At 68.5% G+C, this 207886-nt stretch carries 174 protein-coding genes, 2 tRNA genes, 2 pseudogenes and 1 riboswitch; of the genes and pseudogenes, 91 read left to right on the top strand and 87 right to left on the bottom strand.

What is annotated here, in order from left to right:
• On the top strand, window positions 1–316 hold a 316-nt coding region (locus IPG50_24970), incomplete at its 5' end, for a hypothetical protein (GenBank protein ID MBK6695436.1).
• A 171-nt stretch (window positions 317–487) separates the two neighbouring features.
• Here the strand turns inward: IPG50_24970 and ltrA are convergent.
• From ltrA to IPG50_24950, 4 genes are all read right to left on the bottom strand, one after another.
• Window positions 488–1861, bottom strand: coding sequence for a group II intron reverse transcriptase/maturase (ltrA, locus tag IPG50_24965; GenBank protein ID MBK6695435.1), 1374 nt, complete (start codon window positions 1859–1861; stop codon window positions 488–490).
• A 508-nt stretch (window positions 1862–2369) separates the two neighbouring features.
• Window positions 2370–2443 (bottom strand) — tRNA-Glu (locus IPG50_24960).
• A 186-nt stretch (window positions 2444–2629) separates the two neighbouring features.
• The gene (locus IPG50_24955) at window positions 2630–2878 is read right to left on the bottom strand and encodes a hypothetical protein (protein MBK6695434.1); all 249 of its coding nucleotides are present in this window, start codon (window positions 2876–2878) and stop codon (window positions 2630–2632) included.
• Window positions 2879–2883: 5 nt separating this feature from the next.
• Window positions 2884–4338, bottom strand: a complete 1455-nt coding sequence (locus IPG50_24950) for a sigma 54-interacting transcriptional regulator (protein ID MBK6695433.1) — start codon at window positions 4336–4338, stop codon at window positions 2884–2886.
• Between the two features lie 39 nt (window positions 4339–4377).
• On the opposite strand from IPG50_24950, the gene IPG50_24945 reads away from it, so the two are divergent.
• The 3 genes from IPG50_24945 to IPG50_24935 are packed head-to-tail and all read left to right on the top strand — an operon-like array spanning window position 4378 to window position 7567.
• Entirely contained in the window at window positions 4378–5799 is a 1422-nt protein-coding gene (locus tag IPG50_24945; protein MBK6695432.1) for a protein kinase, read from the top strand.
• The gene (locus IPG50_24940; GenBank protein MBK6695431.1) at window positions 5784–6707 is read left to right on the top strand and encodes a hypothetical protein; all 924 of its coding nucleotides are present in this window, start codon (window positions 5784–5786) and stop codon (window positions 6705–6707) included. The genes IPG50_24945 and IPG50_24940 overlap by 16 nt, the downstream gene beginning before the upstream one ends.
• Window positions 6704–7567: a hypothetical protein gene (locus IPG50_24935; GenBank protein ID MBK6695430.1), complete on the top strand. Its 864-nt coding sequence runs from the start codon at window positions 6704–6706 to the stop codon at window positions 7565–7567. Before IPG50_24940 ends, IPG50_24935 begins: the two co-directional genes overlap by 4 nt.
• Here IPG50_24935 and IPG50_24930 read toward each other — a convergent pair.
• The 5 genes from IPG50_24930 to IPG50_24910 form a co-directional block, all read right to left on the bottom strand.
• Window positions 7539–9236, bottom strand: coding sequence for a hypothetical protein (locus tag IPG50_24930; protein MBK6695429.1), 1698 nt, complete (start codon window positions 9234–9236; stop codon window positions 7539–7541). The two genes, IPG50_24935 and IPG50_24930, sit on opposite strands and share 29 nt — an antisense overlap.
• 55 nt (window positions 9237–9291) lie before the next feature.
• Complete coding sequence (locus tag IPG50_24925; GenBank protein ID MBK6695428.1) at window positions 9292–11511, bottom strand: hypothetical protein; 2220 nt, start codon at window positions 11509–11511, stop codon at window positions 9292–9294.
• A gap of 225 nt (window positions 11512–11736) precedes the next feature.
• The gene (locus tag IPG50_24920; GenBank protein ID MBK6695427.1) at window positions 11737–13362 is read right to left on the bottom strand and encodes a hypothetical protein; all 1626 of its coding nucleotides are present in this window, start codon (window positions 13360–13362) and stop codon (window positions 11737–11739) included.
• Between the two features lie 209 nt (window positions 13363–13571).
• Window positions 13572–14240, bottom strand: a complete 669-nt coding sequence (locus IPG50_24915; GenBank protein MBK6695426.1) for a histidine phosphatase family protein — start codon at window positions 14238–14240, stop codon at window positions 13572–13574.
• Window positions 14241–14316: 76 nt separating this feature from the next.
• Window positions 14317–14898: a hypothetical protein gene (locus tag IPG50_24910; protein ID MBK6695425.1), complete on the bottom strand. Its 582-nt coding sequence runs from the start codon at window positions 14896–14898 to the stop codon at window positions 14317–14319.
• On the opposite strand from IPG50_24910, the gene IPG50_24905 reads away from it, so the two are divergent.
• The 3 genes from IPG50_24905 to IPG50_24895 all read left to right on the top strand — a co-directional run bounded on the left by IPG50_24905 (window position 14897) and on the right by IPG50_24895 (window position 16636).
• The gene (locus tag IPG50_24905; protein ID MBK6695424.1) at window positions 14897–15550 is read left to right on the top strand and encodes a hypothetical protein; all 654 of its coding nucleotides are present in this window, start codon (window positions 14897–14899) and stop codon (window positions 15548–15550) included. The two genes, IPG50_24910 and IPG50_24905, sit on opposite strands and share 2 nt — an antisense overlap.
• 102 nt (window positions 15551–15652) lie before the next feature.
• On the top strand, window positions 15653–15991 hold the full coding sequence (locus tag IPG50_24900; GenBank protein MBK6695423.1) for a DUF4870 domain-containing protein: 339 nt from the start codon (window positions 15653–15655) through the stop codon (window positions 15989–15991).
• A 186-nt stretch (window positions 15992–16177) separates the two neighbouring features.
• Entirely contained in the window at window positions 16178–16636 is a 459-nt protein-coding gene (locus IPG50_24895) for a hypothetical protein (GenBank protein ID MBK6695422.1), read from the top strand.
• 39 nt (window positions 16637–16675) lie between these two features.
• Here IPG50_24895 and IPG50_24890 read toward each other — a convergent pair whose 3' ends face one another.
• Window positions 16676–17788 (bottom strand): PEGA domain-containing protein, encoded by a 1113-nt coding sequence (locus tag IPG50_24890; protein ID MBK6695421.1) that lies wholly within the window; start codon window positions 17786–17788, stop codon window positions 16676–16678.
• 81 nt (window positions 17789–17869) lie between these two features.
• Here IPG50_24890 and IPG50_24885 point away from each other — a divergent pair, with 81 nt between their 5' ends.
• From IPG50_24885 to IPG50_24875, 3 genes are all read left to right on the top strand, one after another.
• Window positions 17870–18403, top strand: a complete 534-nt coding sequence (locus IPG50_24885; GenBank protein MBK6695420.1) for a hypothetical protein — start codon at window positions 17870–17872, stop codon at window positions 18401–18403.
• Window positions 18404–18451: 48 nt separating this feature from the next.
• On the top strand, window positions 18452–19267 hold the full coding sequence (locus IPG50_24880) for a hypothetical protein (GenBank protein MBK6695419.1): 816 nt from the start codon (window positions 18452–18454) through the stop codon (window positions 19265–19267).
• Window positions 19268–19363: 96 nt separating this feature from the next.
• Window positions 19364–19954 carry a hypothetical protein gene (locus IPG50_24875; GenBank protein ID MBK6695418.1) on the top strand — a complete coding sequence of 197 codons (591 nt, stop codon included), beginning with the start codon at window positions 19364–19366 and terminating at the stop codon, window positions 19952–19954.
• 59 nt (window positions 19955–20013) lie between these two features.
• Here IPG50_24875 and IPG50_24870 read toward each other — a convergent pair whose 3' ends face one another.
• From IPG50_24870 to IPG50_24840, 7 genes are all read right to left on the bottom strand, one after another.
• Complete coding sequence (locus IPG50_24870) at window positions 20014–20607, bottom strand: MarR family transcriptional regulator (protein ID MBK6695417.1); 594 nt, start codon at window positions 20605–20607, stop codon at window positions 20014–20016.
• Between the two features lie 338 nt (window positions 20608–20945).
• Window positions 20946–21452, bottom strand: a complete 507-nt coding sequence (locus IPG50_24865; protein ID MBK6695416.1) for an ureidoglycolate lyase — start codon at window positions 21450–21452, stop codon at window positions 20946–20948.
• 5 nt (window positions 21453–21457) lie between these two features.
• Entirely contained in the window at window positions 21458–22285 is an 828-nt protein-coding gene (locus IPG50_24860; GenBank protein MBK6695415.1) for an SDR family NAD(P)-dependent oxidoreductase, read from the bottom strand.
• Window positions 22282–23424, bottom strand: coding sequence for an acyl-CoA dehydrogenase family protein (locus tag IPG50_24855; GenBank protein ID MBK6695414.1), 1143 nt, complete (start codon window positions 23422–23424; stop codon window positions 22282–22284). The genes IPG50_24860 and IPG50_24855 overlap by 4 nt, the downstream gene beginning before the upstream one ends.
• 72 nt (window positions 23425–23496) lie before the next feature.
• Window positions 23497–24369: a serine/threonine protein kinase gene (locus IPG50_24850; GenBank protein ID MBK6695413.1), complete on the bottom strand. Its 873-nt coding sequence runs from the start codon at window positions 24367–24369 to the stop codon at window positions 23497–23499.
• Window positions 24370–24431: 62 nt separating this feature from the next.
• The gene (gene rpsT, locus IPG50_24845) at window positions 24432–24701 is read right to left on the bottom strand and encodes a 30S ribosomal protein S20 (GenBank protein MBK6695412.1); all 270 of its coding nucleotides are present in this window, start codon (window positions 24699–24701) and stop codon (window positions 24432–24434) included.
• A gap of 140 nt (window positions 24702–24841) precedes the next feature.
• Window positions 24842–25972 (bottom strand): PrsW family intramembrane metalloprotease, encoded by a 1131-nt coding sequence (locus IPG50_24840; GenBank protein MBK6695411.1) that lies wholly within the window; start codon window positions 25970–25972, stop codon window positions 24842–24844.
• A 104-nt stretch (window positions 25973–26076) separates the two neighbouring features.
• On the opposite strand from IPG50_24840, the gene IPG50_24835 reads away from it, so the two are divergent.
• Complete coding sequence (locus IPG50_24835) at window positions 26077–26370, top strand: hypothetical protein (GenBank protein ID MBK6695410.1); 294 nt, start codon at window positions 26077–26079, stop codon at window positions 26368–26370.
• 49 nt (window positions 26371–26419) lie between these two features.
• On the opposite strand, the gene IPG50_24830 is transcribed toward IPG50_24835, so the two are convergent.
• Window positions 26420–27757 (bottom strand): hypothetical protein, encoded by a 1338-nt coding sequence (locus tag IPG50_24830; protein MBK6695409.1) that lies wholly within the window; start codon window positions 27755–27757, stop codon window positions 26420–26422.
• A gap of 129 nt (window positions 27758–27886) precedes the next feature.
• On the opposite strand from IPG50_24830, the gene IPG50_24825 reads away from it, so the two are divergent.
• The gene (locus tag IPG50_24825) at window positions 27887–28372 is read left to right on the top strand and encodes a DUF367 domain-containing protein (protein ID MBK6695408.1); all 486 of its coding nucleotides are present in this window, start codon (window positions 27887–27889) and stop codon (window positions 28370–28372) included.
• A 175-nt stretch (window positions 28373–28547) separates the two neighbouring features.
• Complete coding sequence (locus IPG50_24820) at window positions 28548–29081, top strand: hypothetical protein (protein MBK6695407.1); 534 nt, start codon at window positions 28548–28550, stop codon at window positions 29079–29081.
• 49 nt (window positions 29082–29130) lie between these two features.
• Here IPG50_24820 and IPG50_24815 read toward each other — a convergent pair whose 3' ends face one another.
• Window positions 29131–30456 carry a hypothetical protein gene (locus IPG50_24815; protein ID MBK6695406.1) on the bottom strand — a complete coding sequence of 442 codons (1326 nt, stop codon included), beginning with the start codon at window positions 30454–30456 and terminating at the stop codon, window positions 29131–29133.
• A gap of 49 nt (window positions 30457–30505) precedes the next feature.
• Entirely contained in the window at window positions 30506–30865 is a 360-nt protein-coding gene (locus tag IPG50_24810; GenBank protein ID MBK6695405.1) for a hypothetical protein, read from the bottom strand.
• 207 nt (window positions 30866–31072) lie between these two features.
• On the opposite strand from IPG50_24810, the gene sfsA reads away from it, so the two are divergent.
• Window positions 31073–31891, top strand: a complete 819-nt coding sequence (gene sfsA / locus IPG50_24805) for a DNA/RNA nuclease SfsA (GenBank protein MBK6695404.1) — start codon at window positions 31073–31075, stop codon at window positions 31889–31891.
• 27 nt (window positions 31892–31918) lie between these two features.
• On the opposite strand, the gene IPG50_24800 is transcribed toward sfsA, so the two are convergent.
• Entirely contained in the window at window positions 31919–32458 is a 540-nt protein-coding gene (locus IPG50_24800; GenBank protein MBK6695403.1) for a hypothetical protein, read from the bottom strand.
• Window positions 32459–32619: 161 nt separating this feature from the next.
• Window positions 32620–33366: a VIT1/CCC1 transporter family protein gene (locus IPG50_24795; GenBank protein MBK6695402.1), complete on the bottom strand. Its 747-nt coding sequence runs from the start codon at window positions 33364–33366 to the stop codon at window positions 32620–32622.
• A 113-nt stretch (window positions 33367–33479) separates the two neighbouring features.
• On the opposite strand from IPG50_24795, the gene IPG50_24790 reads away from it, so the two are divergent.
• The gene (locus IPG50_24790) at window positions 33480–34355 is read left to right on the top strand and encodes a pirin family protein (protein MBK6695401.1); all 876 of its coding nucleotides are present in this window, start codon (window positions 33480–33482) and stop codon (window positions 34353–34355) included.
• Window positions 34356–34417: 62 nt separating this feature from the next.
• Window positions 34418–35188 (top strand): rhomboid family intramembrane serine protease, encoded by a 771-nt coding sequence (locus IPG50_24785; GenBank protein ID MBK6695400.1) that lies wholly within the window; start codon window positions 34418–34420, stop codon window positions 35186–35188.
• Between the two features lie 5 nt (window positions 35189–35193).
• Here the strand turns inward: IPG50_24785 and IPG50_24780 are convergent, their stop codons facing one another.
• The 4 genes and pseudogenes from IPG50_24780 to IPG50_24765 form a co-directional block, all read right to left on the bottom strand.
• On the bottom strand, window positions 35194–35787 hold the full coding sequence (locus IPG50_24780) for a hypothetical protein (protein ID MBK6695399.1): 594 nt from the start codon (window positions 35785–35787) through the stop codon (window positions 35194–35196).
• A 164-nt stretch (window positions 35788–35951) separates the two neighbouring features.
• On the bottom strand, window positions 35952–36815 hold the full coding sequence (locus tag IPG50_24775; GenBank protein ID MBK6695398.1) for a hypothetical protein: 864 nt from the start codon (window positions 36813–36815) through the stop codon (window positions 35952–35954).
• Complete coding sequence (gene yacG, locus IPG50_24770; protein ID MBK6695397.1) at window positions 36812–36991, bottom strand: DNA gyrase inhibitor YacG; 180 nt, start codon at window positions 36989–36991, stop codon at window positions 36812–36814. Before yacG ends, IPG50_24775 begins: the two co-directional genes overlap by 4 nt.
• Window positions 36992–37015: 24 nt before the next feature.
• Window positions 37016–39325 (bottom strand): annotated as a pseudogene (locus tag IPG50_24765) ((Fe-S)-binding protein).
• Window positions 39326–39746: 421 nt separating this feature from the next.
• Between IPG50_24765 and IPG50_24760 the strand changes: the two are divergent.
• A complete protein-coding gene (locus IPG50_24760; protein MBK6695396.1) occupies window positions 39747–41147 on the top strand; it encodes a lipase family protein in 1401 nt (466 codons plus the stop codon).
• 40 nt (window positions 41148–41187) lie between these two features.
• Here IPG50_24760 and IPG50_24755 read toward each other — a convergent pair whose 3' ends face one another.
• Both IPG50_24755 and IPG50_24750 read right to left on the bottom strand, forming a co-directional pair.
• Window positions 41188–41775, bottom strand: coding sequence for a hypothetical protein (locus tag IPG50_24755; GenBank protein ID MBK6695395.1), 588 nt, complete (start codon window positions 41773–41775; stop codon window positions 41188–41190).
• A gap of 62 nt (window positions 41776–41837) precedes the next feature.
• Window positions 41838–44519 (bottom strand): HEAT repeat domain-containing protein, encoded by a 2682-nt coding sequence (locus IPG50_24750; GenBank protein ID MBK6695394.1) that lies wholly within the window; start codon window positions 44517–44519, stop codon window positions 41838–41840.
• A 145-nt stretch (window positions 44520–44664) separates the two neighbouring features.
• On the opposite strand from IPG50_24750, the gene IPG50_24745 reads away from it, so the two are divergent.
• On the top strand, window positions 44665–45636 hold the full coding sequence (locus tag IPG50_24745; protein ID MBK6695393.1) for a pirin family protein: 972 nt from the start codon (window positions 44665–44667) through the stop codon (window positions 45634–45636).
• Window positions 45637–45821: 185 nt separating this feature from the next.
• On the opposite strand, the gene IPG50_24740 is transcribed toward IPG50_24745, so the two are convergent.
• The 4 genes from IPG50_24740 to IPG50_24725 all read right to left on the bottom strand — a co-directional run bounded on the left by IPG50_24740 (window position 45822) and on the right by IPG50_24725 (window position 50576).
• Window positions 45822–47810 carry a VWA domain-containing protein gene (locus IPG50_24740; GenBank protein MBK6695392.1) on the bottom strand — a complete coding sequence of 663 codons (1989 nt, stop codon included), beginning with the start codon at window positions 47808–47810 and terminating at the stop codon, window positions 45822–45824.
• 101 nt (window positions 47811–47911) lie between these two features.
• On the bottom strand, window positions 47912–48799 hold the full coding sequence (locus IPG50_24735; protein MBK6695391.1) for a substrate-binding domain-containing protein: 888 nt from the start codon (window positions 48797–48799) through the stop codon (window positions 47912–47914).
• A 14-nt stretch (window positions 48800–48813) separates the two neighbouring features.
• On the bottom strand, window positions 48814–49863 hold the full coding sequence (thiO, locus tag IPG50_24730; protein MBK6695390.1) for a glycine oxidase ThiO: 1050 nt from the start codon (window positions 49861–49863) through the stop codon (window positions 48814–48816).
• Between the two features lie 47 nt (window positions 49864–49910).
• On the bottom strand, window positions 49911–50576 hold the full coding sequence (locus tag IPG50_24725) for a hypothetical protein (protein MBK6695389.1): 666 nt from the start codon (window positions 50574–50576) through the stop codon (window positions 49911–49913).
• Window positions 50577–50855: 279 nt separating this feature from the next.
• Here IPG50_24725 and IPG50_24720 point away from each other — a divergent pair, with 279 nt between their 5' ends.
• Together IPG50_24720 and IPG50_24715 are read left to right on the top strand one after the other, a co-directional pair.
• Window positions 50856–51389: a hypothetical protein gene (locus IPG50_24720; protein ID MBK6695388.1), complete on the top strand. Its 534-nt coding sequence runs from the start codon at window positions 50856–50858 to the stop codon at window positions 51387–51389.
• A 26-nt stretch (window positions 51390–51415) separates the two neighbouring features.
• A complete protein-coding gene (locus IPG50_24715; protein ID MBK6695387.1) occupies window positions 51416–52654 on the top strand; it encodes a tryptophan 7-halogenase in 1239 nt (412 codons plus the stop codon).
• Window position 52655: 1 nt separating this feature from the next.
• Here the strand turns inward: IPG50_24715 and IPG50_24710 are convergent, their stop codons facing one another.
• Window positions 52656–53603 (bottom strand): VWA domain-containing protein, encoded by a 948-nt coding sequence (locus tag IPG50_24710; GenBank protein ID MBK6695386.1) that lies wholly within the window; start codon window positions 53601–53603, stop codon window positions 52656–52658.
• Between the two features lie 200 nt (window positions 53604–53803).
• Window positions 53804–54160: a 50S ribosomal protein L19 gene (rplS, locus tag IPG50_24705; GenBank protein ID MBK6695385.1), complete on the bottom strand. Its 357-nt coding sequence runs from the start codon at window positions 54158–54160 to the stop codon at window positions 53804–53806.
• A gap of 221 nt (window positions 54161–54381) precedes the next feature.
• On the opposite strand from rplS, the gene IPG50_24700 reads away from it, so the two are divergent.
• Window positions 54382–56052: an IgGFc-binding protein gene (locus IPG50_24700; protein MBK6695384.1), complete on the top strand. Its 1671-nt coding sequence runs from the start codon at window positions 54382–54384 to the stop codon at window positions 56050–56052.
• Here the strand turns inward: IPG50_24700 and IPG50_24695 are convergent.
• From IPG50_24695 to IPG50_24685, 3 genes are all read right to left on the bottom strand, one after another.
• Window positions 56001–57428, bottom strand: a complete 1428-nt coding sequence (locus tag IPG50_24695) for a hypothetical protein (protein ID MBK6695383.1) — start codon at window positions 57426–57428, stop codon at window positions 56001–56003. The genes IPG50_24700 and IPG50_24695 overlap by 52 nt on opposite strands.
• Window positions 57429–57682: 254 nt before the next feature.
• Window positions 57683–58045 carry a PAS domain-containing protein gene (locus IPG50_24690; protein ID MBK6695382.1) on the bottom strand — a complete coding sequence of 121 codons (363 nt, stop codon included), beginning with the start codon at window positions 58043–58045 and terminating at the stop codon, window positions 57683–57685.
• A gap of 827 nt (window positions 58046–58872) precedes the next feature.
• Complete coding sequence (locus IPG50_24685) at window positions 58873–59310, bottom strand: hypothetical protein (protein MBK6695381.1); 438 nt, start codon at window positions 59308–59310, stop codon at window positions 58873–58875.
• A 259-nt stretch (window positions 59311–59569) separates the two neighbouring features.
• On the opposite strand from IPG50_24685, the gene IPG50_24680 reads away from it, so the two are divergent.
• From IPG50_24680 to IPG50_24655, 6 genes are all read left to right on the top strand, one after another.
• Complete coding sequence (locus IPG50_24680; GenBank protein ID MBK6695380.1) at window positions 59570–59737, top strand: hypothetical protein; 168 nt, start codon at window positions 59570–59572, stop codon at window positions 59735–59737.
• Window positions 59738–60000: 263 nt separating this feature from the next.
• Window positions 60001–60666 carry a 50S ribosomal protein L3 gene (gene rplC / locus IPG50_24675; GenBank protein ID MBK6695379.1) on the top strand — a complete coding sequence of 222 codons (666 nt, stop codon included), beginning with the start codon at window positions 60001–60003 and terminating at the stop codon, window positions 60664–60666.
• Between the two features lie 342 nt (window positions 60667–61008).
• On the top strand, window positions 61009–61491 hold the full coding sequence (locus tag IPG50_24670) for a hypothetical protein (GenBank protein ID MBK6695378.1): 483 nt from the start codon (window positions 61009–61011) through the stop codon (window positions 61489–61491).
• A 23-nt stretch (window positions 61492–61514) separates the two neighbouring features.
• Complete coding sequence (locus IPG50_24665) at window positions 61515–62630, top strand: histidine kinase (protein ID MBK6695377.1); 1116 nt, start codon at window positions 61515–61517, stop codon at window positions 62628–62630.
• Between the two features lie 3 nt (window positions 62631–62633).
• On the top strand, window positions 62634–63374 hold the full coding sequence (locus tag IPG50_24660; protein ID MBK6695376.1) for a response regulator transcription factor: 741 nt from the start codon (window positions 62634–62636) through the stop codon (window positions 63372–63374).
• A 72-nt stretch (window positions 63375–63446) separates the two neighbouring features.
• Window positions 63447–65054, top strand: a complete 1608-nt coding sequence (locus IPG50_24655) for a M23 family metallopeptidase (GenBank protein MBK6695375.1) — start codon at window positions 63447–63449, stop codon at window positions 65052–65054.
• A 57-nt stretch (window positions 65055–65111) separates the two neighbouring features.
• On the opposite strand, the gene IPG50_24650 is transcribed toward IPG50_24655, so the two are convergent.
• Entirely contained in the window at window positions 65112–66503 is a 1392-nt protein-coding gene (locus tag IPG50_24650; protein ID MBK6695374.1) for an SUMF1/EgtB/PvdO family nonheme iron enzyme, read from the bottom strand.
• A gap of 107 nt (window positions 66504–66610) precedes the next feature.
• Here IPG50_24650 and IPG50_24645 point away from each other — a divergent pair, with 107 nt between their 5' ends.
• Window positions 66611–68179, top strand: a complete 1569-nt coding sequence (locus IPG50_24645; GenBank protein MBK6695373.1) for a protein kinase — start codon at window positions 66611–66613, stop codon at window positions 68177–68179.
• Window positions 68180–68439: 260 nt separating this feature from the next.
• Window positions 68440–69195, top strand: coding sequence for a hypothetical protein (locus IPG50_24640; protein ID MBK6695372.1), 756 nt, complete (start codon window positions 68440–68442; stop codon window positions 69193–69195).
• Here the strand turns inward: IPG50_24640 and IPG50_24635 are convergent.
• Window positions 69192–70058, bottom strand: a complete 867-nt coding sequence (locus IPG50_24635; GenBank protein MBK6695371.1) for a hypothetical protein — start codon at window positions 70056–70058, stop codon at window positions 69192–69194. The two genes, IPG50_24640 and IPG50_24635, sit on opposite strands and share 4 nt — an antisense overlap.
• A 22-nt stretch (window positions 70059–70080) precedes the next feature.
• Window positions 70081–70968, bottom strand: a complete 888-nt coding sequence (locus IPG50_24630; GenBank protein MBK6695370.1) for a hypothetical protein — start codon at window positions 70966–70968, stop codon at window positions 70081–70083.
• A 219-nt stretch (window positions 70969–71187) separates the two neighbouring features.
• Between IPG50_24630 and IPG50_24625 the strand changes: the two genes are divergently transcribed.
• Entirely contained in the window at window positions 71188–71994 is an 807-nt protein-coding gene (locus IPG50_24625; GenBank protein MBK6695369.1) for an RlmE family RNA methyltransferase, read from the top strand.
• Window positions 71994–75938, top strand: a complete 3945-nt coding sequence (locus tag IPG50_24620) for a protein kinase (protein MBK6695368.1) — start codon at window positions 71994–71996, stop codon at window positions 75936–75938. The genes IPG50_24625 and IPG50_24620 overlap by 1 nt, the downstream gene beginning before the upstream one ends.
• A 14-nt stretch (window positions 75939–75952) precedes the next feature.
• Here IPG50_24620 and IPG50_24615 read toward each other — a convergent pair whose 3' ends face one another.
• Window positions 75953–77128, bottom strand: a complete 1176-nt coding sequence (locus IPG50_24615) for a glycosyltransferase (GenBank protein ID MBK6695367.1) — start codon at window positions 77126–77128, stop codon at window positions 75953–75955.
• Window positions 77129–77210: 82 nt separating this feature from the next.
• Here IPG50_24615 and IPG50_24610 point away from each other — a divergent pair, with 82 nt between their 5' ends.
• From IPG50_24610 to IPG50_24580, 7 genes are all read left to right on the top strand, one after another.
• The gene (locus IPG50_24610; GenBank protein ID MBK6695366.1) at window positions 77211–78296 is read left to right on the top strand and encodes a glycosyltransferase; all 1086 of its coding nucleotides are present in this window, start codon (window positions 77211–77213) and stop codon (window positions 78294–78296) included.
• Window positions 78297–78301: 5 nt separating this feature from the next.
• Window positions 78302–79594 (top strand): hypothetical protein, encoded by a 1293-nt coding sequence (locus IPG50_24605; protein MBK6695365.1) that lies wholly within the window; start codon window positions 78302–78304, stop codon window positions 79592–79594.
• A gap of 151 nt (window positions 79595–79745) precedes the next feature.
• A complete protein-coding gene (locus tag IPG50_24600) occupies window positions 79746–80783 on the top strand; it encodes a hypothetical protein (GenBank protein MBK6695364.1) in 1038 nt (345 codons plus the stop codon).
• A 97-nt stretch (window positions 80784–80880) separates the two neighbouring features.
• On the top strand, window positions 80881–81477 hold the full coding sequence (locus tag IPG50_24595; GenBank protein MBK6695363.1) for a sigma-70 family RNA polymerase sigma factor: 597 nt from the start codon (window positions 80881–80883) through the stop codon (window positions 81475–81477).
• Window positions 81474–82358 carry a hypothetical protein gene (locus IPG50_24590; GenBank protein MBK6695362.1) on the top strand — a complete coding sequence of 295 codons (885 nt, stop codon included), beginning with the start codon at window positions 81474–81476 and terminating at the stop codon, window positions 82356–82358. Before IPG50_24595 ends, IPG50_24590 begins: the two co-directional genes overlap by 4 nt.
• Window positions 82359–82472: 114 nt before the next feature.
• Window positions 82473–83243: a hypothetical protein gene (locus tag IPG50_24585; GenBank protein MBK6695361.1), complete on the top strand. Its 771-nt coding sequence runs from the start codon at window positions 82473–82475 to the stop codon at window positions 83241–83243.
• A 57-nt stretch (window positions 83244–83300) separates the two neighbouring features.
• Entirely contained in the window at window positions 83301–83774 is a 474-nt protein-coding gene (locus IPG50_24580; GenBank protein MBK6695360.1) for a hypothetical protein, read from the top strand.
• A 29-nt stretch (window positions 83775–83803) separates the two neighbouring features.
• Here the strand turns inward: IPG50_24580 and IPG50_24575 are convergent, their stop codons facing one another.
• From IPG50_24575 to IPG50_24560, 4 genes are all read right to left on the bottom strand, one after another.
• Window positions 83804–85171 carry a TIGR03013 family PEP-CTERM/XrtA system glycosyltransferase gene (locus IPG50_24575; protein MBK6695359.1) on the bottom strand — a complete coding sequence of 456 codons (1368 nt, stop codon included), beginning with the start codon at window positions 85169–85171 and terminating at the stop codon, window positions 83804–83806.
• Window positions 85172–85201: 30 nt separating this feature from the next.
• Complete coding sequence (locus IPG50_24570; GenBank protein ID MBK6695358.1) at window positions 85202–85783, bottom strand: polysaccharide biosynthesis/export family protein; 582 nt, start codon at window positions 85781–85783, stop codon at window positions 85202–85204.
• Between the two features lie 140 nt (window positions 85784–85923).
• On the bottom strand, window positions 85924–87453 hold the full coding sequence (locus tag IPG50_24565) for a hypothetical protein (protein ID MBK6695357.1): 1530 nt from the start codon (window positions 87451–87453) through the stop codon (window positions 85924–85926).
• 5 nt (window positions 87454–87458) lie between these two features.
• Window positions 87459–88811: a hypothetical protein gene (locus tag IPG50_24560; GenBank protein MBK6695356.1), complete on the bottom strand. Its 1353-nt coding sequence runs from the start codon at window positions 88809–88811 to the stop codon at window positions 87459–87461.
• Window positions 88812–88948: 137 nt separating this feature from the next.
• Between IPG50_24560 and IPG50_24555 the strand changes: the two genes are divergently transcribed.
• Together IPG50_24555 and IPG50_24550 are read left to right on the top strand one after the other, a co-directional pair.
• Window positions 88949–90082: a glycosyltransferase family 2 protein gene (locus IPG50_24555; protein ID MBK6695355.1), complete on the top strand. Its 1134-nt coding sequence runs from the start codon at window positions 88949–88951 to the stop codon at window positions 90080–90082.
• Window positions 90083–90174: 92 nt separating this feature from the next.
• A complete protein-coding gene (locus tag IPG50_24550) occupies window positions 90175–91587 on the top strand; it encodes an O-antigen ligase family protein (protein MBK6695354.1) in 1413 nt (470 codons plus the stop codon).
• 21 nt (window positions 91588–91608) lie between these two features.
• Here the strand turns inward: IPG50_24550 and IPG50_24545 are convergent, their stop codons facing one another.
• Window positions 91609–92550: an NAD-dependent epimerase/dehydratase family protein gene (locus IPG50_24545; GenBank protein MBK6695353.1), complete on the bottom strand. Its 942-nt coding sequence runs from the start codon at window positions 92548–92550 to the stop codon at window positions 91609–91611.
• A gap of 146 nt (window positions 92551–92696) precedes the next feature.
• Here IPG50_24545 and IPG50_24540 point away from each other — a divergent pair, with 146 nt between their 5' ends.
• From IPG50_24540 to IPG50_24525, 4 genes are all read left to right on the top strand, one after another.
• Window positions 92697–94283, top strand: coding sequence for a hypothetical protein (locus IPG50_24540; GenBank protein ID MBK6695352.1), 1587 nt, complete (start codon window positions 92697–92699; stop codon window positions 94281–94283).
• On the top strand, window positions 94273–95046 hold the full coding sequence (locus IPG50_24535; protein MBK6695351.1) for a CpsD/CapB family tyrosine-protein kinase: 774 nt from the start codon (window positions 94273–94275) through the stop codon (window positions 95044–95046). The genes IPG50_24540 and IPG50_24535 overlap by 11 nt, the downstream gene beginning before the upstream one ends.
• Entirely contained in the window at window positions 95043–96209 is a 1167-nt protein-coding gene (locus IPG50_24530; GenBank protein MBK6695350.1) for a hypothetical protein, read from the top strand. The genes IPG50_24535 and IPG50_24530 overlap by 4 nt, the downstream gene beginning before the upstream one ends.
• 68 nt (window positions 96210–96277) lie before the next feature.
• Window positions 96278–96580 (top strand): hypothetical protein, encoded by a 303-nt coding sequence (locus IPG50_24525; GenBank protein ID MBK6695349.1) that lies wholly within the window; start codon window positions 96278–96280, stop codon window positions 96578–96580.
• Between the two features lie 69 nt (window positions 96581–96649).
• Here IPG50_24525 and IPG50_24520 read toward each other — a convergent pair whose 3' ends face one another.
• Window positions 96650–97741 carry a hypothetical protein gene (locus IPG50_24520; GenBank protein MBK6695348.1) on the bottom strand — a complete coding sequence of 364 codons (1092 nt, stop codon included), beginning with the start codon at window positions 97739–97741 and terminating at the stop codon, window positions 96650–96652.
• Between the two features lie 144 nt (window positions 97742–97885).
• Between IPG50_24520 and IPG50_24515 the strand changes: the two genes are divergently transcribed.
• From IPG50_24515 to IPG50_24495, 5 genes are all read left to right on the top strand, one after another.
• Entirely contained in the window at window positions 97886–98671 is a 786-nt protein-coding gene (locus tag IPG50_24515) for a hypothetical protein (protein MBK6695347.1), read from the top strand.
• Window positions 98672–98800: 129 nt separating this feature from the next.
• Window positions 98801–100576: a C4-dicarboxylic acid transporter DauA gene (dauA, locus tag IPG50_24510; protein ID MBK6695346.1), complete on the top strand. Its 1776-nt coding sequence runs from the start codon at window positions 98801–98803 to the stop codon at window positions 100574–100576.
• Window positions 100577–100613: 37 nt separating this feature from the next.
• Window positions 100614–101096 carry a protein kinase gene (locus IPG50_24505; GenBank protein ID MBK6695345.1) on the top strand — a complete coding sequence of 161 codons (483 nt, stop codon included), beginning with the start codon at window positions 100614–100616 and terminating at the stop codon, window positions 101094–101096.
• Complete coding sequence (locus tag IPG50_24500; protein ID MBK6695344.1) at window positions 101045–102091, top strand: protein kinase; 1047 nt, start codon at window positions 101045–101047, stop codon at window positions 102089–102091. The genes IPG50_24505 and IPG50_24500 overlap by 52 nt, the downstream gene beginning before the upstream one ends.
• A 54-nt stretch (window positions 102092–102145) precedes the next feature.
• Complete coding sequence (locus IPG50_24495) at window positions 102146–103114, top strand: hypothetical protein (protein MBK6695343.1); 969 nt, start codon at window positions 102146–102148, stop codon at window positions 103112–103114.
• Between the two features lie 25 nt (window positions 103115–103139).
• Here IPG50_24495 and IPG50_24490 read toward each other — a convergent pair whose 3' ends face one another.
• On the bottom strand, window positions 103140–104321 hold the full coding sequence (locus IPG50_24490; protein ID MBK6695342.1) for a hypothetical protein: 1182 nt from the start codon (window positions 104319–104321) through the stop codon (window positions 103140–103142).
• 198 nt (window positions 104322–104519) lie between these two features.
• On the opposite strand from IPG50_24490, the gene IPG50_24485 reads away from it, so the two are divergent.
• Window positions 104520–106244, top strand: a complete 1725-nt coding sequence (locus IPG50_24485; GenBank protein MBK6695341.1) for a VWA domain-containing protein — start codon at window positions 104520–104522, stop codon at window positions 106242–106244.
• Between the two features lie 10 nt (window positions 106245–106254).
• The gene (locus IPG50_24480; GenBank protein MBK6695340.1) at window positions 106255–107004 is read left to right on the top strand and encodes a hypothetical protein; all 750 of its coding nucleotides are present in this window, start codon (window positions 106255–106257) and stop codon (window positions 107002–107004) included.
• A 59-nt stretch (window positions 107005–107063) separates the two neighbouring features.
• Here IPG50_24480 and IPG50_24475 read toward each other — a convergent pair whose 3' ends face one another.
• The gene (locus IPG50_24475; GenBank protein ID MBK6695339.1) at window positions 107064–107381 is read right to left on the bottom strand and encodes a hypothetical protein; all 318 of its coding nucleotides are present in this window, start codon (window positions 107379–107381) and stop codon (window positions 107064–107066) included.
• 874 nt (window positions 107382–108255) lie between these two features.
• On the opposite strand from IPG50_24475, the gene IPG50_24470 reads away from it, so the two are divergent.
• From IPG50_24470 to IPG50_24460, 3 genes are all read left to right on the top strand, one after another.
• Window positions 108256–110415 carry a hypothetical protein gene (locus IPG50_24470; protein ID MBK6695338.1) on the top strand — a complete coding sequence of 720 codons (2160 nt, stop codon included), beginning with the start codon at window positions 108256–108258 and terminating at the stop codon, window positions 110413–110415.
• 63 nt (window positions 110416–110478) lie between these two features.
• A complete protein-coding gene (locus IPG50_24465) occupies window positions 110479–111837 on the top strand; it encodes a hypothetical protein (protein ID MBK6695337.1) in 1359 nt (452 codons plus the stop codon).
• Window positions 111838–111946: 109 nt separating this feature from the next.
• The gene (locus IPG50_24460) at window positions 111947–114001 is read left to right on the top strand and encodes a hypothetical protein (protein ID MBK6695336.1); all 2055 of its coding nucleotides are present in this window, start codon (window positions 111947–111949) and stop codon (window positions 113999–114001) included.
• A 39-nt stretch (window positions 114002–114040) separates the two neighbouring features.
• Here IPG50_24460 and IPG50_24455 read toward each other — a convergent pair whose 3' ends face one another.
• Window positions 114041–115219, bottom strand: a complete 1179-nt coding sequence (locus IPG50_24455; GenBank protein MBK6695335.1) for a hypothetical protein — start codon at window positions 115217–115219, stop codon at window positions 114041–114043.
• 25 nt (window positions 115220–115244) lie between these two features.
• Window positions 115245–116279 carry a hypothetical protein gene (locus IPG50_24450; protein ID MBK6695334.1) on the bottom strand — a complete coding sequence of 345 codons (1035 nt, stop codon included), beginning with the start codon at window positions 116277–116279 and terminating at the stop codon, window positions 115245–115247.
• A gap of 221 nt (window positions 116280–116500) precedes the next feature.
• Here IPG50_24450 and IPG50_24445 point away from each other — a divergent pair, with 221 nt between their 5' ends.
• Window positions 116501–117124, top strand: coding sequence for a DUF2238 domain-containing protein (locus IPG50_24445; protein MBK6695333.1), 624 nt, complete (start codon window positions 116501–116503; stop codon window positions 117122–117124).
• A gap of 89 nt (window positions 117125–117213) precedes the next feature.
• Here IPG50_24445 and IPG50_24440 read toward each other — a convergent pair whose 3' ends face one another.
• Window positions 117214–117696 carry a hypothetical protein gene (locus IPG50_24440; protein MBK6695332.1) on the bottom strand — a complete coding sequence of 161 codons (483 nt, stop codon included), beginning with the start codon at window positions 117694–117696 and terminating at the stop codon, window positions 117214–117216.
• A 266-nt stretch (window positions 117697–117962) separates the two neighbouring features.
• Here IPG50_24440 and IPG50_24435 point away from each other — a divergent pair, with 266 nt between their 5' ends.
• Window positions 117963–118226: a hypothetical protein gene (locus tag IPG50_24435; GenBank protein ID MBK6695331.1), complete on the top strand. Its 264-nt coding sequence runs from the start codon at window positions 117963–117965 to the stop codon at window positions 118224–118226.
• A 94-nt stretch (window positions 118227–118320) separates the two neighbouring features.
• A complete protein-coding gene (locus tag IPG50_24430) occupies window positions 118321–119952 on the top strand; it encodes a hypothetical protein (protein ID MBK6695330.1) in 1632 nt (543 codons plus the stop codon).
• Window positions 119953–120031: 79 nt separating this feature from the next.
• Here IPG50_24430 and IPG50_24425 read toward each other — a convergent pair whose 3' ends face one another.
• Complete coding sequence (locus IPG50_24425) at window positions 120032–120904, bottom strand: hypothetical protein (protein MBK6695329.1); 873 nt, start codon at window positions 120902–120904, stop codon at window positions 120032–120034.
• 15 nt (window positions 120905–120919) lie between these two features.
• The gene (locus IPG50_24420; protein ID MBK6695328.1) at window positions 120920–121582 is read right to left on the bottom strand and encodes a hypothetical protein; all 663 of its coding nucleotides are present in this window, start codon (window positions 121580–121582) and stop codon (window positions 120920–120922) included.
• A 442-nt stretch (window positions 121583–122024) separates the two neighbouring features.
• Between IPG50_24420 and IPG50_24415 the strand changes: the two genes are divergently transcribed.
• From IPG50_24415 to IPG50_24390, 6 genes are all read left to right on the top strand, one after another.
• The gene (locus IPG50_24415) at window positions 122025–122468 is read left to right on the top strand and encodes a hypothetical protein (GenBank protein ID MBK6695327.1); all 444 of its coding nucleotides are present in this window, start codon (window positions 122025–122027) and stop codon (window positions 122466–122468) included.
• 105 nt (window positions 122469–122573) lie between these two features.
• Window positions 122574–126338, top strand: a complete 3765-nt coding sequence (gene hrpA, locus IPG50_24410; protein MBK6695326.1) for an ATP-dependent RNA helicase HrpA — start codon at window positions 122574–122576, stop codon at window positions 126336–126338.
• A 219-nt stretch (window positions 126339–126557) separates the two neighbouring features.
• Window positions 126558–128048 carry a hypothetical protein gene (locus IPG50_24405; protein ID MBK6695325.1) on the top strand — a complete coding sequence of 497 codons (1491 nt, stop codon included), beginning with the start codon at window positions 126558–126560 and terminating at the stop codon, window positions 128046–128048.
• 251 nt (window positions 128049–128299) lie between these two features.
• Window positions 128300–128650: a hypothetical protein gene (locus tag IPG50_24400; GenBank protein MBK6695324.1), complete on the top strand. Its 351-nt coding sequence runs from the start codon at window positions 128300–128302 to the stop codon at window positions 128648–128650.
• Window positions 128651–128812: 162 nt separating this feature from the next.
• A complete protein-coding gene (locus IPG50_24395; GenBank protein ID MBK6695323.1) occupies window positions 128813–130330 on the top strand; it encodes a hypothetical protein in 1518 nt (505 codons plus the stop codon).
• 54 nt (window positions 130331–130384) lie between these two features.
• Window positions 130385–130573 (top strand): hypothetical protein, encoded by a 189-nt coding sequence (locus tag IPG50_24390; protein ID MBK6695322.1) that lies wholly within the window; start codon window positions 130385–130387, stop codon window positions 130571–130573.
• A gap of 102 nt (window positions 130574–130675) precedes the next feature.
• On the opposite strand, the gene IPG50_24385 is transcribed toward IPG50_24390, so the two are convergent.
• From IPG50_24385 to IPG50_24375, 3 genes are all read right to left on the bottom strand, one after another.
• Window positions 130676–131620, bottom strand: a complete 945-nt coding sequence (locus IPG50_24385) for a proline dehydrogenase (GenBank protein MBK6695321.1) — start codon at window positions 131618–131620, stop codon at window positions 130676–130678.
• Between the two features lie 100 nt (window positions 131621–131720).
• Window positions 131721–132170 (bottom strand): hypothetical protein, encoded by a 450-nt coding sequence (locus IPG50_24380; GenBank protein MBK6695320.1) that lies wholly within the window; start codon window positions 132168–132170, stop codon window positions 131721–131723.
• 77 nt (window positions 132171–132247) lie between these two features.
• Entirely contained in the window at window positions 132248–132598 is a 351-nt protein-coding gene (locus IPG50_24375) for a hypothetical protein (GenBank protein ID MBK6695319.1), read from the bottom strand.
• Window positions 132599–132776: 178 nt separating this feature from the next.
• On the opposite strand from IPG50_24375, the gene IPG50_24370 reads away from it, so the two are divergent.
• From IPG50_24370 to IPG50_24350, 5 genes are all read left to right on the top strand, one after another.
• Entirely contained in the window at window positions 132777–135080 is a 2304-nt protein-coding gene (locus IPG50_24370) for a hypothetical protein (protein MBK6695318.1), read from the top strand.
• Complete coding sequence (locus IPG50_24365; protein ID MBK6695317.1) at window positions 135077–137413, top strand: glycosyl hydrolase; 2337 nt, start codon at window positions 135077–135079, stop codon at window positions 137411–137413. The genes IPG50_24370 and IPG50_24365 overlap by 4 nt, the downstream gene beginning before the upstream one ends.
• Before the next feature lie 105 nt (window positions 137414–137518).
• Entirely contained in the window at window positions 137519–138856 is a 1338-nt protein-coding gene (locus tag IPG50_24360) for a cytochrome ubiquinol oxidase subunit I (GenBank protein MBK6695316.1), read from the top strand.
• Complete coding sequence (locus tag IPG50_24355; GenBank protein ID MBK6695315.1) at window positions 138849–139853, top strand: cytochrome d ubiquinol oxidase subunit II; 1005 nt, start codon at window positions 138849–138851, stop codon at window positions 139851–139853. Before IPG50_24360 ends, IPG50_24355 begins: the two co-directional genes overlap by 8 nt.
• Before the next feature lie 68 nt (window positions 139854–139921).
• Entirely contained in the window at window positions 139922–140263 is a 342-nt protein-coding gene (locus tag IPG50_24350) for a hypothetical protein (protein MBK6695314.1), read from the top strand.
• A 174-nt stretch (window positions 140264–140437) separates the two neighbouring features.
• On the opposite strand, the gene IPG50_24345 is transcribed toward IPG50_24350, so the two are convergent.
• Entirely contained in the window at window positions 140438–141874 is a 1437-nt protein-coding gene (locus IPG50_24345) for a hypothetical protein (GenBank protein MBK6695313.1), read from the bottom strand.
• Between the two features lie 169 nt (window positions 141875–142043).
• The gene (locus tag IPG50_24340; protein MBK6695312.1) at window positions 142044–143483 is read right to left on the bottom strand and encodes a hypothetical protein; all 1440 of its coding nucleotides are present in this window, start codon (window positions 143481–143483) and stop codon (window positions 142044–142046) included.
• Between the two features lie 335 nt (window positions 143484–143818).
• Between IPG50_24340 and IPG50_24335 the strand changes: the two genes are divergently transcribed.
• Both IPG50_24335 and IPG50_24330 read left to right on the top strand, forming a co-directional pair.
• Window positions 143819–145348, top strand: coding sequence for a carbohydrate porin (locus IPG50_24335; GenBank protein MBK6695311.1), 1530 nt, complete (start codon window positions 143819–143821; stop codon window positions 145346–145348).
• A 5-nt stretch (window positions 145349–145353) separates the two neighbouring features.
• Window positions 145354–147207 (top strand): alpha-amylase, encoded by a 1854-nt coding sequence (locus IPG50_24330; GenBank protein MBK6695310.1) that lies wholly within the window; start codon window positions 145354–145356, stop codon window positions 147205–147207.
• Between the two features lie 8 nt (window positions 147208–147215).
• Here the strand turns inward: IPG50_24330 and IPG50_24325 are convergent, their stop codons facing one another.
• Entirely contained in the window at window positions 147216–148097 is an 882-nt protein-coding gene (locus IPG50_24325) for a protocatechuate 3,4-dioxygenase (GenBank protein MBK6695309.1), read from the bottom strand.
• A 142-nt stretch (window positions 148098–148239) separates the two neighbouring features.
• Between IPG50_24325 and IPG50_24320 the strand changes: the two genes are divergently transcribed.
• Window positions 148240–149079, top strand: coding sequence for a hypothetical protein (locus IPG50_24320; protein ID MBK6695308.1), 840 nt, complete (start codon window positions 148240–148242; stop codon window positions 149077–149079).
• A gap of 17 nt (window positions 149080–149096) precedes the next feature.
• Here IPG50_24320 and IPG50_24315 read toward each other — a convergent pair whose 3' ends face one another.
• The 3 genes from IPG50_24315 to IPG50_24305 are packed head-to-tail and all read right to left on the bottom strand — an operon-like array spanning window position 149097 to window position 151023.
• Window positions 149097–149399, bottom strand: coding sequence for a hypothetical protein (locus IPG50_24315; protein MBK6695307.1), 303 nt, complete (start codon window positions 149397–149399; stop codon window positions 149097–149099).
• Complete coding sequence (locus tag IPG50_24310; GenBank protein MBK6695306.1) at window positions 149396–150535, bottom strand: serine hydrolase; 1140 nt, start codon at window positions 150533–150535, stop codon at window positions 149396–149398. Before IPG50_24310 ends, IPG50_24315 begins: the two co-directional genes overlap by 4 nt.
• Entirely contained in the window at window positions 150532–151023 is a 492-nt protein-coding gene (locus IPG50_24305; protein MBK6695305.1) for a hypothetical protein, read from the bottom strand. Before IPG50_24305 ends, IPG50_24310 begins: the two co-directional genes overlap by 4 nt.
• 102 nt (window positions 151024–151125) lie before the next feature.
• On the opposite strand from IPG50_24305, the gene IPG50_24300 reads away from it, so the two are divergent.
• The 3 genes from IPG50_24300 (at window position 151126) to IPG50_24290 (ending at window position 153893) form a co-directional block, all read left to right on the top strand.
• Window positions 151126–152553, top strand: coding sequence for a hypothetical protein (locus IPG50_24300; GenBank protein ID MBK6695304.1), 1428 nt, complete (start codon window positions 151126–151128; stop codon window positions 152551–152553).
• Entirely contained in the window at window positions 152543–153217 is a 675-nt protein-coding gene (locus IPG50_24295) for a right-handed parallel beta-helix repeat-containing protein (protein MBK6695303.1), read from the top strand. Before IPG50_24300 ends, IPG50_24295 begins: the two co-directional genes overlap by 11 nt.
• Window positions 153218–153311: 94 nt before the next feature.
• Window positions 153312–153893, top strand: coding sequence for a hypothetical protein (locus IPG50_24290; protein ID MBK6695302.1), 582 nt, complete (start codon window positions 153312–153314; stop codon window positions 153891–153893).
• Here IPG50_24290 and IPG50_24285 read toward each other — a convergent pair.
• The 5 genes from IPG50_24285 to IPG50_24265 form a co-directional block, all read right to left on the bottom strand.
• Complete coding sequence (locus tag IPG50_24285; protein ID MBK6695301.1) at window positions 153890–154201, bottom strand: hypothetical protein; 312 nt, start codon at window positions 154199–154201, stop codon at window positions 153890–153892. The genes IPG50_24290 and IPG50_24285 overlap by 4 nt on opposite strands.
• 50 nt (window positions 154202–154251) lie before the next feature.
• Window positions 154252–155526 carry a sigma 54-interacting transcriptional regulator gene (locus IPG50_24280; GenBank protein ID MBK6695300.1) on the bottom strand — a complete coding sequence of 425 codons (1275 nt, stop codon included), beginning with the start codon at window positions 155524–155526 and terminating at the stop codon, window positions 154252–154254.
• Between the two features lie 112 nt (window positions 155527–155638).
• Window positions 155639–156751, bottom strand: coding sequence for a protein kinase (locus IPG50_24275; GenBank protein MBK6695299.1), 1113 nt, complete (start codon window positions 156749–156751; stop codon window positions 155639–155641).
• 59 nt (window positions 156752–156810) lie between these two features.
• On the bottom strand, window positions 156811–158256 hold the full coding sequence (locus IPG50_24270) for a serine/threonine protein kinase (protein MBK6695298.1): 1446 nt from the start codon (window positions 158254–158256) through the stop codon (window positions 156811–156813).
• A gap of 182 nt (window positions 158257–158438) precedes the next feature.
• The gene (locus IPG50_24265; GenBank protein ID MBK6695297.1) at window positions 158439–159089 is read right to left on the bottom strand and encodes a hypothetical protein; all 651 of its coding nucleotides are present in this window, start codon (window positions 159087–159089) and stop codon (window positions 158439–158441) included.
• 97 nt (window positions 159090–159186) lie between these two features.
• Here IPG50_24265 and IPG50_24260 point away from each other — a divergent pair, with 97 nt between their 5' ends.
• On the top strand, window positions 159187–160395 hold the full coding sequence (locus IPG50_24260; GenBank protein ID MBK6695296.1) for a hypothetical protein: 1209 nt from the start codon (window positions 159187–159189) through the stop codon (window positions 160393–160395).
• Window positions 160396–160445: 50 nt separating this feature from the next.
• On the opposite strand, the gene IPG50_24255 is transcribed toward IPG50_24260, so the two are convergent.
• Window positions 160446–162614 (bottom strand): molybdopterin-dependent oxidoreductase, encoded by a 2169-nt coding sequence (locus tag IPG50_24255; protein ID MBK6695295.1) that lies wholly within the window; start codon window positions 162612–162614, stop codon window positions 160446–160448.
• Between the two features lie 89 nt (window positions 162615–162703).
• Here IPG50_24255 and IPG50_24250 point away from each other — a divergent pair.
• Window positions 162704–164626: pseudogene (locus IPG50_24250) on the top strand (molybdopterin-dependent oxidoreductase).
• Window positions 164627–164684: 58 nt separating this feature from the next.
• Here the strand turns inward: IPG50_24250 and IPG50_24245 are convergent.
• Window positions 164685–166310, bottom strand: coding sequence for a hypothetical protein (locus IPG50_24245; protein MBK6695294.1), 1626 nt, complete (start codon window positions 166308–166310; stop codon window positions 164685–164687).
• An 83-nt stretch (window positions 166311–166393) separates the two neighbouring features.
• On the bottom strand, window positions 166394–167206 hold the full coding sequence (locus IPG50_24240) for a hypothetical protein (GenBank protein ID MBK6695293.1): 813 nt from the start codon (window positions 167204–167206) through the stop codon (window positions 166394–166396).
• 319 nt (window positions 167207–167525) lie between these two features.
• Here IPG50_24240 and IPG50_24235 point away from each other — a divergent pair, with 319 nt between their 5' ends.
• Both IPG50_24235 and IPG50_24230 read left to right on the top strand, forming a co-directional pair.
• The gene (locus IPG50_24235) at window positions 167526–168476 is read left to right on the top strand and encodes a hypothetical protein (GenBank protein MBK6695292.1); all 951 of its coding nucleotides are present in this window, start codon (window positions 167526–167528) and stop codon (window positions 168474–168476) included.
• Window positions 168477–168557: 81 nt separating this feature from the next.
• Window positions 168558–170645: a hypothetical protein gene (locus tag IPG50_24230; protein MBK6695291.1), complete on the top strand. Its 2088-nt coding sequence runs from the start codon at window positions 168558–168560 to the stop codon at window positions 170643–170645.
• Window positions 170646–170663: 18 nt separating this feature from the next.
• Here the strand turns inward: IPG50_24230 and IPG50_24225 are convergent, their stop codons facing one another.
• The 3 genes from IPG50_24225 to IPG50_24215 all read right to left on the bottom strand — a co-directional run bounded on the left by IPG50_24225 (window position 170664) and on the right by IPG50_24215 (window position 173838).
• The gene (locus tag IPG50_24225; protein ID MBK6695290.1) at window positions 170664–171458 is read right to left on the bottom strand and encodes a TatD family hydrolase; all 795 of its coding nucleotides are present in this window, start codon (window positions 171456–171458) and stop codon (window positions 170664–170666) included.
• Complete coding sequence (locus tag IPG50_24220; GenBank protein ID MBK6695289.1) at window positions 171458–171811, bottom strand: hypothetical protein; 354 nt, start codon at window positions 171809–171811, stop codon at window positions 171458–171460. Before IPG50_24220 ends, IPG50_24225 begins: the two co-directional genes overlap by 1 nt.
• 452 nt (window positions 171812–172263) lie before the next feature.
• A complete protein-coding gene (locus IPG50_24215) occupies window positions 172264–173838 on the bottom strand; it encodes a YdiU family protein (GenBank protein ID MBK6695288.1) in 1575 nt (524 codons plus the stop codon).
• Between the two features lie 57 nt (window positions 173839–173895).
• Here IPG50_24215 and IPG50_24210 point away from each other — a divergent pair, with 57 nt between their 5' ends.
• The 3 genes from IPG50_24210 (at window position 173896) to IPG50_24200 (ending at window position 176650) form a co-directional block, all read left to right on the top strand.
• Complete coding sequence (locus IPG50_24210) at window positions 173896–174375, top strand: nuclear transport factor 2 family protein (protein MBK6695287.1); 480 nt, start codon at window positions 173896–173898, stop codon at window positions 174373–174375.
• Window positions 174372–175001, top strand: coding sequence for a DUF938 domain-containing protein (locus IPG50_24205; protein ID MBK6695286.1), 630 nt, complete (start codon window positions 174372–174374; stop codon window positions 174999–175001). The genes IPG50_24210 and IPG50_24205 overlap by 4 nt, the downstream gene beginning before the upstream one ends.
• Window positions 175002–175066: 65 nt before the next feature.
• The gene (locus IPG50_24200; GenBank protein MBK6695285.1) at window positions 175067–176650 is read left to right on the top strand and encodes a hypothetical protein; all 1584 of its coding nucleotides are present in this window, start codon (window positions 175067–175069) and stop codon (window positions 176648–176650) included.
• 24 nt (window positions 176651–176674) lie between these two features.
• Here IPG50_24200 and IPG50_24195 read toward each other — a convergent pair whose 3' ends face one another.
• The 4 genes from IPG50_24195 to IPG50_24180 all read right to left on the bottom strand — a co-directional run bounded on the left by IPG50_24195 (window position 176675) and on the right by IPG50_24180 (window position 182780).
• Window positions 176675–178441: a hypothetical protein gene (locus IPG50_24195; protein ID MBK6695284.1), complete on the bottom strand. Its 1767-nt coding sequence runs from the start codon at window positions 178439–178441 to the stop codon at window positions 176675–176677.
• 121 nt (window positions 178442–178562) lie between these two features.
• A complete protein-coding gene (locus IPG50_24190) occupies window positions 178563–180356 on the bottom strand; it encodes an ABC transporter ATP-binding protein (GenBank protein ID MBK6695283.1) in 1794 nt (597 codons plus the stop codon).
• Between the two features lie 132 nt (window positions 180357–180488).
• The gene (locus IPG50_24185) at window positions 180489–181658 is read right to left on the bottom strand and encodes a DUF2252 family protein (protein ID MBK6695282.1); all 1170 of its coding nucleotides are present in this window, start codon (window positions 181656–181658) and stop codon (window positions 180489–180491) included.
• A 24-nt stretch (window positions 181659–181682) separates the two neighbouring features.
• Entirely contained in the window at window positions 181683–182780 is a 1098-nt protein-coding gene (locus IPG50_24180; protein MBK6695281.1) for a citrate synthase, read from the bottom strand.
• Between the two features lie 60 nt (window positions 182781–182840).
• On the opposite strand from IPG50_24180, the gene IPG50_24175 reads away from it, so the two are divergent.
• Window positions 182841–184121, top strand: coding sequence for a citrate synthase (locus IPG50_24175; GenBank protein ID MBK6695280.1), 1281 nt, complete (start codon window positions 182841–182843; stop codon window positions 184119–184121).
• A gap of 27 nt (window positions 184122–184148) precedes the next feature.
• Here IPG50_24175 and IPG50_24170 read toward each other — a convergent pair whose 3' ends face one another.
• The 3 genes from IPG50_24170 to IPG50_24160 all read right to left on the bottom strand — a co-directional run bounded on the left by IPG50_24170 (window position 184149) and on the right by IPG50_24160 (window position 187581).
• Window positions 184149–185414, bottom strand: coding sequence for a hypothetical protein (locus IPG50_24170; GenBank protein ID MBK6695279.1), 1266 nt, complete (start codon window positions 185412–185414; stop codon window positions 184149–184151).
• Between the two features lie 6 nt (window positions 185415–185420).
• Entirely contained in the window at window positions 185421–186761 is a 1341-nt protein-coding gene (locus tag IPG50_24165; protein MBK6695278.1) for a carboxypeptidase regulatory-like domain-containing protein, read from the bottom strand.
• A gap of 169 nt (window positions 186762–186930) precedes the next feature.
• Window positions 186931–187581 carry a GNAT family N-acetyltransferase gene (locus tag IPG50_24160; GenBank protein ID MBK6695277.1) on the bottom strand — a complete coding sequence of 217 codons (651 nt, stop codon included), beginning with the start codon at window positions 187579–187581 and terminating at the stop codon, window positions 186931–186933.
• A gap of 294 nt (window positions 187582–187875) precedes the next feature.
• Here IPG50_24160 and IPG50_24155 point away from each other — a divergent pair, with 294 nt between their 5' ends.
• Window positions 187876–189939: a hypothetical protein gene (locus IPG50_24155; protein MBK6695276.1), complete on the top strand. Its 2064-nt coding sequence runs from the start codon at window positions 187876–187878 to the stop codon at window positions 189937–189939.
• Between the two features lie 244 nt (window positions 189940–190183).
• On the top strand, window positions 190184–191257 hold the full coding sequence (locus tag IPG50_24150; protein ID MBK6695275.1) for a trypsin-like peptidase domain-containing protein: 1074 nt from the start codon (window positions 190184–190186) through the stop codon (window positions 191255–191257).
• 56 nt (window positions 191258–191313) lie between these two features.
• On the opposite strand, the gene IPG50_24145 is transcribed toward IPG50_24150, so the two are convergent.
• Window positions 191314–192693, bottom strand: coding sequence for an MFS transporter (locus IPG50_24145; GenBank protein ID MBK6695274.1), 1380 nt, complete (start codon window positions 192691–192693; stop codon window positions 191314–191316).
• Between the two features lie 149 nt (window positions 192694–192842).
• Here IPG50_24145 and IPG50_24140 point away from each other — a divergent pair, with 149 nt between their 5' ends.
• From IPG50_24140 to IPG50_24125, 4 genes are all read left to right on the top strand, one after another.
• Window positions 192843–193760: a DUF1003 domain-containing protein gene (locus tag IPG50_24140; GenBank protein MBK6695273.1), complete on the top strand. Its 918-nt coding sequence runs from the start codon at window positions 192843–192845 to the stop codon at window positions 193758–193760.
• A gap of 251 nt (window positions 193761–194011) precedes the next feature.
• Entirely contained in the window at window positions 194012–198406 is a 4395-nt protein-coding gene (locus tag IPG50_24135) for a zinc-dependent metalloprotease (GenBank protein ID MBK6695272.1), read from the top strand.
• A gap of 43 nt (window positions 198407–198449) precedes the next feature.
• A riboswitch (cobalamin riboswitch) is annotated at window positions 198450–198581 on the top strand.
• An 82-nt stretch (window positions 198582–198663) separates the two neighbouring features.
• Entirely contained in the window at window positions 198664–199407 is a 744-nt protein-coding gene (locus tag IPG50_24130) for a hypothetical protein (protein ID MBK6695271.1), read from the top strand.
• Between the two features lie 167 nt (window positions 199408–199574).
• Window positions 199575–200087 (top strand): hypothetical protein, encoded by a 513-nt coding sequence (locus IPG50_24125; protein MBK6695270.1) that lies wholly within the window; start codon window positions 199575–199577, stop codon window positions 200085–200087.
• On the opposite strand, the gene IPG50_24120 is transcribed toward IPG50_24125, so the two are convergent.
• Window positions 200035–201111, bottom strand: coding sequence for a S1 family peptidase (locus IPG50_24120; GenBank protein ID MBK6695269.1), 1077 nt, complete (start codon window positions 201109–201111; stop codon window positions 200035–200037). The two genes, IPG50_24125 and IPG50_24120, sit on opposite strands and share 53 nt — an antisense overlap.
• 151 nt (window positions 201112–201262) lie before the next feature.
• Between IPG50_24120 and serS the strand changes: the two genes are divergently transcribed.
• Window positions 201263–202537 carry a serine--tRNA ligase gene (gene serS, locus IPG50_24115; protein MBK6695268.1) on the top strand — a complete coding sequence of 425 codons (1275 nt, stop codon included), beginning with the start codon at window positions 201263–201265 and terminating at the stop codon, window positions 202535–202537.
• A 6-nt stretch (window positions 202538–202543) separates the two neighbouring features.
• Here the strand turns inward: serS and IPG50_24110 are convergent, their stop codons facing one another.
• From IPG50_24110 to IPG50_24095, 4 genes are all read right to left on the bottom strand, one after another.
• Entirely contained in the window at window positions 202544–202717 is a 174-nt protein-coding gene (locus tag IPG50_24110) for a hypothetical protein (protein MBK6695267.1), read from the bottom strand.
• A gap of 74 nt (window positions 202718–202791) precedes the next feature.
• Entirely contained in the window at window positions 202792–203826 is a 1035-nt protein-coding gene (locus IPG50_24105) for a hypothetical protein (protein MBK6695266.1), read from the bottom strand.
• A 45-nt stretch (window positions 203827–203871) separates the two neighbouring features.
• Window positions 203872–205398, bottom strand: coding sequence for a serine/threonine protein kinase (locus IPG50_24100; protein ID MBK6695265.1), 1527 nt, complete (start codon window positions 205396–205398; stop codon window positions 203872–203874).
• Window positions 205385–206704: a sigma 54-dependent Fis family transcriptional regulator gene (locus IPG50_24095; GenBank protein ID MBK6695264.1), complete on the bottom strand. Its 1320-nt coding sequence runs from the start codon at window positions 206702–206704 to the stop codon at window positions 205385–205387. The genes IPG50_24100 and IPG50_24095 overlap by 14 nt, the downstream gene beginning before the upstream one ends.
• 172 nt (window positions 206705–206876) lie before the next feature.
• On the opposite strand from IPG50_24095, the gene IPG50_24090 reads away from it, so the two are divergent.
• Window positions 206877–206948, top strand: a tRNA-Cys gene (locus IPG50_24090).
• A 688-nt stretch (window positions 206949–207636) separates the two neighbouring features.
• Window positions 207637–207807 (top strand): hypothetical protein, encoded by a 171-nt coding sequence (locus IPG50_24085; GenBank protein ID MBK6695263.1) that lies wholly within the window; start codon window positions 207637–207639, stop codon window positions 207805–207807.
• The last annotated feature ends 79 nt before the right edge of the window (window positions 207808–207886 follow it).

The raw sequence follows: 207886 nt of genomic DNA, 5'->3' as shown, positions 1-207886 counted from the left end.
GGTGAACGAGTTCTTGGGCGGCGACGCCTATCTCGTTCGAAGCAACGACGGCAGCGCCGTCTACCGCTCTCGCGTGCCGAACGCCGACGGGTCGTTCAACCAGTTCCGTGCAGACCGCATGGGCGTGCCGGGCCCCGACGGCGCGCACTTCCACCTCGAGACCGTGCGCCCTGAAGGAGGCCGCCCGACGCGCCTCGGCACGGAGTTCGGTCCAGCGACGGGCCATCCCCGCGCCAACAACGGCCACTTCTACACGTACGAATCGTCTCCACCGGCGCGCCTATCTCCCGCTCGTCCGGCACCGCGGCTCCGATAGTTGGGGAGGCTCCCCGCTCCGGAACACGTGCAGGGCACCTTCGCCCTGACCGAGGTGGAGCGCTTCACCGTCGCCGCGCAGCTCGAGGCTGCCGAATCGGGTAGGGACGACCGGGAAATCCCCGACCGTGCCCTCCCACACCACCGGACGTGCGGGTCCGCATCCGGCGGTTCAGCGAGTTGAGGTAGCAGCGAGCCTCGGTAGGCCGAGGCCGTCGAAGTAGGTGATGGGAAAGGCGATGTTGATCACCGCGCCTGAGGTCCTCCACCAGCGGCGGCCGTTTCCGGCGATTCGCCGAGCGCCGGCTGGGCCTTCGGGACGCATCCCGCGCTTCACCAGTTCTCGGAAGATCGTCGTTCCTCGCTTCCACTGTTTGAGGTGAATGGCGCGAAGGCGATGGCGGATCCATTCATCGAGCTCGCCGAAGACTTTCCGGGTATCGGCGAGCTGGAAGTAGTTCTTCCAGCCGACGAGATAGCCGCGTAGTTCGGCGATCACCGACGGGATGCTCCGCCCTCCCGTCCGCTTCGTGATGGTGCGGACGCGATCCTTCATCGCGACGAGGGCCTTGTTCGCGACGCGTCGCTTCACCGTGCCTCCCTTGGCGTACCAGAAGCTGTAGCCGAGGAATTTGCGGTCTTGCGGGCGCGCCACCGCGCTTTTCGCTTCGTTGACCCGTAGCCGGAGTTTCGTGAACAGGCCCCGGAGCGCCTCCATCACGCGTTCGCCCGCCCGCTTCGACCGCACGTACACGTTGCAGTCATCGGCGTAGCGCGCGAATGCGTGGCCACGTCTCTCCAGCTCCTTGTCGATTTCGTCGAGGAGCACGTTTGCAAGTAGCGGCGAGAGCGGCCCGCCTTGCGGCGTTCCCTCGTACCGATCAATCACCACCCCGCGCGCCATGATGCCGGCGTCGAGGTAGTGACGGATGAGCCTCGGCAGCCGACGGTCCGTGATCCGTGTAGCGAGCCGGCTCATCAGCACATCATGGTTTACGCGGTCGAAGAAGGCTTCGAGGTCCACGTCCACCACCCATCGGCGTCCGTCCTCGATGAAGCGTTGCGCGGCGCGTATTGCGTCGTGGGCGCTCCTTCCAGGTCGGAAGCCGTAGCTGCGCTGCGAGAAGCTCGGATCGAGTCGCGGTTGCAGTACTTGAAGCACGCACTGCTGGATGAGTCGGTCGAGGACGGTAGGGATCCCGAGCTCTCGGACACCGTCATCCTTCTTTGGAATTGCGTGACGTCGCACCGGCTGCGGCTGATAGCGGCCCGCGAGTAGGTCCTCGCGCAGCTGCGACCAGTGCTTGGCCAAATGCGACGGGAGCTCTTCCACCGTCATCCCGTCGATGCCGGGGCTGCCCTTGTTCTTCTTCACCCGTCGAAGCGCTGCTTCGACATTGCTGCGTTCGACGACGAGCTCCAGAAGCTTCTCGTCGCCGTTTCCTGAGCGCTCGTTTCCGTGCGCCGCCGATCGCGTTTCGCCGCTCCGTTTTCCTCTCGGGGCTTCACCCCTACCCGCCAACGGTAGCTCCGGTTCCCCGGACATCTGGCGCCTTCCGCTCTCGAGGCTCACGATCGTTTCGCCCTCCTCGCCGTTCGGTCCTTCGCGCTCATAAAGGCTTCCGAGGTTCGGGGTGGCCCTGCTCGGCTTCGCGCTCGCTACTACGACCTCGGCTGACTTCTCGCTCCGCGTTTCGGTCACATTGACGACGCGCGTCGCCCTTTCAGGCGTGAGGCGAGATCTCCCCAGGTAAGAACGCTGTCCTTCACCGCACGAGCGCCGGGTTTACGTCGATCGGAGCCTTGGTCATCGCAGCTTCGCGGTTCTTTGCCCGCTCGCTCCGCTCGCCGACGCCTCATACCCGGTTTCTGTTCGTCGCACCGCGGCTTCGCTCCCCGCTTCCTTCCCACGTTTGGTCGCCCTCACGCAGTTGCGGTTCGCTTCGATTGGGATGACCTCCTCTCGGTTGGACTTTCACCAGCAAGACAGCGCCCATGCTGGGCGCACAAAGTAAAAACCCCTCGTTTGGCCCAAACGAGGGGTTTTGGGGAAGCGTCCCCAGGGGGATTCGAACCCCCGTTAGCGGCGTGAAAAGCCGCCGTCCTGGGCCAACTAGACGATGGGGACTGAGGCCGAGAGCAAATACCGACTCTTCCTCAATCTGTAAAGCGCGGAAGTTTCCAGCGTGGCTCAGGGTACCGGGACGCCAGCGTCCTCTTCGACCCAGACCATCTGCTTGTGAGGGTGCGCCTCGAACCTCGCCGCGGCCGAGAGCGCCGCGCAGCGCGAAGCGTACCGCGCCGGGCGGCCCCGCTACGGATACGGCGCCATCTCGAAGCCGAAGGCCACGCACTGCTCTGGCGACGCACCGTCGCGCGCGCCCTCGAGATGCACGATGCACGTGACGTCGCTCCGGGCATCGCCGACGACCACGCTGTCGACATTCAAGACGTCGTACACGTCGATGCGGATGCCCAACCCGGGAAACGGCGCGAACGGCAGCTCCGTCATGCGCAGCCACGTCCCTGCCTTGGTCGGCATCACGAGCAGCGCCTTCAGCATCTCGTTCACTCCACCACGCGCCGGAACGACTCGGGATCGACACCGTCGGCGCGAATCCACCGGTTGACCAGCGCGCGATCCTTTCCGAGCGCTCTCGCGACGGCCGACACGTTGCCCTCGAAGCGCTGGAGGAGCGTCACGAGATCGGCGGGCGTCGGTCGCGCGGTTCGCGTTCGCGTCGGGCCGCGCTCCGGCTCCGACCCGGAACGCGGCGCGACGGGAGGCGCGCTCGCGGGGGCGTCGTCGTCTTCGCGCCCATAGGTCTTCATGTTGTCGAGGATCGCCTCCGGCAGGTGCTGCGCCTCAAGCGGCGTCCCGGGCTCCGCCATCGTCAGCGCTCGCTTCACCGCCGATGCCAACTCGCGCACGTTGAAGGGCCACGCGTAGTGACTCAGGGCGAGCATGAACCCGAAGCTGACCGCGCGGTCCGGCGCGCCGCACTGCGAGAGCCAGTGCTTCACCAGCACAAACAGGTCCTCTTTGCGCTCTCGAAGCGGCGGAAGCTCGAGCGTGTAGCCATCGAGCCGCGCGAAGAGATCGGCGCGGAACGCGCCGCGCGCCACGAGCTCGCGCACGTTGCGGTGCGTGGCGCTGACGATCCGCACGTCCACGGGATAGCCCGACACGGCCCCCACCGGCACCACCTCCCGCGTCTCGAGGACGCGCAAGAGCTTCGCTTGCGCCTCGAGCGGCATGTCGCCAATCTCGTCGAGGAGCAACGTGCCTTTGTCGGCAGAGCGAATGACGCCGACGTGGTCGCGAGCCGCCCCGCTGAATGCACCTTTCACGTGTCCAAAGAGCTCGCTCTCGACGAGCGAGGCCGGGATGGAGGCGCAGTTGAGCGCGAGCATCGGTCCGCGGCGACCGCTTTGCGCGTGGAGGGCGCGGGCCACGAGCTCCTTGCCGGTCCCCGTCTCACCTTGGACGAGCACTTGCAGATCGCCCGGTGCGATACGCTCGATCGTCAAAGAGAGCCTCGCCATGGCGAGGCCGCCCACGGCGCCGGGAATCGACGTGCGCACCGCGCCCACCGCGACGCCGCCGTCGATGCTGTATGGCGCATAGGCGGAAGCCTCGCGAGCGACGAACTTGAAGAGGGCATCGCCGACGCGAAGCTCGTCGCCATCCTCAAGGACCGCCTCGCGGACACGCCGGCCCGCGACCACGATCCCGTTGCGACTTCCGAGATCTTTCACCCGATAGCCCGACTCGGTGGCCTGAACACTGGCGTGGAGCCGGGAAACGGCTCGCTGAGGGATGACGACCGTCGCAGCCCCGTCCTCCCGTCCGATGAGCGTCACGGTGCGGTCAAAAGCGACCGACGCCGGCATCTCGCGAAAACACTCGGCATAGAGCAGCACCAGTCCGGCCCGTTCGGCGGCACTTTCCCGCGTCGCCGCGCCCTCCCAGAGCTCGACGGAGGACGTCGGCTCGTTCTTGCTCGAGCTTCTCGTGTGCACGGTCCCCCGCGTTGGGTGTTGGTCCGTTATGATACCCGGATGCCGCCGCAGCGCGTAGGGCGCTACCTCGTCTTCGACGAGATCGCCTCAGGCGGGATGGCCTCGGTGCACCTGGGCCGCCTCGTCGGGCCCGCCGGCTTTGGACGCATCGTCGCCATCAAGCGCCTGCACGCGCACCTGCAGAAGGATCCCGACTTCGTCACGATGTTGCTCGACGAGGCCCGCATCGCCTCGCGCATCTACCACCCGAACGTCGTGCAGGTGCTCGACGTCGTCACCGAGGGCGGTGTCCTGCTCATTCTCGAGTACGTGCACGGCGAATCCCTGTGGAAGCTGGTCCGTACGATGAGAGACCGCGGCGAACACCTCGACGCGGACGTCGCCGTCGCCATCGTCGTCGGCGTGCTCCGCGGCCTGCACGCGGCCCACGAGACCACCAGTGCCGACCTTGAACCGCTCGGGATCGTTCATCGCGACGTTTCGCCTCACAACATCCTCGTCGACAGCGAAGGCACGCCGCGGCTCCTGGACTTCGGCATCGCCAAGGCCGCGGGGCGCATCACGACGACCCGCGACGGCCAGATCAAGGGCAAGCTCGCTTACATGGCTCCCGAGCAGCTCAAGAACCACCCCATCGATCGCCGCGTCGACGTGTACGCCGCGGGCGTCGTGCTCTGGGAGCTCCTGACGGGGTCACGCCTCTTCCACGCGGGCGACGACGTGGCGACCTTTGGCAACGTCCTCCAGGGCGCCCTCCACGGACCGCGGGACCTGTCGCCAACGACGCCCGAGAGCGTCGACGCCATCGTCATGCGCAGCCTCTCGCCCGACGCGAGTGCCCGCTTCGACACCGCCGCGGCGATGGCCGACGCCCTCGAGGCGGCCATGAACGTGGCTCCTCGAGCGCGCGTGGCGGAGTGGATGGAGGCCCGATGGCCGAACGGGGCCGCACTCAAGGCGCGCATCGCGGAGATTGAGCGCACCGGCGAAGCGAGCGCCATCGCGCCTGGTGCGCGCTCGACGGAAGCGACCGAGAGCGCGGTCGTCGTCGCGAGCGCTCCCTCAGCGGTGGTGGCGAAAGAGCCGGAAAGGCCTGCGAGCGGCCCTCGCCTCTGGGCCATCCCGATCGTCGCGCTGGCGATGAGCGCGGCATTTTTTCTCCTGACGCGCGGTCGTGAAGCACCGACGCGTGCCCCGACGGAGCTCGCGGCGCCGTCAAGCGAGCGCTCCTCGCCTTTGGCTGCGCCGTCGTCCGGCACGCCCCCCGAGGCGAGCGTTGAGGTGCCTTCGGCGGCGCCGCTTGCATCAAGCGCGAGTCGGATCGAAAGTGCGCCTGCCCCGGCGGCGCCCTCGCTTCGCGCCCCCGCGAAGGGACCGCGCAAACGGGGCGTGTGCGATCCGCCCTACACGCTCGACGCGCAGGGCAATCACATCTGGAAGCGCGAATGTTTCAAACCCTGACGCTGGCACGTCGGCACCACCTGCGCCTCGGAGCCCTTTGGCTGACGACCGCCGGATGCTCGCTTGTGACCGCGCTCACCGACCTCAACTCGGAAGTCGGCGCCCCCGGCGCCGATGCCAGCACCGGCCAGGACGCGAGCGTCGACGTAGCGCTTGAAGCCGACGCGGACTCCGCGGCCGCGGAAGACGCGCGCGGCGACCATGCAAGCGCGGACGTCGTTCAAGGAGACGCGGGCGCACTCGACGCGCTCTGCGGCGCGGACGCGTATGCGCTGTGCGACGACTTCGACACGCGATCGCTTGGCGATCCCGCCATGTGGACGAGCAAGACGCTCGGCCTTCGCGGCGCGTCGCTCGCCTTCGCGACCGACGTACCCTTCTCGAGCCCACGCGCCCTTCAGGCCCGTGTTCCGGCCGACGCCGGCTCGAACCCCGTGGCCTTCTTGTCGAAAGACTTTCTCGGCGCTGCCAAGAGCATCGATTGCAGCATGCAGTTGCGAATCGAGAACGTGGGAACGGGGCTCCTGCAGGCGCTGACGCTCGCTGTCACGCCACCGCCGGCAACGGCCTTCGAGGTCTCCACCGTGGAGCTCCGCGTCGTGACGGGCGCGATGGATCTGCGCGTGACGACGCCGCTCGCCGACGGCGGCATCGCCTATTCGGTCCAGCGCGATCTCGGCCCGCCGCTCTTGGGACAGTGGCTCCGAACTCGCTTCCGCCTGTCGGCGCTGGACGGAGCGACCCATGTCGAAGTCTGGCTCGGCGGCAATCTCGCGCTCGACGAAGCCATCACCCTCGCGCCCGTCGGCAGGCTCACGCTGGACATCGGGGCCGTAGGCTCCGTCGTGGGCGACGTGGACATGCGAGCGCTCTTCGACGACGTCGCCTGCGAGGTCGTGCGGCCATGAGGGTGCAAGCCGACCTGCGCGTCGTTCTGGCGGCCCGCGTCAACCCGCGGCTGGCCACGTTGGCGGCGTTGGCGCTCTCGCTGTTCAGCCCGTCGGCGCGCGCCGGCAACACCGAGACTTGCCTCGACGCCGCCGAACGAGGCGAGCAACTCAAGAAAGGTGGACAGCTCGTCGCCGCGCGCGCAGCGCTCCTCATCTGCTCCAAAGACGCCTGCCCGGCGCCCGTGCGCGCCGTGTGCCGTCGCTACCTCGACGAGGTCGACTCGGCCATTCCAACACTCGAGCTCGCGGTCCACGACGCCGCTGGCAACGATCTCAAGGACGTGAACGTCATCATTGACGGCGAACCGCGGAGCCGCGACGCGAACGGTGCCTTCCCCGTCGATCCGGGCGCGAGACGCGTTCGTGTCGAGCGAGGCGCCGCCACAGAAGAGGTGCTGGTCAAGGTCGCCGTGGGCCAAAAACGAACGCCCGTCGTCGTGACCTTTCGCGCCGCGGCGAAGGCGAACGAGACCGCCGCATCGCCAGGACCGAGGTTGCCAGAACGAGAGCCACCGCGGGTCCGCACGACGGCGGGTCCCCTGCCCTGGCTCTTGGGCGGCGTCGGTGTGCTCGCGCTCGGCGGCGGCGCCGCCTTCGGCGTGAAATGGATGGGCGACACCGACTGCCGTCCGCGCTGCAGCAGCGAAGAGGTCGCCCGCATCCGCACCGACGGCGTCTTGACCGATGTCTTCGTCGGCGTCGGCCTCGTCTCTCTGGGCGTCTCCGCCGCGCTCTTCCTAAGGGCGCAGCGGACGAGCGGGGCTCCGAGCGGCGGGGCGACGAGTCGCGCTACGGACGCGAATAGAACGGCGCCATGACGCCCGAGCGGCACTGCCAGTTGAAGCTTCGGAGCTGACCGGCCTCGCCGTGTTGATCAAGGCCCAACGTGAGCTGATCCAGCGCCTGGCGCAGGCCTGCGTCGGTCTTGCCACTCCAGTGCCAAGCCAGCGCGACGAGGTATGCACTCTCGCCCCAGTGTTCGTCGAAGTCATCAACCTCGTTGCTGGAGACGCCGACGCCAGCCCAGTAGTAGGGCTTGCCCGTCGCGTCACGTCCTTGGTTCGCGACGAAGCGACCGAGCCGCACCAAGCTCTCGCGAACGAGCCCGGCACCGCTGGCATCGCCGCTCCCTGCGAGGCGATCGGCGTGACCGTCGAGGGCGTCGGCCAAGATGGCGCTCATCCAAGGACTGCACCCGAAGTAGCCATAAGCCTCGCCGTGGGCCTCGGCATCATGGGCGAAGCAGCGCTCCGCCGCGTTGGTGTATCCCGCCGGGCAGCTCCCCTGCACGGACGCGTAGCCCCCGACGGCGGCCGCCGCCCACGACGCAAACGTCGTCGCCTTGTCGTCGGTCACCGCGAGGGCCCACTCGTAGGCAAGGAGACCGAAGCCCGCGTGCCGCTCGGTCCAGAAGTCAGTGCCGCCGGCGTAGCCGGGGCTGGGCCAGAGATCGTGCGCGCGCGTCGCCACGTTCTCTGCCGCCTCGCGAAAGCGGTCGTCGCCGGTGAGCAAGTAGTGGAGGGCGAGGCCCTGCGTGTAGTGGTACTTGAGGTCGTCGGGAGCGACGGGGATTCGCGTCGCGCTCCCGGTGCCGGTGATGCCATCTCGGTAGATCGACGCCTCCAAGAAGGCCGAGCGGAGCGCCGCGGCGGAGCCGGTGCGTTGGTAGTTGCGGTAGAGCGCGGTCGGGCGATCGAAGAGCCAACTGCCTTGCTCACCACGCACCGCGTTGAAGGCGGCCGTATTGAAAGTGTTTGCATTGCACACACGATCCCAAGCCGCCGCCGGCGTACCGGCCGACGCCGAGCTCGGCAGCGCCGGCCCCGCGACGCGGCTCGCGGCGAGGTGCGCCGCCGGCAAGAGCGCCCAGACGCCGGGCAGGTTTGCGCCACCGGAGCTCACGAGCGTCTGCGCTGCCGGCACCAGCGCGAGCGAGCCTCCCGTGGCTGCCTGGCCCACGACGACGTCGACCGTCGTGTTGGCCGTCACCACACGCTCGAACTGAACCTGAACGCTGCGGATCGACCCGTCAGGCCATGAAGCGAGCGCGCGACGGGCCGTTGCGAGCGGCGCGCCCCCCACGCGCAGCTCGATGTTGGCGACGTTCGTGAGCGCGCCCGGCGCGAGCGGGATGGCGACGTTGACCCGACGCGCCGTTGCGACGACGACCTCCGGCACCAGCGTCAGTTGAAACGTCGCACTCATGGGCAAGGCGCCCGGCGATGGCGACGGAGTGCTCGTGGTGGGCCCGCCGTCGACACTTGCCACGGGCCCGCCCCCGGCCCCAGGCGCGCCGCCCGACCCCGCATCCGTCCCAGCCCCGGTCGTGACGGCCCCCGCCGCGCCACCGGCGCTCGGCTGCCCCGTGGCGCCAGCGCCGGCGCCGGCCGCCTCCGGCGACTCCAGCGGCGCCTTGGGGTCGAGTTCTTCGATCTGGCACGCCAGGAGAGACAGAACGGCAAACGTGACGACGGGAAGGGTTCGCATCAGGCCTCCGCAACGATTCATGGTGACCCCCGAGTTACGTGCACCTTGCACACGGTCAGGGAACCGCGAGCTCCGGCAGCGTCGCGACGGTCGCGTCGAGGGCGACGGACTTGGTCACGGCGCCGCCCGTTCGGAGCTCGACGCTTCCACCGACGCCCGCTTCGTTGAAGCGCACGGTGGCGGTCCGCCCACCGGCGAGGGAGACGGTCACGCCACGTTGCCCAGCAGCGTCCGAGGCCGTGGCCGCCGTGGCGGCACCGTCGAGCGAGAGCACCATCAGGAAGTACTCCGTGCCTGTGCCCGAGAGGGTCCAGCTCACTTGATGGCCCGCATGGACCTCGCCATTGACCGACGGCAGCGCGGCGACGTTCGGCGCCGACGACGGCATGATGGGCATCACGACAAGGTTCGAAGGCGCGGCGCCGATGACGGCGCTTGCGCCCGAGACCTGCGGCGCAATGGGTGTGTTGAGCTGCCAGCGCTTCGTGAGCGCGCCCTGCCCCGCCGCTCCGCCGACCCGGTCGAACACCACAATCACGTTGGGCTTGAGGAACACGACCTCGCGCTCGTTCTTGGCCACGCCAGCGCTAGCCGGGTACGCCGGCCGAAGGTCGCCGGCCATGTGCGTGAGCTCCGCGTCGTCGCGCAGCGCCTTGAGCGTCGCCGGCCCTTGGCCCTCTTGCATGGCGACGGTGGAGCCGCCGCGCGAGAGCCCGACGATGTTGTGGACGTTCTCGTCCTGGACGATGCCGCTCGCGCTATCGATGTTGCCGTCGTAGGCGAGCCATTGGCGCTTGTAGACGAGGAGCTGGCCCTGGTCGTGGTGAGCGTGCGACTCGGTGTAGGGCCCCGCCGTGAACTCCAACCACGTCGCGTCGGGGGTCCAACCGGAGCGCGCGAAGACGTAACCGGTGCCCTTGGCGTGGTACGTCCGCGCGAGGTCTGCGAGCGGTTTGCGCGTGAGCGCAGGGTTGTCGTAGAGAAAGTCCGAGTACCGCATGAAGCCCTGGCCCATCTCCTTGACGGAGCACGTCGCCAGGTAGTCCTTGACGACGCGCGAGAGGGGGTCGCTCGGGTAGAGCCCCGTGAGCGCTTCGAGGTAGGCGCGGTGGTAGTCAAAGAGGGCAGCCGTCTGGTCGCGCGCGTGGTCCCCGATGGGCGCGATGCGGTCTAGCGTAGGCACCGTCGCGTGCATCATCCACGTCATCGACGAGCGCGCCTGCGAGGTCTTGTCGGCGAGGCGCTCGCCGGTCGTCGCTTGCCACATGTCGTAGAGGCGAAAGAGCTCGGCCATGGCGACGCCGTAACCGGTGCCCTCGCGTGACCCGCCGCCGACGAGCGACGACTGATAGGTCGGAATGAGCTGCGCCTGGATCTTCTCGTCGCGGAACTTCTTGATCCAGTCGTCGGCCTGGGCGTTTTCACCGCGCGTCGCGAGGCCGAGCAACATCGTCGCCCGCAAGAATGAGAAGTAGTAGTTGTTCACAGGGTTGTCGACGGACCAACCGGTCCACGGAAAGGCGTGGCCACCCCAGGTGGCTTGCGCTGGGTGCCACACGTTCCACACGGCCTGGTTGGCGTATGTGATCCAGCGCTGACGTTGCGCCGCCGACGTCGATGCGAAGCACCAGTCATAGACGAGGGCGAGATCACCGATACGCTCGCCGACCTCGAGATAGCTGTCGGCGGCCACCTCGGCGCGCGCGCCGCTGGCGATGCGCCCTTCCTCCGTGACTACGTCCTGGTCCACGGCGTTGACGGCCCAGGTGCAATACGAGGCCTGTCCCGTGAGGCGTCCCACGAGCGCGGCGTTCCATGGCTGAAACGCGTACACGTCGCCGCCGGCGACGGCGGTGTCCACCGTCGCCTTGAACCGCGTCGCCGCCGGCGTCTTGGCGGCGAGCGTGGCCTGGAGGCGCGCCATGTTCGAAGCGTTGAGATAAATGCGCGGGTGAGTCGTTGGAACCGTGGCGACCCCGGCGTCGACGTTGGGGGTCACGCCGCCGCCATTCGTCGAGCCCGGTTGTCCGCCACCGGCCGCGCCGCCGTCCGCTCCCGCCGTCGGGTCGACGGAGCCGGGCCCGGCGCCGCCGGAGCCACTTGCCCCCGCCGCGTTGCTTGTCCCAGCGGCGCCGCCGCCGCTCGCGCTTCCGCCACCTGCCACGCCGCCGTTGGCCGCCGCGCCGGTCGGTGTGCCGCCGAGCGTTTCATCCTGAACCATGCACGCGGAAGCGGCCGCGGCGAGAAAGAGCGAGAGCGAGGTTCGAAGGTGCATAGGCAGTTCTCCTGGGTCGCTCGGTCGACATGGCCGAGTCGGGCGACGCCCAACGCCTCTGCGACACGCGTGCCGCGACGAAGGTGGCGCGAACGCGCACCCACGGCGGAAAGCACCGTTCGCGCTGCGGAAATCGCGACCGAGAGCGTGCCCGAAGTCCTAGGACCAGGACCGCACGTCTGAGACTTACGAGCGCGACGCGGCGGCACGGCGCGCCAGCGCCATCTAGAGCCCCAGCGCGAGAACCGCGCGCTCGATGGGTGTGTCTTTGCCAGCTGCGAGATCGGTCGGCACGTACTCGATGGGCGTTGACGGCAGCGGCGAACCCTCGAGCGGCGCGCCCGTCAGCACGTCGAAGCAAGCCGTCGGATCGTAGTTCGCGAAGAGCGTGGGAGGCCCGGCGAGCTCGATGGGCCCGTTGCCGCCGCCGAACGCTCCCGCGCTCATGCCAACGACAACCGCGCTCGAGCCTCGGGCTGCGGCGAAGGGAAAGTAGTCGCCGGCGCTGTAGGCGAGGCCATCGGTGACGACAGCGACCTTGCCGGTGTACGCGAAGGGTCCGCCCGGTTCGACGGCGTAGGCCGCATACGTGTCGACGCCATAGGCGATGGGCGACGACCCGAACTCTCGCGACCGGCAGTACGAAAGGTCCGCGGCTCGAGCGCTGCCGAAGCCGCTGACGATAGCGAGCGCGACGGGCGTGAAGCCGCCCGTGTTGCCTCGCGCGTCCCACACGATGGCGGGTGCATCTTTGACGGTGTTGAAGACAAGGGCGATCTTGGCGCGATAGGCATCAAGCATCGCTTGGACGTCGGCATCGGTGGCATTCGCCCCAAGCGTCTTGTCGTACGGGAAGAAGCTCGGAAGGCGAATCACCGCCACGCCGTCCGGTCGCTTGGTGGCCTCCGCGTAGATCCGCCGGCTCCGTGAGAAGGGGTCGGTGCAATCGGTCACCTTCGCGTCGCTCTCCTCCGGCACCGTCACCTCGCGCAGGGCCCCGCCCGAGTCGCGCACCCTGAGCACCGTGCCCGCCGCAACGTGCGCGAAGAACGACGCGGCGCCGGCCGTGAGGCGACCCGACTTCGAGGGAAACACGCTGCCGCACACAGGCCTCATGTACGCGGCCTCGAGCATCGCGTCGCCGGCGTCGGCGCCGGCTTGAAGGACGATGTCGCCAGCGCGGAGCCCGAGCTTGTTCTGCGCGCTCGCGAGCGTCACCACAACGCCATCGGCAGCGGGCCGGCCGCAGACGCCGAAGCGCGACGTGTTCTGCTGCGGCATGGCCGCGTCGCATGCCGCGGAGTAGAGCCCCTGGTGCCCCTGCGGAAACGCATTCATCACGCGCCACGCGGAACCAAAGTAGGTCGCGTCTTCTCCATCGCCCTTGAGGATCGCGGCGCGCTCACGGACCGTAAGGGCGGCCGCGTCGACGTCTTCGTGCCACGCCGACTTCGCCGACAGTTCGGCGATGAGGCCAGCCACGGCGGCCGCCTGGGTCCGCTGTCGACTTGTCGGCGGCTCGCAGCGCTCCGCACGACACCCTTCGTCGCCGGGACAACGCGACGGCGCCGACCACGCGGCGACCCCGCCTTCGCCAAGCTCGCAGCGACTGACAAGCGTCGCCTGGCACCGCATCGTGCCGATGACGCACGCGGGTTCCGTTTGCGCACCGCCACCGTCGCGAACCTCCGAAGCCGCTGGCACGGCTGCGTCATCAACCGTGCTTGAACACGCGACCGCCAGCACCGAGAGAAGCGCGGCGCTGGTAGACCGAAGCAGAAAAGGCCGCCTCGAGAGCGGAGCAACAAAGGCGGAGCAGCGGCGACGGACGGGACCGAACAACGTGGACATGGGACGACCTCTCGAAGGCCCCGCCGAGTGCACACGTCATGCCGACTTTCGACCCATGAAAAGCGCGGGGCGGGAGCGCGCATGGCTCCTCGGCGCGTCCGCATTCGCGGCGAAGCTCGTCGCCCCGTGTCTCACCGTGGCACAGCGGCAGGGTACCGATCGGACCCCTTCGTTCCGTGGTCGCTGGTTCAACGAGGGCGGCGCGTGCGTCAGCGAGGCTCGCTCCACCACTTCGACAGGCTGGCGCCCGTCGCCATGGGGGCTCTCGTGTAGTGCGAGCAATCGTTGAACGTAACGAGGCGCACGCGAACGGGATCCTTGAAGTCGAGCGCGTTCAAACAGGCGGGGTGTTGGTCGAGGCGATCGCGATAGCCACGCGCGTCGATGCCAAGGAGCGCGCAGAGGACCAGGCGAATGGTCGCCTTGTGCGACACGATGACGATGGCCTTGCCGACGTTCGCTGCCACGATGCGGCGCACAGCGGGAAGCGCTCGCGCCATCACGTGCACCCCCGGCTCGCCGCCGTCGGGCGCGAAGGTGAAGGGATCGCGATCCCAGGCGGCGTATTCGTCCGGGAATCGCTCCTCGACCTCAGCCCGGGTGAGCCCCTCCCAGCGACCGTGATCGATCTCTCGCAGATCGCCGTCGGTCATGGCCTCGATGCCGTGCGGCTTCGCGACGTGAGCCGCCGTCGCCACGGTGCGCTTCATCGGGCTCGCGTAGATCGCGGCGACGGGCTCGCTGGCGAGGCGCTCCGCAAGGCGCTCGGCCTGCCGGTGTCCCTCGTCCGAGAGTTCGACGTCCGTCGAGCCGGCGAAGCGGTCCTCGGCTGCGAGCGGTGTGGCGCCGTGCCGGACCAGGTAGACGCGCGTCGTCATCGCCCAAGGCTAGAGCGAATTTCGCCCCCACGGCCGGCGAAGTCGGCTTCGCCAAGGTTACGCCGCGCCCGCTTCGCTACGCCTTCATGACACGAAGGTCCACGAGCTTTGCCCGCGCGTCGTCGTCGAGGGACTCGTCGCCGGCAACGGAGAGCGCGAAGCGAAGCCCCGCGATCATCGCGTCGTCGGCGTCGTCGAGCGAGTCCTCTTCGAGCAGCTCAACGACCTGCGACATCGCGTGTTCGACGAACTCGTCGACGTTGCGGAACGTCCCGTCGACGGCCCAGCCCTTGTCGTGTTGCAGGAAGCGCACTTTGCCCGACGGCGCGTGCCATACGTAGATGTCGCCGGCGCCGTTCTTGGCGAGGCACACGTCGTCCTCGGTGACGACGCTCGCGCCGGCGTTCCAGGCTTCGCCCCGCTTTCCGCGGAGGAGCTGCGCGGGAAACATCTCGATGTCGTAGAGGTGAAAGCTCGTGTTCAAGGTCGCAAGCGTCTCTAGGAAGGCCACGACGCGACGATCGTGCGCGCGAGCCAAGGCGTAGAGCGGCTCGAGCGCAGCTGCGTCGAAGGGTTGGTCGACGGGCACGGGAGGCGATTCCCGGAGCAAGTCCGTGAGCCGCTCGAAGGGACCGTTCGACTTCTTGAGCTTTGCCATGGGCGAAGCCTACGCGAGTCTGGGGCCGGTGAACGCGCTACGCTCGCCGTTCATGGATGCGTCGGACCACTCGGCCAAGGCCTCGCGGCTCGCGCGGAGTGTATCCATCGTAGGTCACCCGATGGTGCTCGTGCCCGTGGCGATGACCCTTGCGATGCGGGGACGCGTGAGCGTCGCGCAAGCGGCGGCGATTCTCGGCACCGTCGTCGTAGCGATGCTGGCCGTGGCCGCGTACCTGGTGCACGGCGTGAGGCGAGGCACGCTCTCGCATGTCGACGTCTCGAAGCGCGAAGAGCGCGGAGGGTTCTACCGCGTCTCGATGGCTGCCACGGCATGCGCGGCCGCCGCGCTCCACTTCACCGGGGCGCCGCGGAGCGCGGTGGTGGGAACGGCCTGCGCATTCGCGTTGTTTGCCGTGGGCAGCCTCGTCAACCGGGTCATCAAGGCCTCGCTGCACACGGCCTTCGCCGTCGTTGCCGCCGGAACCGTCGGCGTGGGCGAGCCTTGGGCCTTCGGGCTCTTGCTCGCCGCCGCCGCCGCTGTGGCTTGGTCCCGCATCGCCCTACGCCGGCACACTCCCGCCGAAGTGTTCGTCGGCGCCGCGCTCGGGGCTGTCGCCAGCGTAGGGCTGGCGTGGGCTCGAAGCCTGTAGCGCCGGTCGCCCCGGGCTTGTGCCCCGGGCAGGCCCAGAAAAGCAGGCCCAGAAAAGCGCGTGGTCGGAAATTTTCGGCGGCCCTCGGGCGAACAGACCCTCATGAATGCGACGTTCCCCGGAAGCCTCGTCACGACCCCCACCGAGCGCGAACGCCTCGCCGCCGTCATGGCCCACGGCGGGACGCTATTCGCTTGGTTTCTCGCGCCGTTAGCCGTCTATCTGCTGAAGCGCGGCGAGTCGCGGTGGGTCGAGCACCAGGCGCGGCAAGCGCTGCTCTGGTCGCTCGCGGGGACCGGGATCTCGGTCCTCACCTGCGGCGCCGCCATTCCGCTCTTCCTCGTCTGGCACCTCATCGCGGCGGTCAAGATCTACCAGGGCTACGAGTACGACTACCCCGTGATCGGCGACGTGAGCCGGCGCCTCGAGGACGCGACCTGAGACACCGACCGTTGGCTCTCAAACGATTTTCCGTGGCTTATTTTGCGGAGGATTTTGCCGCCGACGGCGTATCCCACACGCAACACGGCCCGCCATGGATTCAGAGTTCCGCCGAGCCCGGATGAGACGGACTTGTTCGGGTTAAATACTGTTGTTCCTCGATGAGACCATGCATGGTCGTTGTCGATGAAGCTCCGCCCCCTGCTGGTCGCCGCCGCCGCGCTCGCTCTCAGCAGCTCAGCAGCCTTCGCCGCGAAGACCAAGCTCGTCTCCATCGGCGAGGTCATCGCGACGGCGCCGGAAGCCAAGGGCAAGCTGACGCTTGTCCGGTCGACCCTCGAAGAGGAGCTCGACACCATCGACTGGCGCAAGTCGACCCGCATGAAGCCGTACGTGGTGTCGGTCTCCGTGGTTGGCCTCGACACGGAGCGGACGCAGGAGAAGATCTCCACGACCTGCATCCTGTCGACCACGGTCCGCTCCGCCAAGGATGGAAGCGTCGTGATCATTCTCAACCAGCGCTCCCGCGCCGAAAACGACCCGGCGCACGCCCGCGTCGTGGAGGACGGCGCCATCCGCGCGGCCGCCTCCGCGGCCATTCGCAAGATCCCGGGTGCGCTCGAAGTCGCCAAGCGCGGCGGCTGAGAGCGCGGCGCGCCTTCGAGTTCGCTGCGCGCAGGCAACCTAGAGCGCGGCGAGCCGACCGAGGCGATAGGTGAGGCGGACCGGAAAGAACACCGCGTCGTTGTCGCGCCGGGCGTCGGCAGGCAGGTAGCTGGCGCCGGCACCGACGAGCCACGCGCCGGCGGCGTTGCGCGAGAGCTCGTAAGAGAGCTCCACGGAGGGTCCGAGGACCACGTCGGTGCCGAGGACGCGCCCGTCCTTGTTGCTATCGACAGATGCGATGGTGGCGGCCGCGCGAAACCACAAGCCCGCGTCGGCCCGATACGCGACGCCGGCACTTCCTCCAACGACGTAGTTCGGGTGGCCGTAGGTCCCAACCGAGGCGAAGGCGTCGGCGGTCGCGAAGAGTCGAGTCGCAAACCGGATGCCGCCGTCGACGGCGGCGCCGACGGTGACGTTGGTGTGATCGGCGAAGTTGGTCGCCGCTGGCGACTTGGGCTCGCCAACAAAGTGGTACGTCACGAGGGCGCCGGAGAGTCCCACAAAGCCGAGGCCTCCAGGCGCCCGCGCAGCGTCGTCGCGCGACGCATCGGACTCGGCCGGTGCGGCCGCTGGCATCAGGTCGACGTCGACGAGGGTTTCGACTTGCGGCGCCTCGGCGTGGACCACACGAACCTGCTCCCGCCGGGCATCCCACACACGCACGCGGTGAACGCCGGGCCGCACGTAGATCAAGGTTGGCGTGAGCCCCTTGTCGGTGCGGCCATCGATCTCCACGTGCGCCGAGGGCGGTCGCGACTCGACGCGAAGACGCGCGGAGCGCGCCTTGAGCTCCGCCACCGCGACGGAAGCCGCGAGGCCCAGATCGGTGCTGGCCCCCGCCTCGACCAGGTACGCCTCGTAGGCGAGTACCGCCGCCTGAACGTTTTGGAGCTTCTCCTCGGCGCGAGCCAAGTTGAACAGTGTCGCCGACGAGTGGCGCGCCGCTTCGGCCCGGAGAAAGAGAGCTCGCGCTCCCTCGAAGTCACCCAGTTCGAATAGCCGGACCCCCTCGTCGAAGGCGCGACGTGCGTCGTCGTGCCGTTCGTCAGCCAAGCCGTGCGACGCGAGGGCGCTAACGAAGACGATGACGAAGGCGACGACGTTGGAGCGGATCATCGCGTGGCGACGCATGGCAAGCGGGAAGACCAGGCGGCACCGAGCTTCCCTCGGGCCCTCAACCTTGTATCGTGTTTTCGGAGACCGCGAATGCCCATGCGAACTTCCACGCCCCACACCTGCACCCGCCTCACGCTCGCCAGCGCCGTGGCCGCGTTCGTCGTGTGCGCGTCGTCGTCGGCCCACGCCGACGAGCAGCTCCTCATCAAGAACCCCGGCGACCATCCCCGCTACTTCTTCGACGCGGAGCCGCACGGCCTCGTGGGCTACGGCCCGTTCGTTCGTAACTTCTCCGCCGGTGCGGGATTCCGTGGAACATTCATCCTCGTCCAAAACGGCTTCGTGCCGACCATCAACAACAGCATCGGGTTGGGCGTCGGCGCCGACGCCTTCTTCCCAGCACGGGGCTCGGTTCCCTTCGTCGTCCCGGTGGTCATGCAGTGGAACTTCTGGCTTTCGACGCACTGGTCGGTCTTCGGCGAGCCGGGCGTGGCGGTGGCCTTCGGCTCCCGGGACTACGTCGTCCCAACCTTCAGCGCGGGTGGCCGGTACCACTTCAACGAACGAATTGCGCTGACGATGCGTCTTGGGTACCCGGCCTTGACGGTGGGCGTGTCTTTCTTCCTTTGAGACGCGGCCCGCCGCGATGACGCGCCGTGGGGGCGCTATCCTCACTTCGTGACGCCCTCGCGCTGCGTGCTCGCTCGGCTTGCGCCGCTATGTGCGGCCCTTGCAGCGAGCGCCGCCCACGCCGAGCCCGCGCGGTCCTTTTCCTTCTCCTACGCCGACGAGGCGTTGCTTGGGGCGACGGGCGCCAAGAGCTCATGGCTCCACTTGGCCGGCGACGCCAACCGAGACCCACTTCCGCTCGTCGTGTTTTTGCACGGCTTGAACTTCGTGCCGCAGAAGCACCTGTGGTTCGGCGGCGGACGCGCCGACCTTCGCCCCACCTTCGAGCGTGTGGCGCGGACCGTCGGTCCGTTCTTGGTCGCTGCGCCGAGTCAGCTTAAGGACAGCGGCGCGGCAAGGACGCTGTGGCTGGACTTCGACCTCCCCACCTTCGTCGAAGCGACGGCGCTCGCCGCGCAAGCCGCGGGCCACCGCGTTGACCGCGCGCGCGTGTTCTTGGTCGGCCATAGCGGCGCCGGCTGCAGCAGCGAGACAGGGCTCTTCGTGCCCATGACTCGCGACGACGAGATCCCCGCAGCAATCCTTGCCATCGACACGTGCCAAGACGAGGAGATCGGACGCGCGGCGGCGCGCACCAACCGGCCGGTGCTTTTTGCGTGGCAAGACCTTGAATGGCCCCGCGACGTTCTCGCGCTGGCACACGGCTTCGAAGAGGAGGCGCCTCCCTTTTCATCGTTCACGTTGGAGAAAGTCGCCGTTTACGGCGCCGACGCTCACAACGCCATCGTGCCCATTGCGCTCGAGGAGATCTTGCCGCGGCTCCTCGCACGGGAGCGGGCGCGACTCCGAGCCATCGAACGTTGATGACCGCGAAGCGACCCACCGAGGCCGTTGGGGCTGCTGGGACCACTCGCGGCTTTTCCACTTGTGCAAAGCCGCCGAAAGGCCAACCCTGCGAGGGTGACGGCGAAAACTCCACTCGCGACCGCAGCTGCAACCTTTGAGCACGACCTCATCCGCTACGACGAGCTCGCCGTGGAGCTAGCGGCCATGCCGCTCTCTTCGCAGAAGAGCCTTGCACGCGCCACCAAGCTCCTCGAGGAAGCGGCGGCCTGCGAGCAGCGCTTGGGCCACGACGTCGAAATGCTCATGACGGCGATGCAAGGTGCCCGAAACCGGCAGCAGGGTGCTGCCGAGAAGACGCTCGACGTGGCGCGCCGCATCGAGAGTCGCATGGCGGAGCACGCGGTCGTGATGCAGCGCTTCGTGGCGCTGGCCGAACGCGCGAAGCGGGCCACGCAGCCCGTTGCCGACCTCGTCGAAGGCGGCAACGAGTCGACCGATGGACCGACGCTGAAGAAGCGCCTCGGCGACGCGCAGACAGAAATGAACGACGTGGTCGCCGAAGCCGAGCGCATGATCGCGGAGGCGGCGCAGGCTGGCTGGCAGGACGTGGTTCGCGAAGCCGATAGCCTGAAGCAGAAGCTCATGACGACGCGGAACCGCGTCGCCTTGGCCCATCGGAAGGTTTCGGAGAAGGCGCCGGTCTAGGCGAGACGCGCGGACGCGCAGTGCGAGGGCGGACGCGCCAGGCCCTACCTCGCGAGGTGCTACGCGGCGACCTCGCGACCGTTCCACAGATCCGGTGGATCGGGAGCTAGCGTCGGTGGGGGCGACAGATCGGGCGCCGGAGGGACGCTTCCCGCGAGGAATGTGAAGAGGGGGTTCCGGCGGACAAGTTCAAAGAACGTCGGCAGCGTCTCGCGAAGGTTTCGGTCACACGGGATGTCGGTCTGGATCGCGAGCTGCGTCAGCGGACCCTTAAGGTACGTGAGGGTGATCGACTCCGCCGCGTCCTGCACGGTTCCCGCCTCGTCGCCTTCGGGAAGCAGGTCTTCTAACAGGGGGGCGAGCGCTTCGTGCCCGAGGCGCGTCAGCTCGACGATGCGGTAGCGACGATCCGATGGGTGCGGGCGCCGTTGCACCAAGCCAAGACCTTCGAGAGCCTTCAGCATTCGACTGACCACGGGAGCGCTGACGCACATCTCGCGAATGATGCCAGACTGAAGCATCGGATGATCGCGAAGCAGGAGCATGAGATCGGCGCGGGCGGGAGTCAGCTTCGCGACCAAGGCGAGCTGCCGAGCCCAGTGGCCCGCCAAGAGGGTCGCGCGCTTGAACGTAAGTCGTAGGGGCGGGAGCATGGCTCTCGCAAGGCACGGTCCGCGCCAACGCGCGCGCGCCCGCCCGGCCGGCGGGGGCGCTGGCGCGGACCAATCTACTTTGCATGCTAATTGACGAGCCGCTGCGCCCGGCCCCGCCGCCCGCCGAGCCGCGCTCCCCGCTTACCGCAGCGGCGGCGCACCCTGTCCATGGCCAGCTCTGGACGGCCGGCGGCCAGCAGCACCACTTCCGCGCCGCCACACGTCGGCGACAATTCCGCGGCTGGCGGCGCGCCCCCGCATCACGGCGGGCATTCCTGTAGCGACGTCACCTCCGGCCGCCTTGCCGGGGCGGACGACGCTCGTCAGATCAGCGGGGCCTAGTCGGACCTCGCCCCCGGGAACTCCACCGTCAGCGCCTCCGCGAGCGTCGTGGTCACGCAATCGAGCGGCGAGCCGTCCTCCCAGACAAAGCACGAAAAGTCGATGGCACCACCTAGCGCGATCATCGGGTGATGCCACGTGCCCGGTGCGTACGCGACGCCGCGCCCCCCCTCCACCAAGAAGGCTCGCGCCGTCTCGAGGCGCGGCTCGTCGTCGCCTTCGGCCACAACGACGAGGAACGCGCCCGGCGTCATGGGCACGAAGAGCTGCGTCGAAGCGGGATGTTTCTCGAGCACGGAAAGGCGGAGCGGCTGGGCGAAGGGGCGGCAGCGAAAACACGCGACGTTGAGCTTCGCTTGCGGCCGCGCGTTGACGAGGTCGACGAGGTAGTCACGTCGCTCGGCGGTTCCCAGGTTGGCCGCCGCGGCGACGCGGTCCTCACGATCCGCAGCAACGACATCGCCAAACGGGGCAAACGCTTGGTGGGTCAGGGGTTCGACCATGAGCTTCATGGGCGCCTCAGGCTCGTGGGCAGGTGCCCACCTTCGTCGGTGAAGCCGTATTCGGACGCGAGCTCGGCGACCACGAGGACCTTGCCGCTCCTGCCAAGGACGCGTTCGTCGGCCGCCAAGGCCGCCACGGCGCGCCCCGAAAAGACGGGCGACTCACTGTTCGAAAGGTCGAATCCAACGCCGTCTACGTCCGCGAGCACCCGCTCGGTCTTGACGATCCCCGGGTAAAGCGACACGACCGCGACGCCATGAGGACGAAGCTCCTTCGCGGCGTCGCGCGAGAAGCGATCGACGCCAGCTTTACCAACGCCGTAGGCCGTGTTGATGGCGTAGTGGAGTCCGCCAAAGCTCGAGACGTTGACGATGAGCCTCGAACGATGCGGCAGCGCCGTGGTTGCGAGCATCAGCGGAACGCCATACACGCTGGCGACGTAATGCGAGCGGAGCCCAACCTGATGCATCGTGTCCCACGTCGATAGCGGCAGTTCCCAGAAGGAGCGCGCCAGCGGCGGCGCCGGCACCGCAAACGCGTTGTTCACCAGCACATCAAGACGGCCGAACCTCTCCCGAACCCACGCGAAGAGCGCGGCGACCTCGTCGTCCTTTGCGTGGTCACATCGGCACGCTACGCCGCGCCCGCCGCGGGCCGTGACAGCATCGGCTGTCTCGGTGAGCGTGCCCGGAAGCGCGCCGCCGCCCTCGCTCGTACGACCGGTAACCACCACCGTCGCGCCCGCCTCGCCGAGACCGAGCGCGATCCCTTTGCCGACGCCGCGCGACGCGCCCGTGACGACGGCGATGGCGCCTTCGAGGGGAAGGCTCATAGCTGCGAGGTGTCCGATTCGACGCCAAGCATGACGCGCCCGGCGAGCGTCCAGACGGGCTCGGCGACCATCATGTGCTGCGTCGCCACGTGGACGTCCTGGAACTGACGCTGGAGCGGGTGGTCTGCGTAGATGGAGCTCCCGCCGGCGGCGCCGTAGACGAGATCCACAGCCGCTGCCGAGGCGCGCACGGCGTTGGCCGCCGCGAGCCGTAGCGTGGCGCGCTTCGGCACGGAGACCGCGCCTTCTGCGCGTGCCTCCGCCTCTGCGTCGGCCACCGCAACAGCAACGAACGCGCGCGCGGCGCCTAACGCCGCGGTCGCTTCTGCGAAACGCAGGTGCACCGTTTCCCGTTGGTTGAGGGCGCGCTTGCTCCCGCCAGGCGTCTTCTTCGCCGCCAACTCGGCGAAGGCGTCGAGCGCGGCACTCGCCACCCCCATGGCGACGGCCGCGATGCCAAGGGAGAGGAGGCCAAAAAAGGGAAACGCATAGAGCGGCCCACCGTGGCGCGGCTTCGCGCCGAACAGCGAGAGCGTTCGAGCGTCCGGCACGAAGACCGACTCGGCGACCATGTCATGGCTGCCGGTGCCACGCAGGCCCGCCGTGCGCCACGTGTCGACAACGTGCATGTCCTTCGGGGCGACGAGCACGTGGCTGACCCGCGGCGCTTGCCCTTCTTCCTTCACGACGACACCCGCAAGGCGAACGGTGGCGCGCTCCGAACCACTGGCAAAGGGCCACCGACCCGATACGCGCAAGCCTCCCGGCTCCACACTCGCCGTTCCGATGGGTGCGAACACGCCGGACGGCACGACGTCTTTCGGAAAGACTTCGCGCGCGGCATCTTCCGGAAGGAGCGCCGCAACAAGCCCCGTGGTGGCACCGACCATGACGCACCATGCGGCCGACCCATCGGCTTTGCCCAGGGCTTCAAGCACCGACACGAAGACCTGCGGGGGCACCTCTTCGCCGCCGACAGCCTTCGGGATCAGCATGCGATAGAAGCCTGCCTCAACGAACGCATCGACGAGCGGCGCCGCCAAACATCGCGCGGAGTTGGTCTCGGCCGCGTGGGCTCGAACGGTCGTGTCGAGTCGCCGCGCGGCAGCGAGCGTTGGGTGCGTGTCTTCGATTCGCATGGCCACGATGATACCCATGCCGCCGCCCGCCGCGCAGAACGAGTCGCATCGCACGGTCGCCTGGCAGCGACGCTATCGCGTGAGCCACCACGCGGTCGCGAGCGCCCCTACGATCAGCGCGACGGCGCCATAGAGCCACCGCCATGGACGGGACGCGTCGGTGAACGGCTCGAGCCGTGCCAGCGCGAGCTCCATGGCGCGCGCCGACGGGTAGCGCTCCGCGGGGGCCGCCAAAGCCCGGTTCACAATGCCGGCGAGGGCGCGCGGCAGGCGCGGGGCGAACGCCCGTACGTCGGGCGCCTTGGTCGTGGCCACCGCGACCAGCATGGCTTGCGCATTCGGGGCAACGTGCGGCGTTCGGCCCGTCAAGCACTCGAAGAGCACCACGCCGGCCGAGTAGACGTCCGCCCGCGCGTCAACGTCGGCGCCACGCGCTTGCTCGGGCGCAACGTAGGCGGGCGTGCCGAGCACGATGCCCGGCTCGGTGAACGCGAGCGACGACGCTTCCTTCGACATGCCAAAGTCGACGAGCTTCGCGCATTCGCCGCCCGGCCCCGCTTCGACCAAGACGTTTTCGGGCTTGAGATCCCGATACACGGCCCCCGTCGCATGCACCGCCTCGAGCCCCACGAGCACCTGCCGCACGAGTCGCACCGCCCGCTCGACGGGCAGACGCGGGCCCGCGAGCAACGCCCCGAGATCGCGGCCCCGCACCAGCTCCATCACGAGGTACGGTCGGTCGCCGTCGCGTCCGAACTCATGGACACGGACAACGTGGGCGCTTTCAATGCGCTTGGCGACCGCAGCCTCGCGCTCGAAGCGCGCCACGACGTCCGGCTCGGCCGAGAGCGCGTCGTTCAGGACCTTGATGGCGACGTGGGGCTCACCTGAGGAGCCCTCACGAACGCATTCGTACACAACCCCGCTGCCGCCCTCGCCAATCAAGGCGACGACGCGATAAGGACCAATCCGCGTGAGAAGTGGACGCGTCGGAACTCTATCAGCGCTCAGCCCTTGACGAGCTTGGCCACACCGGCGCTCAGGCGCCCGATGGTGCGTGACACGGTCTTCCTGTGGACCGCGCCCTTCGTGCCGGCCTTGTCGAGGGCCTTGATGGCCTTCTTGAGGGCCGCTGTCGCGCCTTCCTTGTTCTTACCGCTCACCTCGGCGCGCACGCTCTTCACGAGCGTACGGACGGTGCTCTTGACAGCGCGGTTACGAATGGTGCGCTTGACGCGCTGGCGATTACGTTTTTCGGCGGACGGATGATTGGCCACGACAAGTCCTTCGGTTGGGTGCGGCACTCTATTGAAACCATGGGGCCTGTCAAGCCCGGCTCACCAAAGGTGGCCCATCCGTCGCCGCTCGCGCCGCGGTGGGCCTCCCTTCGCCGCTCACCTCGGCGCGACCCAAGCCCCTAGACAAGCGAGGGAAACGCGATCGGCGCGAAGGCGACGGCGAAAACGAGGGCCGTGGGCGCGAGCGCCCCGAGGGCGGCGACGACCACCAGCAGCGCGATTCCCGCGGCGAGCGCCGGCTCAAGGAGCGACGCGGCGCCCGAAGCTCGGGCGACCAGGTAGCCGCTCACGGGAAACGACAGGAGAAGTCCCAAACCGAGGAGCGCGACAGGCGCCGTGGTCCGTAGGTCGCGCTCGTCAACCGCCGCGAAATCCACGTGCGCGTAGTGCCCAACGGCAACGGCCACGGCGAGCCCGAGGAGCATGCTCCCGAGCGTCGTGAGCGCGCCGAAGCCGATCCAACGAAAGAGGACCGGCTGGTCGGCGTGCGTGAGCGCGGCCCGCACGGCCTTGAAGCTCGGCGGGCGCGGCAATTCGACCGAGAGTCGCGACAGGCGCGAGCGACGGCTCGAGGCCTTGTCGTCGCGGGCCCGGAGGTCGCGCGCACCGAGCCACGTGATGAGCGCCATGGCGGCCAAGAGCGGGGCGGCGCCCAAGAGCGCGCCCGGACCCCGCCCGTAAACGAAGTGAAGGTAGAGGCCGTGCATGAGGGTTGCGGCGAGCCACGCCGCGGGAAACACGGAGCGTCGCGTGCGATCAATGCGGGCACGCCCCAGGGCGTAGCCCCAAGAAACGGCGAAGAACACGTGAGCCGGCAGCGCCAGCGCCGCCCTCAACGTGCCGATGGCGGTGGGCGTGGCGCGAAGCATGAGAGCGCTCTCGATGGCCGCGAAGCCCAGGGCCGCGGCGGCTGGGTAGACGAGGCCGTCGTAGGCTTCGTCGAAGTGGCGCGAGCGGAATGCGGCCCACGTGGCGGCGACCTTCGCGGCCTCACGGAGGGGCGCGGCCACCGCGAAGGTGAAGACCAGCGCGTCGCGTTCCCCAGCGATCCGCGTCTCGAGGGCGAGCCCCGTCAGGGCCGCGGCCTTCCGTTCCAGCGTGAGCGCGCCGAACGCGAAGAGCGCCCCCAGCGCAAAGGTCAGCGCGACCAGCCACCGCGGCTCGCGATCGCGATCGCTGCGGTAGACCAGCAGCGCGAAAACGATCGCCGGCACCAGCGAAGGTGCGAGCCACAGGAGAGGCCCAAACACGGCGAAACTGTACCGCGATTCTCCGTGCAACCCGAAAAAGCGGCCCTCGAAAGCGGCGTTGCCGTGCAAGCCGGGTCCACAATGCGGTAGATCCACGCCTGCCCATGACCCTCCCGAGCGCGGCGCCTACGGTTCTCCTCACGGTCGACGACCGCACGCTGGCGGGCCACGTTGCGCTACCGCTCGCGCCGGGGACGGTGGCCAAGGCTCAACAGGCCGCGCTCGATGCGGCGCTCGCCGGCCCCCTCGCCGACCGCGCCGCCGACCTCGGCGCCGTGGTCGCCGCGCCACCGCATCGCTTCGCCAAACCGCTGCCGGGAAAGGACGAAGAGGGGCGCACCCGCTTTGCCGTCCGCGGTCGCGTCGAAGGCGGACTGCTCGTTCCGAATCGCTCCTAGGGTGGTCCCTCTCGACGTGCCGGCGGTCGTTGATTCGCCGCGCGACCGCTCAGCGCGTGAAGACCGCGGGCGCGTCTGACGAGCCCAGTTGGCGAGGGGCGCGGAGCGACGCGCTGGCTTCGTCCTCGTCGTCGCCAAAGCCCATGTTGAGCACGGCGGTCCACGGCAGAACGCCGTCGTCGGCGTGATTGACGAGACCAATCTGCAGCCCGCGGAGGCGCTTGGCCTGGTTGAAGAGGCCGATCTGCACGCCGTGGATCTCGTTCGCCATATTGGCCACGCCCACTTGCGCACCAGAGGCATTCTTCGCAAAGGTAGCGGCCCCCACCTGCAGGCCCGTGTGTTCCTTCGTGGAGATCACACCGAGGCCCGCCTGAATACCGACCGACTCCTTGGAGAAGATGACGCCGCCGGCCTGGAGGAGGCCCGTAAAGTCTTCCGACCCAACAGCGAACCCGCCGATCTGCGCGAGGCCGACGAACTCGCGGGCGTAGCTGGCAACACCAAGCTGCGCGAGCCCCGTGAACCGACCGGCGACGGAAGACACGACGCCCGCCTGCGTGACGCCGTAGAACCTCGCGTTGTCGGAGTGCCCGAAGAGCGAGCCCACGGTGTTGAAGGCGCCGACCTGCGCGACGCCCGCAAAGGTCCCCATGTCGACGTTGGCAGGCCCCACTTGGACAACACCGGCGAAGCGCTCGTCGGTGCGGTTGAAGAGCCCCACCTGCGTGATGCCGCCGAACGTGTTGGCTCGATTGTATCCTGCAACTTGAAAGAGACCGTGCGCGTCGCCGGCGCGGTTGAACGCGAGAGCGAGCTGACCGATGCCATAGAAGGTGCGGGCCCGGTTCTCGGAGAGACTGATCTGCATGCCGCCGACGTGGAAGTCGGCGAGGTTGCGGCCGAGCCCGAGCTGGAACGCACCCACGTGCGTGCCCGCGTCGTTGCGCACCGCCGAGAGCGAGAAGACGCCGTAGAAGCGCTCCGTGCGGGCGTGCGCCAGGGCGAGCGTAGCCACACCGCCAAACGTGCCGATGCGCGGTCGAAGGCCCGCGTGCAAGACAGCCCAGTCGCCGGCCGGCGCCGTGGCGATGGGCGCATCGCCGCCGCGGTACACACGGGGGCTCTCTTCGGGGAGCACGGTCAACGGGTGCGGCGACGCTTCCGAAACGCCGTTCGCCGTCACGGCGTCGCGCGGTGTGGCGTCGCGGGGGGTGGCGTCGCGGGGGGTGGCGTCACGGGGGCCGGCCGCCTTGGGCGGAACCGCGACCGGCGCGCCGGCCGCGGGCGTCGTGCCGATGTCGTCGGCGTCGGCGTACGCGAGCGTCGGGGCGACGAGAAACGAGAGGGCGGCGGCCGAGGCAAAAATCGTATGGGAAGTGCTCATTTGCCCTCCTAAACGCGCGCCCCGCCGGGACCTTACAGCGCGCGAGGGAATCATTTCCCCTGCGCCGTGGCGGAATTGCCCCCATGCCGCCCACGGCCTCGCGCCGTCCTTGATAAGGTCTCGTCCCCCATGGCGCGAGGAGAGGAAGCCAGCCGGACCGTGTCGACGCGCGCGTGGCCCCCGACCGTCGTCGTCGTCCATCCGCGCGAGCGACGGAGCAAGTGCAGCGTCCGCGCTCTTCGCGATCGCGACGGGTTTGCATTCTGCAACTTTCCTCACATGCCCTACGCCCTCGGCGGCTACGTGAGGCTCGGCCTCGGCGGGCCGCTCCTCAGCGATGCCGACGGCGCGAGCGGCCTGCTCGTGCTCGACGGCACTTGGCGGCACGTGCGGCCCATGGAGAAGATCTTCGCGGATGCCCCCGTCCGAAGCTTGCCGCCGCTCGTGAGCGCGTACCCGCGCACGAGCAAGCAGTTCGGCGATCCCGAGGGCGGGCTCGCGACCATCGAGGCGATCTACGCGGCGTACCGCATCCTCGGCCGCGACACGGCGGGGCTGCTCGATCACTACCGCTGGGCCGACGCCTTCGTCGCGGGCCTACGCGAGTTCTCTTAGCCAAGCTGGAGAAGCGCCCAACGGCGCTCGTCGTTTGCAAATTGAGAGCGCGCGACGCAGGGCTGACGCGACTATGCCCGCAATGTCGCGGCATGGCGCGACGGCACGACTCGTGCGTACGGGCGCTCACCAGAACGGAGCCCGACCCATGATGCGTCAGATATTGTTCGTAGCGATGAGCCTTGGCCTAGGTTCCCTTTCGCTTGGGTGCCAGTCGGCGGAAGCGCAACAGAAGGCGGCCAACCAGGCGCAGGAGAAGGCCGACCAAGAGCGCGACGCCGCCGATCAACGGGTCATCGCCGCCAAGGCCGTGGCCGATCAAGACTTGGCGAAGGCGCACGCGGAAGCGCTTCGCGACACCGAGCGCGCCCAAGGGAAAGCCGACAAGGCTCAGGGCGAAGCGACGGAATCGCTGCTCCAAGGTCGTGGCGAGCGCGCGCAACGCGCCCAGAAGGTCCTCGACGATCTGCTGAAGCGACGACAGGACGTCCAGGCGCGGCTGTCGCAGCTGACGGAGCCGGCGCCGGTGATTCGCGCGGCGCTCAAGGACGTTCAAGAGAAGGAAGTTCTCGTGAGGTCCGAAGTGCGAACGCTCGAATCCGCCTCGGCGACTACGCTCGACTACGTCCAAGCCAAGCTCGATCGGCAGCTCGCCGACTTGCAAGGCGCCGTGCGCGATCTCGAGGCGCGCGTGACCGAGCGAAGGTAACGGCAGAGGACGTGACGTTCGAATCGCGTGGGTCGGTCCTCGACTCACGCTATTCGACGTTGCGCGCGCGGTAGACGCCGTCGGAAGCGGCGATGTAGAGATCACCTCCCGTCGGCGTGGAGACGAAGAGCAGATCCTGGATGCCCGTCAGAGACGGAGGGGCGGCGGGAACCGGCACGACTGCGCGCGTCGCTCGGTCGACCGCCAACAATCCGCCCGAACGCGTCGACAGGTAGATTCTCTTCGTTCCAACGGCGATGCCGAGCAGCGATTGGCCTGGCAGGGCGCCGGCGTCGGTGAGGGCGCCTGTCCGGCCGTCGGGGTCCAACGCGAAGGAGCGTAGGCCGCCCTGGGCGGCGACGAAGATCTCTGCGGCTGTCGCCTCCGCGTAGCCCGGCTGGTCCACAGCAACCGCCGGAAGGTTGACCCTCGGCCGGACCTCGGCCACCGACGGAAGCGTGATTGCGGCGTGGGGATACGGCGCGCCGCCCTCGGACGAGCGAGTCGGATAGCCGGCGACCCCGAGGGTCTGCACCGTCGGGCAATCGGCTGCATTCGTAGCAAAGTAGTCCGCGGTGAACTCACGCCTCGCCACGGGGCACCCCGAGCCGACGACGAAGATGGCAAAGTCGGCGTCGAGCGGCACAGCGGCGAGGCCGCGGGGCTCTTTGAAGACTTCGAAGAGCGGCAGACTGGTCACGGTCGGCGCTGCCGAATCGAGCTCAGCCCAAGCCACGTAGAAGACGCCCGCGTCCTCCGACCAGTAGAGCCGGCTCGGCGTCGCCGCGAACCCGTAGACCTGCGGGCGCGAGAGGACGCGCGTCGGAGCCACGATGATGGCCGCGTCGCCTTTGGCCGGTGGGCCGCAAGCGTCGCCGACGCAGAAGCCCGGCTCGTCGACCGCCGCCGGAACGCATCGACCGCGAGCACAGGTCGTGCGTTCGTCGCAGGGAACGTCAGCGCACGCCTGCGAGAGCTCAATCGGCAGTTCGAGCCCCTGGTGCGGCACGAACCGCAGGCGACGTCGCGCGACGATGCACCCCGCGTAGCTTGGCCCCGCGCAAGCCTCCGCGCGCGCGCCGACGCCGCCGACGACCGAGAGCGTGACTTCCTCGTCTTTCGCGCCGCTCGGCGCCAGCACCAGCGTTCCCACGAGGTGCGGAGCTGGCCCTTCGGAGCAGGCGAACGTGACGGCCAGCGGCGCATCCTTCGCGATGCCGCCGTGGATCGCAACGCCCTGCCTTGCGACGACACCGCAGGGAACGTCGGTGGAGACGACGACCGTGATCTGCGTGGGTCCCAAGCACGCGAAAGCGCCAAGCGCGAGCGCGGTCAGCGATGCTCCGCCAACGGCGATTGAGTGCGCAGCGCCCAAAGTGCCATCACGATAGCAAGGACGAGCCCGAGCAGGGCGGTTGCGCGCTTTAGCCGCGGGGCTTCGTCTTGCCCGGCGTGGTCTCTTCCCCGCGGGCGCCGATATCTCCCCCCATGACACCGATCTCTTCGTCCAGCTCTTGGTCGTGGGCTTCGTCCCGATCGGCCTGCTCATCCATCGCCTCGCCGGCGATGGCGCCGGCGATCCCGCCGATGACGGCTCCGGCGAGGGCCCCGGGAGGGCCGGCGAGAGCCCCCGTTGCAGCGCCTGCGGCAGCACCCGCGAGGGCCACTTCGCGAACGCGATTGGCGTGGTGACGGAGCTTCTGCTCGTGCAGTTCAAGCTCTTCTTCGTCGGCGGTTCGCTGGGCAGCGTCGTCCGCCTTGGCGTCGTTCGGTTTGTTCGTCATGACGGAACTCCTCGCGCCGGACGAGCACCTTTCGTGCCGCCGCCCGGGAAGCCGGTTTGCGGCCGACAAGGCCAGGGGACCGACGCAGTCGCTGCGCCCTCGCGCGGTCCGGCGCAAAGGCTGCGAACGCCAAAAGAGCAGCGCCCTTGGCGCCTCCTTGGAATTGGCGCAACGTCGCCGGCTCGCAGGTCGGCGTAGCGGGGTGTCATGGCGAACGAGGTTCATCTGTTTCCGGAGCTCCTTGAGGGGGAGCTGGTGGCCCGCTACGCGCGGTTCCTCGCCGACGTGCGCCTCAAGAACCGGCGCGTGGTTCGCGCGCACTGCGTCAACTCGGGCCGCATGGAGGGGCTCGTGCGACCGGGCGCACGCGTTTGGCTGAGCCGGGCCGCGTCGAAGACCCGGAAGCTGCGCTACACGTGGGAGCTCATCGAGGAGCCGAACGCCACCAACAGCGCCGAGCGTTTGCTCGTCGGAGCCAACACGGCGCTGCCGAATCGGCTCGTCGGCGCGCTGCTCGCGGAGCGACGCATCGCGGGCTTCGAAGATGTCACCAGCATCCGACCCGAGCAACCCTACGGCCGCGGGCACCGCATCGACTTTCTGCTCGAGCGGGGTCCCAGAGCCCTGCCGCACTACGTCGAGGTCAAGAACTGCCACCTCGTTTACCCCGACGGCGGCGCCTACTTCCCCGACTCGACGAGCGAGCGTGCCACGCGACACGTCCACGCGCTCACGCGGCTCGCGAAGCGCGGCGTCCTGGCGACGGTCATCTTCACGGTGCAGCGAAGCGACGGCCGCTTCGTGCGCCCAAGCCAACACCACGACCCTGCGTTCGCTCGAGCGCTCCGCCAAGCGACACGGTCCGGCGTCACGGTGCGGGCGCTCTCCTTCGACGTCTCGCTCCGCGGGCTCACGTACTTGGGCGAACTCCCCGTCGACGTTGAGCGCTACGACACGCGGACGCTGCTGCCTTGGGCGCTCGCCCTCAAGAGCACGTCCGGATGGAAGTCACGTGTGCCTCGGTAGCGGCTCACGAAGGGCGCCACCGCTCGGTCAGTCGCGGAAGTATTTGTCGTACGCCTTCCGCGCGTCGGCCTCCTTGAGCTCTACGTTCGGCGTGATCATGACGCTCGGCGCGACGGCCTGCACCGTCGGCTTGAGGCCGCCGAAGGCGCAGTTGTATCGGTCCGCCGAGAGGAGGCCTCCCTTCTCGACGTCGCAGCGGAACTTCACGCCGTCGTTCTCGTAGGTGCGGTCGGCCTCCGGCAAGGCCAACGCGATGGCCTTCGCCACGGGCCCCGTAAGCATGAACTGCGACGACGGCCAGTCTTGTCGTTGGAGCCAGTTGAGCGTGCACGCCTCGTGCGTGCAGACGATGCCGAAGAGGCCGGGCCCTGACACCTTCGCACCGCCGGAGACGACGGAAGGCAGGACGTTCAGCTTGTTGTAGAGCTCGGCCACGTTGTTCGTGAGCGGCGCTTGGCTCAAGTAAATCGGCGCCAGTTCGACCGCGCCTTCGGCGGTATCGCTCTCCGCGTCGACGTCGGCAGAGCAAGCGGTCACGGCGACGAGGAGCGCGACGAGGCTTCGCATGGCCGCTCTCCTGCAGCTCGCGTGCCTGCGCGGGTCGCTACAATTCGGCTCGGTTTACGGTCGCATCGGACACCGAGTGGATCGGTCGGCCGGCGGCAAGGCGCTCCAGAACAAAAACGCCCGCCACGCTGCGCGGTCTTTGTCGGCGCCGGCGACCCAGGTCATCCGAGCGTGGGCGCTTGAAACAGCCAGCCAATGGCGTAGCCGGCCAGCGCACTCACCAGACCGATCACTGCGAGCTCGACGCCGCTGCGAAGCGGAGCGCCGACGGTGATGCGCGCCTTGTAGACGCCGAAAGCGAAGAGCGTGACCGCCGACAAGGCCAAGGACGCCGCGATGCCAGCGCCGACGCCCAAGACCACGAAGGGCAAGAGCGGCAGGATCGAGCCGATGAGCGCAGCCGCGCCGACGATGGCCGACGTGCGAAGGTTCTCGCGCCGGGTGATCGGCGCGAGCTTGTGCTCTTCCGAGAGCATCAGCGCAACCCAGGTCTCGCGATCGCTCGTCACCGTCGCGACAATGCGCTCGAGCAGCTCCCCGGAGAACCCCTTGCGAACGAAGATCGACCGCACCTCATCGCGTTCGAGGTCGGGCACCGCGTCGATGTGGCGATGCTCGCGCGCGCGCTCGCTCTCGTATTGATCGTTGGCTGCTGCCTTGGAGGTGTAGGCCACGGCCGCCATCGACACGGACTCAGCGACGGCCGCGGCGAGCCCCGCCGCGAGCACGATGCGCACCTGGGACGTCGCCGCCGCCACGCCAAGGAGAACGCCGAGCACGTTGACGAGGCCGTCCTGGCCGCCGAGCACGACGGGTTCGAGCCACGAAGCCTGCCCGTGCCGGTCCACCACGTCGTGGTGATGGCGGGCATCGTCTGCGCGAGGCACCGGGGCTCGTTCGGCGGGCATGCGCGGATCATCGCGCCCCCCGCACGGCGGCGCCATCTCCATGTTCGGCCGGGCCGCGTGCGAGTCGGAGGCGCCGCTGCCGAGGCGGCGGCGCGACCCCAGACGTCACCACCATGGAGCCCCGTCGCATCGTCCGAGTTCTCCCGTCGACCCGCACCCTCGAAGGCGGTGGGTTCGTCGTGCGCCGCCCCTTCCCGGTTCGCGGCATCGACCACGTCGACCCGTTCCTGCTGCTCGACGAGCTGGGTCCCGTCGACTATGCCGCCGGCCGCGCCGTCGGTGCACCGGACCACCCGCATCGCGGCTTCGAGACGGTCACCTACGTGCTTGACGGTGAGGTGGAGCACGAAGACTCGGCGGGGCACCGCGGCTTCATCGGCAAGGGCGACGTGCAATGGATGACCGCCGGCGCCGGCATCGTGCACAGCGAGATGCCCTCGCGACGGCTGATGGAACGGGGCGGCCGGATGCACGGCTTTCAGCTGTGGGTGAACTTGCCTTCCAAAGACAAGATGATGGCGCCGCGCTACCAAGAAGTGCCGGGCGCAAACATCCCCAAGGCGACCTCGCACGACGGTCTCGCGTCCGTCGCGGTCATCGCAGGCACGGCGCTCGGCGTAAGCGCCGTCATCGATACCCGTACGAAGGTCGCCTACCACGACTGGACCCTTCAACCCGGCGCCCGCGTGGAGCTCGATCTCGACGACGCGATGCGCGGCTTCGCCTTCGTCTTCGCCGGGCGCGCCAGCGTGGCGGGCACCGAGGTCGACGACGGCTCATGCGCTCTCTTCGAGGAGGGCGGAGCGCTCGCGCTCTCGTGCGACGCCGAGGCGAAGGAGCCGGCGCGCCTGCTGCTCATCGCTGGCGAGCCGCTCCGAGAGCCGGTGGCCCGCTACGGCCCCTTCGTGATGAACACGACGGCTGAGCTCGAGCAGGCGTTCAACGATTATCGAAGCGGAAAAATGGGCGCGATCGAACGCGAGCACTAGAGCGTATTTCACAACCACGGCCCCCTCGACAAAGCCCGGGCCGTGCTTACCGATAAGAGGGCATGTTCCCCGTCCGAAGCAGCGTCACGGGAGTCCGCGGGGCCAAGGTGACCGTGGCCTTGGCGCTCGCCAACGTGCTCGTGTTCCTGTTCGAGACGAGCTTGCCGCCCGAGAGTCTCGACGCCCTCGTCGGCACCTTCGGCCTCTTGCCCGCTCGCTCAACGGCGCTCTTCGTCCACGACCCGCTCGACATCGGCGGGTGGCTGCTCCCGGTGCTGACCTCCGCGTTCCTCCACGGCGGCTGGGCGCACCTCGTCGGCAACGTGCTCTTCCTCTGGGTCTTCGGTCGCGCCCTCGAATCGCGCCTGGGTCCCGCCAAGCTCGCGCTGCTCTACGGCCTCTCGGCCATCGGCGCCGCGCTCATGCAGGTCTTGGCCTCGCCCTTCTCGAACATCCCCATGATCGGTGCGTCGGGCGCCGTGGCCGGACTCCTTGGAGCCCACCTGCTCCTCTTCCCAAAGGCCCGCGTCACGGTGCTCTTCCCGGTGTTCATCTTCCCGCTCTTCTTTGAAGTGCCGGCCTTCTTGTTCCTCGGCGTGTGGTTCTTGGAGCAGCTCTTCGCGGGCGCCTGGCTCTCCCTCTCGCCGCTCGCGGCGCAGGCTGGCGGCGTCGCGTGGTGGGCGCACGTCGGTGGCTTCGTGGCCGGCGCAGTGGTCATTCTGTCGATGGCGCTCGAACGAGCGCGCGCCACGTCTCGTCGGGCTGCGCGACACGTGCCGCCCACCGTGCTCCTCGACGAGCGAGGTCGACTCGTGCGCCACGTCCGCTTCTGAGAACCTCAGAAGGGCGTGTCGCGGACGATCTCTGGCCTCAAACGCGACCGGCTCGCCCGCTTCCTTGGGGCCGGCTTCTCCACGGGCGCGTCTCTCAGCTCGGCAGCCTCGACAACGACAGGCGCCGGAGGGCTAGGCGCCGTGAGGGGCTCGACCGGCGGTGGCGGTGGCGGCAGCAGCTTGGGCGCGGCGACGGCCTCTAGCATCGGCGAAGCCACCGACGGACTCTCCACCGTCGTCCGGCCGTGAGCGCGTGACACGTCGCGCTGCGCGAACGCGGCTGGAGCGGCCGCGCGTTGCGGCCCCGTCGCGCCAACGGCGCCGCGTCCCAGCCCGCCCGCCAAGAGGATGCCCGCGCTCGCGAAGAGCAAGAGGGCCGCGACGCTGAGGAGCCAGGACTGAAGGCGCCCTTGCTTGACGATCTCCTGGACCTCACGCTCGCCAGGCATCGTCGGCATCGGGGGACGCGAAGGGGCACGGCGCTCCCCAATCTCGACACCGGCGGCCACCACGACCGTGGGCTCTTCGGGCACGGGCCGCTCTTTGGCGACCGGCTCCCGTGGCCCGGCGGAGATGGTATGCGCGTCAAGCGTCGACATGCCCGCCACTCGATGAGGCAAGGACGATTCCAGCTGCCGAGCGCGGCCCAAACCCGCCGATTTCGGCACGGGCCGGGTCCATCGCAGCGCCCATCCGGATCATTCGCCCGTCGGGGGAATGCTCTTACATGCGCGCCATCTGCGGCAAAGTCCGGATTAATCCGTCAAAAGTGAACGCCCGCGTGCGCACCAAGCTTGAGCCCGAAGCCCGTCATGGAGGCGGCGTCGTTCAACGCCGGCTGCGGCGGGAGGCCTGGCTGCGGCGCTGCGTCGCGCGACAAGAGAAGCATCATCGCCGCGAGGTCTGCGCCGAGGGAAAACGTCGGCGTCACGTAGTAGTCAACGCCACCCGCGATGGCGACGTCGCCACCGGAGATGCCAACGTCTCCGCTGCCGTCGCAAGTCGGGCGACCGCACTCGATGTCTTCGCGTGGCTTTTGTCCGAACGTGTAGCCGCCTTGCAAGCCCACGTGCGGATCCCAGCGACCGACGGGTACGCGCAGCGCAAGCTCCCCACCGAGCTGCCACAAGGTTGCGTTCGACAAGACGAGCGCGCGCGCGCGCGGCCCGATGGTCACGATGAGGAGGCGTGCACCAAAGCCCACCTCGAGCGCGCCACCGACACCCGAGAGGTTGCGGAGCTGAAGGCCGGTCCCGCTGAGCGCATCGAGCGAAGCGTAGGCACCGCCAACGCCAGCTCGCGCGTAGAAGAACTCGAGCGTGCGTCCCGAGTCCTCGCCGTCGGATGTGGAGGCCGGCGCGGGGCCAACCGCTGGCTGCGGGCCATACGGGTACCCGCCTTGCGGGGCGGCGGCATTCGGCGTTGGACCGTAAGGCGCGCCTTGCGGCTGCATCGGTGCTGGCTGGCCGTACGGCGGCGGTCCGTAGGGCTGCGCATAGGGCTGCGGACCATAAACCGGCGGCTGTTGAGCCGAGGCCGATGGCGATAGCGCCGTGGTGAGAAAGAGCGCGACCCCAGCGAGCCAACCGGTGCGCCAACCGGTGCGCCAAGCAGTGCGTGCGTTCATTCGTCCTTCGATTCCGGCGGCTGGTGCCGCATCTCGTCGTCCGAGTCGTCGACCGGAACCGCGTACGCTTCCGTGAGCCACTTGCCGAGGTCGATGGCTTTGCAGCGCGGGGAACAGAACGGCATGGGACCTTGCATCCCGGGTGTGATGGCGGCCTTGCAGATGGGGCAGCGCATGACGCACGGACCAGCTTACTACGCTCACGCCGTCGCGACAGGAGGCGTGGGCTCGGCCGGCGGCACCATGGCCACCGGCTCGACGACAGGCGCCAGCACCGGCTGCTCTTCGCAGCTCTCGGCGAGCAGCTCAGCGATGTCGACCTGTCGAATCTTGTCTTCGAGGCTCTGGCTCTTCAAGCCGTCGGTCAGCATCGTCATGCAAAACGGACATGCGCTCGCGATGGTCGTGGCCTTGGTGTCGATGAGCTGAAGCGTGCGCTTCACGTTCACGCGGTTGGTGTTCTGCTCTTCCATGAACATCTGCGCGCCGCCGGCGCCGCAGCAGAGGCCCCGTTGCTTGGTCCAATACTCCGGCTCCACGAGCTCGACGCCGGGGATGCGACGCAAGATCTCCCGCGGCGACTCGTAGACGCCGTTGTAGCGGCCCAGGTAGCAGCTGTCGTGGTACGTCACGCGGCCTTCGGCGGCCTTCGTCGGGACGAGCTTCTTCTGCGCCAGAAGGCCCATCAAGAAGTCGGCGTGGTGGACGACCTCGAGCTCGATGCCGAAGTCCTTGTACTCGTTCTTGAGCGTGTTGAAGCAGTGGGGGCACGTCGTCACGACGGTGCGGGCGCCGCCTTGCTCTTTGTAGCCCTTGAGCGTCGCGACGTTGGCCTCGGCAAGCTGCGCAAACGCGAGCTCGTTGCCCGCGCGCCGCGCCGGATCGCCGGTGCACGTCTCCTCGGTGCCGAGAATCGCGAAGTCGACGCCGGCCTGCTTGAAGAGCTTCACCGTGGAGCGGGCGATGCGCTTGGCGCGATCGTCGTAGCTGGCGGCGCAGCCAACCCAGTAGAGGACCTCGGCCTTGGGGTTGTCGGCGAGCATGGGCACGTCGAGGCCGTCGGTCCACGCGGCGCGCTCGGTGCGCGCGAGGTTCCACGGGTTGCCGTTGATCTCGAGGGCCTCCAAAGGCTTTTGGAGCGTGTGCGGGAACTCGCCCTTAATGAGGACGAGGGCTCGCCTCATGTCGACGATCTTGTCGACGTACGAGATGAAGACCGGGCACTGCTCTTCGCAAGCGCGGCACGTGGTGCAGGCCCAGAGCACGTCGGGGTGAATGAAGTCCTTGATGTCGATGCCCTTGGCGCCGCCGTCGGCGGGGACCTCGGGCGTCGCCGCGGTCGACGCGGCCGCGCTCTCGCCTTCGCCTTCGGCAGCCGGCGTCGGCGTCGGCAGCGCCGGCGTCGCGCTTGCTTTCGCCTTGGCCGCGACGAGCTCACCGCTGCGCGAATAGAGGTGGTTGCGGAGGTCGAGCGTGAGGTGCTTCGGCGACAGGACCTTGTCGGTTCGGTGGGCCGGGCAGTTGTCGGAGCAACGACCGCACTCGGTGCACGTGTAAAAGTCGAGGATCGACTTCCACGTGAAGTGCTGAATGCGCCCCGCACCGTTGGCCGGCACGCTCGGGTCCGGCAGCTCGTAGGCGGCGCTCACGAGCTCCATCACCTTCTCCGCCGACTCGGCCATGGGCCTGAGGCGCCCCGGCGGGTCGAGGTTCCGGAAGAAGACGTTCGGGATCGCCGTGATGACGTGGAAATGTTTCGAGTGCGGGAGCAGGTTCAAGAACACGAGCACGAGCGACGAGTGGAGCCAGAAGCCCGCGTGCGCCAACACCACGAGCGTCGTCGGGCTGAGCTTCTTGAGCATCGCCGCAAAGAGCGAGCCGGCCGGCGCCGGCCAAACGGTCCAGGAGATATGGGGCTCGGTGCCAAAGGGCGCGATGATCGTGTGGATCGCCGAGCAGCTCGCGTGCGGCGTCGCGGCCATGCAGAGCTCCGCGCGGCGCGAGAGGAGCACGTTGGCGGCGCCGTCGTAGGTCATGTCGGAGAGCATCATCGTCGCGATGATCGCGAGGATGAGCGTGCCCTCCCAGTGGAGCGTGATGCGCTTGAGCGGTCGAAGAACGCGGTAGTACGCAAAGATGCCGACGCCGAGGAGCACGGCGAAGGCCACCGAGTCCTTGGAGAACTCGTAGATGCGCCCGAGCGTCGTGTCGGGGCCAAGCACGAAGAGGTTGAAGGGCGCGTAGAAGGCCCGCCCCCAGAGCGTCAACGTGCGGAGCAAGAGCACACCAAAGCCCAGGAAGATGAGCTTGTGAGCGACGCCGGCCGGTTGGTACTAGTCCATCTTCTGCTGGCGCACGGCGAACTGCCACACGCCCGCGAGTCGCTCTCCGATGCGGTCGAAGCGAGCCTCCGGTCGCCCGGTCATCAGCAGGCGCCAGCGCCCCATCGCGGACCAACCGAAGATGGAGAGCGCGACCACGAAAATCAGGCTCATCGCCAGGGGGCTCATGACTCGTTCCTCATAGGTCGCGTTCGGGCTCCTCGCCCGATTGGAAGGGCGAAAGATGAAGGGGTGGCCGGGATTTAGGGGGAAATAGCCCGCCGCGTCAAATGGGGTTTGCGCCACCCGTCGCGGCGAGGGGGACCCCGGGAGCGCACAAGCCACAAAGCCCCGGCAACTTCCCCATTCGCCCCCCCACGTCCCTGGTCGGAGAACCCATGAGGAGCGCCCCCTAAAGCGCAGGCAAGCGACGCAAGCCCCATGGGGCGTGAGGAACGCCGCCGTTTCGCGAGGAATTTGCGGGAACTCCACGGCTCAGCCAAGGCCGCAAGGCTGGCGCCGAGGGGTCGAGGCCGCATCCGGCTGCGGTACGCAGCGTGCAGAGCCCTAAGCGTCCCCTTCCTCTTCTTGCTTTGCCACGGAGCCCCCGATGATCTCGCGCCCTTTGTTGCTCGCTACCGGTCTCGCGCTGATGGCTTCAGTCGGTTGCTCGGCAGCCCCCGACGAGGAGGCAGAATTCGACGAGCCCTCGGAAGACGCCCTCGAAGAGGCGCGCACCGCCGTCGCCGACGGTCTGCCGGTCTTCACGAGCGAGTCCCCCACCGGCGGCACCACGTTCAACTTCTGCACGAAGCCCTCGAGCCCAATCAACCTGACGAACGCCGCGTGGCTCTCGATGCTCTCGGCCAACGAGTACGCCCACCTCGGCTACTACGCGCCCCAACTTCTCGACTTGGGCTTCGGCACTGCGCGCGATCGCGTCTGGGTCCAGTGCGGAAAGGACTTGGGCAAGCTCCGCGACTACGAGCTCACGCACGAGGAGGAGCTCGCGAGGCTCGCGAACAGCGGTCCTGCCTACCTCCTCACGCACTTTCGCGACGCGCGGCGCGTGGGGCAGTTTGGCACCTGCGCCCAGGACTTCCTTGAGAAGCGTTACACCGCGCAGGGCGCCGACGGGGCAGAGCTCCCGGGCTCGGCGCTCCGCGACTTTCTCATGCGCGAGACGCAGGAGGCGAGCTACATCCAGTTCTTGAGCGGCAAGCCGTACTCGTTCCTCGAGAAGTGGATGGGCCGAGGGAGCGCGCAGGCGGTCGTCGCGCGCCACGGCACCAAGCCCATCATCGTCGTGGCGTTTCGGGGCACCGAGCCGCCGCAGAAGGACAACATCCGCTTCCGGCAGGTCATCGACCTCATCAAGGACCTCGAGTTCTTCAAGACCGACCTCACCGCGAAGGGCTTCTCGCAGGGCTGGGGCTTCGCGCACAGCGGCTTTCTCAGCTCCTTCCAAGCGCTCGACGATGTCGACGCAGGTCGTGCGCTCACGCGCCGCATCAAGGCCCTCACGGCGCAAGATCCGAACGTCGGCATTTGGATCACTGGCCACAGCCTCGGCGGCGCCCTCGCCACGCTCATGACCGCTCGCCTCCTCGATCAAATGGACCAAGGCGAGAAGCTCAACGTGAAGGGGATGTACACCTTCGGCTCGCCGATGGTCGGCAACGACGTCTTCAAGAAGAAGCTCGAGGAGAGCGCCCGGCGTCACGGGGTGTCGCTCGCGCGCTTTCGCAACGACCAAGACCTCGTCACGCGCGTGCCCGGCGTCTTGGACATCATGAACTACCACCACGTCGGTGAGCTCGCATGGCTCACGCCGTCGGGCCTCACGACGCCGACCACCGACCCGCCCTACGCCGACTCGAACATGCTCGATCACTCGATCGCGGGGCTCGCCGGCCCTCGCGGCTCGCGCCGAGAGGTCAGCGGCTACTACTCCCGCATCGCGGCGGCCATGAAGGCCAAGCCGGAAATGTCGCGCTGCGACGCGCCCTGATCGCGTCCGGCTTCGCGGCCCCGCGCCGGACCCGGAGCCGTCAGAGCTGGAACGAGACCGTCTCCTGCTCTTTGAGCGGCGACAACTCCAAGTCGGCGCCGTAGCTCTTGTCGCCCACGCGGACGCCGACCCGCACCTTCGTGTTCGGAACGACGGCGCCGCCCTTCGTCGAGAGCCGAAGCTCGAGGACGTAGCGGCCGCGCGGCGGGTCGAGGTTCTCCGAGCAAATGTTTTCGATGTTCTGGCCGCCGCAGCTGTCGCGAGGGCAGTCGCGATCAAGCTTGAGCCCGGAAGGCGCCGGTCCACGATTGGCCGAATCCACGCGCGCGCCCGTCGGATCGATGACCACCAGGTCGATGTCGACGGCGGCCTCGGACCACGCCGCGGCGAACTGGAGCGGCCCCGTGCAGACGCCGCACCCCTCGTCGATGACGCCGTTGCAGTTGTCGTCGGTGGCGTTGAAGCACAGCTCGGGCCCCGCCGGGGTGCATGCGGCGGCGAGACCCGCCGCCCAGGGACCGGGCGCAAATTTCGGAGCCAACGCGGGCGCCGGTGCGTCGGCTCCTTTGGGCGGCGCGCCGCACGCGACGACCACGAACACAAGCGACAGCGCGCACCGGCGGCGCAACCGGCGAGCGGTCTCAGTTGCCGCGACCGATGCGCCGCCCTTGCCGGGCGAGTGGTTCCCGGTCACTTCCGCGAGGGCACCAGGTTTGCGCCGCCGGTCGGTGCGCCGGCGCTCTGAGCCTTGGCGGCCTCGGGAATGCGCTCGTCGGTGAGCTTCGGGTTCATGACCTCGAAGAAGGCTTTGCGGGCCAAGTCGCCGACAGCGCCGGGCTCGTAGCGGAGCGCCATGAGCACGCCCTTCTCCTTCATGAACTTCAGGATCATGATGGCGTCGTCGCGCTTCTTCGCGTCCTGACCCTTGGCGTCGGCCATGAGTCGCATGCGGAACTGCACGCGCGTGATCGACCGCGGCCCGTTGTCGAACTCAATGCCCTGGAGCGCGCGCGAGAGGACGAGCTTCGCCCAGTCTTGCAAGCGATCGTGGACGCGAACGCGCGTGACCGCTTCGGCGTTGATGATCCAGCGGGCGAGGTCGCCGCCGGTGTAGTTCACGTCGCTCCAGTAACCGAAGGAGCGGTTGTAGATGTCCTTCAGCTCCTCCATCGCCTCCGGAGGTGCCTCGTTGTATTGTGCAATCGCTTGCTGCGCCATGTCGGGCGTGCCGCCGATGAGCAGCGCCAAGGCGGCGTCGGCGCGGGTGCTCGCGTCCTTCATCTTGCCGAGGAGCGACTTCTGGAGCTCCATCGACATGCCGCCGAAGCCCATGGCGCGGGCCGCGTAGTGACGGACTTCGACGGGGTGCTCCGCCGAGAGGACATCGACGAGGGCGCCGGTGGCTCCCGGGACGGGCCGGTGGATGAGCGCCTCAAGGTAACAAGCGCGCTGGTACGAGGCCTTCGCGTCGGTGCCTTTCAGCGCCTTCACCTTGGCGACGACTTCCTTCATTTGCTCGTCGGTCGCGACCCACGAGAGCGAGAAGCACGCTTCCATGCGCGCCTGCTCGTTGTTGCCGGCGTCCTCGATGAACTTGATCATCATGGGGTACGCCTTTGAATCCCCCCACTGGGCGAAGCCGTGGCTCGCGCCGACGCCGATGGCCCGGAGCGCCATGCCAAGCATCGCGAGGCCGCCCTGCATCATCGACTCCATGGTGATCTCGAGCTTCGCGGGCTTTCGCATCAGCTGCTTCTCGAGGATCGCCCAACCTTGCGGGTCTTTCGACCAACCGAGGTAGCGGAGCGCGCTTTGTGCGGTCGCCCACTCCTCGGGGAACGGCGGCTGTTGCCCTTCCTTCGGCAAAGGCTCTTTGGGGTCGGCCCAGCGGCGGATGTGCGGCAGCGCCTTCTTCGACTCGACGGCCGCCAGGAAGCGCAGGGCGTTGGCGTGCGGCTGCGGATAGTCGGTGGCCCAGAAGATCGCCTGGTCCTCCGCTGCCGCGCGCAGCTCCGGCTTCTTGTCGGGGTGAATGATGGCGAGGTCCGCGAGCATGCGGGCCGAGACCACGCGCTCGTTGTCGTCACGGCGGTATTCGGGGTCCTCAGCCTCGCTGTAGAGCTTCAGCGTGTCTTGCGCGAGGCGCCAGCCGAGCGTCGTCGCGGCGCGCGCGTCGCCGATCTCCGCCATGCGGATGGCAGCTTCGGTCTTCCAGTGGGGACGCGCGCCGGAGTTGACGTAGGCGTGGAGCAAGTCGCCGCCGCGCGGATCGGCGAGGTCCTTGACCATCTCGAAGATCTGCTTGGTCTGGAACTTCTCGCGGTCGTACGTCTGCTTGTTCACGCTCTTCAGCGCGAGCAAGAGCCCTTGGGCGCCGATGCCGTCGCGGAGCGCTTCGAGGAACTTGGCGCGGTTGTCCTTGTCGGCCTTGTCGAGCGCCGCGAGGAGCGGCTTGAGCGACGCCTCGTTGGCGATCTTTCCGAGACCCACGGCGGCCTCACGGGCGATCTCAACCTTGTCGTTGACGAGCTTCGTGAGGGCTTCGGTCCAGCGCGTATCGCCAGTCCGCGAGAGGATGACGGCCACGAGCTGACGCACGCTGTCGCTCGGATCGCCGGCGTAGCCGGCGAGCTTCTCGATGGGCACCATGGCCGCGAGCACCTCCGGATCGAAGACCGGGTTGCCGTCGAGGCGCTGCACCTTCGCGAGGTGGCCCTGGCGGTACTCCTCCAGCACCGCGTCGAACGCCGTGGGCTCCTTGAGCATGGCGAGGGCCCAGCACAGCTGCGGCTTGTTGCTCGCGTCGGCCTTCTTCAACGCCTCGAGGAGCGCGGGGCGCGCCGCGTCGGCGGCCGGCGAGCCGTACTCGTAGAGGGCCGCCGCCGCAGAGCCGACGACGCGCGAGTCGGTCGAGGCGAGCGACTTGATGATGAGCGCGAGGCCCTCGGGATCTTTGGCCCAGGAGAGCTCGGCGAAGGCCTCTTGTTGGAGCGCCGGCACCTCACCCTTGGTGGCCCAGGTGCGCCACTTCGGGAGCTGCTCGGCTTTGGGCATCACGTAGAGGAGCTTTCGCTCACGCGCGATGTCCTCGACCTTCATCTTCTCGCCCTCGCCCTTGATGGCGAAGACGCCGAGCCCCACGGCTCCCATGACCATCGCAAGCCCGACCAGAACGTAGGCCGGCTTGATGGCGCCCCTCTTGAAGTTGCCATCGTCCCCGCCGCCGAAGCCGCCGCCGCCGCCAGAGGGCAAGCCGGGATCGCCCGGCAAATCGGCGTCATCCGGTGGCCACTTCGCGGCGCGGCGAATGATGGCCGGCGGAAGCTTGGGCTGGTGAGTCGGACGCGCGGGCTCGTTGGGCCGGATTTGCATGGTGTTTTCCCCTCGAAAACGAGGGTCGGGACCATACCCCAGGTTGGACCGGGCTACGACCCTCTCGAGCGTCCGAGGGCGCGGCCTTCGGCCCCCCCCGCGCCGACCCTGACGGACCGGCCCGGTGGCCCTAGAATCCGTCCCCATGCTCTCACGTCGGCAACTCCTCTCCGCAAGCGCGCTGCTCCCCACGTCGCTCGGCGCCACCGCGTGCCGCGACCGCGAGGCGCTGCGCGACCCGGGGCCTGAGAAGGCTCAAGGTCTGGCCGCCAACACGGCGCGCCGCGTTCGGGAAGTGGCGCAGCTTGCCGAGTCGCAGCCGACCGTGGAAGGCGCCGGCGTCCACTTGCGGCGCTGCCTCGGCGGCCGCGCCGTGCCGTTGCTCGATCCGTTTTTGATGCTCGACGAGTTTCGCTCCGAGACGCCCGAGGACTACATCAAAGGGTTTCCGAGCCACCCGCACCGGGGCTTCGAGACCGTGACGTACATGATCGACGGCGCCATGGAGCACCGAGACAGCCTCGGCAACCATGGCCGGTTGGCCCCCGGCAGCGTCCAGTGGATGACCGCGGGGCGCGGCATCATCCACTCGGAGATGCCCAAGCAGGACCGCGGCCCCATGTGGGGCTACCAGCTCTGGGTGAACCTGCCGGCGCGGGAGAAGATGCGAAAGCCGCGCTACCAAGATCTGGCGCCGGAGCGCATCACCATGACGACCGTCGGCGACGCGAGCGCGCGGCTCGTGGCCGGCGAGATTGGCGGCGCGAAGGGCCCCGTCGTCGACATCGCCACGGCGCCGCTCATGGTCGACTTGGCGCTAAAGAAGGGCGGCCTCGAGCTGCCGATTCCGGCGTCCTACAACGCCTTCGTCTACGTCATCGAAGGGGCCGCGCGCTTCGGGAGCAGCAGGCCCGTACCTCGCGGGCAGCTTGCGGTGCTCGGGCCCGGCGACGTGCTCCGCGCGTCGACCGACGACGCCGCACGTTTCCTCTTGTTCGCGGGCAAGCCCATCGGCGAGCCCATCGCGCGCCGCGGCCCGTTCGTCATGAACACGGACGAAGAGCTTCAGCAGGCGTTCGACGACTACCGGAGCGGTCGGCTGGTCCAGGAAGGTTAGGCGGCGTCTCGCGACCTCTTCATGGTGATGGACTCGTGCATGGCGCCACGCTCGCCGAGCTCTTCCGCGCGACGTTCAAGACGGGGGAGTGCATCTCAGCATCGTGCACCGCGACGTGTCGACGCCCAATGTGCTCGTGGGCGTCGATGGCGTCGCCCGTTCAATGGCAAGCGCGGCGGCGACGCTCACCCAGGCTTGATGTTCAGGCTGAACGTCTCGAAGGGCTCGGAGAAGCCCGGCGGCAAGGCGAGGTTCCAGCTCGCTTCGCGAACGCAGTCTTCGATGAGCTTGTCGCGCGTCTGATGCTCCACGGCCCCAACGTCAACGACCTCCGCGAGCGTGGTTTCGAGCACCAGCACGACTGGCCCCTTGGCGCCGCAGCGCTTGGCGGCCGGCCCAAGTGCGCTCGCAAAAAACGCCGCCTTGTCGAACGCCGAGCGGCGAACGTGGGCGTTGGCGACGCCGCCGCCTCTGCCAAAGCCTTGTCCCGTCCCCCCGACGCCGCCCCACTCGAGGCCTTCCGTAGAGGGGCGCACCCCCGGCTCGATGGCCAAGTAGCTCGTGACCGGCGAGACCACGCCGCCTTGCGTCGCGAGCGCCATCATCTCGGGCTCCGAGAGCTCGTCCATGAGCGGCTGACCGAAGACGAGCTGCGCGGTGCGTCGGTTGTCTTGCGGTGTCGCCTCGATGCGTGACGAAAACGGCGTCGACCATAGGAGCCCTTGAACGGTGACGGCGGTTGCAGAGAAGCCGGCGAGGCTCCACGCGTCAAAGCCGTCGCCCTCGGCGAGCGTGGTGGGCCACGGCGTGTCACCACTCTTCGCGCCGCGGACGCGGACGGCGTCGATGCGCTTCGGTCGAGCCCACTCCTCAAAGACGGTGCGCGTCGCGTTGGTCACGCGCTCCGGGTGATGGGCGCGCCACAAGACGCCGCCGGTTCGCTTGGCGACGGAAGCCCACGCGTCCTCATCGTCGCGCTCCAGCGCGGGGTCGCCGGCCTCGACGGTGGCGACGTGGAGGATCGCTCCGCTCTGGAGCGCGGCCACGCGAGCGGGGGTGAGCGACGCGCGCGTATGGAGATCGGTCAGGAGCAAGATGCGACGCTCGCCGACCTGGCCCGCCAAGAGCTGATCGGCGGCGCGAAGGGCGGCGTCGACTTGGCTCCCGTTCTCCAGCTGCGGGACCGACGTCAGGAGAGACAGCGCTTCGACGCTGCTCACGCCCGCCTTCGTGAGGTGCGTCACGCGCCGATTGAAGGTGATGACGTCGATGGTCGCGTCGGTGAATTGACTGACGTACGAGCGCGCCGCGGCGAAAACGAGGCCCTCGGTTCCCGCCATGGACCGCGACGTATCGAGCACGACGGCGACCCTCGCGCGCGACGGCACGCGCGAGAGCTGCGGCGCGACGTTGAGGGACACGTGGCTCACGACGCGACCGGGCCGGGCGACGGCCGAGCCGACAGCGCCGCTCAGCGGGGCCGCGGCTTTGGGCCTTAGCTCCACCACGAGCGTGGGCGGCTGCACGAAGCGAACTCCGTCGGGCGCCGGTGCCCCGTTGACAAATAGCTCACCGCCGGCGCCAGCTTGCCGCGCGATGGTGTACGTCGGCGGAAGCGTCGTCGCGGCGGCGTCGCCATCGGCCGGCGCTTCCGGCAACTCGACGCGGTACGCTCCACCCGAATAGTGCGTCGGCAAGGCGAGCGTGTACTCCACGACCTTGTCGTCCTTCGCCGGTACCGGGAACACCTGAAGCGCGAGGAGGCCTCGATGACGCCACGAGAGCAGCGCCGGGTCTTTGGGGTAGAAGCCGCCGATGCCCGTCAGCTCCTGGTACCTGCGGGCCGCCGCCTCCGCCTCCATCAGCTCGCCGGTGAACCACTCGAGCTCACCGTTCGCCTTCTTGCCGGCCGTGCGAAGGCTCACAGCCACGCTCTCACCGGGTAGCGCCAGCGACCACACGGCTTGATCGCTCTTGCTACCTGTATTTTGCACACGACGCCGCACGACCATGGTGGCCACGCCCGCCGCCACTCGAAGCTCGACGTCATGCGCCTTCTCGATGACGTCAAAGCGTGTGGCCGTCAGGGTGTCGGCTCCCGCTGCGTGGGACGCGCCAAGTGCCGCTGCCAACAAGGTCCCGACGACGAGCGACGCCCGCCTGCTGTTTCGCATGCTCTAGCGACAGCGGCGCGCCCCCCGGGTTCCGGACGCGACTCATTTCTCGCAATTTCGCGGCGGCTGCACTTTTCCGCGGACGCTGGGCTCACGCAAGCTCACGCCAGGGTGACGCCGCCGAGCCAAGCCACGCAGCGCTCCACCCAGACCTCGAGGGCGGGTCGCTCGCGGAGCCAGAAGACGCCGAAGTGCTCCTCCGGCACCTCAAAGCCGCCGAGCGCGACGAGGGTCCCGAGATCGAGCTCCCGGCGCACCGCGTAGGTGGGCAAGACGGCCCAGCCGAGGGCCGCCGAACACGCCTCGCGAACGCTGGCGACGTCGTTGAACGTGGCGCGGACGTTCGGGACCATGTCGTGCAACCCGAGGAGGGTGCTGGCGGTGGCGCGCTGGTACTGAAGGTTCTCGAGCGGCAAGAGGTCGGGGCCCGTTTGGACACCGTGTCGTTCGACGAACGAAGGTGCAGCAACGACGGCGAAGGGCTCCGGCACGACCTGGCGAAACCGCAGCTCGGGATCGGTTGGCCTGCCGCAGTCGAAGCCAATGTCGGCCTCGCCGGAGAGGAGGTGTCGCTCGACGCCATCCTCGAAGGCAAAGAGCGAGAACGACGTCGTAGGGTCCGCTTGGAAGAGCTGTCCCAAGCGCGGCGCGAGCACACGTGCGGCGAACTCGCGCGTCGACGCCAGACGGAGCACGGTGGGCTGACTCAGCGCTCTCCGCTGCGACACGATGGCGTCGCGGGTCCACGCCGCGAGCTGTTTGCCGAGGGGCGTAAGGCGCCATCGGCCATGGGTCTTTTCGAGCGCCGGTGTGTCCTGCGCGATCCGCTGGAGTTGGCGCGAGAGCACGGACGCGTCGCGGCTGAGCGCGCGCGCTAGCGCCTCGAGCGACGGGGCCGTTTCGAACGCCAAAAGAAGCTCGCACTGCTCCGACGACAATCCGAAGTGTTCGGCGGCGCGATCAGGCTCGAGCGGATAGGCCTTCGCCATAGTCCGCGAGTGTACTACGGGGCTAGTGCGGCGCGCACGGCCAGGGCGGTGGAGGGTGCGAGCAAGATGCCGTTTCGATGATGGCCCGTCGCGAGCACGAGTCCGGGCATCGAGGTCATGCCCACGAGCGGCGCGCCGGACGTGGAAAACGGCCTGAAGCTCGACCACATCGCGCCGAGCGTCGCCCCCTCCAGCGAAGGAACGAGGGCGATGGCGTCGCTCAAGATCCGCGCGACCCCGCCGGCGGTGACCTCGCGGACGAACCCCACAAACTCCACCGTCGTGCCGCACACCACGCGACCGTCGCCGCGAGGCACGACGTAACTCGACGAGCCAGCGAGGATCGTGCGAAGCGAGGCGGGGCGCTCCTCAAGCTCGATCAGTTGGCCCCGCGATGGCCGCACCTCGGGCACGACCCCCTCGACACCGCCAATGAGCGACGACCAACTTCCGGCGGCGAGCACCACGGCGTCGGCCGAGAGCGCGCCGTCTTCGAGGAGAACACCGGTCGCCCGTCCCGCCTCGACCTGGATGCCGCGCACGGTGACGCCGGAGCGCACATCGATTCGCGGCTCGCGAGCGACCGCCACCGCAAGGGCGCGCAGGAGGCGCGTCGGCTCGACTTGCGCTTCGTCGGGATAGTGAGCCGCAGCGACCAGCGACTTCGAGAGCGAAGGCTCGACGCCCAGGATGCCCCCGCCGCTCAGAAGCTCCGCGCGCGCGCCGCGACGGATGTGCCAACGCACGGTCGCCTCGAGCTTCTCAGCCTCCGCGGCGCTTTGGGCGAGACGCATGGCTCCCGAAACTCGGTAGCCCACGTCGACGCCGCTCCTTCGCGTGAGCTCCGCGGCCCAAGCACCGTACGCGTCGCGCGCTTCGCGAAAGACGTCGAACTCGGCGTCGTCGTGGCTCTCGAGCTGCGCGCCGAGCATGCCCGCCGCGGCGCTCGACGCTTCGGCACCGGGGACGGCGCGCTCCAACAAGACGACGTCGCATCCGGCGTCGGCGAGCTCCAGCGCGGAGGCCGTGCCCATGATCCCTGCTCCCACGACGATGACGCGCACGGCCAGGGAGCGTACTCCGTTCTCGAGGCGCCGCGAACGCCTCCGGCTCAGCGAACGCGCTTGAGGAGGCGCGCCATCGCGAGCACGTTCCACACGGCGAAGCCGAGGAAGAGGCCCGAGAGGATCACGGCCCAGCGCATGCGGTCAGGCGTTTCACCGTCGACGAGGAGCCACACGCGCTCTGGACCACCAAGAGCGACGCCCTTGGTGGCGCTCGACGCCAAGTCGAAGAGCCCGCGGTGGCGGAGGCCAGCGCTATCCATGCGAACGAGGCGGCCGTCGAAGGAGCTCGGCGGCACGAAGCGTCCCGTCTCTTGCCGCTCGGGAACGCGGATCTCGACCCACACATCGGTGCGACCCGCCACCGGAACGAGCCGATAGCTGTCGGCCTCGAAGGGGCGCTCGTAGCGAAGGCCGCCGGCGGCGCCGAGGAGCGCCGATGCGCGCACGTGCGCATTGGTCGTGAGGGCCGTTGGAGCCACCGCGCCCAAGTCGCCCAGCTCCACCACCGAGGACGAGCCGGCTGCGTAGCCGACATCGCGCGCCAGCCCAGCGCACATCAAGAGCGCCGCGACCGTCGTGAGCAGAAGCACGCCCACCGTAAGGTTTCGCTCCGTGCGCGGCGGATCGGGGAGCGAGACGAGCTCCGGGTCGACGGCTTCCTCGCTCGCGGCGAGCTCAATGACGTTGGGCGCTGTGGGCAGGTGAGCCATGAGGAGGGCCGCTCCGGAGAGTAGCGTCGTCGGGAGGAAATTGACCCGACCAAAGGGTGGACATCCTACGGCGGCGAACGTTCCCAAGAATTTTCTTCCCCCAAAGGACCGGCGGCCTCGAAGCCGAATCTCGACCAATTTCCGCGGACTTGAGGCGCCCACAAGGGCGCTCGCGGGGCCTCGAACGGGCCGCCGACCCCGGCGCAAGCGCTTGTTCCTCAAGGGCAATTCAGAAGGAACTTCAGCTTCTGGCGAGGGCCCGCATATGATGGCCTTCTCATGGCCGCCGCCAACGTCGCTTGTCAAAACTGCGGTTTCAAGAACAACGCCGTCGGGTCAGCGCGCTGCGCATCGTGCGGCGCCAAACTCGAAGCCCTGGGCAAGCTCCAGCGCACACGCGAAGAGGAGCTCGAGCGCCGTTACCAACAGGAGGGCGTCAACGTCCAATGGCTCGGCATCGCGCTCGCGGTGCAGGCCATCCTCACGGGCGCCATCGTCTTCGGTCTCCCCATGGTCATCACCGCCATCGACCTCGAAGGTGGCAACGGAATGATCATGTGCATCCCCGTCTGGTTCTTGGGCGGCCTCCTCGTGGGCATGATCTCGCCAGGCCGAACGTTCATTGAGCCGATGGTCGCGAGCTTCATGACGGCGATCCCCGCGACGTTCCTCCTGGTGCAGAGCCAGACGGTGCGCGTCCTGCCGACGTTCCTCTACGTCATCATGGCCGTCATCGGCGTGCTCTTCACGCTCATCGGCGCGTACATCGGCGAGCGCATCCAGCTCGGGCCGCCGCCGAAGCCGCAAGAGTAGCGTCACAAGCCGCGCTGAGGGCCCGCGTGAAATACGACGTCGTCATCTGCGGCGGCGGCCCCGGCGGCTCCGTTTGTGCCGCGACGCTCGCCAAGCTCGGGCGACGCGTGCTCGTCGTTGAGCGCGAGCGATTCCCGCGCTTCCACCTCGGCGAGTCACTCTTGCCGCAGTCGATGCCTGTGCTCCGCGCCATCGGCGTCTTCGACGCGGCGGCGGAGCGTTTCATCGTGAAGCGGGGCGCGCACTTTCACGAGAGCGAGACCGGCAAGGCAACGCGCTACGCGTTCGCGGACGCCTTCGACAAAAGCGTCGGCAGCGCCTTTCAGGTTCCGCGCGACGAGTTCGACGAGCTGCTCTTGCGCCACGCGGCGAAGACCGGTGCCGAGGTTCGCGAGGGCGTGACGGTGACGCGCGTGATCTACGACGAGCGGCACGGACGCCGCTTCGCGTCCGGCGTGGAGGTGAGCGACGAGGCAGGGTGCGGCGCGCGTATCGAAGCGCGCTTCGTGGTCGATGCCACGGGGCGCGACGCGCTCTTGGCGCACGCCGGTCGCATGACCGAGAGAGTTCCGCAGCTCGAGCAGACGGCGCTCTTCTCCCACTTCCAGCGCTGCTTTCGCGAGGAAGGCGAGCGCGAGGGCGACATTCAGATCGTGGTCTTTGAGCCCGGCTGGTTCTGGTTCATCCCCTTTAGGGACGGCCGCACGAGCGTCGGCGCCGTCGTCAAGCCTGAGTGGCTGAGGCGGAGGCGCGCGCAAGGGACGGTGAGCCTCGACGACCTGTTCGCGGCCGCCGTCGCTGAGTCGCCGGTAGCGACCCGTTTCCTCGATGGCGCGAAGCAGTCTTGGCCCGTGCAGGCCGCGGCCGACTTCAGCTACCGCGTCCGCGATCTTCGCGGCGACGGTTGGCTCACCGTCGGGGACGCTGGCGGGTTCCTCGATCCGCTGTTCTCCACGGGCGCTCACCTCGCCATCGTCGGCGGCCACGAAGGCGCGAAGGTCATCGACGGCGCCTTGAGAGACGGCGACGTGTCGAAGGAGCGCTTCGCTGATTGGGAGGCGCTCGTACGCAAGGGAGCGAGCCTCTTCTTGGGTGCCGTGCAGGCCTTCTATCGCGGCGAACTCCAACCGCTGCTCTTCGCCGAGCGGCAGCACCCGTTCTTGCGACACGCCATCACGTCGATGCTCTCGGGCGACGTCTTCGCGGGCGACGAACGCTGGCAACGTGAGATGCGCGCGCGGTTCCCGGCTCGCTGGGACGCGTAAGTTACTTCGGTGGCGGCACGAACGTCGTGCACGCTTGGTCGAAGAGCGGCAGCGCGTCCTCGAAGAACTTGTCGTAGGTCGCAGAGCACACGTCACCCACGAAGCCGTTTTGACCAAAGCGATGCGTAAACGCGCTGACGTTGGCGCCGATGACGTTGGAGCAGTCACCGCTCTTCTTGGAGACGAGCGACAGGACGAGCACGTTCTCCTTGTGGCCGCCCTTGTGGGCGATAACGGTTTGAGCCCACGCGTCGGGGTCGCCGCCGGAGCCGCAGGTGCCGGAGAAGGTCGTGGGATCGCAGTCGGACTCGCGCACGTCGTCTTCGTCGGTAATGAGGACGACGATCAAGAGCGCGTCTCTCCGACTGAAGCCTGCGTTGCAGCCGCTGGGAGCGTTGGTCTTGTCGCTCAAGGCGCCGAGCAGACTCTTCATGGGCGTTTCGTCGTCGTCGCCGCCGGCGCCGACCTTGGCGACGCACGCGAAGCGCGACGCGAAGTCGCTCTCCCCCGTGGTGAGGAATGCGCCCGCGGGCAGGCACTGGGACGCGCTCGATGCGGGTCCCTCGGTCTTCCGAATGAGGCACTCTTGCGGCGCGCCGGCGTAATACGCGCTCGTCGACACGACGCCGACGTGGACGCTCTTGGCCGCGGGAAGGCGCTTTTGCAGCGCGGCGGCGAAGCCGGGAAAGCTCTGCGCGAGTCGCGCCTGCTTGTCGGCCATGCTGCCCGAATTGTCGACGACGAAGAGCACATCAACGTTGGGGCAAACGCCGCCATCGGCAGAAGCGGGCCCCGCTTCGGAGGGCACGAAGTCCGACGTGGCGGCGGCGCCTCCGTCGGGCAAACGGCCCGCGGCGTTGGGATCTCGGGCTGAGGAGCCACACGCGGCGAGGGTGAGCGTGATGACGGCAAGCGGTGCCGCGGCAAGCAGGGCGATGGGGCGGTTCATGAGGCGACTCCTAGGAGGAGTGCCTCCGCAGGATCCGAGCCCAGCCGCCGCGACGTGTAACTACGCGACCTTTGGAGGGTCGCGTCGCGCGCCGACAAAACGGGCGACGCGCCATGGAGACAGGCTCCACAGCGCGATCCAGAGGCCTTTCAGCCTCGCCGCAAGGTTCTAGCGGCAGCGCATGGGCGCTGCCGGAAGACTCAGGCGTCCTTTTGGTCGCGGACGCGGGCGGCCTTGCCCTGGAGGTCGCGCAAGTAGAAGAGGCGCGCGCGACGGACGATGCCGCGGGACACGACCTCAACCTTCTCGATGCGGGGCGAGTGCGTCATGAAGATGCGCTCGACGCCGACGTTGAAGCTGATCTTGCGAACCGTGAAGGTGCTGCGGGCTCCCGCGCGGTGACGCTTGGTCACGACGCCCTGGAAGACCTGGGTGCGCTCCTTGTCGCCTTCGACGATGCGGTAGTAGACGCGGACCGTATCGCCCACGCGGAACTCGGGCAGGCCCGATCGAAGCTGGGCGGACTCGAGCTCGGCGATCTTGGGGATGGTGTTCATGGCGACGGGTCTTTCTAGAGCCACCTGCAGACAAATGCAGGGAAATCGGGAGGGCGGCTTAAAGCACGGGAGAACGGGCGTGTCAACGCAGCGGCCCCCTTCCGCGTGGGGGCCACGGGGCTTGGCTAGGCTTGGCGGCGGCGACGCTTCTCTTGTCCGCCACGGCGGCGCCGTCAACTCGCCCGTGCCGCCGCTGCGGGGCTTGTGCTAACGACGCCCCCATGAAGCGGATCTTCGGCGTGTTCCTCGCGGCCGGTGGGACCGTCGCGCTCTCGGGCGCGGGCGGGTGTGGGGGCGACGATCGTTCGAGCCTCGGCGGAAACGCGGACGCTGGAAAAACCAGCAGCGGCGGCGACGGGAGCTTCGTCATCGAGGACGACGGCGGTCGTTCACCCCGAACCGGCTCACCGACGACGTGCGCCGGGGCCGCCGAGAGCCGCTCGTACATCGGCTGCGACTATTGGCCGACGGTTCTCGCGAACAACGTATGGGACATTTTCGACTTCGCCGTCGTGGTGGCCAACGGGCAAGACGTCGACGCCGAGATCACGATCGGCGGCGCGCTCGGTGCGGCCATCAAGGAGACCGTGCCCGCCGGCGGTCTCAAGAAGTTCTACCTCCCTTGGGTGAAGGAGCTGAAGGGGAAAGAGTCGGACTCCTGTGCCACGGCGACTCCCCTGCCCGGCTCGATCATCGCGAAGAACGGCGCGTACCACCTCGAGTCCTCGGTGCCCGTCAGCGTCTTTCAGTTCAACGCGCTCGAATACAAGGGCGAAGGTGGACCGCCCGGGAAGGACTGGGCGGCGTGCCCCGGCAACAAGATCTGCTCGAACTTCGCGAGCCCCAACTTTGGCGTCGCCTCGGGCTGCTTCTCGTTCACCAACGACGCGTCGTTGCTCTTGCCGTCGAGCGCGTGGACCGGCACCTACCGCGTGACAGGGCAACAAGGGCTCGGCAACGAGACGCAGGGCGTGGGCTCCTATTTCTCGGTGGTGGCCGCCTCTGACGACACCAAGGTGACCGTGAGCTTGCCCTCGCTGCAGCAAGCGCTTCCCGGCACTGGCATCACGGGAACCAACGCGCTGACGTTCACGCTAAACCACGGTGACGTGGCGCAGATCGTGGCGCCGCCCGGCGACAACCACGATCTCAGCGGCTCACTCGTTCGCGCCGACAAGCCGGTGCAAGTGCTCGCGGGAACGCCTTGCTCCATCGCTGGCGATCCCAAGCTCGGCGTGACGTGCGATCACATCGAAGAGTCGGTCTTTCCGGCGGAGACGCTCGGACAACACTACGTCGTGGCGCCCCCCACGAGCCCCGGCGGAAAGCCCGTGGGGCACGTGGTTCGCTTCTACGGCAACGTCGACGGCACCAAGCTCACCTACGCGCCGTCGAAGCCGGCCGGGTGCCCCGCGACCCTCTCGGCAGGGCAAGTGGCGCGCTGCACCGGCACGGTGACAAGCGCCTTTGAGGTCACCGGTGATCACGAGTTCGCTGTCGGCGGCTTCATGCTGTCGGGCATCTATCAGGATCCCGCGTCGGACAAGCCCAAGGGCGATCCGGCGCAAACGCTGATGGCGGCCGTCGAACAATTCCGAACGAAGTACATCTTCCTCGCGCCCGACGACTACGACGAAAACTGGGTCGACATCGTGGCACCGAGCGACGCGACCGTGACGCTCGACAACGCGACGGTGAACGACACCGGCACGGCCATCGCGAACGACTTCGTGGTGATTCGCGCGAAGCTCGGCGCCGGCAAGGACGGCGCGCACACGCTCACGGCGACCAAGCCCGTGGGCATCCAGGTGATGGGCTTCGGCGCCTTCACGAGCTACCACTACCCCGGCGGGTTGGATCTCAACCAGATCGCGCCGACGCCGGTGAAGTAGGGCCCGACCCCACAACGGCCTGGGTCGCGTTGATGACCTCGCCCATCGCGGTCAACATCCTCGCGAGACCACGGCTTGCGGACGAGGCGGACGTTCGGCAAAGCCAGGTACTCGTCGGGGACCACCTCTCCCGAGGAGCCCGTGACGAAGACCACGGCCGAGGGCCTTGCGACTGGAACAAGCGCTTCGCGAATTCGGGGCCGCTGCAGACCGGCATGTTGACGTCGACGACGACGACATCGAACGCCGCTGGGCCCGCCGTCGCCGTGAGCGCTTCGTGCACGTCCACGGAGCCACGTGACAGCCGCTCCTCTGCAGAATTCGAGAGGCCGTGCTGAGCACGAGGGGTCGTCGTCGACGAGGAGCACACGCCAAGACGGGCCCGGGCTCGCACGCTCCGCCGGTGGCTCACTCTTGGGTTCCACCGCCATCACGCACGGCAGGCTCACGAGGACCGAAGTCCCGCGGCCGAGCTCACTCTGGAGGTCGATCGTTCCGCCGAGGTCCGATCGCACGATGGGCGATCGTGAGCCCGATTCCTGTGCCCTGCCAGGACCCTTGGTGGTGAACAAGGGTTCGAACGCCCGCTGACGCGTCTCCTCGCTCATCCCCTCGCCTTCGTCCAGGACGAGCAAACGGGTCACGGGCGGCTCCGTCTGCAGAGTCACGCGCACGATGCCCGAGGGACGGCTAGCCTGAATCGCGTTCAAGACCACGTTGAGGACAGCCTGATAGAGGCGGTCCTCATCGCCGCTCACGATGGGCAGAGGCCCCTCGGCGCTCGCTTGCAACTGCACATCTTCGCGGGTGCGCGCGAGCTGTTGCAGGACGCGATCGACGAGGCCGCGGAGGTCGACCTGCCGGGCCTGCGCCGGGAGCTTGCTCAGGCCAAGCAGCCCACGCATGAGGCGCGCTCCCCGCCACGCGGCTGCCGGGCCGTTGAGATCGCGGCCGGGGCGGGGGGCTCGGGACCGATGAATTCCGCGAGATAGCACCGACACCAAGATGTTGTTGACGTGTGCCACGCTCGCCGCGAGGCGTCCGCGCCTCCATCTTCTCGTCTCGCGAATCCGTCGTTCAAGGACGGCCTTTTCACGCTCGGCGGCCCCCGGCGGGCGACGTCGGTCAGGGCAGAGGAGCTTTCGAGGCGACGTTGATAGAAGCGACGACTCGACGATGAGCCGCGGCGCTCTCCCGTCGGGGGTTCGCGCGCTCAGCTCGACGCGCTGTGGGTTCCCCGTGTCGAGCAGGGCGCGACGGTGCGTGTGAAAGAGCATCGCGGCGTCGGGCCCGAGGCTGACGATGAGCGGCTTTCCTACGAGGCCGAGCCGCTCGCGCCCCAGGAGCTTCAGCGCCACACGGTTCGCCTCGAGCACGACGCCGTCCTCCGAGGTTGAGACGAACGCAACCTGACCGCCCTCGAAGAGCTCTTGATAGCGGTCGCGGGCGGCTTAACCCTCCTGCGCGTCGATGAGATCGCGGTTCTGAATCAAGAGTTCGGCGTGGTACACGTCCAGCTCGTGGAGGGCGCTGGCCAAGGCGTCGTCGCGGTCGCCGGCGCCGTCCAGTGGCTCGCTCTCGAGTGCCCGCCGACGAAGCTCGGCGACGATGGAGTCGAAGTCGGGTCGGGTCAGGACTTCCCCCGCGCCTGCTCGAGCAGGAGTCGATGCCGCTCCGTCACGCCGATGTGGGAGATGACGACACCCCCATCGTCGGAAGGAAAGCTGCGCGCGAAGAGCAAGAACCACCGCTCCTCCGTCGGCGAGTGACACGGGTATTCGTGCTCAAAGGCCAAGGTCTTCCCCGCCAGCACGGACTCGAGCCCCTCGAGGACGGCCTGCGCGCCTTCGGCGCCGGCCTTGGCCGCGCGTCTGCACGTCTCGAGGTAGTCGGCCCCGACGCACGTGCTCGAGTCCGCCCTTCCGCCGTTCGAGAGCGCAAACTCGCGCCACGCGCGGTTGACCAGCAAGACGCGACCTTCCCGATCAAGCACGGCCACTTGTTCGTGAAGCGCGTCCAGCCCGGCCTGTGGGATGGGCCCCCACTCGAGGCCAGCATCGGGGGCTGGCCTCGTTGGGCCAGCTCTCAAGGGGGAAGGCTCTCGCGGGCGAACCTGCCCTGGCAGGTCTGTGTTGGGTGGGGGCCGCCGCCCCCCCCCCCGGCCCCCCCCCCCCCGCCCCCCCCCCCCCCCGGGCCCCCCCCCCCCCCCCCCACGCAAACCCCCCCCCCCCCCCCCCCCCCCCGGTCCCCCCCCCGGGCCCCCCCCCCCCCCCCCCCCTGCCCCCCCCCCGCCTGGGCGAGAGTTCACGAGGCCGACCTGGTCTGGTCTGCCCCTGCGCCGGCGCGCTCGGGCGGAGCCGGCGGTCCCCGCCCGGCCCCCCCCCCGCCTGGGACGTAGGGTGCTCTGGGGTAAAGGCCCCCCCCCCCCGTCGACCAGGGCGGGGATGACGTCTCTCTTTACGGCGTCAAAGACCTCCGGCTCGCGAAAGAACTTGGTGACGCTGATGAGCAGGTCCTTGAAGAGCGCTGTCACCTCGGCCGGCGACTGGGTCAGCATCGTCGTGTAGTCGTCGAGGCTGGCCGTCTGGCGAACGGCCGCGGACCCGCCGCCCCGCCCCCCCCGGCCGCCCCCCCCCCCCCCGCCCCCCACCGGCTGCGGCCGGAACGAGTTGGTCGGGAATCTTGGCAGGGGCGAGGACGAAGTCCGCCGTGCCGGTCGCGATCGCTTCGCGCGGCATGCCATCAAACTTTGCGCTTTGCGGGTCTTGGATGACCACGAGGCCGCCCGCCTCTTTGATGGCGCGGACGCCGCGAGTGCCATCACTCCCGGTGCCCGAGAGAACGATCGCGATCGCACGCCCGCCCAACGTAGCCGCCATGGAGCGGAGCAAGATGTCGACGGGCAAAGAGAGGGCGCCCTGGGGCTTGTCCGCAAGAGAGAGGGCGCCGTCGACGACCTGGACGGTCCGCTTGGGTGGGAGCAAATGGATGACGTTGGGCGTGAGCTTCCCGCCGTCCGCCGCCTCGACGACGCCCATTTTGGTGCGACGCGACAGGAGCTCGACCATGGCCGTGGGGCAGGTGCTGAACCACGACGAACGCCATCCCGCTATCGGTCGGCATGGCTCGGAACAGGTCTTCAAGGGCTTCGAGCCCCCCGGCGGACGCCCCTACGCCGACGACGAAGCTGGGCTGCGGCTCTGAGCTCGCCAGCGCCGAATCGGTACCCGTGGTGGCTCCACCAGCCCATGTCGCCAACGCCCCCTACGCCGGTGCGTCAAACTACGCCGGTGCGTCAAAAAGCAGCTGAGCTTGAGCGTAAAGCAGCGTCGTGGCCCCTTCCACACTTTTGGCGCGAGGGTGAGCTCCAGCAAGGGCCAAGGCTCGGTGCAGATGGTCCCGAAAGGAACGTGGTGGACGGAGCGTCTACGGCGTGGAGACCTGGCGGGGCCAGCCGGGCGCACGCCCCCCGGGGTCCCGCGTTGGCGCAGCCGGACCAACGAGGAGAAGGAACCACATGACGCCCCGCCAAACCGCCGACCTTGCCGAACTGAGTGATGCCGAGCTGGAGAGCGCGAGCGGAGGGGCGACCCTCTCCCTCGGGCGAGGCCGCTGCGGATGCGGCAAGGAGATCGTGATCGAGGTCGACGAAAGCGACGAGCGCGTGGTCGCCGCCACTCCGTGAGCGTCGCCGCAGCGGCACGCGATTTCCACGCTCCCTTGCCGCGACTTGACGACCGGCCCCACCTCGGCCATGTTGCGCGCCCTCGATCTCGAGGCGTGGGGCTCGTCCCCTCGCTCCCCCCGTAAAGGGCCCGCTTCGCTCCGGGTACCATCGTGGGTAAGAGCGATTCTTCGGAAACGCCAGTGGGCTCAAAGAGGCAGTCTCTCGGCTTCGGCCTAGGCGCTACTGCCGCTCCTTCTCAGAGCGACCAAGGAATCACTCCAATGAACAGTCTCCCCGGCGTTTACGGCAAGAAGCTCGGCTGCATGTCCATCTTCACCGACGACGGCAGCGTCAAGACCGTCACCGTGGTCGAAGCCGGCCCCCTCGTGGTCGTTGGCAAGCGCACCATGGAGAAAGACGGCTACACGGCCCTCATCGTCGGTCTCGGCGAGCGCAAGGAGAAGCACACCTCCAAGCCGCTGGCGGGGCAGTTCAAGAAGGCGAACATGACGCCCAAGCGCCTCCTCAAAGAGCTCCGTTGCTCCGACGAGTGGGCCGCCAAGTTCGAGGTCGGCGCGACGATGAAGCTCGACGAGGTCTTCACGGCGGGCCAGTTCGTCGACGCGCAAGCGAAGACCCGCGGTCGCGGCTTCACGGGCGTCATGCGCCGCTGGAACATGGCCGGCTTCGTGTCGTCGCACGGCACGCACGAGTACTTCCGTCACGGCGGCTCCATCGGTACCAACATGACGCCCGGTCGCACGCTCCCGAACCTCAAGATGCCCGGCCAATACGGCAACGAGACGACGAGCGTCATGAACCAGAAGGTCTACCGCGTCGACGCCGACAAGCACCTGCTCCTCATCGAAGGCGCCGTGCCGGGTCCGAAGCAGGGCACGGTCCTCATCCGTCACGCCATCAAGAAGTCCAAGAAGGTGAAGCGCTGAGCGCATCGCGTCCTTGGCCATAGGCCCGCGCGGCCCGGCTGGCGCGGCCGTTGGAAGAAGGGTGAGCTTTGGCTCACCCTTTTTCGTTTGTGCGCGGCGGGGCGCGGGGGTCCGATTCAGCTACGTCCGCCGAGCGCTGAGACGACCGCGCTTGAGAGCGGTGCGCGTCAGCGGCGGTTCCTAGCCGACGACCGGCGGGCCGCGAGCGTCGACTCGCGAGCCTGGTCCGGCGGTTCAGAGGGTGGTCCGGGACTCGGTCTGGGATGCGCCTTATGGATGCCCTCACGCGAAACCGCGCGGCGGGGTGCCGGGCGGGTCGCGAGCCGATCGAAAGGACACACCATGAGCGCCAAGACTCTCCTCGTAGCCGCCTCCCTCCTGTGCATCCAACTCCTCGTCCCGACGGACGCGCGCGCTGCGCTTTCGGACACCTTGGGCGAGTGGGAAGGCACCGGCAGTGCGGCCGAGATCTCCGGGAAAGACCTCGGCGACTTCAAGGTCGTCCTCACGCGCAAGAGCATCGGTGCCGGGAAGGTTCGTGCCGACGGAAGAGTCACCCTCGCGAGCGGTCAGCAGATCGTCTTTTGGCAGGAGTTCTTGGAAACGGAGGGCCGTGGCTTCCGCCTCGTGACCAACCAGGGCTCTGGCGGTGGGCGGTGCTTCGCGAACGGGATGTGCCAGAGCTACGAGGAGCGTGCCGACGGACACGCCTTCGCGACGACCGTCGTCCACGACGGCGTCGGCAAGCTTCGCGTGCTCGTGACCGAGCTCGACCAGGGCAAGGCGACTCGGTTCTTCCAGCAAACGTTGTCGAAACGACAGTGAGTGCTACGCCCCCGAGTGGTCCCTTGCGCCGATGGCACCCACGATCACTGCTGAGTCCGAAGACGACAGCCGAGACGTTCGTCGCGAGCTTGCTCGTGTGGAACCCGCTCATCGCGGGAGCCTTCAATTTCGTCTTCGGCGGCACGCATGATTTCGCGGGACGCTGGCTCGTCGCGACCACCATCTCCGAGGCGGCGGCGTGCCAGTGTTTCGCCGGCGTCCACGGCTTTCGCTGGCTCGTCGGGGCGTACTCACGAGCGCGCGCGCGCGCCGTCCCGGGGTGGAGCGTCGGCTTCGGCTCCGGCTTCATCGTGGCTGCCGCGATCATGCCGCTCTCCCTCCCGCTGGCCTTCGCCGCCGGCGGGGTCGTCGCCCGCGCGGTCGGCGTCGACTCGGGTGCGACCGATTTCCGCGCCTATCGCGTTGGCATCGGCTTCGGTCTCGTGATGGCGGCCGTCTTCTTCTTCTATCGGAGCCGAGCCGAGGCCCGTGACGCGGCCCGTGACGCCGAGGCGCGCCTCGCGGAGCTCGAGAACCGGCGCCTCCGTGCGCAGCTCTCCGCGCTGACGGCCGAAATGAACCCGCACCTGCTCTTCAACGCGCTCAACACCGTCGCCTCACTGGTGCATCATGATCCCGACCGCGCCGAGGAGGTCGTCCTGCAGCTCGCGGACCTCTACCGCGGCGTGCTGCGCTCGGCGGGCTCGGCGACACACCCGTTGGGCGACGAGATGCGCTTATGCCGCGCGTACCTCGAGGTGGAGCACGCCCGCTTTGGCGCTCGACTCGTGCGCGAGATCGACGTTGACCCAGCGGTCGACCTGGAGACGATTCAGGTACCGGTGCTCGTGCTGCAACCCTTCGTGGAGAACGCCGTCAAACATGGCCTGTCCCGTCGCAAGGAGGGAGGCAAGGTTCGCCTCGAGCTGCGCATGAACGGACCGCACCTCGACATGACGGTGGACGACGATGGTGTCGGACTCGGTGAGTCGCGGGCACCTGGCACCGGCAGAGGCATCGCGAACTGCAAAGAACGGCTCGCCCTCACCTACTGCGGAAGAGCGAGCCTCGAGGTGGGCGCCCGCACGGGAGGCGGCACCCGGGTGGTCGTCTCGCTCCCAGTCGAGAGCGTGGGTTAGGCGATGGTGCGCGCCTTGATCGTGGACGACGAGGCCCCAGCGCGCGATCGGCTGCGACGCCTGCTCAAAGAACACGCCGACGTGGAGTGCGTGGGCGAGGCCACAAGCGGCCTCGACGCGCTCGAGATGATCGAAAGGGTCTCACCGGATCTCGTCTTCCTCGACATCCAGATGCCCGAGATGAACGGCCTGGAGGTGGCGGCTTCCCTCCCGACGCCTGGCCCCGCCGTCGTCTTCGCCACAGCCCACGACACGCACGCGCTTCGCGCCTTCGAGCTCGCCGCCGTCGACTATCTCCTCAAGCCCATCTCCAAAGAGCGGCTGCGACGCTCGCTCGAACGCGTGCGCTCGAGGAGAGCGCCGGCGGCGGAGGCCGCGCAGGCTGTGCTTTCCCGCATGGAGTCACGCCCCCAAAGGATGGCGGTGCGTGAGGGCGCCAAGTTCGTCGTCTTCGACACGGAACGAATTACCGCCATCCTCGCCCAGGATCACTACGCGGCTATCCTGGTCGACGGCCGCGAGTTGCTCTCGGAAGAGTCGCTCGACCGCCTCATGAGTCGCCTCGACAGCAAGAAATTCCTGCGCGTCCATCGCGGGGCGATCGTGAACGTCGCGCTCGTTCAGGAGCTGCAACACGAAGGCGATCGCAAGTACTTCGCGTTGCTCGCTGGCCTTCCCGGAACGCGAATCCCGATCAGCCGCGACAGGCTCGAGGAACTGAAGGGCAGACTGGGGATCGACTGACGGCCTCCCCCGCCGCCACCGCTCGAGACGGAACGCAGCGACGGCGACCGTCGCCAGTGCTACAGCCCTGCCATGAAAGCTCGGCTCACGCTCCTCGCGTTCACCTTCGTCGGGCTCGCGTGCACGGCATCTTCGTCGAGCAATCCGCCGGCCAAGGGCCCCGGACAGCGGACCGTCAGCACGCTCGACTCGAAGGGCGGGACCATCACCCTGGAGGGGGTGGCGACGGTCGTCTTTCCCGCTGGCGCCCTCGCTGCGGCGACGGAGGTCACGCTCGAGACTACGGCTGACGCGGCGACGGCGGCCCTCTTCGAGGAGAGCACGGTCATCTTCGAGCTCACGAACCGTGTGCCGTACGAGGTTCGCCTGCGCACCGGCAGCGCCGCGCTGACGGCTCCAGTGCAAGTCAGCCTCCGAATCCCGAGCACGATCACGGGGACCGCGCGCGCCCTCGCCGAGGTCGTCGAAGCGAGCGAGGAGGACGACTTCGTTCAGTTCGAAGTCCTCGACGCGGCGCGCTCCGGCGACTCGCTGTCGTTCTCGCTTCCTCACGAGCTCATCACGAACGCGATTCGGCCCGACGGCGCTCACGAGGCGGTGCTAACGCTCGCGGAGGGTCCAGGGATCCCGGGCGTGCCAGGATTTCCGACCGTGGGTGGCCCCACCGGCGGCGCCGGCGAGTGCCCCGTCAAGCCGTTCTATCCACCGCTCGCCAAGAACGAGGTCACAAGCCCGTTCAATCCGGGTCGTTCGATCGTCGTGCAAGGCAGGAGGGCCACCGGGCACTACGGCACCGACTATCGCGCCGCGAACGGCGCCGACCTCTTCGCCGCGGGGGATGGAGTCGTGCTGAAGTCCTACGTGAGCACGACGCTCGGCGAGTGCGTGATCCTCAAGGTCGACGGCGTGGGCTCCGTGCTCTACGCGCACATGAAGACGCGCGCCGTGCAGACGGGCGACAAGGTGACGTGCGGGCAAGTGATCGGCCAGGCGGACCACACGGGCCGTTCGCAAGCGCCCCACTTGCACCTGGAGCTCGCTCCCAACGGGGCCCTGTTCGGCTCGGCGAACAAGGTCGACTCAGCAGGGTGCCTCGACCCCAACGCCTGCGACGGGTGCCGCTTCACGAAGGACTACGTCGGGACCGCTCGGATCACCTATTCGCAGCCGTTCAACGCGGCGATCAACGACGCCGACGAGCACGAGGAGGTCAACGCGACGGGCGTGCTCCTCACCCCGGGAGAAGGCGGCGCACTCTATGTGAAGACGGCGACGATCAACGTCACGAAGACGCGAACGTTGCATCCGACGCCCGCACCGGATTGCACGATCACCACCACGGGCTCGGCCTCCATCACCGCAGGGACCCCCATCGACCCGGTCCGCGGCGTCTTGCGGTGCCTCCCACCGGGGATCTTCACCGACCCCGCGGACAAGACCATCTACATCGACACGCTGCAGCCGTTCACGATTCCGATGGAGAAGACGTTCTCGGGATGCGGGACCAGCGGCAAGGAAGACACGGGAGCCAGCTGGCTACTCATTCCGTCGATCCTGGCCGGGCCGCCGGGCCACTCCACGACGGCCGACAAGGCCACGCTCTCGGGCACGTTCGTGACACCGCCGAACAGCAAGGGTGGAACCACCACCCACGAGTGGAGCTTCACGCGCGTCAACTGACGGCCGCGCGGCGCGCCGACGGCGCCCGCCGGCGCCATCACAGGAGCCGGCCGTGAATCAATCGACGTATCGCGCGCATCGGAAACCGATGGAGCTGTAGCGGGCAGGGTTCGCGAAGGGCGACGGCGCGAAGCCGAAGGGCCCAACGAAGAACGGATTGGAGTCCACATCGCCCTTGAAGGGAGAGAGCGCGGGATACTCGAACGAGTATCCGAAGGAGGTGCGATTCGGGATCGGGAGCACCGCCACGCAGTTGTTGCAGGGATTCGAGGGCAAGCTGCCGGTAAACGAGTCCATCATGTGCTCGGCGACGTTGCCCGCAAGATCGTAGTGTCCGTAGCGGCCGACCGCCGCAGCCCCGCGACTCCCAACGGTCGCGGGCTCGGACGTGTTGAACACGGAGAGGAGCGATGTCGGGCTCGCGTTGCCCCAAGGGTAGGCCCGCTGCTCGTCGCCGCCGACGGACGCGGCCATGAGCTCCGCGTACGTGGCAAGGCGTCCGCCGTCCCACGCGCAGAAGAGGAACGCCTCGAAGAAGCTGACGCAGCCCATGGCCACGTTGTCGTTCGACCCGGGCGACGCGCTGTACTTGGAGCCACACGCGACGGCGGCGCTCTCCACGGCCGCGCCGGTGTTCAGCATCGAGCCCGCCCAGCCGGTGTCCCATCCTGTTCGGTGCGAGGTCTCGTCGCCACCCGCCCATGGCGCCTTTGGCAACGACGGCAGACTGCCCGCGCCGGCCGTCGTGCCGCTCCGCGCCGCCGCGTAGCCCGCGACGAACTTGCGGAAGCGGCCGACCGTTACCTCGTATCGATCGAGGCGGTATTCGGTGAGCGTCGCCGAGTCGGGGCCTGCCGACCCGCCGTTGTTCAGATCAAAGGAAACCTCGCCGCCGGGCCCCGTGATGAGTGGGCTCGCACAGCAGGTCTCGTTGTTGGCGGGCCCGCAGGTCGTGGGCACGCCCTGACAACTCGGCGGAACCGTGCAGTGGCCCGTCGCACAGGTACCTCCCCCGAGGCAGTCCGCTTGACGCGTGCACGCTGGACCGGGTCCCGCGTCGAAGCCACTGTCGAAGCCCGCATCCACGGCCGCGTCGAGGCCGGCGTCCACGGCGGCGTCCGAACCGGCGGCGTCCGCGGTGACGTCGGCGCTCGCGTCGGTGGCCCCGTCGCCGCGTGCGTCGCCACCAGCGTCCCCGCCGTCCACAACGACAAGGGCGTCGTCGCTCGCGTCGCCGACGGCTGCGCTATCGGCCACGGTTCCATCGCCCGCCGAGGCCTCCGCGCTGGGCGAAGCGTCCTTGACCTCGTCGGCGTCCGCGAGGGCGCTGTCGCCGGCGGCGTCTGCCCCGCCGGCGGTCCGCGTCTCCAGATCCACGAGCCCCGAGAGCGCCTGGCAGGCGCCCAACAAGGGGAGCGCGAGGACCGCCACGCGGAAACGGCCAACCATAAGGTCACACATACCGCAAACCCGACCGGCGCGACCAGGCGCCCAACTCCCCCAGCCTTGCACGGCCATCGTTCGCCGCCGACGCTCGTGATACGCTGCCGTGTCTCGTGCAGGCCGGCGCCCTCGTGACCCCCAACGTGCGCCTTGAGCGCGCCCTCGCCAAGGGCGGTATGGGCGCCATCTGGGTGGCCCATCACACGGGCCTCGCGACGGAAGTGGCCGTGAAATTCCTGAGCCGCGCGCTCGCCGAGAACCCGCAGATGCGGGCGCGCTTCGCCCGCGAGGCCAGCGCCGCCGCTCGAATCCGCAGCCCACACGTCGTTCAGGTCTTCGACCACGGCGTGACCGCCGAGGGCGACCCGTTCATCGTGATGGAGCTGCTCTCCGGGCAGGAGCTCGGAGCCCGCCTCGAAGAGGCACAACGCCTCGCGCCGGCCGAGCTCATCGCGATCCTCCGGCAAGCCTGCAAAGCGCTCTCAAAGGCCCACCAGGCCGGCGTGGTCCATCGCGACATCAAGCCGCAGAACATCTACCTGTGCGAGAACGACGGCGACTTTTTCGTCAAGGTGCTCGACTTCGGCATCGCGAAGGAGGAGCGCGCGCAACCGGAGTCCTCGACCCCGTTCACGCAAACCGGCTCGCTCTTGGGAACGCCCTACTACATGAGCCCGGAGCAGATCATGAAGCCCAAGGAGGTCGACCTCCGGGCCGACCTTTGGGCGCTCGCGGTCCTCGCCTACGAGTCCCTAACGGGCGAGCTGCCGTTCGATGGCGAGACCTTCGGCGCCATCAGTGTGAAGGCTGTGACCGGCGACTTCCGTCCGCCGTCCGAGCTTTGTCCCGAGCTGCCCAAGAGCGTCGACGCGTGGTTCGCGAAGGCCTTCGACCCGGAGGTGCAGCGGCGCTTCCAGTCGGCGCGCGAGCTCGCCGAGTCATTCGCCAACGCCTTCCCTGCGGCGCAGCGCTCGATGCGTCCGTCGGCGCCATCGCTGGTCGAAGACACGCGAGAGTTTCCCGTCGTGACTGTGCCCCCGGCAGCACCCGACAGCACCACGGCCAAGGGCCTGGGATTCGAGCCAACGGTCCCACCGCCGGGGGCCTTGCCGCGCGCCGATACGCTCGTCGCCGGCGGTGTTGCCGTCGTAGCGCCCCCCCGCGGTGTCGACAAAGAGATCGCCCTCGAGCTCGACGTCGCGCCGCCGGCGCAAGCACCAACGCCCGCGTTGACGACCGGTCGTGTCGGTCCGCCCCAACACGTTCCCGCTGCCGCATCCACGGCGCCGGGCCGCGCACCGTTGGCCATGACGAGCCGCGCCTCACGAGCGGCCGTCGCCCTCGTGCTGGTCGTCGGCATCGGCGGCGGCATCGGCGCGAGTCGCTACATCTCCAGTGCCGCCGACGCGCCTGCCGCGCCCCGCGAACCGGCCCGAGAGCCGACGGCGCTCTCTGCGGAGCCCAGCCCGATTCAGCAACCCGCGCCGCTTGGTGCCCCCGCCACGTCGACGGCCGTGGCGGCGTCGCCGGCGCCGGGCCCCTCGTCATCCACCGCACCGCCCTCGACGGCCCTCGCGACGCCGCAGCCGCCAAAGTTGGAGCGCTCAACGGCGCGCCCAAAGCCGCCCAAGCCGACGTCGACGGCGCCGGTCATCAAGGAGGTCAAAGATCGTGGCTTCTGAACGTCTACGCGCTTCTGGGCGCCAACACGGGCGGTCCTTCCTGTGGTTTGCGGCCGTTCTGCTCACGGCTTCGACGGCCGCCGCGGAGCCGTCGGCGACTGAGCGCGAGGCGGCTCGCCAGCTCATGGACGAAGGCGACCGGCGCGTCGCAGCCCGCGACTTTGCGGGCGCCCTCGATGCCTTCACGCGAGCCCACGCCCTCATGCACGTGCCCACGACCGGCGTCGAGCTGGCGCGCGCAGGCGGGTGTCGGTCGCCTCGTGGAGGCGCGCGACACGGCCCTCGAAGTCGTCCGCAGCGCGCCCGCGGCCGGTGAACCGACCGCCTTCACGAAGGCTCGCGCGGACGCGGCCAAGCTCGCCGAGGAGCTCGGCGCGCGCATTCCGACGGTGTCGGTCAAGGTCACCGGAGCGACGGAGTGGACCCTTCGCATCGACGGTCGCGTCGTGGGCGACGTGCTCAAGACTGTGCCGCTCCCGGTCAACCCGGGGTCCGTGCTCATCGAGGTTCTCTCGCCGGCGCACAAGACGGCGCGGCGCACCGTAACCGTGGCGGAGCGTGACCGGAGCGCCATCGCTGTGGCGTTGGAAGCGGACGCCGCGGTCGCGACGCCAAGCCGCGCCCATGAGGGAGCGAGTCGAGGCCCCGCGAGCGACGCCGCCCCCCAAGACAAGAGCGCGGGAACGAGCCCCCTCGTGTGGGTCGGCTTTGGCTCCGCGGCTGCCTTCGCCGGCGTCGGAGCCATCACAGGCCTCATCTCTCTGTCCAAGGTCTCCGACATCAAAGCGGAGTGCGAAGGCAATCTCTGCCCCGCTTCGACGGAAGGCGACCGCTCCTCTGCCTCGACCTTGGCGTGGGCGTCGAACATCGCCTTCGGCCTCGCAGCGGGTGGACTCGTGGTGGGCACGGTCGGTCTCTTTGCGAGCCCCGCCCGCGGTGAGCGCGCGAGCGTGAAGCCGCTCGTCGCCACGACGCCGAGTGGCGGGCTCGTTGGCCTCGAGGGACGATTTCGCTAGCGCTCGAGGCAGTACACGTGGGCGGCGTAGTCGCAGGCGAACATGCGAAGGCCGACGACGCCGGCGGCCCGCACCATCTCCGGCGCCACCGCTGACGCGCGCCCGAGGGCCCCGTAGCTGCCGGTGGCGAGGCTCCAATCTTGGCACGTGTAAGATGCAAATTGAACGTCGCCAGGAGGGCTCGGCGAGAGCGCGAAGTTGTAGATACCCGTCCACGCGTCACCCAAGTCCGCTTGGAGATACGTCCCGTCGGCGTGCTGCGTGAGGGCCGCCGAGACCGCAGGAACGTTTTGCGCGAGCGCGCTGCCGTTCGAAAAGACCGCGACTCCGTCGCGCCGAAAGAAGCCGCCGCGGCTCACGTCGGCGAAGAGCGGCACCCGTTGGAACGCCGATTGGGCCGTCGTCGAAAGCAGAGCGCTGAAGCTCCCCGCGAGCCCGGCGGCCGACGCCTCGTTCTGGCAGAGGGTGTCGAAGGCAGCGGCCCCCGCCGGCGTGGAAACCCCCTTCGACAGAAAGGCGCGGCGTGACACGACCGGTGACGGCGGGATCACGACCTTCGCAACCACGCCGCTGTGATTCTTGCCGAAGCAGTAGAGGCGCCCCGGCATCTTGCACGAGCGCTGCTCGTTCTGCTGCTTGTCGACGACGCGGATGTCGTAGTCGGTGAAGCCCCGCGTACCGTGCCACGCGAACCCGTATTGCCCGGCCAGTTCTCCACCCGACGTCCAACGATCGCAGTGTCCGTTGCTGATGAAGTTGTTGGGCGCGAGCGTGCCGTCGCCGTTGGTGCCGGTGAAGACGAACTCATGACTCGCGGTGGCGATCTTGCCTCCCAGTTCCGTGTAGCCGATGGCGTTGAACATCTCGCCGTCAGCGATGCCCGGGTCAAGGGCCGCCCCCTACGGGGTTGTCAAACACGGGCTGCCCTAACACGTTGATCCATCCGCGGTACGCCGCGATGCGCGAGAGGGCGGTGACCTCCGGCGTCGACAACCACGCCACGTAGGCCCCGGGAAGCCCCGCGGCTGCCGCCAGGCTGTTGCAGAGCGCGTCGGCGCCAGCGAGCCCGTTGCCGCCAGCCGCCGGATCCAACGCTCCAAAATTGCCGTCGTGGGTAGCCGACGTCACAAAGACGTAGTTCTGCGCAACCACGGTGAGCGCCGTCGCCTTCGCTGAATCGGCCACGAACACGCAGTCGCTGGTGCCCTTGCAGAGCGCACCGGAGAAGTGCGCGTCGTTGTTGGCTGCAGGCACCGCGTGGATCGTGACGGTCTTGCCCGCCGCAACGAGCCGCGACTGCACGCCGTCGCACGCGGCGCCGGTGCAGACGGCGACGCCGTCGATCGAGAGGCTCGTGAGGCTCGCCCCGGGACGAACCGCCACGGTGACCGTGATCAGGACCTGTCCTGCGTCGGGCGCCGCCGCGTCGACGACATCGGCGCCGGCGTCCAGGCTCGCATCGTTGCCAGCGTCTGCCGCGGCGAGGGTCGCATCCGAGGCGTCCACACCGCCGTCGAGCGCGTGCGCATCCGCGTCGGGCATCCACGTCGCGTCAGCCGCATCACCGGTCGCCGAATCCGGAGCGGCCTCGGAATCGGCGGCCCCATCGCTCGCGCTCGCACCATCGGACGTCACCGCGACGTCGGCGAGCGACGCATCGGCGCCAAGCGCCGAGTCCGACGCCGCATCGATCGCGCCGGCGGCCCCGCGGGTCTCGAGCTCGGTCAACCCTGAGAGGAGCTGGCAGCCGCCCAAGAGGGCCCAGAGCGCCAAGGTGGCTGCAGCCTGGAGACGCCTACGCGTGGCCCGCACCCCGACAAGGTATCAAGACTTGTGGCCTTCAAGGCATGGTTCATGGCTCGGACCGCGCCCGCCGCCGCGGTTCGAGGAGCGTGCGGAGGAGGGCCATGCGCGCTCGACTGACGATTTTGTCGCATGCCCGGCGACGCGGGGCTCGCATTGCGGGAGGGGGTCCACTAGCCTCGATACGCGATGCGTCGGAACCCGTACCAGCGGCCCGATCACAAGACGGTCGAGGCCAAGAAGCGAGGCTTTCCGGCGCGTAGCGTCTACAAGCTCGACGAGATCGATCGGCGCGTGCGGCTCCTGCGGCAGGGGCAACGGGTCTTGGACCTCGGCGCGGCTCCCGGTAGCTGGTCCATGTACGTGGCGCCGAAGATCGGCGGCCGCGGGCACCTGCTCGCCGTCGATCGAAATCCGCTCGAGATCTCGCTCCCCGCGTGGGCGACCTTCGTGCAAGGCGACGCGCTCTCGCTGACCAACGAAGCGCTCTCCATGTTTGCGCCCTACGACGTCGTCCTCTCGGACATGGCACCTGACACCACGGGCAACCGCTTCACCGACCAAACACGCAGCTTCGATCTCTTCATGCGCGCCTTGGCCGTCGCCGAGAAGCTGCTCGCCCCCGGCGGGACCTTCGTCGGGAAGATCTTCATGGGCGAAGATTTCCCCCTGGCACGCGCGGAAGTGAAGAGGCTGTTCACCAGCGAGCGCCTCATCCGGCCTGAAGGCACCCGTCCCGTCAGCTACGAGATCTTCGTCGTCGGCGAGGGGCGCAAGGCCGCTCTCGCTCCGCCGCCGCCGGCGCCCGTCGAGGCGGCCCCCGTCGTGGTCCCCGTGGCGCCCGCTTCAACCGCGAAGGTGGAGGCCAAGGCCGCGAAGAAGGCAGCACCGCGGAAGAAGAGCGCGAGCCAAACCAAGGCGCCCTCGCCGCAAGACGGCCAAGACGGCCAAGAGGAAGCCGTGAGGGCGCGGCGGCGCGAGGTCTCGACGTGGTGATGTTGCAGCCCCAGTCGTCGCTCGGGGGGCGCTTCGACGTCGAGCGTGAAGTCGGCCGCGGCGCCGCGGGCATTGTTTACCGAGCGCTCGACCGCATGACGGGTCAACCGGTGGCGCTCAAGGTCATCGCGATCGCCGGCGTCGACGCCAGCGAAGAGGCTCGCTTTCAACGCGAGGGACGCCTCTTGGCGGGCCTTCGCCATCCGGGCATCGTGCGCCTCGTCGCCTTCGGCCAGCTCGACGAGGGCCAGCCCTACATCGCGATGGAGTGGCTCGACGGAGAGGACATCGCGGTCCGGCAGCGTCGCTCGCCGATGCCCCTCTCCATGTGCCTCGAGGTGGCGGCTCAAATCTCCGAAGCGCTGGCGGCGGCCCACGCCGCCGGGGTCGTGCATCGCGACGTCAAGCCCTCCAACGTGCTGCTCGTCGGAAGCCGTGATGGCAAGCCAGGCCCGATCCAAGCGAAGCTCGTGGACTTCGGCGTCGCCGCCGGCGAGGACGCCAAGCTGACACGAACGGGCGCGATCATTGGAACGCCCGCCTACATGGCGCCAGAGCAAGCTCGCGGCGACGGCGAGGTCGACGCGCGCGCCGACCTCTACTCGCTCGGCGCGACGCTCTTCGAGATGATCGCGTCGCGGCCGCCACACATCGGCCCCACGCCCATCGCGATCCTCGCGCGCCTCGTCACCACCCCGGCGCCGCGCCTGTCGGAGGTGATGCGGGGCGTACCGCCGGAGCTCGATGAGCTCTTGGCAAGTCTCTTGGCGACGGCCCCCAACGAGCGCCCCGTCAGCGCCGACTTCGTGGCCGACGAGCTGCGGCGTATCGCGAGCGAGGTAGCGCTCGACGTCGCCTACGGCACGCGCGCCGCCGCGCCGCCGCCGCCCGAATCGTCGGATCACGAGCTCGGCGCCTCAAGCAAGGCGCCAGCGAGCGGACTCGCGCCTGTCTCGGCGGGCGGTTCGCGACTCGTGACATCGATCCTCGCGACGCACGTCCCGAAGGGGCCGTCGCGCTCGAGACTCGTGGCCCACCTCCGCGCGCGCGGCGCCGAAGCCACCGAGCTCGGTGGCGGTGCTGTCGTCGCCCATCTCGGCGTGAGACGCGCCGCCGGCGACGAGGCCATTCGCGCCCTTGAGATCGCGATGCGCATGGCGAAAGCTGGCGCCAGCGTGGGCGTCGCCACGGGACGCAGTCGCATCGATGGCTCGAGGCCGAGCGGTGAGGTCGTCGACCGCGCTGCGGCGTTGGCGCGCGACGCGGCGCGCGGCAGCGTACTCGCCGACACGACCACGACCGAGCTCTCGCGAGGGCAATACGAATTCCAGATGCGCGAGGACGGCGCCACCCTCGTCACGGAGGCGGCTCAAGGCAAGCCGGAAGCCGGCGCCGGCGGCGCGCCTTTCGTCGGCCGCGAGGCGGAGCTCGCGCAGGTCGTCGGCGCGTTTGAACGGTCCGCCGAGGACAAAACGCCGATCCTGACGACGGTCACCGGCGCACCAGGCATCGGCAAGACGAGGCTTCGCCGCGAAGCCCTCGCGCGCGTGGGGGCGCACGTCTCATCGCCGCGCATCGTGAGCGTCCGCGCGGAGCCCTTCGCGCGGGGGCAAGCGCTCGGCATCGCCGCCGCCGTCGCCCGCGTGCTGGCAGGGGTCTCGAAGAGCGACACGCTGGCGCACGCCATGTCCGCCGTGAGTGAGCTTGCCGTGGTTCCCGAGGCGCGAGAGGCCCTCGCGCGCTTGCTCGTCAACGAGACGCTCCCCGCCATCGCCGACGGTCGCGGCGCCCGCGACGCTTTGTGGCTCGCCATCGTGGAGCTTGCGGTCCACGAAGCGAAGAAGCGTCCTCTCGTCATTGGCATCGAGGACGCCCACTGGGCTGACGGCGAGAGCCTGACGTTGCTCGATCACGTGCTCGGTCGCAGCGGCGGCCTGCCGCTTTGGGTCGTGGCCACCGCCCGACCGGTCCTCTGGCGCGAAGACCCGAACCGCTTCGCCGGCCGCGATCACGTTCGCATCGAGCTTCGCCCGCTCGGGCGCCGCGCCACGCGCGCCATTGCCACGTTCGTCCTGGGCGACCGCGCCGGCTCACGCGACGGCGAGCTGCTCTGCGACACCATCGCCGCGCAGTCGGGCGGCTCCCCGCTCTTCGCCGAGGAGCTCGCGCGACTGACGGCACAAGGTCGCGACGCGGCGAGCGCGCCGACCATTGAAGCGGCCATGCAGGTGCAGCTCGACGCGCTAGACGACAGCGTTCGCGAGGCCGCGACGCGGTTCTCCGTCTTCGGACTCGCCGGCTGGGACGCGGGCCTGGCGGCGCTCGGCACCACGAGCCCCGGCGAAACGCTGCGGACGCTTGCGGGCGCCGAAATCGTCCAGGAGCAGTCGGCGTCCCGCTTCGTCGGCACGCGAGAGTGGGCCTTCAAGCACGCGCTCATGCGCGAGGTGGCGTACGCGTCGCTGTCGGAGGAGTCGCTTCGCGAATGGCACGCGCGCGCCGGCACGTGGCTCGCGAAGATGGGCGAAGACGACGCAACGACGGCGCGCCACTTTGAGCTCGGCGGGCGAAACATCGAGGCGGCGCATCACCTTGAACGCGCGGCTTCGCGAGCCCTCGCGGCGCACGCGCTCGCCGACGCGGTCTCCATGGCCGACAAGGCCCTCTCCTTCTCCGACGACAAGCCGACAGCCTTCGCTCGCGCGCTCATCCTCGAGGAGGCGTGGAGCCGACTCGATGCGCGCGCCGGCGAGCGGGACTCGGCCATTCGCGCGCTCGAAGACGCCGTCTTCGACGAGGCCAGTCGCGTCCGCGCCTCGGGGGCGCGGGTCCGCTACGAGGACGCTTGCGGCGGCGCGCCAGAGACGGCGGAGCGGCTGGACGGCGTGCGAACGCGCGCGCAGGCGTTGGCCCTCGTCGACGAGGAGGCGCGCTGTGCGGCGGCGCTGGCCACCCGATACGCCTTCGCCGGCGAGCTCGATCGCGCCGAAGCCGTGGCGGCGACGCTCCTGGAGCTCGCCAAGACGCGAGGCATCGCCACGGCAGCCGTCGACGCGTACCAAACGATGGCCGTCGTGCATCAGGCCCGCGGCGATGTCGGCCTCGCTTTGGCGGCGCGGCGCAGCGCTGTCGACGCGGCCCGAAGCGCGGGCCTCCTGGCGCGCGAAGCGATGCTCTCCACCAACGTGGGCTTCGCGCTCACGACCATGGGCGCTCGCGACGAGGCGCGGGAGGCCATCGCGTCAGGCCTCGCCCTCGCCGCGCGCATCGGTTCCCCGGGGACCTTGCGTCACGGGCAGATGAACCTCCTGTGCTTCAGCGCCACCTTTGGTCAAGACCGCGAGCTCGACCGATTCCTCGCGGAGCCACGCAGCACCGCGGAGGCGGCCATCTTCGGGAGTTGGGTTCCCCACGATCGGGCGACGCTCGGCGTGCTCTTCTACCGAGGCCTCGAGCTGCTCGCCAGCGACGCCCCCCTCGCAGCACAACAGGCGCGCACGCTCCTCCGCACGGCGGCCCACGGCTACCGCGCCACCGAGATGCTCGACGTGGTGCCCGTCGCCCTCGGCTACCTCGCCGCCTCGGAGCTTCGAACCGGCAACGCGGAGGCGGCGCGCGAGCTCGCTTGCGAAGCCGCCGAGCTCCTCGACCACGGGTCACCGAGCCTCCTCAACGAAGCGCCGGTCTTCCTCGCGCTGCACGAGGCGCTCTTGGCCCTGGGAAAGACGAGCGACGCCAAGGACGCGATCCTGCGGGCCCTCCCGCGGCTCGTCAAACGGACCCGTGCGCTCTCCGGCACAGGGCACACGTACGATTTCTTGACGGCCCTCCGCCCGAACGCCGAGCTCATTGCCGCGGCGAGGCGGTACGACATCTTACCGGAAGACATTCGCTCGCTGCTCGACGCGGGCCCCGTGTCGGCGCGAGCACGAGCGGCGACCTAGCGTAGCGGCGCTCGCTACCCTGCGGCTGCCGCCGCGCGCGCCTCTTCCAGCACGGAGAGGAGCGCGAGGGCGCTCTCATCCCACGACTTCGGCCCGCGACGAACGATGCGCTCCTCGTCCCAAGCGGCGTCGAGGACCTCAGCGAGAGCGCGCGCGAGGCGCTCGGCGTTCTTCACCGGGACCAAACGTCCGACGTCGTCGTCGACGAGATCAGGGATCCCGCCGACGTCGCTGGCCACGACGGGGCGCCCCGAGGCGAGGGCTTCGAGGACCACGTTGGGCGTGCCTTCACGATGGCTGGGCAGGCAAAAGACGTCGCAGGCCGCGAGCCACGACGCGATCTCAGGCAGCGGACGCGCCCCCGGGGCGAGCACATGACCGCCGGAAGCGTCGGCGAGAAGCTTCACTCGCGCGGAGCTCTCGCCGTCGCCGAGGAGCGCGAAGCGGAGCGACGGCCTTTCGCGGCGGAGCCGTTCGATGGCCGTGAGCAGCTCGTCGATCCCCTTGGCGACCTCGAGGCGCCCGACGAAGACGACGAGCTTGGCGTCTTGAGGCACTCGCAACTGGGCCCGCGCAGCGCCTCGTGACTGCGAGCGAAAGAGCGCCGTATCAACGCCGTTCGCGACGAAGCGAATGCGGCCTTCGGCGACGCCGAGCTTCTGGAGTTCCTCGCCGAGGGGCCGCGAGACGCAGACGGCCCGCGTCGCCGACGGCAGCAGCGCCCTGAGCCAGAGTCGAGCGCCGGGGCGCTTGGCGATCACGTTGACGTCGGAGCCGTGCACCTTGATGACCGACGGCTTGCCGAGGAGCCGCGCGAGCGCGATGGCGACGGCCGCATCGGGGTAGGCCCAAGCGCCGAGGATGATGTCGGCGCGACGTACGAGGTCGAGGTGCAAGAGCGACGCCGCGAAATACAAGGGGGCCGCCGCCGCGAGGCCGACGCGAGGCAGGTACGGGGCCCGCATGATTCGCACGGGAATCCCGTCGATGCTCTCGTCCTTCGGAAGGGCATCTAGCTTCGCCGCACGAGCTGGCACGCCGAAGCGCGACGCCAGCGGCACGTAGGGGATGGCTTCCAGCACGTCGAGATCGACGTGTTTCGCGAGCGCGCCGAACTGCTGCCGGTTGAAGGGCGAGCTGAGCGGCTCCAGACTGTTGGGAAAGATCCGGGTGATGGCGAGTACGCGCATGCCGTTCGAAACTCGATCTGTGATACCCAAGATGCCCCCGCTGACGGAAGGGTAGTACGGTGGCCGTCCGCGGGGTCGGTCGATGCGCATCGTTCACGTCGTCCAGAGCTTAGGATTGGGTGGTCAAGAGCGCCTCGTCCTGCACTTGAGCCGAGAGCTCGTCCGCCGGGGCCACGAAGTATCGATCATTTCGCTGACGCCGGGCGGGAGCCTGCGCGCTGACTTCGCGGCGGCGCGCGTTCGTGTCGTTTCGCTCTCCCGTCGCGAAGGCTTCGACCCGATCCTCCCGACGCGCCTCGCCGCTGAGCTCGCGCTGCTGCGGCCCGACGTGGTGCACACGCACAACCCCTCGCCGATGCTCTACGCGGTCCCCATCGCGCGCGGCCTCGGCGTCCACGCCATCGTGCACACGAAACACGGGGCGAACATCTACGGGACCCGTTCGCTGTCGGCGGCGCGCGTCGTGGCACGGCTCGTTACGTCGTTCGTGGCCTGCTCGGAAGGGACCGCCGTCACCGCCCGGTCGAAGGAGCTCGTGCCGTCGCGCTTGCTCCGCGTGATCCCCAACGGGATTCCCCTCGGCGACTTCGATCCGGCGCGGCCGAAGCGCACGGCCACGAGGCGAGAGCTCGGAGTCCCCGACGATGCGTTCGTCGTCGGCACCGTCGGGCGCCTGGCGCCGGAGAAGGACCAGGCGCTCCTCTTGTCGGCCGTCTGGCCGCTGCTTGGGCCTCGCCTGCATCTCGTCGTGGTGGGCGACGGCCCCGAGCGCGCGGCGCTCGAGCGCGCGACGGGCGACATGGCCCCCTTCGTTCACATCCTCGGCGTCCGCGCCGACATCCCCGAGCTCCTCTCGACCTTTGACGTCTTCGCCTTGACGTCGAAGACCGAAGGGCTTCCGCTCGTGATCCCCGAAGCGCTCGCGGCCGGGTTGCCGGTGGTGGCCACGGCGGTCGGCGGCGTGGCTGACATTGTGCCGCCCACCGTCGGCATCTTGTGCCGCTCGGGCGATCGGCAGGCCCTCGAGGCTGCCTTTCGCCGCCTCCACCGCGACGCTGCCGAGCGTGACGCCATGGGCGCCGCCGCCGTCCAGTACGCGCGGGAGCGCTTCTCCATCGAGACAATGACCGATCGCTACCTCGAGCTTTACGCACGGACGAGGAACTGAGCACCGTGACGCCGCTCGCGATTCCGCTCTTCCTTCTGACCACCGACGTGGCCGGCAACGTCTCCGTTGTTGAGGGCATCAACGACAACGCCGCCGAAAGGATCGACGCAACCGGCGCGCGCGAGCGGCACGCCTCGTTGTTCACGGGGTTGTCGGCCACCGGGACGCTGCGCGTCGCAGCGCGAGATTCCGACTCACACGCGCTGTCGGCGCGCACGCGCCTGCAAACGTACAACTCGCTGAGCAGCGTGCCGTCGCGGGCCCCGTCGGGAACGGCGATCTTTTCCTACACGGGCGCTTTCTCGACGAGCAAGCGGGGAGGCCTCGCGCTCGGCGCCTCGGCGTCGTTCACCTCCATCGCGTCGGCGCGGGCCAGCGACGGCAACCTCCTCTTGACGCTCGACCCCCTGTCGAACGGCACCCAGGTCGCGTTCTATTCCGGCTCGGCGAGCTATTCGCATGCGCTCTCCCCGCGTCTCGGCATCAGTCAGAGCCTTGGCCTTCTCGCGACGAGTACGCTCACCGCCGCCCCCATCGACGCCGCCAACGGCGTCGTCCTCGATCGCCGCGGCATCGACGGGATCATTCCCTCGAGCACGACGACCCTCTCGCGTGAGCTCGGACCTCGCGACACGGGGCTCCTGTCGGTCACCTACCGGATGATCTACAGCCCCTACTCATTCGACATTCGGACCGTTCCCGCCGCTCTCGGTCCGCCACAGCGAATCCATCAGGTCATCCCCGGCGTGGGACTCTCGCACGCTGTGACCGACACCATCACGTCCACGACCACGGCCGGCGTGAGCTTCGCCACGGCACCTCTGTTCGATCCGGAGAAGAGCGTCGACGTGTTTCCCGTCGGATCGCAGCAGCTGGTCTTCGCCGGTCGGCGGTTCAGCGCGCGCGCGCTGGCCAGCGTCACCTACGGGACGACGTCCGCCAGGTTGGGCGCGGGCCCGGCCTACAGCCTCGTCGGAAGCGTCTCCGGCGCGCCCATCGAAGGACACGCGTATCGGTCCCTCTACATGGTGGCGGCAATTCAAGCGAACCACTCCACGGTGCGCACGGCCGATGGCACGGCCGCGCTCGAAGGCGTCGGCACGGGCGTCGAATTTCGCTACGGGCTCACCAAGTGGCTCGGCATCTACACCGGCTACGATCTCAGGCTCACGTCGCAATTCGGAGGCGCCGGCGACGGCTCCTTTCGGCAGATCGTGTTTGTGGGACTCTCGGGCTATTTCTCAAGCGACAAGACGTTGCCCCCCATCGAGACGACGCAGAGCCCTTATGCGCCCTAATCGAGGTTCGGCTGGTGGGACCGTGGCCGGTCCCGTCCACGTCGCTGCGCGACGCGGAGGCCTCCCCCCGCCTCCTCGAAAGTCCGAGGACCCGCGACATCGCAAGCTCGCCGCAGGCGTGCGTGCGCGGACGTTATCTCGGCTCGCAGCGATGCTCTGCGTGGTCGCGGCGACGCTCGTGTCGACTTCAGCCACGGCGGCGCCGCTCGACTTGGTGTGGAGCGCGCCGGCCGCGTGTCCTCGTCGGGAGCGCGTCGCCGACGACGTGAGCCGCATGGCCCACCCCGCGGCCGACGCGCGCCGCGTGCGCGCCGAGGCGACCGTGGTCGAGCGCGGCAGCATCGACAGAGCCGGTCGCGCGACCACGCTCTTCGTCGTGGACCTCGTGGTCGACGGTGGCTCTCGCCATCTCGAAGCCGACGACTGCGAGTCGCTGGCCAACGCCGTGGCGCTCATCCTCGCGCTCGCGATCGATCCGAACGCGAAGCCGCTTGCGGCGCCGACGCCGCCAACGCGACCGGGCGACGGGGGCAGTCCAGCTCCAGCGCCGGTGCCCCCAAGCACCCCGCCGGCGGGCACAGCCGCGGGCGCGGCGACGGCCCCACCCGCGCGCGAGCTCCCCCGGGCTGGGGCAGCTCCGCCGGCTCCCACCTCCCCCGAACGAGGCTGGACCGAGCGGCTCACGGCCTTCGGCGTCGGCGTGGCGGCCGATGGGGCCACGCTGCCCAACGCCGCTGCCGGGCCCGGGCTCTTCGCCGGCGTGCGCATCGCGCCGGTTCACATCGACTTGTTCGGAGCGCTCTTTCCTGAGCAGACAGCGAGCGTCCAAGGCGGCGCCACGACGGCCGGCGCGCGTATCGCGGGCGCGATGGCAGGCGTCCGCGGTGGCCCCTCGTTTCGCGCGGGCCCCGTCGAGCTCGGTCCACAAGTCGCGCTCACGCTCCGCAGTCTCTCGGCGAGCGCCTTCGGGGCGACCACGAGCTCCACGGGTTCAGCGGAGTGGCTCGCTCTCGGCGCCGGGGGACACGCGGCGCTCGTCCTTCACAGCGCCTTCGCGGTTCGCGCTGACGTCACCGCCGACTTCGCCCTGGCGACGCCCGAGTTCGTCATCGAGAACCTCGCCTCGGTGCATCGCCCGGCGGCCACCACGGCGGCCGGGTTCTTGGGCTTCGAGGTCCGCCTCCGCTAGCCGAAAAGCCCTTGTGATTCATGCCACTTTCGCCCCTCCGCGACGGCTATGCTGATTTGGTGACGGTTCGCCGGTCCGGCGGCCACTCACCCCGAGGATGTTCTTGGCTTCTCCCGTCGCCATGCCGGCCCCGAAGGACGGCCCAAGCTCCGCGCCGGCCAGCGGCCTTGCGTTCGACGACGTCTATGAAGAACACTTTGCCTTCGTTTGGCGGAGCGTTCGCCGCCTCGGCGTCGACGAGAGCGCCGTCGATGACGTCGCGCAGGAGATCTTTCTCGTGGTCCATCGGCGGCTCGAAGACTTCGAAGCACGTTCGTCGGTCCGCACATGGCTCTTTGCCATCGCGCTGCGCGTCGTGCGCGACCACCGGCGCGCTCGAAGTCGGCGACGCGAAGCGCCGCCGGCCGACGCGAGCGAGCTCGAAGCGGTGCCGGCGCACGCCGAGCACGGCCCCATGGAGCGGGCCGCCAAAGCGGAGGCCGTGAAGGTGCTCCACGAGCTTCTTGACGCGCTCGATGACGACAAGCGAGAGGTCTTCGTCCTCGCAGAGCTCGAACAGATGCCGGCCCCAGAGATCGCCGACGCCGTGGGCGTCAACGTGAACACCGTCTATTCGCGCCTGCGCGCCGCGCGGCAAGACTTCGAAAGCGCGCTCGCGCGGCATCACGCGCGCGATCGCTGGAGGCTACGATGAGCGACCTCGGGCGCGACGCAAAGAACTTGATCGACCTCGCGCGCGACGGCGACGAACCGACGGTCGCCGATCGAACGCGGCTGCGCCAACAGCTCGCGCTGCGCATTGGTGTCGCAGCGGCGACCGGCACGGGCGCCGCGCTCGCCACGAAGACCACGGCCGCGGCGGCGGCCAAGTCGGTCGCCACGGGTGCGGCGGTGGCCTCTTCCACCGCTGGTGCCGGCGCCGTCGCCTCCACGACGTGGGTCGCCGGGGCGTCGCTTGCCACCAAGTTCGTCGCGACGGTCCTGGTCGCGGGCGCCGTGACCGGCGGCGCGGCGCTGTTCACGCGCGGGGAGCAAGGGGCTCGTGCTCCTTCAGCGCCGCAGGCGCCGACCGCGGTGACGGCGTTGGCGAGCACGGCCTCGCAAGCGGGCGCGAACCCGGCCCCCGCGTTCGTCGCGCCGGGGCCCACGGTCGCCGAAGCGGTGACGCCGACGATGGAGACGTCGGCGCCCGTCGCGCAAGCCGTTCCGAAGCCCATCGCCCGCGTCGCGAGCCTCGAGCAGGCGCCGCCCCTCACCGAGGCTGCGCGCCCCGTGACCACCCAGGTCGTCGCGCCGAAGTCGCCGTCCACACTCGACCAGGAGACGCGCCTGCTCCGAAGCGCGCAGGTGGCCCTCGACTCGGGCGACGCCGCCCTCGCCCTCTCTCTGCTGGGCGAGCACGCGCGAACCTTCCCAACGGGCATGCTCTCCGAGGAGCGCCGAGCTCAGCGGATCTTCGCGCTATGCAGCGCGCGCCGCGACACGGAAGCCCGCGCTGAGGCGCAACGCTTCGTGGCCGAGAGCCCGCGCTCGCCCCTTCTGACGCGCGTCCGTGAGTCCTGCGGGGGGAAGTGATTTTTCTTAACGGCTGGCGCCCGCGCCGGCCACTCACCTCATGAACGTCGCGACCATGACGTTTCCTTCCACGGTGACGCGCTTTGGCGCGACCACCCCAATTCGGAGAGTGTCATGCGAAATCTTTCGACCGCGTTGCTCCTGCCCACGCTCCTCGTCCTCGCCGCCTGTAGCGGCAAGACCGTGATCGGCTCCGTGGAGGGGACCCTCAAGAAGAACCCCGACGGCGGCGCCACCGGCACCGGGAGCGACTGCAACTACGGCGGCAAGACGGCGCAGCTCGGTGAGAGCTTCATCGGTCCTGACGGCTGCAACACGTGCAAGTGCGCGGCTGAGGGAGCCTTCTGCACGGAGATGGCGTGCGTGGCCGACGGCGGCTCCGGCGACGGCTGCGCCTATGGCACGCAGTTCTACGCGGTCGGCGCGTCGTTCAAGTGCGATGACGGCTGCAACACCTGCACCTGCACCAAGGGCGGCAGCGTCATTCAGACCGAGATGGCATGCGTGAACAACTGCAGCGCGCCTGGCGCATGCAAGGGTCCCGCTCCCGGCATGCCGAGCATCCTGTGCAGCGACGGCTCCACGGCAGGCCCGACCTGCACCGACGTCGGCGGTACCTGCGGCTGGAACATCACGTCCTGCACCTGCAAGGACTCGTTCGGCACCGTTCATCAGTCCGGCGACGTCTGGGATGACGGATGCAACACGTGCACCTGCTCCTCGAACGGCTCGGCGGCGTGCACGAAGAAGGCGTGCGTCTGCCCGGCCCCCGGCACGACCATCGACTGCATGCCCATGGTTCCGCCGGAGCGCCAGAACCTCTGCAGCGGGCCGTACCACGACTTCATTGGTAAGAACTGCCCCGGCGTGGTGTTCGCGCTCTGAGCGCGGCCCGATACGTCGCACGACTCGCGAGCGGCTTTCCGCGTTATAGTTCGGCGCATGAAGCCGCTCTTTCCTTTGGTCGCATCGCTCGTCTTCGTTGCCTGTGGGGGTGCGCCGCCGCTCGCGCCCCAGCATGGCCCCGGCCATCCGCATGGCCCCGGCGACCACCACCACGACCACGCTCACGAAGGTGAACGCCACGCCCACGGCCACGCTGACGGGCATCACGCAGGCCACCACGGCGGCCACGAGAAGGGTCACCACAAGAAGCTCGGCCCGGAGCTCCACGCGTTCCACGAAGCGCTTGGACCCGTGTGGCACACGGCGGCCGGTGAAGAGCGCGCCAAGAAGGCGTGCGCTTCCGCGGCGCAACTCAAGGAGAAGGGCGCGGCCACGAAAGACGCCGAGCTCGCCACGTCGATCGACGGCTTGCAGAAGACCTGCGGCGACGCGAAGCTCGTGGGCGTCGAGGAGGCCTTGGGCAAGGTGCACCAGCGCTTCCACGTGCTCGCTGACGGCCCGAAGCCCTGACGACGACGGCGCAGCGCCCTAGAGCTTCTTCAGCGGGCGCCGATGCGCAGGAGCACGACCTTGACGGTGTCGAGCATGACGGACAGGTCGAAGAGCAGCGAGTACGTCTTGATGTAGTAGAGATCGTACTGGAGCTTTTCGACCATGTCGTCGGTCGTCGCGCCGTATTTGCAGCGCACCTGCGCGTGCCCCGTAACGCCGGGCTTCACGTAGAGCCGCTGCTTGAAGAACGGCACCTGTTGCTCGAGCTGCTCAATGAAGACGGGACGCTCGGGGCGCGGGCCCACCATGCTCATGTCGCCGCGCAAGACGTTCCATAGTTGCGGGAGCTCGTCGAGGCGTGTCTTCCGAATGAAGCGACCGACCCGCGTGATTCGGTCGTCGTTCTCTTTGGCAAACTGCGCCCCGTGCTTTTCTGCGTCGATGCGCATCGATCGAAACTTGTAGATCGTGAAGAGCTTGCCGAACTCACCGGCCCGCACCTGCGAATAGAGGAAGGGCCCGGGTGAATCGAGCCGCACCATCATGGCCGTGAGCAAGATCAGCGGCGCCGCGAGCACGAGCCCAATGCCCGCCGCGAAGACGTCGAGGAGTCGCTTCAAGCGGCGCGTCGTGGGGCGCGCGGAGAAGCCCTCGGCGAAGATCAGCTGGCTCGGCTTGAGCTCGCGCACGTAGATCTTGCCGGTCGTGCGCTCGTAGAAGTTCACGCCCTCCTCGACCTCAACGCCGCGGAACTTGATCTCGAGAAGCTGCTCCACGGGCAACGTCCCGCGACGGTCTGGGTACGCCACGAGCACGAGGCGGACGTCTTCGGCCATGACGACGTCGAAGAGCTGCGCGTAGGTCCCGATGATTCCGAGCTCGCCGTCGACCTGCGAGCGGTCGCGGGCCAACATGCCGACGAGCTCCATCCCGAGCTCGGGACCGTCGCGGACGAGGTCAGCGATCTCCCGGGCGAGGTCGCCGCTCCCGAGGATGAGCGTGCGACGCAAGAAGCCCGCGTTCGACGACACGGAGTTGTAGAGCAGGCGCCACGCGGGCACCACGAGCGCCGTCAGCGCGATGGATGTGAGGAAGATCCCGCGTCCCAGCGCCAAGACTTTCACGACATAGAAGATCGCGAGGAGCACCGCGCTGGCCAGCGCCAGCGCCTGGAGCACGCGCTGATAGATGGCGCGCGGCGTTTGGACCGCGTGCAGATCGTACATGCCGGCGTAGTACCCAGCCGACTGCACGACGATGGCGAAGAGAAAGGAGCGCGCGCCGATGTGCTCGTAGGTCAGTCCGCCATGAAGTCCGAGCCTGAGGCAGGCCGCCAAGAGGACGAGCGTGGCGACGACCGCGCCTTCGAACGCGAATAGAAGGAGTCGCCGTGGGGAGCGGAAGAGGTCGAACATGTCGCCGCGCTTCTCTGCTCGCGCTTGCCTTCAGGGAACGACGACGACGTCGCCGGGCTGGAGGGCAAGGTTTTGGTGCAGCTCGCCGCGATCGACGACCCCGGAGAAGTCGAAGGGAATGCGGCGAACGCCGCGCGCATCGCGGCGCACAATGACGACGCGATCGGCGTTGGCGAAGCGCGTGAAGCCCCCCGCCATCGATAGCGACTGGAGGACGGAGATCTCCTGGGCCGGCGCGAACTCGCCGGGCCGCTGAACCTCACCGACCACGTAGACCCGGTAGGACTTCACCTCAGCGACCTGCACCGTGACCGGGGGTTGGTCCTGGAAGAACTGCTTGAGCCGCGTCGCCACGTCGCTCGAGATCTCGTTGGCGGCGCGGCCGGCCGCCGGCACGTCACCGAGCAGCGGCAAGGAGATCGCGCCGTCGGGACGCACTGTGACCGTCGGCTGGCTCAGCTCGTCGTGTTTCCAAACGCTGATCTTCAGAATGTCGCCGGGCCCGACCCGGTAGCCGAGCGAACTCTCGGCCTTCCAGTCGTACGTCGGAGCGGCGCCACAGCCGGACAGACACAAGACGCCGACGAGGGCGACGGCAGCCACCAAACGCATGCCTTGTCGTATCACGGGGGCGGGATTTTTAGCAGGCTAAAGATCCGTGAATTCGTGTGTCCCTTCGATGGGTTGCACGTCATGCCGCTGCCACGCGGAGGCGCGCCGACGCGCCATCGACGCGACGCCGCGAGGGACGCTCACGGCACCGGGACGACCTCCACGCGCGGCGAGAAACTCGGTCGGTAGCGTTCCAAGAACGCGCGAAGGTCCGGCGCGCGCGCCTCGCCAACGGCGTAGAGCGTGACCGTGTCGAAGGCACAGACGTGGTTGTCACGAATGCGGAGGCGAAGCACCGGCACCCACCCTCCCGGCAGCGCCCCCTCGAACCAGCGCTCGTAGAGCACCGCAAGCTCGACGCCATCGGCCGCCGCCAGCCGCGCCAGGTCATCGGGAGGCAAGCGCCCGTCGATGTGCATTCCCTTCGCCGCAGCGACACGCAAGTCAGCGAGGCCCATCAGGTCGAGGACCTTGCTTTGCCCGAAGTAGGAGACGGCGCCGACATCGTTGACCGCCACGGCTTGCGGCTTGCGCGCGGCCACGAGGCGCGCCACCTCCCGCTGCTGTTCAGCGATATTTCGACTCGCGCGTGGCAGGGCCGCGTGGGCGCTCGCCGCGCGGAGGCCCAACGGGACCAACAGCAGGACGACGACGGCGCGCCCGACGAAGGCACCGTCGAGCGACAGCGCGAGTCCCACCACGGCGAGCGCCACGGCGTAGCTCTCGTAGCGGAACAGCCACCCGAGTTGAGCGAAGGTCGCCTGGCACGCGAGGGCAACGGCCGCGACGAAGAGCCAGGGCCGCGCTCGGGCAACGGGCGAGCGCCACGCGGCGAGGGCGAGGGCGACGAGCAGCGCCGGCGCGTGCGGGTGCGCCCGCCCCCGCGCGAGCCAAAGCGCCGGCAGCTCACCGAGGGTGAAGCGCGCTCGCTTGAGGACCACCGACGCGGGCATCAGCGGTGCGCCGTGGGCCGCGAAGAACGCGGCGGCGACGAGCAGCGGGACCACCGCCCCCAAGACGACGAACGCCGCGAGCGAGCGGCGTCGGCGCACGAGCAGCCACGCCGCGAGAGCGGCGACGACGAAGAGGCTCTCGTAGCGAAGCGACGTCGCGGCGGCCGCGAGAAGGGCGGCCGCGAGCGTCGCGCTCCGCGAAAGCGTGGCCCGTGACGCCGCCTCCTCGAGGTGGAGGACGTAACCGACGAGGGCGACGACGACGGTGATGTGCAACGCGTGCTCCATGCCGAGGAGCCCCATCGGCAAGAGCGGCACGAGCGCGGCGAACGCCGCGAGCCACAAGCCTCGCGCCGTGGGCCGTGCGGCGTAGCGTGGGTGGCGCAGGAACACTTCATCGACGACGAGGAGCGCGGCCCCGCCGGCGAGCAGCGAGAGGACGAGGGCGCCGCCCTCGAGCGGAAGACCGAGGCGCGACGCGCCCGCGAGCAAGAGCGGCCATGCGAGCGACGACGCGGGCGTTGCGAAGGCGCCCGGCTGCAAGCCGTAGGTCCCGTGCTCGGCGAGCGTGCGCGCGATGGACAGGTGAATGTAGGCGTCGTCGAGCGGAAAGACGTGCTTGCCCCCCGCGAGGCGGACCGACACGACAACGCCCACGGCGGCCGCCGCGACGTAGGCCACCAGCGCGAGGGCGCGGGGCGCCGTGCGGCGAACCACAGCGGTCATCCCCGAGCGCGCCCGACGGCTTCGCGAAAGACGCGCGCAAACTCCCCCGCGAGCGAGAGTCGAGAGTAGCGCTCCGCGGCCTCGGGCGCCGGCGCGCGCAGCAGCGAGTCGTCGGCACCGCCGGCGCACGCGAGGCAGAGCCGTTCGAGGTAGGCGGCGATAGCCGGGGCATCGCGAGGCGCGAGCACGACCCCGAGCGACTCTTCTTGAACGAGGCGCGTGAGCGCGCCCTTCGGTGCAAGCGTGAGGATCGGTCGCCCGAGGGCCATCAGCTCAAAGATCTTCGCCGGGTAGATGCGCTCGACGTTGGGCACGTCATCGAGCACGCAGAGGTTCACGTGGCTCGACGATAGGGCCCGGAGGACCTCGTCGTGTGGCTTGTAGCCGAGCGTCGTGACACCGAAGGCGCTCATGCCGTCAAAGGCGTCTTGCTCGGTCTCGACGATGCGCCCCATGAAGCGGATCTCAAGCTTCTGCGCCAGCGCTGCGTTGCGCTCGTGAAACAGCCGAACGCCCGCGAGAAATCCGCGCACGCTCGTCAACTTGAAGACGGTTCCTGCGTAGGCGATCGACACGCGATCGCTCGGTGGGGTCCCCTTCACCTTCGGCACGTCTTCGGCGTCGTAGCCGTTGGGGATCGCGAAGACGCGGTCATCGCCCACGAAGGGGAACCGCGCCAAGAGCGCCTCCTTGAACTCGGGCGTCGCGATGGTCACCGCGTGCGCCCTCCGCAACAGCGCCTCTTCCAAAGGATCGCCGATCGACGCGCCAAGGAGGCTTCCCATCATCTCGTAGGTCTGCCGGTAGGTGCTCCATTCGTCGCGGTAGTCGAGGACGAGCGCGGCACGGGGCGCGAAGAGGCGCACCGTTGGGGCTAAGAGAAATTGGCTGAAGGGCGGACCGCTCACGAAGACGACGTCGGTGGGCTCGCGGAGCGCCCGCACGAGGGCGAGCTGGGCCGCCGGCTGCCAGAGCACCTGTGGATCGGGAAAGAGCAATTGCCGCGCCAGGTCCGAGGCAGCCTTGGTGGCCGTGCGCCGCAGCTTGGCCAAGGGCGACGGCCGCTGCGCGCGCTCGCGCTCGCCCGTCGCGCCGCTGCCCTTCGCCTCCCAGGCGGCTCGTTTCGCCGCATAGCTGGGCTCGAAGGTCCGCGCTCGCAGCACCTCGAGGCCTCGAGGGAAGTCTCGCTCGAGGCTTTGATCGAGCACCGGGACCGATGGGTTCGTGACCGTGAGGACGCGAGGCTGGACGCCGTGTTCCGGAAGGTATTTGACGAGCTTGAGGACGCGTTGGACGCCAGCTCCCCCAACGGGAGGAAAATTGTAGGAGATGACGAGCGCTCGGAGCATCGCGGGCCGGCATTCTACGTGGCGTCCAGGACTTCCGCCGGGCGAATGCGAATCACGGCGCGCCACGCCGCCGGCCGAGCGCCCACGATCGCTCGCCGGTCCTTGAAAGTGCCGCGCTTCGCGGTCAGCATGGGCCCATGCCGACGGACCTTGACCAACACGAGAGGGCGCCGCGTGTCAGCATCGTGATGCCTTGCCTCAACGAAGAGGGCTACATCGAGGCGTGCCTTCGCTCGGTCTTCGCGCAAGACTATCCGAAGGACGCCATCGAGATCTTCGTCGCCGACGGCATGAGCATGGACAAGACGCGCGAGATCGTCGACCGCCTGCGCGACGAGGACCCTCGCATCAAGGTCATCGACAACCCAGACCGCATTCAAGCAGCGGGACTCAACGCAGCCATTCGCGCATCCACCGGCGACGTCATCATCCGAATGGACGTGCACGCCGAATACGCGCCCGACTACGTGAGGCGTTGCGTCGAGGTGCTCGCGGAAACGGGCGCCGACAACGTCGGCGGCGCCCAGCGGGCCAAAGCCAAGACGCTCTTTCAGAAGGCGCTCTGCGCGGCCCTCGAGAGTCCCCTCGGCGTGGGTGGCTCTAAATACCGCTCCGCCGACAACGAAGGGTTCGTCGACACCATCTTCCTCGGCGCGTTTCGGCGCTCCATCCTCGAGCGTGTCGGTCTCTACGACGCGCGGGCCGTCACCAACGAAGACGCCGAGCTCAACCAGCGCGTGCTCGCCGCCGGTGGGCGCCTCTACCTATCGCGACGCATCGTGGTTCACTACTACCCGCGCGATTCGTTCCGGTCCCTCGCGCGGCAATACTTCCGCTACGGCAAGGGACGCGCGCGCACGATGCTCAAGCAGCGAGGGTTGCCCAAGAGCGGCGGCGCAGGCGCCTTCGCGTCGCTACGGCCGGCCATACCGTTCTTGGGGCTCTCGACGCTTGCCACAACGGCCCTCGTGACTCGCACCGCCTTCGCGGCCATGGCCGCCTCGTATGCCTTGGCGACCGGCGCCGAGGCTGTGCGCGTGGGCCGGCGGGCGGGCCCTCTGGCGATTCCCCTCGTGTGGGCCATCTTTCCCACGCTGCACGTGTCGCACGGGGCAGGCTTCGCCGTGGGCCTCGTAACCTACGCCTTGAAGCCCGATTGGTCACCGGAAGCCGCGTCGCTCTCGCCGCGCGACGACGTGAAAGACGAAGCGCAGCACGACGCGCCCGCTCACAAGGGCGCGAACGGCGTCGCCGACGTTCGCTACGCATAGGCGCCTCCGCCGCGGCGAGGCAATCGTGAGTCGGAGGCCGATTCTCGCGTAGACTGCCGCCCTGAGCGGGCCCTCATGCCCGCCGCCCCAACGTGGCCTTCCTCGGCGCAGCCCTCCTCGTCTTCATCATCATCGTCCGGCCGCAGGAGTTCATTCCGGCGCTGGCGAAGGTCGGCGTGCTCAACATCGCAACGGGCATCGCGGCGCTCGGCGTCGCCGTCGAGCTGGCCATGGGCAAGCAGAGGCGCCTCGGTTCGCCCCAGCTGCCGCTCATCTTCGCGTTCCTCGCCTGGTGTTACGTCACGGTTATCGTGCGCGCGGGCTTCGGCGGCCTCGAACAGACGCACAAGACGATCTTCTATTCGACGCTGTTCATGTTCGCCGTCTACTTCGGCGCCCGCACGCGCGCGCGGCTCAAACGAATGATGGCGCTCCTGGTGGCGCTGGGGCTCTTCCTCGCGTACGTGGCGACCTCGCAGTACCACCACGAATTCGAGTGCATCAAGCTCTCCGCCGAAGACGTGCGCGCCGGCACGCGCACCGGCGGTGAGCCCACGGGTCGCTCCTGCGTCTTGAGCCGACTCGAGTGCGACGCGGAAGACCGAGCCATGGCCGTCGACTACGCGGCGGAAGAGTTCGAATACGTCTGCGAGAAGGCGGGGCCCTTCGAGACCTTTACGGTGGCGCACGGCCGCGTGCGCTGGCGCGGCATCCTCGCCGACCCCAACGAGCTCTCGCTGGCGCTCGGCGCCGCCTCGGCGCTCGCCTTCGGCTTTCATGGCGCGTCACGCCGCAAGGGCCGTCACATCGTGCTCGGCGCCGTCGTCGCGTTGTGCGCCTACGGCGTCATTCGCGCGCAGTCGCGGAGCGGCGTCATGGTCATGGGCGCCGTGCTCGGCGTCTATTTCGTGAGGCGCTACGGCGTCGTGCGGGGCGTCCTCGTGGGCGCGGCCATGGCGGCGCCGCTCCTCCTCTTGGGCGGGCGCTCCGGCGACGAGGCTGACTCGTCGAGCGAGGAGCGCGCCGGCGCCCTGTGGAAGGGCCTCGAGCTCGTCCGCGAGTATCCGCTCTTCGGCGTGGGGCGCGGACTCTTCAGTGACCACTACTTCTTGACGGCGCACAACTCCTACCTCCTCACGGCGGCGGAGCTCGGCCTCCCGGGCATGCTCCTTTGGTCGACGCTGATGTACGTGACCGTCAAGGTGCCCTTCACGCTCGCGTTCCGAACGCCGGAGGGCATCGACCCGGAGTTGCGCGAGCTCGCGCTGGCGATCTTCGTCTCGTTCTGCGCGTTCCTCGTCGGGGTCGCGTTCTTGTCGTTCGCGTACCACAACCTCCTTTGGATCTACATCGGCCTCTCGGGAGCCCTCTACGGCGTCGCGCGCGAGACCTCGCCGACCTTCCACGTGAAGGTCAGCGGAAAAGAGGTCGGCATCCTGGGCGCCATGGACGTGGGCCTCTTGGCATTCCTTGCGCTCTACACCAAACTCCGCGGCGCCGGTTGAGGGCCCGCTCACGGTCGCGCGCTACTTCGTGAACGCGCGGAACGCCGCGAAGGTCTTCTTGAGGCCCTTGCGCACGAGCACCTTCGGCTCGTAGCCGATGAGGGCGCGCGCACGACCGATGTCCGCCAGCGAGTCACGCACGTCACCGGCCCGCGGCTCGACGTATTTGCGCTCGACCCGGTGACCGACTTCTTCGCCGAGGATGTCGAGGAGATCGTTCAGCGAGATGCGTTCGCCGCACGCGATGTTGACGACCTCACCTTGAAGCTTGTTGGCCGTGTTCATGGCCGCCAGATTGGCTGCGACGACGTTGTCGATGTAGCAAAAGTCTCGCGTTTGCCCGCCGTCGCCGTGGACCTCGGGCGCCGTGTTCCTGATGGCCGCTGTGATGAAGTTCGGGATGACCGCTGCGTATTGGCTCGTGGGGTCCTGCTTGGGACCAAAGACGTTGAAGTAGCGAAGGCTCAAGGTCTCGAGGCCGTAGAGGGCAGAAAAATTCCGAAGCAAGAGCTCGCCGGTGAGCTTCGAGACGGCGTACGGCGACAACGGCTCTGGCACCATGGTCTCGACCTTCGGCAACTCCTTGGTGTTGCCATAGGCCGAGGAGCTGGCGGCAAACACGAGGCGTTTGACGCCCACGCTGCGAGCGACGTCCAGGACGACCGTCGTGCCTTGGACGTTGGCGAGCATCGAACGGGACGGGTCCTCGACGGAGCGCGCGACCGACGGGATGGCGGCTTCGTGGAAGACAACCTCCGCCCCCGTCATGGCGCGTTTGACCGTCGCCGCGTCAACGATGGTGCCCTCAATGACCTCGACCTTGCCCTTGAGGCTCTCGAGGTTTTGGCGTCGCCCCGACGAGAAGTCATCGAGGATGCGCACCGTATCGCCCTTTGCGAGGAGGGCCTCTGCGATGGAAGAACCAATGAACCCTGCGCCCCCGGTCACCAAAATCGTCGCCATGGGCGGCCATGGTACGCCGATTCGGAGCGTCGGAGCGCCGCGAAGACGACCTTCGAATGCTCGCCTCCGATTACATGGCGGCGAGTGTTTGCCATATACTCGGGCGGAGCTGCGAGCCGCCAACGCGCGGTCCGCCCCATGCGACTATGGCCGACGCGCCCTCCCCCCCCGAACACGAGCCCACGCTGCGCGAGCGCATCGAGCGGGCGAAGGTGCTTGCCCGCCGCGCTCGGCCGCACTGGCTGGGGTCCTTCGCCGTCTTCTGCGTCGGGTGTGCCATCACGCTGTACGTCGCCTCCAACGTGAAGCGAGTCTTCGAGTCAGAGTGCGTCGTGCTCGTCAAGCCGGCCCTCAAGACCGACGAACAGGAGTCACCGCAAGAGCGCGCCGTGAAGCTCACCCCGAAGCTCCGCGACACCCTGAAGACGCGCTCTCGGCTCGAGCCGATCATCCGGGAGTTCAAGCTCTACCCCGAGACCGTCGAGTCGCGAAGCATCGTGGACGCCGTCAACGTCATGGCGTCTCATGTGCGCATTCAAGGGCGCGACAGCGAGACCTTCGTGATCGCCTTCGAAGACGACGACGCCGAGCGCGCGCGCGTCATCACCCAGCGTCTCGCCGAGACGATGATGGATGACTTCAAGCGCGCCAACGTGACGACCAAGGTGCAGGAGGCCGACTTTCTCGGCGCCGAGTTGACGCGCGCCGAGCAAGAGCTCGAGACGGCCAACCGGGCGCTCGCGTCCTTCTTGGCGGCGCACCCCGAGTTCGCCGCCGACAACTCGCCCTTCGTGTCGTCGTTGTCACCGCGAGGACCGGGGAGCGCCGTGCCTCACGGGCCCGGCACACCGGCCGGCACGCCAGCGACCACGTCAACGGACCCGCAACTCGCCTCGCTCTTGCGCCAGAAGGCGCGCCTCGAGGCCGAGATGAAGAGCCTCGGAACGCTGCCGCCACCGCCGCCCAACGAGACGCTGGCGTTGCTCGCGCGAGGCCGCGATGAGGCGGCGCGCAAGGCCGCTCAAGCGCAGGCGGACCTCGCCGACAAGCGCGCCAAGCTCACCGACCAACACCCCGACATGGCGGCCGCGAAGGCGCAGGCGGAGGCAGCGGCCACGGCCCTGAGGAACGCCGAGGCGCAGCTCGACGCGGCCAAGAAGGCGCAGGCCGGTACGCCGACGCAGGCGCCCACCACGGAGCTTGCGTCCAAGGTGGCCGACCTCCAGAAAGAGATCGGCGCCCGCCAGGCGGAGCTGGCGAAGGCCGGCGGAGCCGCTGCAGCGACGGCAGCAGTGAAAGAGCCCGCGCTGCATCCGGTCGTTGCCCTCGAGATTGACTGGGCGCGAATGCTGCGCGCCGTCGGCGATGCGCGCGCCGTCCACGAGGACATTCGTCGCCGTGCCGAGCGCGCGCGACTCAAAGCAAGCGCCACGGAGGTTGCGGGGCGAGGCCAGATGGAGATCTTGGACGCCGCCTTCAAGCCAACCCAGCCAAAGAAGGGCCGCCGCAACACGGCGATGGTTGGCGCCGCCGTGTCCCTTCTCGCGGCCATCGCCTTCGCTGCAGCCCGTGTGCTCACGAACGGCACGATCTACGACGCGGAGGACGTGTTGGCGCTGAAGCTCGTGCCGGTGCTCGGCGTGATCCCGAAGCTCCCGTCCCCGTTCGTCGGCGATGTGCCGGGGACGGCCATCGAGCCGTGGGGGCCGGAAGGGGTGTCGCGTGCCGGTTGATCCGTCGCGAACGCTCGTCCTCGTTCGCGGAGAACCGTCGGGCCAAGGGCCCACGGGCACCGGTGAGTCACCGGTGCGCGTCGTCCCCGCCTGGGCGTCGCCGCCCGACACGCACGTCCTCGTGATGCTCGGCGACACGGCGCCAGAAGCCACCGGCGCGCTCCGCGTCCTGCGTCACCGGCTCGAGCAGAAGCGCGCCAGCGGCATGTGGGTCTTCGGCGTCACGAGCGCGCGCGCCGGCGACGGCAAGAGCACTTTCGCGGCGCAGCTCGCGCTCGTCCTCTCGGAGTCGCAGCGCGCCCGCGTGCTGCTCCTCGAGGCCAACTTCGCCAAGCCGTCGCTCGCGCGTATCCTTGGCTTCAAGGTCCCACAGAACTCCGGCTTCTCGACTCAGCTCGCGCGTAAAATGCGCGGGAGCCCCGAACCCTGGTGCGTCGTGGCGCTCGGCCCCGCGCTTCACGTGCTCGCGGAAGACGACCGCGAAGCCGGTTTCCCCGAAACCCTCCACTCGACGTTCTTCTCCAACGCCATCACCTTCCTCGCTCGCGGTTACGATTTTCTCGTCGTCGACGCGCCTAGCATCCTCGGCTCCGGCGACGCCAACGTGGTCGAGAACGCCGTCGACGCGATGATCCTCGTGGCGCGGAGCGGCGTGACGCAGGGCAATGATCTGCAGGCCGCCGTGAAGCAGCTCGGCGATCGCAAGGCCATGGGCGTCGTCTTGTGGAACGCGGAGAGCACGGGGAAGGCTCAGCGCACGTGAAGGCGCTTCCGCTCTGGAAGCTGGACCCGAAACGCGTCCCCGGCCCCCTCGGCGCGCTGCTTCGGAAAGAGGCTCACCTTTGGGTTCACGGCTGGCTCGAACACCGGGCGCGGCTCGCCTTCGAGCGGAAGCCGCGCGGCGAGAGGCACGTACTCTTCGCCCTCTGCGATCACTACGAGCCGCTCCACGGTGGCGTCGACAGCGAGCGCGGCCGCGCCCGCGTCGCGCGATGGCGCAACGACTACCCGAAAATGGCCAGCCGCTTTCGTGACGCGACCGGTCGCCCGCCCCGCCACAGCTATTTCTTTCCCGGCGAACAATACGAGCGAGCGCTCGTCGAGCCGCTCGGCGAGCTGTGCGAGCTCGGCCTCGGTGAGGTCGAGGTCCACTTGCACCACGACGGCGACACGCGGGCGACGCTGAGGCGTTCCCTCGAAGAGACGCTCGCTCACTTGATGGGTCACGGTCTCATCTCGCGAGGGGCTCGCGGCGAGGCGCGCTGGGCTTTCATCCATGGGAACTGGTGCCTCGCCAACGCGCGCCGCGACGGCCGCTGGTGTGGCGTCGACGACGAAATGGAGCTCCTCTACGAGCTCGGCTGTTTCGCCGACTTCACATTTCCGAGCGCCCCCGATCAATGCCAACCGGCCCTCGTCAACTGCATTTACTACCCGCGCGGGGATGTGCGGCGGCGACGCGCCTACGAAGACGGTGAGCGCGCGTTCGCGGGCATGGGCAAGCGCGACCGGCTCCTTCTCATCGAAGGACCGATCGCGCTCTCGCTACGCGCGAAGGATTCGCGCGGCAAGGGACGCCTGCGCATCGAGAGCGCCGCCCTCGACGCTTCGGACCCACCGGATCGCGCCCGCGTCGAGACGTGGCTCGACCAAGCCGTCCGCGTCGAAGGCCGCAGCGAGTGGACCTTCGTGAAAGTCCACACGCACGGCGCTCCCGAAGCCAACGCGAGCGTGATGCTCGACGCCCCCATCGCCGCCATGCATGAAGCGCTCGCCGAGGGCGCAAGGGCGCGCGGCGCGAAGCTGCACTACGTGACGGCGCGCGAGATGTACAACGTGGCGCGCGCCGCCATGGACGATCGCAACGGCGAACCACCGGACTTCTTCGACTACGAGATTCCGCCGCCGCCGCGCGCCGCGCGCTGAGCCCCAGCGCTGAGTCGGCGCCCATCAGAACTTGGCCCGCCTCCGCCAAGAAGGCCACGCTTTCGCCCATGAGCAGTGATCTGGGTCGGGCTTGGGCATTTGCGAGCGGCTGCTGCGTCTGCGGCACGAGTGACGAACGTCAACTAACGACGACGCGCCTCGGAACGGGCGACTTGGTCATCGTGTGCGGCACACACGAGCTCATGCATCGTCGCGCTGGCAAGAACGCCGCGTCGCTCAGCGAGCTCCGCGGCATGGTCAAGAACCGGCGCCTCGGTCGGGACCGCCGCGACAAGGGCGACGAGCTCGGCGGGGAGCTCGAGTCGGCCTTTTCGCCGCAGCGCCGCGGCCTCGACCGCCGTCGCAATTGAGTGGGGAGTTGCACGCCCCCTCGGCCGCGCTTCGCGGCGGCTGAGGTTTCCCCCTTTGGCCCCACGCGCTCAGTTGCAGGTGGTGCCAGCGGGCGCACACGCCATGTGGCAGCAATACTGCCCGGTCCCCGTGCTGCCGTCGAAGAGACTGGAAGCGTCGAGCGTCATGACCGCACCGTCGGCGTTGGCGCCTCCGTCGCTGGGCGTGAACGTCGAACAGGTGCGGCCGCACTTGCCGCAGTTCGACGGATTGCCGTCGAGGTTCGTCTCGCAGCCGTTGGTCGCCGCCGAGAGGAGATCACCGTTGCAGTCGGCCAGCGAGCCGTTGCACGCAAAGACGCAGGCTTCGTTGGTGCAAGACTGCGCCGAGGCGCCGGCGGGCGCGGTGGCCGTGCAGTTGCGACACGACGCGCCGCACTTGGTGACGTCGTTGCGGAGCGCGCAGCTGTCGCCACAGCGGTGGTAGAGCGCGTTGCACTCGAAGTTGCACGCGCTCGCGGCGCAGCGCGCCGTGCCGCCGGTAACGCCGGGGCAAGCGTTGTCGCACTTCCCGCAGTGCGCCGCGTTGGTCGCCACGTTGACGCACTGGGTGCCGCACTGAACGGTGCCCGTTGGGCAACTCCCGCTGCACGCGAAGGCGGTGGCCGACTGCGTCGCGCAGAGCGGCGTCAGGCCGCTGCACTGCTGTTGACAGGTTCCGCAGTGCTGCGGCTTCGAGAGGTCGGCCTCGCAGCCGTTGGCGCCGTTGCCGTCGCAATCGGCCCAGCCGTCGGCGCACGTGAGCTTGCAAGCGAGCACGCCGGCCACGCCGGCGCATTCGGCTTTCGTCGCGTGAGCCGAGCCGCACGCATCACAGGCGGCCGTGCCGCAGCCAAAGTTCGGATCGGTCAGCTTCACGCAAGCGCCGAGGCACACCTTCTCACCGAAAGCGCAAGGGTTCGCGTCACCCGCCGCGTCGGCGGGCGGTGACGAGGCATCGACCTCGACGAGGACCTCCGGCGTCGCAAGCGAATCGGTTGCCTGGGCATCGGCGGCCGCGAGGAAGCCCTCCTCGTTGCCGAGCACCCCGTTGCACCCGCCGGTGAGTGTGTAGAAGAGCCCCGCCCACAGCGAAAGCCAGAGGGCCCGCTGCGCAACCCCGGCCCCACGACGAATTCCCATCTCGCGAGCTTACCGAAGTCGTTATGGCCCCGAGCGAGGGACTTTCGTGGGGCGACGGGGCCGCAGTTCGCGCCAACTTTGCCCAACGCCTCGCGCCGGCTACAGTTTTGGGCATTGGGCCCCCGCCCCTTGGAGGATGTCTTCTTGAAGAACGCTTGGCTTTTCCTAGGACTCTCGACTCTTTCCGCGCTCGCCGTTGGCCTCGGAGGCTGCGACGAGACCATCGAAGCGACGCCCATACCCGCGACCTCCGCCTCGACGACGAGCGACGCAAGCACAACGACGCCCGCCGACGCAGCCGCCGCGTGCAAGCCGGGCGATCTCTCGGGCTTCGCGCCAACGTGGAAGGAGCCCATCGGGCTCGCACAGGCGAAGTGTTCGCCGACGCAGATCGCCACCCTTACCACCTGCGTCTGGGCCGATCCGAAGCGCAACGAGGCGGCTTGCACCGCGTTCTTCGCCGACGGCGCCAACGCTGCGTGCCTCGAGTGCGGCTACACGCAAACGACGAAGCCGAAGCTCGGCGCCCTTGTGTCGAATGGTGCCTCCGTCCAAGTGAACTACCCCGGCTGCGTCGCCCTCACGACGGCCGATGTCACGCCCACCGGCTGCGGCGCCAAGGTTCAAGCGTCGGAGCTGTGCCTTGACTTCGCCTGCGTGTCGGCGTGCCCCGTTCCCACTGGCAACGATGCTGCCTTCCAGGCGCTCTTGAAGTGCCAGGAGGAAGCGGCAAAGACCGTCTGCAAGACCTACGTGGACGCCGCCAAGTGTGTCGACCCGTTCTTGGCGGCCGGCGGAAAGTCGGCCGTCTGCGCGCCGGTCGTGCAGAACTTCGGCGAACGCGTGAGCCAGTACCTCTCGCTCTTCTGCGGCAGCGGAAGCGCCGACGCCGGCACCGATGCGCCGAGCGACGCGCCCAGCGGCGGCTGAGCAGGCGGCGCCCTCTCTTCGCGCTCGCGAAATGAAGCGCTGGCGCGTCCACCTTCGGAGAGCGACCTTTCGAGGCCTCCTCTCTAGGGATTGGACGCGCCGGCGACGCTGGACCAAGATGCCTGCGTCATGCCACCTCGGCCGCGGCTGCCGTCCCTTCTCTCCGGCCTCACCTTCGATCTCGACAAGGGCCCCGTTCCCGTCGGCGCCGCCCTTCGCCGCACGCTGAAGAAGGGCTACCGGCTCGAAGACTTTCGCGCCGACGCGCTCGCCGGCCTCGTCGTCGGGATCGTTGCCTTGCCGCTATCGATGGCCCTTGCCATCGCCGTCGGGGTGCCGCCGCAACACGGGCTCTACACCGCGATCATTGCGGGCGTGGTGGTGGCCTTGACGGGCGGCTCCAAGTATCAAATCACGGGGCCGACGGCCGCGTTCGTCGTCATCCTCGCCCCCATCGTCACCAAGCACGGACTCTCGGGCCTCCTCGTCTCGGGCCTCATGGCCGGCATGATGCTCGTGGCGATGGGCATCGCGAGGCTCGGCCGGCTCATCCAGTACATCCCCCACCCGGTGACCTCAGGCTTCACGGCCGGCATCGCGGTGGTCATCGCGACGCTCCAACTGAAGGACGCGCTCGGTCTCGCCATCACGAAGTGGCCCGAGGCCTACATCGAGAAGGTTGTCGCCATTGTTCAAGCGCTCCCCGGCGCGCGCCTCGACGAGCTGGTGGTGGCGGCGCTCACGTTGCTGCTCCTTTTCACGCTTCCTCGCTTCATCAAGCGCATCCCGCCGCCGCTCATCGCCATCAGCGTCGCGTCGGTCGCGGCAGTGCTCCTCTCCCGTGTGGTGCCAACCTTCGCGCCCGCCACCATCGGGAGTCGCTTCTCGTCGGTCATCGACGGACAGATCATCCGCGGCATCCCGCCCTCGGCCCCGCATTTGATGATGCCCTGGGGCTCCACGGGGCTCAGCTTCCAGCAGCTGCGGGAGCTCTTCCCTTCGGCGTTCGCCATCGCCATGCTCGGCGCCATCGAGTCGCTCCTGTCGGCGGTCATCGCCGACGGCCTGACGGGCAAGAGGCACGATCCCAACGCCGAGCTCGTAGGCCTCGGCATCGGAAACCTCGTAGTGCCGTTCTTTGGCGGCATCGCTGCCACCGGTGCCCTCGCGCGCACCGCCACCAACATCCGCTCCGGTGCGCGCTCGCCGGTCTCATCGATCGTTCATGCGGGTGTCGTGCTGCTCGCCATGGTCGTCCTGGCGCCGCTTGTCGCTTACATCCCCATGGCGGCGCTCGCAGCGCTTCTCCTCGTGGTCGCTTGGAACATGTCCGACGCGCGCAACTTCGCGCACATCGTCCGTGTCGCGCCGCGTAGCGACGTCGTCGTGCTCGTCTCGTGCTTCCTCTTGACCGTCGTCTTCGACATGGTCGTCGCCGTCACGGCGGGGGTGGTGATGGCGGCCCTCCTGTTCATGCGCCGCATGGCCGACCTGACCCACACGCGCACGTTCCTCGGTTCGACGAGCGAGAGCGATGTGGTTATGCGCGAGGGCGTCGCGCTCTATGAAATTGCGGGCCCGCTCTTCTTCGGCGCGGCGGAGAAGGCGATGGGCGCCCTCGACTCGGTGGAGCACGTGGTCCGCGTCGTCATCATCGACCTTGCGCGCGTGCCGACCATCGATGCCACCGGCCTCGTGGCGCTCGAGAGCGCCCTCAAGAAACTCGCGGCGGCGCGCCGTCACGTCATTCTCGCGGGCCCGATGCCAGAGCCGAAGGCCATCTGGAAACGGGCGGAGATCGAGAAGTACGCCCGCGTCACGGCCTCGTTGGAGGAGGCCGTCGCGCTCGCCGACCAGCTCGCCGACGGGGCGCCGCGGCCATCGAAACGGCCAGAGGCCGACTAACGCCGGAGGTCGGCGGACCTGATAGACTCGCTGGACCTTGTCGGCGGAAGTCACCCCGGCGCCGCGCCAACTGGGGCGCTACGCGCTCATCACCAAGCTCGCGTCGGGCGGCATGGGCTCGGTCTATCTCGGCCGCGTGAAGGGTGAACTCGGCTTCGAACGCCTCGTCGCCATCAAGCTCGTGCACCCACACCTTCTCGACGAGAAGGAGTTCTTGGCGCGCTTCCTCCGGGAAGCCCGCGTGGCGTCGCACATCCGCCATCCCCACGTGGTGACAGTCCTCGACGTCGGCCAAGAGAACGACACGCCCTATCTGGTGCTCGACTACGTGCGCGGCGGCTCGCTCTCGACGCTGATCAGTCGCTCGCGCACCGACGGGGATCGGCCCAGCGTCGCCGTGGTCTCCGCCATCGCGCGCGAAGCCTTGGACGGACTCCACGCGGTTCACACGGCGACGGGAGACGGGGCGTGCCGCTCGGCGTTATCCATCGCGACATCTCGCCGCAGAACATCCTCGTGAGCGCCGACGGCGTGACCTACGTCACAGATTTCGGTGTCGCCTTCGCCAAGGATACGGCCCTCACGGTGGGCAGCGGCCTCATTGGCAAGGCCGGGTACGTGGCACCCGAGCAGCTGTCCCGCGAGCCGCTCACGGCGAAGGTCGACCTCTTCGCCTTCGGGATCGTTCTTTGGGAGATGCTCACGTTGCGCCGCCTCTTCGACGGCATCGAGACCCAGGTCGCGATGCTGGCGCCGGGTTTCGTCGTCGAGCCTCCCAGCGTGCACAACGCGGACGTGCCCAAGGCGCTCGACGACCTGGTCATGTCGCTGTTGGCCCGCGCGCCGGAGCGCCGCCCCAAAGACGCCTCGCAAGCCGTGCAAGAGCTCCTGCACGCGGTGCCGCCGGCGCCGCGCTCCGAGGTCGCCGACTGGGTGCGTTCGCACCTCGATCCCGACCTTGAGCGCCTCGACGCCACGATTCAGCGCCAAGGCGCGGCCAGCGTAACGCCTGCCATCTCGAAGGCGAGCGAGACGCCGCCGCCGATGGTGGGTTCGCGAACGGCTCTCCGCGAAGGCGCGACTCGCGTGGAGGGCACGGGCCGCAGGCGTACTTGGCTCTTCGCGAGTCTTGGCGTCTTGAGCGGTGTAGGGCTCGTCGTTGCCGGCGGCCTCGCCTTTGGCCGCGCTTTCCTAACGACGCCGGGCGCCACGCCCCCGGCCGCCACGCCCCCGGCTCCCAGGATTGAGTCGGCGTCGTCCACGCGCGCGACGGCGGTCCTACCGGAAGCGCCAGTGCCATCAAGCGCGTCCGCGACACCGCGGCCTGAATCAGCGCCCTCTGGGAAGGTCCTGCGCGCCGCGCCACCGGTGGCAGCGTCCCCCCACAAGAAGGCCGACGCCGCGCCGACGCCGAGCGCGGCGCTGCCCACGAGCGCGGGTGCCAGCGCGGGTGCCACAAGCCCGACCGCCGTCGGCTCCGGCCCTGTCGGTCCCGCGGTCGACGATCGGAAGTAGGGCGCGGGCGCCCAAAGCCCCCTCTTTCGCGCGCGCTCGCGATACGATGGCTGCGTGCGCGTTCGGTGCCTCGCTGCGTCACTTGTGTCGGTGCTCCTCTTGGCCGCCCCCGCCGAGGCGCAGCCCGCTGACGCCACCTCGGCCAACGCGCTCGCGGAGCGCCTCTTTCAGGACGGGCGCGAGCTCTCGCTCAAGGGCGATCACGAGGGGGCATGCGCGAAATACGCGGCTTCGCTGCGTCTCGACGCGACCGCCATCGGCACGACCCTTAACCTTGCACTCTGCAAGGAAGCGACGGGCAAGCTGGCCACCGCTTGGGGCCTCTACAAGGAGGTCGCCAGCCGCTCGCGCGGCGTCCGTGCGGATCGGTACGACTTGGCCACGGGCCGCGAGAAGGAGCTCTTCCCTCGCCTCTCCTCCATCGTCCTAGAGGTCCCCAAAGACCTCCCGCCTGGGTTCACGGTGCGCGTCGACGATGTGCCGCTCGATTCCGCAGCTTGGGGCTCGCCGTTGCCCATCGATGGCGGCACGCACACCGTCGTTGCGCGCGCTGAGGGTCGCGAGCCTTTCGAGACGACGATCACGGTCGCGATAGAGCGAGAGCGCAAGGTCGTGACCATCCCGGCGCTCGCGCTCGCGAAGGCGGCGCCCTCACCGGGGCGCGCGGCGGGAGAGGCGCCGCCCGCAAAGAGGTCGCAGGCCGCGCCCTTGGCGCTCCTCGGCGTCGGCGGCGCCGCGCTAACCGTCGGGGCCGTCCTCGGCATCGACGTGCTCATGCGAGCGAAGGGCCCCGAGGAAGCCTGCCCGAGCCCGTGCGTGCGCGGCTCGGGCGCGGCCCTAGAGAGTCAGGAGCGCTTCGACGCGTTGGAGCGACAAGGCCTCGCGTCGACGATTCTTATCCCGGCCGGGGCCGGCATCGCCCTCGCCGGCCTCATCTGGATGGCGCTCCCCGAAAGCGGCGCGAAGGCCGGTTGGAGACCGTCGCTCGGCGGCCGCGGGGCCGGCCTCGCGACGACGTTCTGACGCGTCTTCGAACCGCCGCGTTGGCCTAGGGGCATGCGACGGGCCATGGCGGATATTCGCACGCGCGCGGAGCGCCGCCATCGTAGTCAAATGCCGCGGGCTTCGACTCGCGAGCCGCCGCGATACCGTAAAAGCCGACGGCATAGGAGATGGCGTCGCAAGGCGCGTTGGCGTCGGGCGCCGTAAGGTTTGTCGACAGATCGGCGATGCCGCAGGCGGTCGCCACCAACACCGCGCGATTCCCTGACGGATCGCACAGCGACCTTCCCGCCGAAAGGCGTCCACCGGCGTAGTCGAGGATCGTCTCGATGGCGATGCGCACGCCGATGCGCCCCTTGTCGAGGCGAACGGGCTCACCGCTCTCGGTGCGGACAATCCGCGTAGTGACCACGAACTCGCGCGCGTTGAGCCGCGAGCCCGAGCCACCGAAGTTGAACGGCGTGTTCTCGAAGCGAGCCACCAAGAGGCCGCCGGTCACGTAGGCCTCGCGAGCGACATAGCGAAGCACCTCGCTGTCGGTGAAGCTTCGCTGCTCCGCCACCCAGACGTCGGTGCCGTCCCACCTCGGCACGGCGCCGAGACCGCCGTCGACGTCGCGGACACCAGCGGCGAAAAGGAGCGCGACACCGACGGTATTGTCGTCGTCCTTGCCGTTGTACGCGCTCACGTCGAGCAGGATGCCGCCGCGGCCTTCGCGGAGAGCCGGGTTTGGATCGTCCTGGGGATCGAGCGCCGGCCCCTTCTGATAGAGCGCGATGAGCGTCGCCGCTGCGTTGTCGGCACCGCCCTTGCGATCGCACTGCCGAATGCCACTCTTGCACGAACCGCCGGTCACGACGCCACCCTCGTTCTCGCAGGTGTTCAATCCGTCGAGGTCGATGGCCGGGTCGACACAAAGGCGCCCCGCCTCGCCGCCTCCCGCGAGGGTTCCCGCGTCCTCCGGCACCGTCCCACTCGCGACGTATTCGATGGCGAACGTGACGCGGGGCTGTTCGGCGCCACCTTGGTCAAGCGGCGGCGGCGGAATCTTTGGCTCGCACGGCGGCAGAAGCCCGCCGTCCGTGGCCGCGTCATTCGTGACGGGGAGCGCCGCGTCGACGTCGACCAACTCGGGGAGCTTGAGCCCCGCTAGGAGGCCGCAGCCGACGGTTGCTAGCGCGAGGGCGCCGGTCAACGCCGCACGTCTCATGAAGGAACGCCGTGACACGGGCTGGAGAGCTTAGCCCAAAGGCCGCGGAGCCGCCGCGGAAGTCGGCTCCGCGGAGCCCTGTTACGGTGGGCGCGCGGCGCCCGAACGGTCGACGCTCACGTGGGTCCGTGCTCGTGTACGCGGGCCTCGCCGTCGGGCCTGGCTCCACGGGCGCGCCCCACGGAAGCCACGTTTCGTGCGACCATCGGCGCGCCCATGAGCTTCAACAAGACCGTCGCCATCGCTGTCGTAGCCGTCTTCCTCGCCATCTGCGGCTTCGTGTTGCTCAAGCCCAAGAGCGGCGATACGGGCGCGGGGCCCGCCGCCAGCACAGGCCCGAGCGGAGCAGCAGCGGCCAACGGTGCGGCCCCGGCGGGGGGCCTTCAGTTGCTCTTCGTGACCTCCAACGCGAAGCAGTCCTTCGTCGACAAGGCCGTAGAGGATTTCAACAAGCAGCAGGCGGCCGTCGGCGGCAAGGTCGTCTCGGTCAAGGCCGAGCACGTCAACAGCGGCGACAGCTGGAACGAGATCAAGGAGGGTCGCTCGAAGCCCGACCTCTGGTCGCCGGGCGACGAATCGTGGATTCGCATCGCCAACGACGGTTGGCGCGGCCTGCACTCAAAGCCGCTCTTCGAGAAGTCGGACCCGCTCGTCAACGTCCCCCTGTGCATCGCCATGTGGGAGCCGATGGCCCAAGCGCTCGGTTACCCGAAGCCGCTCGGCTGGAGCGACATCGCCAAGATCAGCGGCGACGCGCAGGGCTGGGGCCGCTACGGCCACCCCGAGTGGGGTCCCTTCAAGTGGGGCCATGCGCACCCCGACGCCAATAGCGGCTTTCTCACCATCGTGTCCGAGATCTACGCCCACACGGGGAAGACCAAGGGCCTGACGGTGGAGGATCTTCGCAAGCCCGCGCTGCTCTCGTACCTCACGCAGGTTGAGCAGTCGGTGGCGCACTACGGCTTGAGCAGCGTCTGGATCGACACCTTCATGCGCGAGAAGGGCCCCGCGTATTTGTCAGCGGCGGTGCAATACGAAAACGCGATCATCGAAGGGAACCGAAAGACCCAGAACCGCCCCTTCAAGGTCGTCGCCATCTATCCCAAGGAAGGGACGGTCCTCAACCAACACCCGGTGGCCATCGCCTCCGGCGATTGGATGACCGACGACCGCAAGGCGGCGTCGCAAAAGTTCATCGAGTACCTGCTCAAGGCCGAGACGCAGACGCTCGCGGCGTCGCTCGGCCTGCGGCCGGTTTCCAAGAGCGTGAAGCTCGGGGAGCCCTTCACCGCCGAGTGGGGCGCGGCGCCCGAGCCCCCGCCGATCCCGAACTTCGAGGTCCCCAGCGAGGACATCCTGAAGCGCGTCACCGACCTCTGGCTCGACGCCAAGAAGCCCGCCAGCATCATGATGCTCCTCGATGTCTCGGGCAGCATGTCGGGCGAGCCGATGGAGCGCGCGAAGGAAGGCGCCGTCGGGTTCATCGAGCGCATGCACAAGCGCGACGAGCTCGAGATTCGGATCTTCAACAACCAGATCGTGCAGCTCTTGCCGGCGTCCCCCATCGCGACGAGCGGCGAGGCGGCCAAGCAGAAGGTCCGCGGCCTCTTCGCGAGCGGCGGGACCCACCTCTACGAGGTGCTCAAGGAGGCCACGCTCGCGTGGTCCGAGCGAAAGAAGAAGGAGCCTAACCGCCACTACGGCATGGTCCTCTTGAGCGACGGCCAAGACGAGGGCAGCCGGATCTCGCGCGCGGACTTGATGGATGTCTTGCCCAAAGGCGACAACCCCGAGACCGTCAAGATCTTCGGCATCGCCTACGGCGCGAAGGCCGACAAGACGTTCCTCAAGGAGGTCTCCAACAAGAGCAACGCGCGCCTCTTCGAGAGCACCGCGCAGAACATCACACGCGTCTACCAAGAGCTCAGCGCGAACTTCTAAGGCGAGCCGTTTGGATCCGCGAGCCAAGCGCCTCTTCGGCGCCATCATGAACCCCATCTCGCTTGCCGTCGGTGCCGTCGGCGGAGCGACGTTCGCCATGTCTGGCGCGTGGTGGGTCTTGCCGCTCACGGGCGTCGCGTGGGGCGTTCTCTCAGCAACGCAGCTCAAGGGCCAAGGCGCCCCGCCACCCAAGAGCCACCTGCCGACGCCCTACGCGGTGCGCTTCATGTCACTCCAGGCGATGGCCAAGCGCATCGAAGACACGCTCGCCTCGAGCGATGCCACGATTCGCTCGTGCCTCGCCGACGTGCCACCGTCTTTGGCGGAGATGCTCACGAAGGTCGAAGCGCTCTTGGCGCGGCAGGCGCGCATCGAGGCGTACCTCGGCGAGGTGCACCCGCAAGTGGCGGCGGCCGAGCTAGCGCGCCTCGAAGCTTCGCACGCGAGCGCCGCCAGTGAAGACGCCAAGAGGAGCTGGGCCACGGCCATCGAAAACAAGCGCGCCGAGCTCGACGCGCGCGGCGCCCTTCACGGAGCGTCCGATCGGATCGCTGCCGAACTGGCGGCCATTGAAGCGGCGCTCGGAACCACCCTGAGCAAGATCGTGTCGCTCGAGCAGGGTGGCGTCAGCGCGGAGGCGCAAGCTGGGATCACCGGGGACGTCTCCGACGTGCTCATCAAGGTGTCAGCCCTTGAGCAAGCGCTCGACGAAACGAGCGGCGCAGGCGCGAGTGCAACGACGTGGGGCGGCCGAAGCTAAGCGGCCGAGCGTGAGCGGGGACTCACACTCGGCCGACGGTCGGTGACGTTGCGGGTGACTCAGGGCGTCGGCGCGGCGCAAGCGCCCGCTGTAGAGACGCTCGCGCCCGCGGCAGCGGCCTGGCAGGAGTTGCCGTAGGTCTTGCCGTCGCAGCCGCAGACCGGCTTGTAGAGCGCGATGCACATCTCGGGGCGATAGGCGCACTTGCCGGCGGCGTCAGCGGCGCCGCAGATGTCGCCCTCGGCCCACTGGCAGAATTGGTTGGCGTTGCACCACGACAGGGCGCGCGAGCCGCAGCTCTTGCCCTCACGACGCGTCACCTTGAGATAGAACTCGGTGGCCGTGGCGAAGGGCCCGCAGTTCTTGGCTTGCGCCATGCACTTCGGGAGCGCGACGCCGCCGGCGATGATCACACCCTCTTCGGTTCCGATGGCGCTCTCGGCGCGATCGAGGAGCTCGGGCGTGGACGCCGTCTCCGTTTGGTCAAGGCTCACGCGCAGCAAGTTGTGGGAGTCGTTGCTGTTAAGCGTCGTGGCGGACGTCGACGGGCAAGGCGTCGTGATGCAGCGCGTGCCGTTGTCGGCGATGCGGTAGAAGGAGCCGTCGGGCGTGCTGCCGGTGGCGCCGACCCAGGCTTCGTTGGCCTTCAAGAGGCCGTAGTTGGCGCCGTTGATGCGCTTCTTGTAGGCGCGAACACGAAGCACCGTTTGGCCCTGGGCCATCGCGCCGGAGACTTCGTCTTGCTCGCGCTGAGAGAGGTTGAGCCCCGTCAGCTGGATCGACTCGACGTAGCACTCATCCTGGAGCGTGTTGTCGACGCAGCGGGTCTTCTGCTCGTTCACCTTCTTGACCCAATAGCCACCGCACATGGGCCAGGCGCACTTGCGGAAGTCGCGACGCACGGTCACGTATCCGAAGTTCGCCGTTGACGAGAGCGCGTCCTCGGAGTCGGCGGTTTCGGCGCCGTCGACGTCTGCGTCGGGAGCACCCGAGCAGCCGGTCAGCGCGAGGGCGAGAAACGAAGCGGAAACCGCGAGGGAAAGCGACAAGGTACGCATTTGTGTGCGCCCCTTTTAGCAGGCCGCCTGGGTCTCGCAAGACCCAGTGCGTCAACCGGTGAAAATAGGCGATTGGGGGGAAGGTTCGGCCGACCGGGGTCGTAAACGGTCTCCCCAAAGGCGCCCGCGTGCCTGTCCTTGGTTCCCGTGCTCACCGCCATGCGGGACCGGGAAACCGCGCTATGGAGGCTCGGTGCGTCGCCTCGTCCCCTTCCTCCTCGTGGCGGCCCTGGCGATGGCGCTCGCGGCCTGCCCGAGCCCCCCGCGCGAGCCGCCCGCGCAGGGGCCGCAATGCGGTCTCGAAGTGTGGGCGCAAGCGCCAGCATCGAGCACCGTGGAGGTCGTCGGCAGCTGGAACAACTGGGCCCGCCCCGGCGCTGCGCTACCCCACGAGCGTGGCGATGGCTGGCGCGTAGCGCGCGTCGCGCTGCCGGCCGGTGCTGTGCGCTACGCCTTCATCGTCGACGGCGTGTGGCGCGCCGATCCGCTCGTGGCGACGACCGCGTGGGAGGGAGATCGAGAGGTCACCTTTGCCGAGGTGCCTCCGTGTGGCGCCCCGTCCTTGCGCGTTGTCTCGACGGTGAAGGTAGGCGAAGCGGACGCGCTTGTTCGCGCCACGTTTCACGGCGCCCTCGTACCGAGCACGGTCTCGGTGCGGCGGCGTAACGGCGACGCCGTCGCGGCGACCGTCGACACCGTCGGCGAGGGCATCACCCTGGGCCTAAAGGGACTCGCGCGCGGCAAGCACACGTTCCTCGTTGAAGCGCGCGACGCGCAAGGTCGAGCGGCGTCGGCCACCGCCTCTGTGTGGATGACAGGATCGAATACGGCGCCCTTGGAGAATCAGGACGGCATCGTCTACCAGGTGATGCTCGACCGCTTCGAAGGCGACGCGGGAAGGCTCGATACGCCAAAGGAAGCGGGCGCGCGCGCCGGCGGAACGCTGCGCGGTCTCTTGAAGGGCATCGAACGCGGCGACTTCGAGGCCCTCGGCGTGAACACGTTGTGGCTCTCGCCGCTCTACCGAAACCCCAGCGGGACCTTCACGGGCGGCACGCGGCCAGACGGGAGCGAGCGACGCTTCACCGGCTACCACGGCTATTGGCCCGTCGACTCGCGCGCCGTGGAGCCGGCGCTCGGCACGGAGGCCGACCTCGACGCCCTCGTGCAGGGGGCTCACGCCCGCGGCTTGCGCGTCCTCTTCGATGTGGTGCCCAACCACGTGCACGCGGAACACCCTTATTGGGCGACGCGCAGGAACGACGACGGATGGAACGCGCCCGATGGCCGATGCCTCTGCGGGAGCGAGACCTGTCCTTGGGCGACCTCCATCGAGCGTTGCTGGTTCGCGCCCTACCTGCCCGATCTCGACACGCGGAAGGAAGACGTCTTGGCGCGGGCCGTTGACGACGTCGTCTATTGGCTCGAGCGCTTCGATGGCGATGGCTTGCGCATCGACGCCGTGCCCATGATGCCGCGGTCGACGACGCGGCGCATCGTCTCGGCGGTGCGCGGGCGCTTCGCCCACGGTGGCCATCCGCTGTACCTGCTCGGCGAGACGTTCACCAATGAAGGCGGTTGGGACGCGCTTCGCTACAACCTCGGTCCCATGGGGCTCGATGGTCAGTTCCACTTTCCACTCATGTGGGCGCTCCGAAAGGCCATCGCCTCCGAGTCCACCCCCATGACCGCCATCGACGACGCCATCCGAAGCGGCGAGGCGGCCCTCGCTGGCTCGGGCGCCGTCATGGCGACCATGATTGGCAATCACGACGTCACGCGCTTCGCCTCGGAGAGCGACGGCACCGCCGCCGGCGATGGCTTCGACCCGGCCCCGTTGCCCACGAGCGAATCGGTCTTCGCAAAACAGTCGCTCGCGCTCGGCCTCGTCTTCGCGCTGCCGGGCGCTCCGGTCATCTATTACGGTGACGAAGTGGCGCTCCCGGGACGCCTCGATCCCGACTCGCGTCGCGTCATGCCGCGCGACGAGGCGCTCCCGAAGGCGGCCCTGAGCCTAAGGGCGCAGGTGGGCCGATTCGGCAGGCTGCGCGCCTGCAGCGACGCCCTGCGACGCGGAAGCTACGAGCCACTCGTCGTGGAACGCGAGCGGCTGGTTTTCGCGCGCCGCTACGCGGGCCGGGTTGCCATCGTCATCGCGACGCGAAGACCGACGACGACCGCGGCGACGCTGGCGCTCGACGCCCAAGACACGGGCTCCCTTGACGGCCGCTACGTCGACGCGCTCGATGCGCCGGCCGGCACCTTCGACGTTCGAGGCGGGGCTCTGGCGCTCACCACGCCATCGCTCTCCCTTCGCGTCCTCTTGCCAGAGGGTGACGCCTGCGCTCGATAACGTTCAGGCGAGCAGAGCGCGGGACGCCGCGCAATCACCTCAAAGACCGATAAGCTACGCGCAATGCCTCGGCTCCTGCACGCGGCGCTCTTCTTCCTAGCGATGCCAGCCTTCGCGCCTTGGCTCGCCGTGTGGACGATCTTCGGGCGGCGGCCGCGCATTCTCGCCGACGCTCTCGTTTGGGCCGACCGCGGCCGCTTCGGGCCCATCGCACCGGCGCTTTGCGGCGTGGTGGAGATCTTGCTGGGCTATCGCTCGGGCCTGACGCTCGCGTGGCTGATTCCCCTCGTTGCGACGGTGGCCTACGGGATGCTCTTTTGGCACCAAGCCGTTCGCGGGCGCCTCGAGCACGGCGTCTTCCTCGGGTACCAAAACCTCGTCGTCTTCACAGTCGTGGCGGGCACCACCATGGCGGTCATCGGCGCCCTCTGGGCGCTGCCGGTTGCCGAGTTGATGCGCGCATCAACGCTGTACGAATCGCCGATGCGCGTCAGCGGCGCGGCCATCGTCGAGGGACTCGTGGCGCGGAGTCGTCACATCTCCATCGATCGAAGCGCGCTGCGGTCCGCGGAGGCGCTCTACTTCACGGCCGACGGCTTCCAGGAAACGCCGCCCACGGCGGGGGCGCCCATTGAGCGCTGGACGCCCATCGACCAGACACACCGCCGCGTCTGGGTTGTTGAGGCGGTCATTGAAGACGGCCGCAGCGAAGCTGGCGAGGTGCTCAGCGGCTTCTGGGGCGATGCGCCAAAGGATCGCACCTTGCCGGCGGCGGCCGTCGAGAGCGCCGAGCGACTGCCGAACACGCCCGAGTGCATGGCGCCCCTGTGTGTGGTCCGCGTCTCGACGCCGCGCGAAGAGCTCGTACGCACGGGCGCCGCCGCCCGCATCGAGGACGGCTACGACCCACGTGGGTACCTCCTGCTCGCAGCGGCGCTGCTCGTCCTTATCGCGGCCACGTGGCTGGCCGTGTTCTACGACGACGTGCTGGAGCAGGTTCCAAACGTCGTGCTCGCGAGGCCGCGCTCGTTCACCCCCAGAGCGCCGCCCACGGCTTACGCAGCGCCGCCATCGTTCGGGCATGACGTCAAGGAAGCGCCGGCCCTGCCGAAGCTCGACGGCGCGTCGTTGGCGCCCCCCACGGTGTCACCGCCGCTCGCTCCCTCTCTACAAGCCACCTACGGCGCCGCGCCGCTGCGCTGGACCGACCTCGGCGGTTGGACCTATGCAGGCGTCGACTACAGGGCCTATTGGGATGACGCCGAAGTCCGGCTGATCGTCACGTCGGAGGCGGCCGGCGAACCGAGCCGTGCCATCGACTGTCACCCCGATGCCCTGACGATGGATGCCATCATCCAGACAGGCCTCCCCACCGCGATCCAGGAGGAAGCGCGCCGACGCACGGAGCCGGACCGTCGCTGAGCCGCGCCTGGCGGAAGGCGCCCGCCTCGATGGCTGTGCGTCGCTCGAGCCTGCGGCCCGACGCCGAGACGTTTGACATCGCGGCAACATTCGCCATGCTGCAGCTCCCTTGAACGCTCGACGCCCGGCCCTCGTCTTCCGTGGCCTAATTCCCTTCGTGGCGTGCGTTACCTTCGCCGCCACCGCGACGCTGGCTGCCTGCGGCGACGACGCGCCGCGAACGCGCGGGACCGGCGACCCGCCCGACGCCTCCATCTTCAATCCCGGCACAGGCCCCGCGCCGGCGGGCGGCTACTACGGCCCCGACACCGCGCCCGTTTGCCCCGAGGACATGAGGCGCTGCGCCGTCACGTTCACGTACCCCTTCGGCGGGGAGAAGTCCGTTGAGCTGCGCGGCGACTACCGCGGCGAAGAGTCGTGGACGCAGGGCGACGCCATGACGCTCGTCGGCAGCAAGTGGACCGTCAACGTCAACGTCGCGCCCGGCCAGCCTGTACAGTACAAGTTCTGCGTCGACGGCTGCAAGACGAGCGGGGGCTGGAAGCTCGACCCCGATCCGACGGTGCAAGTCGTCACGGATCCGCAAAACAACACGAACAACGTGCGCGGCGCGGTCACGTGCCCGTCCTCGTGGGTTTGCGACGAGCCGCCGCTGCCTCCCCCCGGCGTCTTCGATTGGCGAGACGCCGTCGTGTATTTCGTCTTCGTCGATCGCTTCTTCGACGGCAACGCGACGAACAACAGCACGGTGCCCGGCGTCACGGGAACACCGGGCCAATACCAAGGCGGCGACTACGCCGGCGTCACGCAAAAGATTCAGAGCGGGTACTTCACCGATCTGGGCGTCAACGTCTTGTGGCTCACGGTGCCGCTCGACAACGCCGACATCGCCGGCAAGGGCGCCGGCGGCGACGCGAACCTCTACTCGGCGTACCACGGCTATTGGCCCAAGGAGCTGGATCCCAAGACGCCGGAGAGCCGCTTTGGCACGCGCGCCGAGCTCCTCGCGCTGGTGCAGGCGGCGCACCAGAAGGGCATCAAGGTGCTCTTCGACTACGCCATGGTCCACGTGCACGCCTCGAGCAGCGTGTACCAGGCACACCCCGATTGGTTTCACCCCGGCGGCGGCAGCTGCGTCTGCGGCGTGACCTGCGACTGGAACGCCGATGGTAAGCGCTGCTGGTTCACCGACTACCTTCCCCACTGGAACTTCACGGTCCAGGCCGCGCGCGACTTCTCCGTCAGCAACGCCATCGCCTGGGCCAAGGAGTACGACATCGACGGCTTCCGACTCGACGCCATCAAACACGTCGAGGACAACTGGCTGACGGACCTTCGGAGCCGACTCACAAGCGAGGTCGTGCCTCTGAAGAACCCGCCGCAGCGCTTCTACCTCGTGGGCGAGACCTTCGCGTACGACAAGAGCGCGCTCAAGGCGTACGTGGACCCGGCCTCGAAGCTCGACGGTCAGTTCGACTTCCCGCTTCGGCTCGAGATCGTCAAGGCGGTCTTGATGCGCAAGGGCGGGATGGACGGCCTCGCCGCCTTTGCCCGCGACAACGACGCGTTCTACGGCGCCCGTGCTGTCATGAGCCCCTTCGTGGGCAACCACGATCTCGGTCGAGTCATCCACATGGCCGAGGACACGCCGCGCTTTGATGAATACTCGAACGGCGACAAAGCGCTCGCGTGGAGCGAGACGGAGCCTCCGCAGCCGACGGGCGTTGAGCCGTACGAGCGCCTCGCCAACGGCTTCGCCGTCATCTTCACGCAGAAGGGCGCGCCGCTCGTCTACTACGGCGACGAGATCGGCCTCGCTGGCGCTGGTGATCCCGGCAATCGCAAGAAGATGCCGTGGACCGGGCTATCGACGAATCAAACCTGGCTGAAGACGCGCCTTCAAAAGCTCGCGAAGATTCGCGCCGACCACGCGGCGCTGCGTCGCGGCCTCCGGCAAACGCTCGCCGCCACAGCCAACCTGTGGGTCTTCTCCATGACCACCACGGGTGATCGCGTCTTCGTCGCCATCAACCGCGGCGACGGCCCCGAGACGACAACCGCTCTTCCGGCGGACACCTACGAGGAGCTCGTGGAGGGCGGGGCCGTGACAAGCTCGCCGATCACCGTGCCGGCGCGGCAGACGCGCGTCTTCGTGAAGAAGTAGGCAGCGCGACGGTCGCGCAGTGATGTGCCCCAGAACGTCCTAGAGCGACGCTTTCGCGGCAGGCGGCGGCGGAGGGCTCGAGGCCCCGCGCGCCTCACGCGTGCGACGCCAGAGCGTGGTCCGCTCGCCGCGCCCTTGCCCTTCAACGACGGTAAAAAGCAGGGTCCCCTCCCCGTCGACTTCGAACTCGGCCACGCGCTCCGCGACGAGTCGATAGCCGTCACCGGGCCGACGCTCGTAGAGCACCTCCGTTCCATCCCCTCCTTTGCGCGGCCCCGAAACGAAGACCGTTCCGTCGTCGGCGAGCCGGATCGCGAATGCGTCGGCGAGCGTCGTGGGCAGCGCGAGGCGCTCCCACTTACCCTCGTGGAAGACGACGAGAAAGTCATCGCGATCGACGGTTGCCAGCATGGCCATGCGGCCCGACGGCGCCCAGGTGACTGCGTTCACGTGGGACGGCCCGAAGGACGTGCAGGAACGAGCGGCGCGAAGATCTTCGACGAGCTCCTCGCGGCCGTCGGCAAACGACGTCAGCAAGGCGCCGCTGCTGGCCGCGAGCGACACCACGCGGTCGGGCCCCGGCAGCACCTCCCGCGGGTAGTCGCTCACCTTGTAGACCAGGCCGGCCCCTCGAGCCGTGACGACGGTGAGCTCGTGGCCCCCAAGGCCCGTCGACTCCACGAGGACGGCTCCTGGCGCCATGGCGAAGGCGCGCGCCGGCGCGCCGCTGTCGGGCAACACGACGGGCGCCCAACGACTGCCGGCTCTCCGGTGCAGCGTGATTGCCGCCATGCGGCCACCCTGCTGCTGAGTCTCCGCGAGGACGAACTCCGGCGTGCAGCCGTAAGCCACCGCGGCTTTGGGAGGCAGCGTCACCGTGCCGATCTCGCGAAGCGCGCCGTCGGTGACGCCGTACCAGGTTGCACCGCGACGAAAGTTCACGATGCCGTTCGAACAGCGTTGCGTGACGAGCCTTCCGCGGACCGGGGCGAAGGGCGTGCTGACGACCCTCTCCGACGAGGTCTCGACGACGCGTGCGTTGGTGCAGTCGTCCCGTATCGCAGGCTCCTTCGCTGATGAGGGAATCAACGCCGCCGCACCCGCGGCGCCAGCGTCCGAGGCGGCGACGAGCTTATCGACGCGCGCGCGGTCCGGTGAGATGGGCGGCGACGCCTCGCCTCGCGAACAACCGAGCAGCGTCAAGCATACGAGAGCCATCGAACGATGTTTCACGGAGACCTCCTCACAACGCGCCCTCATGCAGCACAAGCTCGAACGCGATCTTAGGGGGCGCACGGCGTGGGGCCTCTTGGCGCGAGCCTGCGCCGTGCCCCTCCGGCAACTCGACCCGCTGGTAGAGCACGCGGTAGCCGATCTCGCGTCCCATCGCGCGGGGCACAGTCAGACGAACCACTCGCTCGCCGCCCGCAGGGATGCGTGTATCTTCCAACTCGACCTCGGGGATCCGGTCGAGCGCGAAGCGGCGTCCGACGGAGGCACGAGCCGCGCTTTCCGTGGGGGCGCCCTGCGCGCGGGCGACGACCTCGATGCGCCGAAAGAGATCGCCCGTCGGAAACGAGTGCCCGACGCCGCTCGCCTTCAGCGTGAGCTCCACGACGTCAACGGCGACGCGGCGCGCGGTAACCTTGAGGGCACCCCGCAGGTCCTCGGGGCGGGTGCCGAAGGCAAACTCGTGGGAGCGGCCGCGTCGTCCTGCTGCGGGTGCGCCGGCGGCGCCGACGGGCATGTGGCAGCTTGAGCAGGCTCGGTCGGCCGACGGCGACGCGCGGTGCTCCGTCATCGTCTTTTGCATTCGCTCGGGGGAGCGCGGGAACTTGAACTCGTGGCATGACGCGCAGGCGTTGGTCCCAAAGTCTGCGTCGACAGCCATGGCGTGAGGCGCGCCCTTCACCTCGCGTGTCCCCAAGACCTTGCCGTCGCGAACATGGCACGCAACACACGTGACGCCGTTGTCGGCGGCCCAGCCCTCGGCGGCCCGCTGGGAAGGCGCCGCCGGCGCGTGGCAGCCGCGACAAAAGGGCAGCGGCTCGAGGGAAAGCGCCCGCTGAAACGTGGGATCGTTGTACGCGTTGCGATGGTTCGATTGGCGCCACTCGCGCGCCACGTCGTCGCGGCATCCCTCGCAGGACTCGTTTAGCCGTTGGTGCTGGGCCGCCGACAACGCGGTGGTCGCTGCCTGCGTCGCCTCACCGGCCAGCGACAGGTTCCCGAAGGCCAAGGTCGCCCCCAACAGAACGGCGATGACGCGCAGACGCATGCCCCGTGGCCTGCAGCCTTTGTGCCGACCCCAATGGCTCCCGAAAACGCGTTGCATCGTTTCGTCGTCGCTTCCGTCGTGTCGGGAGTTCGGCGTTTGCGGCCCGCCCAGGCGCAAACGCTCACCTGTGACAGGCGGCAACGGGGCCGCACCGTGTGTCACAGGACACCCGCCGCGTTCGATCCTTGGGTGCGGCCGCGGGCCTCGCGTACCTTCGCGTCATGCCTCGGCCCGCGCTCCTCGCAACGCTCTCCGCATTGCTCTTCGTCATCTGCCTCGCGACATTGTGGCACCCGCCGGCGGGGCGTCTCAGCTGGGCCCTCGAGGTCGGGCCGGGCCTCCTCGAGGTGTTCGCTTTGGCTGCGCTCTACAAGCGATTCCCCATGAGTACGCTCGTCTACGTCACGCTCTTCCTGCACATCCTCGTCTTGATCTACGGCGGCTACTACACGTACGCGCTCACGCCGCTAGGCAATTGGGCCCGCGACACCTTTCATCTGGCTCGCAACCACTACGACCGCATCGGCCATCTCGCCCTCGGCTACTTCCCCACGCTGGCGATCCGCGAGGTGCTCCTCCGCACCAGTCCCCTAAAGCGCGGCAAGTGGCTCGCGGCCATCGCGCTCTCCATCGCCTTCGCCATCGGCGCCTTTTGGGAGCTCATCGAGTGGTGGACCACGCTGGTCGTCGCCGGTGACGTTGGCACGGCGTTTCTCGGCTCGCAGGGCGATCCGTGGGACGCGCAGTGGGACATGTTCTTGGTCGGCGTCGGCTCGGCGCTCTCGCTGGTGACGCTCTCGAAGGTCCACGACCGCTCGATGGCGAAGCTCGCGGCGGCGGGGTAGAGCGGCCGCGTGTTCGTCGCCGCCACGGCGCCAGATTGAGCGCCGCTGCCTCGCGCATGGCGCTCCCGCGACGGGGTCGCCTGCCGAATTCAGAGCCGTGCCACACCTGGGGAAAGCGCGCTCGCGCCGCTTAGGCCTTCTTCGCGCGCGCCTTGGACGCTCGCTTTCGACGCCGTCACCTTCTTCGCGGTCGGCTTGCTTCGCTTCGGGATCACGCGCTTCGCGCCGCGCGCGAAGGGATCGTTTGCGGTGTCGTACCAATAGGAGAACGGTCGCGGATCGCGCCGTGGCCACAAGTTGGTGAACGCCTCGCCCTTCGTTGATCGATAGGCAATGCGCAAACGCTTCTCCACGGCACGCGTGCCGAGATATTTACGAAACGCGCGGTGCGCGGCTTCCGGCGCGTCCGTGTAGACAAAGAAATTCACGGTGCCCGAGCCGACGTCGTAGCCGTCGAGATCGCACGTCCTCGGTAGCGACGCTGCGAGCCTAGCCGCGAAGGCCTCGAGGTCGTCCTGCTTCGCGAAGCAGTCCTGAGGGAACTGGATGACCAGCTGAAACGCGTGCGCCACGGCGAACTCCTTCGTCTGCCCACCCCACCCCCCCCCCCCCCCCCAAACAACCCCCCCCCCCCCAAAAACCCCCCCCCCCCCCCCCCCCCCCCCCCCCCCCCCCCCCCAACCCCCCCCCCCCAAACCCCCCCCCAAAAAACCCCCCCCCCCCCCGGGCAGCAACGAGATCAACGAAAAAAGGCCCCCCCCCCCCCCCCCCCCCCCCCCCCCCCCCCCCCCCCCCCCCCCGTAGCGCAGCCTCGACGCCGGCGCAACGCGGCGCCACGTTGTTGGCGAGCGCCGAGGGGTGGACCGCGCTCGGCGAATCGTTCGTCCGCGCGTCGGAGGCCGCCGAGCCCGACGAGTGGAAGGAGAGAGGCGAGGTCCACCGAGCCTACGCCGAAGCGGTGCGAATCGCGGCGAAGCCGCTGTCAGCGGGCAAGGCCCAGGAGTCGCTCAAGCGCTGCGCGGAGGCGTCATCGGCGACCGAGCAGCAGCGCGCGCGCTGCCACGAAATCGACCGGCGTTTAAGAGAGCTCTTCGGGGAGTAGGCTCGAGCCAGCACGCGAACTGTACGCTTGGCGAAGCCCATCCCGCCCCAGTGCCCGTTGTGATAGCTAGGACGATCATTCGGAGGGGTGGGGCATGAAGACACGCGGTGCGTGGATGGGGCTTGGGATCGTCGTTGTGGGAGTGGGCGCGACCGCGTCCGCCTGCACGGAGAGTTCGTCGTCGCCGACGCCGGGGACCACGGGAACGGACGCCGACATCCAGGGAGACGGCGGAGGCGCGGGTACGGATGCTGCCACCACACTCGACGCAAGGGCACCGGAGGGCGGCACCCGCGCCGACGGCATCGTCCGCGAGATCGTCTATCGGCAGCTCACGCACGCCACCACCGCGGCCGACTTTCCTACGAACGTGCCGGTCATTAGCGGGAACGGCAAGCGGATCGCGTTCGCGGTCGCGCCCGGAACACAGAGCGCCGCGACCCCGAACCGCATCTTCGTCATCGACGCCGACGGAACGAACCTGAAGCAGGTGGATTCGTACAAGACCAACTGTTTCTGCGGCTCCGACGTCGCCATCAGCGACGACGGAAACACGATCGTGTCCACCGACTCCACGCAGGTTCGCGTCGTCGACACGGCGGGCACACTGAAAGGGTCGTTCACGCTCGACAACAACGTCGTGACCAATCTCGCGCTGAACGCCACCGGCAGCGACGTGTTCTTCATCAATGCGCGCGACAGCAATCAGACGCTGCCATCGGCCACGCCGCGGGCACGCGGCACGTACACGATGAAGAGCAACGGCACGGGGATAACCGCGATCCTCACGCCGCAAACCGTCGCGCCGCTCGTGGGCAAGACGGCGGCGGAGGTGTTTCCTTTCGCGGGATGCGGCACGTCGCTCGCCGTCTCGAGCGACGGCACGAAGGTCTTTAGCGTCGTCAACGTGCTCGGCGCCCAGGCGATCATCGCCTCGAGCGGCACGGGCACCGGCGCCGCGCTCGTCCTCGGCCCCGTCACGACGGGCGACAAGCTCGTCTACGCGGTCGCCACCAACCAGAACGGCAGCAAGGCCGCCTACTGGACCGCGAGCGCCGCGCCCGCAGGCGGCGAAATCGGCGTGATGGGCGCCGACGGCACGAACAAGACGAAGCTCTTCGACATCGGCGCCGGCGGCGGATGCAGGATGCCCTTCACGATGTCAGGCGACGGGGCGAAGGTGACGCTCTCCGTCATGTCGACGGTGTTCCCCACCGATGGCTCCGAGCCGTGGCCGCTCCTCATTGGCACCGGATTCTTCTCGAGCGATCCGGCCTTCGTCGGCTCACCCGACGGCCCCCTCAGCATGGCCGCCGACGGAAAGACGTTCGTCTACGTGAACAGCGACGCCGTCGGAAAGCAGATTGCCATCGCCGAGCTCGACCCCGCGAGCGTCGGCGCCGCGCCAAAGGTCACGGAGCCGAAGGTTAGCCCGGCGGAGATCCCGCATGACCTCTCCGTCGCCGCGACGATGGAGGCGAGGGTGAGCGGGACGCCCATCCGCGTCGGTGGGCAGGTGTTCTACAAAGGCCTCCTGGACAGCAACGCGGTGCACGCGGACAAAGTGCTCCTGCCCGACGCCGGCGTTTACGTGGCGGGCGGCGTCAACGCGAGCACCAACGCGACGCCCGGGCCGCGCATCCTCCGGATCAAGGCGGAGGCGAAGGACGGGAGCGGCCTCCGCTCGGCGCACGCCGTCGACTTCGGGCCATTCACGATCAAGTAGGGAGCCCGTCTGCCCCTCCGCCAGGCTCTCGGGGACACGCTGCCTGCGGCGAGCCGGGCTTCGGAGCTCCGCGGCCGGCTCAGTCGCGTTCGAGTGTTGCCACGCCGGCGAAGCGACCGCCCGTCAGTGTGAGCGTGGCTCGCGCGCCCGTTCTCTTGACGATGGTGACGATCTTGCCCGCGGCACCCGACGACAACGTCCACTCTTCGGTACCGTCGCCGAGGGGCTTCACGCTCGCGATGGCGAACGCGACGCTGCCCGATAGCGCGGAGAGGTGCACGTGGCCGCGACCGACGTTCACTCGGCTTCCGATGACCAGGGGCTCCGCACCGGTCCACGACGTGACGGTCCAGGCGCCTTGGCACACGTCGACCGCGGCGAGCGTCGCGCCGTCGAGATCGGGCCCGATGGTCTCGTATTCCGGCAGACGAGGCAGCATGGGAGTCATCGCGAGAAGCAAGGCGAGCGCCGCGGCGCCGAGCCACCGGCTCGCCATGGCGCGCCGGAAGCGCGACACGCGCTGACGAAGCGCCGCCTCCGACGCCGCCTCCGATCGAGCCAAGTCGGCGTAGGACTCACCGTCGGCTTCGCGGAGCGCCAGGTTCATGGCTTGCCTCACGCACGCGTTCACCTCGGCGTCGGCGAGGACACGGCGCAACAGGTCGCGCGCCTCGAGCGGCGGGCTCGGGGTGATGTGCGCTTCGTCGCAGAGCGATTCGTCGCGATGGCCTCGAAAATGATCGGCAACCTTGTGTCTCGCGATCCCAACGAGCCACGGCGAAAGCTCGTCTTTGGACGAAGGGATGCGCTTCGCGGCCAGGGCTTCGCACACGACCGCCTGCACGATGTCCTCGACCTCTTCGCGAGGGACGCGGCGAGCGACGATCCTTCGAAGGAGGCTCCGAACGCTGCTGTCGCCCACGTGATCGCGCAGAAGAGTCGAAGCGTTCATCGAGTGCCCATCCCGTCAATCGTCCATCGCGCCGCCCCGCGGATTGTGACACGCGAGACTGCAGCCGACCCTCACTATTGCGGTGCCGCCGCTGCCCAGCTCGCGTCGCCCGCGAGGAGCCACGGAAGTTCGCGAGGGATCTTCTCGTAGCTCTCTCCCCGTAAAAGGGCCGTAAGGGCCCGGAAATACAGCCCTTGCAGCAACCTTTGGGCGGACCGCTGCGGCCGCCGCCTCGTACCGGCGCAAGCCGCCTGGATGTTGGGTGATGAACAGTGCGCGTTCCGTCCCGGCGCGCTCGAGGGCCGTGCGCAGTGACGCCGCGTCCTCGGGGAGCCCCTCGAAGAAGACCGCGCGTCGGATCTGGATGCCGGGAACGGCGAGCGTTTGGGCGCCGAGGATCCCGGCCTGCGAGTGGGATAGCCAGACGATGCTCTCGGGGTCGATGCGGCCCGGGTATTTCGCCTCGGCCAAGAGGACGATGCGGTCGATGGCGGCGCGCATTTTCTTGGGATCGCCCCAGTAGAACGTACGGTCGCCAAGGCGTTCGCCCTGCGGACAGAGCACGAAAGGCCAGGTCCCGAAGAGCCAGCGGCCAGCGAGGCACATTCCTCGCGGGTCACCAGCGGCACCGTGCAGGGCGATCACGATAGGGCGCTTGGTGCGCGAGCCGATAGGCACGGCCGCGCATCCGAGCACACCGCTTTCGTCGCTCAGTGGCTGAATCGGCTCGCCCGTGAGCGGGGCCTGCTCCGCCGGGTGCGATACCTGTGCAGACTCTCTCGGCGCGGGCCGTTGCTCCGCAGGGGGAGCTGCGGCGTTCGAGCAGCTGACGAACAAGGACAGGATAAGCGCACGTCGCCATGACATGGACTGGCTATCGCGCTCGTGGCCGCGTCGTGACACGCCGCCCGACGAATTCGCCGCCGAGTTTCACCGGGGCTTGCGACCGCCGGCGAGCCATTCGCCCCTGATCGCGACGCGCGTCCCTGATCGAAACACACGCCCCCGATCGATGCACGTGTCACTCAACCGACACGCGAATCGACGTGCCGACCGCAGGCGTCGTGATACGGCGTCGCTCGGAAGGAGTCGGCGCGCAATGGGACTGTGGAGAGCGTTCATGAACATGCTTGGGTTCGGCAGCGTGGGAGCCAGCGGCGGAGACGTCTACGCAAAGCTGCTGCAGCTCTGCCCCGGCGAGTCGATCGCGTTCGGCACGGCAGGCAAGTTCCTGTCTGCCGTTGGGAAGGAAGCCGCCATTGGTGGCCAGTACATGCTCGCGATCACGAGCAGCGGAAGGCTCGTGATCGGTGACATGCAGACGATGAACCCAGCGCTCGCCCGGGCGTTCTCTCCTGGCATGGTACGCATCGAGGATCGCGGGTACCTCGACGAACAAAGAGGCGTCCTCGGGGCGTCAGCGGCATACACGCAGGCGGGGCCGACGGGGGCCATGGAGCGCGTCAGGGTGCTCGCGTTCACACCTCAAGAGGGCGCGCCTTTCATGCTCTTCGCCGTGGCGTCTGTCGTGCCGCAAGTGCTCGCGTGGGGATCACCACGGTAAGCTTCGGCCCACTTTTGAGCCTGCGCCCCGCAGCGGCGGTCCTGCCAGGGGACGCCGCGCAGTGCCTCGCCGGCAGCGCATGTTGGTGGTATCGCCCCGCTGGCGATGAGCGACGCTGGCCCCGCGCCCTCCCCCATCTCGTTCCCGCCGGAGCTGCCGATCTCGGCGCGCGCGGTCGACATCGCCGAGGCCATCCAGGCCCACCCCGTCGTCATCGTCGCCGGCGCCACGGGGTCCGGCAAGACGACCCAGCTGCCGAAGATCGCGCTCGCCATGGGGCGCGGGCTTACGCAGATCGTCGGCGTGACTCAGCCCCGAAGACTCGCCGCCACGAGCGTCGCCGCCCGCGTCGCGAGCGAGCTGGGCACGCCGCTCGGCGAGGACGTCGGCTACCAAATTCGTTTCGACGATCACACATCCGAGCGGACGTACGTCAAGTTCATGACCGACGGGATCTTGCTCGCAGAGATCCACAACGATCCGCTGCTGCGTCGCTATGACACGCTCATCCTCGACGAAGCCCACGAGCGGAGCCTCACCATCGACTTTCTGCTCGGCTGGGTGAAGCGCATCTTGCCAGAGAGGCCAGACCTGAAGGTCGTCGTCAGCTCGGCCACCCTCGAGACAGAGCGCTTCTCCTCGTTCTTCGACGGCGCGCCCGTGCTCACCGTCGAAGGGCGAACCTACCCGGTGGACGTCTTGTACGAGCCGCCGCGGGAAGAAGACGACCTGGCGGAGGCCGTGGCCGCGGCGGTGCGGAGCGTGACGTCGCTGGATCCGCACGGCGACATCTTGGTCTTCCTACCGGGCGAACGGGAGATCCGCGAGGCCGAACGAGAGCTCTCGCGCCAAGCTCTGCGGCACACCGTGGTGCAGCCGCTCTACGCGCGACTGTCGGCGGCGGAGCAGAAGCGCGTCTTCCAAACCATCTCGGAGCGACGCGTGATCCTCGCGACCAACGTCGCCGAGACCTCCGTCACCATCCCCGGCATCGTCTACGTCATCGACACCGGCGCGGCACGTCTCTCACGTTATGATCCTCGCTCGGGCACCACGAGCCTGCACGTCGAGGCCATCTCACAGGCGAGCGCCGACCAGCGCAAGGGGCGCTGTGGCCGCGTCCGCGACGGCATCTGTGTGCGCCTCTACAGCGAGCAGAGCTTCGCCGCGAGACCTGCGTTTACCGACCCGGAGATCAAGCGCACGGGGCTCTCCGGCGTCATCTTGCGCATGAAGGCGCTGGGTCTCGGCGACGTCGAGGATTTTCCCTTTCTCGACCCGCCGTCGGGCCGCGCCATCACCGAGGGCTACCGCGTCCTCGAAGAGCTCGGTGCGCTCGGCGAGCGCCGCGAGCTGACGGCCCTCGGCGAACAGCTCGCGCGCTTCCCCGTCGATCCGCGCATCGCGCGAATGATCTTGGCGGGCGCCGAGAACGACTGCCTTGGCGACGTTCTGGTGGTGGCCGCGGCTCTCAGCGTTCAAGACCCGCGTGAACGGCCCCGTGAGCAGCAACAGCGGGCCGACGACCTGCACCGACGCTTTCGGGACGAGCGGTCGGACTTTGTTGGCCTCCTCCGCTTGTGGGCCTTCGTGAGAGACGCGGAGCAACGAGGCACGTCTAACCTGCGCCGCGTCTGCAAGGAGAACTTCCTCTCCTTCGTGCGCGTGCGCGAGTGGGCCGATGTTCACCGTCAACTCGAGGACGTGGTGCGTGAGCTCCGACTCGAGACGCGGCAACGCGAGGGCGCGCCTCCGCCGAAGCGCCCCGCAGGAGGCCGAAGCGCCGAAGCCGCCGGCAAGCCGCCAGCGGCCGAAGCCCACGACGCGCTGCACCGCGCGCTGCTCACCGGCCTCTTGTCGAAGATCGGCAAGTGGCATCCGGAACAACGGGTCTACCTCGGCGCCAAACAAACTCGTTTCGCGATTCACCCGTCCTCGGCGCTCGCCAAGAAGCCGCCGGCTTGGCTCATGGCCACCGAGCTCGTGGAGACGACGCAGCTCTTCGCGCGCACGGCCGCGCGAATCGACCCCGAGTGGCTCGTTCAGGCGGCCCCTCACCTCCTCAAACGGAGCTACGGCGACCCAAGCTGGTCGGAGCGTACCGGGCGGGCCACCATCAAGGAGCACAGCACGCTCTTCGGCGTCACGATCGCGAGAGACAAGAGCATCGACTACGCGTCCGTCGCGCCGCTCGAAGCACGCCGCATGTTCATCGACCACGCGCTCGTCCGCGGCGAATACAAGACCCGAGGGGAGTTTCAGACGCGCAACGCGGCGCTCCTCTCGGAGGTGGCGCGCCTCAGGGCGAAGGCTCGAAGGAGCGACATGCTCGCCGACGACACCGCGCTCTTCGACTTTTTCGATCGACGGCTCCCGGCGGACGTCGTGGACGGCAAGACCTTCGAGGCGTGGCGCGGCGGCGCAGAGGAGGCAGACCCGAACGTGCTTTGCCTTGCCCTCGAAGATGCGCTCGTCGGAGAACCCGACCTCTCGCCATCGCAGTACCCGGACACGCTCTCGGTCCACGCGGTCGAGATCCCCGTCTCTTACAAATTTGAGCCGCACGACGACGACGACGGAGCCACGCTGTCGCTCCCACTGGTGCTCCTGCCGCAGCTCCAGCCGGGTGAGCTCGACTGGACCATCCCCGGCTGGCACCGGGACAAGTTGGCGGCGCTCCTAAACGAGCTTCCCCGCGGCCTGCGACGAGAGCTCGGCGACACGGCGGCGTTGGCGGAGACATTGGCGACATCGCTGACGCCGTTCTCCGGGCCCCTCTTGCTCGCACTTGCCGCAGCGGTCACCCAGGAGACGGGCGTCGAGGTCTCCGCCGCGGACTTCCGCCACGATGCGATTCCCCGTCATCTTCGCCTGAGCTTCCGGGTGCACGATGACCAGGGAAAGGTGGTGGCCCAGAGTCGTGACCTAGACGATCTCCTTGCGCGTTTCGGAGGGCGAGCGCGTGAGGTTTTGAAGAAGGTACCGACGCCGACGGGCTTCGAGCGGCGGGGACTGACGAGCCTGGACTTCGCCGACCTTCCGCCCTTTGTCACGCGCCGCGTGGGCCAGGTGGAGGTGCGCAGCTTTCCCGCGCTCGTGGACCGCATCACCTCCGTCGATCTTGTGTTGCTCGAGTCGCGAGGCGCGGCGGACGCCGCATCCCGCGATGGATTGCGACGGTTGCTTCTCCTCGCGACAAGGCGCGAGCTTTCGGCGATCGAACCAAGACTGCCGCGGGCGCTGCCGGCCGTCTCGCAGGCACCACGACTCCCCTCGCGGAGCGACGACGAGCTCTTTCGAGCGGTGCTCCTCGCGCGCATCGCCGATGAAGCCTTCGAGCTCGGTGGGCAGACGACGCTACCGCGCACCAAGGAGGCCTTCGACACCATGGCCGCGCGAGGTGCAGCGCGACTCCCTGGCGTCTTTCGTGATCTCGAGTCGCGCCTCAAGCCGTGCGCCGCCGAGCTCGACAAAGCTCTCGTGACGCTTCGCAGCGCGGCGAAACACCCAAGCGGCCGCGACGCCGTGGCCGACATGTTCGCGCAGCTCGAGCGCCTCTTCCCGGCGGACCTTTTGGCATGGGTGCCGCTCGCGCAGCTGGAGCACTTTCCGCGCTACCTCCGCGCCGTGCAGGCGCGCGTGGTTCGTGCGGCGACGGACCCTCGCAAGGATCGCGAGAAGCTCGCGACGTTCAAGCCCCTGTGGGACGAGTTTCTGAAGAGGGTTCCGACGGTGAAGGACGTGGAAACTGCGCGTATGCTCCGCTTCGCGTTCGAAGAGCTTCGCGTAGCCATCTTCGCGCCGGAGCTCAAGACGGCGACGCCAGTCTCGCCGGCTCGCCTTCGCGAGGCGCTCGCGACGCTTCGGTAGGGGCCACGTCGATCCACGAGCGGCGCTCGGAGATCTCGGGGCGTCTGTCTGCCATCGTCCCACATGCCCGGCCCGGCCGGACCGACGGATCGGCCGGTGATTTCCCTGGCAGGCTCGGGACTGCGGGCCGCCGACGCGAGGCCTCGAACGCAGCGAAGCCATGTCATCGGCTTCGCAATGCGGGTCCCCATGGTTCGCGTTTCGCTTCGATCTCCTCGGATGGCTAGGGCGTTCAGAGCGGCCGAGCTCGAATATGTTTGTGGAGGCGACGATGAATACGTCGCCGAGCCGACCTACGACACGCCCGCCGAGCCCACGTACGACACGCCCGCCGAGCCCACGTACGACACGCCTGCCGAGCCCACGTATCACACGCCCGCCGAGCCCACGTATCAAGCGCCTACCGAGCAGCAACCGGCGGCGAGCTACGGCGTGCAACAGTACGATGACGGCTCCAGCCTGCAGACCTTCGACGACGGCAGCACGCTTGCCCGTGACACGGAGGGGAACTACTCGTCGAGCCCAGCTCCGGACTACGGAGGCTATCAACCGCAGCAAGGCGATCCGCGTGCGATGGGTGAGAACGTCGGGGCCGTGCTCGAGAACGACAACACCCTGCCGGCGCAGAGCTCGCAGGACCCAACCCCCGCGGCGGCAGCGGACCCACGAGCGGAAGGCGAAAATACTGGTTCGGTTCTCGGTCGCTTCGAGGACCCGAGGGCGCTCGCGGCGGCGGTTGCGGCGGGCGTAGCGCCAGCGAATCTTTCGCCAAGCGAGGACGCGACGTTCCGGCAGGCCTACCGCCAGGCGCTTCGGGACGCCGACCTCCCGACGAGTCGTCCGTTCGACACGCACCTTCCGAACATCGATCTGCAAGGGAACCGAGTCCCCGGCGCGCAATACCAATTCGAGGCACCGGTTTCGGGCCGCGGCAGTGCCATCGTTCCCGGAAGCACCGAACCGGTTGTCATTCGAAACGACGCCGGGGGACACCTCTATCCCGACGATCCCGTTCAGAATCGTGGGCCGCACCTCAACACGCCCGACGGCGGCCACTACGACTACGACCGCGGGCGCGCGCCCTCTCCCGGCACCTACACGCCGGACAATCCAGTGCGTGTGACGGACCCTCTTCCGGAGCCCCGCGGCAACTTCGCCACGTTCGCCGAACGTGAGGCGGCGCTCCATGCGCCACCGGGTGCCGCGGCGGCGGAGCGCTCGGCCGCCGTCATTGCCGCCGAGAATGCGGGCGCCGTGACAGCCGCGGAACGCGCCGCCGCGACTCGCGCGCTCGAGTCGGCGGCTCCGACATTGTTGCGGCGCGGCGCCACGGCGATTCTAGGCTCCGCGGTCGGCGGAGCTGCTCTCGACCTTCTCACGAGCTCGACCCCGGCGGCGGCGGCCACGCTCGATGACTCGCGTCGCATTGAATACGACGCCATTCGTCTGGAACGCGCGGGCTTGCCACCGGATGAGGCGTTCCGCACCGCGAATGCGACCTACAACAACGGAGGCATCCCCTCGTTCGAGGAACGCGGCTTGATGCGTGGTTGGGCGGACGAGGCTGCCGGTCGTGGGATGGATCGGGCTGCCGCAGACTTGTCCGCGTACGGTCGCCTCCAAACGCACCGCGCAGACCTCGCTGCCGCCGAGCGGCAGCGCCTCATCGACGCAACGGCGAACGCGTCGACTTGGACCTTCGCGCCGTGATTCCAAAACCTGGTTGCACCGCACACGCCGGCCTTCGGGCATGACAACCGGTGGACCGCGGCTGGCCGACCGAGCTCCATGGCTCGAGCGGAGCGGGCGCCTCCCGCTGCGATCTTCCCCGAACGTTCGCCGCCACCGCGTCGGACTTCGCGACCACGACGCGAATGTCGCGCGCCACGAGCCGCCGCCATCGAAGCTTCGCGGACCTACGCGCGTCGAGCGCGTGGAACGCGCCTTGCTCGGCGCGCGACATGTTCGCCCGCCCCTTCGCCGTGTTCACGTCGGCCGCGATGCTCCTCGTGGCCGCATGCGTTACCGACTCCACCCCGCCGCCGTCGAGCAGCACCACCACGCAGACCGCTGCGTGCACCGCGGCGAACGGCACCTGCGTGTCCGAAGACCGGAGCGGATGCACCGGCAAGGCCTACCCGTATTGCCTTCCGCCGACGGGGGCGACGTATTGCTCGTGGGCGTTTCGCGGGCGCGTATTGCCTGACGTGGCGTGTGTTGGCAAAGCGTCGTGTTGTTTCGTTGACGACGCCGGGACGAGCGACGCGGGCGCGGTCGATGGCGCCCTACTGACCGACGCCAGCACCGATTGAGGTCGCTTCGCACGAGCCGGGCACTTGGAGTCGTGCCGATTGTCAAAGGCGGCATGGCCTTGACTACGTTTCCCGCGATCATCCTCACATTTTTTCGCGTGATCACACCGGCCCCCGGCGGCCTGACGCTTGCTGATGCGCACCCCCGGGAGGTGCGCCGTCATGATCCGTCGCGCAAGTCGTGTTCTGGGGTTCGGGTTGTTGGCCGCGTGTTCTGGTGAAGGGACTCTCTCGGACGAAGGTGGGGACAAGCTGGGATCGCTCGAGGCGCCGAGCGAGCTCAAGCAGCCGCTCTCCGCGCCTGCGACGGACGCGTACGACTTCTTGATCCAAGACGTCTGTGTGATGAACGGCGTCGCCACCGCCACCGATCCGTACGGGTGCACGGGGAGTCGGCGGAACCTCAACGTCAACGAGCTGCTCCGCTATCGACGCATCACCGATCACGTGCCTGGGGCTCCTGGTGGACGGCTCGAGATCTCGGACTCGTATCCTGTTGTGGGGCCGCACGGTGGCGTCCGCGTGGTGCACACGTTCAACGTCGCGACCATGAGCTGGCCGGGCAACCGGCGCTCGTTCTTGGACTTCGACACGCCTCCGCTCGCCCAGCTGTACTCCGATCCCGCTGGCGCTCCGATGCCGCACAGTGACGGCTACGAAGTGTCGGAGGCCGACGGCGCGTGGGTGTCGCTCGTGGGAACCAGGGACGCTCAGGGTGTGGCGCCCTTCTTCAACGCCGCGTGCGGTCACGACGACTCGTGGATCTCATTCCCGACCGTCGTGCCTGCGGAGGGTACAGGAGGATACGTCGAGGCTCGGGCGGCGCACCTTCGCGTGCCCTTCGAGCCGAAGACGCAGATGTCGTACGGGTGCCCCGCCGTCGGTGAGCGCGGCGCGGGGACGTTCTTTCTGCGCGGACGATGGACGTTCAACAGCAACAAGGTCCTCGAGACGATCATCACCAGCCACTACGATCGACCGTCCCCCGACGAGTCGACGGCGATGGAGCGCATCTTCTACACGCGCGAATACGGCCGCACGCGATGGGAAGCCTGGCAGAAGCCGACGGAGGGGGAGGTCGCTCCCACCCCCGACACCTCCTGCACGGGGCCTGCCTACGATCTGGGGTTCGTGCGGACGACGTGTCGAGAGTTCACCCGCGTCGTCGCCGACCCCGTCGGAGGCTTCGAACCGCGCTCGTGGCCGGTGCATCAGTTCATGGCGCGCGGCAACCTGCTCTTGAATCACGGCTTCGCCATGGGCGACGTGAGCGGCTGGGGTGCGTTCGCGCCCGCCGAGCTCGGGGTAGACACGGAACGGTTCGCTGCCACCGATCTTCGAGATGGCAATCGCTACGCTCGCCTTCGACGAGGAGGTCCGGGCGCTTCGATCTACCAAGACGTCCCGCGGCCCGCGCACGTGGGTGACGGGCAAGGAATGACGTTCGGCGTGAGGGCATGGACGGACGCGCCGGCGGTCCAGCAAATCAGGGTCGGCGTCTTCCAGCTCACCGCGGGCGCCCCGATCTTCAGCTCGGCGGTGCTGAAGGTCGACAAGACGCGGCGGCGGATCGCCGGTGGCTTCGTCATCGCGCCCGGCGTCACGGGGTTCCGCTTCCAGATCTACGTCGACTCGTCGGAGAGAGTGCTTCTCGACGACGCATGGCTCACGCCGTTGTGACAGCCGCCGACGCACCATCACGGGGCGGGCGCGGGAGTGGTGGCGAGGAGGACGTTGACGCCGAATCCGGCCACGATCATCACGGGGGTCACTCCCGGGCTGCCGCTCGCCGTCGCCGAGCTCTCGCCGGATGGGATGGTGCTCGTGGTGTTTCGGCTCTTCGTCGATGACGCGACTCTGGGCGCGCTCGCGGTGTTCGAGCGCCCCCTGCACTCTCCTCCCAACAAGACCGCGCCGACCTGAGGCCGGCCGAGACGGTGCCGAAATGTTCCACGCGCGCGATCGAAGAGCCGCGATCGGCGCGTGGGACGCTGGTCAGAGCGCGCAAGACTAGCCCCGTCTTCGTCACCGCAGGTCAACGGGGCCGTCGAGCGGTGGCTTTTGCATGAGCCCGAGTCTCGACCGGCGCGCCTTTGGCACCAGGTCGTCAAGAACGGGGACCTGCGTGTTGACGCCCACGGCGGCGACGAAACGCGCGAGCGGCTCCAAGGCCCGCCGAATGGCCTCTTCCGTGTGCACCGGTATCACGTGGACGTGACGCCCCGGCGGCGGAAGGAGCACCTCGTCGGAGACGCCCACTGCAAAGTCGGGGCCATCGAAGAGCTCGCCCGCGAACGCCACCGTTCCGCGGTACCGCGCGGCATCGGCTCGTTCGTCGTCGGTGAGCTCGCCGCGCGGTACGTTCGCGCGAAGCGTCGCGAGCTCCGCCGCGAGGGCCTTCCCGAAGGCCACGGCCCGGGCCTCGTCGCCGAGCACGAGCACAAGCCGCGGGCTCAAACAGCCGCGCTGGTCAAAGGGCACCACGTCGCGCGCGACGTCGGCCGCGGCGACCTCGAGCTCGTCCATCACCACGAAGGCGACGCCGAGACCGGTCCCGTGTCCGCGCACGGGGACGGCCGTGCGCGCTCGCAACGTCGCGATGGTCTCATCGGAGCCGTACACGTGCACCTCGCCGCGCGTCAGCGTCGACACATCAAGGTCGTCGACCACGGAGACGCCAAGGTCGCCGAGCTCGCGCAGTTCGTGAACGAGCGCCTTCGCGAAGATCGGCTCATGCGACGACGGCCGCACGACGACCTCGGTGGCCGCAGCGCGAGCCATCGCCACGGCGCGCAACGCCCCCACGAAGACCGTCGACGACAGAATGACGGCGATGCGCTCCGCGTCGCCGGCCGCAGCGACGAGTTTCGCGATCTCTTCATCGGTGGCGTCGACCTCGAGGTGCTCGGTGAGCGCCAGGTGTACGCCCGCAAGGGAGAGGCGCGTCGACTTTGCGAGAGCGCTCTTCAAGAGCTCCTCGTGGCCACGGACGCGCCGACCAGCCTCCAGGACTCGCCTCACGTCCGCGGCGCGTTCGTCCGCGGAGCGCCCCCCGTTCACGAGATGCACGCTAACACCCGCTGGGGACGACCTCGACGCAGGCCGCGCCGCCTGACGCGACCCGCACCTCGAGGAATGAGAAGGGGCGCTTCTTTTCGTCGCAACTCCAGTTGGCGCGCCAGATCTCAACGCCGGGCACGTGGGCTGCGAAGCCGGGTCGCCACTCGCAGCGGCCTTCTTTGCCGGAGCCGCTGTCCGGTTGATCCTTCGAGATCTCGAGGCGGCTGATGAGCGAGCGGAGCGGCTCGCCGTCGATGTGCGTCGTGCACGAGAACGCGCGCGTCACGTTGCCGCTCAAACGAACGTTGTCGCAATCGGCGAGCTTCACGTCAGCGCGGTTGTCCCTCAGAAAGGACTCGATGTCCTTCGAGCTGCCGTACATAAGCCGCTTGTCGGCCTCGGGCTTGGAGCAACCAAGGGCCAACACGGCCACGACGAGCGAGCTCGCGAGGGTGACCAAGTGGGACCGTGCTCTCGCTCGTGCCATCGCTACCGTCACAGGATGGTGGAGGAGCGGCCCTTGGCGCAAGGAACTCGTCACCGCCAGCCCCAACCCGCGGGAATCGCATGGCGCTCCCTCGGAGGCTCCTTGGCGAGCTGCTCCTCGAAGGGCGTCGTGCTGCCCGGACATAGGGTTCGCTCGAGCCGCCACTCGCCGCAGCCGGTGCAACCCTCGGCGCAGCGTTGGAACATGACGACGCGCTCGTTGCGACTCGTGCAGCGCCAAATGAGCACACGCCACGCGAGGGCCCCGTCCGTTTCAAACGACTCGTCGGGGGGCGTCTTGGGAGCGCCCTCCACGCCCGAGGGCGCTCGGCCACCGCAAGCGGCAACGCCAACCACCCCGGCCAGCAGAACGCCTACGAACCGCTGCGGGAGGACAGCCATCGCGGGGATTCTAGAGCGGATGGCGGGCCGCGTCCGGAGGCGAATGTCGGTTCACACCCCTCTTCTCCTCCGACCCTCCGAAAGGTCGACACCGTCTCGGTGGCCGAAGGTGAGCGGTTCGGCGGGCTCTGACAAAGGGGCGGCATCAGACCGAAAGCGGCGCTATAGCCTCCCCTCGATGAAGGCCCTTCACGGCTACGCGCTCGCGGCGACGATCGCCTTGGCGTCCACTCTCGCGACGCCCGCCGGCGCCGAGGTTCAGCCGTTTCGTTCGCAGCAACTCGTGCCGTTCACCAACGGCATCACCTCCGCCGCCTACGACGCGAAGCTCGGCAAGCTCACGCACTTCTACGAGCACCCCTACCGCTACCCGAAGGCCGGCACGGAGAGTCGCAACTTCGCGTACGACGCGTTTCCCGGAGTCCGAGTCGGGGGCGCGGGCAAATGGCTCGACGGCTCCGTGGCGCCGACGCTCGTCGAGTACGTGCCGGGCACCGGCATCGTGCACGTTCGACGCGCTCACGGCGGACTCGAGCTCGACGAGTACCACTACGCGCCGCAGGGTCTCGCCGAGCGAGTCGCGTTCATGTTGCTCAAGGCGACGCGAACGGCCGGCAGCGGCCCCGTCGATGCGTATGCACTTTACAACTTCCGCCTCGGGAGCGGAGTTCCCACGCCGGGCCCCGCTGGCGAAGAAGCTGTCTACAACGCGTCGCGCGACGCGTTCTACGAGTACGGCCCCGCGGGACTGACGTTCGCCCACGGCAGCGTGTCGGCGTCCTCGAAGCACGCGGCGACGCCCCAAAACCCGTACTCGGCGCTCCTTGCGGGGCAAGACCTCGCGAACAACGCAGGCACGGCGGGGCCGACGAGCGACGTAGCGTGCGGCTTCCAGAGCGCCCTCGGCGATCTGTCCGTGGGCGCGTCCGCTTGGGCCGGGTGGTTCACCGTCACCGCCCTCGACAGCGACGTTCAGCCAGCCGTCGACCGCGTCCGCACCTTCATGGCCGGAAGGACGCCGAGCGCTCTGTTCGCCGACGAGGTCTCGGCGTGGACCTCGTGGCAAACGGCAGCGCCGGCCGGCGCGTCGACGCTCGAGAAGAGCGTCCTCGCCTCGTCGCAGGCGGTCCTGCGCATGGGTCAAGTGAACGAGCCTGGCAAGCCCAACGGTCAACTCGTCGCGAGCATCGCGCCAGGTCAGTGGAACATCGCGTGGGTGCGCGACATGGCCTACGCCACCGTCGCCCTGGCGAGGCTCGGCCACGGCGACGAAGCCAAGCGCGCCGTGCGCTTTCAGCTGGGCGCCACGGCGAGCCAATACGAATCGTACGTTGGCAAGCCCTACGCCATCTCGGTGGTGCGGTACTTCGGCAACGGCCTCGAAGAGACCGACGAGAACGCCGACGGCCCGAACATCGAGTTCGACGGCTTCGGGCTCTTCTTGTGGGAGCTCGAAGAGACGATCCGCGCCACCAACGACGCGGCGCTCCTCACCGAGACGTTGCCGCGCGCGCGAACCGAGGTCGGCGACGTGCTCGTGGCGCTCCAAGATCCGGTGACGGGCCTCATCGCGAAAGACTCGTCGATCTGGGAAGTGCACTGGAACGGCAAGGAAGAGCACTTCGCCTACACGACCATCACGGCGGCCAAGGGTCTTTGTGCGTTGGCCAAGCTCTGCGACCGCGCCGGTGACGCGCAGGCGGCAGCGACCTATCGCGCTGCGGGACGCAAGGCGCAAAGCGCCCTCATGAACTACCTGCGGGCACCGAGCGGCGCCCTCGCGCAGAGCGTCGAGGCGTTGGCTCGGGGCTCGGCCTTCGTCGACGCGGCGGCCATCGAGGCCGTGACGCTCGGACTCGTGCACCCCAAGAGTCGCACGGCAACCGCCACGGCCCAGGCCATCGGCGCGGCCCTCGTGCCGCCGAGCGGGCGGGGCTTCTTCCGCAATCAGAAGGGCGGCTGGTACGACTCGCAGGAGTGGATCTTCGTGGACCTTCGAATGGCGCAAGCGCTCGCGCAGATGGCCGACCCGGCAGCGCCTTCGCTGTTGTCGTGGAACGTGGCGCAAGCGAGCGAGAACTTCGGGCTCTTCGCCGAGCTGCACGATCGCGCGACGGCCGACTACCGCGGCGAGGTGCCGATGGTCGGTTTCGGTGCGGGCGCCTACGCTCTGGCGCTCCTCGATCGAGGCGCGCCCGTCGAGCCCGCGTGCGGCGAGTTCGCCGACGGGCCCGTGCCCAGCGCCGTCGATGCGGGCTCGCCATCGCAAGACGGCGGCCCGCCAGGCAGCGTAGGCGGCGACCCCGATGCTTCTCTGACGAACCCCGAGCCAAGCACGAGCGAGCCCGATAGCGACGGGTGCGCCGTCAACGGTCGGGGCGGCAGCGTTGGCGGAGCGCCGCATCGTTCGATGGCAGCCGGGGCGCTCGCGCTGTCGCTCTTCGCCGCGCTCAAGTTGCGCCGCCGCAGGAAGACTTCATGAAGCACACGACCAAGCGTCCTCTTGGGATGCGCTCGTTCGGAAGGAATCTTGGTGTCGCGCTGCTTGCGCTCGCGTGCGTCCTCGCCGCTTGCGGCGATACGGGAGGTGGCGCTTACGAGCCGCCGGCGCTCTCGGGTCCGCGAGACGCGCAGGCCGACACGACGGCGACCACTGACGCAGCCACGCCGGATGTGACGCCAGGCGATGGGCCCTGCACGACGACCTTCCGCTTCACGCCGCCTCCCGGCAAGACCTACTTCCACGTCGACGTGACTGGCGATTGGAACGGTTTCGCGAACCCCGGCGTTGCGCTGGCCGGCCCCGACGGGACGGGCGCCTACGAAGCCAAGGTCGCGCTGTCGCCAGGTCTCCACGCCTACAAGCTCATCACCGACGGCACCCTGGCGCTCGACCCGGCCGCGCGTCGACGAAAGTACGTCGGTGGCGTCGACAACTCGGCCGTCGTCGTTCGCGACTGCAAGCTCCCTTCCCTGGCGGTGCTCGCCAGCAAGGCTGAGCGCCCGTCCCTCGGCGCCGGCACCTACGCCGCGCAGATCGCGTTTCGTCCCGGCCTCGGCGGCCCTCTACTTGACGAAGGCTCGCTCAAGGTCTCGCTCGAGCACGACGGCGCGCCAGCTTCTGGTCTCACGGCGAAGAGCGACGGCAAAGGCACCGTGTCGCTCGGAGCGGCGGCGCTGAAGGACGGCAAATACACGGCTTTCGTCGAGGCCAAGGACGCGAGCGGCGCCGCCGCCGACCGCTTGCGCTTGGTCTTCTGGATCGAAGCGGAGGCCTTCGACCCGCGGGACGGCACCCTCTACATGGCGATGAACGATCGGCTGAAGAACGGCACGACCGCCAACGACGTGCCGGTGCCGGCGTCCGTCGACGCACGGGCGCGCTTTCAGGGCGGCGACCTCCAAGGCGCGAAGGCTGTCGTCGCGTCGGGTGCCCTGGACGAGCTCGGCGTCCGCACGCTCTGGTTCTCGCCGTTCCATGAGAACGCCGCCGGAGCCCACAAGGCCGACGACGGCGTCCACGACGTCACCGCCTATCACGGCTATTGGCCCACCATGGCGCGCGAGGTCGACGCGCGGCTCGGCGGCGCCGCCGCGCTCCGCGAGCTCGTTCGTGCGGCCCATGCGCGCGGCATCCGCGTGGTGATGGACTTCGTGGTCAACCACGTGCACCAAGATCACGAGCTCTTCAAGGCGCACCCCGACTGGTTCCGCACCGGTTGCACTTGCGGCAGCGGCGGCTGCGACTGGACCGGGCACCGCCTCGATTGCCTCTTCGCCCCCTATTTGCCTGACGTCGACTGGAACAAACCGAAAATCTCTGACCAATTCGTGTCCGACGCCATTTACTGGGTCGACGCCTTCGACCTCGACGGCCTCCGCATCGACGCGGTCAAGCATGTGGAAGATACAGCCATCGTCAACCTGACGAAAGGCCTCCACGACGAGTTCGAGGCGAGCGGCACCAAGCTCTTCCTCACCGGCGAGACGGCCATGGGCTGGAGCGACTGCTCGCCGCCCGGGTGCCCCGGCAACGACAACGACTACGGCACCATCGCCCGGTACGTCGGCCCCACGGGGCTCGACGGTCAGTTCGACTTCGTCCTCTACCACGCCGCCGCCTATCGAACGTTCGCGTGGGACGACCGAGGCCTCGGCCACGCCGACTATTGGCTCCGCGCGAGCCTGTCGTCGTATCCGCCCGGCGCGCTCATGACGCCGTTTATCGGCAGCCACGACACGCCTCGCTTCGTCACCTACGCGACCTATGCGGCGCCCGCGTCTCGAGGCATCCCCGAAGCGAAGTGGGACAGCGTCGTCGCGGCACCAACGACCGTCGACCCTTATGCGCGTCATAGACTCGCGCTCGCGTGGCTCTACACGATCCCCGGTGTGCCGCTCCTCTACTACGGCGACGAATACGGCCAGTGGGGCGGCGCCGACCCCAACAACCGCGTGTTCTTCCGCGATGAGGCTACGCTCTCGGTCGACGAGAAGGCGACGCTCGCCTTCACCAAGAAGCTCGGCCGCGCGAAGACGGCGCTCTTGCCCTTGCGCCGCGGGACGTACCGCAAGCTCGTCGCGGAGGACGACTGGCTCGTCTTTTCGCGCGAGGTGGGCGCCGAGGTTGCCTTCGTGGTCCTCTCGAAGAGCGGCAGGACGAAGACCGTGACGATACCTGTGTCGTTGTCGCTGCCCGATGGCACGGTCTTCCACGATTGGCTCGGCGGCGCCGACGTGACGGTATCCGCCGGCGCGCTTACGGTGGCGACCCCGGCTCGCGGCGCCGCCATCTACGCCACGCGGGCTCCCTGAAGCGCCGGCGCCTCGACTCGTTCTCGCTACCGATAGCGTCGAATCGGCTGTGCACCGCCGTCCTTTGGCCCCATCTTCGTCATCGGTCGGCAAGGCCCCTCTGTCATGAGCGATCTACTCGCGGCGCGGCTTCAGATGGCCCTCTCGTTGGGCTTTCACATCGTCTTCGCCATCGTCGGCATGGCGATGCCGCTCTTGATGGCCATCGCCGAGTGGCTGCACCTTCGAACGAAGGACCCCCTCTACCTCGAGCTCGCGAAGCGGTGGGCTCGCGGCACGGCGATCCTCTTCGCGGTCGGAGCCGTGAGCGGCACCGTCTTGAGCTTCGAGCTCGGCCTCCTGTGGCCAACGTTCATGGAGCACGCCGGGCCCGTCGTTGGGATGCCCTTCAGCCTCGAGGGCTTCGCGTTCTTCCTCGAGGCCATCTTCCTCGGCGTCTACCTCTACGGGTGGGACAAGCTCAGCCCGCGCCTCCATCTGCTCTCTGGCGTCTTGGTCGCCGTTTCCGGCGTCCTCAGCGGCGTCTTTGTCGTCGCCGTCAACGCGTGGATGAACACCCCGAGCGGCGTCACCTTCGAAGACGGCCGCATCGCCCACATTGACTTGGTTCGCGCGTTCTTTAGCCCCGCGTTCCCGTCGCAGGCCCTCCATATGGTGCTCGCGGCGTATGCGAGCGTGGCCATCGCGGTGCTCGGCATCCACTCTTGGGGACTCCTCCGCGGCGAGTCGAGGTTTCACTTGGCGGCGGCAAAGATCGCGTTTGCCGTGCTTGCCGCAACGATGCCGCTACAGCTCTTGACCGGCGATCTCTCCGCGAAACACGTCGCCCAGCATCAGCCCATCAAGCTCGCGGCGATGGAGGGACTCTTTGAGACCAAGAGTCCCGCGCCCCTCGCCATCGGCGGTTTCCCCGACGAGGCCAAGGGTGAGCTCGCCTACGCCATCGAGATCCCCTACGGCCTCAGCATCCTCGCGTTCGCCGATCCGAAGGCCGAGGTCCGAGGCCTCCACGCCTTCCCCCGAGACGAGTGGCCCCCCGTCGCGCCGACGCACACGGCATTTCAAGTGATGGTCTTCGCGGGTACGGCGATGCTCGGCGTCGTCGCCCTTGGCGCGTGGCTCTGGCTACGCCGGGGCGGCTTCTGGAAGAGCCGCCGCTTCCTAAGGCTCGCGTTCTTCGCGACGCCGCTCGGCGTCATCGCCGTCGAGGCGGGTTGGACCGTCACCGAGGTAGGCCGGCAGCCTTGGGTCATTCACTCGTTCCTGCGGACAAGAGACGCGGTGACGCCGGTGACGGGCCTCACGCTCCACCTCGCCGCCTTCACTGCGCTCTACATCCTTCTCGCGGGCGTCGTCATCACGCTCTTGCGCGCCCACGTCTTTGCCGCGCCGGTCGACGCGGACCCTAACGCCAAGGCGGCGCCAGGCGCGACCCATGGTTGAGCTCGTCTACGCCATCATGGGCATCGGCCTCGTCGCCTACACGCTAAGCGGCGGGGCCGACTTCGGAGCGGGCTTCTGGCACCTCGTGGCGCGGGGCCCCAGGCGCGCCGCGCAACGCGCGCTCGTAGAGCACGCCATCGGCCCGTTGTGGGAGGCGAACCACGTTTGGCTCATCTTCGTCATCGTGATGCTCTTCAGCGCCTTCCCGCGCGCGTTCGCGACTCTCGGCGTGGCGTTTCACGTGCCCCTCGTGCTCGCCCTCTTCGGCATCGTGTTTCGCGGGACCTCGTTCGTGTTTCGCTCTTACGGGCTCGGCCCCCTGGCCGACCGAACGCGCGCGTCGTGGGGTCAGCTCTTCGCGTGGGCCAGCGTCTTCACGCCGGTGTTCTTGGGCATCACGCTCGCAGGCATGAGCGCCGGGCGCGTGCCCCAGGCCACCGCCGCCGTGAGGGCGCAAGCGATGCCGCTGGGTGACGTCTTCACGACCTTCGCCGTCTTGACGGGCCTCTTCGCGCTCGCGCTCTTCGCGCTCCTCGCGGCCGTTTACCTCGCGTGCGAGTGCGACGACGACGCGCTGCGTCGCGACTTCCGGAGGTACGCACTGGCGGCGGAGCTCGCCGCTGGCGTGCTGGCGCTCACCGTGTTTCTCCTTGCGGAAAGCGAGGCCCCGCTCTTGCGGGCGAGGCTTGGTGAGAGCGCCGTGTTCTGGCCGCTACAACTCGGCACCGCGGCCTTCGCGCTCGGAGCGACGCTCACGCTCATCCTGGACCGCGTCACGTGGGCCCGCGTGTTCGTCGCCCTCCAAGTCGGCCTCGTGGTGCTCGGCTGGGGCGCGGCCATGCGCGGTGACCTGGTGCTCGGCGCCGTATCGATTCACGACGCGGGCACGCGCCCTGAGACGCTCGCGGCGGTGGTCCCGATCTTGGCCGGTGGAACGCTTCTCTTGGCGCCTTCGCTGGTGTTTCTCTACCGCCTCTTCGCACGGCGCGCGCACTGAGGGGCGGCAACCGGCAGCGCGCACCGCGCCGTGGCGGCCTGCGCGAGCTGCTGATAGGGATGTCGACCATGCGCTCGCACCTCACACGCACGGCCTCCCTCGTAGTCGTTCTGTCCTCCGTCACCGCGGCGTGCGCCGGGAGGCCATCGGTGCAGGAGGTGCTCGATCAATCGACGCCGGTCATCTGCGAGAAGCTCAAGGAGTGCGCGCCGACGAGCTTCACGGCCGCATTCCCCGGCGGCGTCGACGAGTGCACCAGCAAGACGAAGGCGGAGGCGTCGAAGAAATACGGCTCCGACGTGAGCAAGAGCTCGGTATGCACCGACGACGAACTCGAGACGTGCCTCAAGGACTACAAGGCCGCGGCCTGCAGCGGTGGGACGGCGCCGAAGATCCCGTGCGATTGCTAGGAGACGTCCAGCCACAAGCGTGACGCCGCTCGCCCGCTTGCGCGGCCGCCGCGAGGGCGCCTCGAGCGTCCAGTCATGCAACAGCGCTTGGGCATGATTCTTTGCTCCTGCCGGCGCCCCGGCTCGTCTCTTTCGACTTTCGGCGGACCAAGGTGAGCGAGGTCGCTGGCCTTCTCACTTGATGACCGGCGGCGGCTTTGGCGCGACCGAGTCGGGCACGATGCACGATGCGAAGTCGAAGAACATGAACTCGAGGGCCCGTTCGTCGTTTGAAGGTTCGGTGCCCGTCGCGTTCTGGGCGCAATCGAACGCGATGCCGCCCGTAGGCGACGCGACTTGCCCGAGGTGCGACGCCACGTGGCTGTCGGTGAACACGGCGCGACCACACTGCTCCGCCGCCTTCGCCCCAACGGGCGCGTTCGCTGTGAACAACAGGACCGAGAGCTTGTTCAGCTGATCGTTCGCGGGCTCCGTGTACACCCAACGGGTCGCATCGGCATTCACATTGCCGACATCGCTGAAGGTGCCAAAGGTCACGCGGTCGGTGGTCGATGGCAGCAGGCGGCCCTGAAGGCTCAGCCACTTGGCGAGCGCCTTGCCCTTCGGGAAGCTCGTTTCAATCCGCGAGGCGCTAAGCGTTTCATCGGCGTTGTCGACGCGGCTCCAATCGGCAAGCTTCTTCAGCGTCGATGGTCCCCCGGAGAACCATGCGTGATGGAAGTGCGTCGCGAAGAGTCGCCCGCCGGCATCGAGATACTGGACGATGCGATCCCCTGCAGCATCGAGCACCGGTTGCAGCGTCGGCGTCGTGTCGCGGCGCGCGTTGCGGCACCAGCACGCGAGAAAGATGAGGTCGTAGCTCTTCATCAAGGAGAGATCGCCCAGCAGGCGGAAGTAGCTGTCCGCTCGACTCGCCGCCGACCACTCCTCGTAGTTGTACAGATGCACGCGCCCGCCTTGCGGCGCCGGCGCCGCCTCGAACTCCGCGGCGTCGATGCCGTAGCGCTGAAAGCCGCACATCATGCCGTCGCATCCGCCCTGAACGAGCGCGATCTTCGGAACGTGGCCCTCCTTCTGATTTCGCGGAAGACGCAGCGTTGCATCGCCGCCAGTGCGGTCCGGAATCGTGTTGTCTTGGCAGGGCTTCGTCGACACCTTGACGGTGCGCAGCCACTTACCCGCTTGAAGGGCGAGCGTCACCTGCGAGACCTCAGGCAAGCCGGAAAGGACGAACTCTCCCGCCTCGTCCGTGAGGGCGCTCGCATAAGCGTGAACGGGCGTCTCGCATCGGTCGCACGACGCGCCGTCGGTGAACTGCGGCAGCGCGCCGCTCGGCGCATACACGGCGATGCCATAGAGCGGCACGCGCCCCGCGGGGTCGAAGACACGCCCGCGGATGGTGGTCGATTGATTGCCCGAGCACGAAGCCACGGTGCCGCCCTCGCCGAAGCCCGGCGCGGGTGCCTCGTTGGTCGGTGACCCCGTTGGCGACGCAAAGTCGGCAGCCCCCGCATCGCGGTCCTTCACGCGTCCTTCGCCGCCGCAGCCGATCACGACGACAAGGGTCCACAACCAGAAGGACGCTTGCGCTCGCCACGAGATTGTCTTCATCGGCTCCTCCGGGAAGGAGCCTAGAACTCGTCCGACGCACGATGCGTCTCCGTCACGCCGAGGCGGCAATACTTCCGGGCGTAAGCCGCACTGCGAGGCCTTTTCGCGAGGCCGACGCGGCCTCTATCGACGGAGACGGCTCCTCGAGAAGCTGGGCTGAAGCGCTTCGCTACGCCACGGCCTCCGAAGGTTGGGGCTCGTAGACGTCGGCCATCTGAGCTTCTTCGGGCTGCGCTTGCGGCGCCTCGGGCACCGGCTCTGGCGCTTGCTCCTGCACTTCCGCCGGCGTGGGCGCAGTGCTGGCTTCCGGTGCTGGCGCTTGCGTCGGAACGCTCTCTTCCCACGGACTCGGCTCGCTCGGCGTGGGTACCGGCTCCGTGGGAACGCCGACGACACCGGACGGCTCCGGCTGGAACGCGTCGTTGGTCGCGTTCGCGGGATTTCCCGGAAGGCCCGTGGGGTTCCAACGAATGTCCGGCAATTGCTCCGGCAGCCCAACGGGCGGCACGGTGATCTCCGGCAGCGACGGCACCGGGATCTTCGAGAGGTCGATGTCGCCAATGTTGGGCACATCCACGTGCCGGAAGTTGCCGTCGGTGCGAAGGCCATCCCCGTCGACGGTCACGCCGACGGACCCCGCCGCGATCTCGCGATTGAAAATCGTGGCGCGAGCGTCAGCGCCGAGGCGAAGCTCCGGATTGTCGCCGAGGCTCGCGTCGAAGCCCGCTCGACTCGTAAATTGCGCGCCGTACGGGCCCGCCAGTTGACGATGGTAGCTGGCGCTCGCGCCGAAGTCGGTCGACGTATCGTCGCCGCGAATGTGCCCCTCGCCGCCAACAGACCGGCCCAAGCTCGTGACCCTCGCGTCGACGTTCGCTTCGTAGCTGCCGTCGGGGTTGGTCTGAACCCTCGCGCCCAGCTCGGCCCCCTTGAGGTTAATCCCGATGAGGCGCTCGCCGTTGTGCTCCAAATCGAGCGGCACCGCGACGGTGCCCCGCGCGTCGAGCCCCGTGATGTTGCCGCCTTCGTCGCGCGTCACTTGACCGGTCACGTTCGCGTTGGCGCCGACGCGAACGCCGAGGCCCGTAGGCTCGTGGGCGATAGCGGCGTCGGCGTGCACCCCCGCGCCGACGCGGCTGAGGTTGCCCTGCTCATCCCGCCCGACGTCGACGTTGCCTCGGAGGTTCCCGGTGACGTTGAAGTCGCCGACGCTCACGTTGGCGCGTGCGTCGACGCCGGCGCCAACGAAGCGACCGTCGTTGTCGTGTTGGGTTGTGAGCTGCGCCGCGAGACCTGTGCCGCCCGTGTCATAGGTCGTTCGCGTTCCGGTAGACGTTCGCTCGGTCGTGTCACTCCACACGCTACCGGGCCGGTACAACTCGGTGCCGACGACGTTGCCTTCCGCGTCGTGCGCCGTTCGATGGGTCTGCGTGTACGTCATTCCAAACCAGGAGTACTGCGACTGCTCCTCCCGAACGGAACCGCCGGTGGGCACGGCGAGGCCACCCTGCACGAGCTCGAGCGCAGCGAGGTCGAGTTCCTCCGCCTCCGAGGATTTTCGGGTCGTGGCTTCCGTGTCTTGGCGGTAGTGGAACGCGACTGCTTTCATGCACCGGCACTTTCGTGGATGAGGGATCCAGTTGTCTGTTCGAGGAGACGCAGACCTTGACGAAGAAAGTGCGAGTGGCCGGGATTCGCGCCGCAAGGCATGTGTAGGCGCTTGTCTGCTTCATCCCGGTATCCACGAACCTGCGTGGCCCGTGCCACGCTCCGAGCGACATGCAGTGCAGCGCCACACTGGAAAATTGCGCTCGGCGAGACGCCTGCGCGGCGCCGAAGACGATGGTGGATTGCCCTCGCGTCGTCGCCCGTGCGCCTCCCCGAAGCGGGCGCTTCGCATCACGTAGCCGCTAGCGGAAACCCCTGGTAGAAGGCCCTCGCCCGATGCGCGCCGCACGAAAAAAGCTGCCCCCGGCCTCTTCCTGGCTTGTCGTCCTGGCAACCCTTGGAGCGAGCCGCGCGGCGCGAGCCGATGGCGAGCCTGCTCCCGTCGCTCACGAGGCCACCACGCCCGCACCCACGCCGGCCACAGCGATCGCTGAGCCCGTGGCCGCACCCAAGAAGGCCGAAACAGAAGCTCCTGCGGAGCGCGACGCGTCCCGTGGACGCTTCGAGTTTGGCTCCTACGGTCGCGTCAACGTCGCCAGCGATCTGCGCGGCGGCACGGGACGCGGCGCTGACGTCGTCGCCTTTGGCTCGCGCCTCGACGAGGAGAGCTACGCCGAGCTGGAGCTACGCCGCGAGGACACCTTGCCCGGCGGCGTCGCCACACGCGTCGTCTCCACGCTCGCGCTCCTGCCACCGTTCTTTCATTTCAGCGGCAAGCTCGACACGACCATCGCCGTCCGGCAGCTCTACGCGCAAGGGCAGCTCCACGGCGTCACGATCTGGGGCGGCGTCCGCATGGTCCGCGGCGACGACGTGTACCTCCTCAACCTGTGGCCGCTCGACAACCAGAACACCGTCGGCGGCGGCATCGGCAAGACCTTCGAGGCGACCGACACGCAGGTGGCGCTGCACGCGGGCATGTCGCGCTTGGACACGCTCTATCAGTCGCAGGAGATCCCGGCGACGGCCCCCTTCGGCGTCGGCGCGCAATCGATCACCTACCTCGATCGTCCCCGAACCATCGAGACGCTAAAGGTCACGCAGTTCTTCCGCAACGGCGCGGATCGCACCTATTTCCGCGGAATGGAGAAGGCTGGCTTCAAGGCCATCGGCTACGGCGAGGCGCACCAAGTCTCCGCCGGTGCGCGCCGCGACACGAACACGAACCAGGACGTATCGTTGCCGAGCGACACCGGCTGGATGCTCGGGAGCCAGCTCACGTTCTTCACGGGCCAGCGCGACACGCACGCCTCGCTCGTCTTGCGACACGCGCAGGGCCTCGCCGCCTACGACCCCTTGGCGACACCCGACACGTTTTCCCTCGAGCGCACGACGCAGGGCGCGTCGGAGACGCGCGTGGTGCTCTCCGGAAACGTCGAGGGCGGCGCCTTCGGCGTCAACGGCGCAGCGCTCTTCCGTTGGTTCCGCGACGCTGGCCCTTCGCCTACGACATTCTCGAAATACGACGAGGCCGTCGCCATCGTGCGCCCGTCTTGGTTCTTCGCGGAGCACTTCGGCCTCTCCCTCGAGGGAAGCATCCAAGCGCGTCGCTACGCCGTGCTCTCGCCGGAGGGCGACGGACCGCTCACGGCGACGCTCGTCCGCGGCGGCGTCTTGCCCTACTTCTCGCCGGCCGGTCGCGGCACGTTCAAGCGCCCCATCATCGGCCTTGTTTACCTCGCGACAGCCCGCGACGGCGGAGCCCGTGCGCTTTATCCCGAAGGCGATCGATTTCGAGAGCGACGCCTCGAGCACTACGCGGGCCTGACCGTCGAGTGGTGGTTCAACTCCTCGTCTTATCCGTGAGCGCCATGGCCCATCGTCTATCCCTTCGCAAGAGCCCCTTTGCGCCACTCCGCTCCGCCGCCGCCCTCGCAGCGCTCTCGCTCGCGCTAGCGGCGCCAGGCTGCGTCGAGCTCCCGCCGGAAGCCACCAGCAAGGCCATGGCAACGCACGTTCAAGACTGGCGCGACGAGGTCCTCTACCAAGTCCTCGTCGACCGCTTCGACAACGGCGATCCGAACAACGACTTTGGCGTGCAGCGGCGGCCGGGCGTTGGCGCCTTGGCTCGCTACCAAGGCGGCGACTGGCGCGGCCTCGAGAACCGCATCCCGTACTTAAAGGAACTCGGCATCACGACGGTGTGGATCTCGCCGATCGTCAAGAACGTCGAGACCGACGCCGACGTCGACGCTTACCACGGCTATTGGGCGCAAGACTTGACCGAGGTGAACCCGCACTTCGGCGACATCGTGACCTTGCGCTCGCTCTCGAAGCGCCTCCACGAGAACGGCATGAAGCGCATCCTCGACGTGGTCACCAACCACATGGGGCAGGTCTTCTTCTACGACATGAACATGAACGGGAAGGCCGACATCCAAACCGGCGGCACCGGCGGGACCTCGCCCGTCGAGCGAGTTACCGAGTTCGATCCGGACTTCGATCCGCGAGGCATTCAAGCGTCCACGTCGTTGGGCCTCGCGGGGCGCGCGCCGCTCATCTTCTTCGACGTGCCGGCGATCCACCGGACGCCGCCCAAGCCGGGCATCCTCGGCGAGGCGTCGGCGTACCACGGCATGGGCCGCATCACGAACTACGACAACGATCAGCAGGTGATGCTCGGTGACTTCCCGGGGGGCCTGAAAGACCTGGCCACGGAGCTCCCCAAGGTGCGTGAGACGCTCGTCGACGTCTTCGCGCATTGGGTCGAGGAGGTCGACTTCGATGGCTTCCGCATCGACACCGTCAAGCACGTGGAGCACGAGTTCTGGCAGGTCTTCACGCGCAACGTTCGCGAGCGCCTCGCCCGGCAGGGCAAGAAGAACTTCCTGATGTTCGGGGAGATCTTCGATGGCAAAGACTCGCTCATCGGCAGCTACACCAAGCCCGGCGAGCTCGACTCGGCGTTCTATTTCTCCCAGCATTTCTCCGTCTACCGCGACGTGTTTCAGCTGGCGCATGACGCCAAGGCGCAAAAGGGCACCCAGCAGATCGCCGATCTCTGGGCCGAGCGACCGAAGAACTACGGCACCGAGCCACAGGAGAACGGCATCGGCGTGCCGCCGACGAAGGCCCTCGTGAACTTCTTGGACAACCACGATCGGCCGCGCTTCCTCTTCGACGCCGCTGGCGACACGGCGGCGCTTCGAAACGCGCTTACGCTCCTCTACACGGAAGAGGGCATGCCCTGCGTCTATTACGGCACGGAGCAAGACTTCAAGGGCGGCAACGATCCGGCGAACCGTGAGGTGCTCTGGGACACGGGCTTTCCCACGAGCGGCGACACCTTCCGACACATGGCGAAGCTCGCACGGTTGCGGCGCGCGTACGCGCCACTTCGGCGAGGGGATCTGGAGCTCCGCTACGCCACGTCTGCGGTCGGTGAAGAGCGGGACGCGGGGCTCTTCGCCTTCGAACGCAAGACCGAAGACGGCGCCGTGGTGGTGGTGATCCTAAACACCAACGCCCGCCACCCGAGCGCGCCCGGAAGCGGCGGACCGCCCGCGAAAGTGCTGCGGACGGCCATCCGAGCCGGCACCAAGCTCGTCGACGTCCTCGGGCCCGAAGCCACCGAGGTCGTCGTGAAAGGCGACCAAACGCTCGACGTCACGGTGCCGCCGCAGAGCGCGATGATCTTGGTCCCCGACTCGGACCGCGTTCGTTAGGGTGCGATTCAGGCGACGCTGACCACGAGCTCCTTCGCCGCGAGCATCGCGCCGTCGGCCATCCGCGCCACGGTGAGCGTGAAGGTGGGCAGGTCGACGTTGCCGACGACGTTGTCCTTCGCGTTGGTCGTGTCGGGTAGGCCGTACCCCTTGTATTCCTCATGCGTCGAGAAGATCTCGTCGACGAGCGCTTGGTCAAAGACGAGCTGCGAAGTGTGCGACTTGCCGGCCAGGGAGACGGTGAAGTGGATGTGAATGGCCCGGCCCGGATACCAGCCAGGAAAACACGTATCGAAGTCGACACGGCCGTTCGCGTCGCTTGTTTGAACACCGCGGAACGAGTGCTGCTGGCCATCTTGCGCCGTCTTGAGGCACATGCCGTTGTTCGGCGTGTCGCCGGAGTAGCTGCCGGTGATCTGCGTGTGCCAGATCTTCACCTTGGCGCCAGTGATGGCCTGGCACGACGCGTCGACGACCTTGAGCGCGAGGCGCACGGGGATCCCGGGGGCGCCTTCGCTTACATCCTTGCGCACCTGATCGACGGCTTCGGTGCACGGCCCCTCCGTCATGGTGGCGACGACCACGCACGCCGCGCTCGCCGTGGGGAAGGGCTCGGGGTAGCTGCCGCTCATCGACTTGGTGCCGCCCTTGGCCCAGAGCGACGCGCCGCTGTCCGCCGTGTTCTCCGTCGCGACGCTCGCCGCATCCCCCGAGGGTGACGCGTTGGCTCCTGCGTCGGTGCTGCCGCTTGGATTGCTCGACGACGTCGAGCTCGAGGAACAAGCGCAAAAAAACGCGCCTCCAATGGCCGCGAGGACCCCGCTGGTAGCTTCGCGGCGCGTCAGCGTGTGTGACCCAACGGGAAAGAGGCGGAAGTCAGGCTTTGTCATGATCGCTCCGAAGAAGAAGTGCCCCACCCTTGTCGCATAGTGGACGACGGTGCCGAAAAGCGATCACCCGCGCCCCCCGGTCTGCGCCCGACTCTGGCACAACCGCCGCCCTTGTGCAGCGAAGCGGCGCTATCCTCCTCACGTGCGCTGGGTTCACTTCCTGCCTACACCGCCAAGTTGGGTGAGGGCGTGTTTGGTGACCGCAAGCGCGCTCGGCGCCTGCGCGCTCGCGGCGTGCTCACTCCTGGTGGATTCCTCCGATCTTGCTGGCGTCGATAGCCACCCCGCCGACGGCGGGACGCGCGCCGACGGGGGAGTCGTCGAGTCGGATAGTGCGGGCATCAAGGCAGCGGGAGACGGCGCGCCCGCTGAGAACTTCTGCGCCGGCCAGACGGAACCCTTCTGCGAGGACTTCGACGCGCCAGAATTTCCAGCTAGGTGGAACGGCGGTCTCACCGAGAGGCGCGGCGGCGTCGGCGAGCTCGCTCCGCAGCACTTCGTCTCTGCACCGAACGGCTTCACGTCCCACCTTCCCCGTGGCGCGAGCGGGTGTCTCTCAGCCAACGTCAGCCTGCTGGCGAGTGGCAAGACGGCCTTCGCAGGAGCCCTGGACTTCTACCCGATGATGGGTGCCGACGACGTCAGCCTCTTCACCGTCGAGGGCGAAGCCGGCGCCGGCGCGTGCGGAATCTTCGTCAACATTCGGAACCTGCTCGTAGAGGTCTACGTGGGCGCCACGGGAGCGCCGGCCCAGGCGACCGCGGTTCCCTTCGCCCCGCAGCAGTGGTCTCACCTAACCTTCGACGTGGACCTCAAGGGCTCGGTGACGGTTTCCATTGGGAGCGCGAGCAAGACCTTGAACGTCAGTCCGTGCGCCGTGACCTTCGCACAGGCGCGCTTCACCCTGGGCATGTCGTGCGAAGACGCGGCGACGCAAGACCGAACGATTCACTACGACAACGTCGTCCTAACACCCCACTAGCTTGGCCAACGAGAGGCTCACTCCAGAACGCACCCGCGACGCTTGTCCAAGAACCGCGCGCGGGCGCCCACGAGGCCCATGGTCTGCGTCTCCACGACGCCGCTTCGTCGGTCGATCGACACGGTCTTCACATCGGGATCGACGCGTGACCACTCGAGGCAGAACTCTTCTGTTTGGCCGATGACGAAGGTGCACGAGCACATCTTCTTGGCCGTGTACCCCACGAGCAGCTTCAGATCGTTGTCCTTGTAGCGGGGACAACCGCTCAAGAAGGCCGCAACGGCGACGAGGGCCGCCCCTCCCACGCCAACGAACCTCACGGCTCACCCGTGAGCGCCATGGCGAGCGCCATGAAGCGGTTGGTGTCGAAGCTCTGGTCGCGATCGTCGCCGGCGCGGACGATGACGAGATCTTTCGAAGGCACGACGGTGATGAACTGCCCCCAGTGCCCGATGGCGGAGAAGGTGTCCTCCGGCATGTCGGGCCAGGGCCGCCGATCGCGAATGCCCGGCACAACACGGTTCAACCAGAACTGGCGCCCTTGTTCGTCCTCCGGCAGGTCGCCCACGCGCTTCCGCAGGAAGGGCTCGCTCACGGTCGTCGACGCCGAGACCCACCCGTCGGGCAAGAGCCGCTTGCCCTCCCAGCAACCGTCGTCGAGCAGGAAGACGCCAAGGCGCGCCCAGTCCTCCGGCGACGCGTAGAAATACGCGCCTCCGACGTGGCGGCCGGCGGCGTCGACCTCGAGCGTCGCCGTCGTCACACCAAGCGGGTCAAACAAGAGCTTCCACGGATAGTCGGCCCCGTGTGCGGGCGTCATGGCCGCGTCGATGACGGCGCCCAAGAGCACCGACTCACCGGTCGAATATTCGTAGCTCGTGCCCGGAGGATCGCGCGTCTCCTGCTCCAGGACGAACCGGGCCATGTCCTTGTGCCCTTCGCCGAAGAGCATGGCGATGACGCTCGAGTCTTGAAGCGACGCGCTCTCATACTCTTCGAGCCAATCGATGCCGGACGCGAACTCGAGCAGGTGCTGGACGGTGATGCCGCAGCGCGACGCTGGCGCCCATGGCAGGTGCCGGCACACCGAGTCACTCAGGGCCGCGCGCCCTTCTTTCACGGCGATGCCTGTGAGCAAGTTGGTGACGCTCTTGGTCACGCTCCAGCCGAGGTGCGGCATCGTCCGCGAGTACCCGCGCCCGTACCGTTCGTAGAAGATGGCCCCCTGGTGCACGACGATGAGCGCGTCGGTGCGGGGCGCGTCGCGCCCGCGCTCGGGAGCGAAGAGCGCGGCTTCGAGCGCTCGAACGCGCTCGGGAAGCAGGGCGCGGACCTCGTCAGTGCGGCGCGCAAACTCGAGCGTCGGCGAGGGCCGTGTCGTGCACGCGGCGCGAGCCAAAGGCGAAAGGGCCATGCCGAACAGGAGCGCGACAAGCGCGGGGGTCCGCGCGGTCAAAACGAAACCTCCGCGGCGACCGTGGCGGCTGTGCCGACGAGGATGCCCTGCGCCAGCGAGAGACCGAGGAGGTCCTTCTCGCGTTTCACCCATCCGCCGGCGGCCACGAAACCTGAGTAGAGCAAGAGCTGCGTTCCGAGGGCGGCGAGGTAGACGGGCCAAAGGCGCGTCGGCACGTCGTCCTTTCTTCGCCGATGCGCGACGGCCGCCGTCGCGACAGCGGGAGGGGCAGCTACCGCCACGAGAAGAGCCGGGAGCGCCGACGTGAGCAGGGTCGGCGTGGCTTGCCCGAGGGCGCGGCTCCCGGTGAGCACGAGGGGAGAGAGCGCGGCCGTGGTCCCGGCGGCGAAGAAGAAGTCGAGGGCTACGTTACGCGCAGGCGCGAGCGCCGGCGCGGCGGGCTCCGCCGCCAACGCCGTGCCGTGCGCGACGACCCCATGCAGGACAACGAGAGGCAGGAGAAGCGCGGCCGTGGTCCGGGCGAACATGGATAAAATAGACTACCTATCTTCGCGGCGACGGGGTCGCCAACACGGGAGGCTCAGCGCCGGCGCTTGCGAAGGCCGTCGCCGCGCGTCAGGCTACGCCGCGTGTGGTGGTCGGCTTTCATTTTTGCGGTTCTGGTGATCGGGTGCTCCAGCCATCAGGACGCCGGCGCGGAGCCGGGCCCCACGCCGCCCCCCACCTGCCCCGACGGCTTTCGCGTCGATGGCACCCTTTGCTCGCCCGCAGTGCCAGGCGAGTGCCCCGCTGGCACGGCCTCGTTCATCGGCGACGAGCGATGCGCGGAGGTGGGCGCCAAGTCCTGCGCCGACGGCTTCGAGCGTGACGCATCCGGCGTCGGGTGCGCCGCGCCGCCCTCTCCGCCTTGCGACGTCACGTCGCGGAGCGACATCACGTCCGGCGCCTGCCGACCGATCGGCGATTGCGACGCGCCCTTCCCGCCGGCGGCGGCCACCATGTTCGTCGACGCGTCGTTGCCGCTGGCCGCTGTCGACGCCACCCACAAGCGCGGCTTCAACGAGGCCGTTGCCGCGGCCCCGGCGGGCTCCGTGATCGCCGTCGCCGAGGGCACCTACGGAGCCCACGTGACCATCGACAAGCCGCTGACGATCATCGGTCGGTGCGCCGCGAAGGTGGTCTTCGACAAGTCGGAGACGACCACCTCGGACGCGGCGTTCCGCGTACGGGGGACTTCGGACGTGAGCCTCTCCGGCTTTACCGTGCGTGGTCACCAAAACCCCATCACGTTGGTCGGCTCGGCGAGCGCGACGGTCAACGACGTCATCGTCGACGGCCCTGTGGGCGCAGGCTTCTTTGTAGAGCGCTCGAGGCTCACGGCGCGACGCGTGAAGGTTATTGCCCCCCACGCGCTCTCAGGGGGCGAGCAGGGCTTTGGCGTCGCTGCGGGCGTGGGGAGCTCGGTCACACTCGACGAAGCCGACCTCGTGGGCGGCGCCGTCGGTGTGTACGCGGCAAGCGAAGGGACGCTCGTCACGATGCGTCGTTCACACGTCGGCGGGCAGGTCGCGACGACCAAGGCGAGTCGTGGAGCCGGGGCGTACGCCGCCGACAACGCAAAGATCGTGATCGAGCGGAGCCTGCTGGGCGACCTCGAAGGCGACGCCGCCGCGACGGCGACATCCAGCGGCACCGTCGAGCTAGAGGGCTGCATCGTTCGCAACGTGAAGCGCCGTGACACCTTAGCGTACGGTCACGGAGTCCTCGCCTTCGCGGGCGGGCACGTCGTCGTGCGGTCGTCGACGATCGCCAACGCGGAAAGCGTGAGCGCCGAGGCCAAGGGTGCCGGGTCGACGCTCGTCGTCGAAGACACGTCGACACGCGGGCCAGCGGCCACGGCGCCAGCGATCTTCCGCGCCTCCTTTCTCGAGGACGCAGGGAGCGGGATGGGCATCCTCCTTCACGGGGGGCGCGGCGGGAGAAGTTCGCCGCTCGTTCGTGAGTGGAGCCTGGGCCGCTGCCATGGCGGTCAGTGGCAACGCGCGCATGAGCGTTGAGCGCGTCGCAGCCCGCGACCTTCGGCCTATCCGAAGCGACTTCTTGGGCGCCTCCGTGGCCTCCGGCGTCGTGTTGGTCGACGGCTCGGCGTCGCTGGACCAGCTCACGGTCGACGGCGCGACGCTCGCTGCGCTGCAATTGGGGCGAAACGCGAACGTGTCGGGCCGCCGCGTACTCTTGCGCAAGACCGCGCCGGGCGCGCCCTTGGAGCTGGGCGCGGGCATCATCGTCGGGAGCGCGAGCTCGCTCGATCTCGCAGAGTCGGCCGTCGACGAGTCGTCGCTGACAGCCATCTACGCTCGCGGACAGCGGCGAGCGACGCTTCGCCTTACGAAGAGCTCAATCTCGCGGACGCAAGGCGGCTCCTCGGGTCAGGGCCTGCTGATCGACACCGCAGCGGAAGTCGTCTTCGACGAGGTTCACGTCTCGAAGAGCGGACAAGTCGGCGTCCTCGCCAACGGCGGCACCGCACGCCTCTCTCGGTGCGTGTTCTCCGACAACGCCATCGCGATGCACGTGCAAGGCGGCGCCACGCTCCGCGAGACGGCCGACGAGGCGGTGGTGGCCCAAGAGATTCGCGTCTCGCCGGACACGACGTTCATTCGGAACGGAACCAAGCTGGGCGCCGGCCTCCTGCCGTTGCCGGAACCCATCCCCGAGTAACGGCGTCGACCGAAATTCGCGATCAATTTTCGCGCGGGCCTCCAGACTCCGCATCGACGATGCCTCGAGCAGAACGCGACGCTACGCTTCCGGCATGGACGACGAAGCCCTGTTTCGGCGCATGCTAAACGGCGGCTCTGCCTTGGATGATGATCCGTCTCTCATCCACGGCATCTGGCCCGACACCCGCCTCGCCTACGTGAACCGGGCCTACGAACGGGCCGGACGGGCGCGCGGCCTGGGACCGGCATGGGGGCTCGGCGCTCGGCTGATGGACGCGATCCCGGGGCCGCTGGTGCCGTTCTACGAGGGTCTGTTTGTGCGATCGCTCCGCGCCAAGGCACCGCTCGCCATCGACTACCACTGCCATTCTCCGGAGGAGCACCGAGAGCTGCGAATGCACATCTACGCCATTGGCGAGCAGGCGGGTCTTCTGATGGTCCATTCACTGCTCGTCGCACGGCCTCACCACGAGCCGCAGGGCCCCTCCGACATGCGCTACCGGAATCGAGCGACGGGGCTCGTGGTCCAGTGTTGTCAGTGTCGGCGCGTTCGGCGCAACACCGGCGAATGGGACACGGTACCCGAATACATCGCGCGTATGCCGTCGCAGACGTCCCATGGACTTTGCGCGCCGTGCTCGATCCACCTGTACGGGACGTTTGACGCGCTCTAGCGCGTACCGGCGTCTCGACTCGCCTTCTTCGGCGCGACGAGCTCGACCTGCGTGGGCGCCATGAGGTTGCCCGAGGTGACGCGGTCCGGTCTCGGCGTCGGCGGCACGTCGACTTCCGCCGACGCGTCACGCGTCTCGGCGGGGCCAGCGCCCGCGTCCTCGGACTTGATCTCAAGAGGGCGGCTCATCAGGTTTCCGCTCGTGACGCGCGGATCACCTTGGCGTTCGCAAGCGGCGACGTAGCTCATCGAAGCCACTCCAACGGAGGCGAGGAGGAGTTTCTTCGTAGTCAGGCGACGCGTCGACATCGGAGAAAACTACCACGACGGCGCCAGCCGCCGCGAGGCGTCGACGGCGGTCACCGTCCGGCGCGCGGGCGCGGGATGTTGAGCTCGATGAGCCACGACTGCAGCGTCCGGCGCGAGATTCCCAAGATCTCGGCGGCGCGGGTCTGGTTCCACACGGTCTTTTCGAGGGCGTCCAGCACACGCACGCGACGCTCCTGCCGGTCCGGCGAGAGGTCGGCGCCGCCCTCGTCATGGGACGAAGGCGCCGGCGGCATCGTCGCTGCCGACGCGTGCGGCGCCGACATGACGGCCCCGAGCGTCTCGAACTGGAGGCCTTTGGCGTCAAGGACCGCGCCGTTGCAGAAGAGCACGGAGCGCTGGATAACGTTTCGCAGCTCGCGCACGTTGCCGCGCCACGGGTGCGCCTTCAAGCGTTCGGCGGCGTCGTCGGAGAGCGAGGGGGCGACGGTGCCGGCGGCCTTCGCCGACGAAGCGATGAAGCTCTCCGCGAGCGCGACGACCTCGCTCTTGCGCTCGCGCAAGGGAGGGATGCGGACCGCGACGCCGTCAAGGCGATGAAACAAGTCTTCGCGGAACTTGCCGCTCGAGACCAAGGACGGCAGATCGCGGTGCGTCGCCGCGACGAAGCGAACGTCGACGGGGCGCGGCCGCAGCGCTCCGACGCGCGTGACCTCTCCGCTCTCGAGGACGCGAAGCAGCTTCGCCTGCGTGGATAGGGGCAGCTCGCCGACTTCGTCGAGAAAGAGCGTGCCGCCGGAGGCCGCCTCCAAGAGGCCAGGCTTGGCCGCCGCCGCGCCGGTGAAGGCGCCGCGCTCGTAGCCGAAGAGCTCGGCCTCGAGCAACGACTCCACGAGCGCCGCGCAGTTGACGCGAACGAGCTGCCCGTTGGCGCGGGGTGAGAGGTCGTGAATGCGTCGCGCGAAGAGCTCCTTGCCGACGCCCGTCTCGCCGAGGAGAAGGACGCTCAAGTTGGAGCCGGCGGCCACGCGGACGAGCCGGTGGACCTCGATCATGACGGGGTCTTTGATGACCGTCTCGTCGGCTTGCGGCGCCTCGAGCTCGTAGACGTCGCCCTCGAGGGTCACGAGGATCGAGCCGAGTTGAAGGACGACGCCCGGCGTCAACGAGGCGGGGCTGTTGGGCACGAGGCGCTTGCCGCCCACCATGGTGCCGTTCGCGCTCCCCAGGTCTTGCACCTTGATGGCGTCACCAACCTCGATGGACGCATGCCGCCTTGAGATCGACGGGTCGTCGAAGACGATGTCGGACTCCGTTCCGCGGCCAATGACGAGCGTCCCTTTGGCGGGCAGCTCGTGGACCCGCAGCTGGCCTTGGACGCTGGCAACCAGACGGCGGCCGCTCGAAGAGACCTCGTCGACAATTTGAGTGGGCAGATCCCGAGTGGACACGAGGGAGGAACGTATCACACGCCTCGAATCAGCGCTCTTTCCCGTCCTTTTCCTTTTTCTGCGGGTCTTGGCCCTCAGGCGCGCCAAGCGGCCGATAGACCGTCGTCGACTCGGGATCGACCTGCGGCGCCTCACGGGGCGGCGAGCGGACCGGGGCGAGGGTACCTGGGGCGAGCACCGATGGCGGCCCCGTCTCCTTGGTCGCCATGTCCCACTCCTCCGCGTCGGGCGCCACGCGCGACGTGGCGCCTTCGGTCACCGCGGCGAGGACGCGGGTCGCCGCCGTCATGGGCGGCGCATGAGGCGAACGCAGCGCCATCAAGAACGCCGACGCATCGGGGTGCCGCCTCTCGCGCTCCACCGAGAGCGCGATGTCGACGGCGCGGGCCAACGTGCGCGGAGTGCGCGGCGCGACCTCGGCCACCGGGGGCGCCTTCTCGAACCCAATCGACCGGAGGAGATCACCCATGGCTCGGTCCGCGAAGGGCCGCTTGCCGGCGAGCATTTCGTAGAGGATGACGCCCACCGAGTAGACGTCGCTACGGGCGTCAAAGTCGCGCACGCCCCTCACCTGCTCCGGCGACATGTACTCGACGGTCCCGACGACGAGCCCCGTGCTCGTGAGCGAGACGCCATCAAGCTCACGGTCACCGGGCACGAGGGCGGTCCCGAAGTCGATGATCTTGACCAAGGGAAGGCCGGGCGCGAGATCCACGAGGAAGACGTTCTCAGGCTTGACGTCGCGATGAACGACGCCGCTCTCGTGGACGGCCTGAAGCCCCAAGAGGAGTTGCTCAGCGACGCGCACGACTTGGTCGGCCGGCATCGCGCCGACCCGGTCGAGGCGCGTCGCCAAGGTCTCGCCCTGGAGAAGCTCGAAGACCAAATACGGCTCACCGTTGCGGAGCGTGCCGAGGTCGGTGAGGGCGCACACGTTCGGGTGGGCGATGGCGCCGGCGATGCGTCCTTCTCGCTCGAGCCGCTCGCTCGCGTGAGGCTGCGTCGCCGCCGGCGGCGTCAGGAGCTTCACGGCCACGGGGCGCGCGAGCTTGGTGTCTTCGGCGACGAAGATACGCGCGTTTCCTCCAGCGGCGAGCTGCCGCAAGAGAGCGTAGCGCCCGTCGAGGAGCTCCGGCTTCACGGGAGCGAGTGTAGAGCGAATTCTGGGAGCCGAGGACGGGATCTAGGAGTCGCGCGCGCCTATTTGCCCACGCACTCCAGCTTGAAGCGCTTGCGACCCATGGCATCGACGGAGTACGGCGGATCACAGTCTGGTGTCGTGGCCGGCACGGGCGTCGCGCTCGTGGATGTGGCGGGACCGGCGTCGCCGCGCGCCGCGCCCCGGCGCCCGCCGCCGCGCACGACGACGCTCTTGCCCGCGTCCACGCCAAAGGCCGCAACCGCCGACGCATCGGACTCGCTCGCGGCCGACGCATCGAGCTCCCCGCCCTCCCCGGCTGTTTGGGGCGTGGCGCTCGAAGGAGCCGCGCTCGGCACGGCGGAGCTCAAGGACGGGGCGACGGGCTCGGCGACGGACGGTACCGGGCGCTGCCGCATCGAGAACCACGCGCCGCCGGCGACGAGGGTCGCGAGCGCGAAGATCGCGACGAGGGCGCCGCGGCGAGGCGTCGCCGACTCGGGCTCTCGGTCTCGCGTGTGAGCGACGGGCGTCGCGTCGCTCGCGGGCACCAGGCTGCGCGCCTGCTCGACGGCCCGAACGCGCTCCTGCTTTTCGCGAAGGGCGGGGCCCGCGAGGGTCTCGACCCACGCGGCCACCTCGGCCGGCGTTGCGAGTCGCACCGCTCGTTCAAGCTCCTCCGCCATGCTCGCCGCGTCTTGAAACCGCGCCACCTCGTCGCGGTTGAGCGCCTTCAAGATGACGTCGTCGACGGGGCTAACGCCTTCCGCGAGCGAGCCGGGATCACAGGGGATCGTTCCCATGATCACGCGCCCCATGGCTTCCATCTCGGTGTCGGCGCGGAAGAGCCGCCGGCCGCACCAGCTCCCCAGGCCGACCCCAGCCTCAAGATCGGTGACCGGCGTTGCAGGTTCGTATCGCAAGAGCTCGGGCGCCATGTACGGCACCTTGCCTTTGAGGTGCCCCTCACGGGTGTGCCCGATGCTGCCCATCGCCTTGGCGATGCCGAAGTCGAGCAAGCGCGTGACGCCATCGGCGCCGACTAGGATGTTCTGGGGCGAAATGTCGCGGTGCACGATGGTGAGCGGCTGACCATCGGCTCCGCGGGCGCCGTGCGCCGCCGCGAGGCCGGAGAGGACATCGTGACCGATGCGCGCCACGATCTCCGGCGGGCACGTCGCGCCCGCTTCGCGCGCCGCGCGAGCGAGCCGCGCGAGGGTCTCGCCGTGGACGTATTCCATAACGAGGAGCAGTTCGCGCTCCTCGGCAACGACGTCGAGCGTCGCGACGACGTTCGGGTGACGAATGCGCTCCGAGAGCCGCGCCTCTTCGAGCAAGCGACTCACGAGGTCGACGTCGTCGGCGAACTGCGCGTGCAACCGCTTGATGGCGACGACCTTGACGAAGCCCGCCGCTCCGAGGAGCCGCCCCAAATGCACCGAAGCCATGCCGCCCGACGCAAATTCGTCGTGGAGCTCGTAGCGGCCAACGGTGCGCGTGGCGGACATGATCGGAAGCTGGCGCAAGGGCGCCAGCCCCGAAGAATACCCGGAAGGGCCCATGGAGCCGACTCTCCGCTTCGAACGGCCCCGAACGCGAGTCCCCAGGCGCTAGCGCGGGAGCGGCAATTTTCGAGCGGAGCTGAGCGACGCCGCGCTCGAGGCCGGCGGCGTGCGGGGCAAAACAGCCGTCACGATGGCGGGGCGCACGTGGCGCGAAGATCGCCGACCTGCGTCATGGTCTGGTTCCAGAACCAGCCGAAGCCACCGAAGCCGAGCACCGAAACCCCCGCGAGCGTCCAAGTAAGCGGCGTCGGTCCACGCACCGGCGCGCGCGACGCTTCACCGGCCCGCGACGCCAGCGAGAGCGAAACGAGCCGTCCCTTCTCTCGCTCGCGCGTCACGACCCTCTGTTCGGTCGCTTCGAAATCAGGATGGGTCGCGCGGAAGAGGTGTTCGCCCGGGTTCAAAGCCACCGCACGCCCCGTCGCGGCGTCGGGCCGTGGCACACCGTCGATGGTCAAGGTTGCGCCTACGAGATCGCCTGACGCAACGCCAGCCCGCTTCACGGAGACGATGACCGTGGGCATACCGGCGTCGACGTCGGCGAGCCACTGCACGCACTCGCGACGCACGATCGCCGGGCAGGATTCGGCGCCGCAGGCGGAGAACTCGGAGCGACTCTCGAGCAGCTTCCCCTCGTCGCGGAGCACCTGCCCACGATCGGCCGACGCCACGCACTGCGCGGCGCGCCCCTCCTCCGCCCGCGCCGACTGGGGCGAAGCCAGGAGCAAAACAGCCGCCGCGGCGAGCAGCGGTCGCGGCGCGGGCCGTCGGACCATTCGAGCAGCTTACCTCTCGTTTCGTTCGGGCCCCAAGACCTGTGTACCATCGTCGTCGGTCCTCGTGCCTCACCGCCCCCCCCAACGTTCGTCGCCGTTGCCGCGTGCCCGCCGCCTCGCCGCCTGCGCCGTCCTCGCGTTCGCGCTCTTGGGCGCGGCGAAGGGCCTCGCCGCGTGTGTCGATCTCGACTCCCTCGGGAGCGGGCCACCCCGCATCGATGCGGCACCGCTATCGCCCGACGCCGCGGAAGCAAGCGTCGCGGTCGCGTGCGAGCGGAAGCGGCCCGTCGAGAGGGCCAGCCTAGACGACGCGCCCAGCGACGAGCTCCCGCGCTTCGTCATGGCCGTGGACCAAGCCGTCGTCGACCCCGACAAGGCTCCCGGTTTCGATCTCGACGGCGTATGCACGTGCGAAAACGGCGCCGCCGGCTCCTGCGTGAGCCAGGCGAAAGCGAGCCGCGACGCGCTCTTTTGCGACCTCGACGGGGGCATCGACAACACCGCCGGGAAAGTCGCGAAGGGGGCGTCGGTCCTCTCAAACAACAGCATCGACGCGGTCACTAACCGCCTCATCAGCAGCGGTCGCCGCACGTTGCTCTTCGAGCTCGGTCGCTACAACGGCCGAGCCAACGACAACGACGTGGCCCTCGGCGCTCTCGTCGCTGAGGGGATCGTCGCGCCGACGTGCCCTGGCTCGACCCTCGACACGTCGACGAACACGTACTCGCCGGGGCGTTGCGGCAAAGACGAATGGGTCGTGTCCCCGGCCTCCATCTTCGGCAACACGCCCATCGTCGTCGGAACTGGCTTCGTGCGCGACTACCAGTTGGTCGTCGAGCTCACGACGCCCCTCATGGTGCCGTTCACGCTCGAGAGCTCGTTTCGCGTTGAGGAGTCGATCGTCACGGGACGGCTCGTGCCGCTCGGAGAAGATCTCGCCCCTCGCGACGCGACGAGGCCCCCAACGACGGGGGAGCGCAGCCTCTACCGCCTTGAGCAAGGTCTCATCGCGGGCCGGGTGCCCACGTCGGAGATTCTGAAGACCCTCGGGAGCTTCCGCCAAGGCGGCGTTCCGTTGTGCGCGACCGCGGCCTTCGACGCCATTCGCGAGCGCATCTGCTCCAACGCTGACCTCGCGCTGTCTTCCGACGGAGGCTCCGGCGCCTCCGGAGGCAGCCCCTGCGACGCCCTCTCGATGGGCGTCGGCTTCGTCGCTATCCCGGCGGTGCGTGGCGCTGTTTTCGACGGCGGCGTGCCATCGCTCGATTGCAACAACGACGCGGGCAATCTCTTCGTTTGCCCGTAGTCACCGTCGTTGACCGCCGCATCCCATAGACTCGAGGCCCCGCAGCAGGGTCAATCGCTGTCCAGACGCTCCACGTCGACGTCGATGCCATTCAACGCCGCGTTGCCGCACAAGGGGTCGACGCGCGAGGCGTCGGTGAGATCGTTCAAGCTGACGCCTGCGTGCTGTGAGGCGACGCGCAGGGCGGAGCCCTCGCGGTCGTGACCCCATCCGTGGGGCATCGAGACGACGCCTCGCATGATGTCCTCCGTCAGCTCGACCTCGATGACGACGCTCCCCACAACGCTCGTCACGCGCGCGCGAGAGCCGGTCTTTAGGCCGCGCGGCTCCGCATCGCTCGGGTGAACGAGGAGCGTGCAGCGAGCGCGCCCTCGCATGAGGCGCTCGGTGTTGTGCATCCACGAGTTGTTCGAACGGAGATCGCGACGCCCGAGGAGCTGAAGGCGGGATCTTGCGCTGGCATCGGCGAGTGCGCCGAGACGCGCCGCGTCGTCCGTCAGGACCTTCGGGGCGAGGTCCACGAGCTTGTCCGGCTTCCGGAGCACGTCCGGCAATCGCGGCTTGAGCGGCCCGAGATCGATGCCGTGGGGCGAAGCCATGAGAGTCCCAACCGAGAGGCCGCTCCGAAGATGCCTTAAGCTCGCGCCGTAGGGCCCGGCGCGGAGTCCGAGGTCGACGAGTCCCCGCGGGCCAAGGGCCTCGAGCGCCTTTGCCTGGAGTCGCGCGGCCAACCGCGCTCGCCGGCCGCCAAAGCGAAGACGAACCGCAAGCTCGTTCAGAATCTCCCAGTCGTGACGCGCGCCCGCTAACCGTCGGAACATGGCCGGCGAGAACTTTGCGCCGTTTCGCACAGCGAGCCCGTGGAAGACCACGTCGTAGTGCTCTCGCTCGAGCGGTCCGGTCGGCGGCAAGATCAGGTGCGCGTGCCGCGTCGTCTCGTTCTTGTAGAAGTCGATGGCCAGGTAAAACTCGAGGCCCGCGATGGCCCGACTCAAGCGCGCGCCGCTGGGCGTGGAGAGCACCGGGTTGCCTGCGTGCGTGATGAGCGCTTTCACCTGTCCGTCGCCAGGCGTCTCGATCTCGTCGACGAGCGTCGCCACCGGAAACTCGCCACCGAACTCCGGCCACTGACGGACGCGGCTCTTCCATCGGCCAAACGTGCCGGCGCCATAGCCGGCCGCCCCTGTGATGCGAAGCACGTCGATGGCCGGCTCGGGGAACATGACGCCGCCGACTTCGTCGAGCCTCCCGGTGGCCGCGTTGAGCGCCGTCGTCAGCCAGCACGCGAGCGAACCGTGCTCTTGCAGCGAGATGCCGATGCGGCCGTAGGCGGCGGCGCGAGGCGCAGCAGCAAACTCGACCGCCAACCGGTCGATAAGCTCTGGCGTCATGCCGGTCGCCGCGGCCACACGTTCAGGAGGGAACGACTGCACGAGCGTCGACAATTCGCCGAGTCCTCGCGAGTGCGCCCCGAGGCGCCCTAGCGTGACAAGGCTCTTGCGGAAGAGCACGTGCAGCATCGACGCCAGCAAGAGAGCGTCAGTGCCGGGCCTGATGAAGTGGTGCTCCGTCGCCGCCGCCGCCGTCTCCGTGCGTCGCGGATCGATGAGGACGACCTTCCCGCCGCGCGCGCGAATCTTTGCGATGCGTCCCATGACGTCCCCGGCCGACAAGAGCGAGCCCTTGGACGCCGCGGGGTTCGCGCCGAGGATCAACAGGTGCTCGGTGCGGTCGAGATCGGGCACCGGCAAGAGCAGCGCGTGCCCGAACATGGCCGTCGCGGCCACATGGTGCGGGAGCTGATCGACGCTCGTGGCCGAGAAGCGATTCTTGGTCCGCAAGGCGCGCAGAAAGATGGGCGCAAAGAGTGTCGCGCCGAGGCTGTGAATCGTCGGGTTGCCGAGGTACGTCGCCACCGCGTGACGGCCGTAACGCTCACGCACGCGGCCGATCTCGCGCTCCGCGAGGTCGTAGGCGTCATCCCAAGAGAGCGGCTCCCATCGATCGCCTACGCGACGCATCGGCGTGCGTAGCCGATCGGGATCGTTCTGGAGATCCTGCAGCGCTACGGCCTTGGGGCAAATGTGCCCTTCGCTGAAGGGATCGGCCTTGTCGCCCTTGATGGACAAGACCCGCTCGCCCTGATGCTCGATGGCGATGCCGCACATGGCCTCGCACAGGTTGCACGTCCGATAGTGCACCGCGGACTCGGGGGCCATCGCGAGAGGGTACGGGCTCGTGGATGACCTCGCCATCGTTCTCGCTCACACCGACCAAGGGCCGCGACGCCCTGGTATAGCCTCCTGTCATGGCCGAGGAGCGCACCACCGTCTGCAACCGCGACTGCCCCGACGCGTGCGCCATCGTGGCGACCGTCGATGGCGACCGCGTCATCAAGCTCGGCGGTGATCGAACTCACCCGGTGACGCGCGGGTTTCTCTGCTACCGCACGAACCAATACCTCCAGACTCAATACTCAAAGGAGCGCCTCAAGCGCCCCCTTGTCCGCAAGAGCGGCGTGCTCACCGAGGTGTCGTGGGACGAAGCCCTCGACTTCACCGCGGAGCGGCTCGTGCAGATTCGCGCCGAGTCGGGCCCGGCCTCGATTCTCCACTACGCGAGCGGCGGCTCGCTGGGGCTCCTCAAGAAGGTTGTCGCGCACTTCTTCGAGCTCTTCGGGCCCGTCACCACCAAGCGCGGCGACATCTGCTCCGGCGCCGGGGAAGCGGCGCAGGAGCTCGACTTTGGCATCTCCGATTCGAGCGATCTCTTCGATCTCTTGAACGCCAAGGAGATCGTCGTCTGGGGCAAGAACCTCTACACGTCGAGCCCGCACACGTTGATGGTCGTCAAGGACGCCAAGGCGCGCGGCACGACCGTGACCTTGATCGACCCCGTATCGCAGCGCACGCGCGACGTGGCCGATCGTTTCATTCAACCGCGGCCCGGCGGCGACTTCGCCTTCGCCATGGCTGTCGCGCTCCGGCTCTTCGAAGGCGGAGGCATCGATGAGGCAGCCGCCTCCTATTGCGATGGCCTCGCCGCCTTCGAGTCGCTCGTTCGCTCGAAGAGCCTCGCCTGCTGGTGTGCCGAGGCCGACGTTCCCTTGGACGACGCAGCCTTCCTCGCCGAGCGGCTCGCGGCGGCGAAGCCGGCGTCGATCCTCGTGGGCTGGGGCATGGCGCGACGACAGAACGGCGGCGCCATCGTGCGCGCCCTCGACGCGCTCGCAGCCATCTCGGGGAACATCGGCGTGCCCGGCGCCTGCGTCTCGTATTACTTCCGGCGGCGGGCGGCCTTCGACACGAGCTTTGCCGCAGGGAGCGCGGCCCGGACGCTGTCGGAGCCGCTCTTGGGCGAGGCAATCCTCGGCGCGAAGGAGCCGCCGATCCGCGCCGTGTGGATCACCGCCGGCAACCCCGTCGCGATGCTGCCCGACAGCCACGCCGTCAAGAGAGCGCTCGAGAGCCGCGACTTCGTGGTCGTCGTCGATCCGTTTCTCACGGACACGGCGAAGCTCGCCACGGTGGTCCTGCCGACGACGACACTGCTCTAAGCCGACGATCTCTTGGGCGCCTACGGGCACCACACGCTCGGCGTCGCGAAGCCCGTCATCGCGCCGCCCGACGGGGTTCTCAGCGACGTCGAGATCGCGCATGCCATCGCGCAGCGTGTCGGCCTCGGCGAGGCGCTCGCCGGCTCGGCGCGCGACTGGAAGGCGAAGATGGTCTCGGGGAGGCTGAAGGCCCACGGCGTCTCGCTCGACGACCTCGAGCGCGCGCCGCTCCGAAACCCCATGGCGCCCCCCGTGCTGTTCGCCGGTCGCAAGTTCCCGACCCCTTCGGGCCGCGTGAACCTCATGACCGCCGCGGCGGCGCCTCCGCCGGCCGTCAGCGACGCGTTCCCTATGCTCCTCGCGAGCCTGTCCACGCCTCGGTCGCAGAGCTCGCAGTGGGCCGCGCCGCCGGCGCTCCCTCTCGAGGTCGTGGTGCACCCCGAGCGCTCGGCGGGACTCAAGGACGGCGAGCTGGGGGTCTTGTCCTCGGCGCTGGGCTCGATGCCCGTCCGCGTCCGGCTCGACGAGAGGCAGCGACGCGACGTGGCGCTTCTCCCGAAAGGCGGCCACCTCTCAGACGGTGCGGCGGCCAACGCGCTTATCCATGCAAAGCTCACGGATCTCGGCGAAGGCGGCGCGCTCTACGACGAGCCAGTAAGGCTCTCGAGGACCTGACAGCCCTCGGCGACGGCGCCGAGACCACCCCGGCGCCAACGAGCGAGAGCTCGCGCCGTTACGGAACGAGCAGCCGGCAGACGTTGCCCTGATCGGCGAAGTAGATGGCGTTCGCATCGGCCGCGTAGGTCGTGCCGTAGGGCAGCGCGAACTTGGTCGAGGCGCCACCGGCCAGCGGGATCTTGCGCATCCCCATGCCGACACCGACGGAGTTGTCCTGATCCTTGAAGACGAGGTTCGTGCCGACGATGGTCACGTCGCCGCCCATGTTCGCGAGGGGCGCCGACGGCTGGAAGAGCCGCACCGGCGTGCCGCCGGCGACGGGGGTCTTCCAGATCTCGCCGCGGTCGCTCTGCGCGTACGTGTGCACGCCGTCGGTGGCGAAGCTAATCAGCTTCTCGCCAAAGCGCCCCGTGATGGCCTGAATGGCGCACCCATCGACGGCGAGCTGCGCCGTCGCCGGTGCAACGGCATCCACCGCCACCCGCATGATCTGATTAATCTTGTTGCCGGGTGTCGCACAATACGTGCTCGTGGCCTCCGCCGAGGACTCGGACCAGTAGACGTAGCCGTTGGCCACGGCCAGGTCGTCAGCGTAGAAGTTGTACGTGACCAGCGTCGTCGGGCTCTGCCCTTGAGCGTCGGCTCGAACGAGCGTGTGCTCCACGCCGATCTGCGATTTGAAGAAGATGTTCGCGTCGGTGGCGACCATCTTCCCTGGGAAGCCCGTTAGCCCTGCCACGTTGGTCGGTGTGCCGGTGCTCGACGTCAGCTTGAAAAGGCCGGCGGTGAGGCCCGCGTCGGCCGGCGGGAAGGAGTTGAACCAGAAGACGCCGTTCACGTTCGACGTGATGCCGTTGACGCTCACCTGGTTCGCGAAGCTCTTGTAGTCCGTCAAGTCCGTCTTGATGGTGTGCACCCGATTGGGGCTGACGCCGACGTTTAGCGTGGACCAGTAGAGGCGATCGGCCACGCGAACGACGGTCTGGCTACCGACCGATGAGCCACCGGGCGCGTACGCGAAACATTGCGGCGACTGAAGCCCACCGCCATCGCTCGGCGTAGAGCTGTCGGTGACGACAGCACCATCCGTGCCTCCGTCGGACCCCTGCCCTGGCACCACGCCGACCATGCCCGAGAAGTGCGTCGTCGTGAACCGGAGCCGGCCGGACACTACGCTGGCGGAGGCCAGACTCTCCCAGGTCGTATCGGCGTCATCGGCGACGTAGCGAACCTCCGGCGCGCCCGTCACGGCGCCCTTGAGCGGCAAGTCGATGGTCACCGGTTTGGCAAACGTCGTCCCGTGCGGCGTCGCGACAAGAACGTCGGTGATGAGCGTGAAGCCTGCGAGACCAGTGCCCGTCGGCGCGCCGGCGCGAAGCTCCAGCGTGATCGGCTTGTCAGCAGAGACCGCGTCGGCGGGGACGTCGAGGGTCGCTCCGCCGACGTTGAAGACACCACCGGCCGCTGTCACCGTGATGACGCTGCTGGCGGAGCTATCGGTTCCCGAAGACGAGTCCGATCCGCCGCCCTCTGAAGCGGTCGCCGTATCGCCGCTCGCTCCCGCATCCGTTGACGCAGCGGGGCTCGCCGTCTCGTCGTCTGAGCAAGCGACGAAAGCGACGCTCGCGGTGAGGAACGCAGCCAGACAGCGGACGATGGAAATGCGGTGCGATAGCGGCATGAGTGACCCCCAAAAAAAGGTCGCCCATGCTACCCGCTTTTTCGCGGCGACGCGCCAGAAGCGTTGCCGGTCCGGGGTCCTCGTTATCGGTCCAATGATCGGTCCAGCTCTCTGGCTCGCCAGCCCGCGAACCATCCGCCCGTCAGCGCATCGAGGACGGCTTCGCACTCTGCGAGGCGGAGCGCAGCGTCGAGCGACTCCAGGCCTTCGTCCTTGGCGATGCGCGCGTGCGCCCACGCTCGTTGCCACTGGCCCAACGCCGTCGCCACACGCAACGTGAGGCGCTCGGCGGCGGCGCTCCGGTCGGCCCTTAGCCTCGCGATGGCCAGCTCTTCGTCGGCGAAGGCGAGCCGATCGAGGCGGAAGGTAGCCCGCGCCTCGAGCCAGAGGTTCGCGCTGGCGGTGCCGCTCGAGCGGTATGCGTCGGCGGGCAAGAGATCGGCGCGGACGCTCTCGTCCCAGAGGCGCGCCGCGCGCAATCGCAGCTCGGGAACGAGCCCGCTCGCGCGGGCGCGCGAGGCCATGCCGTCGAAGGCGTCGTCGTCAACGAGACGCGCGGTTCGGAGGGCTGCGCTCACGGCGAGGCGGACGACCCGCGGCGAGAGGGGGAGCGGCCGCGGGACGAGGGCGATCGCGGTCGCCCCGGAGAGCGGAGCCCGGGCTAGGAGCGACGGCCGCGGCGAACGATCGAGCGCGAAGCCGAGCTCCGCGAAGAGCCCCGCCTCGCTTGCCGCCCCAGGCGCTGTGTTCGCCTGACCGAGGGCCCGCAACGTCAGCCACAGATCAGACCTCGCGCCTACGTCGGGCTCGTCGTCGAGGAGGTTCGGCGCCGCCCGAGCGGGCACCACCACGAGGAAGACGAGAAGGGCAAAGGGCGCGACGCGAAGAGGGTGCATGCGGCCGCGCAATCAAGGGGCGCGCCAGCGCGGTTTGATCGTCCTAACGAGCACTTCGCTCGCGCCGCCGGGTGTCCATGGTCACCGGCGGACGTCCAGCGGCCAACCGACGGCGCGGCAAAGCCCCAGCGAGCTCGCGACCAACGGCTCGCGGAAGCGCTCGTCCTTGCGCCTTAGCGGGCCGATTTCGTGACGCGGCTCAGTCAGGCGTGGATCGCGATTCCATGTCGCGTCAGCGCGCGCAGAGGTGTTGGCGCTGAAAAACAGCTGCGCTGCATTCCGCCGCGAGCGGCACGCGCCCTGCAGCTCCCTCGTCACCATGAAGCTCTCCCTTCGCTCCGCCTTGCTTGTCGCGACCTCCCTCACCGCCTTCACCGCCTTCGGATGCAGCAACGCGTCTGAACCAGAGGTCGATTCCGACCAGGGCGCCCTTGAGGCTCCCACGGCAACGGGGAGTGCCAACGCTCACCTGACCGCCGTCGGCAAATGCGACAAGGCGTACACCAAGGCCTCGAACAAGGCCGTGAGCACCAACGACATGATTCAGGCCTCCGCGGCCTTTGGCGAGTGCAACAAGCGAGCAAACGACGCCGTCGTCGCGCGCATCGAGAAGAACCTTCGCGACGCGGGCTCACCGTCCGCCGGGCAAGCGGCGCCCTCGATCGCGGCGTTTCGCGCAGCGCAAGCGGCCCTCTGCAGTGAGATGGACAAGGCGAGCCCGAACTTCGGCGGCTCTCTGTCGCGCGTCGAGGCGACCTCGTGTCGCAGCTCCATCGAGGTCTTCCTCGCGGCGCTCATCGACGAGAACGTGGCCCTCGGCGACGAGGCGCGCGGGATGAAAGAAGACCGCTCGCACCACCTCGGTTGCTACAAGGCCTTCGACAAGCGACTCGACCAAGCCGTCGCGAACAACGACATGGTTCAAGCGACCCATACGCTCGCGCGCTGCATCCAGACGAGCGCCGCGCGGCAGCCTCGGCGTCGGCCGCATCGCCATCCAGAACGATCCCGCGGCGGGCCCCGAGGCGGCGGCCGGCGACCGCGTGAAGGCCGCATCGGCGGCCGTCATCGACAAGGGCGGCGAGCTCTGCGGCGTTCTCAACCAGGCCGGCGAGAACGGAACCGGTTCGCTCTCGAACATCACCACCGGCTCGTGCAAGGCGCGCGTGGCCGAGGCGGTGTACTCGCAGCTCCGAGCGGTCCTCGCCGAGACGTCTCTCTGATGGCAACGCGACCGACCGCTTGGTCGCTCGGGATGGTCATCGCCTGATCCAGATCCGGCATTTGGCGTGGAAAAGCAGGGCGTTCGCGCACCCGAAAGGTGGCCTAAGGTGTGCACCCTCTAGCGGCGATGCCTCGCCTTCGCCTCCGCGCTTCGTCGATGGCGGGGTGCGCCGCGCTCGCGTCGCTCGCCTTCGCGCTCGGGTGCGCCTCCACACCGCCTGAGGACGAGGTCGACGAAGAGGAGATCTCGGCCCGGGACGCGACGGCGGCGCTGGCCATCGCGCCGCTCGACATCTGGGGCCAAGCGCTACCGCCGCAGGGGCTCGAGCTTCGCGTAACACGCGACGGTCGGCCCGTTCGCGCCGACGTCGCGCGACCCGCTCCGATCTTCCTCAAGGAGCCGGGCCGCTACCAGGTGCGCCTCGCCGCGCCCCTTCATGAGCCAGCCGAACTCACCCTCGACTATGACGGCTCCAGCGCCGCCGGTGCCGTCCGCCTCGTCGCCACGTTACCGGGGGTCGGCGCGGCGCTAACTCACCGAACCACGACCTCAGAAGGCCGCACGCTCCCGACCCACGAGCTCTTCGCCGGACTCCGGCACCAATGGTTCTCTGCGCAGGGACGGCCGGCGCGACGCAACAACGCTGTGTCGCTCATGCTCGATGGGCAAGAGGCGTGGGGCGCCGTGCACCGCGAGCTCCGCGGGGCCAAGAGCTCCGTGCAGGTCGCGACCTGGTGGTGGGAGTCGAGCTTTGAGCTCGTGCGCAACTTCGACCTCTCCCAGTCCCAAGAGGCCCGCTGGCCCAACACCATCTTGGGCACCCTCGAGGGAAGTCCGGCGCGGAAACGCATCATCGTTGGACAGTTTTGGGGCCAAGACAGCATCTTGTCGTGGTTCAACACCGACGCGCGCTTGCGCGCGTACGCCGAACAATCCAGCGACGCCATCGAGTTCATGGGCCAAGGCAACGAGACCCGTGGCACGTTCACCTTCGCCGTCCCGCCGTTCTCGTTCGCTGACCGCGTGAAGGCGACGCGACCCGACGTCGCCGGCGTCCCCTTCGACGCGGCGCCGCCCGTCACGTCCTCGGTGCCGTCGCACGTCGTCGATCTCTCGAGCGGCGCGCCCATCGCGCAAGACTTCCTCGACGGCCTGCTGGAGACAGCCTCGTACCACCAGAAGTTCATCAGCATCGACTCGAAGGTCGCCTTCGTTGGCGGCATGAACCTGCAACAGAGCGACTGGGACACGTCGAATCACTTCGTCTTCGACGCGCGCCGCGTGGGTGCCGACGCCTCAGCGAGCACACGCATGGACGTGGCCTCCTCTCAGAAGGCGTCGCCTCTTGAGCCGCGCAAGGACTACATGCTCCGCCTTGAAGGACCCGCCGTTGAAGACGTTGACGACGTCTTCCAGAAGCGCTGGGAGCTGCTCCGGCAAGGCAACGTCAAGTTCTCAGACCGGACGACGCCGTTCGTAACGCGACGCAACTTGGCCGCCGCCGGTACGACGCAGGTCCAAGTGACGGCGACGCTGCCAGCTCCGTTTCACGAATACGCCATCGCCGAGACCTGGTTCAACGCCGTCCGAAACGCCAAGCGCACCATCTTCATCGAGGATCAGTACTTCCGTGTGCCCATGCTCCACGAGGCCATCGCCGCCCGCATGCGCGCCGTGCCGGAGCTCCGCCTGGTTGTCGTGACGATGCCCATCACACGCACCAACCCAGCGTGCGCCCCGTCACGCGAGGCCTACACCTTCTTTCGCTCCCAGTTCCCAACACGCACGTCGTTCTTTCAACTGAAGGCCTTCGACGGAAGCGGCCCCTCGAATCTCGCCTTCGTCGACATCTTCACGCACTCAAAGATGCTCATCGTCGACGACCTCTTCATGAGCGTCGGCTCCGCCAACAAGAACAACCGAGGGCTCGTCTACGAAGGTGAATTGAACGTCGCCGTCGTCGACGAGGCGGTCGTCGGCGCAGCGCGACGCCGCATCGTGGCAAACCTCCTGGGCCAGAAGCTTGAGGCGCTGGCGGAGGACTGGGTTTCTGCCCTCGCGGCGCAAGCCGCGAAAAATGACCAGGGCTTTCGCGCGTGGCAGTCAGACGCGAAGACCGCGCGGTCGCTCGCGCAGACGGGCTTCGTCTACGGCCTCGACTACCCTCGCACCGACGACTGCATCCTCGCGTCGGTCGGGCCCGACCGGACCTGAATCGGACCGAGCCCCTGCCTACACCAACGGCGCCGCGAAGAACGCCAGCGCCGTCGCGGTGGTGTGCGCCGCGCACTGCTCGGGCGTCTCGCCGCGCGCTTTTGCGACGCTCTCGAGGACGTGAGGCAGAAACGCCGGCTCGTTCCGCCCGCTCTTCGGTCGCTTCGGCATCGACCGGGGCAAGAGGTAGGGCGCGTCAGTCTCGATCATGAGGCGCCCCTCGGGGACCATGCGCACAAGCTCGGCGAGGTGCGAACCGCGCCGCTCGTCGCAGATCCAGCCCGTGATGCCGATGTGCAAGTCGAGCTCGAGGTAGCGCGAAAGGGCGCGGCCCGTGCCCGTGAAGCAATGAACGACGGCGCGGGGGACGCGCCCGCGCCACGCGGAGAGAATGCGCACGAAGTCGTCTTCCGCGTCGCGCTCGTGAAGGAAGACGGGCATCGCAAGTTCGTGGGCGATGGCGAGCTGGGCTTCGAAGGCCGAGCGCTGCACGTCGCGCGGAGAGAAGTCGCGGTTGTAGTCGAGGCCGCATTCGCCGACGGCGCGCACCTCGGGCCTCCCGGCCAACTCGCGAATTTCGCGGGCCACCTCCGGTGACCAGCTCGACGCGTGGTGCGGATGCACGCCGGCCGTCGAGAAGAGCGCGTCAGGGCGGGCTTGCGAGAGCTCCCAGGCGTGGCGACTCGCGGCGGCGCTCGTGCCCGTCACGCCGATGCGCACAACGCCGGCGGCACGCGCTCGTTCGATGAGCGCGTCGGTCTCGCCCCGAAAGGCCTTGTTGGTGAGGTTGCCCCCGATGTCGACCAGTTCCATCAGCGTGCCTCCTCGTGCAACGTAGCGTCGGGTGGCTCCGGCGTGCTCGGGTGCTTGGGCGGCAACTCGCCGTAGTCCTTGCCGACGCGCTCTGCGACGCGCGCGTGCCAGACGCGAACGTCATCGGTGCCGGCGGTGCCGGCGAAGAGCGTCGGTATTGCTCGCACGTGAAGCCGACCGCGCGCGCTGGCGAGCAGCACGAGGCGCTCGGTCGTTTGCCGCCTTAGGCGCACGAGGCGCCGCTGTTCGTCGGCCATCGGCCGCTGCCAAGGGGAGCGCAAGTCGCGCTTTAGGGCTCGCGACTCGGTCGCGAGAGCTTGGAGGTCTAGTCGCAATCTTTGTAAGTGAATCATGTGTCTATTCTTGTTTCTCAGTTTCCGTTTGATTTTTGGGCACACCGGCCCACGCGATCGATGCATTCCGCATCCATCGAGACGAAGGCGCGCCCGGTTCTCACGCGCACGGCGCGCCGCGGCGGACCACGACAGGGCGGCGTGCGTCGACGCCGCGTGCCTGCCTGACCGCGCTCACGCGGGCGCGCGCTTCGGTTGCGGGGGCTCGGTTCGAACGAGCGTCTCGGGGAGGCTATCCCCGCGCAGGAACCACTCCTACCACCCCGCTGTGGGTGAACTCTGTGAAGAAAGACCGGCGGTGTGCCGCCACGACACGCTCGACGCGACCCAAGATAGGTCGAGCGAGGAGCGTCAAGGTTGAGCTTGTGGGTCGTGGGTCTAGTAGCCGGTCACCTCTCGTGGTTCGCCCTAGTTTGATTCGGACTTGGCGCCTGTCAAGGGCGCGGTCCGTCCTACGAGCTGCACGACAACATGGAGCAGCCGGCGCGCGCCTTGGCCCAGTCGGGTCGCCGCTTGATGAAGGCCGCGCTCGCAGCGTCGTCGACGTAAGGGCTTCGCAGCGCTGCGTAGAGCTCGTGGAGTCGTGACAGATCGCCGGCTTCGGCGAGGTCGATGGCCTCTTGGGCGAGGTAGTTCCGCATGACGAAGCGAGGGTTGACCGCGTTCATGCGCGCGCGGCGTCCATCTTGGTCGCAGTCCTCCGCCTCGCGGAGGCGCGCCGCGTAGCCGTCCAGCCAGAGGCGCAGGTCAGCGTCGAGGTGCACGCGCAGCTCGCGACTGTAGAACGCCTCCTCGAGCGGTTCGAAAGACGGCGCGTGCGCGTCAACCTCGGCGAGGCGACGAAAGAACAGCGTCATGTCGACCTCGGCGGCTTCGAGGAGCTTGAGACCGCCTTGGATGACGCCCTCATGCTCCGGCATGTCCTTCGAGAAGCCGAACTTGTGCGCCATCGTTCGGCTGAAGGCCTCGTTGTAGGTCGAGACGTAGCGTTCGAGCCCCGCTTCCAGCGGCGCCGCCGACGAAAATACTGGCAAGAGCGCTTCGGCCAGGCGTGCGAGGTTCCAGTGCGCCACGGAGGGTTGCGCCGCAAAGCGGTAGCGGCGCCCCTGGGCGTCCGTGGTGTTGGGGGTCCAGTTGGGGTCGAAGTTGTCGAGCCAGCCGTACGGGCCGTAGTCGAGCGTGAGCCCCAAGACGGACATGTTGTCGGTGTTCATGACGCCGTGCACGAAGCCCACGCGCATCCAGTGAGCCACCATCCGCGCCGTGCGCTCGCACACCTCGGCGAACCATCGCTCGCGACGCTCTTGCGGCGAGCCGCCGCGGAAGCCGAAGTCACGCTCGACGGTGAAGTCGACGAGCTTCTCGAGGAGCGTCTTGTCGCCGCGGCGACTTGGGAGCTCGAAGCTCCCAAAACGAATGAACGACGGCGCCACACGGCACACGATCGCCCCCGGTTCGTGTTTCGCACGGCCGTCGTAGAACATGTCGCGCAGAACCTGATCGCCGGTGCGGACGAGGCAGAGGGCTCGCGTCGTCGGCACGCCGAGGTGGAACATCGCCTCGCTGCAGAGAAACTCACGCACCGACGAGCGGAGCACGGCACGCCCATCGGCGCGGCGCGAGTAGGGCGTCGGACCGGCCCCCTTCAACTGCAGCTCGTAGCGTCGGTCGAGGCCATCGGGCCCCTTCTGCACGACCTCGGCGATGGTCATCGCACGCCCGTCGCCGAGCTGGCCCGCCCAATGACCGAACTGATGGCCTCCGTAACACGCGGCGTACGGCGACATGCCCTCAAGGGGGCGATTGCCCGCGAAGGTCTCGGCGAACTCATGGCTCTGAACGAGCTCGGGCGAGAGGCCGAGCTCGGCCGCGAGGTCATCGGCGCAGATGAGGAGCTTCGGCGCCGCGACCGGTGTGGGCGCGACCTTCGACCAAACGGCACCTTCAACGGCACGCGGCTCGAGCGACTCGGTAGAGTCCCCGGGCAGCTCATCGATGAACCGGTTGTGGAAGGTGAAGCCGAACATCGCGCCTATGCCATACTCGCCCGTGCCCGCCGGGACAACGCGGGCCACGAGGAAGCCATGACCGAGCCGCGCGAGATCGCTACCCAGTTCTTCGAAGCCTTCGCACGGCGCGACGCTGAAACCATGGGCTCGCTCTACCGAGACGACGCCACGTTCTCCGATCCGGCGTTCCCCGATCTCGACGCCCAAGGCGTCCGCGACATGTGGTCCATGCTCCTCAGTCGCTCCAAAGACCTCGCCATCACCTTCGAGGTCCTCGGCGAGAACGGCGCAGTGGTGCAAACGCGCTGGGTCGCTCGCTATACGTTTAGCGGCACGGGCCGCAAGGTTGAGAACATCGTCACGTCGAGCCAAACCATCGTGGGCGGCAAGATTCAAAAACAGGTCGACGCCTTCGACTTCTGGCGGTGGTCCGGCCAAGCGCTCGGTCTCTCCGGCAAGCTCCTCGGCTGGTCGGGCTTTCTGCGGAAGAAGGTTCAAGGGGTCGCGGCCAAGGGTCTCGCGACGTTTCGCGAGAAGCGCCGGCAGACGTCATGACCGCCGACGCTCGCCGGTTCTCCCCCGCGACGACGCGCAACCGGGAGCCGATCCTCGCGGTCTTGCGCCAAGTCATCCGCGAAGGCGCTCGCGTCCTCGAGATCGCGAGCGGCAGCGGCGAACACGCCCTCTACTTTGCCGAGCACCTGCCCGTCGAATGCTGGCAGCCGACGGACCCGTCGGATGACGCGGTCGCCAGCATCGACGCCTGGCGGCAGCACGCGGGTTCGTCGCGCGTGCTGCCCGCACGGCGACTCGACGTGCACATGCTTCCCTGGCCCGTCGCCCCGGCGGAAGCGCTCCTTTGCGCGAACATGCTCCACATCGCGCCGTGGAGCGCGCGCGAAGCGTTGTTCCAGGGTGCGGCCGCAGTCCTGGCGGCGCACGGGCCGGTGGTCCTCTACGGCCCCTACAAGAAGCGCGGAGAACACACTGCCGCGAGCAACGAGCGCTTCGACGCCGACCTTCGGAGCCGCGATTCGCGGTGGGGCGTCCGCGATCTTGAGGCCGTGTTGGAGCAAGCGGCACGGCACGGATTCCAGCTCCAAGACGAGGTGGCGATGCCGGCCAACAACCTGACGCTGGTGCTGGCACGCGGAGACGCCCTGCCGACCCGTGATGTGTGACATCGGCGCCAAGAGCGCCCGCGCCAAAAGCGGGCGCCCGCGGCGAAGCATCGTAAGCTGAGCCAATGGCTGTGCGCCCCTTGGCGAAGCACCTCTTGCCGGCGGCGTTGCTCTCGACGTTCGCCTGGGTCATGGCCTGCGACGGGCCCACGAGCATCGCCGTCGTCACCAGGGCGACGGTGCCGTGCCAGTCGCTGCGCGGCGTCTCCATCATGGTCACCGCGGCCGGCGGCCTCGAGGGCCCCTCAACGACGACGGACCGCTGCGAGGCGACGCCTTCCGACGTAAGCATTGGCACGCTCGTGGTTGTCCCAACGGGCGCCACCGACGCGAAGATCACGATCCGCGTGGTCGCCGGCGTCGACCGCCCCGTCGCCGAATGCAGCGCCGCGACGAGCTTCGCCGGATGCATCGTCGCGCGTCGCACTCTCCGCTTCGCGCCGGGCAAGGAGATCGAGCTTCCCATCGACTTGCGTGCAGAATGCAAAGACCATGGCTGCGACGGGCTCTCGACGTGCGTGCGCGGCGAGTGCCGCTCGGCAAAGGTCGAAGACCCCTCCCAGTGCCTGGGCGCGGCTTGCGACGAGTCCACCCTCGACGCTCGCCCCGGCGGCATCACAGTCTCTCCCGGCGGCCCCGGCAGCGACGGCGGCGGATCGGTCGTCGTCCTCCCGGACGGCGGCCTCTTGTGCGGTCAAAGCGAGAAGCTCTGCAACGGCGCATGCGTCAGCGCCGCCGAGCCTGCCTACGGATGCAACCGCTCAAGCTGCAGCCCGTGCGCCGGCATCGACTTCGGAAACTACGCCTGCGCGGCGGGCGTCTGCGCGCTTTTGACGTGCAAACCCGGCTTCAAGAAGTGTGGCGAGGCATGCGTCCCAACGGACCCTGCGCACGGCTGCGACGCCGCTGCATGCACGCCGTGCGAGAGCGGCAACGGCACCCCATCGTGCAGCGCCGGCGCCTGCGCCATCGCCTGCAACAATGGCTACAAGCCTTGCGGCGGCAAGTGCGTCAGCGTCACCGATCCCACCTACGGCTGCTCACCGGCGGGATGCGCGAGCAGCGCCTGCCCTTCACCGGGCCCTGGCGCCACGCTCATCTGCAACGGCACAACGTGCGAGGTTGGGGCGTGCCCCGCGGGCACGAAGAACTGCAACCAAAAATGCGTGCCGACCGACGTCAACAACGGTTGCGAAGCGGCGAGTTGCAGCGCCTGCGGCGCCTCCAACGCCTGCCTCGGGACGCCCAAGGTCTGCACCTGCGTACCGGAGTCGGGGGACGTCACCTGCGCAGGCAAGGCATGCGGGCCGGCCACCAACAACTGCGGCCAGTCCGTGAACTGCACCCTCATCAAGCCTGCGTGCCCCGGCAAGACAACGTGCGGCGGCGGTGCTGCCGGGCCCAACGCTTGCGGCTGCACCGTCACGAGCAACAACTGCGGCGCCTGCGGCGCTGGCACCGACAACTGCGACAACGCGGTTGCCTGCCCCAACACGTGCGTCGCACCCAACACCTGCAACGGCGCAGGCAACCCCAACGCATGCGGCTGCACGCCGATCAACTGCTACGGCCAGGGCACCTGCGGCTATGTCGACGACGGCTGCGGCGGTCTTTGTTACGACGGCACCGGCTGCGGTGGCAGCGACTGACGCGGGCGAGGACTCCGCGCGCACTCAGGGCTGACACAGCTCGCGGACGCAGCGCGTTTGACTCTTGCAGGACTGCACACCGCTGCAGCGCGTGAGACCGTAGAGGTAGTCGTCGGGGTCGGCGACGATGCGCGTCGGCGCGAAAGGCACCACCACGCGATGCGAGGTTCGCGCGCCGCGGACCGGCACGATGACGCGCAACGTTTCATTCGAGGCGCCCGAGAGCGCGACCTCCAAAGGAAACGCGGCGTCGGTGTCGCTCTGCGTCACGATGAGCTCTTGCTCACCGCCCGCGTTCGCGCCCAGCGTGACGTCAACGGTGGGCACGCCAGTCTTGTAGACGAAGGCGTCGAAGAACGACTTCAGATCCTTGCCCGTTTCCCGCGAGAGCTCCGCCTCGAAGTCCATCGTCGTGACGGCGGAGAAGGCGTGCCGCGCGAACCACTTGGCAAGAAACGCCGAAAGCTCCGCTTCGCCCACAATCGACTCGAGCATCCGCAGGGTGCGCGCGCCCTTCTTGTAGGAAACCGAGTCGAAGATCGTGAGCACATCGACCTCGGCGCTCGCCGCGTCACGGCCACCGGGACGCAAGGGATGGGCGGCGTCCTCGGCGAGGGCCTCCGACAGATGCTCCGCGCGCAGCTTCGCGGCAGCGACTCTGCCATCGAGCTGGTTCACGATGCGTGTCGTCAGGTAATCGGTGAAGCCTTCGCTGAGCCAGAAGTCGTTCCAGGTGCGGATGCGAACGAGGTTGCCGCTCCAGTGATGGGCGAGCTCGTGAAAAGCCGTCTCGCGCGCGTCGCGCGGGGCCGAGAACAGCGTCTCGTCGAGCGACACGACGGACGCGTGCTCCATGCCGCCGCCAAAGATGGGCACCTCGATGAAGCTCGCCGTCTTGCCAAATCGGTAGGGTCCGTACACCCCCTCCATGTGATTGAGCGCGCGCGGCAGGTCGCCCGTCACGGTGCGCCCCGCTTGCTCGTCGCGCCCGTACATCTGAGACGTGACCCGTACGCCCGACGCAGCGTCGTCGTGACGCTCGACCCAGCGATCGTAGGCCGCGATGTGAAAGTCGTAGGGCGGCATGGGCGTGAGCGCCTCGAACTGCCACGTTCGCAGGTCGCCGGTGGTCTCGACGTTCTTTCGCTCACCGTTCGCGAGCACAGTGAACGCGGCCGGGAACGCGAGCCGCATGGTCACCATGGCGCCGTCGCGCGGGTGATCGCGGAGCGGCATGAAGCGCCGCGTCTTGCTCGGCCAGCCGAGGCTCGCGAAGATGCGTCGACCTTCAGTGTTCGACTGCTTCACCATGAGGCCGCCGAAAGCGGCGAAGTCGTCGGGGTTCGCTCCATCCGCTTGCGCGAACGACCCCTTGTAGGTGATCTCCACCGAGATGGCGGTCCCCGAGCGCGCGGCTCGTGGCAACGTCACGTCGAGGAGCGCGCCACGCCTCGCGTGCGGCGCGGGGGCGAGGCCACCGGCCCCCATCGCGACGCGGACCGACTCGATGGCATTGCCGTCGAAATCGAGCGTCACCGCGCCGAGCGACTTGGTGGCCACGAACTTGCCCACGCTCGTGGCCCGATAGGCTTCGCGACCCGGCGTCGAGTCGGTGACGGCGAGATCAAGCTCGTAGCCGATGGCATCGACCTCCGGCATCGAGCGGTCCACTTCGACGGACACGCCGTGAAAGGACGTGAGCGTTGCTTCGTCGTCGTCGGACGCTTCGGGCGCTCGTGCAGCGCCGCAGGCGACAAGCAGGAGCGCGGCTGCGATCGGGGCAGAGCGCATGGGGCGCCTGAAGCAAAGCGCAGGCCAGCGACCACCGGCCTACGCGGGCGCTTTCTGCGCGGGGCGTGGCGCCCGTGGATCCCGCGGAGTCCATTCGAAGCGGTGCAAAAGGTCGCGCGGCTCAGCCGTGCGGCGGCGCCTGCACCGGCGCAGCGCCTTCACTTCGCGGCGTTGGCTCCAAGGCCGCATCCGCGTAGCCGGCCGCCTGGAGTCGATACAGCGTCGCGTACCGTCCTCCCTTGCGGACCAACTCCTCGTGCGTGCCCATCTCGAGGACGTGACCACGCTCAATGACGACGATGCGATCGGCCATCTTCACGGTGGGAAACCGGTGCGAGATGAGGATGCTCGTGCGGCCCTTGGTGAGGGCGCGGAAGCGCTCGAAGATGCCATGCTCGGCTTCCGCGTCGAGCGCCGCCGTTGGCTCGTCGAGGACTAAAATGTCGGCCTTCTCGCGCATGAACGCGCGCGCGAGCGCGATCTTCTGCCATTGGCCACCGGAGAGCTCGACGCCGCCTTTGAACCAACGACCAAGCCCCGTCGCGAGGCCCTCTTTGAGCGACGACACGACCTCGTCGGCGCCGCCACTGTCGATGGCTCTCTGAATCTGACCATCGTCGTCGAGCTGCCCCACGCTTCCGAAGCCGACGTTTTCGCGGACCGTGAATTGGTATTGGTTGAAGTCTTGAAAGATGACGCCGATGCGCTGCCGGAGCTCGTCTTCGTCCCAATCGCGAAGATCACGACCATCGAGGAGGATGCGTCCTTCCGTCGGCGTGTAGAGCCTCGTCAGGAGCTTGATGAACGTCGTCTTGCCGGCGCCATTTTGCCCGACGAGCGCCAAGCTCTGGCCCGCCGGCACGAAGAGGTTCACGTCGGCCAAGGCCGGTTCGTCGCGCCCGGGGTAGCGAAAGCCCACGCTTTCGAAGCGAATGCCGCGCTCGGTCGCATCGGCGGGACGCGCGCCTTCCGGCAACGCTGGCGTTTGCCCGGTTTGGTTCGACGTCTGGCTCGGCATCTCGAGGTACGAGAAGAGGTTCGACATGTAGAGGTTGTCCTCGACCATGCCTCCGAATGCGCCGAGCACCGACTGGAACGACTGCTGCCCCTGCCGAAACGCCACCATGTAGAGCGTCATCTCGCCGAGCGTCATCTTGCCGAGCGCCGCGCCCGTCGCCATGGCCGCGTAGGCGCCGTAGAAGGCCCCCGTGGCGAGGAGCGACAACACGTAAGCCCAAGCGGCGCGTCGCCAGCCAAGGCGCTTGTCTTCCTCATAGAACGACTCGCCGAGCGTCTTGTAGCGACCGAAGAGCAGCGGCCCGAGGCCGAACAGCTTCACCTCTTTGGCATGAGCGTCGTTGGCGAGCGCGTATTCGAGGTACATGAGCCGACGCGCCTCCGGCGAGCGCCAGTTGCGGAGCCGAAACGCTTGTGCGGAGAACTTCAACTCGGCGACGGCCGCAGGCACCGCCGCAACGAGGAGCACGAGGACGGCCCAGGCGCTGAAGTGCACGAGAAAGAAGACGTAGCCGGCTAGCGTTAGGACGCTCTGCGCGAGCTGGAACACCTTCATGACCAGCGAGAGCGGACGCACCGACGCCTCGCGCCGCGCCCGCGTGAGGCGATCGTAGAGCTCGGGATCTTCGAAGTGGCGAAGCTCGAGGGTGAGCGCCTTGTCCAAGATGGCGAGGTTCACGTCGAGGCTCAGACGCGCGCCGAGCGTCGAACGGAGGAGCGACATGCCCTGCGAGCTCAAGGCCAACGCCGCGACGAAGGCGAGCTCGATACCTATGAAGCGCGCCGTCCCGGCGGCGCTCTTCGCCACGACGGCGTCAACGATGCCCTTGCCGGCCCACGCGATACCGAGCGGTAGCGCCGCGCCGAGGCCCGTCAGCGCGAAGAGCACGAACGTCATGCGGGGCGCTGACCGAAACACGAAGCGCAAGGTGCGCGGCGTGTGAGAGAAGTTGTGCCTCAGCGAATCAAGCCAGCTCAATCGAATCCTTCTTGCGCGGGTTCTTGCCTACGAACGCCCCGCGGAACGTCTCTAGGGCCGGTTGAGCTCACGGCACATGGCCAGGTAGGCGGCCTCGTGGAGGCCCGAGAGAAAGCTCGCGCGATCGAGGAGATCCTCGATGTCTTGCGCCTTCCACGGCACGAGGCGGCGCTCCTTGCCGCGGGCGTGGGCGCGGCCGAGGAGGCCGCCAAGGTGCCGCGCCAAGGGCGCGAGGTCCGGCGCCTCGATGCGGCGGAGGTCGAGCTTGTCTTCCTGGGGCGAGAGGCGGCGCACGAACATCGACGTGCCATCGAGCGTCGTCGTAGCGATCTGCCGCGGTGGACTCCTGAGGCTTGCGCGCGCCGCCGCCGCCACGCGCGCCGCCGGCTCGCCCTTGCCGGCGGACCTCTTGCCAAGGAGCAGCGTCGCCGAGGGCACCCCCTGCTCCTTCATGTCGAAGATCCAGGCGTCATCGACACCGCCCTTGCCGCGCGCGAGGATCGCGACGCGAAGGAGGCCGAGGCTGCCTGTCCCGGCAACGCGAAAGGCCTGATCGACGACCTCGTAAGCGGCCTCGCCGCCGGGCCAATCTTGCGTGGCCTCGCGGAAGGCCTTCCGCGCGCGTTTGGCCATGCGAGCGTCGAGTTCCACGTAACGCTCACCGCGCAAGAAGCGCCGACCGCTCGCGGTTCGCGCCGTGCGCGCGTCGAGCAGCGCGCGCTTGGTGCGCGTCTTCACCTTCGAGATGAGGCGTTCCACCGGCAAGGGCAGCTTGCTCACGGGTCCACCTTCCACGGCCACGGCCGAATACTCCTGGGCGAGCCCTCGCGCGAGCGAAAGCGCCACGCGTCCATCAAACCCCATCGTGCGCCCCGCCAACACGAGGCTCGTCACGAGCCTGAGCACGTCGAGGTGGTGAGGCCCCGAAACCGCCTCGTCGAAGTCGTTCAAGTCGAAGGCCACGGCGTCGCGCTCGTCGCGGTACGCGCCGAAGTTCTCGATGTGCATGTCACCGACGATCGTGCCGCGACCCTTCGGTCCTTCCGCCAAGGACGGCATCTCGGCGAGCGCTTCGTAGAAGAGCGGCGCGGCGCCGCGCAGGTACGCGAGCGGCGAACGCGCCATGCGCTCAAGCTTGCGATCGCCGAGGAACGGGAAGCGACGCGACCGCGCGCGGTCGCGCTCGAGCTGACGGCGCGCGAGGTCTTGGGCCAAGAGCACGCGGCGAGCGTACCTCGGTTCGGTTCACGCCTCTCGGGCAAGCTCGCTCGGCCACGCGCCGATGTACGTTGAATCGGGCCGAAGGAGTCGACCGGTCTTTCGCTGCTCGGCCACGTGCGCGCACCACCCGGCGACGCGACCGGCGGCAAACATGGCGGAGAACTCGGTCCGCGGCAGACTCAACGCGTCGAGCAAGACGGCCGTATAGAACTCGACGTTCGCGGCCAGCGGACGATCGGGGTAGCGCGCGCCAAGGGCGCTCTTGGCGACCTTCTCGACGGCCCGCGCCAAGGCAAGACGCCCGACAGCGCGCGGGTCGCCGCGCGCCCCTTCGAGCACCGCGAGCGCTTCTTCGAGCACCGCGGCGCGCGGATCGCGCACGCGGTAGATGCGATGGCCCATGCCCATGATGCGACGCTTCGCCTCAAGCTCGCCGGTGAGCCAGGCGAGGGCTCGCTCCGGCACGCCGATGGCGTCGAGCATGTCGAGGACGGGGCCCGGCGCTCCGCCGTGGAGCGGCCCCTTGAGGGCGCCCACGCCGGCCACGACCGCCGAGACGAGATCGCTCCCGGTGGAGGCGACGACGCGCGCAGCGAAGGTCGACGCGTTGAGGCCGTGGTCCATCACCGTGACGAGGTACGCGCCGAGCGCCTTCGCGGACGCCGCGTCATCGGGGAGGCCGGCCATGGAAAGCAGGTCCGTCGCGTGATCGGCTCCCCTTCGTGGTGCAATGGGCTCTTGACCGCTCACGCGGCGCGCGTGCAGCGCCGCGAGGGCGCCGACGGCCCCGACGAGCCAAGCGGGCCGCACCGTGAACGCCTCCGGTAGCCGCGCCAACCCCGCGCGGAGCGCGTCCATGGCGTCCCGAGGCACCTCGCTCGCGTCGCTCACGAACAGCGGAAAGGCCTGCGCGCGCCCCTCGGCGACCTCCGCGCGGAGCGCTTCCCTGCCCTCCACCGGGAGGCCCACGGTGGACCACAAGGCGCAAACGGCCTCCTCGAAGGTGGCCTCGCGGGCCAACGCCTCGATGTCGCGCCCCGCCACGACGAGCCGACCGCCGGTGCCATCGACGTGCGATGTGCGCGTTTTCGTCACGACGATTCCCTCGAGTCCTTCCGCCACGCGTCCGTCTTGTCTTGCGTCTTCGTGCATGTGCGCCTCCACGCCTCCTATGCTGGGGCCATGGCGCGACGAATCAATGTTGATTCAACCATCCATGAAGCCTTCCTCTCGGCGTCCGCCGCCGCGCGCTTGCTGGGTGTCCGCAAGGAGACGCTCTACGCGTACGTGAGCCGAGGGCTCTTGGTGAGCCACGGCGAGGCGCGCAGCAAGGGCAGCCGGTACGCGACGAGCGAAGTGGAGCGGCTTCGCGCCCGGAGCACGGCTCGCGCCGGCCACGCGGCCGTCGCCGCCGGTGCACTAAGGTGGGGTGAGCCGGTGCTCGACTCGGCGATCACCGCCATCGGTCTCAACGGGCCGATCTACCGCGGCTACGCCGCCGTTGATCTCGCGGCGCGCGGCACCTCCTTCGAACGCTGCGCCGAGCTCTTGTGGACCGGTGTCCTTCCCGCCGAGTCACCGCGGTGGGAGTCGCCGCGGCGCCGGTCCAAGCTGGCAGCCGGCCGCAGCGCGGAGCGGGCGGTCGCGCTCCCCACGGCGTCGCTGGGCGCGCTCGAGCGATTCCCGACGCTCTGGAAGACGATGGCCCGCGCGGCGCTCGCCGATGACGCTCGGGTCCACGGCACCGAAGTCGACGATTGGGCTCGGGCCCGCAAGCTCCTCATGGCGCTGGCGAGCCTCGGCCGCGAGAGCGACGCGCCGACGTTCGCGGGCCGCCTCGCGGCGGGGCTCGGCCTTCGCCCGACGCCGGCGGTACACGGCGCACTCGATCTTATGCTGGTCCTCGTGGCCGACCACGAGCTCAACGCCTCGAGCTTCGCTGCGCGGGTGGCCGCATCCACCGGCGCCGACCTCTACTCTACGCTCGTGGCGGCGCTGGCCACGGCGGCAGGACCCGAACACGGTGCGGCAGCCGACCGCGTCTACGCCCTCGCCGAGGCCATCGGCGACCCACGAAACGTGCCGCGCGTCGCTCTGGAGCGCTTGTCCCGCGGCGAGCAAGTCTTCGGCTTCGATCATCCGCTCTACCCGGGCGGCGATCCGCGGGCACCCCCGCTCCTCGCGCTTGAGCGCGCGCGCGCGGCTCCCAAGGGACCGTCCGACTCGGCGCGTGTCCTTCGGGCGCTCGTCGCTCACATGAGGGCACGCAAGCATCACCCCAACGTGGACCTCGCCCTCGTGCTCGCCTGCGAGAGCATCGGCGCCCCTTCCGGCTCGGCGTCCCTGATCTTTGTCCTGGGGCGCACGGCAGGCTGGGTGGCGCACGCCCTCGAGCAGCGCAAGGCCGGCTTCGTGCTGCGGCCGCGGGCTCGTTACGTCGGCGTGCCGCCGGTCACCGACTGACCGGCTTCGAGGTGAGGCGACGTCGCCCTACTTCGGCACGCTCGTGTCGATGCAGACGCCCATCTCGAGCAGCACGTAGAGGAGCGCCTTCTCTTGCGGCATCAGCGGAGCGAGCGGCTCGCCGGCCGTGTGGTACGTGCTGAAGAGGACGCGCCCACAGCCGCGCTCGAAGCTCACGGTGGCGGGGTGGGCCCCGTCACTCTTGTTCGCGCTCATCCAGACGCGCGTGGGAATCTTGGCCGGTTGACCGTTGGCGTCGGTCGCGTCGACCTCGTGCACGCTGTCGATGGTGGTCCAGCTCGCCTTGAGCGTGACCGATGAATGCCCGATGGCCGACAGCCAGCCCGATAGGCCCTCGTCGTTGACGGCGCCGGTGGCGTCGTAGGCGACCTTCTCACAAGCCGAGCCGACGTCCTTCGTCTCCCCACGAAACGAAACGGCCCCAGGCCACAGCTGGCGCACGAACTCGTAGGAGTAGTCCGTCACGTAGAGACGACCGCCGCCTTCGACGAAGCCGCGAAGGGCCTTTTGCACGAGCGGGTCCATGGCGCGCTTGTCGTCGCACGTGGTGCCGGAGCTGCCGGAGCAGGGCAAAAGGACGATCTCATAGGCCGCGAGGAGCGACTCGTCGGCCAAGAGACGCGCGCCGCTCCGCGGTCCCGTGGGCGACGGATCGTCGTAGACGTCGAAGGGGAGCGAGCTTGGGTCGGCCTCGCCCTTGACCAGCTTCCCGAGGCCCAGCTTCGCGAGCGTTCGCTCGATGGGATCCCACTCCCCCTTCACGACGGCCATCTTCGGGATGACGTCTCCTTTGGGCAGATCGGTCTTCGATGGAAGCGTGGCCAGCAGCGCGGGCACCTCTTGGTCGCCGGAGACGACATCGAGGGCGCGGGCGCGGCGGAAGGTTCCCTTTTGCACGACGAAGGTGAACGCGCCCTCGGTCGACGTCTTGAGCTCGAAGGTGCCGTCGGCGTTCGAGGTCGCGTGGGGAGTGTCCTTCGAGAGGGGAACGCACGTCTCGCAGCGAAGCCCCTCTTTCGGTGCCTCGGGCGCCGTTCGCATGAGCGCCACGAGAGCGCCGGCGACCGGCGTCTTGCCATCGGGCGCGAGCACGCGCCCCTTAAGCGTGGCGACGGCGCCCATGGCGGAGCTGATCCCGGGTGTCTCCACCACGACGGGGGCACCCCCGTCCACCGAGCTCGCGGCGGGGCGTTCACCACTGCCGCAGCCCTGCGCGCACGCAAGGCTCAAGAGCGAGGCCGCAAGCGAACGTGTGATGAACGATGTTTTCATGGTCGGCTACTTGATGGGCGGCGGCGCGGGCTTGTCGGCGTCGGGCTGCACGCAAGCCGAGAGATCGAAGAGCAAGAACTCGAGGGCGCGTTCTTGCGGCGTCATGTCAGAAGGATCGCAACCTCCCGGCAGCGTGAAGGCGCCGAGCCGCTCACGCGAATGGATGTCCGTGAACGCGACGCGCCCGCATTGCTGCGCTGCGGGCGCGCCGACGGGCACGTTGAAGCTGAAGTAACGCACCTGCTCGTCGCTCGCGTAGATCCATCGTTGCGCCACCTCGGGCGTGACCTTCGCCACGTTGCGCGCGGGGTTTTCGATGGCAATGCTGCCGGCCGTCTTCGACGCGCCGTTCTCCTTGAGCCAGGCCGCCATGGCAGCCCCCTTCGGGAACGAGGTGTCGACGAGATCGTCTTCCGTGCCGTAAGCCGACGCTGGCGGGTTCCAAGACGCCACGCCGCGCACGTCGGCTTCGGGGCTGCCCTTGATCCACGTGTAGTGGTAGTGCGTCGCGAAGACGCGACCGCCGGCCGCCACATAGTCGTAGAGCGCCTTCTTCGCCGCCGGGGTTTTGTCGGCCTCTGCCTCGTCCCCTTCGCACGCGAGGAGCACGGCGTCGTACTGCTTCAGCGTGTCGACGTCGCTCCAAAGTTCGCTAGCGCTCTTCGCCGTGCCGCCGGTGACGCCGCCGCCACCTTGTCCCTTGTAGACGTGCACGCTCGCCTTGCTTCCGGGAGGGCCAAACTCGGCGTCGTCCAAGCCGATGCGACGGAGCACGCACCCGAGCTCGTCGTAGCCGCCGGTCACGACGGCGATGCGGGGCAAGTCGCCCTCCCCCCTTGTGCGCGGCAGCGAGAGCGCTCCGTCGGCGAGCTTCGTGGTCTTGCACGGCTCTACGCGGGGAACGACGATCTTGCGACGGAACTTCCCGATCTGAGCGACCAGCGGCACACGCTCGCCGGCGGGTACGCCTTCGATGCGAAAGTGCCCGCGCTCGTCGGTGAGCGTGACAGCGACGGGCTTTCCCGTGAGCGGGGCCGCGCATCGATCGCAGCTCTGGACGCCTTCTGGAAAGGCATCGGGCTCCGCGTTGGGCACGTAGACTCGCACGTTGTAGACCGTCGCTTTGCCGGCCGGGTCGTAGACCTCGCCCTCGATGGCGGTCGTCGCGCCATCGGCGCAGGCAGGCTTCGCGCACTCGAGGCCTTCGCATGCAGCCGCCGACGCGTCGGCACCGAAGGCCGGCGCTTCGGCGCCACCATCGGGAGCGACAGCCGCGTCGGTGCGAGACTCGGCGCTGCACGCGAAACCGAGGAGCGGGAGAAAAGCGACGAGCCAACCGGTTCGCATGGGCCGGACCCTAGCGCGGGCCGAGCTGGGGGCACCTTACACGCCCCTTACAACGACGCGGGATCGGGCGTCGTTCCACTCCTGGTGCACGGTCACAGCGGTAGGCCCTCAGCCAGCGCGCGTTCGCTCCGACCATGAGCACCGGTAAACGTGCCCGTGCCCGCGGACCCTACGCGATGAGATCGCGATGAAGCGGCAGCTCGCTCGTCGTTAGGCACACGACGCGGCGCTCCGCGCGAAAGCCGGTGGCGGGGAGGACATTCGGCTGGTGTTTAACTCGAAAGACGAGCCGATCGCGCACCGTCACGCCCATGAGGCGAGCGCGAAGCTCGAAGCCGACGTTCACGTGCGCGCGCAGCGACGGCACGTTGTCCCAGTCGACGTCGGACCAGAGACGTGGCCGTTCGGGAATGGCGCGAATGACGTGCGCGAGGAGAGCGCCGAAGTAGCCACGACCGCGTCGTGAGGGAGCCACGAACACGTCGCGGACCCAGAGCGCGTCCTTGGGCAACGCGTAGCGCAGGGCGAGCTCGTCGAAGTAGCGCTCTTCCCCGGCGCCAAACCATCCGTAGCCGGCCGTGCCCGAGAGGTCCGAGAGCTCGAAGAAGCGGAAGCCGCGGCGGAGGCGAACGGCACTGCGCGCGTCGTTGGCCTGCCGCTCCGCTCGCGCGTAGACGCGCCCCACGGCCGCTGGGTTGTCGTGCTCGACGACCTGCGTGCCGGGATCGGGCCGCGGCACCCGAGAGCCTTGGCCCTCAAGAAGGACGAAGTCGTGGGCGACGACGCCGGGCCCCTCAAGCAGGTCACGCCCGCGGCGCAAGATGCGGGCGAGCTCCGGCGAGAAGCGCGACGTAAAAGGGTGGTTTGCGGACGGAGCGACTGCGGCAGGCGGGGAGGATCGCCGATTGTGGGACATCGAGGGCTGCCCCCTCCGTAGCATCGGGCGTGCCCTCAGCAGAAGCGTATTGGCTGTAACTTTACAGCCCAAATGGCCCCGGTCGGGCGGGTGACCGTGGATTCCGTAGGAGACGCCGCGAGGTAGGCGCGATCCAGGCCACTCCGACGATCGGACCGCGGAAGCTCGTCGGCATGTATGTTGGCTGCGTTGCAAGCGTTGCAAGCAAGCGCACTCCCTCGCTGCGGGGCCCGCGTCGCGGCCATCCTCGCCGCCGCTCTCTCGACGGCGCCCGGCACGGCGGCGGCTTGGTACTTTCCCGAGCACGCGGTCATCGCTCACGAAGGCCTCGCGGAGTTGCCGCCCGAGCTTCGCGCCATCGTACGCCGCGCCGTGGCGTCGGCCCGCAGCGAAGGCATGGCCCTTTGTGACTCCGTCGACGTGCCTTTCGATCGCGTCGCTCGCGACGTCCCCCTGACGACGAAGATGATCCGTGTAAGGCGCAGCGTCGACTGCGTGCCCTACGCGGCGCTCCCGGCGCTCGCCGGCGATCACGCCGACAGCACGCGGGAGCTCCGCGCCGTCCTGACAAGTTCGAAGGGCATCGAGATCACCTCGGCAGCCGCCTACGAGTGGGGACGTTTTCAGGAAGCCCTCGACCAACTGCCCAACACGTCGCTCGAGCGCATGTCGTTCGTGCACGCGCTCGACGTGGCGTTCTACTTCGTCGACCCGGGCTACGAGCTTCGCGCGCAGGCCACGCGAGCCCACTTCGTCGACGCCTCGCGCCGCTTCGAGGACGTCGTCCGCTCAGCCGGCGCGGCGAACCTCGACAACGCGCTCGAACAATTTCTCGCGCACCACATTCGCTCACTTGAGCTCGCGTCGCGAGGCCAGCCGACGGAGGCGCTGCTCGAGCACGCCTTCGCGCTCCACTTCTTCGAAGACGCGTTCGCTGCGGGTCACCTCATCGAGGCCGGCTGGAACATCGGCAACGAGCGGCAGCGGCGGCGCCACGATTTCTACAACGCGCGCGGCCTGCAGGTCGAACGGGCACTCAACCGCGAGCCTTGCGACGCAACGTCACTGGGCGAGCCCGAGCTCTTGGGCTTGCCCCCTTGCTGGCTCACCACCGGCGATGGGTACCTCGGCCTCTCACGGGACGCGTCTGATCGACTGCACGCGTCGCGCGCGATGTCGAAGGCGCAGTTTCAGCTGGCGCTCGCGTTGGAGCCCGAGACCGTCAAGGCGTTCGTGGCGACGCTGGGCGAACGAGAGCAGCTCGGCCTCGGTCAGCTGATCGAACCGACGCCGTGGTGGACCGTGGCTCACGAGTCGCGCGGCAAGCTAAGGGCGAGCGCCGCGCGAACGGTACGGCTCGTCGCCGCCGCCGCCGACGCGACCGTGCTGCTGCGCTCGACGCAGCCGACGCCGGTCGTCGAGGTGGGCAAGAAGGCCCCCTCGCCCTTCTTCGACAAGAGCGTCCTCGTCGGCGCCATTGACGCGTGCGGCGAGCCGCCCCCGTCGGCCGCGCCGGCACCGCACGCACCGGTGGACGGGAACGACGACGTTGCGACGTGCGGCCCAGGGCGTACGCTCCGTACCGGTACCGTGGGCACGAGCCTCCTCCGGCCCTTGCTCGCCGAGTGGCCGAAGCCCACGGCGAACGCGGCCACGCTGCAGGGTGAGTCGAAAGAAGATCTCGGGTGGGCTGTGCAACTGCTGGCCAACACCAACGCACGCGTCATCGTTCCGTCGGGCGCGCCGGTGGAGTTCTTCGCGCCCTCCATCGGCGTCGCGGCGGGCCTCTCGTACCGCTGGGGCACGTACCTCCCGGGCCGACTCAACCGCGCCGTCGTCGAGCTGAACGCAGGCATCTCCGACTCGCTCCACTACGACAGCGCCCTCCAAGCGGGCGGCAACCCGCACGTCACGATGCTCGATCAGGAGCTTCGATGGCCCATCGTCTACGAGCTTCTCACCTCCTACAAGTTGCCCCTCGATCTGGCGCGCGGTCACGGCGCCGGCCACGTCGTCTTGCTTAGCGGCATACGCACGCACGAGCTCTTGCTGAAGACGCCCGTTTTTTGGGGCTTCGAGATCGAGGCTCTTAGCGTCGCGCTCTCGCGCGGCCGCGGCGCCTATCCGCTCTACGCGGCGTCACCGGAGGTCCGCATCTACGTGGGCATGGCCGATCCCCAGGCGGCGCAACCGTCGCTCTCGAGCAAGTGGGCCCCGACCATCGGTATCGCCTTGAGCGGCGGCTACGCGACGTTTCTGTAACGCAACTTCGCCATCGCACCGCTCTCACTCATCGCCACGGGCACGGGTTTCGAGGGCATTCACCGGTGGCGCTTCTAGCGCTGGCCTCCGCGCCACAGTCGTGTCGACGCCATGCGTCTGGGACGCGCCGACCAGGGGTGCATAACGTCGTGGGCCGCGCTGCCCCACGAGCGCGCCGAGTTGATTCATCGACTGCCACCGAGGTGCGCCCTTCGCGGCACGTGGCGTGCTTTGCGCGGCCGCCATGAACATCCGCTTCTTTCTCCTCTCGCGTGTCGTCCCCATGGCCCTCGCGGCGCTCCCGAGCGTCGGCTGCTCCTCCGAGGCTCAAAACGACGCGCTCGAGGATCTCTCATCACCGCTCATGGGCGCTCCCGAAGACACCTCTCACGCGTTCGCCGTGGGCGTTTGCCAAGGCGCGCTCAACACGGATCCCGCCAAAGGGCCCGTTGGAACCTGTCGCTCGGGCACGGCGAAGTGCTCCGGAACGCTCATCGCGCCGAACCTCGTGCTCACGGCGCGCCACTGCGTAGCCGGCGCCGACTATGGCCCGAACGCCGCCACGAATCCCTGCGACGCCACCTTCAACACGAACGTGCTGGCACCGGGAGGCACGCGCATCACCACGAGCCCGTCGGTCTACGTAGGGACACCCAAGTGGTATGACGTCGCGGAAGTTCTCGTGCCCTCCGCGGCGAGCTACTGCGCAGCCGACGTCGCGCTCTTGGTGTTGCAGTCCAACGTCCCCCACCGCGAGGCGCGACCGGCAGAAGTCGATGTCGCGCGCGATCTCGCACGACGGCCCGTGTCGGAGGTTGCCATCGTCGGCCGCGGCGGAATCGACCAAACCTTCGAGCTTGACGCCAACGGCGACTGGACCGGCAACACGACCGTCGACCGCGGCGACTTGCTGCGCCGCTTGGCCGAGCACGTGCCGTTCCTTTGTGCGTCGAACGGGCCGAGCTTGTGCACCGTCGTGGACCACGAAGTCCCGACGACGCACGTCTACCAGTTGCCGGTTGAACAGTTCCTCGTCGGCGGGCCGGCAGGCGTGTCGGGAGACTCGAACGCCAAAATGTTCGATCAGCGAACCTTCACAAAGCCCCACAGACCGACCGTCCTCGGCGTCGCCTCGTGGAACTTCATCGGGCCCGACGGCAAACCCTCGCCGAACTCTGGTGTGCAACGCCTCGACGTGCATCAGGCTTTCCTGCGCGAAGGCGCAGAAAAAGCGGCCAAGTCGGGCCATTACGAACTCCCTGAGTGGGCCGAGCACTGCGGCCGCGGCGACCGCCGGGTCTTCGGTGGGCACCGCTGAAGGATCGCGGAGCGCGTGCGGCGAACTGGAGTTCGCCGCACGCCGTCCGCAGGGGCTCAGTGGCTCGCGGCCCGCCCCTGCGGCTTGGCCTTCCAGATGCGCAGCGCGAGCACGAAGCCAATGAGCGCGGGCAGGATGAGCACGAGCGGCCAGTTGCTCCAGTTGGCGAGGATCTTCTCGGAGACCTTGTCCTGCGGGAGCACCTTGCCGAGGAGCACGGCCTGCAGGCCCGTGCCCAAGTAGACGAATCCGTCGATGATGCCGACGGCCACGCCGGCGTTCTTCTTGCCGCCGAAGTCCGCGCTGGCGGTGCCCGAGAGCATGCCGTGAACGCCGATGATGCTCATCGACATGAAGACCACGAGCCAGCCGAGCATCGAGCTGCCCAAGAGCGGCACCATGAGGAGGCTGCCGACGAACATGAAGCCGTAGAGCACCGCCGAAACGGGACCGCGGCGCGACTGGAAGAGATGGTCCGAGATGGTGCCCGCGAAGACGCCGCCCAAGATCCCTGCGACGCAGAGCATGAGGCCCCAGTTCTGCGTCACGAAGGTCGTGCCGGCTCCGGTACGCGCCGCGAAGATCGGGTAGTACTGCATGAGCGCGTTGCGCAAATATCCGCTGCAGAACTCGATGAACGTGATCGTCAGGATGATCGGGTTTCGGAGCATCCGCTTGCCCACCTCGATGGACGATAGGCGCGGGCCGTTGTCGCCGCTGGACGCGTCGCCGGTGTCGAAGTCTTCGAGGCCCGCGCCCGCCGGCGAGTCCCGCACGATCAAGGTGTCCGCCACGCCGAACGCGACGAGGATGATGGCCGGCACAAAGAAGATCCACGCCGGGGGGAGGACCTTCACGAGGGCGCTGTTCCAGTCGAACGCGAAGTAGACGCCGAGCGAGATCAGGATGCCGAAGATGCCCCCGAAGGTGCCGCGCTCGCGCACGTGAAACCACGCCGCGTTGACCTTCACGATGGAGGCAGCTCCGAAGCTCTGAAAGTACATGTTGGTGGCGTAGAGGAGCGTCAACGCCGTGAGCAGCGACCCCGGCGAGAGCCCCATGCCGAGCACCACGCCGATACCGACGTTGGCCGCCGCCGAACCAAAGGCCGACACGATGATCGTGGCGCGGCCGCCGAAGCGGTCGGTCAAGGGGCCGTTGAGGAGGAACGAGACCCCGTAGACGACCGTGCCGACGGCGAAGACCTTGCTGAAGTCCGCCGTCGGTAGGACGCCGGCCTTCGACGCCACCGTCAGGTTGTAGCGCCCCATGTAGAGGAACGCGTAGGTCAGGCCGACCACGAGCCAGTTGAGGCGGCGCCGCCCGAGCAGCGCCGGAGTGTGCTCGATCTCGACCTTGGGCAGCCGCCTCACGACGACGACGATGACCAAGAGGAGCAGACCAATGGCGAGGATGTTGTTCGCCCAGCTCGGCATGGGGCGAACCTTCGCACGACCCGCCGAAGAGTGAAATCACTCCCTGCGCCTGAGCCAGCCCGTGCGGATGACAAGAGGCAAGACTCAGCGCCCGCGATTTTCCGGTCGGCCGATCGCGGGTCACCGTCGTGGTTGCCAGGATGCTTCCCTTGTTGCGACGATTCGTGCCGATGCGCCATTCCGACCTCCTCGCCCAGATCCCCCTCTTCGAGGGGCTGACCGACGAGGACCGTGAGGCGCTCGCGAAGCGCATGACCGAGCGCTCCTTCGCGAAGGCCGCGACGGTCTTCGGCAAAGGCGACAAGGGCTCGTCGATGTACATCGTCCTCTCGGGGGCGGTGCAGATCTTCTTGCCGGGCGATGGCGACGACGCGCCACCGGTCATCTTGAAGGACCTTCGCACCGGCGAATATTTCGGCGAGCTCTCGCTCTTCGACGACAAGCCGCGCTCCGCCAGCGTCATGGCGCTCGTCGATACGGTGCTCCTTGAGCTCACGCGCGACGAGCTCGGCGAGCACCTCGGCCGCTCTCGCACGGCCGCGTTGGCCATCCTGAGCGACATGGCAGAGCGCCTCCGCGAGACCAACGCGCTCTTGAGTCAGCGGGCCGCCAAAGACGTCGTCAAAGAGATCGAAGGCAACCTCACCTGGGGCCAAAGGCTCGCCGACAAAGTCGCGGCCCTCAACGGTAGCTGGGCGTTCATCCTCTTCTTGGTGTTCCTGACGGGCAGCTGGGCCCTCATGAATCAGGGGCTTTTGGGCTCGCCCTTCGACGCCTACCCGTTCCAGTTCTACAACCTCTTCCTGGCGGTGCTGGTAGCGCTCCAGGGGCCGCTCATCGTCATGAGTCAGAATCGGCAGACCCTAAAAGATCGGGCGCAGGCCGAGACCGACTTTCGCGTGAATCTCAAGAACGAGGTCAACATCGAGAACATCATCCGCGAGCTCGGCGCCTTCCGCGCGGAGACCAACAAGCGCCTCGAGGTCATCGAGCGCGCGCAACGCAACGACCGGGTCCGCGCGGAAATCGCCCCAAAGGTGCCCGGCGGCCCGCACCACGGTCAGTGAATTCGTAACGACGCCGCAGGCTGCGTCGACAACTCGCTAACGGAGCCGACCGATCCCTCGCGAAATTGCGAGCAACGAACGGAAGGGCTCCCTTGGCACGCAGCGTGCGTTAGTCAATCCAACGAGAGAGCGCGCTGCCGTACGGCGCGCCCTACGTTCGCTGTGCACCGACGCGAGGCCCTCGCGCCCGTGCGCAACGGTACGCGCTCGCCCTTCGGGGTGGCGCTTAGAAAATCCACGGAGGAGCGGCGATGAAACTGCGATCGACCCGAACGGGAATCGTGTGCCTATCGATCTTGGCGAGTGTGGCCACCATGGCGGCGGGCTGCGCCGAAGAGCGTGATCCCATCAACCGCGTTCAGACGGGCGCGTTGGCCAAGAGCTTCTTTGTCGGCGCCGATCTCAAGAACCCCACCGACGATCCGCAGTTCCGCATGAAGGCGTTCAACGTGGGCGCCACCGTGGGGCAGTCGCAATACACCATCGGCGAGTACAGCGCCCTCGACCGCGTGCGCTGGGAGATCACGGAGAACCTCCTCATCGCTCGCAAGGCCTACGAGATCGCGCCCGGCGCCGACAACCGCGGCACAAACGCGACGGGGCCCGAAGCGCGCCCCGTGGGCGACAAGAACCTGACGGCAGCCCCCACAGGCGCCATCGTGGCGGCGTACCGGATCCTCGGGCACTTCGACATCAAGCGCGCGTACAACGCCACGACGGGCGAAGAGCTCAACGTCGTCGAGGAGAACCAGAGCGACCGACCGTATTACGAGCGCGAGTTCATGCGCGTCGACTGGTCCACGAACATCGTCGATGGGCCCAACGATCCGACGCGATTCTTCAGCGAACACCTCGGCGGCCCGGCGACCCCCGTCGCCTACGCGGTCACCGACCCGACGGCCGACGACGCACCGCACGTGGAAGCCGACAAGGGCTACCTCGACGTGACCAACAAGTTCACCGTGGCCCAAGAGATGGTGAAGTTCCCGTGGGGCGAAATCCCAAAGTGCCAGCTCGTGGCCTTCATGACGGGCTCGTCGAGCTACGACTGCAACGCGCAGGAGGCGGTGGTGCGCATGTCCTTCGCGCGCATCGATCCGCAAGAGGACTTCGAGTCCTTCGAGGATTCGCTCGCATGGCGCGACGTGGTGGGCAACATGGGCGGCGACGGTGACGCCGCGCAGCTCTCCTTCGGCTCGGCGCCGCGGCAAGGCTACGACCCGCAATACGGCTACACCGACCCGCTCACCAAGCGCTTCAAGAACATCCACAACCTGTGGGAAAAGAGCCATCAAGCGGCGAAGTGCGCGAGCGACGCCGACGCCGACAAGAACGGCACCGCCGACGCCTGCGAGAACGCCGTGACGGGCCACAAGGGCCACGGCGGCTCTCGCTGCGACGTTCACACGAACACCTGCACGATCCCCGTTCGCGATCGCGCTGTCCGCACCGTCGGCTATTGGCTCAACCGCGAGGCGCCCGAGTCCTTCCAAGACGAGGTCGACGCGAAAGGCAACCGGACCAAGCGCGGGACCTTGGAGGATCTCACCCACTCGTGGAACCAACTCCTCGAGGTCTCGGTAGCCTACCGCCGTGAGGTCGAGTGCCGCGCCACCGGCGACGGCGACCGCGCGACCTGCCACGGCCAGTTCTTCGAAGACGGCGGCCCCGAGAGCAAGGTCATGGTGTCCTACGGTGGCTGGCTCATCGACAAGGTGAAGCCGCAGGCCGTGGACGCCGGCCGCGACGTCTTGAGCGCATGCCACAACCCGGTGCGCGTCTACGATCCGAAGGACCTCTGCGGCGAACCTGGCACCTTCGCTCGCCTCGGCGATCAGCGGAAGAACTTCCTCGTCTATTGGCCCTTCGACTCGCGCGCTCCCTACGGCGGCGTCGCCGGCGTCACGCCCGATCCCTTGACCGGTGAGATCCGCGGCGCGTCGGCCACCATCATGGGCCGTTCCGCCAGCTACGCGGCGGCGCAGCAGCGCGACATCATTCAGCTCGCGCTCGGAGACCTCAACATGGAGGACCTCGTGAAAGGCGTGCCCGCGGAACGGTACGTCGAGGCAGTGCGCTCCGGCGGCCTCGCGGCTCCGGGCCTCGTCCGGGGGCTCGGAAAGGAGGAGATCGCGCATCGGCTCTCGGCCGTCGACCACAAGCGCCTGCAAACGGTCACGGGCACGGCGCCGTCGACGGAGACGGGCCTCGAACACGCGGTGTCCGAGCTCAAGCGCGCGGCCCAAACGGGGCCCGACCTTGGGAAGACCATGGCGCTCTTGACCCAGGTCGACGCGCTCTCGCAAAAGCTCAAGAGCTCGCCCTACGAGGCCAACATGCTCGGGGGACGTTGGCTCACGGCGTCGCTCGGCGCGAGCCCCAGCGCAAACCTCACCGACGAGCTCGTCGCCGCCGCGTCGCCCCTTCGCGGCATGGATCCGGCCCGCGTCGACGCGATGCGCGCGACCTGGCAGGCGAGCCACGGCGAACGCGGCGCGTGTTTCCACGAGGGCATGGCATCGGGCCCCGGGAGCGTCTACCTCGCCTCGCTCGCGGGCTACTTCAAGAACAAGTACGGCAGCCTCGACGCAAAGGAGCGCGGTGAGCGGATCTACGACGACCTGTTGCGAGAGGCGATCAAGGGGATCGGTCTCCATGAGCTCGGGCACTCGCTCGGCCTGCGGCACAACTTCGCGTCGTCCTGGGACGCGCCCAACTACAACCCCCAATATTGGCAGCTACGCACCGCGGAGGGCTCGGCCACGGCGCTCTGCGACGCCCCGCGCGGCGGCGACAAGGACACCTGCATGGGTCCGCGCTACTCCGATCCGTTGACCATCGACGAGCAAGGCGTCGGCGCCGAGTCGCGCCCGAGCATCGACTACTTCGCGAACACTTCGACGATGGAGTACCAGATCGAGCGCTTCGGCGAGACCGTGGGCCTCGGCACCTACGATCTTCACGCGATGAAGACGCTCTACGGCCGCGTCCTCGAGGCCTTCGACGATCGCGTCGTACGCCCCGCCGACCAAAAGGCCTTCGCCGCCAAGACCATGACGCAGCTCTCCGATCGGGACTTCGTCATTCAGCCCAAGGAGGGCAAGTTTACTGCGCACTACACGCAAACCGGTCGCGCCATGAACGTCTTCGACAAGGCTCGCGACTGCCGCCCGGCGACGGACGAGGAGAAGGCGCAGGGCACCTGGCGCGTCGTCCACGGTCAGGTGTGCGCGCCGGCGCCCAAGGATCACTACGCCTTCGCCGACTACAAGAGCGACATCATTCCGTCGGTCGGCGCCGAGGGCGTCAAGTGGCATACGTTTGACGGCCAGGGACGCGAGCACGTGCGCTGGCCCTACCGCTACGGCGAGCAGTACGGCGCCGGCGGCTACATGCACACGTCGATGGGCGACGCCGGCGCCGACATCTACGAGCTCGTGCAGAACCTCTCGCGACGCTTCGAGCTCACCTATCCATGGACCTACTTCCGCCGGCAGAACCGCGAGTACTCGACGCTCTCGATCCCCCAGGCGATCTCGTCGCAGTACTTTATGAAGGCCCGCGCCTACCACTGGCAAGTGTCGTCCACGTTGGCGCGCGCCCAAGTGCTCCAACTGAACGACGATGACACGTACAAGCCCGCGGTGATGGCCCAACCGGACCTCTTGGCGTTCCTGGCGGGAGCGGTCTTGAAGCCCGAGCCCGGCGGCTACGCCGACGCCGACGAGCGGCGCACCGGCAAGATGCGCATCTTCGACGTGGCCCCCGAGGGTCAAGCGGCCTCGCTCACCCTCGGCATCGACTCGGCGCGCTACATCGGCGAAGAGTTCGACAACTTCAAGGGCGGCTCGTGGGACTACCAGAAGTACGTGAGCCGGGCCGGCTTCGAGGTGGAGAAGGCCCTCGCCATGATGCAGATCGTCGACCCGCGACCGACCTTGTTCTCCGTATCCCGTGAGAACTTCTTGGACGAGCGGAACGTGTTCATCAGCTTCCGCTCCGACCTGCCCGACGGCGTCGACCGCATCGTCGGCGGCGTCCTCGCGGAAGACTGGGAGGCGGTGGCACCGGCCGTCTTGGACCCGAAGGCGCCGAGCGTCACGCCCGTCGACTTCACCCGCAAGGTCGACCGCGCCCCGAGCGATCGGGTCATCTTCCCGAACATCGGCTACAAGCAGCAGCTGCAGATGGCGATCTTTGCCGCCCTCTTCTCGCGCCTCGGCTCCGACATGACCATGGTCGAGAAGATGCGCGTCTGGGTCGACGGCGACCGCGCTCCCACGATCCCCGGCGCCCGCGTCATCAAGTTCGCCGACCCGCGGACCGGCTTCGCGTACATGGCCAACCGTTTCGGCGACGAGCCCGTCGGCACGAGGCTCATCGACAAGGGCATCGGTTCGCGGATGCTCGCGCGCGCCAACGACCTCGTGGCTCAGGCCTACGACGTCAAGCGTGACGCGGCCGGCGAGCCCTTGCTCGACGCGACCGGGAAGCCCGAGCTCAAGCTTGACGGAGCGGGAGCGCCGGTCGTCCTAAAGCCAACCGCGGAACTGGAGCTTCGCAAGTACGTGGGCCTCCTCGACGCGGTTCGCCAGATCGGTCGCGCCCTCGGCGACGGTCCGCTCGGCGGCGGTCAGGAGAACTGAGGAAGGGGCTCACCGGTCCGCATTTTCTCCACGCTGGGGCCAAACCGCGCTACGTCATGCCGGCTGCCCGTCGGGGAAGCCGGTGCAACACCGGCGCGGAGCCGCCACTGTAACCAGGACCTGTTCGTATTCAGGCCGGGGAGCCAGGACTACCGACGGCAGTGAGGCTCACACGACGTGGGCTTCTCTCCAAAAGCCGCGCGTCGCTCGCGGCAGGAGCGCTGTCGGTGGTCCTTTCTCCGTTTCCTCTCGCGCGAATCTTCGGGCCTACGCTGGCCATCCTGACGACGGCCTGCGGCGCGTCCACCCAAGCCGAGCCGCCCGACGGTGGCTCCTTTGCGCTGGCGCCTCCCGATGCGGGCTCCATGGAGGGACCTGCCCCCGGCTCGCGGCCCGTGGACGCGGGCTACGCCTTCGACGGGGGCGGCCTCTCCGCCGACCGGTTCGTGACCCGCGTCGTTTCGTTCACGAGCGGGCCTTGCGCCGGCTTCGGACAAGCATCGATGCCCGACGTCGTCTACGGTCCGCCCTTCGGAGCGGGCGATGGGCAAGGCGGCTTCGACGTGGTGTCGCTTGGCGTCGGCGGCGAGCTCGTGGTCGCTTTCGACAACGCCATCGTGGATGGTCCCGGCGATGACTTCGTGGTCTTCGAGAACAGCTTCTTCGCGGCGAGCGATCCAAGAAGGCCGGCGGCCGATCTGGCCGAGATCAGTGTGAGCGAGGACGGCGTCACCTGGGCCACGTTTCCCTGCGTCGCTCGCGCCTACCCGTTCGGCGCTTGCGCCGGTTGGCATCCCGTCTACTCGTCACCGCAGAGCGGCCTATCGCCGCTCGACGAACGCGCTGGCGGCGACCGCTACGATCTGGCCGCCGTCGGACTCGCACGCGCACGCTACGTTCGAATCCACGACGTCGGCGAAGACGCGTGCCCCAGCAAGGGGATCCAAAACCTCGGCTTCGACCTCGACGCCATCGTCAGCCTGCACGCCGAACGCCCGTAAGAGTCTCCTCGGCGAGACGCCACGTTCGGTTACCCGTGCGGCGACAATGTGGATCACGCCGTCGTCGTCGGCCTCGCCGGCTGCGCTGCGAAGGCCGCGTCTCTGCATTTGTGAGGGATGCCGAACGGCCCTCTCGCTGGCCCGCTTCCTGCTCGAAGGGTGTCGAGATGCACAAGCCCATCGTGACCCTCCTCGGCCCGGCCCTCGCCCTCCTCGCGCTCGCCTGCTCCTCGGCCGACGCGCCGCCCGCGGCGACGCCCGCGCCGAGCGCAACGACGACGCTCGCACCGGTCGCGCCCGTGGCCCCGGTTACGCCGGCCGTGACCCCGGCGCCGACGCCCGTCGATCCCATGCTTGGCGGCGATCCCAGCGGCGGGGCCCTCGGTTCCGACGGCGGCGTCATCAGCGCGCCTGGCGCCTGCGTCGTGTCAACGCCCAACCCGACGTGCAACACCTGCGTTCAGCAGTTCTGCTGCGCGCAGGTCATCGCGTGTGACAGCGACCCGGCGTGCGTCGGCGCCGACAACTGCGTCACGGCGTGCTCGCAGCAATACGGCGCGTATCCGGCCTACAAGCAGCAGTGCGAAGCGCAATGCAGCCAGCAGTTCGCTGCCGGCGCGCAGAAACTCAGCGCCGTTTACCAATGCGCCACGGCAAGCTGCGGCGCGCAGTGCAACTGAAGCGCCGCCCGAGGAGCATCGCCACGACCAGAAGGAGCGCGCCCGGCGCCTTGCCGCCGTGCGCAGGCCCCACGCGACACCCGTCTTCGTCGGCCGGATAGCCAGGCTGGGAGCGACCTTCGAGCCACGGCTCGCGACCGGCAGCGGCGAAGGCGCTACGGGTCAGCGAGGCGAACGCCCCCATTTGCGTGTAGTACGCATACACACGCGGCGCGCGCGCCGATTCGACGCACAAGTCCCAAGGAGCCGTCGCCGACGCGTCGAGGTTCGTCACGCGCGTCGCGATGCCGATGAGCGCGCCCGTCGCGTCCGAGATGGCGGGGCCGCCGCTGTCCCCTTGGCAGAACGACTCACCCACAAGGAAGTCGCGCGGCGCAACGGGCGGCTCGCGATCGGCACCTTCGAAGGGCCCGACCTGGCGGATCGCAACGGCCGACCGCTCCTGCCTCGCCGACGGCTCGGCCGCGGTCTTGGTGACGCCGTAGCCCACCGCCGTGAAGCGCTCCCCAACGCTGACCGGCCCCTCCATGCGGATTGGAACGACGCGCGCAGCGGGCACGTCGCGCTCAAGGACGATGAACGCGAGGTCGTGGCCGCAGAGGGAGTTCGCGCCATCGTGATGGATGGACTTTCCCTTCGCCGCGGAAGGCGTCGACGGCAGGGGCCGCGCCGCGCCCGCGTAGACCTCGAAGCGCTCGGCGCTTCGATCGACGCCCACGGCGCTGCCGCTCGCCTGCCGGCCGTCGGCCTCGCAGGCCACGTTGTAGTCGTCGATGGCCGACACGCAGTGACGCGCCGTCACGACGAGGTTCGGCGCGACGAGCGCCGCGCTGCACGTGTAGGCAAACTCGCCGCTGGGTGCGCGATAGACGAGGAGTACGGCGGCATCGCGATCGACGGGCGAAGGCGCCCCCCCGACGACCGCTGGCCGGAGCGTTTGAGCGGCCGTGGGCCGCGCCACCGCCAATGCGAACGCCAGCGCCGCGCATGAACCAAGCAGGCCTAGCCACGGGCCAAAGCGCATGACCGAGTGTGCCATTTTGGCGCGCACAAACCCACCTCTTGCAGCGCCACGCGACGTGTTGCACCGTTTGCCGCGCGCGCGCCGCACGGGAGCGCATTCCACAACGTGAATGCGCTCCGCGAGACTGCCCTAGTAGAAGAGGCCTTTCGTCATGCTCGACATCCAGTTCATTCGCCAGAACGAGGGCGCGGTCCGCGCCGCCATCCAGAACAAGCGGCTCGACCTCGACCTCGATCTCCTTCTCGCCACCGATCGCGAACGTCGCGAGACGTTGACGAAGATCGAAGCGGCGCGCGCCAAGAAGAACCAGGTCGCGCAGTCGATTCCGAAGGCCTCCAAGGAAGAACGCCCGAAGCTCATCGAAGAGGGAAAAGCAGTCAAAACGGAGATCGAGACCCTCGAGCCCGCCCTCGCCGCCGTGGAGGCGCGCTTCGAGGATCTGATGTTGCGCGTGCCGAGCATTCCCCGGCCTGAGGTCCCCGTGGGCAAGGGCGAGGAAGACAACGTCGAGGTCCGCCGCTGGGGCACGCCGCGGAACTTCGACTTCGAGCCGAAGGACCACGTCGATCTCCTGCAGTCCCTGGGCATGGTGGCGTGGGATGGGCCGCGCCGCTTCGCTGGCGCGCGCTCGTACGCGCTCATGGGCGCCGGCGCGATGCTGGAGCTTGCCATCACGCGCTTCACGATGGACCTGCTCCAAAATCGCGGACTCAACCCGGTCGTCGTGCCCGTGATCGTCAAAGAGCGCGCGCTCGTCGGCACGGGGTTCTTCCCGCTCGGCCGCGAGGAGGCCTACTCGATCCCCGCCGATGACCTCTTCCTCGTGGGCACCAGCGAGGTGGCCCTCGTGTCGATGCACACCGACGAGATCCTCGAGGAGTCACAGCTCCCCATTCGCTACGCAGGCATCAGCCCGTGTTTCCGTCGCGAGGCCGGCGCCCACGGCAAGGACACGCGGGGCCTCTACCGGGTCCACCAGTTCACCAAGGTCGAGCAGGTGGTCTTCTGCGTCCCCGATGAGGCCGTCGCGGAGAAGGAGCACTACGCCATCCTGGCGAACGCCGAGGCGATGCTCCAGGCGCTCGAGATCCCCTATCGCGTGGCCATCGCGTGCACCGGCGAGATCGGGCTCGGGCAGACGCGCAAGCACGAGGTCGAGTCATGGATGCCAGGTCGCAAGGCCTACGCCGAGACCCATTCGTGCTCCACGCTCGGCGACTTTCAGACGCGACGCTCGAACATCCGCCTTCGTCGCACCGACGGCTCGCTCGTCTTTCCCTACACGCTCAACAACACGGCCGTCGCGAGCCCGCGAATTCTCATTCCGTTGCTCGAGAACCACCAGAACGCTGACGGCTCGGTCACGTTGCCTAAGGCCCTCTTGCCCTACATGAACGGCGTCGAGGTCTTGCGTCCCAAGGGCTGAGCAAGCTCAGCGGGCGAGGCGGCCACGCGCGGCCGTCGTTGCGCGCTCGGCTACGGCCCGGACCTCGAGCTCGAAGAGGGCGTCCTCGAAACGACGAACGGTGGCCGCGAAGCCGACGGGAGCCGCGTCGCGCACGAGCTGTTTCGCTTCCTCACGGCCCAAGACGTCTCGAAAGTCCACGTTCTCTTGGAACGGTCAGGCATCGAAAACCTTGAGGCGCGCCCCGAGCGTCGAGCGTCACGCGCTTGACGGGGTCAGAAGCCGCCGGCGAGCGCCGCTCCGCAGGCGGGCCCAACGCACCCCGCGCGGAGCGCCATAGGCGCGGCTTTCGTCCGCGGCAAGAGGAGCCAAACCGTGGCGAGCGTGGCGCCAGCGCCCGCAACGAGGAACGCCACCGTCGACACGACGGCTGCGCTCCTGGCGTCCTCCTGTTTGGCAAGCCCGGCGCCCGAACAGCCTGCGGCGTCACACTCGAGGTCTCGCTCGTTCTTGAGCGAGATGGCGCGAAGGCCGAAGACCGCGCCAACGGTTGCGCCGCCAACGAAGAGGGTCGCGCCCGCCACGAACGGGAGTTCTTTCAGCGGCGACTGGCCAACCGGCGCCAACGGGCTCGCGGTCGACGCGTTGTTCGGGGGGGGCGACGAGGTCTCGCGCGGCGAGTCGGCGGCTCCCGGCTGCTTCGCCGGAAGCGACGGGATACGAAGCGCGGAGCGGCCACCCTCGCGGGGAATGAGCAGCGACGACGAGACGGTCAAATGGCCCAACGCGCGCGCCTCGAACTTGCGCTCGCCGGGGTCGACGGGAATGGGCGACGACCACGCCACCCGCGGAAGGGCGCGACCGTCGACGAAGAGCTCGACGCCGGCCGGCACGGCATCCGGCGCCTCGACGACGACGTAGTGAAGCCGAGACTCGAGCGCCGCGGCGCGCGTGCGGGCCGTATCCTCGAGGGCCTTCGGATCACGAACCTTTAGAACGCGCGTCAAGCGGGCCGCTTCCAAGAACTCCGCCCACGCCGACGCGGTCCGTCCCTCAAGCTCGTGACACGCGGCCAGGTTCAGCATGGTGCTCACCTTGGGGTCGAGGCGATGACTCGAGTCGAGCTTCGTGCACGCCTCCGCGATTTGACCGTCCTCCAAGAGCGCGCGGCCCTCACGAAACAGCGTCTCCGCGAGGGCCGAATCTTCCGAGGCAACGGCGGCAGGCTGCGCCCGCACCGGCCCGGTCGTCAAAAGACAGCCGGCGAGCACGGAGACCGCGACGAGCCCGTATTGGCAGCGGCGCCCCACGAGCCACAGGCTACGCGCATTTTGTCGAGCGCGCGCCCTCGCTCGCTACTCACGCTCGCGGGGGATGCCTTCGAGGCCTGGCCTGGTGGTCGACATCGATGGTGCGGGCGTGGGCAACCGCGGGTTCACGGAAACGCTGGCGCGCGGGGGGCGAATCGACGGACGACGTCCGAACGCGTCGACAAGGCTCGGGACCTCCGAGCGCCCCCCAACCACGCTCGCGCTCGCGCTCGCGCTCGCGGTCGCGGTCGTGGTCGTGGTCGCGGTCGCGGTCGCGGCGGAGGTCGCAGCCGCAGTCGCGACGTCGTCCGTCGCTGACGGTGACAACCTCGGCGCCGCCGACGGAACCGCGCCCGTCGGCTCTTGGGCGCGACCACCGAGCGTACTCACGGCGAAGGCGAGCAGCAGACCGCCCACGGCTGCACTGACGACGAGAGCCACGAGCCTCCGACCCTGCCGCGTCGGGGCCGGAAGCGCCGGTGCATCGACGACCTCGGTCACGCGCGGAGCGACCGCAGCCGCGTCTGGTGTTGGCGCGACGGGCGGCTCGGACGAGAGGCGATCGGCACCCTCGACCCTTTCAATGCGGCGTCGCAAGGCCGTGAGTTCATCGCCGACGTGCTCGCGCAGGAACGCCGCGACAGCGCCGGGCCCCGCAGTCCCAAGCGCCGCTCCGAAGGCCTCGCTCATCTCGGCGGCCGTTCGGAAGCGGGCCTCGGGCTCCTTGGCGAGCGCCTTAGCGACGACGGCGTCCACCGCTTCTGAGACGTCCCGGAACTCGCTCACGCGCATCGGCGACTCGTAGAGGACGCGCGTCAACACCGCCGCGGCGTCGTCGTCGGGGTGCATGCGGCGCCCCGTCAGCATTTCCCAGGCGAGCACGCCAGCGGCGAAGAGATCGGCGCCGGCGGTGACCGGCTTTCGCCGCGCTTGCTCCGGCGCCATGTACGCGAAGTTGCCCTTCAGCCGGCCATCGTCGGTCGTTTGGAGCCGGCCCCGAGCCTTGGCGATGCCGAAGTCGACGATGCGCACGATTCCGTCTTTGCCGAGGAGGACGTTTTGGGGAGAAACGTCGCGATGAACGAGGTCCAAGGGAGCGCCGCTCTCGTCGGTGGCTGCGTGCGCCGCGCCAAGGCCCGCGAGCACGCCGCGCAAGATTCCGCATGCGAGGTCGAGCGGCATCGGAACGCCGCGCTCGCGGAGCCTCGTCATCAGGGCTCCGAGAGAGACACCTTCGACAAATTCCAGAACCAAGAGCAGCTCGGTGCCGGTGTCCACGACGTCGAGCACGGGAACGACGCTGCGGTGCCGGATGCGACTCGCGAGGTGTGCCTCGTCGCGCAACATCGCGACGAAACTCTTCTCCTGGGCGAGGTGAGGATGGAGGCGCTTGAGGGCGACGGTCCGCCGAAACCCGGCGTCGCCAACCACGCGTCCGAGGTAGACCGTCGCCATGCCGCCCGACGCGATCCGATCGAAGAGCTCGTAGCGCCCAATGCGCAGCAAGACCGACTCGCGGAGCGGCTCCGGCGCGTCGTCGTTGTCCGGGGGCGAAGCTTCAGCGGATGCCATGCTTGCGGATCAGCTCCGCGAGGTACTTGCGATCCATCTTCGCGGCGCGCGCGGCGGCGGAGACGTTGCCACGGTGAAGATCGTGGATCCAGCGAACGAAGGCCGCTTCGAAGGAGCTCTCGATGCGGGCGCGGGCGTCGCGGTAGCTGACGCCGACTTCGAATTCGAGGAGGCCTCCTTCGTGACGAGCTCGCGTGGCCTTGAGGTAAAAGCCCTTGATGTCGGTTTCGCCACTGGCCCGTGCGAGCGCAACGGTGCGCTCCAAGACGTTTCTGAGCTCGCGAACGTTGCCGGGCCAGTCGTAGCCCTTGAGCTCGCGCGTCGCATCGGCGCTGACGCGCATGGGGGCGCCGTCGCTCGCCTTCGGCAAAAGGAGCTGCACGAGCAGCGGAAGGTCATCGAGGCGAGCACGGAGCGGCGGCACGGGAACCGTCACCACGGCGAGCCGGAAGTACAGGTCCTCACGGAAGCGACCGGCGCTGCTCTCTTCTCGCAGATCCTTCGACGTGGCAGCGATGACGCGCACGTTGAGCGGGACGGCTGTGGAACTGCCGGTGCGGCGGAGCGTGCCCGTGTCGAGCGCTTGTGCCAGGGCCGCTTGGATCGAGAGGGGCAACTCGTCGACGTCATCCAAGAGAATCGTGCCGCCGAAGGCTCGCTCGAGGGCACCGGGTGCGCCTCCATCCTGCCCAAAGAGCTCGGCCTCCGGGGACGCGGCAACTTGAAGCGCGCCGCAGTCGACGACCTCAAAGGGCCCCGCCTTGCGAGGACTGCGCTCATGAACGGAGCGTGCCAGCGAGCCCTTGCCGGTTCCCGTCTCGCCGGTGAGCAGCACCGGAACGGTCGCCCCCGAAGCGCGCTCGAGGATGCCGAAGATGCGTCGCATCGCGAGACTTCCGCCGCGCGTGAACCCGAAGGTGTCCTCGCTGCTCGGGGGGACGACGGCTCCCTTGGCTTCCACCGTCACCATGAGCGCAACGTCGCCGGCCGTGATGCGCATGCCGGGCTCGAGCACGGCCTCCTTGACGGCGATGTCGGAGACGCGCACGCCGTTGGTGCTCGCTGCGTCCTTGAGCAAGAGTCCCTGCGCTGTGCGCTCGACGCTGAAGTGGGTGCGCGAAACGGTCGCGTCGGGGAGCACGAGGTCATTGTCCGGACCATTGCCCACGCGAATGGCTTCGCCCGGTTCGCCTGGCAAAGGAATCGAGCGGCCCTTCGCGCCGCCTGAGAGGACCAACAGAGCGGCGCCGTCGGGCGTGACCCAGGTCTCGTTGCGCGTGACTGCCGCCGTTTGTCGGTCGCTCATGAGTGGGGCGATTGTACCGACATTCGCGGTGCGATCGAGTTGTCGGTGGGCCGCGTGCGCGGCTGCAACGAGGAACGCGCTCGGGCCCGAGTCGCGAGCCCACTTGCCCCCGCCTCGCTTCTTCGTTGACCGATGAGGGTGCGCTTCGCTAGCTTCCTTGTTCGCTCTTCATGGCGAGGTAGCCAAGTGGTTAGGCAGCGGATTGCAAATCCGTTATACGTGGGTTCGAATCCCATCCTCGCCTCCGCGGCGCGGCCGAGCGCGCCCCCCGCCTCGCCTCCGCGGCGCCGAATAGGCGCCGCTCGGCGAGCATGCGCTGAGTCCGTGCCCATCGCGACGCCACCGCGCCGGTGGCGTCTCGGAGCGCCCGGGGGCGAATCCCATCCTCGCCTCCGCGGCGCCGAATAGGCGCCGCTCGGCGAGCATGCGCTGAGCCCGCCATCGCGCGCCCCGCTGGCGCTGGCGTGGCGCGCCCACCGCCCCTGCGCCGACGCGCTGATCGGTGGCGGCGCTGCCACCGTCGGCGGACGCGCGTCGTTTACCATCTTGCCATGCTGAGCCGTTGTCTTGTCGCTGCCGTGGTTGCCGCTGGGCTGCTCGCCTGCAAGGCCTCGGAGCCGCCGCAGTCGCCCCCCTCCGCTGCGGCGACCGACCCGGGAGCCCGATGTGGCCTCCGACTTTTCGCGAACCCGGGCTGCCAGAGCGCTCTCGACGAGGTGTGCTGCCCGCTCCGCCGCGCGCGTCCCGCGTCCGGGCGGCCCCCCCCGCGGTGGGCGCGTGTCCTTCCCCCCGTCGGGCCCCCCCCCTCGTTGGGTCCGCGAACGAAGGGCGAGCCCGAAACCGACTGCGCGACGGACCCCGGCTGCGCACGATTGTCGCAGTGCATCCTCGCGTGCGCGCGAGGCGGTGAAAACTGTTCGAACGGGTGCGCAGTGCGCTTGCAGCATGACTACTGCGCGGCTGCGTGCCAGGGCCAAGGAGGCGACTGCACGACCGTCTGCATGACGCGGCGCGAGCCGCCACCGCCCTACACGAAGTACGCGCTCGTCGCGAGTTGCAGCAAGGGCGTCCGGTACCCGGCCGACGTGCGCTGCGGCCGCTGAGCGTGAGCAGAGGTGCCGAGAGGACCTCGACCCAACCGCCCGCGTCTCGGTTGGCTACGAACCAGACGGGTCTCACCCA

This window comes from Myxococcales bacterium (assembly GCA_016703425.1).
Classification (GTDB): domain Bacteria; phylum Myxococcota_A; class Polyangia; order Polyangiales; family Polyangiaceae; genus JADJCA01.
Note: the sequence above shows the minus strand (reverse complement) of the source record. Positions and strands in the feature narration are given on the sequence as shown.

Coding starts and splice junctions, on each gene's coding strand:
- ltrA (MBK6695435.1), bottom strand. CDS start 1,861: ATGTCCGGGGAACCGGAGCTACCGTTGGCGGGTAGGGGTGAAGCCCCG.
- IPG50_24955 (MBK6695434.1), bottom strand. CDS start 2,878: ATGCTGAAGGCGCTGCTCGTGATGCCGACCAAGGCAGGGACGTGGCTG.
- IPG50_24945 (MBK6695432.1), top strand. CDS start 4,378: ATGCCGCCGCAGCGCGTAGGGCGCTACCTCGTCTTCGACGAGATCGCC.
- IPG50_24940 (MBK6695431.1), top strand. CDS start 5,784: ATGTTTCAAACCCTGACGCTGGCACGTCGGCACCACCTGCGCCTCGGA.
- IPG50_24935 (MBK6695430.1), top strand. CDS start 6,704: ATGAGGGTGCAAGCCGACCTGCGCGTCGTTCTGGCGGCCCGCGTCAAC.
- IPG50_24930 (MBK6695429.1), bottom strand. CDS start 9,236: ATGCGAACCCTTCCCGTCGTCACGTTTGCCGTTCTGTCTCTCCTGGCG.
- IPG50_24925 (MBK6695428.1), bottom strand. CDS start 11,511: ATGCACCTTCGAACCTCGCTCTCGCTCTTTCTCGCCGCGGCCGCTTCC.
- IPG50_24920 (MBK6695427.1), bottom strand. CDS start 13,362: ATGTCCACGTTGTTCGGTCCCGTCCGTCGCCGCTGCTCCGCCTTTGTT.
- IPG50_24915 (MBK6695426.1), bottom strand. CDS start 14,240: ATGACGACGCGCGTCTACCTGGTCCGGCACGGCGCCACACCGCTCGCA.
- IPG50_24905 (MBK6695424.1), top strand. CDS start 14,897: ATGGGCGAAGCCTACGCGAGTCTGGGGCCGGTGAACGCGCTACGCTCG.
- IPG50_24910 (MBK6695425.1), bottom strand. CDS start 14,898: ATGGCAAAGCTCAAGAAGTCGAACGGTCCCTTCGAGCGGCTCACGGAC.
- IPG50_24900 (MBK6695423.1), top strand. CDS start 15,653: ATGAATGCGACGTTCCCCGGAAGCCTCGTCACGACCCCCACCGAGCGC.
- IPG50_24895 (MBK6695422.1), top strand. CDS start 16,178: ATGAAGCTCCGCCCCCTGCTGGTCGCCGCCGCCGCGCTCGCTCTCAGC.
- IPG50_24890 (MBK6695421.1), bottom strand. CDS start 17,788: ATGCGTCGCCACGCGATGATCCGCTCCAACGTCGTCGCCTTCGTCATC.
- IPG50_24885 (MBK6695420.1), top strand. CDS start 17,870: ATGCGAACTTCCACGCCCCACACCTGCACCCGCCTCACGCTCGCCAGC.
- IPG50_24870 (MBK6695417.1), bottom strand. CDS start 20,607: ATGCTCCCGCCCCTACGACTTACGTTCAAGCGCGCGACCCTCTTGGCG.
- IPG50_24865 (MBK6695416.1), bottom strand. CDS start 21,452: ATGGTCGAACCCCTGACCCACCAAGCGTTTGCCCCGTTTGGCGATGTC.
- IPG50_24860 (MBK6695415.1), bottom strand. CDS start 22,285: ATGAGCCTTCCCCTCGAAGGCGCCATCGCCGTCGTCACGGGCGCGTCG.
- IPG50_24855 (MBK6695414.1), bottom strand. CDS start 23,424: ATGCGAATCGAAGACACGCACCCAACGCTCGCTGCCGCGCGGCGACTC.
- IPG50_24835 (MBK6695410.1), top strand. CDS start 26,077: ATGACCCTCCCGAGCGCGGCGCCTACGGTTCTCCTCACGGTCGACGAC.
- IPG50_24830 (MBK6695409.1), bottom strand. CDS start 27,757: ATGAGCACTTCCCATACGATTTTTGCCTCGGCCGCCGCCCTCTCGTTT.
- IPG50_24825 (MBK6695408.1), top strand. CDS start 27,887: ATGGCGCGAGGAGAGGAAGCCAGCCGGACCGTGTCGACGCGCGCGTGG.
- IPG50_24820 (MBK6695407.1), top strand. CDS start 28,548: ATGAGCCTTGGCCTAGGTTCCCTTTCGCTTGGGTGCCAGTCGGCGGAA.
- IPG50_24810 (MBK6695405.1), bottom strand. CDS start 30,865: ATGACGAACAAACCGAACGACGCCAAGGCGGACGACGCTGCCCAGCGA.
- sfsA (MBK6695404.1), top strand. CDS start 31,073: ATGGCGAACGAGGTTCATCTGTTTCCGGAGCTCCTTGAGGGGGAGCTG.
- IPG50_24800 (MBK6695403.1), bottom strand. CDS start 32,458: ATGCGAAGCCTCGTCGCGCTCCTCGTCGCCGTGACCGCTTGCTCTGCC.
- IPG50_24795 (MBK6695402.1), bottom strand. CDS start 33,366: ATGCCCGCCGAACGAGCCCCGGTGCCTCGCGCAGACGATGCCCGCCAT.
- IPG50_24790 (MBK6695401.1), top strand. CDS start 33,480: ATGGAGCCCCGTCGCATCGTCCGAGTTCTCCCGTCGACCCGCACCCTC.
- IPG50_24785 (MBK6695400.1), top strand. CDS start 34,418: ATGTTCCCCGTCCGAAGCAGCGTCACGGGAGTCCGCGGGGCCAAGGTG.
- IPG50_24780 (MBK6695399.1), bottom strand. CDS start 35,787: ATGTCGACGCTTGACGCGCATACCATCTCCGCCGGGCCACGGGAGCCG.
- IPG50_24775 (MBK6695398.1), bottom strand. CDS start 36,815: ATGAACGCACGCACTGCTTGGCGCACCGGTTGGCGCACCGGTTGGCTC.
- yacG (MBK6695397.1), bottom strand. CDS start 36,991: ATGCGCTGCCCCATCTGCAAGGCCGCCATCACACCCGGGATGCAAGGT.
- IPG50_24760 (MBK6695396.1), top strand. CDS start 39,747: ATGATCTCGCGCCCTTTGTTGCTCGCTACCGGTCTCGCGCTGATGGCT.
- IPG50_24750 (MBK6695394.1), bottom strand. CDS start 44,519: ATGCAAATCCGGCCCAACGAGCCCGCGCGTCCGACTCACCAGCCCAAG.
- IPG50_24745 (MBK6695393.1), top strand. CDS start 44,665: ATGCTCTCACGTCGGCAACTCCTCTCCGCAAGCGCGCTGCTCCCCACG.
- IPG50_24740 (MBK6695392.1), bottom strand. CDS start 47,810: ATGCGAAACAGCAGGCGGGCGTCGCTCGTCGTCGGGACCTTGTTGGCA.
- IPG50_24735 (MBK6695391.1), bottom strand. CDS start 48,799: ATGGCGAAGGCCTATCCGCTCGAGCCTGATCGCGCCGCCGAACACTTC.
- IPG50_24725 (MBK6695389.1), bottom strand. CDS start 50,576: ATGGCTCACCTGCCCACAGCGCCCAACGTCATTGAGCTCGCCGCGAGC.
- IPG50_24720 (MBK6695388.1), top strand. CDS start 50,856: ATGGCCGCCGCCAACGTCGCTTGTCAAAACTGCGGTTTCAAGAACAAC.
- IPG50_24710 (MBK6695386.1), bottom strand. CDS start 53,603: ATGAACCGCCCCATCGCCCTGCTTGCCGCGGCACCGCTTGCCGTCATC.
- rplS (MBK6695385.1), bottom strand. CDS start 54,160: ATGAACACCATCCCCAAGATCGCCGAGCTCGAGTCCGCCCAGCTTCGA.
- IPG50_24700 (MBK6695384.1), top strand. CDS start 54,382: ATGAAGCGGATCTTCGGCGTGTTCCTCGCGGCCGGTGGGACCGTCGCG.
- IPG50_24680 (MBK6695380.1), top strand. CDS start 59,570: ATGACGCCCCGCCAAACCGCCGACCTTGCCGAACTGAGTGATGCCGAG.
- rplC (MBK6695379.1), top strand. CDS start 60,001: ATGAACAGTCTCCCCGGCGTTTACGGCAAGAAGCTCGGCTGCATGTCC.
- IPG50_24670 (MBK6695378.1), top strand. CDS start 61,009: ATGAGCGCCAAGACTCTCCTCGTAGCCGCCTCCCTCCTGTGCATCCAA.
- IPG50_24660 (MBK6695376.1), top strand. CDS start 62,634: ATGGTGCGCGCCTTGATCGTGGACGACGAGGCCCCAGCGCGCGATCGG.
- IPG50_24655 (MBK6695375.1), top strand. CDS start 63,447: ATGAAAGCTCGGCTCACGCTCCTCGCGTTCACCTTCGTCGGGCTCGCG.
- IPG50_24650 (MBK6695374.1), bottom strand. CDS start 66,503: ATGGTTGGCCGTTTCCGCGTGGCGGTCCTCGCGCTCCCCTTGTTGGGC.
- IPG50_24635 (MBK6695371.1), bottom strand. CDS start 70,058: ATGTTCAACGCCATCGGCTACACGGAACTGGGAGGCAAGATCGCCACC.
- IPG50_24625 (MBK6695369.1), top strand. CDS start 71,188: ATGCGTCGGAACCCGTACCAGCGGCCCGATCACAAGACGGTCGAGGCC.
- IPG50_24620 (MBK6695368.1), top strand. CDS start 71,994: ATGTTGCAGCCCCAGTCGTCGCTCGGGGGGCGCTTCGACGTCGAGCGT.
- IPG50_24615 (MBK6695367.1), bottom strand. CDS start 77,128: ATGCGCGTACTCGCCATCACCCGGATCTTTCCCAACAGTCTGGAGCCG.
- IPG50_24610 (MBK6695366.1), top strand. CDS start 77,211: ATGCGCATCGTTCACGTCGTCCAGAGCTTAGGATTGGGTGGTCAAGAG.
- IPG50_24600 (MBK6695364.1), top strand. CDS start 79,746: ATGCTCTGCGTGGTCGCGGCGACGCTCGTGTCGACTTCAGCCACGGCG.
- IPG50_24595 (MBK6695363.1), top strand. CDS start 80,881: ATGTTCTTGGCTTCTCCCGTCGCCATGCCGGCCCCGAAGGACGGCCCA.
- IPG50_24590 (MBK6695362.1), top strand. CDS start 81,474: ATGAGCGACCTCGGGCGCGACGCAAAGAACTTGATCGACCTCGCGCGC.
- IPG50_24585 (MBK6695361.1), top strand. CDS start 82,473: ATGCGAAATCTTTCGACCGCGTTGCTCCTGCCCACGCTCCTCGTCCTC.
- IPG50_24580 (MBK6695360.1), top strand. CDS start 83,301: ATGAAGCCGCTCTTTCCTTTGGTCGCATCGCTCGTCTTCGTTGCCTGT.
- IPG50_24575 (MBK6695359.1), bottom strand. CDS start 85,171: ATGTTCGACCTCTTCCGCTCCCCACGGCGACTCCTTCTATTCGCGTTC.
- IPG50_24570 (MBK6695358.1), bottom strand. CDS start 85,783: ATGCGTTTGGTGGCTGCCGTCGCCCTCGTCGGCGTCTTGTGTCTGTCC.
- IPG50_24560 (MBK6695356.1), bottom strand. CDS start 88,811: ATGCTCCGAGCGCTCGTCATCTCCTACAATTTTCCTCCCGTTGGGGGA.
- IPG50_24555 (MBK6695355.1), top strand. CDS start 88,949: ATGCCGACGGACCTTGACCAACACGAGAGGGCGCCGCGTGTCAGCATC.
- IPG50_24545 (MBK6695353.1), bottom strand. CDS start 92,550: ATGGCGACGATTTTGGTGACCGGGGGCGCAGGGTTCATTGGTTCTTCC.
- IPG50_24540 (MBK6695352.1), top strand. CDS start 92,697: ATGGCCGACGCGCCCTCCCCCCCCGAACACGAGCCCACGCTGCGCGAG.
- IPG50_24525 (MBK6695349.1), top strand. CDS start 96,278: ATGAGCAGTGATCTGGGTCGGGCTTGGGCATTTGCGAGCGGCTGCTGC.
- IPG50_24520 (MBK6695348.1), bottom strand. CDS start 97,741: ATGGGAATTCGTCGTGGGGCCGGGGTTGCGCAGCGGGCCCTCTGGCTT.
- dauA (MBK6695346.1), top strand. CDS start 98,801: ATGCCACCTCGGCCGCGGCTGCCGTCCCTTCTCTCCGGCCTCACCTTC.
- IPG50_24485 (MBK6695341.1), top strand. CDS start 104,520: ATGAGCTTCAACAAGACCGTCGCCATCGCTGTCGTAGCCGTCTTCCTC.
- IPG50_24475 (MBK6695339.1), bottom strand. CDS start 107,381: ATGGCGCAAGCCAAGAACTGCGGGCCCTTCGCCACGGCCACCGAGTTC.
- IPG50_24465 (MBK6695337.1), top strand. CDS start 110,479: ATGCCTCGGCTCCTGCACGCGGCGCTCTTCTTCCTAGCGATGCCAGCC.
- IPG50_24455 (MBK6695335.1), bottom strand. CDS start 115,219: ATGGCTCTCGTATGCTTGACGCTGCTCGGTTGTTCGCGAGGCGAGGCG.
- IPG50_24450 (MBK6695334.1), bottom strand. CDS start 116,279: ATGCGTCTGCGCGTCATCGCCGTTCTGTTGGGGGCGACCTTGGCCTTC.
- IPG50_24445 (MBK6695333.1), top strand. CDS start 116,501: ATGCCTCGGCCCGCGCTCCTCGCAACGCTCTCCGCATTGCTCTTCGTC.
- IPG50_24430 (MBK6695330.1), top strand. CDS start 118,321: ATGAAGACACGCGGTGCGTGGATGGGGCTTGGGATCGTCGTTGTGGGA.
- IPG50_24425 (MBK6695329.1), bottom strand. CDS start 120,904: ATGAACGCTTCGACTCTTCTGCGCGATCACGTGGGCGACAGCAGCGTT.
- IPG50_24415 (MBK6695327.1), top strand. CDS start 122,025: ATGAACATGCTTGGGTTCGGCAGCGTGGGAGCCAGCGGCGGAGACGTC.
- hrpA (MBK6695326.1), top strand. CDS start 122,574: ATGAGCGACGCTGGCCCCGCGCCCTCCCCCATCTCGTTCCCGCCGGAG.
- IPG50_24405 (MBK6695325.1), top strand. CDS start 126,558: ATGGCTAGGGCGTTCAGAGCGGCCGAGCTCGAATATGTTTGTGGAGGC.
- IPG50_24400 (MBK6695324.1), top strand. CDS start 128,300: ATGTTCGCCCGCCCCTTCGCCGTGTTCACGTCGGCCGCGATGCTCCTC.
- IPG50_24395 (MBK6695323.1), top strand. CDS start 128,813: ATGATCCGTCGCGCAAGTCGTGTTCTGGGGTTCGGGTTGTTGGCCGCG.
- IPG50_24375 (MBK6695319.1), bottom strand. CDS start 132,598: ATGGCTGTCCTCCCGCAGCGGTTCGTAGGCGTTCTGCTGGCCGGGGTG.
- IPG50_24370 (MBK6695318.1), top strand. CDS start 132,777: ATGAAGGCCCTTCACGGCTACGCGCTCGCGGCGACGATCGCCTTGGCG.
- IPG50_24365 (MBK6695317.1), top strand. CDS start 135,077: ATGAAGCACACGACCAAGCGTCCTCTTGGGATGCGCTCGTTCGGAAGG.
- IPG50_24360 (MBK6695316.1), top strand. CDS start 137,519: ATGAGCGATCTACTCGCGGCGCGGCTTCAGATGGCCCTCTCGTTGGGC.
- IPG50_24355 (MBK6695315.1), top strand. CDS start 138,849: ATGGTTGAGCTCGTCTACGCCATCATGGGCATCGGCCTCGTCGCCTAC.
- IPG50_24350 (MBK6695314.1), top strand. CDS start 139,922: ATGCGCTCGCACCTCACACGCACGGCCTCCCTCGTAGTCGTTCTGTCC.
- IPG50_24345 (MBK6695313.1), bottom strand. CDS start 141,874: ATGAAGACAATCTCGTGGCGAGCGCAAGCGTCCTTCTGGTTGTGGACC.
- IPG50_24340 (MBK6695312.1), bottom strand. CDS start 143,483: ATGAAAGCAGTCGCGTTCCACTACCGCCAAGACACGGAAGCCACGACC.
- IPG50_24335 (MBK6695311.1), top strand. CDS start 143,819: ATGCGCGCCGCACGAAAAAAGCTGCCCCCGGCCTCTTCCTGGCTTGTC.
- IPG50_24330 (MBK6695310.1), top strand. CDS start 145,354: ATGGCCCATCGTCTATCCCTTCGCAAGAGCCCCTTTGCGCCACTCCGC.
- IPG50_24325 (MBK6695309.1), bottom strand. CDS start 148,097: ATGACAAAGCCTGACTTCCGCCTCTTTCCCGTTGGGTCACACACGCTG.
- IPG50_24305 (MBK6695305.1), bottom strand. CDS start 151,023: ATGTTCGCCCGGACCACGGCCGCGCTTCTCCTGCCTCTCGTTGTCCTG.
- IPG50_24295 (MBK6695303.1), top strand. CDS start 152,543: ATGAGCGTTGAGCGCGTCGCAGCCCGCGACCTTCGGCCTATCCGAAGC.
- IPG50_24290 (MBK6695302.1), top strand. CDS start 153,312: ATGGACGACGAAGCCCTGTTTCGGCGCATGCTAAACGGCGGCTCTGCC.
- IPG50_24285 (MBK6695301.1), bottom strand. CDS start 154,201: ATGTCGACGCGTCGCCTGACTACGAAGAAACTCCTCCTCGCCTCCGTT.
- IPG50_24270 (MBK6695298.1), bottom strand. CDS start 158,256: ATGTCCGCCACGCGCACCGTTGGCCGCTACGAGCTCCACGACGAATTT.
- IPG50_24265 (MBK6695297.1), bottom strand. CDS start 159,089: ATGGTCCGACGGCCCGCGCCGCGACCGCTGCTCGCCGCGGCGGCTGTT.
- IPG50_24255 (MBK6695295.1), bottom strand. CDS start 162,614: ATGGCCCCCGAGTCCGCGGTGCACTATCGGACGTGCAACCTGTGCGAG.
- IPG50_24245 (MBK6695294.1), bottom strand. CDS start 166,310: ATGCCGCTATCGCACCGCATTTCCATCGTCCGCTGTCTGGCTGCGTTC.
- IPG50_24240 (MBK6695293.1), bottom strand. CDS start 167,206: ATGCACCCTCTTCGCGTCGCGCCCTTTGCCCTTCTCGTCTTCCTCGTG.
- IPG50_24235 (MBK6695292.1), top strand. CDS start 167,526: ATGAAGCTCTCCCTTCGCTCCGCCTTGCTTGTCGCGACCTCCCTCACC.
- IPG50_24230 (MBK6695291.1), top strand. CDS start 168,558: ATGCCTCGCCTTCGCCTCCGCGCTTCGTCGATGGCGGGGTGCGCCGCG.
- IPG50_24225 (MBK6695290.1), bottom strand. CDS start 171,458: ATGGAACTGGTCGACATCGGGGGCAACCTCACCAACAAGGCCTTTCGG.
- IPG50_24220 (MBK6695289.1), bottom strand. CDS start 171,811: ATGATTCACTTACAAAGATTGCGACTAGACCTCCAAGCTCTCGCGACC.
- IPG50_24215 (MBK6695288.1), bottom strand. CDS start 173,838: ATGTTCGGCTTCACCTTCCACAACCGGTTCATCGATGAGCTGCCCGGG.
- IPG50_24210 (MBK6695287.1), top strand. CDS start 173,896: ATGACCGAGCCGCGCGAGATCGCTACCCAGTTCTTCGAAGCCTTCGCA.
- IPG50_24205 (MBK6695286.1), top strand. CDS start 174,372: ATGACCGCCGACGCTCGCCGGTTCTCCCCCGCGACGACGCGCAACCGG.
- IPG50_24200 (MBK6695285.1), top strand. CDS start 175,067: ATGGCTGTGCGCCCCTTGGCGAAGCACCTCTTGCCGGCGGCGTTGCTC.
- IPG50_24195 (MBK6695284.1), bottom strand. CDS start 178,441: ATGCGCTCTGCCCCGATCGCAGCCGCGCTCCTGCTTGTCGCCTGCGGC.
- IPG50_24190 (MBK6695283.1), bottom strand. CDS start 180,356: ATGACGTTCGTGCTCTTCGCGCTGACGGGCCTCGGCGCGGCGCTACCG.
- IPG50_24175 (MBK6695280.1), top strand. CDS start 182,841: ATGGCGCGACGAATCAATGTTGATTCAACCATCCATGAAGCCTTCCTC.
- IPG50_24170 (MBK6695279.1), bottom strand. CDS start 185,414: ATGAAAACATCGTTCATCACACGTTCGCTTGCGGCCTCGCTCTTGAGC.
- IPG50_24165 (MBK6695278.1), bottom strand. CDS start 186,761: ATGCGAACCGGTTGGCTCGTCGCTTTTCTCCCGCTCCTCGGTTTCGCG.
- IPG50_24150 (MBK6695275.1), top strand. CDS start 190,184: ATGAACATCCGCTTCTTTCTCCTCTCGCGTGTCGTCCCCATGGCCCTC.
- IPG50_24145 (MBK6695274.1), bottom strand. CDS start 192,693: ATGCCGAGCTGGGCGAACAACATCCTCGCCATTGGTCTGCTCCTCTTG.
- IPG50_24135 (MBK6695272.1), top strand. CDS start 194,012: ATGAAACTGCGATCGACCCGAACGGGAATCGTGTGCCTATCGATCTTG.
- IPG50_24125 (MBK6695270.1), top strand. CDS start 199,575: ATGCACAAGCCCATCGTGACCCTCCTCGGCCCGGCCCTCGCCCTCCTC.
- IPG50_24120 (MBK6695269.1), bottom strand. CDS start 201,111: ATGCGCTTTGGCCCGTGGCTAGGCCTGCTTGGTTCATGCGCGGCGCTG.
- serS (MBK6695268.1), top strand. CDS start 201,263: ATGCTCGACATCCAGTTCATTCGCCAGAACGAGGGCGCGGTCCGCGCC.
- IPG50_24100 (MBK6695265.1), bottom strand. CDS start 205,398: ATGGCATCCGCTGAAGCTTCGCCCCCGGACAACGACGACGCGCCGGAG.
- IPG50_24095 (MBK6695264.1), bottom strand. CDS start 206,704: ATGAGCGACCGACAAACGGCGGCAGTCACGCGCAACGAGACCTGGGTC.